This window comes from Clostridium brassicae (genome assembly GCF_026738875.1).
Lineage (GTDB): Bacteria > Bacillota > Clostridia > Clostridiales > Clostridiaceae > Clostridium_H > Clostridium_H brassicae.
The window spans coordinates 115,344-279,737 of record NZ_JAPQFJ010000003.1 but is presented as its reverse complement, the minus strand read 5'-3'; the positions used below and the strand labels follow the sequence as shown (position 1 = coordinate 279,737).

230 protein-coding genes, 2 tRNA genes and 5 pseudogenes (1 of these 237 cut by a window edge) are annotated in these 164,394 nt (G+C 28.8%); 26 read left to right on the top strand and 211 right to left on the bottom strand.

Annotated features, from left to right (window positions below):
* The first annotated feature begins 397 nt into the window (after positions 1–397).
* The gene (locus OW729_RS05150; RefSeq protein WP_268060390.1) at positions 398–928 is read left to right on the top strand and encodes a serine/threonine protein kinase; all 531 of its coding nucleotides are present in this window, start codon (positions 398–400) and stop codon (positions 926–928) included.
* Positions 929–1,048: 120 nt separating this feature from the next.
* Here the strand turns inward: OW729_RS05150 and OW729_RS05145 are convergent, their stop codons facing one another.
* The 6 genes from OW729_RS05145 to OW729_RS05120 all read right to left on the bottom strand — a co-directional run bounded on the left by OW729_RS05145 (position 1,049) and on the right by OW729_RS05120 (position 7,976).
* Positions 1,049–1,834 (bottom strand): YwqG family protein, encoded by a 786-nt coding sequence (locus tag OW729_RS05145; protein WP_268060389.1) that lies wholly within the window; start codon positions 1,832–1,834, stop codon positions 1,049–1,051.
* A 163-nt stretch (positions 1,835–1,997) separates the two neighbouring features.
* Entirely contained in the window at positions 1,998–3,899 is a 1,902-nt protein-coding gene (locus OW729_RS05140) for an FtsX-like permease family protein (RefSeq protein ID WP_268060388.1), read from the bottom strand.
* Positions 3,886–4,650: an ABC transporter ATP-binding protein gene (locus tag OW729_RS05135; RefSeq protein ID WP_268060387.1), complete on the bottom strand. Its 765-nt coding sequence runs from the start codon at positions 4,648–4,650 to the stop codon at positions 3,886–3,888. Before OW729_RS05135 ends, OW729_RS05140 begins: the two co-directional genes overlap by 14 nt.
* Positions 4,651–4,674: 24 nt before the next feature.
* The gene (locus OW729_RS05130; RefSeq protein WP_268060386.1) at positions 4,675–5,928 is read right to left on the bottom strand and encodes a S41 family peptidase; all 1,254 of its coding nucleotides are present in this window, start codon (positions 5,926–5,928) and stop codon (positions 4,675–4,677) included.
* Between the two features lie 348 nt (positions 5,929–6,276).
* Positions 6,277–7,305 carry a sensor histidine kinase gene (locus OW729_RS05125; RefSeq protein WP_268060385.1) on the bottom strand — a complete coding sequence of 343 codons (1,029 nt, stop codon included), beginning with the start codon at positions 7,303–7,305 and terminating at the stop codon, positions 6,277–6,279.
* On the bottom strand, positions 7,302–7,976 hold the full coding sequence (locus tag OW729_RS05120; RefSeq protein WP_268060384.1) for a response regulator transcription factor: 675 nt from the start codon (positions 7,974–7,976) through the stop codon (positions 7,302–7,304). Before OW729_RS05120 ends, OW729_RS05125 begins: the two co-directional genes overlap by 4 nt.
* A 269-nt stretch (positions 7,977–8,245) precedes the next feature.
* On the opposite strand from OW729_RS05120, the gene OW729_RS05115 reads away from it, so the two are divergent.
* Together OW729_RS05115 and OW729_RS05110 are read left to right on the top strand one after the other, a co-directional pair.
* Positions 8,246–9,316: a TPM domain-containing protein gene (locus tag OW729_RS05115; RefSeq protein ID WP_268060383.1), complete on the top strand. Its 1,071-nt coding sequence runs from the start codon at positions 8,246–8,248 to the stop codon at positions 9,314–9,316.
* A 171-nt stretch (positions 9,317–9,487) separates the two neighbouring features.
* Positions 9,488–9,721: pseudogene (locus OW729_RS05110) on the top strand (ABC transporter substrate-binding protein); the annotation flags it as partial.
* A gap of 34 nt (positions 9,722–9,755) precedes the next feature.
* Here OW729_RS05110 and OW729_RS05105 read toward each other — a convergent pair.
* Positions 9,756–9,884, bottom strand: coding sequence for a hypothetical protein (locus tag OW729_RS05105; RefSeq protein WP_268060381.1), 129 nt, complete (start codon positions 9,882–9,884; stop codon positions 9,756–9,758).
* Between the two features lie 201 nt (positions 9,885–10,085).
* Here OW729_RS05105 and OW729_RS05100 point away from each other — a divergent pair, with 201 nt between their 5' ends.
* Both OW729_RS05100 and OW729_RS05095 read left to right on the top strand, forming a co-directional pair.
* Positions 10,086–10,337: a helix-turn-helix domain-containing protein gene (locus tag OW729_RS05100; RefSeq protein ID WP_268060405.1), complete on the top strand. Its 252-nt coding sequence runs from the start codon at positions 10,086–10,088 to the stop codon at positions 10,335–10,337.
* Between the two features lie 239 nt (positions 10,338–10,576).
* Positions 10,577–10,825, top strand: coding sequence for a helix-turn-helix domain-containing protein (locus OW729_RS05095; protein WP_268060380.1), 249 nt, complete (start codon positions 10,577–10,579; stop codon positions 10,823–10,825).
* An 87-nt stretch (positions 10,826–10,912) separates the two neighbouring features.
* On the opposite strand, the gene OW729_RS05090 is transcribed toward OW729_RS05095, so the two are convergent.
* The 64 genes and pseudogenes from OW729_RS05090 to OW729_RS04780 form a co-directional block, all read right to left on the bottom strand.
* A complete protein-coding gene (locus OW729_RS05090) occupies positions 10,913–11,122 on the bottom strand; it encodes a hypothetical protein (RefSeq protein WP_268060379.1) in 210 nt (69 codons plus the stop codon).
* 11 nt (positions 11,123–11,133) lie between these two features.
* Positions 11,134–11,322, bottom strand: a complete 189-nt coding sequence (locus tag OW729_RS05085) for a hypothetical protein (RefSeq protein ID WP_268060378.1) — start codon at positions 11,320–11,322, stop codon at positions 11,134–11,136.
* Positions 11,323–11,476: 154 nt separating this feature from the next.
* Positions 11,477–11,761: a hypothetical protein gene (locus OW729_RS05080; RefSeq protein WP_268060377.1), complete on the bottom strand. Its 285-nt coding sequence runs from the start codon at positions 11,759–11,761 to the stop codon at positions 11,477–11,479.
* A 442-nt stretch (positions 11,762–12,203) separates the two neighbouring features.
* A complete protein-coding gene (locus OW729_RS05075; RefSeq protein WP_268060376.1) occupies positions 12,204–12,791 on the bottom strand; it encodes a hypothetical protein in 588 nt (195 codons plus the stop codon).
* On the bottom strand, positions 12,788–14,083 hold the full coding sequence (locus OW729_RS05070) for an FtsK/SpoIIIE domain-containing protein (RefSeq protein WP_268060375.1): 1,296 nt from the start codon (positions 14,081–14,083) through the stop codon (positions 12,788–12,790). Before OW729_RS05070 ends, OW729_RS05075 begins: the two co-directional genes overlap by 4 nt.
* Positions 14,084–14,092: 9 nt before the next feature.
* Complete coding sequence (locus tag OW729_RS05065) at positions 14,093–14,260, bottom strand: hypothetical protein (RefSeq protein ID WP_268060374.1); 168 nt, start codon at positions 14,258–14,260, stop codon at positions 14,093–14,095.
* 125 nt (positions 14,261–14,385) lie between these two features.
* Positions 14,386–14,598 carry a helix-turn-helix transcriptional regulator gene (locus tag OW729_RS05060; protein ID WP_268060373.1) on the bottom strand — a complete coding sequence of 71 codons (213 nt, stop codon included), beginning with the start codon at positions 14,596–14,598 and terminating at the stop codon, positions 14,386–14,388.
* A 297-nt stretch (positions 14,599–14,895) separates the two neighbouring features.
* Positions 14,896–15,429, bottom strand: coding sequence for a hypothetical protein (locus OW729_RS05055; protein ID WP_268060372.1), 534 nt, complete (start codon positions 15,427–15,429; stop codon positions 14,896–14,898).
* Positions 15,430–15,555: 126 nt separating this feature from the next.
* The gene (locus tag OW729_RS05050; protein WP_268060371.1) at positions 15,556–16,203 is read right to left on the bottom strand and encodes a peptidoglycan recognition protein family protein; all 648 of its coding nucleotides are present in this window, start codon (positions 16,201–16,203) and stop codon (positions 15,556–15,558) included.
* A 57-nt stretch (positions 16,204–16,260) separates the two neighbouring features.
* Positions 16,261–16,668, bottom strand: coding sequence for a phage holin family protein (locus OW729_RS05045; RefSeq protein WP_268060370.1), 408 nt, complete (start codon positions 16,666–16,668; stop codon positions 16,261–16,263).
* A gap of 122 nt (positions 16,669–16,790) precedes the next feature.
* Positions 16,791–16,931: a hypothetical protein gene (locus OW729_RS05040; RefSeq protein WP_268060369.1), complete on the bottom strand. Its 141-nt coding sequence runs from the start codon at positions 16,929–16,931 to the stop codon at positions 16,791–16,793.
* Positions 16,932–16,944: 13 nt separating this feature from the next.
* Positions 16,945–17,259 carry a hypothetical protein gene (locus OW729_RS05035; protein WP_268060368.1) on the bottom strand — a complete coding sequence of 105 codons (315 nt, stop codon included), beginning with the start codon at positions 17,257–17,259 and terminating at the stop codon, positions 16,945–16,947.
* 21 nt (positions 17,260–17,280) lie between these two features.
* Positions 17,281–18,492 (bottom strand): hypothetical protein, encoded by a 1,212-nt coding sequence (locus OW729_RS05030; RefSeq protein ID WP_268060367.1) that lies wholly within the window; start codon positions 18,490–18,492, stop codon positions 17,281–17,283.
* A gap of 10 nt (positions 18,493–18,502) precedes the next feature.
* Positions 18,503–19,033 carry a DUF2313 domain-containing protein gene (locus OW729_RS05025; RefSeq protein WP_268060366.1) on the bottom strand — a complete coding sequence of 177 codons (531 nt, stop codon included), beginning with the start codon at positions 19,031–19,033 and terminating at the stop codon, positions 18,503–18,505.
* Positions 19,034–19,045: 12 nt separating this feature from the next.
* The gene (locus tag OW729_RS05020; protein ID WP_268060365.1) at positions 19,046–20,155 is read right to left on the bottom strand and encodes a baseplate J/gp47 family protein; all 1,110 of its coding nucleotides are present in this window, start codon (positions 20,153–20,155) and stop codon (positions 19,046–19,048) included.
* 11 nt (positions 20,156–20,166) lie between these two features.
* Entirely contained in the window at positions 20,167–20,595 is a 429-nt protein-coding gene (locus OW729_RS05015; RefSeq protein WP_268060364.1) for a DUF2634 domain-containing protein, read from the bottom strand.
* Positions 20,596–20,605: 10 nt separating this feature from the next.
* Complete coding sequence (locus OW729_RS05010; protein ID WP_268060363.1) at positions 20,606–20,872, bottom strand: hypothetical protein; 267 nt, start codon at positions 20,870–20,872, stop codon at positions 20,606–20,608.
* A gap of 9 nt (positions 20,873–20,881) precedes the next feature.
* Positions 20,882–21,817: an XkdQ/YqbQ family protein gene (locus OW729_RS05005; protein WP_268060362.1), complete on the bottom strand. Its 936-nt coding sequence runs from the start codon at positions 21,815–21,817 to the stop codon at positions 20,882–20,884.
* Positions 21,804–22,235 carry a hypothetical protein gene (locus OW729_RS05000; protein ID WP_268060361.1) on the bottom strand — a complete coding sequence of 144 codons (432 nt, stop codon included), beginning with the start codon at positions 22,233–22,235 and terminating at the stop codon, positions 21,804–21,806. The genes OW729_RS05005 and OW729_RS05000 overlap by 14 nt, the downstream gene beginning before the upstream one ends.
* Positions 22,236–22,273: 38 nt before the next feature.
* Positions 22,274–24,739: a phage tail tape measure protein gene (locus OW729_RS04995; RefSeq protein WP_268060360.1), complete on the bottom strand. Its 2,466-nt coding sequence runs from the start codon at positions 24,737–24,739 to the stop codon at positions 22,274–22,276.
* A gap of 254 nt (positions 24,740–24,993) precedes the next feature.
* Positions 24,994–25,419 (bottom strand): hypothetical protein, encoded by a 426-nt coding sequence (locus tag OW729_RS04990; protein ID WP_268060359.1) that lies wholly within the window; start codon positions 25,417–25,419, stop codon positions 24,994–24,996.
* A 20-nt stretch (positions 25,420–25,439) separates the two neighbouring features.
* Positions 25,440–25,865 (bottom strand): phage tail tube protein, encoded by a 426-nt coding sequence (locus OW729_RS04985; RefSeq protein WP_268060358.1) that lies wholly within the window; start codon positions 25,863–25,865, stop codon positions 25,440–25,442.
* A gap of 51 nt (positions 25,866–25,916) precedes the next feature.
* Positions 25,917–27,002 carry a phage tail sheath C-terminal domain-containing protein gene (locus tag OW729_RS04980; RefSeq protein WP_268060357.1) on the bottom strand — a complete coding sequence of 362 codons (1,086 nt, stop codon included), beginning with the start codon at positions 27,000–27,002 and terminating at the stop codon, positions 25,917–25,919.
* Between the two features lie 5 nt (positions 27,003–27,007).
* The gene (locus tag OW729_RS04975; protein ID WP_326498358.1) at positions 27,008–27,451 is read right to left on the bottom strand and encodes a phage tail terminator family protein; all 444 of its coding nucleotides are present in this window, start codon (positions 27,449–27,451) and stop codon (positions 27,008–27,010) included.
* A 39-nt stretch (positions 27,452–27,490) separates the two neighbouring features.
* On the bottom strand, positions 27,491–27,904 hold the full coding sequence (locus OW729_RS04970; RefSeq protein WP_268060355.1) for an HK97 gp10 family phage protein: 414 nt from the start codon (positions 27,902–27,904) through the stop codon (positions 27,491–27,493).
* Positions 27,905–27,915: 11 nt separating this feature from the next.
* On the bottom strand, positions 27,916–28,251 hold the full coding sequence (locus OW729_RS04965; RefSeq protein WP_268060354.1) for a hypothetical protein: 336 nt from the start codon (positions 28,249–28,251) through the stop codon (positions 27,916–27,918).
* A gap of 8 nt (positions 28,252–28,259) precedes the next feature.
* Complete coding sequence (locus OW729_RS04960) at positions 28,260–28,535, bottom strand: head-tail connector protein (RefSeq protein ID WP_268060353.1); 276 nt, start codon at positions 28,533–28,535, stop codon at positions 28,260–28,262.
* A 27-nt stretch (positions 28,536–28,562) separates the two neighbouring features.
* Complete coding sequence (locus OW729_RS04955; protein WP_268060352.1) at positions 28,563–29,774, bottom strand: phage major capsid protein; 1,212 nt, start codon at positions 29,772–29,774, stop codon at positions 28,563–28,565.
* Positions 29,767–30,519 (bottom strand): head maturation protease, ClpP-related, encoded by a 753-nt coding sequence (locus tag OW729_RS04950; RefSeq protein ID WP_268060351.1) that lies wholly within the window; start codon positions 30,517–30,519, stop codon positions 29,767–29,769. The genes OW729_RS04955 and OW729_RS04950 overlap by 8 nt, the downstream gene beginning before the upstream one ends.
* Positions 30,520–30,534: 15 nt before the next feature.
* Entirely contained in the window at positions 30,535–31,755 is a 1,221-nt protein-coding gene (locus OW729_RS04945; RefSeq protein ID WP_268060350.1) for a phage portal protein, read from the bottom strand.
* Positions 31,756–31,943: 188 nt separating this feature from the next.
* Positions 31,944–33,668 carry a terminase large subunit gene (locus tag OW729_RS04940; protein ID WP_268060349.1) on the bottom strand — a complete coding sequence of 575 codons (1,725 nt, stop codon included), beginning with the start codon at positions 33,666–33,668 and terminating at the stop codon, positions 31,944–31,946.
* 11 nt (positions 33,669–33,679) lie between these two features.
* Positions 33,680–34,132, bottom strand: coding sequence for a phage terminase small subunit P27 family (locus tag OW729_RS04935; protein ID WP_268060348.1), 453 nt, complete (start codon positions 34,130–34,132; stop codon positions 33,680–33,682).
* Between the two features lie 79 nt (positions 34,133–34,211).
* Positions 34,212–34,655 carry an HNH endonuclease gene (locus OW729_RS04930; RefSeq protein WP_268060347.1) on the bottom strand — a complete coding sequence of 148 codons (444 nt, stop codon included), beginning with the start codon at positions 34,653–34,655 and terminating at the stop codon, positions 34,212–34,214.
* Between the two features lie 5 nt (positions 34,656–34,660).
* Positions 34,661–34,831 (bottom strand): hypothetical protein, encoded by a 171-nt coding sequence (locus tag OW729_RS04925; protein WP_268060346.1) that lies wholly within the window; start codon positions 34,829–34,831, stop codon positions 34,661–34,663.
* A 274-nt stretch (positions 34,832–35,105) separates the two neighbouring features.
* The gene (locus OW729_RS04920; protein WP_268060345.1) at positions 35,106–35,429 is read right to left on the bottom strand and encodes a hypothetical protein; all 324 of its coding nucleotides are present in this window, start codon (positions 35,427–35,429) and stop codon (positions 35,106–35,108) included.
* 68 nt (positions 35,430–35,497) lie between these two features.
* Positions 35,498–35,707, bottom strand: coding sequence for a hypothetical protein (locus OW729_RS04915; protein ID WP_268060344.1), 210 nt, complete (start codon positions 35,705–35,707; stop codon positions 35,498–35,500).
* Between the two features lie 158 nt (positions 35,708–35,865).
* A complete protein-coding gene (locus OW729_RS04910) occupies positions 35,866–36,312 on the bottom strand; it encodes a siderophore-interacting protein (protein WP_268060343.1) in 447 nt (148 codons plus the stop codon).
* Between the two features lie 25 nt (positions 36,313–36,337).
* Entirely contained in the window at positions 36,338–36,484 is a 147-nt protein-coding gene (locus OW729_RS04905) for a hypothetical protein (RefSeq protein ID WP_268060342.1), read from the bottom strand.
* Positions 36,485–36,497: 13 nt separating this feature from the next.
* Positions 36,498–37,220: a hypothetical protein gene (locus tag OW729_RS04900; protein ID WP_268060341.1), complete on the bottom strand. Its 723-nt coding sequence runs from the start codon at positions 37,218–37,220 to the stop codon at positions 36,498–36,500.
* Between the two features lie 33 nt (positions 37,221–37,253).
* Positions 37,254–37,883 carry a putative metallopeptidase gene (locus tag OW729_RS04895; RefSeq protein ID WP_268060340.1) on the bottom strand — a complete coding sequence of 210 codons (630 nt, stop codon included), beginning with the start codon at positions 37,881–37,883 and terminating at the stop codon, positions 37,254–37,256.
* Positions 37,871–38,293 carry a DUF1064 domain-containing protein gene (locus OW729_RS04890; protein WP_268060339.1) on the bottom strand — a complete coding sequence of 141 codons (423 nt, stop codon included), beginning with the start codon at positions 38,291–38,293 and terminating at the stop codon, positions 37,871–37,873. The genes OW729_RS04895 and OW729_RS04890 overlap by 13 nt, the downstream gene beginning before the upstream one ends.
* A gap of 83 nt (positions 38,294–38,376) precedes the next feature.
* On the bottom strand, positions 38,377–38,556 hold the full coding sequence (locus OW729_RS04885) for a hypothetical protein (RefSeq protein WP_268060338.1): 180 nt from the start codon (positions 38,554–38,556) through the stop codon (positions 38,377–38,379).
* Between the two features lie 18 nt (positions 38,557–38,574).
* Complete coding sequence (locus OW729_RS04880) at positions 38,575–38,976, bottom strand: single-stranded DNA-binding protein (RefSeq protein ID WP_268060337.1); 402 nt, start codon at positions 38,974–38,976, stop codon at positions 38,575–38,577.
* 14 nt (positions 38,977–38,990) lie between these two features.
* Complete coding sequence (xerA, locus tag OW729_RS04875) at positions 38,991–39,983, bottom strand: site-specific tyrosine recombinase/integron integrase (protein ID WP_268060336.1); 993 nt, start codon at positions 39,981–39,983, stop codon at positions 38,991–38,993.
* 84 nt (positions 39,984–40,067) lie between these two features.
* Positions 40,068–40,253: a hypothetical protein gene (locus tag OW729_RS04870; protein WP_268060335.1), complete on the bottom strand. Its 186-nt coding sequence runs from the start codon at positions 40,251–40,253 to the stop codon at positions 40,068–40,070.
* 31 nt (positions 40,254–40,284) lie between these two features.
* Positions 40,285–40,509: a hypothetical protein gene (locus OW729_RS04865; RefSeq protein ID WP_268060334.1), complete on the bottom strand. Its 225-nt coding sequence runs from the start codon at positions 40,507–40,509 to the stop codon at positions 40,285–40,287.
* A gap of 40 nt (positions 40,510–40,549) precedes the next feature.
* The gene (locus OW729_RS04860; protein WP_326498356.1) at positions 40,550–40,795 is read right to left on the bottom strand and encodes a DUF3850 domain-containing protein; all 246 of its coding nucleotides are present in this window, start codon (positions 40,793–40,795) and stop codon (positions 40,550–40,552) included.
* A 33-nt stretch (positions 40,796–40,828) separates the two neighbouring features.
* Complete coding sequence (locus OW729_RS04855) at positions 40,829–41,080, bottom strand: hypothetical protein (protein ID WP_268060333.1); 252 nt, start codon at positions 41,078–41,080, stop codon at positions 40,829–40,831.
* Between the two features lie 205 nt (positions 41,081–41,285).
* Complete coding sequence (locus OW729_RS04850; RefSeq protein ID WP_268060403.1) at positions 41,286–41,522, bottom strand: transposase; 237 nt, start codon at positions 41,520–41,522, stop codon at positions 41,286–41,288.
* On the bottom strand, positions 41,507–41,725 hold the full coding sequence (locus OW729_RS04845) for a hypothetical protein (protein ID WP_268060332.1): 219 nt from the start codon (positions 41,723–41,725) through the stop codon (positions 41,507–41,509). Before OW729_RS04845 ends, OW729_RS04850 begins: the two co-directional genes overlap by 16 nt.
* Positions 41,726–41,774: 49 nt before the next feature.
* On the bottom strand, positions 41,775–41,942 hold the full coding sequence (locus tag OW729_RS04840) for a hypothetical protein (protein WP_268060331.1): 168 nt from the start codon (positions 41,940–41,942) through the stop codon (positions 41,775–41,777).
* 11 nt (positions 41,943–41,953) lie between these two features.
* Positions 41,954–42,757, bottom strand: a complete 804-nt coding sequence (locus OW729_RS04835; RefSeq protein ID WP_268060330.1) for an ATP-binding protein — start codon at positions 42,755–42,757, stop codon at positions 41,954–41,956.
* Positions 42,657–43,496, bottom strand: a complete 840-nt coding sequence (locus OW729_RS04830) for a DnaD domain protein (protein WP_268060329.1) — start codon at positions 43,494–43,496, stop codon at positions 42,657–42,659. Before OW729_RS04830 ends, OW729_RS04835 begins: the two co-directional genes overlap by 101 nt.
* A gap of 26 nt (positions 43,497–43,522) precedes the next feature.
* Positions 43,523–43,888 carry a hypothetical protein gene (locus OW729_RS04825; protein ID WP_268060328.1) on the bottom strand — a complete coding sequence of 122 codons (366 nt, stop codon included), beginning with the start codon at positions 43,886–43,888 and terminating at the stop codon, positions 43,523–43,525.
* The gene (locus tag OW729_RS04820; RefSeq protein ID WP_268060327.1) at positions 43,881–44,768 is read right to left on the bottom strand and encodes a recombinase RecT; all 888 of its coding nucleotides are present in this window, start codon (positions 44,766–44,768) and stop codon (positions 43,881–43,883) included. The genes OW729_RS04825 and OW729_RS04820 overlap by 8 nt, the downstream gene beginning before the upstream one ends.
* A gap of 15 nt (positions 44,769–44,783) precedes the next feature.
* Entirely contained in the window at positions 44,784–44,966 is a 183-nt protein-coding gene (locus OW729_RS04815) for a hypothetical protein (RefSeq protein ID WP_268060326.1), read from the bottom strand.
* A 14-nt stretch (positions 44,967–44,980) separates the two neighbouring features.
* On the bottom strand, positions 44,981–46,030 hold the full coding sequence (locus OW729_RS04810) for a YqaJ viral recombinase family nuclease (protein ID WP_268060325.1): 1,050 nt from the start codon (positions 46,028–46,030) through the stop codon (positions 44,981–44,983).
* Entirely contained in the window at positions 46,030–46,254 is a 225-nt protein-coding gene (locus OW729_RS04805) for a hypothetical protein (RefSeq protein ID WP_268060324.1), read from the bottom strand. The genes OW729_RS04810 and OW729_RS04805 overlap by 1 nt, the downstream gene beginning before the upstream one ends.
* A gap of 242 nt (positions 46,255–46,496) precedes the next feature.
* The gene (locus OW729_RS04800) at positions 46,497–46,679 is read right to left on the bottom strand and encodes a hypothetical protein (protein ID WP_268060323.1); all 183 of its coding nucleotides are present in this window, start codon (positions 46,677–46,679) and stop codon (positions 46,497–46,499) included.
* A 5-nt stretch (positions 46,680–46,684) separates the two neighbouring features.
* Positions 46,685–46,837: a DUF6906 family protein gene (locus tag OW729_RS19460; protein WP_407647634.1), complete on the bottom strand. Its 153-nt coding sequence runs from the start codon at positions 46,835–46,837 to the stop codon at positions 46,685–46,687.
* Positions 46,776–47,135 (bottom strand): annotated as a pseudogene (locus OW729_RS04795) (phage antirepressor KilAC domain-containing protein); the annotation flags it as partial. The pseudogene OW729_RS04795 and the gene OW729_RS19460, both read right to left, overlap by 62 nt.
* Before the next feature lie 163 nt (positions 47,136–47,298).
* The gene (locus OW729_RS04790; RefSeq protein WP_268060322.1) at positions 47,299–47,442 is read right to left on the bottom strand and encodes a hypothetical protein; all 144 of its coding nucleotides are present in this window, start codon (positions 47,440–47,442) and stop codon (positions 47,299–47,301) included.
* On the bottom strand, positions 47,432–47,596 hold the full coding sequence (locus OW729_RS04785) for a hypothetical protein (RefSeq protein WP_268060321.1): 165 nt from the start codon (positions 47,594–47,596) through the stop codon (positions 47,432–47,434). The genes OW729_RS04790 and OW729_RS04785 overlap by 11 nt, the downstream gene beginning before the upstream one ends.
* The gene (locus OW729_RS04780) at positions 47,577–47,810 is read right to left on the bottom strand and encodes a helix-turn-helix domain-containing protein (protein ID WP_268060320.1); all 234 of its coding nucleotides are present in this window, start codon (positions 47,808–47,810) and stop codon (positions 47,577–47,579) included. The genes OW729_RS04785 and OW729_RS04780 overlap by 20 nt, the downstream gene beginning before the upstream one ends.
* 209 nt (positions 47,811–48,019) lie before the next feature.
* On the opposite strand from OW729_RS04780, the gene OW729_RS04775 reads away from it, so the two are divergent.
* From OW729_RS04775 to OW729_RS04765, 3 genes are read left to right on the top strand one after another with little or no spacing between them, the layout of a single operon-like run.
* Entirely contained in the window at positions 48,020–48,385 is a 366-nt protein-coding gene (locus tag OW729_RS04775; RefSeq protein ID WP_268060319.1) for a helix-turn-helix domain-containing protein, read from the top strand.
* A gap of 29 nt (positions 48,386–48,414) precedes the next feature.
* Positions 48,415–50,043 carry a recombinase family protein gene (locus OW729_RS04770; RefSeq protein WP_268060318.1) on the top strand — a complete coding sequence of 543 codons (1,629 nt, stop codon included), beginning with the start codon at positions 48,415–48,417 and terminating at the stop codon, positions 50,041–50,043.
* A gap of 44 nt (positions 50,044–50,087) precedes the next feature.
* Positions 50,088–50,879: an ABC transporter substrate-binding protein gene (locus tag OW729_RS04765; protein WP_326498355.1), complete on the top strand. Its 792-nt coding sequence runs from the start codon at positions 50,088–50,090 to the stop codon at positions 50,877–50,879.
* A 185-nt stretch (positions 50,880–51,064) separates the two neighbouring features.
* On the opposite strand, the gene OW729_RS04760 is transcribed toward OW729_RS04765, so the two are convergent.
* A complete protein-coding gene (locus OW729_RS04760; RefSeq protein ID WP_268060317.1) occupies positions 51,065–55,354 on the bottom strand; it encodes a 2-hydroxyacyl-CoA dehydratase in 4,290 nt (1,429 codons plus the stop codon).
* A gap of 502 nt (positions 55,355–55,856) precedes the next feature.
* On the opposite strand from OW729_RS04760, the gene OW729_RS04755 reads away from it, so the two are divergent.
* Positions 55,857–56,534 carry an ABC transporter ATP-binding protein gene (locus OW729_RS04755; protein ID WP_268060316.1) on the top strand — a complete coding sequence of 226 codons (678 nt, stop codon included), beginning with the start codon at positions 55,857–55,859 and terminating at the stop codon, positions 56,532–56,534.
* Here the strand turns inward: OW729_RS04755 and OW729_RS04750 are convergent.
* From OW729_RS04750 to OW729_RS04280, 95 genes and pseudogenes are all read right to left on the bottom strand, one after another.
* Positions 56,469–56,729, bottom strand: a complete 261-nt coding sequence (locus tag OW729_RS04750) for a phage holin family protein (RefSeq protein WP_268060315.1) — start codon at positions 56,727–56,729, stop codon at positions 56,469–56,471. The two genes, OW729_RS04755 and OW729_RS04750, sit on opposite strands and share 66 nt — an antisense overlap.
* Entirely contained in the window at positions 56,729–57,592 is an 864-nt protein-coding gene (locus OW729_RS04745) for an N-acetylmuramoyl-L-alanine amidase (protein ID WP_268060314.1), read from the bottom strand. Before OW729_RS04745 ends, OW729_RS04750 begins: the two co-directional genes overlap by 1 nt.
* Before the next feature lie 11 nt (positions 57,593–57,603).
* Complete coding sequence (locus OW729_RS04740) at positions 57,604–57,915, bottom strand: hypothetical protein (RefSeq protein WP_268060313.1); 312 nt, start codon at positions 57,913–57,915, stop codon at positions 57,604–57,606.
* Positions 57,915–58,241 (bottom strand): ComEA family DNA-binding protein, encoded by a 327-nt coding sequence (locus tag OW729_RS04735; protein ID WP_268060312.1) that lies wholly within the window; start codon positions 58,239–58,241, stop codon positions 57,915–57,917. The genes OW729_RS04740 and OW729_RS04735 overlap by 1 nt, the downstream gene beginning before the upstream one ends.
* Before the next feature lie 104 nt (positions 58,242–58,345).
* Positions 58,346–58,492 carry an XkdX family protein gene (locus OW729_RS04730; protein WP_268060311.1) on the bottom strand — a complete coding sequence of 49 codons (147 nt, stop codon included), beginning with the start codon at positions 58,490–58,492 and terminating at the stop codon, positions 58,346–58,348.
* Between the two features lie 371 nt (positions 58,493–58,863).
* Positions 58,864–61,071, bottom strand: a complete 2,208-nt coding sequence (locus OW729_RS04725) for a hypothetical protein (RefSeq protein WP_268060310.1) — start codon at positions 61,069–61,071, stop codon at positions 58,864–58,866.
* A gap of 12 nt (positions 61,072–61,083) precedes the next feature.
* The gene (locus OW729_RS04720) at positions 61,084–61,251 is read right to left on the bottom strand and encodes a hypothetical protein (protein ID WP_268060309.1); all 168 of its coding nucleotides are present in this window, start codon (positions 61,249–61,251) and stop codon (positions 61,084–61,086) included.
* A complete protein-coding gene (locus OW729_RS04715) occupies positions 61,251–61,550 on the bottom strand; it encodes a hypothetical protein (protein WP_268060308.1) in 300 nt (99 codons plus the stop codon). The genes OW729_RS04720 and OW729_RS04715 overlap by 1 nt, the downstream gene beginning before the upstream one ends.
* 17 nt (positions 61,551–61,567) lie before the next feature.
* Positions 61,568–62,083, bottom strand: coding sequence for a hypothetical protein (locus OW729_RS04710; RefSeq protein WP_268060307.1), 516 nt, complete (start codon positions 62,081–62,083; stop codon positions 61,568–61,570).
* Positions 62,083–63,243: a baseplate J/gp47 family protein gene (locus tag OW729_RS04705; RefSeq protein WP_268060306.1), complete on the bottom strand. Its 1,161-nt coding sequence runs from the start codon at positions 63,241–63,243 to the stop codon at positions 62,083–62,085. The genes OW729_RS04710 and OW729_RS04705 overlap by 1 nt, the downstream gene beginning before the upstream one ends.
* On the bottom strand, positions 63,236–63,634 hold the full coding sequence (locus OW729_RS04700) for a hypothetical protein (RefSeq protein ID WP_268060305.1): 399 nt from the start codon (positions 63,632–63,634) through the stop codon (positions 63,236–63,238). Before OW729_RS04700 ends, OW729_RS04705 begins: the two co-directional genes overlap by 8 nt.
* 9 nt (positions 63,635–63,643) lie before the next feature.
* Positions 63,644–64,201: a Gp138 family membrane-puncturing spike protein gene (locus OW729_RS04695; protein ID WP_268060304.1), complete on the bottom strand. Its 558-nt coding sequence runs from the start codon at positions 64,199–64,201 to the stop codon at positions 63,644–63,646.
* Complete coding sequence (locus tag OW729_RS04690) at positions 64,198–64,983, bottom strand: phage protein (protein WP_268060303.1); 786 nt, start codon at positions 64,981–64,983, stop codon at positions 64,198–64,200. Before OW729_RS04690 ends, OW729_RS04695 begins: the two co-directional genes overlap by 4 nt.
* Complete coding sequence (locus tag OW729_RS04685) at positions 64,976–65,335, bottom strand: phage baseplate plug family protein (protein ID WP_268060302.1); 360 nt, start codon at positions 65,333–65,335, stop codon at positions 64,976–64,978. Before OW729_RS04685 ends, OW729_RS04690 begins: the two co-directional genes overlap by 8 nt.
* An 11-nt stretch (positions 65,336–65,346) precedes the next feature.
* Positions 65,347–65,838, bottom strand: a complete 492-nt coding sequence (locus OW729_RS04680; RefSeq protein WP_268060301.1) for a phage baseplate protein — start codon at positions 65,836–65,838, stop codon at positions 65,347–65,349.
* A 54-nt stretch (positions 65,839–65,892) separates the two neighbouring features.
* A complete protein-coding gene (locus OW729_RS04675; protein WP_268060300.1) occupies positions 65,893–68,205 on the bottom strand; it encodes a phage tail tape measure protein in 2,313 nt (770 codons plus the stop codon).
* A gap of 119 nt (positions 68,206–68,324) precedes the next feature.
* The gene (locus tag OW729_RS04670) at positions 68,325–68,510 is read right to left on the bottom strand and encodes a hypothetical protein (protein WP_268060299.1); all 186 of its coding nucleotides are present in this window, start codon (positions 68,508–68,510) and stop codon (positions 68,325–68,327) included.
* A 67-nt stretch (positions 68,511–68,577) separates the two neighbouring features.
* Entirely contained in the window at positions 68,578–69,315 is a 738-nt protein-coding gene (locus OW729_RS04665; RefSeq protein ID WP_268060298.1) for a Rha family transcriptional regulator, read from the bottom strand.
* 15 nt (positions 69,316–69,330) lie between these two features.
* Complete coding sequence (locus OW729_RS04660; protein WP_268060297.1) at positions 69,331–69,504, bottom strand: hypothetical protein; 174 nt, start codon at positions 69,502–69,504, stop codon at positions 69,331–69,333.
* Between the two features lie 3 nt (positions 69,505–69,507).
* Positions 69,508–70,020 (bottom strand): hypothetical protein, encoded by a 513-nt coding sequence (locus OW729_RS04655; RefSeq protein ID WP_268060296.1) that lies wholly within the window; start codon positions 70,018–70,020, stop codon positions 69,508–69,510.
* Between the two features lies 1 nt (position 70,021).
* The gene (locus tag OW729_RS04650) at positions 70,022–70,228 is read right to left on the bottom strand and encodes a hypothetical protein (protein ID WP_268060295.1); all 207 of its coding nucleotides are present in this window, start codon (positions 70,226–70,228) and stop codon (positions 70,022–70,024) included.
* A 268-nt stretch (positions 70,229–70,496) separates the two neighbouring features.
* Entirely contained in the window at positions 70,497–71,339 is an 843-nt protein-coding gene (locus OW729_RS04645; RefSeq protein WP_268060294.1) for a BRO-N domain-containing protein, read from the bottom strand.
* 129 nt (positions 71,340–71,468) lie between these two features.
* Positions 71,469–71,648 carry a helix-turn-helix transcriptional regulator gene (locus tag OW729_RS04640; protein WP_268060293.1) on the bottom strand — a complete coding sequence of 60 codons (180 nt, stop codon included), beginning with the start codon at positions 71,646–71,648 and terminating at the stop codon, positions 71,469–71,471.
* Positions 71,649–71,877: 229 nt separating this feature from the next.
* On the bottom strand, positions 71,878–72,423 hold the full coding sequence (locus tag OW729_RS04635; protein WP_268060292.1) for a hypothetical protein: 546 nt from the start codon (positions 72,421–72,423) through the stop codon (positions 71,878–71,880).
* Positions 72,424–72,641: 218 nt separating this feature from the next.
* Positions 72,642–73,001, bottom strand: a complete 360-nt coding sequence (locus OW729_RS04630) for a hypothetical protein (RefSeq protein ID WP_268060291.1) — start codon at positions 72,999–73,001, stop codon at positions 72,642–72,644.
* Between the two features lie 27 nt (positions 73,002–73,028).
* Positions 73,029–73,445, bottom strand: a complete 417-nt coding sequence (locus OW729_RS04625) for a phage structural protein (RefSeq protein ID WP_268060290.1) — start codon at positions 73,443–73,445, stop codon at positions 73,029–73,031.
* 16 nt (positions 73,446–73,461) lie between these two features.
* Positions 73,462–74,493: a DUF3383 family protein gene (locus OW729_RS04620; protein ID WP_268060289.1), complete on the bottom strand. Its 1,032-nt coding sequence runs from the start codon at positions 74,491–74,493 to the stop codon at positions 73,462–73,464.
* Positions 74,494–74,511: 18 nt separating this feature from the next.
* Complete coding sequence (locus OW729_RS04615) at positions 74,512–75,048, bottom strand: phage neck terminator protein (protein ID WP_268060288.1); 537 nt, start codon at positions 75,046–75,048, stop codon at positions 74,512–74,514.
* Positions 75,041–75,385, bottom strand: a complete 345-nt coding sequence (locus tag OW729_RS04610) for a hypothetical protein (protein ID WP_268060287.1) — start codon at positions 75,383–75,385, stop codon at positions 75,041–75,043. The genes OW729_RS04615 and OW729_RS04610 overlap by 8 nt, the downstream gene beginning before the upstream one ends.
* Positions 75,386–75,468: 83 nt before the next feature.
* Positions 75,469–75,984, bottom strand: a complete 516-nt coding sequence (locus tag OW729_RS04605) for a hypothetical protein (protein WP_268060286.1) — start codon at positions 75,982–75,984, stop codon at positions 75,469–75,471.
* Positions 75,984–76,586 carry a head-tail connector protein gene (locus OW729_RS04600; RefSeq protein ID WP_268060285.1) on the bottom strand — a complete coding sequence of 201 codons (603 nt, stop codon included), beginning with the start codon at positions 76,584–76,586 and terminating at the stop codon, positions 75,984–75,986. Before OW729_RS04600 ends, OW729_RS04605 begins: the two co-directional genes overlap by 1 nt.
* Before the next feature lie 84 nt (positions 76,587–76,670).
* Positions 76,671–77,171 (bottom strand): 3'-5' exonuclease family protein, encoded by a 501-nt coding sequence (locus OW729_RS04595; RefSeq protein ID WP_268060284.1) that lies wholly within the window; start codon positions 77,169–77,171, stop codon positions 76,671–76,673.
* Between the two features lie 53 nt (positions 77,172–77,224).
* Entirely contained in the window at positions 77,225–77,626 is a 402-nt protein-coding gene (locus OW729_RS04590) for a hypothetical protein (RefSeq protein WP_268060283.1), read from the bottom strand.
* A 102-nt stretch (positions 77,627–77,728) separates the two neighbouring features.
* Positions 77,729–78,052, bottom strand: a complete 324-nt coding sequence (locus OW729_RS04585) for a hypothetical protein (RefSeq protein ID WP_268060282.1) — start codon at positions 78,050–78,052, stop codon at positions 77,729–77,731.
* Positions 78,053–78,145: 93 nt separating this feature from the next.
* The gene (locus tag OW729_RS04580) at positions 78,146–78,499 is read right to left on the bottom strand and encodes a hypothetical protein (RefSeq protein ID WP_268060281.1); all 354 of its coding nucleotides are present in this window, start codon (positions 78,497–78,499) and stop codon (positions 78,146–78,148) included.
* 320 nt (positions 78,500–78,819) lie between these two features.
* Entirely contained in the window at positions 78,820–78,957 is a 138-nt protein-coding gene (locus OW729_RS04575) for a hypothetical protein (RefSeq protein ID WP_268060280.1), read from the bottom strand.
* Entirely contained in the window at positions 78,950–79,324 is a 375-nt protein-coding gene (locus OW729_RS04570) for a hypothetical protein (protein WP_268060279.1), read from the bottom strand. Before OW729_RS04570 ends, OW729_RS04575 begins: the two co-directional genes overlap by 8 nt.
* A gap of 12 nt (positions 79,325–79,336) precedes the next feature.
* A complete protein-coding gene (locus OW729_RS04565; RefSeq protein ID WP_268060278.1) occupies positions 79,337–80,509 on the bottom strand; it encodes a phage major capsid protein in 1,173 nt (390 codons plus the stop codon).
* On the bottom strand, positions 80,509–81,369 hold the full coding sequence (locus OW729_RS04560; protein WP_268060277.1) for an HK97 family phage prohead protease: 861 nt from the start codon (positions 81,367–81,369) through the stop codon (positions 80,509–80,511). The genes OW729_RS04565 and OW729_RS04560 overlap by 1 nt, the downstream gene beginning before the upstream one ends.
* Before the next feature lie 64 nt (positions 81,370–81,433).
* Positions 81,434–81,658 (bottom strand): hypothetical protein, encoded by a 225-nt coding sequence (locus tag OW729_RS04555; RefSeq protein WP_268060276.1) that lies wholly within the window; start codon positions 81,656–81,658, stop codon positions 81,434–81,436.
* 67 nt (positions 81,659–81,725) lie between these two features.
* A complete protein-coding gene (locus OW729_RS04550) occupies positions 81,726–81,893 on the bottom strand; it encodes a hypothetical protein (RefSeq protein ID WP_268060275.1) in 168 nt (55 codons plus the stop codon).
* A gap of 11 nt (positions 81,894–81,904) precedes the next feature.
* Positions 81,905–82,153: a hypothetical protein gene (locus tag OW729_RS04545; protein WP_268060274.1), complete on the bottom strand. Its 249-nt coding sequence runs from the start codon at positions 82,151–82,153 to the stop codon at positions 81,905–81,907.
* A gap of 200 nt (positions 82,154–82,353) precedes the next feature.
* Positions 82,354–82,743 carry a single-stranded DNA-binding protein gene (locus tag OW729_RS04540; RefSeq protein ID WP_268060273.1) on the bottom strand — a complete coding sequence of 130 codons (390 nt, stop codon included), beginning with the start codon at positions 82,741–82,743 and terminating at the stop codon, positions 82,354–82,356.
* A 2-nt stretch (positions 82,744–82,745) separates the two neighbouring features.
* A complete protein-coding gene (locus OW729_RS04535; protein WP_268060272.1) occupies positions 82,746–82,982 on the bottom strand; it encodes a hypothetical protein in 237 nt (78 codons plus the stop codon).
* Between the two features lie 571 nt (positions 82,983–83,553).
* A pseudogene (locus tag OW729_RS04530) lies at positions 83,554–83,811 on the bottom strand (nucleotide modification associated domain-containing protein); the annotation flags it as partial.
* A gap of 181 nt (positions 83,812–83,992) precedes the next feature.
* Entirely contained in the window at positions 83,993–84,280 is a 288-nt protein-coding gene (locus OW729_RS04525) for a DNA gyrase subunit A (protein WP_268060271.1), read from the bottom strand.
* A 22-nt stretch (positions 84,281–84,302) separates the two neighbouring features.
* Positions 84,303–84,449, bottom strand: coding sequence for a hypothetical protein (locus OW729_RS04520; protein WP_268060270.1), 147 nt, complete (start codon positions 84,447–84,449; stop codon positions 84,303–84,305).
* A gap of 13 nt (positions 84,450–84,462) precedes the next feature.
* Complete coding sequence (locus OW729_RS04515; protein ID WP_268060269.1) at positions 84,463–84,654, bottom strand: hypothetical protein; 192 nt, start codon at positions 84,652–84,654, stop codon at positions 84,463–84,465.
* A 36-nt stretch (positions 84,655–84,690) separates the two neighbouring features.
* On the bottom strand, positions 84,691–84,861 hold the full coding sequence (locus tag OW729_RS04510) for a hypothetical protein (RefSeq protein WP_268060268.1): 171 nt from the start codon (positions 84,859–84,861) through the stop codon (positions 84,691–84,693).
* 48 nt (positions 84,862–84,909) lie between these two features.
* Entirely contained in the window at positions 84,910–85,080 is a 171-nt protein-coding gene (locus OW729_RS04505; RefSeq protein WP_268060267.1) for a hypothetical protein, read from the bottom strand.
* Between the two features lie 36 nt (positions 85,081–85,116).
* Complete coding sequence (locus tag OW729_RS04500) at positions 85,117–85,281, bottom strand: hypothetical protein (RefSeq protein ID WP_268060266.1); 165 nt, start codon at positions 85,279–85,281, stop codon at positions 85,117–85,119.
* A 29-nt stretch (positions 85,282–85,310) separates the two neighbouring features.
* The gene (locus tag OW729_RS04495; protein ID WP_268060265.1) at positions 85,311–85,460 is read right to left on the bottom strand and encodes a hypothetical protein; all 150 of its coding nucleotides are present in this window, start codon (positions 85,458–85,460) and stop codon (positions 85,311–85,313) included.
* Between the two features lie 209 nt (positions 85,461–85,669).
* Complete coding sequence (locus OW729_RS04490) at positions 85,670–86,431, bottom strand: phage minor head protein (protein WP_268060264.1); 762 nt, start codon at positions 86,429–86,431, stop codon at positions 85,670–85,672.
* A gap of 41 nt (positions 86,432–86,472) precedes the next feature.
* The gene (locus OW729_RS04485) at positions 86,473–87,756 is read right to left on the bottom strand and encodes a phage portal protein (protein ID WP_268060263.1); all 1,284 of its coding nucleotides are present in this window, start codon (positions 87,754–87,756) and stop codon (positions 86,473–86,475) included.
* A 12-nt stretch (positions 87,757–87,768) separates the two neighbouring features.
* Positions 87,769–88,023, bottom strand: coding sequence for a hypothetical protein (locus OW729_RS04480; protein ID WP_268060262.1), 255 nt, complete (start codon positions 88,021–88,023; stop codon positions 87,769–87,771).
* Positions 88,024–88,026: 3 nt separating this feature from the next.
* The gene (locus tag OW729_RS04475; RefSeq protein ID WP_268060261.1) at positions 88,027–88,197 is read right to left on the bottom strand and encodes a hypothetical protein; all 171 of its coding nucleotides are present in this window, start codon (positions 88,195–88,197) and stop codon (positions 88,027–88,029) included.
* A 178-nt stretch (positions 88,198–88,375) separates the two neighbouring features.
* Positions 88,376–88,918: an ERCC4 domain-containing protein gene (locus tag OW729_RS04470; RefSeq protein ID WP_268060260.1), complete on the bottom strand. Its 543-nt coding sequence runs from the start codon at positions 88,916–88,918 to the stop codon at positions 88,376–88,378.
* Positions 88,911–89,198 (bottom strand): hypothetical protein, encoded by a 288-nt coding sequence (locus OW729_RS04465; protein WP_268060259.1) that lies wholly within the window; start codon positions 89,196–89,198, stop codon positions 88,911–88,913. The genes OW729_RS04470 and OW729_RS04465 overlap by 8 nt, the downstream gene beginning before the upstream one ends.
* Positions 89,179–89,406 (bottom strand): hypothetical protein, encoded by a 228-nt coding sequence (locus OW729_RS04460; protein ID WP_268060258.1) that lies wholly within the window; start codon positions 89,404–89,406, stop codon positions 89,179–89,181. Before OW729_RS04460 ends, OW729_RS04465 begins: the two co-directional genes overlap by 20 nt.
* Before the next feature lie 8 nt (positions 89,407–89,414).
* On the bottom strand, positions 89,415–89,630 hold the full coding sequence (locus tag OW729_RS04455; RefSeq protein ID WP_268060257.1) for a hypothetical protein: 216 nt from the start codon (positions 89,628–89,630) through the stop codon (positions 89,415–89,417).
* Positions 89,631–89,694: 64 nt separating this feature from the next.
* The gene (locus OW729_RS04450) at positions 89,695–90,420 is read right to left on the bottom strand and encodes a helix-turn-helix domain-containing protein (RefSeq protein ID WP_268060256.1); all 726 of its coding nucleotides are present in this window, start codon (positions 90,418–90,420) and stop codon (positions 89,695–89,697) included.
* A gap of 1 nt (position 90,421) precedes the next feature.
* The gene (locus OW729_RS04445; RefSeq protein WP_268060255.1) at positions 90,422–90,580 is read right to left on the bottom strand and encodes a hypothetical protein; all 159 of its coding nucleotides are present in this window, start codon (positions 90,578–90,580) and stop codon (positions 90,422–90,424) included.
* Between the two features lie 90 nt (positions 90,581–90,670).
* Positions 90,671–91,054, bottom strand: coding sequence for a hypothetical protein (locus OW729_RS04440; protein ID WP_268060254.1), 384 nt, complete (start codon positions 91,052–91,054; stop codon positions 90,671–90,673).
* A 10-nt stretch (positions 91,055–91,064) separates the two neighbouring features.
* Positions 91,065–91,271: a hypothetical protein gene (locus OW729_RS04435; protein ID WP_268060253.1), complete on the bottom strand. Its 207-nt coding sequence runs from the start codon at positions 91,269–91,271 to the stop codon at positions 91,065–91,067.
* A gap of 15 nt (positions 91,272–91,286) precedes the next feature.
* Positions 91,287–91,490, bottom strand: a complete 204-nt coding sequence (locus OW729_RS04430; RefSeq protein WP_268060252.1) for a hypothetical protein — start codon at positions 91,488–91,490, stop codon at positions 91,287–91,289.
* Between the two features lies 1 nt (position 91,491).
* Positions 91,492–91,644 (bottom strand): hypothetical protein, encoded by a 153-nt coding sequence (locus OW729_RS04425; RefSeq protein WP_268060251.1) that lies wholly within the window; start codon positions 91,642–91,644, stop codon positions 91,492–91,494.
* 15 nt (positions 91,645–91,659) lie between these two features.
* Complete coding sequence (locus tag OW729_RS04420; RefSeq protein ID WP_268060250.1) at positions 91,660–92,070, bottom strand: YopX family protein; 411 nt, start codon at positions 92,068–92,070, stop codon at positions 91,660–91,662.
* Positions 92,071–92,505, bottom strand: a complete 435-nt coding sequence (locus OW729_RS04415; RefSeq protein ID WP_268060249.1) for a YopX family protein — start codon at positions 92,503–92,505, stop codon at positions 92,071–92,073. It abuts the gene before it with no gap.
* A 411-nt stretch (positions 92,506–92,916) separates the two neighbouring features.
* Positions 92,917–94,443: a phage terminase large subunit gene (gene terL / locus OW729_RS04410; RefSeq protein WP_268060248.1), complete on the bottom strand. Its 1,527-nt coding sequence runs from the start codon at positions 94,441–94,443 to the stop codon at positions 92,917–92,919.
* Positions 94,430–94,825: a terminase small subunit gene (locus OW729_RS04405; protein ID WP_268060247.1), complete on the bottom strand. Its 396-nt coding sequence runs from the start codon at positions 94,823–94,825 to the stop codon at positions 94,430–94,432. Before OW729_RS04405 ends, terL begins: the two co-directional genes overlap by 14 nt.
* 207 nt (positions 94,826–95,032) lie before the next feature.
* On the bottom strand, positions 95,033–95,206 hold the full coding sequence (locus OW729_RS04400) for an AbrB/MazE/SpoVT family DNA-binding domain-containing protein (RefSeq protein ID WP_268060246.1): 174 nt from the start codon (positions 95,204–95,206) through the stop codon (positions 95,033–95,035).
* 8 nt (positions 95,207–95,214) lie between these two features.
* Positions 95,215–95,667: a hypothetical protein gene (locus OW729_RS04395; protein ID WP_268060245.1), complete on the bottom strand. Its 453-nt coding sequence runs from the start codon at positions 95,665–95,667 to the stop codon at positions 95,215–95,217.
* 122 nt (positions 95,668–95,789) lie between these two features.
* On the bottom strand, positions 95,790–97,121 hold the full coding sequence (locus OW729_RS04390) for a hypothetical protein (protein ID WP_268060244.1): 1,332 nt from the start codon (positions 97,119–97,121) through the stop codon (positions 95,790–95,792).
* 8 nt (positions 97,122–97,129) lie between these two features.
* The gene (locus OW729_RS04385; protein ID WP_268060243.1) at positions 97,130–97,429 is read right to left on the bottom strand and encodes a hypothetical protein; all 300 of its coding nucleotides are present in this window, start codon (positions 97,427–97,429) and stop codon (positions 97,130–97,132) included.
* A 167-nt stretch (positions 97,430–97,596) separates the two neighbouring features.
* Positions 97,597–97,773: a hypothetical protein gene (locus OW729_RS04380; protein WP_268060242.1), complete on the bottom strand. Its 177-nt coding sequence runs from the start codon at positions 97,771–97,773 to the stop codon at positions 97,597–97,599.
* Positions 97,770–98,894, bottom strand: a complete 1,125-nt coding sequence (locus tag OW729_RS04375) for an FAD-dependent thymidylate synthase (protein ID WP_407647637.1) — start codon at positions 98,892–98,894, stop codon at positions 97,770–97,772. The genes OW729_RS04380 and OW729_RS04375 overlap by 4 nt, the downstream gene beginning before the upstream one ends.
* Before the next feature lie 153 nt (positions 98,895–99,047).
* A pseudogene (locus tag OW729_RS04370) lies at positions 99,048–99,320 on the bottom strand (FAD-dependent thymidylate synthase); the annotation flags it as partial.
* Entirely contained in the window at positions 99,321–99,653 is a 333-nt protein-coding gene (locus OW729_RS04365; RefSeq protein WP_326498354.1) for a hypothetical protein, read from the bottom strand.
* Positions 99,650–99,829 carry a hypothetical protein gene (locus OW729_RS04360; RefSeq protein ID WP_268060241.1) on the bottom strand — a complete coding sequence of 60 codons (180 nt, stop codon included), beginning with the start codon at positions 99,827–99,829 and terminating at the stop codon, positions 99,650–99,652. Before OW729_RS04360 ends, OW729_RS04365 begins: the two co-directional genes overlap by 4 nt.
* A gap of 83 nt (positions 99,830–99,912) precedes the next feature.
* Entirely contained in the window at positions 99,913–100,293 is a 381-nt protein-coding gene (locus OW729_RS04355) for a hypothetical protein (RefSeq protein WP_268060240.1), read from the bottom strand.
* Between the two features lie 13 nt (positions 100,294–100,306).
* Positions 100,307–100,498 carry a hypothetical protein gene (locus OW729_RS04350; protein ID WP_268060239.1) on the bottom strand — a complete coding sequence of 64 codons (192 nt, stop codon included), beginning with the start codon at positions 100,496–100,498 and terminating at the stop codon, positions 100,307–100,309.
* 10 nt (positions 100,499–100,508) lie between these two features.
* Positions 100,509–101,009 carry a dUTP diphosphatase gene (locus OW729_RS04345; RefSeq protein ID WP_268060237.1) on the bottom strand — a complete coding sequence of 167 codons (501 nt, stop codon included), beginning with the start codon at positions 101,007–101,009 and terminating at the stop codon, positions 100,509–100,511.
* 2 nt (positions 101,010–101,011) lie between these two features.
* The gene (locus OW729_RS04340) at positions 101,012–101,200 is read right to left on the bottom strand and encodes a hypothetical protein (RefSeq protein WP_268060236.1); all 189 of its coding nucleotides are present in this window, start codon (positions 101,198–101,200) and stop codon (positions 101,012–101,014) included.
* Between the two features lie 30 nt (positions 101,201–101,230).
* Positions 101,231–101,698, bottom strand: a complete 468-nt coding sequence (locus OW729_RS04335) for a hypothetical protein (RefSeq protein ID WP_268060235.1) — start codon at positions 101,696–101,698, stop codon at positions 101,231–101,233.
* 40 nt (positions 101,699–101,738) lie between these two features.
* A complete protein-coding gene (gene dnaB / locus OW729_RS04330; protein ID WP_268060233.1) occupies positions 101,739–103,031 on the bottom strand; it encodes a replicative DNA helicase in 1,293 nt (430 codons plus the stop codon).
* A gap of 11 nt (positions 103,032–103,042) precedes the next feature.
* Positions 103,043–103,852 carry a hypothetical protein gene (locus OW729_RS04325; protein WP_268060231.1) on the bottom strand — a complete coding sequence of 270 codons (810 nt, stop codon included), beginning with the start codon at positions 103,850–103,852 and terminating at the stop codon, positions 103,043–103,045.
* A gap of 38 nt (positions 103,853–103,890) precedes the next feature.
* Positions 103,891–104,088 (bottom strand): helix-turn-helix domain-containing protein, encoded by a 198-nt coding sequence (locus OW729_RS04320; protein WP_268060230.1) that lies wholly within the window; start codon positions 104,086–104,088, stop codon positions 103,891–103,893.
* An 88-nt stretch (positions 104,089–104,176) separates the two neighbouring features.
* A complete protein-coding gene (locus tag OW729_RS04315) occupies positions 104,177–104,440 on the bottom strand; it encodes a sporulation transcriptional regulator SpoIIID (RefSeq protein WP_268060229.1) in 264 nt (87 codons plus the stop codon).
* The gene (locus OW729_RS04310; protein WP_268060228.1) at positions 104,421–104,969 is read right to left on the bottom strand and encodes a sigma-70 family RNA polymerase sigma factor; all 549 of its coding nucleotides are present in this window, start codon (positions 104,967–104,969) and stop codon (positions 104,421–104,423) included. The genes OW729_RS04315 and OW729_RS04310 overlap by 20 nt, the downstream gene beginning before the upstream one ends.
* Positions 104,969–105,283, bottom strand: coding sequence for a hypothetical protein (locus OW729_RS04305; protein ID WP_268060227.1), 315 nt, complete (start codon positions 105,281–105,283; stop codon positions 104,969–104,971). Before OW729_RS04305 ends, OW729_RS04310 begins: the two co-directional genes overlap by 1 nt.
* A gap of 36 nt (positions 105,284–105,319) precedes the next feature.
* Positions 105,320–105,535, bottom strand: coding sequence for a hypothetical protein (locus tag OW729_RS04300; RefSeq protein ID WP_268060226.1), 216 nt, complete (start codon positions 105,533–105,535; stop codon positions 105,320–105,322).
* 1 nt (position 105,536) lies between these two features.
* Positions 105,537–106,172: a hypothetical protein gene (locus tag OW729_RS04295; RefSeq protein ID WP_268060225.1), complete on the bottom strand. Its 636-nt coding sequence runs from the start codon at positions 106,170–106,172 to the stop codon at positions 105,537–105,539.
* Complete coding sequence (locus tag OW729_RS04290) at positions 106,165–106,365, bottom strand: hypothetical protein (protein ID WP_268060224.1); 201 nt, start codon at positions 106,363–106,365, stop codon at positions 106,165–106,167. The genes OW729_RS04295 and OW729_RS04290 overlap by 8 nt, the downstream gene beginning before the upstream one ends.
* Positions 106,355–106,570, bottom strand: a complete 216-nt coding sequence (locus OW729_RS04285; protein ID WP_268060222.1) for a hypothetical protein — start codon at positions 106,568–106,570, stop codon at positions 106,355–106,357. The genes OW729_RS04290 and OW729_RS04285 overlap by 11 nt, the downstream gene beginning before the upstream one ends.
* Entirely contained in the window at positions 106,530–106,679 is a 150-nt protein-coding gene (locus tag OW729_RS04280) for a hypothetical protein (RefSeq protein ID WP_268060221.1), read from the bottom strand. The genes OW729_RS04285 and OW729_RS04280 overlap by 41 nt, the downstream gene beginning before the upstream one ends.
* A 409-nt stretch (positions 106,680–107,088) precedes the next feature.
* Between OW729_RS04280 and OW729_RS04275 the strand changes: the two genes are divergently transcribed.
* The 6 genes and pseudogenes from OW729_RS04275 (at position 107,089) to OW729_RS04250 (ending at position 110,681) form a co-directional block, all read left to right on the top strand.
* Positions 107,089–107,466 carry a helix-turn-helix domain-containing protein gene (locus tag OW729_RS04275; protein WP_268060220.1) on the top strand — a complete coding sequence of 126 codons (378 nt, stop codon included), beginning with the start codon at positions 107,089–107,091 and terminating at the stop codon, positions 107,464–107,466.
* 15 nt (positions 107,467–107,481) lie between these two features.
* Complete coding sequence (locus OW729_RS04270; protein WP_268060218.1) at positions 107,482–107,631, top strand: hypothetical protein; 150 nt, start codon at positions 107,482–107,484, stop codon at positions 107,629–107,631.
* Positions 107,573–109,168, top strand: a complete 1,596-nt coding sequence (locus OW729_RS04265) for a recombinase family protein (protein WP_268060216.1) — start codon at positions 107,573–107,575, stop codon at positions 109,166–109,168. The genes OW729_RS04270 and OW729_RS04265 overlap by 59 nt, the downstream gene beginning before the upstream one ends.
* A gap of 42 nt (positions 109,169–109,210) precedes the next feature.
* Positions 109,211–109,396 (top strand): annotated as a pseudogene (locus tag OW729_RS04260) (spermidine/putrescine ABC transporter ATP-binding protein); the annotation flags it as partial.
* Positions 109,389–110,195, top strand: a complete 807-nt coding sequence (locus OW729_RS04255; protein WP_268060215.1) for an ABC transporter permease — start codon at positions 109,389–109,391, stop codon at positions 110,193–110,195. The pseudogene OW729_RS04260 and the gene OW729_RS04255, both read left to right, overlap by 8 nt.
* Before the next feature lie 138 nt (positions 110,196–110,333).
* Entirely contained in the window at positions 110,334–110,681 is a 348-nt protein-coding gene (locus OW729_RS04250) for a tetratricopeptide repeat protein (RefSeq protein ID WP_268060214.1), read from the top strand.
* Between the two features lie 17 nt (positions 110,682–110,698).
* Here OW729_RS04250 and OW729_RS04245 read toward each other — a convergent pair whose 3' ends face one another.
* The 6 genes from OW729_RS04245 to OW729_RS04220 form a co-directional block, all read right to left on the bottom strand.
* Complete coding sequence (locus OW729_RS04245) at positions 110,699–112,063, bottom strand: sensor histidine kinase (RefSeq protein ID WP_268060212.1); 1,365 nt, start codon at positions 112,061–112,063, stop codon at positions 110,699–110,701.
* 39 nt (positions 112,064–112,102) lie between these two features.
* Positions 112,103–113,257, bottom strand: a complete 1,155-nt coding sequence (locus OW729_RS04240) for a transglutaminase-like domain-containing protein (RefSeq protein ID WP_268060211.1) — start codon at positions 113,255–113,257, stop codon at positions 112,103–112,105.
* Between the two features lie 26 nt (positions 113,258–113,283).
* Entirely contained in the window at positions 113,284–114,129 is an 846-nt protein-coding gene (gene recX, locus OW729_RS04235) for a recombination regulator RecX (protein WP_268060210.1), read from the bottom strand.
* The gene (locus OW729_RS04230) at positions 114,129–115,382 is read right to left on the bottom strand and encodes a M16 family metallopeptidase (RefSeq protein WP_268060209.1); all 1,254 of its coding nucleotides are present in this window, start codon (positions 115,380–115,382) and stop codon (positions 114,129–114,131) included. Before OW729_RS04230 ends, recX begins: the two co-directional genes overlap by 1 nt.
* Positions 115,383–115,555: 173 nt before the next feature.
* Positions 115,556–117,133 carry a glycoside hydrolase family 57 protein gene (locus tag OW729_RS04225; protein WP_268060208.1) on the bottom strand — a complete coding sequence of 526 codons (1,578 nt, stop codon included), beginning with the start codon at positions 117,131–117,133 and terminating at the stop codon, positions 115,556–115,558.
* A 37-nt stretch (positions 117,134–117,170) separates the two neighbouring features.
* Entirely contained in the window at positions 117,171–117,590 is a 420-nt protein-coding gene (locus OW729_RS04220) for a DUF4912 domain-containing protein (protein ID WP_268060207.1), read from the bottom strand.
* Positions 117,591–117,764: 174 nt separating this feature from the next.
* Here OW729_RS04220 and OW729_RS04215 point away from each other — a divergent pair, with 174 nt between their 5' ends.
* Complete coding sequence (locus OW729_RS04215; protein ID WP_268060206.1) at positions 117,765–118,493, top strand: L,D-transpeptidase family protein; 729 nt, start codon at positions 117,765–117,767, stop codon at positions 118,491–118,493.
* Positions 118,494–118,496: 3 nt separating this feature from the next.
* Here OW729_RS04215 and cobO read toward each other — a convergent pair whose 3' ends face one another.
* The 3 genes from cobO to OW729_RS04200 form a co-directional block, all read right to left on the bottom strand.
* Positions 118,497–119,015, bottom strand: a complete 519-nt coding sequence (gene cobO / locus OW729_RS04210) for a cob(I)yrinic acid a,c-diamide adenosyltransferase (protein ID WP_268060204.1) — start codon at positions 119,013–119,015, stop codon at positions 118,497–118,499.
* 133 nt (positions 119,016–119,148) lie between these two features.
* Entirely contained in the window at positions 119,149–120,246 is a 1,098-nt protein-coding gene (locus tag OW729_RS04205) for an AI-2E family transporter (protein WP_268060203.1), read from the bottom strand.
* A gap of 124 nt (positions 120,247–120,370) precedes the next feature.
* Positions 120,371–120,940: a tRNA (mnm(5)s(2)U34)-methyltransferase gene (locus OW729_RS04200; protein WP_268060202.1), complete on the bottom strand. Its 570-nt coding sequence runs from the start codon at positions 120,938–120,940 to the stop codon at positions 120,371–120,373.
* 193 nt (positions 120,941–121,133) lie between these two features.
* Here OW729_RS04200 and OW729_RS04195 point away from each other — a divergent pair, with 193 nt between their 5' ends.
* The 6 genes from OW729_RS04195 (at position 121,134) to OW729_RS04165 (ending at position 128,227) form a co-directional block, all read left to right on the top strand.
* Positions 121,134–121,820: a response regulator transcription factor gene (locus tag OW729_RS04195; protein WP_268060200.1), complete on the top strand. Its 687-nt coding sequence runs from the start codon at positions 121,134–121,136 to the stop codon at positions 121,818–121,820.
* Positions 121,817–123,247, top strand: coding sequence for a HAMP domain-containing sensor histidine kinase (locus tag OW729_RS04190; protein WP_268060198.1), 1,431 nt, complete (start codon positions 121,817–121,819; stop codon positions 123,245–123,247). Before OW729_RS04195 ends, OW729_RS04190 begins: the two co-directional genes overlap by 4 nt.
* Positions 123,248–123,367: 120 nt before the next feature.
* On the top strand, positions 123,368–123,898 hold the full coding sequence (gene pssA, locus OW729_RS04185) for a CDP-diacylglycerol--serine O-phosphatidyltransferase (RefSeq protein ID WP_268060197.1): 531 nt from the start codon (positions 123,368–123,370) through the stop codon (positions 123,896–123,898).
* A gap of 188 nt (positions 123,899–124,086) precedes the next feature.
* A complete protein-coding gene (nuoE, locus tag OW729_RS04180) occupies positions 124,087–124,575 on the top strand; it encodes an NADH-quinone oxidoreductase subunit NuoE (RefSeq protein ID WP_268060196.1) in 489 nt (162 codons plus the stop codon).
* Between the two features lie 3 nt (positions 124,576–124,578).
* Positions 124,579–126,474: an NADH-quinone oxidoreductase subunit NuoF gene (locus OW729_RS04170; RefSeq protein WP_326498353.1), complete on the top strand. Its 1,896-nt coding sequence runs from the start codon at positions 124,579–124,581 to the stop codon at positions 126,472–126,474.
* Positions 126,475–126,493: 19 nt separating this feature from the next.
* Entirely contained in the window at positions 126,494–128,227 is a 1,734-nt protein-coding gene (locus OW729_RS04165; RefSeq protein ID WP_268060195.1) for an NADH-dependent [FeFe] hydrogenase, group A6, read from the top strand.
* Between the two features lie 172 nt (positions 128,228–128,399).
* On the opposite strand, the gene OW729_RS04160 is transcribed toward OW729_RS04165, so the two are convergent.
* The 20 genes from OW729_RS04160 to polA all read right to left on the bottom strand — a co-directional run bounded on the left by OW729_RS04160 (position 128,400) and on the right by polA (position 146,427).
* Positions 128,400–128,771 (bottom strand): methylglyoxal synthase, encoded by a 372-nt coding sequence (locus tag OW729_RS04160; RefSeq protein WP_268060194.1) that lies wholly within the window; start codon positions 128,769–128,771, stop codon positions 128,400–128,402.
* Positions 128,772–128,782: 11 nt separating this feature from the next.
* A complete protein-coding gene (rodA, locus tag OW729_RS04155; RefSeq protein ID WP_268060193.1) occupies positions 128,783–129,901 on the bottom strand; it encodes a rod shape-determining protein RodA in 1,119 nt (372 codons plus the stop codon).
* 94 nt (positions 129,902–129,995) lie between these two features.
* Positions 129,996–130,262, bottom strand: coding sequence for a cell division topological specificity factor MinE (gene minE, locus OW729_RS04150; protein ID WP_268060192.1), 267 nt, complete (start codon positions 130,260–130,262; stop codon positions 129,996–129,998).
* Between the two features lie 10 nt (positions 130,263–130,272).
* The gene (gene minD / locus OW729_RS04145) at positions 130,273–131,073 is read right to left on the bottom strand and encodes a septum site-determining protein MinD (protein WP_268060191.1); all 801 of its coding nucleotides are present in this window, start codon (positions 131,071–131,073) and stop codon (positions 130,273–130,275) included.
* A 15-nt stretch (positions 131,074–131,088) separates the two neighbouring features.
* On the bottom strand, positions 131,089–131,721 hold the full coding sequence (gene minC / locus OW729_RS04140) for a septum site-determining protein MinC (protein ID WP_268060190.1): 633 nt from the start codon (positions 131,719–131,721) through the stop codon (positions 131,089–131,091).
* 179 nt (positions 131,722–131,900) lie between these two features.
* Entirely contained in the window at positions 131,901–134,906 is a 3,006-nt protein-coding gene (locus tag OW729_RS04135; protein ID WP_268060398.1) for a penicillin-binding transpeptidase domain-containing protein, read from the bottom strand.
* Positions 134,907–135,007: 101 nt separating this feature from the next.
* Positions 135,008–135,499, bottom strand: a complete 492-nt coding sequence (gene mreD, locus OW729_RS04130) for a rod shape-determining protein MreD (protein WP_268060189.1) — start codon at positions 135,497–135,499, stop codon at positions 135,008–135,010.
* A gap of 9 nt (positions 135,500–135,508) precedes the next feature.
* A complete protein-coding gene (mreC, locus tag OW729_RS04125) occupies positions 135,509–136,360 on the bottom strand; it encodes a rod shape-determining protein MreC (RefSeq protein WP_268060188.1) in 852 nt (283 codons plus the stop codon).
* A gap of 4 nt (positions 136,361–136,364) precedes the next feature.
* Entirely contained in the window at positions 136,365–137,552 is a 1,188-nt protein-coding gene (locus OW729_RS04120) for a rod shape-determining protein (RefSeq protein ID WP_326498351.1), read from the bottom strand.
* A gap of 24 nt (positions 137,553–137,576) precedes the next feature.
* Complete coding sequence (gene radC / locus OW729_RS04115; protein ID WP_268060187.1) at positions 137,577–138,263, bottom strand: RadC family protein; 687 nt, start codon at positions 138,261–138,263, stop codon at positions 137,577–137,579.
* Positions 138,264–138,277: 14 nt separating this feature from the next.
* The gene (locus OW729_RS04110; protein WP_268060186.1) at positions 138,278–138,853 is read right to left on the bottom strand and encodes a Maf-like protein; all 576 of its coding nucleotides are present in this window, start codon (positions 138,851–138,853) and stop codon (positions 138,278–138,280) included.
* A 10-nt stretch (positions 138,854–138,863) separates the two neighbouring features.
* Positions 138,864–139,097: a DUF4321 domain-containing protein gene (locus OW729_RS04105; RefSeq protein ID WP_268060396.1), complete on the bottom strand. Its 234-nt coding sequence runs from the start codon at positions 139,095–139,097 to the stop codon at positions 138,864–138,866.
* Between the two features lie 259 nt (positions 139,098–139,356).
* Positions 139,357–140,085, bottom strand: coding sequence for an SPOR domain-containing protein (locus tag OW729_RS04100; RefSeq protein ID WP_268060185.1), 729 nt, complete (start codon positions 140,083–140,085; stop codon positions 139,357–139,359).
* A gap of 291 nt (positions 140,086–140,376) precedes the next feature.
* The gene (locus tag OW729_RS04095) at positions 140,377–140,946 is read right to left on the bottom strand and encodes a C40 family peptidase (RefSeq protein ID WP_268060184.1); all 570 of its coding nucleotides are present in this window, start codon (positions 140,944–140,946) and stop codon (positions 140,377–140,379) included.
* 121 nt (positions 140,947–141,067) lie between these two features.
* A complete protein-coding gene (locus OW729_RS04090) occupies positions 141,068–141,580 on the bottom strand; it encodes a GNAT family N-acetyltransferase (RefSeq protein WP_268060183.1) in 513 nt (170 codons plus the stop codon).
* A 209-nt stretch (positions 141,581–141,789) separates the two neighbouring features.
* Positions 141,790–142,224: an ACT domain-containing protein gene (locus OW729_RS04085; protein WP_268060182.1), complete on the bottom strand. Its 435-nt coding sequence runs from the start codon at positions 142,222–142,224 to the stop codon at positions 141,790–141,792.
* 128 nt (positions 142,225–142,352) lie between these two features.
* Positions 142,353–142,437, bottom strand: a tRNA-Leu gene (locus tag OW729_RS04080).
* Positions 142,438–142,535: 98 nt separating this feature from the next.
* Positions 142,536–143,111 (bottom strand): lytic transglycosylase domain-containing protein, encoded by a 576-nt coding sequence (locus OW729_RS04075; RefSeq protein WP_268060181.1) that lies wholly within the window; start codon positions 143,109–143,111, stop codon positions 142,536–142,538.
* Positions 143,089–143,715 (bottom strand): dephospho-CoA kinase, encoded by a 627-nt coding sequence (gene coaE / locus OW729_RS04070; RefSeq protein WP_268060180.1) that lies wholly within the window; start codon positions 143,713–143,715, stop codon positions 143,089–143,091. The genes OW729_RS04075 and coaE overlap by 23 nt, the downstream gene beginning before the upstream one ends.
* Positions 143,716–143,772: 57 nt before the next feature.
* A complete protein-coding gene (gene polA, locus OW729_RS04065; protein WP_268060179.1) occupies positions 143,773–146,427 on the bottom strand; it encodes a DNA polymerase I in 2,655 nt (884 codons plus the stop codon).
* Between the two features lie 366 nt (positions 146,428–146,793).
* Between polA and OW729_RS04060 the strand changes: the two genes are divergently transcribed.
* Positions 146,794–147,588: a TIGR00266 family protein gene (locus OW729_RS04060; RefSeq protein WP_268060178.1), complete on the top strand. Its 795-nt coding sequence runs from the start codon at positions 146,794–146,796 to the stop codon at positions 147,586–147,588.
* 305 nt (positions 147,589–147,893) lie between these two features.
* On the opposite strand, the gene OW729_RS04055 is transcribed toward OW729_RS04060, so the two are convergent.
* Positions 147,894–149,063: a YibE/F family protein gene (locus OW729_RS04055; protein ID WP_268060177.1), complete on the bottom strand. Its 1,170-nt coding sequence runs from the start codon at positions 149,061–149,063 to the stop codon at positions 147,894–147,896.
* Positions 149,064–149,216: 153 nt separating this feature from the next.
* Between OW729_RS04055 and OW729_RS04050 the strand changes: the two genes are divergently transcribed.
* A tRNA-Leu gene (locus tag OW729_RS04050) sits at positions 149,217–149,303 on the top strand.
* A 179-nt stretch (positions 149,304–149,482) separates the two neighbouring features.
* Here the strand turns inward: OW729_RS04050 and OW729_RS04045 are convergent.
* The 6 genes from OW729_RS04045 to OW729_RS04020 all read right to left on the bottom strand — a co-directional run bounded on the left by OW729_RS04045 (position 149,483) and on the right by OW729_RS04020 (position 155,638).
* Complete coding sequence (locus OW729_RS04045; protein WP_268060176.1) at positions 149,483–149,740, bottom strand: hypothetical protein; 258 nt, start codon at positions 149,738–149,740, stop codon at positions 149,483–149,485.
* 124 nt (positions 149,741–149,864) lie between these two features.
* On the bottom strand, positions 149,865–150,920 hold the full coding sequence (gene arsB / locus OW729_RS04040; RefSeq protein WP_268060175.1) for an ACR3 family arsenite efflux transporter: 1,056 nt from the start codon (positions 150,918–150,920) through the stop codon (positions 149,865–149,867).
* Positions 150,921–151,020: 100 nt separating this feature from the next.
* Complete coding sequence (gene arsA / locus OW729_RS04035) at positions 151,021–152,766, bottom strand: arsenical pump-driving ATPase (protein WP_268060174.1); 1,746 nt, start codon at positions 152,764–152,766, stop codon at positions 151,021–151,023.
* Positions 152,767–152,786: 20 nt separating this feature from the next.
* Positions 152,787–153,158, bottom strand: a complete 372-nt coding sequence (gene arsD, locus OW729_RS04030; RefSeq protein WP_268060173.1) for an arsenite efflux transporter metallochaperone ArsD — start codon at positions 153,156–153,158, stop codon at positions 152,787–152,789.
* Positions 153,159–153,182: 24 nt separating this feature from the next.
* Positions 153,183–153,512 carry an ArsR/SmtB family transcription factor gene (locus tag OW729_RS04025; protein ID WP_268060172.1) on the bottom strand — a complete coding sequence of 110 codons (330 nt, stop codon included), beginning with the start codon at positions 153,510–153,512 and terminating at the stop codon, positions 153,183–153,185.
* 1,142 nt (positions 153,513–154,654) lie between these two features.
* A complete protein-coding gene (locus OW729_RS04020; RefSeq protein WP_268060171.1) occupies positions 154,655–155,638 on the bottom strand; it encodes a Gfo/Idh/MocA family protein in 984 nt (327 codons plus the stop codon).
* Positions 155,639–155,919: 281 nt separating this feature from the next.
* Between OW729_RS04020 and OW729_RS04015 the strand changes: the two genes are divergently transcribed.
* Positions 155,920–156,144 carry a site-specific integrase gene (locus tag OW729_RS04015; protein WP_268060170.1) on the top strand — a complete coding sequence of 75 codons (225 nt, stop codon included), beginning with the start codon at positions 155,920–155,922 and terminating at the stop codon, positions 156,142–156,144.
* A 280-nt stretch (positions 156,145–156,424) separates the two neighbouring features.
* Here the strand turns inward: OW729_RS04015 and OW729_RS04010 are convergent, their stop codons facing one another.
* The 6 genes from OW729_RS04010 to OW729_RS03985 form a co-directional block, all read right to left on the bottom strand.
* Positions 156,425–156,859 (bottom strand): GNAT family N-acetyltransferase, encoded by a 435-nt coding sequence (locus OW729_RS04010; RefSeq protein WP_268060169.1) that lies wholly within the window; start codon positions 156,857–156,859, stop codon positions 156,425–156,427.
* A gap of 544 nt (positions 156,860–157,403) precedes the next feature.
* Positions 157,404–157,739 carry a DUF6054 family protein gene (locus tag OW729_RS04005; protein WP_268060167.1) on the bottom strand — a complete coding sequence of 112 codons (336 nt, stop codon included), beginning with the start codon at positions 157,737–157,739 and terminating at the stop codon, positions 157,404–157,406.
* Between the two features lie 208 nt (positions 157,740–157,947).
* Positions 157,948–158,436 carry a GNAT family N-acetyltransferase gene (locus OW729_RS04000; RefSeq protein ID WP_268060166.1) on the bottom strand — a complete coding sequence of 163 codons (489 nt, stop codon included), beginning with the start codon at positions 158,434–158,436 and terminating at the stop codon, positions 157,948–157,950.
* Between the two features lie 360 nt (positions 158,437–158,796).
* Positions 158,797–159,729, bottom strand: coding sequence for an alpha/beta fold hydrolase (locus OW729_RS03995; RefSeq protein WP_268060165.1), 933 nt, complete (start codon positions 159,727–159,729; stop codon positions 158,797–158,799).
* Positions 159,730–160,119: 390 nt separating this feature from the next.
* A complete protein-coding gene (locus OW729_RS03990) occupies positions 160,120–160,320 on the bottom strand; it encodes a hypothetical protein (protein ID WP_268060164.1) in 201 nt (66 codons plus the stop codon).
* Between the two features lie 27 nt (positions 160,321–160,347).
* Positions 160,348–160,698 carry a hypothetical protein gene (locus tag OW729_RS03985; protein WP_268060163.1) on the bottom strand — a complete coding sequence of 117 codons (351 nt, stop codon included), beginning with the start codon at positions 160,696–160,698 and terminating at the stop codon, positions 160,348–160,350.
* Between the two features lie 291 nt (positions 160,699–160,989).
* Between OW729_RS03985 and OW729_RS03980 the strand changes: the two genes are divergently transcribed.
* Positions 160,990–161,238: a hypothetical protein gene (locus tag OW729_RS03980; protein ID WP_268060162.1), complete on the top strand. Its 249-nt coding sequence runs from the start codon at positions 160,990–160,992 to the stop codon at positions 161,236–161,238.
* A gap of 1,672 nt (positions 161,239–162,910) precedes the next feature.
* On the opposite strand, the gene OW729_RS03975 is transcribed toward OW729_RS03980, so the two are convergent.
* Both OW729_RS03975 and OW729_RS03970 read right to left on the bottom strand, forming a co-directional pair.
* On the bottom strand, positions 162,911–163,510 hold the full coding sequence (locus OW729_RS03975; RefSeq protein WP_268060160.1) for an SGNH/GDSL hydrolase family protein: 600 nt from the start codon (positions 163,508–163,510) through the stop codon (positions 162,911–162,913).
* 260 nt (positions 163,511–163,770) lie between these two features.
* Positions 163,771–164,394, bottom strand: the 3' end of a protein-coding gene (locus OW729_RS03970) for an L-cysteine desulfidase family protein (RefSeq protein ID WP_268060159.1). Its footprint extends 705 nt past the window's final position; only the last 624 of its 1,329 coding nucleotides appear in the window; its start codon lies beyond the right edge, outside the window — the gene reads right to left on this strand; it ends in the stop codon at positions 163,771–163,773.

The following is a 164,394-nucleotide window of genomic DNA, read 5'->3' as shown; positions in this document are numbered from 1 at the left end:
TGAGAAACATTGTAAAATGCAGGCTCATCGCCTTAAAACCGATGTTGCGTAGCAATAAAAAAGCACCAGATTTTTCTGGTGCTAATAATTAAACTATTTTAGGACATTTTCAAAAACAGTTGACATACTTATTTATATTTTTCGAATTATTCTCACCACTTTATAAAACTAATAATATTGTAATAATAAAGAACATTATTTTATAAATATATATTACACCTATATCTTTTAAAGATTTTTAAAAATCTCTATATGGTATTAACTTATATGCTATAACTAAAAGGCTATATTTTAAACTATTATACCAATTAAATTATTATATTAAATTAATAATTTATAGAAACAGCCTTTCTTAAAACATAGCCTTAAACAATAAACTATAAAATGAGGTATCAGTATGAGTCATCCAAAGATCCCAGGAGTAGATCTGAGCAAATGTAAAACACTTCATCGTAGTAAAAAAGAACGCATTTATTTGACTGAAGACTATAAAGTAATAAAAATATGTAAAAATTTAGACGAATGTAGAAGAGAGTACCTTATATTAAAATACTGCGAAAACAATAAATATTTCCCTAAAGTATATGAGTATCACACGGGATATTTAATAAGAGAATATGTTTCAGGCATGTGTTTGATAGATTATATTAAAAAAAACAGTTTAGATGAAACCTTAGCTTTAACCTTAGTTGATCTCATAGAGAACTTTAAAACACTAAATTTTACAAGATTAGATACAGGTCTTTCTCATATATTTATCAGTAAAAGCGGGGCTATAAAGGTTATTGGCTTAAAAAATAACTACACTAGAAATGAAAAATATCCTAAACACATGATATCTGGATTAAAAAAGCTTAAAGTTTCTAAAAAATTCTTTAAGTTTCTAAAAACTGCTCGTCCTGATATTTATAAAGAATGGAAAGAATGAGTTATATTTTACTCACCTAAAAAATTCATTTAGAATTTTCATTTTAAAATAAAATATAACTTATTCTTATATTACTATAGAAAAACTGAGCATATTATATAAACTTATCTTTAATTAATATTAGTAACAATCCCAATTATATAATACATTACTAAAATCAAGATTTCTTAAATCCTCTTCTTTTATAAAAAAGTTTGCAATACCAGAATCCCCAAACATTAAATCGCATTCACTCTCACAATCTAATTGGAGAAGCAAAGTATCAAATAGAGATAATTCTTTATTTCCTTCTCTTGGATCAGATTGAGTAAATTCTGGATAACCACCTATTCGGCAACAAGAATAATTTAACTCATCAATATAATTCTCCATATCCTCATCTGTAAAATGAATATCTTTATATAGTGCTTCAAACTCATAAGTATATCCTTGTACAGGCATGTACTCCTTTGAAAAATACATTTTGCCTTCTTTTTCAAAAGGTAAATACCACTCTTCTTCTAATTCTTTTAAGAAAGAGAAGTCTGTAACTAATAGTTTTTCATCTTTTTTAACTTCAGGTAAATATATTATTCTAAATGTATCTTGTTTACATGGATTGTCAAAGTCAGCCCCATATAAATCATCTGGAAATATAAAAACTTGTAATATTCCTTTTGTAGGAAATGGTTCTATATGTGGTACTTCTTCAAAATTTATTTGAGCTAGTAATCTTAGTTGTTCCCCTTTTAATGTCTTGGGATACTCCATTCCAATCTCTAAATAGGGATTACCACCTATCTTACTTTCCCACGGAAGTGTGTTTTGACTTTTTAATTCAATTTTTACATAAGGTCTTATGGTTTTTTCTATAACTTGTCTGAATTTCTCCAACTCTTCTGGAATTTGTAATCTTATGTTTTTCACTATATTCTCCTCCTTTTTCGCGCTAGAATCAACTTTATCCGATGTCTACCGCCACTAATAATCCAATATACTCTGGGAAAGCGATTCACACCAAATCAAAGATTTGAGTTCTCTGCTTTTTCAATAATACCATTATTTCCATGTGAAAAACTAGATATAATTTTTAATAAACAATTTTTCTAAATTTAATTACAGTAAAAACATAAAATATCCCATAAATAATGACAAAAGTTATTATACTTATAGCCGTAGGGATTAATAAATTATAATTTATTAATCTACCTAATATTAAAATAGCAGCACAGCTGTGAACTACCCCTACAATTAAAGGTAATATAAAATATATTAATACTTGATTTGATATTACTTTTATAAGCTCTTTTTCTGTTATACCTATCTTCATTAAGATATCATATTTGATTTTATCCATAAAAGCTTCACTTAAAATCTTAAAATGAATCACACTACCCGTAGCCAATACAAATACCAAAGCTAAAATACTTCCCATAAAGAAAATAATTCCATATGGTTTATATCCTGCTCTATATTTTTCAGCAAAAGAATATAGCTTGTTATCTATATGTTTTATGTTTTTTAATCCCATAGCTAAATCCATGCTTTTTTCTTGATTATCCACTATAATTCCATTAAACTCATATTCTTTAAACTGTTTCTTAATATTGTTATAATCCAAATCACTAACTACAATAGTAACAGCATTTATTCCTCCACCAAATAAAGGAGTCTTCAATTCTGATTTTACCTTATAACTTAAATTACCTATGTGGAATTTTTTACCTCCAGGAGCCTTTACTGCTGATATAGCTACTTTAGGTCTTTCTATATAAATACATTCACCATTTAACAAATCAGATTTTTTAACAATCTCTTCATAGTTTTTTACTTTTAAGTCTTTACTTATCTTCTTAAAATCAGAAACTTTAGTTACTACTAACTTTTCACCATAAAAATCATAATTAGTTTTATATTTATTAATGAGAACAAAATTGGCTTTTTCTTTTAATAAAACATTGTGATTGGATTCATTAAGAACTTTATCAACTTTATCCTTCATGATTTTATCTTCCTTACCTTCTATTTCATAGGTAAATGAGTATGGAAGGTCTAAATCTAAACTTCCTATGGTATATTTAATTGAAGTAACAGTTCCAAATGCTGTTATTGCCGATGCAATTAAAATAGCAATAGTAGCAAGTGTTCTATAATTCCCTTTAATTCTAAAATTAATATTAGACATACTTATGACATTTGTACCTTTATACAAAATATTCTTTTTATTTATAATATGTCTCATTATCATTGGTAAAAAACCACCAAATAGCCAATAAGTCCCCAAAATAGTTAATATGGTTATTATAGGAATATAAGCTATAACGGTTAGTCTTTGCAATTTAGCACACATTAAATATACTGTACCTATAATTAAAACTGAAGCTATGGCTTTAAAATAATTTATTTTTAGAATACCTTCATGCTTTTTGGAAGCATTGAATAAATCTATTAATTTACTTCTAACTATATTGACATAACTTAAAACTGAAATAGCTAAGAATATAATTAAAAAAGTAACTGTTGTTTCAAATACTGCTTTTATTGATACAAAAAACCTTAACTTAATATCCAAATAGGCAACCTTCGATAACAGCATAACAAATAATTTTGAAAATAAAATTCCAACAAAAATTCCTGACACAATTGATACAATTCCTAATAAAAAACTCTCTATTGCAAATATCAATCCTATTTTATAATTATCTATACCTGCAAAAGCATAAATTCCTATTTCTTTCTTTTTCTGGTTTAAAAAAAATGAATTAGAAAACCATATGAAAAATATTAAAAACACAAGAAGTAATGTAGATGCAGCAATTGTAGTTTCTCTCATAGTATCCATAGCTTGTTTTAAGCTCATAATTTGTGGATGATACTTTATTGCTATAAAATTGTAGTATATAGAAACAGAAAAAATCATAGCCATTATATGAAGTGCATAAACCTTAACATTGTGTCTAAAGTTATTATAAGCTATACTAAAACAATTCATTAACAGCACCTCCTAAAGCTGCAAGCATTTCAAGTATTCTCCCAAAAAATTCTTTTCTTGATTCATTCTTATCAAGTTTAGCATGAATTTTGCCATCCTTTATAAATAGTATTCTTTTACAATAACTTGCTGCAAAAGCATCATGAGTCACCATAATTATTGTTTTATTAAATTTCTTATTCATATTGCTTAAGCATTGCAAAAGTTCAGCAGAAGACTTTGAATCTAATGCTCCTGTAGGTTCATCTGCAAATATTACAGATGGCTCTGTTATTATTGCTCTTGCTGCTGCAGTTCTCTGCTTTTGTCCTCCTGAAAGTTCATAGGGATAGTTATTTAAATGCTTATCAATTCCAAAGAACTCGCTTAATTCTTTTACTTTGCTTCTTATTTCGCTAGAGTTCATTTTTGATAAAGCTAAAGGAAGAGCTATATTATCTTCAACTGTCATTGTATCAAGTAAATTAAAATCTTGGAAAATAAATCCTATTTTTTCTCTTCTAAACAATGCTAACTCTTTATTTTTTAGCTTAGTTATATCTTTACTCTCAAAATAAATATTACCTTCAGTTGGCATATCAATAGTTGAAATTAAATTTAAAAGAGTTGTCTTCCCTGCTCCTGAAGGTCCCATAATTCCTAAAAACTCTCCTTCTTCAACTTTAATATCTATACCGTCTATTGCAGTAAAGCCTCTTACCTTACCACCATAAACCTTTTTTAAATCCTTTGTTTCTATTACTATACTCATAATTTTCCCCCTATTTAACCTGAATTATTTTTTTGTTATATAGTCCATAATAGGATCATTATTATTTATATAATCATTTATTGACAATTCGATTTTCTTATCTGGAATAAATGATGAAATATCTTTGTCGTAGTTATTAAAATATTTTGTTGAATACCTTATAGTAGTATTTGTGTTTGGAAGTTTAAATTTCTTAACTTCTCCATAATGATTTGGTTTTCCTGATGTATTCTCACCAACGAAAATAGCTTTAGTATCTTGTTTTAAACTTATGGCATTAAGTATTGCAGAAGAAAAAGTCTCTCTTCCTACTATAACGAATATTTTGCCATTTTTATTTAATTCACTTTTTGATATTTTTTTAATAAATCCATTTAAAACACGTGAAGATCCTCCTCGGTTGTTTCTTAAATCTATCACAAGCTTTTTCACCTGTTCCTTTTCAATAGCCGCCATAAGTTCCTTTGAAAATTCTTCAAAAGACTTATCATCATCATACTCAACACATTTACTATAATTAAAATACATTACCTTGCTGTCATTTAAATACTGGAACCAATATGCCTTATCCTGATTTTTCATATATAAAGGAATATTCCTTCCTGATTTTCCTTTATTTAATATTCTATTAAATACTATTTCACTATCCAAAGACTTCATGGTTATTTCTATATCCTTACCGTTTTTATCCTCAAAAGTAAATTTAGCTGTATCCTTGTTATCAATAATATGAAGAGGTTGAAGTACTGTTGGCATTATAATATAATATTTTATCTGGCTTTTTACCCCTGACTCATTATCATGAGTAATTATATTTGACATATCTTTAATTATACTTTTAATATCTGTATTATTAATTTTTTTAAGCTTACCATATTTAATTTGACTATATTCATCTGTAGTATTAATAGCGTAAATCCCATCATTAAACCAATATAAATCTATAGGGAACATTTTTTCTGAACTAATATTTGAACCTGTATGTCCATCTCCTATTGATGTCATTATTTTATTTATTTCAATTCTTACTTCATCATCATTCATTTTATTTATAGATTGTTTTAAATTAGTTATTTTATTATGAAACTCATCTTTTCCTAATTTAAAAAATAAATTTTTATGTCTTTTAGGAAGTTCTTCTGCAAGATAATCAATATCGTTTTGCCAAGCTTCTACCCTATCTCCACTTTTACAAATATATTTGCCACTATTGTCACATCCTAAAAGTGCAAAACACATTACACCTACCATCAATCCCGCCAATATTCTTTTCTTCAATATAAACTCCTCCTTTATATACACCTACATTTCCCAATTACAATTTTAAATTATATAGTTACATATAACTTTTTTTAAATAGATCTTGTTTTAGCTATTTTAATTAATCTTATATATTAATTTTAGAATTTCTACCATGTTTCTTCCATCACATTACATGACATTTAAAAGTTTTAAGTGACATTTTTGTAATGTAAATAATATTCTTAGGAATTTTACTTCTTTGAAACCGTTATCCAAGTTCGTACCAATCTTTATTCTCACTAAAAAAATGGGAGTATTAGAGTGACTATACATCAGATAAAAATAATAAGGACAATTAATGAAAATCATTAATTGTCCTTATTATTAAACTTGAAAATAATCAGATATCTTATAAAATATTACTATAAATTCTGTATACTCACCGGACTCAGAAGCAACTTTTATATCATGATTTAATTTTTTAGCCATCTTTTTAGAAAAATACAAACCCATTCCTGTTGATTTTCCTGTTTTTCTTCCATTATTTCCTGTAAACCCTTTGTCAAATACTCTGCTTATATCTTTATGACTTATCCCAGTTCCATTATCTTTTATAAAAAGTTTTACTGATTTCTCATCTTCTTCACAATAAATCTTCACTTCTCCATTTTCATCTACATATTTACAAGCATTATTTATTATCTGCTCTAATATATAGGAAATCCATTTTTTATCTGTCACAACATTAAAATTAACTTCTCCTAATATCAAATCTATTTTTTTTGATATAAAGAAAAATGCATTTTTTTTAACAGCTTCATTTACTACTTGCTTTAAATTCACTTCATTTATTAAAAGATCCTCTGAATAACTAGATGCTCTACCTGCATATAGCACTTGTTCCACTAAAAATTTTATTCTTGCATACTCACTTCTTAAATTGTTAGGGATATCACTAGCTACTTCAAGATCATCCTCTATTCTATCTGCTATTAACTCACATACTGAAATAGGAATTTTTATTTCATGAACCCATCTTGTTATATAATCATTTAGTTCATCAAGTTGTTCTTTTAGTTTTCTTGTATTTTCATACATCTCTTCATTCTTGATCTTTATTGTATCTTTAATAAGTTTTGCCTCAAAAACATCACTTTTAAGATTAATCAAATCTATATTCTCACATTTATTTAAAGCCTCATAAAATTCTTTATAGTCTGCTTTCCATCTCTTATATCTAAATATTAAAAAAAACAAAGAAACGGATAAAATTAAAACATTTATATATACGATATCATAAATAGAGCTAGAAAGTTCTGTACTGCTTATCAATACTAAATTAATGATTATAATTACAATAACAAAATGTATAATTGTATATATAGAATTCTTTAGATATAATTTAAAGTTCATAGTATAACATATCCTTGCCCTTTTTTTGTCTCTATAAAATTATAAATACCTATATCCTCTAAACTCTTTCTAAGTCTATTTACATTTACAGTTAGAGTATTATCATTAATAAAAGTATCGTCATCCCATAAAATTCTCATAATTCTATCTCTAGATATTATCTTCCCTATATTTTTCATTAAAAGAAGAAGTATTCTTAATTCATTTTTTGTTAATTCAATTTTATTTTCATTATAAATTAAAGTACTGTCATTAATATTTAAAACAACACCATTATGCTCTATTACATCTCCTAAATTTTCACCATATGAATACACTCGTCTAAGCATAGCATGTATTTTGGTTACTAATATATCCATAGAAAATGGTTTTGTAACAAAATCATCTCCCCCCATTTTTATTGCCATCATTATATCCATATTGGTATTTCTTGAAGATAAAAATATAATTGGAACCTTTGAAATCACTCTTATCTTTTGGCACCAATAAAATCCATCAAAACATGGAAGATTTATATCTATAATAACTAAATGAGGTCTATTGTGTACAAATTCATTAAATATATCTTCAAAATTTTTAACTGTAGTAAGATTAAATCCCCATTTTGAAAGGCCTTTTTCTATTTCTGAACAAAGTCTTAAATCATCCTCTATTATCATTATTTTATACATTGTTTCACTCCAAATTTATAATTATTATATTATGAACATAATTTTATTCTAATTTATTGCAATAATTAATTCAATAATCATTTGTTTTTGTTAATATAAAACATTCTCTGTTTTTTTATTTTATGTCAAATTTTCATTTTTTATGTATATTTTAACCATTTTATGTTATACTTTCTATATATAATTTCATATTTACTTTTAAGTAAATATTATGAATCGAGAAAATAATTTTTTTAAAAACTAACCTTTAGGAGAGGACGGTAGTAATTATGAAATTAAAATTCCGTATTTTATTAGCAACTTTATTACTATGTTTACTGTCTTTTACTGTATATGCTGCAGACAGCTACATAAAAGATAATGCTGGTGTATTAAGTTCATCTACATTAAATCAAGTAAATAAAAACTTTAGCAAATTAGAAACTAATACCAAGGCACAAGTTAAAATATTTGTTGTAAAATCCCTTAATGGTAAAAACATAAATGATTTTACTTCTAATTTAATAAAAACATCTACCAAAGGAGATAAGTATGCTATTTTTGTAGTCTCAATAAAAGACCATAAAAATAAATTTGTAGTAGGTTCAGGATTAAATGCTGTATTCAATAAATCTAAAATACAAAAAATAGTTTCTCTTCCAAATCCATATTTTAAAAAGAAAGACTTTAATACCGGTATATTAAAAGTAGGACAGGCTATAGATCAATCTATAACAAGTACTGCTGTTAAAAGTGGTCAAGCTAAAGTTGTAGATAAAGGATTAAGCAAATCAGTAGAACCTGAAACTAGCCATACTGGATTAATAATATTTCTTATAACTGTTTTTGTTATAATTGTTTTTATAGTATATTCATTAAAGAAAAGATCAGATAGAAATGTTGAAAATTTGGCAAGAAGACATGGATTAGATAATTTTCAAAATAATAATGCATCTTTTAGATCATCAAATGTTTCAAACAACAATAGAAATTTTAATAATCCAACTTACGAACCACCTTATAGAAGAACAGATGAGAGATATTATTCCAATTCTAGAAATAACAGAGGTGACTTTGTTAAAGGCATGGTTGTAGGTGGATTAGTTACACATGGTATTGATAAAGCACTTGAACATAATCATCACACTTATAATAGTTCTTACAATGATTCTTATGATGAAGATACTGAATTAACCAGTGGAGATTGGAACCTATCTGATGGAACTTCTGATTGGGGAGATGACTCTTCATCTGACTATGATAGTAACTCTAACTGGGGAGACGACTCTTCATCTGATTATGATAGTTCTGACTGGGATGATTCTTCATCAGATTATGATAGCGATAGTTCTGATTGGTAATTTAAAATTTCACTATTATGTACTAAAAAATCCTTACAAAACCATAATTTTGTAAGGATTTTTTGTTTTTAAATTATATTATTAGTACATGAACTAAGTATAAACCACTCACCCTCATAAGCTAGATTTCATATAATAATATGATAACAAATCTAACGGAGGTAAAGTTTTATGAGGAAAAAATGGTTTAGTTTATTATCTATTTTGACTACACTTTTCATAGTTTCTTCTATATTTTACGGATGCAGCTCCAAGAAAAAAAATGAAATTAAAACAGTTAAATTAAACGAAGTAGTACGTTCTGTATTCTATGCTCCTATGTACGTAGCCATAAATGAAGGTTTCTTTAAAGAGGAAGGCTTGGACATAGATTTATCTACAGGTCAAGGTGCAGATAAAACCATTACAAAAGCACAAGAATATTATTAAAATAAGGGCACTAGATTAACCCAGTGTCCTTATAACTCACTAATCTCTTTATTACATTATCTAGTAACTCTTCTATTTCTCTATAGTCTAGCTTTTTATCTTTTATCAACTCTTCTATTTTTTCTTTTGTCTCATCCATTTCAGATTCCCCCTGTATTTTGTATTATCAAGTATCTTTTTAGATATTCTTACAATTACCTTTACTACTAAATTATACCTCTTATAGCTTTAAAATTCAAGAACACATGTTCGCACATAGTATTGTATTTAACTGTCACGCTCTGTGACATTTTTTTCTTGCATATAATGACCATGATAGGATTTTCTTGAGGTGATTATAATGTGGGAATTCCATACTAGATTAAAAGCTATTCGTGAGGATAGTGATCGAACACAACTAGAAGTAGCCGAAGCCTTGAACATAACTCGTACTGCTCTTACTAATTATGAGAGTGGTTACAGAGAACCTAATATTTCACTACTTGTTAAAATAGCTGATTACTTTGATGTCTCTTTGGACTACCTCCTTTGCAGAACAAATTTAAGGATATCCTTTTCAAAAGCATGTTCTCAAAAATTTAAAAATAAATAATTATTTATTACTAAAAAACCTAAATAGCTCTCAAGTACTATTTATTTATTACAAATGCTCCATTTTTCTCTCTTCCACTTGCATTATAACATAAAAATCGTACACTACCAGTCAACCGTTAGACAAATTTTTCATGTTTACCATATATGATATTTGTTTCATTTTTATGACTTATTTTTCTATAATTTATGTAATGATTTTTGGCTTATTTTAATATATATTAAAATTGGTGATGAAATGTGTTTAAAAATAATATAAAATTTTTTCGAGAACAAAGAAAGATAAGCCAAATGGAATTAGCTCAAAGGGCTGGATTGTCTAAAAGTTATATATCTGCACTAGAACGATATAAAAGAAACCCAACACTCCAAACACTACATAAGATTTCATCAGCGCTAGAAATATGTGTTGGGTTACTAGTAACTGATAACAAATATTGCAGTTGTCTTAAATGCAAAGAGCAGTGTAAAAAAAGCCATAGAATTTAATCTATGGCTTTTTGTTCTATTTAAATAAAAACACTAGAAAATAAATTAATAACAACAATATAAATAGATCCTCTGCTCCGCCAGTTTTTAAAATATCTTTTGAATAACTTTAATAAACCAAGGTGGATTTTCTATAAAATATCTAATAAGATTTATTACTGGTACACCCATTATACAAATTCCAGAAAATTTTATTATATCTGCGTAATCTCTTTTCCCGAAACATTTTAATGATTTTGAAACTATTAGAGTTACTGCTCCAGCTTTAGCTATTTGGATTAAACATGTACCTACCATTTAGTTCACCTCTATGCTAAAAGAGATAATGCTTTTATTAATTTAGTAACTATTCCTATAGCTGTAAGCCCAAGTCCCGATAATCCTGCTATATTACAGAAACTAGCCATGTCTGCTTTGCCAAAAGCATTAAGCACTTTCTCTGCTATTGTTGCTCCCACACCTATTCCTGCCATGCTAATTATTACACTTATATTCATATATTAATCCTCCATTTTCTACTTATTTTTAATGAAGAAACAAATTATTGAGGTTGAATAAAATAATATTAAGAGGTTATAATTAAGGATAAGATAGATAAAAACAATAAATATTTAATTGTAATTATCCATCTTAAAGTGTTAAAAAAATAAATTACTTAGCTTTTTGATATTTACTTAAATTAATAATCTTTCCATCAGCAACCTTCTTACGCCCATAAGAAAGTTGCTTTTTATTTTTATAATTAGTAATTAAGTGTAAACAAGCGTTTTTAGCTTGAATTAGTATAGTTTTAATGCACCTGCCTATTATCCTAAAGCTTTTTAAAATTGATTTTGGAATTAGCATATAAAACAGTAAACCTGCAACTTGTAACATAACAAGACAAAACACTAATTCCTTTAAAGAGTGTTTTAACATAATTAACATTTGTTCCATAGTAATCCTCCTAAAAGTTTATTTATTTTAATAATTTGTTTTAAATGAACAGTAGCTACTTACATTAGCAACTATATATTTAAAGAATAATTGTCTATAATAGCCACTATATAAATCTATAGTAAAAAAAGTTGGACTAAGTATCTAAACTTCACCTTACCTTTTGCCATAGATTTAACAATAACTACTATAAATAATTACAATTAAATATACAGAACTAAGCAAGCTATACTATTATTGAACAAATCTTAAAATACTAAGCATTAGCATATCACTAGAACTTTTGTGTAATAAAATTTTTAACTTTTGTGATATGTACGGAAGGTTGCTGCCGCTTTTCCCTTCCTATCCAATTTGTTCAAAAATAAGCTGTTAGGAGATTTAGAGTATTCTAACTGTTCGGTGTGTACGTTTGTCATATTAGATGTTCTATAGAATAGTTTTAAATTACTGTCTTCGCTATATCGCTAAGAGATGTGTCTAACTGTATTATTTCCATGTCGGTTTTATTTTCTTTAGAGTAATTATGGTTTGTATTTTGAACTATAATAAGTTTGGGAAGTGTATTATTAGTTTGATTTAAGATTGTATTGAGATGTTTATTGTACCTATTTATTTCTACATAATCGTGACGTAATTGTATTTCCAAAATGTGATAATATCTATAATCGCCAAGTTTAAATATTATGAAAGCATCTGCTATAGCTCCATTAAAATCCTTCTCTATTTCTATTTTTTCAAACTCTACACCTAGAGTTTTTAGGTCTGATATATAATCCATTACTAATAAATCATGTTTAGATACCTTTCTTAATTTTGAATCTTCTGGAACATATATCATATTATTAGTTTCTGTATTTTTAAAAACTCTTATATATCCCCCATTTTCTAGAATTTTTTTTAATCTTCTTCTAGCAATATCATATTGAGTCTTAAAATTGCCAAAGAATAATTTTGCTGCTTGATCTATAGTAAGAAAACCATATTGATCTATAAAATTAATAATCTTTCTATCTCTACTTGTAATCATTTTACTTTCTCCCTTCCATGCTTTGGTTGTGTATAAGGTACAAAGTTAGATATTTTAGATATATTTTCTTTTAACTTATCTTCTTTTGTTTTAACTAGATCCTTATCTACTTTTGTAAAATCTACTGGTATACAATTTCTATACTTTTGTTTCTTAAGATCTCTAAATAAATCTCTATGTTTAGTTTCTAATTTAGGCTTTATATAATTGTAGATTTTTTTATTATTAACTAATGGTACTATCCCATAGTTATGTTTATTTGTGTAGTAAATAAACTCTCTTTGCTCCAAACCTAGAGCCATTTGCCCATCATCTAAAACTATCTCGGAACTCTTACTATTGTTTTGTCTAAAGCTTATAATACAAGTGCATTGGCTTCTTATAAAAGGGTCTAGATTATCCGCTGTAGGTCTCTGTAAACTACATATAAGAAATACTCCTAACCCTGCGCCAAATTGTGCTATCCTTCGTATTAAACTTATAATTTCTTCTTTTAACTTTTTAGCTTCTTTATTATCCCCTTTAACTTGAAATAAGGAACTCATTTCGTCGAAAACCACATATACTGTAGATAACTCATTTAATGGATTAACTTTGTTATAATCTAAATAATTATCCGCTTTAGCCTCTTGTCTTAAAGGCTTAATAAGATTGTTCCTATCTAACATTTTCTTATCTATATGTTGTAATAAGATTAATGTTTTTTCTAAGTTATCTGCAAAGGCTCTTGTTTGCTTACAATTTTCATATAACACTAAATCACTTTTAGCAACCTGCACTAAGTAAAGTTCTAATTCAAACCTACTACAATTAACTATTAAATTAGTTAAAATACAATCCATTAACTTAGATTTCCCGGATCTAGTTCCTCCTGTAATTAGGAGATGTGGGTATTTAACAACATCTAATAAAATAGATTCATTACTATAAGTATTAGCTAAATATATTTCGGTAGGCTTTGCTTTTATTATTTTAAATTCTATTTTCTTATCTATATTAAAGATAAATTCTGCGTGTATTATGTTGCATCTTTTAGCCTTATTAAACACAAACATGCAGCCATAAAAGTCCTCTATATAAATTCTTTTTTCTTCTAACTGTTTAGAATTTAATCCAGCTACAATAAGTATATCTGCTTTATATCCATACTTAGCTTTTACTAGATTGTTAAGGCTAAAGGTTTGCTTTAACTCATTATATAATTTTAGATTAGCCATAAGAGTTATCCACTTTCTTTCAAACTCCCCAAGATCTTTACTTCTATTTAAATCCTTAATAAGCTTTTTAAACATAACGGCCACCTATAAAATACTTTTGTTGTCTGCATCATTTAGCTTTTTATATTTCTTTAGATTACTTCTTACAGACATTACTTTAAGCTTTCCCTTACTATTGCAAGATTGATTAAAAGTATAGGCTAACACACTTACACTAAACCAAATTCCAATACAAGCTATCGTAATAACCATCTAACCCCTCCTAAATTATTCTCCTAATTGTTTTATAGTATATACTATGTATTGTTATTAAAAATATTGCCTGTCCTACAAAAAATATTTGTATAAATACAAACTTATTTAAAATAAAAAAGTACCTATTCCTCTGTAGGTACTTTATAAACTATATCTTCCATTTTAATATTTAATTTTAACGATATATCTAACAATGCTTCTGTACTAGGTTGAACTGCATTTTTTTCCCATCTATTATATAACCATGTGCTAACATTTAAATATTCTGCAAAGTCTTTTTGAAACTTATAACCTTTATCTAGTCTTATTTCTAATAATCTATTTTTTATTGCCATATGACCACTCCCAACTATATGTAATTATTCTATAAATTCTATAAAATACCTTTTAAATGAAGAAAGTGTAGGCTATAATACCTACACTAAGACTTACTTAAGATTAAATTCTATATTTTTATCATGCTTCATAATTAATTTTAAATTCTCTAATTTAGTTCCTAAAGAAACTAAATTAGAGAAAATTGATATATTTAAGAGAATAATTTTTGCCGAATTTTTGACGTCAAAATAAAAAACTAAGATTAATTCTTAGTCTTTTATTCCTATATATATAAGTATCTTTTAATTATTTGTTTATTCTGTTATTTTTATATCTAATACTCTATATTTACTTAAATCTTTTGTACATTCCATTTTAACTATAAAATTATTTCTTATTTTTGCTCCAAAACTATTTTCTGCATCTACATATCCTGTTATATAAAAAATTGTCATATCTTTATTTTCGCTATTAGTTTCTTTAATTTTATATTTGTCAAACCCCCATGGGAATTTAGCTGTGCTAGGAGCTTTTAAATTTTCCTTTACAATTTCTTGTACAGTTGTAATCAATGTGGCTTCTTTATCGCTTTCTTCTATTTTAGCCTTTTCTTTAGCTTCTTCTGCTTGTTTAGCTTTTCTTTCTGCCTCTAGTTTTTTTGTTTCTTCTTCTTTTGCTTTTTTTTCAGCGGCTATTTCTTCGGATGTCTTTTCTTTTTTTTGTTCAGTAGCTGGCTTTGTGGATGTATCTGTAGCAGATTTTTTATCATCATTATTACTACCACCAATGCCTATAAGTACAACAATAATCACCCAGAACCACCATTTCTTAAAAATTGTTTTTTTCATACCATTCCCCACCTAACTATGTAAATTATGTACAATGTAGCTTAATTATACATAAATATTAACAATTTGTAAAATATTGATACATTAATACAAAAAATAAAAAAAGAGGTAGCCTCTAGGGACTACCTATAATAATCTTATATATTTACCATAAACACATCCAGTTGGATAGATACTGTACCAATCATTATATTGTTTATAAATTTTGACTTTAGTGCCTTTCTTAAGCTTCTTTATAACCTTAGCTTCTATAGAGTTTGTTTCTCTAACATTTAAAACAGATGCTGTAACTATTCCATATCTACCCTCTACGCTGCCACCACTATTTTGTACATTACTTATAGCTTTTAACATTTGCTGCAATGGGAAGTATCTACCTGGGCAATCAGTGTTTCTATAATATTTATGGCCATTAACTTCACTTATTTTGTATGTTTCTTTTAAATATTTAATTAATTCAACTCCAGCATCAAATTGAGCCTGTGGCATGTTTTTATCTTTATCATAGTTACCTTGAAAACAAACTCCAATAGAACAATGATTTTGACCATAGCAATTCGCTCCAGTTACACTAACTGGTCTACCTTGCCACACTGAACCATCTTTACATACATAGTAGTTATATCCTATCATGCTGAACCCCATATTTCTCATTACACCATTAAGCTGTTCAATAGATCCATAAAACTCCGGATGATGAATAATAATTTTATTTGGATCATTCCATCCGCCTGTATTTTCTTGACCTTTTAAATATACTTTGTTTATATCCATAATAAATTACCTCCATTTATTTTTTAAAATATTAAAGAGCAACAACTACTGCTACTCTTACTTAATTTCTTTTTTATTTCCTTCTTTTAATTGTATTAATACATCTTTTAATGCATCTGGGAAAGGTACTCCCAATCTTACGGCATTTTCTAAAATAGAAAGGCCTTCTATTCCAATATAGAACCATATTACTAGCGTACGGAATATCCAACCTTGTCCCAAAAGTCTGTCTAAAGATACCGCAAGAATTAAAATTATTAAAATAGTAAACTTCTTTTTAAGTCCATTAAAACCTATCTGGGAACTTAGATTTTTTTCTTTAGTTCCACACATAATACCCATAATATAATCTAGCACCATACATACTATTAATACCTGCAAGGCTAAATCCCAGTTACCAAATAAACATGTAAGTAAAGTTCCACCGCAAGTTATCGTTGTGTTAAACACCTCTTTTTTATCCATACTAACCCTTCTTTCTTTTTTAATAAAAATAGGCAAAATAAAAAGACTACATATTATAATAGTCCTTACTTTGCCTTTAATAATTATTTAATTTTACTTCGCATTAATTACCTATTGTGTCACTAAACTTCTGTTAAAATTTCTTTCTTTTCTTCTTCTGTAAGTTTTACATACTCTTTTATTATATCTTCTTTAGTCCTATTTTCTTGGTTTACTCTAGTTCTAATAGCATTAACAAATATTATTTTTTTCCAAACTGGCATTATAATTCTCCTCCTACATTCCTAAAGTATTAGCAAGTCCAATTTCTATAGCGGACAATCTTCCTTCTACAGATTGTTTTTGTTGCTCTTGCTGTTTTCTCTCATCATCCTTATTTTGTTTAGCTTTGTTATATTCTTCTTCTGAAACTTCTGTTATATCTTCATATTTAGATATATTATCTTCCATGGTTTTTACATAGCAATAAGCGTTATCAATATTTTTATCAAAATAAATTTGACTACCAGCTACAAATAAATCTATATTAAGTCCCTTATAATCATACTCTCCATTAAACTTTATTAGTTTTTGTATCTTTAATATATTCATATTTTACCTCCTGTTTAGTATTTATATAGCATTAAATAATAAAAAACAATATATACGTGACTTTAAGTTCCGAGAATTACCAGGATCAAATGCATCATAATCTCCAAACAAATTACTATTGAGATTTACTTTATATGAGGTTGATGGATGCCCACTGCTGCTCATACATATAAACTCAAATATATTATCATCATCTTTATCTTTTCCATATACATATAATGTATCTAACATACCACTTTCAAATATATTTGTTGCATATCCATGTGATTTTTGTGATGATAATATTGTTCCATTATCTGAAATAAAATTTAAATAAAAATAATGTTCACCACTTGTTGGAACTGTTATTTTATTTTTTTGTGAAAATAAAATGTCAGTTTGTCTCCAGCTATCAATTTGTGCTGTTATAGATTTTAAAATGGTATTATTATCATCCGTTAATTTAAATGTAGTATTATTTGCACGTGACCAAAACGTTCCATCATGATTTGGACAAATACTATCATAAGCGTTACTTGTATTTATTTTTTTTACTAATGTACCATTTAACTTATAATAATTAATAGAGCCCTTATTAATAAAATTTTTAAATTTATTAATTTCAGTATCCCAATAATAAATTCCATCTTTTTGTTTACTTATTTTACACAGGTCTAAGTTATACATTTTTATAATGTCTTCAACTAAATTATTTTTAATAACAGTATCTATGTTTTTCATACTGTTATCTATTTGCTCAAATGTTGGATTATTAGGTACTGTAATTCCTCTAGTCGACAATGTAGTACCTAATTGTTTTTTACCATTATCGACATTTATAAAAAGTTCTTCTAATGCTCCTTTTACATTTTTAGATGTAAACTTAGAACTACTTAAAGTAGTCTTTTCAGCAGTTACTTCTATATTATCAACTGTCGTTTTTAAGCTATTCGTTTGTGATTGTAAATTACTAATTTCACTTATAGTTTTTGTCTCAATATCAGACAATTGTGCCTCAATTGAGTTCCCACTTTTACATTTAATATCTTCAGCAGTTAGTTCTACAATCCCAATTTTATTATTTACAGATTTAACAGGAGCTTCTGGAATACTTTCTTCTAATTTTTTAAATCCACTATCAACTTTGTCCCAATTGTTATTTAATGCTTGATTTATATTAAATGTTGTTATATTAAAATCATCTGTATCTTTATCATATTTAAATAACTTTAAATGTTCTGTTTCTTTGCTCAATATATCCCTCCTAAAATGCAAAATTACTTAATGTAGTGTTTTCTAATTTCGTTAAATTCCTTGTTTCTACATCTTTTAATAATAGGTATGCAAATAAATACTCTATTGGCAAATGGGCAGGTTTGGATAAATCTATTTGCTTTTTTAAACTGTCTAAGTCTGTAGGTATCCCATATTCTCCAATAAATTTAAGAACTATTTTACCATCTATAAAAGATACTTTTACATTACCATTTTTCCAACTGTTGCATATTGCTTGAAGCAAATTTAAATCTGCCTTACCTTCACTCTTCCATCTAGCCGATATTATAGAATTTTTTTCATCTTCCTTTAAAACTGGGTCTAATTTAATTCCCATCTCACTTGCTAAAAGGTCGGCTCCCCATGTCATTGTAGAAAAATTGAATTGTTTTTTTATATCAACTAAAACATCTTCTATAGTATCTATTTCAATTCCACTAGACTTACACAATTCTTTTATAAAAGGATCTTGTCTAACACTTTTATGTAAATTTGCTATTAACTGTTGTTTTGCATTCATTTTTTCACCTCGTTATAACAAAGTTACAGTACCCATTACAGCTACTTCTTCTTCTCCTATAATCACATTATTATTTATACTTCCATTTACTTTTACGTTTTGAACATCAAGTACACCATTTGCACTAAGTATTAGAGAGATTACTTTAGCATTACTAACATAGTTTACAATTGTAGAAAAAGCAATTTCTTTTAAATATTCTGTTATTTTATTAGAAATATTTGCTTTAATTTCTTCATCTGAATAACCATTATCTTTAGATATGGAACATGCTATATCTATATTCTTAGCTATGGCAGATACCACTGAACAGTAATTACCTATTGCCGATTGACCAGTCCCAGTGCCCCATAAACTCCATGTGTTTGTATTAGAATCATATTCCCCTTTAGGATCTATGTATTCTTGTACTGTATTAACCAAATCTGCACTAGCTGGTTGCATGTTTGAATCTATAATTATAACTTTTACTGTTAAATCTCCATTCCACAAGGGTATTACTTTTGCATTCCCAACGCCTGTTACACTTTTAGCCCAATATATAAAATGCGCTTGGTTATTAGATGTTATGGGGTTTCTTAAAGCATCATAATACCTTTGTTTTAAAGCTTCATCTGTCTCTTCCTCAAAGCCGTCATAACTTGCATTAGGATTAGTTACTTCTGTAAAACCTGGTAAAGTTATAGGAATTTGTGTTATAGAGTTAGCCCCAACCATTCCTATAACTCCTGATTGAGTACATTCAGCTAATATACTGCCTATTTCTGTTATAGGTTTTGTTTCTAAACTAATAAATTGTATGTTATTAGCTGTACTAAATAAATCGCCCTTTTGAATTTTACCCGTACCTTCTAGTGCTAGAACAACTTTTGCTTTCGTTGCAACTTTCCTTACTGTACCTTTATTGTCATAGACTCTAGCTGTTAGATCATCACCAGATAAATCTTTAACTAATCTTAAATTAGCTATAGACAAGGCATATTGATATACTTTAGCTAATTCTATAGCGTTAGTTTTAGTTATATCATAAGTTAAATAACCTACACTTTTTTCATAAATATTAGATATATTATTAAGCATATCTTGTAATATCTGTTCCTCTGTCTTTACATTTGCACTCAACTTTTCACCTCCTAAGCAGATATATTAATAACTTCATTGCTTTTTAAAACCACAGAAAAATCTACATTCAATGTTGTCTTTTTTTGTGTTGTTACAAAGTTTTCAATGTGATCTACATATCTGTGTCTTGTAACTGCTTCTTCAATTTCTCTTTTTAATTGTGATATTACAAACCCATCTCTTTTTTTACCAAGTAGATCTTCTACATCACAATGAAAATTTGTATTTTTATATATTTTATACTTGTTTTTGTAAGCTCCTAGCACAAAATATATCCATTGCTCCACCGCTTTTTTTTCACTACATTCTACTAATTTACCATCTCTCATAACATATTGATTTTTTTCAAAATCAAATAAAAAAACCTTACCTAATCCAGTAAAGTTGTCTGTATCATTATGCTGTTTTATATTTATATTAAAATTTGGAAATATAGCCACTATATCACCTCTATTCTACTGTATCTATTGCAAAATATTGCTGATTATTTGTACTTGCCATAACCAATATTCTTTTACCTATATCCCTACTATCTAATATTTTATTTTTAGCTGTAGTAGTGAGTGTTAGATCAATACCTTTTGTTAATAGTACTTCACCACTTAGAATACTAATCTTAATAGGATTTATACTAACTATTTTCCCTACAACTATTCCTATATACTCTTTATTATCTCTTTGCTTAAGTAATTTAGAAAATTCTATAGCATAATTCATTTATAGCACCTACCATTTGAATGTAATCGAAGCTTTATAAACTCCATTTTCTAGTGTACAATTACAGTTTGTAATAAGCCTTGCACTATTAATATTATATTTTTCTAGTTTAAAATCTACTAACCTATTAGCTCTTAATAATTCTGCATTTTTTATTGGTATAATGTCTAATGTTAACTCACTTTCAGCAGATACATGTGTTTTAAGATATTTTTCAGCTATGTTATATGCTTGTGATTCGTTTTGATTTTCTTCTAGTTGTATATGCTCTGTTACAAGTCCAAAAGTTTCGCTAGCCTTTTTATCTTCAACAATACTAATTATTCTAGTATCTTTTTCATCTTTACTTACAACTTCTACTTTTGTAATTGTGTTCTCTATACTCTCCTTAAATGTTGCTCCATTCCCAAGTAAAAATTTAGTAGATATTTTCAATAAGTTTATGTCGTTTTTTACTTTGAAAATATCTCCATCCATTTCCATATATAACTTTTTACCAGTTTCTTTTGTATATATCTCTCCTATATCCTTAATAATGTCTAATAAGGTTTGACTTTTATATATCTTAGTAATCTTTGTGATAATATTATGTGGTATGTCATGTTTAATGCTAAATTTACTACACACTTGTCCCATTGCTATCCATGCTGGTATATTATTAAATTGCATAATGGTTTTATTTTTATTTAAATATCTAGCAAAATCCATACATGTATAAGCATATATATTGTTATTTTGTTCTATAGTAATTACAGTTCCTATGAAAATATCTTTATCGTTTATTTTTAAATTAATGTAATTACCAAAATTTAATTTTTTTATGCTGCTAAATGTAAGTTGCATACCAACTGTTTCACTATCTGTACTCCAATTTATTCCACCACAAAATTCTAATATATCTATTAATTTATTATCTTTTAGTGTGTAGAGATTATATTTGTTCATTATAATCCCTCCACTCATTTAGTGTAATATTTAATTGATAGTCTTTATTACTATCTATAATCCAGTTAAAATCTCCTATTAGACATTTTACATCCCATATAGTTTGTTTATCATCTACAACTATATAACGTATAGGATCTTGAAAATACATTTCGCTAAAGAAAAAACTAATCATTGTGCTTGCATATTCATTGCTTTTACAAAAACTATATCGTTTTGGCGTATTTGGTGCTAATAATTCCAAAGTCGTACTAAAAGATTTTTTTTGCCCTGGAAAATTAAAAGTACCATTATTAAAAGTTTTAAAACTTTCATTTTCCATACCATTACTTATTTCTGGAATTGTCGGTGGTAATATTGGTACTTGCATTACATTTTTTCTGTCTAACGTAGAAAAATATATATCTATAATAACCACTTCCTTTTCAATTTAAAAAGAGTGGTTATTACACCACTCTATATAGTACCTAAGTCCATTGTGTTTTTAATTTTTCTTACTATTATATTTCCTAAGTTGTCTGCATATTCTTCATTTCCTATAATATTACCTTGTATTACTATATTTACAGCTATGCCACTTCCAGTAGCATTAGTTTCTTTCAATAAACTTTTTGAAGCTTGATGTGTCATAACTTTACTTCCGTTTGGGAGAGACACTATCTCTCCACCACGTTCGTTTATTTGCGCTAATCCACCAGTAAAATACTGTGTTCCCTTAGCAAATTTAGGTATCTCTGGTATATTTGCACCCTTAAATAGTCCGCCCACACTAGAAACTTTATTTATACCACGAATTACTAAGTTTATAGCGCTTATTATCCCATTTAGAACACCTTTTGCAATTGTTTCTAATCCTTTCCATATTCCACTAAATATACTTTTTATTCCTTCCCATGCTCTACTCCAGTTCGCAGTAAAAACTCCTGCAATAAAATTTACAATTCCTCCAAAAATTTTCGTTAGTGCTTCTATTATTCCACCTATAACAGCAATAGAATTAGATATCAAATCTACTATGAATGGGAAAACAGTACTAAAAGCAACAGAGAACACACCCATTAAAAATTGAGCCACTGGTGCTAACACGCTTGCAATTAGTGCTAAGATAGTTTGTCCTATTACCATTAATACAGGTAGAATGTAAGTTGTAAAGAAATTAAATAATGGTACTAAAACACTTTGCCAGATTTGTGTTAATATAGTCCACAAACTAGATAACACTGTTATAACCACATTACCTACCAAACTAGCAAATTGAATTAAAACTGGGAGTATATAAGTTATAAAAAATTGCCCTAATTCAATCAGAACAGGAAGGATATTAGTTGTAAAATAATTAACCATTTGTTGTAAAACAGGAAGGATATTAGTTGTAAAATATTGTCCTATTTGCTGCAAAATTGGAAGTATATTATTCTGTATAAATGCTCCAACTTGTGCTATTATTTCTCTAAATTTTGCAGAATGTTTATACAATAAAATAAGACTAGCTATAATCACCCCGGCTATTAAAATAAACTTCCCACCAGCACTTAATTTTAAAGTGCCATCTGTTAAAATGATCATGTTTCTTACACCTTTAATTGATAATTTTAACAAATTTAATATTTTTATTGCTGTGTAAAAACTAGCAAATACTATTATAAAGTCTAATATTTTTCCTTTATTTTCTGTAAAGATTTTCCCTAATTTTGCTACTATATTTATTATCTTATTTATAGTCTTTCCAACCTTATCTGCTATCTTTTCTAAGCTTCCATCTGCTTGTAATTGTTCCATTTTGTTAGATATTCTATCTACTACTTTTCCTAAAGTTCCTCCACTTGTTAACATTATACTTGTTGTCGCATTTTTAAATCTTTCTTTTAGTTTACTTATTCTATTTCCTAGACTTTGTTCCATTATTTTAAAAGCTTCATCTGTAGCTCCAGTGCTATGTTTCATAGCATCTAGAGACTTAACAAAATCTATATTCCCTTTACCAGTGAGGACTAATGCTCCAGATAGTGCTCTAACATTTCCAAATAGTTTACCCATAGTCTCAGTATTGCCTTTTGTCTTGTCTTTTACCTCTTGCAAAAATTTAGCAAAACCTTTTGATTTAATAGCACTAACAGAAAAATCTATTCCTAGTTTCTTAGCTGTTTTTCTAGCTTCATCACCAGGTTTAATTACACTGGTAAATACAGCTTTTAGTGCTGTTACAGCTTCATCAGTTTTAAGCCCATTTTTTGTAAGACTTGCCATCCCTGCCATTAATTCATTTATACTAGCACCAGCAGATTTTGCAACAGGGGTAAGAGAGCCCATAGATTCAGCTAATTCTGCCACTGTGGTTACACCTAGATTTTGTGTAACCAATAATTTATCACTTATGCTCTGCATAGCTTTCTGCCCCGTCAAACCATAAACATTCATTGTTGACATTAAAATTTTCAAAGCACTATTAGAATCTGTAAATCCAGCTTTGGCAAGTTTAGCTGAATCTATGCTTGCTTGAATACTTTCAGCTGCTTTTACACCCGAAGATATAGCAGAATATTGTGTTTCTGATAATTCTTGTACTGATATTCCAGTTTTATTCGATGTTTTAAGTAAATCTTTTTGTATATTATTTAATTCTAAAGCATTTTTAGCAATAGATTTTACTTTTCTAGCTCCTCCATCAAGTTCTTTTACTCCGTCTAATCCTACTTTAAAAATGAATGCTCCTGCTAATGCTCCAGCTGTAATTCCTAATTTTACAATTTTGTCTCCAAATTTCTCAAAATTTTTAATAGATTTGTTAGTAAATGCTGCAACTTGTTGATTTGCTCGTTTTACTTCCTTACTTGTGTTTTGAACATTTTTATTTACTTTTACAAGTCCACCACTTAACTTATCTTGAAGAGACAAAACTACACCTATCGTTTTACTTGCCATTCATTTTCTCACCTCATTTCTTGGTGAAAATAAAGAGGACAGCAATTATTTTTTACCATCCCCTAGTACTGCTTTTATTTTCATATTGTCATATTCACATTTTTCCAAATTATGAACATTCATGCTTTGTATAAAAAATTCTTTTTCTAATGCATTTAAATTAAGAAGATAGTCTAGTTTATGCCCTCGACATAAAAAGAAAGAAACCCAATATAGTTCCCCATACCTAGCATTTTCCCCACTACCCTCTTTTATTAGTTTTTTATACTTTGTTTTATCTCTTCTGTATCTATATCAAACGCGTCATTAACTTTTCGTGCTAAAGATATAGTATCATCTATACCAAACAACTTAACGCATATGTCATAAGGCTCTACGCATTCTAAATCCTTTTGCAATTCTGAATCATGTAAAAATTCACAAGTTTTGTATAAAAACTCTTTACTCGCTTTTAGCATCGTTTTATAACTTACATCTCTTATATCTTCATCTTTAGACATAGTTACGCTGTTAGCGAAAGCTTCTTTAAAATCTAAAAATTGACTATCGGAAGGTCTAATAAATGTTAGTATTCCAAACCCTTCAATCTCTAAATCTACTATTTTCTTTCTATTGTTATATTTATTTAGTGCTTTCTTTCTAAAATCATCTAATGTTAATTTTTTTAATTTATTTTCCATATATTATCATCCTTTCTTAATTATATTAATTCTAAGTATTCAAATGAGCTAGCTGAAAATGGTAATTCCTCTTCAATCATAGCTTTTGATTCTAATTTTGCTAATTGTAACTCTGTAAATGTTACATCATATAGTGCTAATCTTTCTACATTCTCACCGTTTACTTTAGCTGTTGTTACTACAATTTTTATATTCGGCATATTCCCAGTCCTAAACCCTTCGGCTAATAGTTTTTGTGCCCTACTATCAATCTTTTTCAATGTGATAGAACCTTCTATATTTGTGCCAGTGTATCTTTTATAAGTATTGTTATCACCAACAAAGTTTACATCCTCATATTCTGCTGTTGCTTTAGCTTCTATATTAGTTATATTCGCCCATTGTTCTGTATTTACCCACACATTCCCTTCATTTCCACTTATAATTTCTTTACCCTTATCTGCCATATTTTTTCTCCTTTCATATAAAATAAAAAAGAGTAACTTTACAGCCACTCTCTAAAATAATTCAATGCCAAATTTTATGTTTTCTATAGATTCATTTAGTTTTATATCGCCTTTTAGAAATACAGACTTATGAAATGGTGTATTTTTAACTTTTTTATCTGTCCATGCATCAACTACATCACCTTTTTCAGCTTTCCATGCTTTCCTTTGTTCTTCTATATTAATCAAAGATTTATTGTCATAAGTTTTATCCAATATTTCTTTATCCTCTAAATCATCAAAATATGCATTTATGGAAGGTATAAGTACATTATTCTGCCTATCTGCTGTATTCTTATATGCTCCAATATAAGCCTTAAAAGCTGTGTTTAAATCATTTTGAATTAAATGCATAGCTTCTACATTTTCAATTGATGTAAAAACACTTGGATTATCCGCATCTATTTTAGTTAAACTATTTACCGCTGTAGATATTCTCACAAGACCTTCGTCATTTATTAAACATAATTTACCGTTTTTGATTTTAGTGTCTACATCATCTATTATAGAAACTTCTTTTAAATTTTTTAATTCTAAGTAAGTAGCACTTCTACTTAGAGAAAGTCCTGCAAATATTCCTAACAAACTTGGTATATATTCTAGTGCATCAGCTTCTCCTCTATCACCTGTAAATGTCACTTTTGCATTTTCTAATTCTATAACACATTTACAGTCACTTGCTGTTGTAATTTGTGTTACTACTGCCTTATAAGTTTTTTTTAGCTTCTCTTGCTCCTTAACAAATTGTGCAATTTTATCTTGATACTCTTTTACATTACTACCTATATAATCTATCTTTTGTGCAGTTATATATTTTAACGCTTTATTGATATTATCATCTTGCGTTTCTGTAGCTGAAGCTACTGGAATTACAGTAACCTCCATAGGTACTCCATAAAAACAATCCTCTATAGATTTTTTATTTGCTTCTGTATATTTAGTACCATCTATATCTGTACTAAGTTTATATTTTAATATTTCTGTAGTAGTATCTTCTTTAATCAGCAAAGCTACCCTACCTCGCTCACTTCTTTGTATAGCTGTGCCTGCTAGTCTCTTAAAGATTATATCAATACTTGGCTGTTCATTATTTGTCATAAAAATCACTTCCCTTCTATTGTATTATTTATGGATATATCTTCTATAACTTCTCCACACTCTTCAATTTCTGCTATGTCTATTAAATCATTTAAATTTAATATTAGTAATCCTTCATCTTTTCTTAGATCATAGTCACATTCAAACATATGAATATAATAATCATCTGTTATTTTAATACCCTTTAAAAAAATGTCGCTCAATAAATCTTGTACTTCTAAAAGTTCAATTTTACTATCTTCTCTGTTTTTCGCAAAATAAAAGAGTTGCAAACTAAAAGTCCTTTGTTTACAACTCTTATTTATTAAACCTGTTTTATTTTCAGTAAAATTTACATATAACGAAGGCCTTTCTATATTTTCTCTAATGTCTGTACTCGCAAATATTGTATCTTTATAATCTGTATCTCTTAAACCTTCTGTCACTTGTTTTACAACTGCTTTATTTATTTCTTTAAGCGTTACAATTGTAATCGTCCCCTATCTTTACTAATCAAATAGTTCGTCTAAAAATTTATCTATACTATTATAATAATCATTTTCAAAGCTTTCTGCTGATTGCTCTATAAAATGAAATCCTGGAATGAATTTTTCGTTCCCATTTTTAGCTTTATGCATCCAACCATCGTTAAGCAAATGTGCGTGTGGGGAACTATTGTAAGCTCTTATAGCTAAATCTTTACCTTTATATTTATACAACTTACCAGCTTTAAAACCTTTTTTTAAATTTCCAGTTTCTTCTCCTATACCTTTAGATGCAAAAATTTGCTTATTTTTCTTATTTAATTCTTTAGCTTCTTTTCTTAAAAATGCTTTAGCTTCTTTAGGATATTCTTTTTTTGCTGTATTTAATAATTCTCTATTGAATTTATCTAATTCCCTCATATCAAATCCATCAAGCATATTATCACCATCTATTCATAAATAATTCTAGTCTTAATTTCCCAAAAATCATTATTTTTATAATCAGGATAAAAATCTAAAAACTCATATTTAAGTCCATTTTTATCTTTAAAAAACATATTAATTTTAGGATTTTTAATACTTAATTTTCTGCATTTTATCTTTTGTATAGTAGTAACTTTTTCTACATCGGTTTCGCCTGTTTTGCTTGTAGAACCATGTTGTGGAACTATGTTACACCATATATCTTTAATTTTTCCTTCTTTTACATCTATTTCATCTAACTCATTTTTAAAAGGTACCATTCCCCATAGTCCAAGTTGGATGTTTAGTTTTGAAGTTTCCATCATATCACCTACTCACAATACTTTAACTGATTAAGAATAGATTTTATAGTATACCTTACTTTATTAGATACCTTACTTTCTTGCATAAAACCTCTGTTGTCATACCAATCAGAAATAAGTACCTTGCAGAATAATTTTGCTAAAGGATTAGTATTATCAAATTTTTTATCCGTGGAATTTTTAAGATATAATTCAGCACCAGTAATTAAATCTTGTATATAATTGTCTTCCGCCTCATAATCCACCTTTAAAAACTCTTTAGTTTCTTCTAGTGTAAGTATCATCTAACTCCCTCCTAAAACAGACTTTAATTAAGCCCCTGTAGGCAATGCTAATTTTATTTTTATTACTGCATCTGTATCTTTCTCACCACCATCAAGTCTTGTTATAACTCTTGCCTTAGTAGTATTAGTTTCAAATGCTCCAGCCCCAATATTTGTTGTTAATAATTCATAATTATCATCATAAAAATACTTATAAGCTTCCTTTAAATCTCCTAATAATATAGGAATATTATCCTCCTCTGTTTTAAGAGTCGTATTTAAAAGTTCTGTAACTGGAAGTCCTAGAAATAAATATTGTGTTGGTTGCTTTGGATCTAGTTGCAAATAAGGTCTACCCATCTTATCCTCTAAGCTATCTAAGTAATTGAATCCATCTTGGTTTGTTATCCACTTTGCAGTTGGCTTAAATATATTTAACAATTCTACATTCTTACATTTTTTAAAATCTTTTAAACCTGCGGTAGCTGGTAATGATACTTCTTTATATTTTGTAGATGTCATTATCCCTTGTGCATCTTTGCTTGTACCAGTACCATATAAGATTTTAATATTCCTAGTTATTCTAACTTTATCAACTAACCAGTTTATTAAGAAGTTTTCTAATTCTTGCCCTGCAAACTTCAATAAATCGTTTGGGATTGTCATTAATCCAGCAAAATCATGTAAATCGAATGACATTCTTTCTAGTTTTGGATTATCAACATTCTCTATAGTCCCATATTCGTCTAAATTCGTAAGAGGTGTTTGATCCGCTCTCTTTTCATATGTTCTTTGTCCTTTTCTAGTAAATACTTTTTCACTATCAACTAAATTAAATAAATCTGTGCTATCTTTTAATCTTTTATTAATTTTAACTTGAATATCTTCTGGAACTGCAAACCCACCATCTTCATTTACATTTTCACTTATTTTATTTTGTTGGTCTTCTGTTAAGTCTAGGCCTTGTAACCCTCTTTGTTTTAATAAGCTATTAGCTACTGCTTTAGTAAATAATGATCCATTATAAACTACTTTATCATTTGTATCTGTAACAAGTGGTGTTCCTTTTCCTTCATCATCTAAACTGTTATCTATATTATCTTTTCTCTTTTGAGCTTCTATTTTGGCTTGTAATAAGTCAATTTCATTTGAAATATTTTCTAATTCCTCTGTAGTTACTCCCTCCTTATTTAATAATTCACCCATAGCTGTATTCTTTTGATCTAATTGATTTAATAATCCTCTTAATTCTTTACTCATTATTCATTCCTCCTTGTTTTTGGCAAAATAAAAAACTAGCTACATTTTTATTTTTAAAAGCTAGTCTATTCTTTAAATTATTTAATTTTTCATTTTCTAACTCATTGGTATTGCTTTTATTATTTATCTTGTTTGGATTATCAATACTGTTTCTAATTTTTTCAATAACATCTTTGGGCAACATCCCTGTATTCTCGCAACTATTAGTTAGTTTATTAGTTGTATCAAACATTATTTCATCTACAAAACCTAATTCTTTTGCTCTTTGTGCATTCATAAATGTTTCTTTATTCATTAAGTCTAACAATTCTTCTTGTTTCATCCCTGTTTTTAGCATATATGCATTAGAGATTGCCTTATTACATTCCTTTAACATTTCTGAACCATGATCCATTGCTCTATAATCACCTTGAATAATTCCAGAGGCATTATGTATCATGATTCTTGCTGTAGGAGAAATTTTTAATATATCTACACCCATAGAAGCAACACTTGCTGCACTTGCTGCCATTCCAACTATTTTACCTGTAGTTTTTCCTTTGTAATCTTTTAACAGAGTATAAATTTCTGAACCAACATCAACATATCCTCCAGGACTATTTATAATTACTTCTAATTCCTCGCCATTAGCATCTTTAATAGCTTTTTCAATATCTGTTGCGCAAACAGCTTCAATTCCAAACCAATCATAAATCCATTTTTCATCACTAGAAATTATAGGACCTTTAACATTTACTTTAGCCATTATTTATCACCACCTTTATTTTTTATAATAAGCTCCAATATCTTTAAGATATTGCATATTACCATTACAAATTAATTCATCGCCTCCCTCTTTTGCTTCATCTTCTTCTAGTTCCCTTACTTCATTAGGAGTTTTAAATCCACTTTGAATAGCTACTCTATAGGCGTTGTATCTTGTTTCAATATTAGCTCTTAAAATTGCATCTACATTGAACTTAAGATAATAACCTCGCCTTATTTCTGTATTTAAGAATAGCTTATAAATTAATTCTTGCTCATACATAGTAAGTATTGATTGCAAAGTATCTATATAAAATCCCCTCTGCTGCTCTGCTATATTTGTATGGGTTGCTCTATCTAAATCATTAAGTTGGTGCATTTTAACACCGAACATAGCTGCTATTTGCCTAATAGTTAATTGACTATTTTCTAAGAATTGAGCATCAACTAACTTCTGGCTTATAGGCTGAAACTGGTATCCAATTGGCAACATTGCAATTCTATGAGCATTTTTTAAGCCACTAGACATTCTTTCAAAGTTTTCTATAAATGTTTTTTCTGCATTTGGATTCAAGTCCCCAACATATTGAACTAATCCTTTAACTTGAAGTCCATTTTTAAAAAATTTGTTTATATATTCTTCGCTAGATTTACCATTTTGAATTAGATGTTTTAATTGGTCTATTACGCTTAACCCAACTATTCCATCTGTAGTTAATCCTTTAAAATGTAGTAATTCATCACTTTTAAATTTAATTTGATGTCCTAAATTATCTGTGTAGATATACCATATTTTATTACTGGAATTTAAAAGTCCTACATCATCTACAAAGATTTGCATTTTAGAACTATCTAATGGATATAAACCAGTTACTTGACCTCTATTATTAAAATCTAAAGCAACATAAGCATTCCCGTAAATATTTCTCTGAACCTCAACACATTTCCAAAAATCACTAGCACTCATGTATGGATTAGGTCTTAATTTTAATAATGGTCCTAAATAATGATCTACTACTTTTTTAATTCCATTTTTATTTTGGTATATTTTTATAGGTAACTTACTAACTGTATCTGAAAGAACTCTTAAACAACCAAATACAGTAGCTTGTTTTAAACTGTTTTTACCTTGTATATTTATATCTTCTAAGTTAATTCCAAGCCATTTTAAAAGTTCTTTATCGTCTAAGCTTATATCTCCTGATAATGAGTTAACTGTATTTCTCCTAAATAACATTTATTCACCTCCTTCTAAGAGGATTTTTAGAAAAGTACACTCCTAAACCTATAAAAATAATTGCTAAAACATACATACCTATATAGGAATTAATTAAAAATGTAGTTATAACTATTAAAATTAATCCTATAAAAATAAAAAAATCCTCTATGTAATCATAAAGAATTTGCCTTAATCTATTCATTTTATCAACCCCAAAGCTTATTTAAAAAATCTTTTTTAGCATATTTATTTATATCTATTGGTTTATCTTTATTACTTATTATAATTTTATGAACATCTATAGCAGCATCTATCGGGTCTATTCTTTCTGTTCTATGTTCTTTATCTATTTTTATTTCTTCAAAACTATTCTTTGTTGTTACTGCATTAGCACCACAAAATCTAAATAAGCTATCTTTCTTATTGTATTTTATTTGCCCACTATCAACACTTAATTTAAAATCTTCTGTTGGGCTATTCAAACTTTTTGCACTTTGTGTTATTTCAATACAATCTACTCCAAACTCTTCTAAATCACTTAAAAATGTATCTGCATTGTGTGGATCATAAGCTATGAATTTTAATTTCAAATCATATTTTTCTATAAGTTTTTTATAATAGTTTATGATGTATTTATAGTCTGTTTTTATCCCTCCAAGTGTTTCGGTAAGTGTTATTAATTTGTTTTCATTTGCCCAAACATCATAAGGAGCATTGTCAGTTTCTATGTGTTCCTTCAACCTCATTTTAGGCATAAAACTGTGTTGATGAAAGAAATAAGATGTTTCCCCATTCTCCAAGAAAGGGAATTCTAATACTCCACTTGTTAAATCTCCCCCACTTGAAAGGTCCAATCCTAAGCCACATTCCATACCTCTAAAATCCTCTAAAGTTAAATCAGAAGCACATTTTTTCCATTTTTCTATGTTTAAATACTGATTATCACTAAACTTGTACCAAATATTTAAAGCTTTAGTTAGAAAGTCTCTCAAATCGCTTCCACCCATATCTTTAGCAGATATACCTACAGCAATAAGATTTTCTAAATCCTCTTTATCTTTGCAAACTAAGGGATTAGCTTTAATCCAGTTCTCCGGGTCCCAAATATCATCCTCTTTATCCATTTGGGCAATATAAATGAACTGCTTATCATTTGTGAATATACCTTCTAAAATGTTTTTGCAGTATTCCCAAAGCTTAAAGCATGGTCCATTAAGATTAAACCCAGCGGTAGTAATAACAGAAATTAAACATTGTTTCATTTTTCTCGTACCACCTTCAAGGAGTTTGTACATCTGGTTATCTTTATGAGCATGATATTCATCTACAATTCCTAAAAGTGGTCTAAATCCGTCAATAGACTTTGTATCTTTTCCTAATGCCTTTATAGTTGAATTAGTAACTAAACAGTCTATTGTACTTTCATATTCTTTTATTTTAAATAATTCTGATAAATCGCCATCAGCTTCTATAAATTTCATTATTTCTTTGAATACTATTTTAGCTTGCTCCATCTTTGTGGCAGTGCAATATATTTGTCCATATTTGTACCCATCAAAATTGCCATAAAATGTTGCAAGTATTCCATTTAGAAATGATTTACCATTCTGTCTGCCTAATTGAACATATGAATTTCTAAACCTTCTATATCCAGTTCCTTTAGTAACCCATCCATTAATACTACCTAAAATAAAATCTTGGAATCCTTCAAGTTTAACTGGAGTTTCCTCTTCGCCCTCTGCAATTGTAAGAGTTTCAGCAAACTCTATTATTTTAAGTGATTTTTCTATATCGAATTCATATTTATATACTGCTAATTTAGATTTTTCTAAATCATCTAAGTGCCTTTGACATGCTAATTTAACATACTTTCCAGCAATTACTCTGCCTTCAACTACATCTTTGGCATACTTGGTAACTCTATCTATCACATAGAATCACCTCACATAAACTTAGAGAACTTATTTTTAGGTTTTTCTTCCTTAGATTTTGGAACAACTAATTTACATCTACTGGAAATAGTTAACCCTAAGTCACTCGCACTTTGCCTACACATCTTAAACAACTTTTCTTGCATTAATAATAAGTTTATATATTTTTCATTTTCAACTCCCGTTTTTAATAGTTTTTTTGTAACTTTCTGATAGTTATATTCTGAAACTATAAATCTTGCTAATGCTTCACAGTCCAAATTACTCATTATGTCTATATTCATTAATTCTTTGGCTATTCTTTTGAACTCTTTTTTTAAATTACTTGGTAAGTAAGAAGGTGGTTCAACTTTATCTGTATTAGCTTGCACTTCACTATTTTTTCTTTCTTCTATTTCTTTTTTACTTAAATGTTTTTTACCTTTTAGCATTACCAAATCTGTTGGCTGTCTTGGTCTTGCCATTCTTCTTACCTCCTTTCAAAGATTTCATTTAGGGAGTTTTTTCTACAGAATAGAGGGGCTGCGGTCTTGATCCAATCGCCTAAAACTTTTCAACCTCCCCCTCCCCTTCTATTATTTTCTTTAACCTCTTTTGCATTGCTATTTTATTACTGTTTCCCTTCTTATACTCTGCATGTATTACCTTATGGCACTTATCACACACACTTATAAGATTATTCTTGTTAAGTCTTTTGCTCCAGTTATCTTTTAATTCTTCAATATGGTGTACAGTATGCATAGGCTTTATTGTCTTGTCACTTAAACATAACCTACATAAACCATTATCTCTATTCTTTATGCTCTCTCTAGTAAAAGACCATTCTTTACCATGGTAGAATGTTATACTCTCTCTATCCCTTACATGTGTATCATAGTGTCTATTACTTTCTTTCTTGTTCTCTTGGTACTTCTTAGCACACTCTTCACATAGCTTAACCTCTTGTGGTATTAACTTACCACACTTACATATCTTTTTAAGTGCCATTATAATTACATCCTAAAGAGAAAGTTAAAAAAGAAGTAAATTAATATTCCATTGCTTAACATGAACCAAAAACTTTTAACTCTACTCTTAACACTTTCTTCAACAAACATGCCTAATAATCCAATTAATGCACTTAGTATTGTAGTTACTAGTCCATACCATGCTATTACTCTCATATTTAATCCCACCTTATTTTATTGCATTAAAAAAGAGCCCCATTTATTTAGGCTCTTAATATACATTCTCTTATATTATTTTTATTTACTATTACCAACCTACTGGATCGTCAGTATAAAATACCATTGCTGGTTCACCTCAATTCATTACCAACCTGCTGGGTTATCTACTACTTTTGCTATTGGATTATCTGTAACTACTTTCTTTTTTATATCCCAAGGAACTGGATCTATTATCTTAGTCATATTATAACCTCCATATAAAATATTCTCTTTAAAATTTGTCTTTATCCTTATCATTTTCACCCATAACTTCAAGAGAACATGGATTGCAATTATTAAGATTTATATTAAACTCATCACCATGCTTTGTGAATTTAGCTTTTCTGTTATTGTCTAATTCAAACTCTCTTTCCATTTGTAACTTCACATTATTTTCTAATTTGCTATTCATATCTTTTAAAATGTTGATTTCATTAGATAAGTCAGTTATATACTTTGCAAGTTCTTCCCCAGATTTTTTATAATAAACATGTGATATTCCCATAGAAATAATTGCTCCAATAACTATCCCAACAATTTCTTTTAAAATTCCCATTTTCTTGTCTCCTCCTTTCCATGTAAATATTTCTACATTTTAGAAGAATATCCTTCATTTTATAACAATTATTTCTGTCTCAATGCTCCTCTAACTCTTTTATAAGAAGTGTGTTGCATACATTCTTTTAAATTGTCTGCTATATTTTCTCTCTTAACTCTCTTACTAGAACAATAAGGACACACCAAGTATCCATTAAAATTACTTATCTCTTCTGCCAAGACAACAAATTCTTTTTTACATGTCTTACAAACAAAGCTACTATAAATACTTAGCATATCCTCACATCCTTTTTAAATAAATTAAGCACCTGGAATTAACCAAGTGCTCTGTACAATATGTTTAAATTTTATTTTTTCTATGATATTAGTATAGCATGACATTCTCGTACATTGGGTATATAAAAAGTATATATTTTATATAACTTCTATATACCTCATTCGAGTAGCAAAGGAATCATTTTCTTAACCGCTCTATCCTCTGCTCTTTGACAAGCTATAGGAGTGAACCCTAGTTGTCTTGCTATATCTCTCCATTGCATTACTGGAGATGTCATATACTTTAATACTATTACATCTTTCTCAAACTCTTTTAATATACCAACTGCTTTCTCTATCTTTTTAAAATTAATCTCGTAAGCTTTTCTTGCTTTTTCTAATTCTGCTATTTTATCATCCTTATTTACGATTCTATCTTCTAATTCCTTATTAATTTTAAATGTTTGTCCTGTTTTTTCTCCCATAGCCATTCCTGTTACATCATAATTATTCTTTACTTCCTCTATCTCTAAAGCTTTAATTTCAGCACTATTTTTATACATTAAATATGAATTTAATATTGTTCTAGCTTCTTCTTTTTTAAATGATAAGTTATTGTCCTTCATGCTCGTCCTCCTTTTAAAAACTAATTTAAACTATAGTAGCATCCTCTTTAGACACTCCACCATCTTTAGTTAAATAACTGGAGTTTAATTGCTTTTTTACTTCATATGTTTTGCCTATTTTGTTTGAATACCATAAGTTTTTATTACTGCAAGACATAATTAAAATTTTCATGAACTCACTTCCTTTAAGCACACTTAATTATTTTCTTTACCGCAAATCTTGGAATTGCAGTATGTTTCTTATCCCAAATTATATTTAATGTACTTCCAAAATTGTAAACACTGTATACTTTTGCAGCTATAACTTCCTTACCACAAGTTGTTTCTATTATGTCTCCAATTTTAATATCCTGTAGAGCCTGTCTTTCTTCTTTTATAACTTCATCATCTCCATAAGCTGCTTGTACATTATTAAACTCTAGTACCCACCCTATGGAATTTATACTAATAACTTTATCTTGCAACTCTAGTATTATGTTCTCGTCACCTTTACGACTAATTTCCTTAGCTGCAAAATACTTAGTTTTTAACTTCTGTAACTTTTCTTCCTGCAAGCTGTTAGGCTGTAAATCTTCCCTATAAAACAATATCCTGTCCATAGGTAACACTGGTAGCTTTTTATCTTTAGTAAACTCTTTCTTCCCTTCTTTATTAACGTATATGGTCTTATATCCTCCTGGAGTAGCTAGCTCTATACCTAACCCACCGCCACAGTATTTTATTAATCTATATAAATTCTCATTTTCCATAATTCTATTTTTATCTAAGAATTTTTGTTGCAGCTCTGTCAATTCTAAAGGTTTCATAGATTTCTCATTTTCTTTTGGTGTAATTTTATTGATAATTGTTTTAGGCTTTTCTACAACTTTTATATCCCATATAGTTAATTGCACTGGAGTAAGTTCCATAACTTTCCCTCCTTTCAAGGGGCATTTAAGCCCCTATTTAGCATTTCTTAAGTCAAATTTAAGCTGTCTATCTGCTTTCTTAAGCATTGCAAAGTCTTCATCTTCAAATCCATCCATAAGGTTAGGCATAGGAGTTAATGTTGTTTCCCATCCATAACCTAAAGTGCCTAATACCTCTTTCCATCCTTTTATATCTGGTTCTCTTAATTTATCTCCATCTACTTGCCTTAAAACTGAGTATATATGCCATAATATCTGTTCTTTGCTTATTCTGGACATCCAAAACTCTCTACTAAAGATAATAAATTTATATCCTGTTAAGTCTGTTAATTGCCTTGGAGCTTTCTTGATCCACATAACATCATCATTTCGTTTCATTTCATCTCCAACATAGTCTATATCTTCTAAGAAAAGCAGTTTATTTATATTTATATAAGTAAACTCTGGAATCTGTTCTTTGTACTTATCCTTTATTTTCTCTGCTAATGGTTTGTAAAATTCATTTTTAATCCAATGCTTTGAATCATACTTACCATTGTTAAGTGCTCTTATCTTTTGAACTTGTCCATTCCCATCAGCGTCAACATACTGCAAGTTGTATCCTATACAATCTATATCATTTATTAACTCCCCTGTATCAGCTATAATCCTTATTTTTGGCATTTCTTATTCTCCCTTCTAATCTTGTTTAATTTGTCATATTCAATCCAACCAGTTTCACTATATTTTAGCGATCTAGCAACCCATGTAAGCTTTAAATCTGGATACTTGTAATCAAACATTTTGCGTCTCATTTCTCCTTGTTGAGTGCTCATGCCTTTAATATCTATTAACTCCTCCGTTCCATCAAGATGATATATAAGAAAGTCTGGTGCATATGTGATAGCTCTATATGTTTTTCCATTCTTTTTAAAGCTTGGCTGCAATTCATATTTAGGTTGTAATTCAAAGTTTAATATCTTGCCTTTAGCTTTTAATTCTTTTAGGTATAAGTAATATTTAGCTTCATCCTTAGAATCAAAAGTAATTCCATCTACTGTGATCTTCTCAGCTCCGTACTTACTTTTAACCATTTTATAAATACCCCTTTCAATTGACTATCAAGTGATAATGAAAAGTTATAACATTACCATCTAATAGCCTTAATCCTATATTTTTAAATTAATACTGCATCCCCACACTCAAAATCTGAGTATTTAAAACATTCCCTGTAGTTCTTTCCTTGTACTACTATAAAATATTTAGTAGCAATAACTACTTTACCCTTAAAAGTTCTAACTCTTTTGTCATTGCCAATCTTACATTTTATTTTTACCTTCATATCTTTTTCAAACATTTTAACCTCCTAAACTCTCTAAAATGGAATATCACCATCATCTATTGGAGTGATTTCATTTTCATAATTGATTGGATTATTATTATTTATTTCTTGTGGACCATCTGCCCGCTCTAAGAACTGTACTTCATCAGCAATTACTTCTGTGACATACCTTCTAGTTCCATCTTTAGCTTCGTACGATCTAGTTTGAATTCTTCCAGAAACGCCTATTAATTTTCCTTTGCTCACATAGTTTGCTGTAGCTTCTGCTTGCTTTCCCCACACAACTATAGGAATAAAGTCTGCTTCTTTCTGACCACTAGTAGAAAATCTTCTATCTACTGCTAAAACAAATTTTACAACAGCTTTACCACTTCCAGGTATAAAGCTTAACTCTGGGTCTTTAGTTAATCTCCCTATTAGAACAACTCTATTCAATGTTCATCTCTCCTTTATGAAATCTTTTTATATTCATGTTTGATATTTTCCTCTGACAGTTCCGCGTATATTTGAGTAGTCGCAGGGTCTTCGTGACCCATAAGATGCTGAATAACTGGTAGTGACATTCCTGCATTAAGTTTATGCGTAGCATACGAATGCCTAAATAAGTGTGGATATACTGACTTTTCTATTCCCGCTCTCTTTGCAATCTTTTTAATTTCTCTTTGTATAGATCTTCCGCCTAATCGACCATGAGGTCTCTTTGAAGTAACAAACAGTGCTGGATTACTATCACTTCTAGTCAGTAAATATTTTTTCAATAGAATTTTAGCTTTCGTATTGAAATAGACTTTACGTTCCTTAGCTCCTTTACCTATTACATGCAAACTCATTTCATGCCAGTTAACGTCTGCCTTATTAACACCCACTACTTCCGATAATCTACAACCAGTACTTATTAAAAACTCCACTAAAGCTTTTTCCCTATCTGATTTACATGCTTGTCTTAATAATTCAATTTCCTCCTCTGTCATAGCATGTCTTAATCTTTTAGGCTCTTTAGTTTGCTTTAATTTAATTGCAGGATTCTTAGGTATATATTCTTCATTTACTAACCAAGAAAAGAAAGACTTTAAAATGGATATTTGTCCATTTATACTGGTTGGTTTTAATCCCTTACACCTCTGCGCTAGAAACATTCTTAAGTCCATCGTAGTTATAGTAACTAGAGGTTTCCTTAAATAATCTGCAAATTTCATTAAATTATATTGATAATTTTTCAATGTTTGCTGGCTAAGTCCGTCCAGCTTCTTAGTTGCCAAATATATACCTAATTTCTCTTCTATATCGCTACTAGCTAAGCTTGTCTCCTGTGGCAATATATCATACTTGTACAATACTTCCTCAACTAACTCTCTAACCTTTAATTGATCTATATCTGGGAACTCTAAAGATAACTTTCCTACTAGTTTTATTACTACTTCATCTTTATTTGTACTATACATTTTGTATTACCTCCTATATTGCCACTAAGACATTTATTCACTGCGTTACATCCCTTTTATTCTCTTCATGCTCTTCTCCATCTGCTATTCTTTAGCCTCAATAAAATGTTTATTTATATTTTTATCATTTAGCAACATTGATGCTCCATTGCTATGCTTAAGACTAATTACTCCACTTGGATTTTCTTTAACTACATATAACTCACCTTTACAAATATACCTTTTATCAATATTTCCTTTTTTTAGTATGTCAAATATACTCAATTTCATTTTCTCACCACCCCACAAACCTTTTAAATTATTAATCTTCTTTTTTAAAAATCCCATCAATCGAAAAGCTTGTGTGAACTTCTACTTCATCATGTTTTTCAATAGTATTTTCACTATAATCTACCTCAAACTTAATGCCTTTCATCTGCATTATTTGGTTTTTCAATAACTCATAATTAAAATCTATTTCAGTTATTAGTATCAAATTCCCATCATCATCTTGAAGTAAAAATTTTTGTTCTTCATTTAATTTCATGCTCTCCCCATCTCCTTCACAATCCTTTTATTTAACGACGTTATTTAATGCCTAGAATTACATATCCATCTTTAACATATTTTTTTTCATTATATTCTCTACCAAGAATATAACTTATATAAACACTAATATATTTTCCTGTATAATCGCCATTTTCAAATTCTCTTAAAACCAAACAGTCACCTACTTGGAAATTCCTATCATCTTTTCTTACTTCAAAGGTTTTAGTCTTGTTTGCAACGTCATTGAAATATTTTGGTATTATTTTTAATTGATGATTTATCACAACAATTCTCCTTTCCAATATTTCATAATATACTCATGTGATGTCATAGGCTTGTTCCATACAGCCTACTATACTTCCACAACCAGTTAAGTGTTTTTCTCTCCATACATAAGTACTACAAGAATACCCCATATTTTCGCAACGTAAAAGGTCATAACAACCTTCAAAATTAATACTTTCAATTATTTTATATATGGCTTTTCTTTTACCCTTTTGAACTTCAAATTTTTCTCCTATTTTCACCATTTTAAGGTCGATTTCACTATAGTTATTTATAATAATCATAACCATTTGCCACCTTTCAATAACTCATTGTATTTATATACCAAAACATATCTTAAACTATTTCTTATATGGTTCTGTTGACACTCCCCATGTCTAAAGTCAGGGGATTCTTGAGTGATTAAAGGCAAGTCTATTTCTGATAGTCCAGTATAACCTCAAGCTAAGGGTATGCCAGTACCCTTCCTAAGACAGTACCTATAGTATCTTAGGCTTGTAGACTATTACCATCTACAACAGTTGCATTAATTATATTAATACAACTGTTTAAATCTCTATGTGCTTTATAGCCGCATGAACATTGATATTTTCTATCTTTAGCAGTATTTAATTTGCCACAAATAGGGCATTGTTTAGATGTATTATATGGATTAACATACTCAACTTTAATACCTTCTAAAAGTGCCTTATATTTCTTTGGATTGCGACTTAAATTTTTCTTAATATATTTAAACCGATTTTTCCATTTTGAACTTTTGTACTCATTCCATATTCATTTTGAAATATTATTTCATTACCTTTTTTCTTAAATATTCCTCCCATGTGCCACATCCATCCAATTCCATCAACGTGTCCACTTACAATTATATTTTTATTTAATGGTATTTCTGTGATATTATCAATAGTTCCAATTTTTTTATAAGCCATTTTTTCAACCCCTTCTTTTATTTCGCAATATACGAATTTTGCGTAGCAACTATTTCTGCTTAATCATTGCATATTTGTTGCCATTTGTATTGTCTAGAACACCAACATATTTCACGCCTTGTTTAGTTTCACAAGGAATCAACGCTATTTGATACTCAGTACAAAACTTATCTATCATTCCTAGTACGAACCCTATTTCATCTTTTCTATCGCTCATTCTATAGACCCCTATCTCATAAATTTTTTCATTCTGTAGTTATATTTTTGTCCTGTAAAAACTATAATGTTATCTCCACATCTTTCTAACATTCTTCCAGCTTGTGCATCATCTAATCTTTGTAATATATCTGGAGTACATTCTGTACTAATTAGCGTTGGTAAATTATTTAAGTATCTATAATTTAATATAGGATAAAGATGCTTGATGTCCGATTCTTTTAATTCTCCAACCAAATTCCCGTTTTTTAATTTATCCTTAAATAAATCATCAATAATCAAAACTCTTGCTTTCATATAGTTAGATGAAAATTTAATGTAGTACTCATTATCCATTACAGTTGCTTTAAGTTCCCGCATAACTTCAACATAAGGCATATATACTACTTCTATTCCCTTTGAAATTAATGCTGCACCTATAGCCAATAGTATGTGGGTTTTTCCTGCTCCTGGTTGTCCAAATAATCCAAAACCATTCTCTTTATTCCCTACTATAGTTTCAAAATCTTTAACATAATCTACTGCCTTACCTTTAGCTTCTTTTTGTATTTCATCTATAGGAACATAATCATTTAGCTTTTTTATGTCTTTAGGATCTACTCCATATTTCTTCCAAAGTCTTTGCATTTTTTCTTTTTTATAACATTTGCATCTTTTATACGCTCTAGTTTCTTTGTTCAACTCCCATCCTGTACCATTACATATGGGGCATATATCAGAAGTCGATTTCTCCATCTGAGTAACTTGGTCCTGTGTATGGTCTGTTGAAGTCATATTCGACTTTATCCTGTTTACTATTTTCTCTACTTCTGTCATGTTGTTTTTGTCCCCCTTTCTTTCTATTTGCTGAATATGCTTTTGCCTGATCTAAAGTTTTAATGTCATTATTATTCCAATCCATAAGTATTCGCTCTATATACTTGTAGTTTCTAACATTATTCTCTGCTGCTATGCCTATAGCATGTACAACTAACTCATTTCCTAAATTGCTACTCCATTTTTGAATACTTTGTATTTCTATCATTCCTGGAGTTGGGAAGATGTTATTCTGATATTCTTTTAATGGATTTAATTCATCCTCTTTATTATTATTTATATAATTATTATCATTCTTCTCATTCTTTTCATTCTTTTCATTATTGTTTGTGTATACCGTATGGTTCTCATATGGTTCTTTTATGGTTTTTTTATGGTTCTTCTGTGGTTCTTTTATGGTTTTTTCATCTTCTGAAAAGTCTTGAAAAGCGTTGTAATTGCTAACTTTTAAGGTGGTACCCTTTTTTGACTTTTTCAATTCTATCATTTCATCACTTTGGAGCAAGTTTAAAAATCTTCTTACAGTAGTCTTTGATACTCCCCATCTTTCTGCTAATTTTAGTTCAGAAGTGTGATGTTCTCCTCTTTCTAACTGCATTAATTCATTTCCTAATAGAAATTTGTTATCTTTATGGTTAGCTAGAAGGAGGATATCTAGCCACCATTTTAACTTTTGTGGGTCTTGCCATATCCAGTGTTCTTGGATATTCCTATAAAGTTTTATCCATCCTTCTGCCATGATAGCCTCCTAAAGCTTGTCTATTTTTAATACTCTATATGGTCATATTGACTTAAATGATCTTTCTTGATTTCTTCATGTTCAAAATCTGTATACTCTGCTTTCTCAACTCTTATAGAATTTTCTTCTAAGTGGTCGTATGTTTCTCCGAAAATCATTTTTTCTAATATCTCACATGCTTCTTGTTGCTCCATAGAATCTAAGTTGTGTATCAGTACCTCTGCTTTTTCTCTATCTGTAAGGTCCACTAGAATAAACTTAGCTGGCCTACTTATTCCCCCTTCTGTTTCTAATGTAGCAGCACTTAAGTTACCGCTTACTTCTAACTCTTCTATACTGTCTATCTCAGTTATATCTGCTGCTATTTCATCATCATATTTATGTTTAATCATTAGTTTCAGCCTCCTCAAATGGTGTGCCTGCAAAGTCATCTTGTTTTGTATTGGTTTCAACTGTATTGTTCTCTAACTCCTCTTCAACATCTACTGCATCTACATCCACATAATTAAAGTTACTCACCTTCTCTTCTTTAGCTTCTGCTTTATAATCCATGTCTAATGCTTTAGCCATTTCCACACTCTTAGGTGCGTATTTAAGTACATCTAGAAGAACTGTTTTCTTTGCCATGCTATCAAAATTTTTAAACCAAACTGAGCTTTTATTAATACTGCCCTTGTAAGTATAATTTTTAGAAAACTCTCTTGCATGATGTTCTACTCTTTCTTTACTCCATACTACAAAATCAAAGCCGCCATTTTTTAATTTATACACTGCATAGTAGTGAGTAACTTCTTCTGAGGGTATATCCGCAGGCTTATGAATTAAATTCTTATGAAGTCCATATTCATATTGAAATTCATCACCTTTTCTAACTTCATGGGCATATATAGCTTCATATTCTCCAGTATTAAAAGCCATTTTCAAGATACCTTTGTACCCAACTTGAAAATTAACTTCTGTAATGCCTTGCTTGTTGTTTTTATAAGCTATTAAATAAGCTTCTCCAAGCACTGTATTAGGTTCTAGTCCGCATTGAGCACTTTGCATTAATGCACTTAAAAATGTTGTTGTATCAGCCTCCCAAAATGCAGGATTACCATTATATAAACTTAGTGCTATTCTGCTAAATCTCTCTGGCGCCATAGTATTTGCAACTGCTTTTTTAATTTCTGGCATCATTTTAGTTAATACATTCTGCATTTTCTTTTGTGGTGTTAATTGTGTATTTTGATGTTGCTTATTAGCAACTAAACCTCCGTTGACATTAGCCATTGTTATTCCTCCTTTTTATCCTTCATATGCCATTTGGTCATATCCAGCACAACCTTTATCTTTGCAATACCAGTTTGTTTTTTTATTTATAAATATTTTTCCTGTAATAGGATTTCTATCTCTAAATGTAATTTCACCTCTAATCATTTCTTCTTTTGGTCTTTCACTTCCACAATATGCACATCCAATCTTTTCCATATTCCCTTTCCTCCTTATTTACATTTAGTAATTCTCATATTCACATACTCTGTTTGCCCTTGGAGTATATTTTTATATGTTTCTGGATATTTCTCTTTAAGAGCTTTCAAATCTAATTTGTCTTTTTTAATTTCAAATCTGCTTATCTTGTAAACTCCATCAGAGCCTTTCTTACTATCTACCATATCTAAGAAAATTAATTGTTTTAACTGTTCTTTTTCTCTCTCTAGAGCCTTTATTTGTTCAGTAATGTCTTTATACCTTACTAACTTATTCTCACCCACAGTGACTTCTAAATCATTATCTAAGGCCTGTTGATATAATATGTCCTTTGTTTCACATTCAAGTCCTAATGGAACTGGTGGCGTTTTAGTTAGGATGTTGTTGTTCCAAAATTCTTTACCTATTTTAAACAATGCTTCTATATCTGCTCCACATCTAGGAATTACCTTCCACTTGACTTCCTTACCTAATAAATAGATTATTAAGAAATAATTCAACCCTGTAATTCCCATGTACCATTGACACTGACAATAATACTCGTCTGGAATTTCTTCACCTTGCCACATCTTTTTTAAAAACTCACTAGCTGTTTTAATTTCAATTCCTATTAATTCTCCTTCAGGTATTTCTTTTATTTCTCCAGTATCTAAATTTTCATAGAATCTATAGTTACTTCCTAATTTAGCTAAACCATCTATGTTAGCACTAAAATACTCATAATCTTTATGGATCATCATATATGGATACTCATATGTCTTTAATGTAATTCCTGTAGATTCTTTAAAATCTTGCTGTACCCACTCTCTTATTAGAGGTTCCATTCTATTACCAAACTTAGTGTGTATGTTGCCTTCAAACTTTTCACTTAGTCCAAGCTTTTCATTAAATACTGTTAATGCACTTCCATACTTTGAAAAGCCTGCTACTTTTGCTATTTCTGAACCGCCTATACTATTACATCTTTGACTTAACCATTGTGTTCTAGCTTCATCATCTGTTCTAGTATCAAATATTACTTTCACATTAGGGAATAGGTTCTTATCTTCTATAAATTCAACCATTATATTTCCCTCTGCTTTACTTTACTATTTAAAACTACTGTGATAGGCTCGTCACTTTCCTCTTGTAAATCCTCTACGAAATCTAGCAGATCATTAAATCCACTTATGATTGCTTTATATCTCATACTTGTTTCATAAGCAATTCCGTTCTTCTGTAATCTTGAAAGTTCTTTTGTGTAAGAATTAATAACTCCTGTAATGTACGCTATAATTATTTTTTTCACTTTACAAAACCTCCAATCTCTTATAAAATCTACTTAATTGAAAATTTATTTAATCTTTTTATTTGAGCTGTTGGCGCAGCTCTTTTTTTCTACTGTTTGTCTGCTTAAATTGCAAGACATGTTCTGGCTTTTACATGCATTTGGGCATCTTTTTCTTTTCTTACAATATAAACAACAGATGGGTGTTTTTAAATCCATGGGGCATTTCCCAACACTGCAAATTATCACTATCTTTCCTCCCTTCATGCACACCTTTTTAAAACATATGCACTTCTTTCTGCAATATCCAAAATGTAAGCTAGGCTTGTACATTTTTTAAATCTAATTCTATTGAACTTAATATCTTCTGTTGTCATTTCACATATTATTTCAAATTCGTCATTACTTAAATGTCCTACTCTCCTTTCTAGCATTGCTCTTAGCATAGTTCTTACCTCCTCATAGTTACTAATTTCCCAGTGGATATATAGTAAAACGTGTAGCTTTCAAAATCTTTTCTCTCACACAAGAACTCTTTTGGATTAAGCCCTTGCTCTTTTAAAAATACTTTCTCTGTCCTTGTTAACTTTCTTAAATGCTTCATCTTGCACCCCCTTAAATTTATTTATAAAGTATATCTGCCCTTTGCCTGTAACCTTAGGTGTTTTACTTACGCTTATATGTCCATCTGAATGAGTTATTGAAGTTTCTTTAACTTCAAATAGTCCCAAGTCCATGCTATATTGAGTTGGCATATTGTAATCTGTGCCTTTTCTCTTTATTAAGTAGCCTTTAACTCTTAACCAGTTAAACAACCTTTTAGCACCTATATCATGTCCATTTTGCTTAATTAGCTTTGCTAAGTCCCCAACTAGGATTGACGTTTTAGAAGCTTGTACACTCTTTTTCTAAAAACTAGTTTGACATGAAGTGTACTATTCTAATTTAGATATGAGTATTGATATATTGAGAAGTATTTTTGTTTTTTAAGTAGAAATTTTTGTACTATACTTTTAAAAAACTAGAGCTGCTCATTTTTTAATCTTTTGTAATGGTTAAATACTCCTATAACCTACTGATTAGTTTTTCTAATTGTTCTGGTGTTAAAATTTGATTTAAAACATTCAATACTGATTCCGCTTGGCTTTTTTCCAGTTCCCTTTTTCCTTCTTCTGTTGTAGGGTAGTTTACAATAACCTTAAACTCCATTTATATTCACTTCTTTTTTAGCACTTGTTATATTATATGAATTAATGCTTGTACTAGTTTTTAAATTATGAAGTTTACTAACAACACAATTTAAAACATCTGCTTTTTCTTCGTGTTTGAATTGTTTTAAAAGGTTATGGATTTGTTTTTCCAAATTTTTGCACCGCCCTTTCTAAATTTCCCTTATAGGCAATCATCACATCTTCGTGAGTACATTTATAAACTTGTACCATTTGTATCATTACAAGTTGACTTGGATGTCTTATCGATACTTCATACTTATTCAATGTACTAGGCTTAATTCCCAACCTTTTAGCACTTTCTTTAACTGTTAAGCCTGCTTTTTCTCTTAGTTGTCTAAATGTCATTTCCTCACCTCCTGTGATTATAATATCACGTATCGTGAGTAAGTTAAAATTCAAAATTTACTTATATTTTTATTGTATTGTTAATTTATAGTAATTTGTCGAAAATATGTTCTGAATTCACAATATTACTATTATTTTCTTTTATTTTCTCACATTTCTATTGATTTACTCACATAATGTGATATAATAATCAAGAAAGGAGCGTTAAAATGAGTACTTTAAGTGAAAGATTAAAAGAATTAAGAAATGAAGCTAAGCTCTCTCAAAAAGATTTAGCTAAAAAATTAAAATTATCATCTTCAACAATAGGGATGATTGAAAGTGGAAAACGTGAAGGTAATAAAGAAACCATACAAAAGATTGCAAATTTTTTTGGAGTTAGTATAGATTATTTATATGGAAATGATATTAAAGAAACTGCTAAGACAGAAAGTTTAATTAATGATTTTTTAGATAGGTTAATTCAAGAAGGCATAATACAGGATGTTAATAATATAGATAGTGCAACAGAAAATATGATTTTAAATGCTATAAAGGCAGAAATAGCTTTAAAATTAAAAAAGAAAAATAATTAATACTATAAACATAAGAAAGGAGAAATCTTATGATTGCAGCAATATACTCAAGAAAATCAAAATTCACAGGAAAAGGTGAATCTGTAGAAAACCAAGTAGAAATGTGTAAAGACTATTTAAAAAGAAATTTTAATAATATAGAAGATATAAAAATATATGAAGATGAAGGATTTAGCGGAAAAGATACAAACAGACCAAAATTTAAAAAAATGATGAAAGCTGCTAAAAACAAAAAATTTAGCATACTTATTTGCTATAGACTAGATCGTATAAGTAGAAATGTAGCTGATTTCTCCAATACAATAGAGGAATTACAAAAATATAATATAGACTTTATAAGTATAAAAGAGCAATTCGATACTAGCACACCTATGGGTCGTGCAATGATGAATATTGCTGCAGTTTTTGCACAATTAGAGCGTGAGACTATTGCAGAAAGAATTAAAGATAATATGGTGGAGTTAGCTAAAACAGGTCGTTGGTTAGGTGGTACTTCTCCATTAGGTTACAAATCTGAACCTATAAAATATTCTAATGAAGATGGTAAGAGTAAAAAAATGCATAAATTAGCTGAAGTTGAAGACGAAGTTAATGTAGTAAAATTAATCTATAAACTATACCTAGAAAAAAGAGGCTTTTCTTCTGTTGCAACATATCTATGTAAAAATAACTACAAAGGTAAAAATGGTGGTGAATTTTCCAGAGAAACTGTTAGGCAAATAATTATAAACCCTGTATATTGTATATCTGATGATAAAATCTTTAAATGGTTTAGGAATCAAGGTGCAACTTTACATGGTACTCCCGATGGTACACATGGATTAATGGTTTATAATAAAAGAGAAGGTGGAAAAAAAGAAAAAGCTATTAGTGAATGGATAATAGCCATAGGAAAACATAATGGAATCATTCCTTCTAACATATGGTTAAAATGTCAAAGCATAATACAAGAAAATAAAAGTAAAATATCTCCCCGTTCAGGTACTGGTGAAAAGTTTTTATTATCTGGCATGTTAATATGCGGAGAATGTAAATCAGGTATGAGTTCTTGGAGTCATTTCAACAAGAAAATTAATTTCATGGAAAGATATTATAGATGTAATTTAAAAAACAGAGCAAGTAATAGGTGTTCTAATAAAATGTTAAATGCTTACAAAGCAGAAGAACATATTCCTAAGTATTTAAAACAATTAGATATAGAAAAATTTAAAACAATTTATTATCAAAATAAAAAAGACACACTGAAATATGACAAAGATGAAGCAATGAATTTAAAAAAGAAAATTAAAGAAAACAAAAAAATAATCCAAGGAATAATAAAAAAATTTGCATTAATTGATGATATGAGCATTTTAAACTTGCTTAAAGATGAATTAGATAGATTAAAAAAAGAAATAGATGAATTTGAATTAAGATTAAAAGAACTTAACTCTCTTGAAATGTTAAAAGATGAAGAAGATGCATTTATTAATGATATTAAAGAAAAGTTATTAAACTTCAAAAAATTTTACGACTTTGTAAACATTGAACAAAAAAGAATTTTAATAAAAGGGCTAGTAGATAATATTGTTTGGTACAGTAATGACAAGACGTTCGAGATAAACCTTGTTGGTAGTAATAAAAAAATATCTCATGGGAAAGTAAAAAGAAGAATTTAATTTTAGTCTGTTCTTGTGTTTTATACAAAGGCGCAGATAAAACCATGCAACAAGTTTTAAGTGGAAGCTGTGATATTGGTTTCTGTGGTCCTGAGCAGATTATTTATATCTATAATCAAAAACGTGAAGACCTCCCAGTAATTTTTGCACAACTTACTCAAACTGACGGTTCTTTCTTAGTTGGAAGAACTAAAGAAGATAACTTTAAATGGGAATCTTTAAAGGGCAAAACATTAATAGGTGGAAGACCTGGTGGAATGCCTGAAATGAGTCTCGAATTTGTATTAAGAAAACATGGTTTGACACCTGGCAAGGATGTAAACCTTATAACTAACTTAGCTTTTACAGCCACTGCTGGTGCATTTAAAACTGGAACTGGTGATTATGTTGCTTTGTTTGAACCTACTGGAAGTATGCTTGAAAAAGATGGTTCTGGATATATAGTAGATTCTATAGGTAAGGAAGCAGGTACTATTCCTTACACATGTTATTTTGCAACTAGATCTTATATAGAAAAAAATCCTGAGATAATAGAAAAATTCACAAAAGCTATTTATAGAGGACAAGTTTGGATAACACACAATGGAGATAATACAGTTGCAGAATCTATTCAATCTTTCTTCCCTGGTAGTGATATAGATGTATTAAAGAATGTTATAAAAAACTACAGAAATGTCAATGCATTTGCACCTGATCCTATGATAAAGGAAGAGGAATTAAATAGACTTATGGATATAATACAATCTTATAAACCTGATTTAATCAAAGAAAGGCCTCCATTTAATACCATAGTGACAAATGAATATGCAACAAAAGTTACTTCTACACAAAAATAATTTTAAATTCCTCTAATAAATATAATTCTAAATACTTCTAACAAATATATAATCATTTAGCAAAATATATTTAATAATAACCATAATTCTTCGTTTTAAGTTAAATTGTTGAATTCATTATAATAAAAATTATATGAATTCAACAATTTATTAAATATAACTCTTAATCAAATACCTTTAGTTAATTATTTTTGATTACTACTAGCTATCTCATCAAAAACTTCTGATTGATCCTCATTATATTTTTCTTCCTTTTCAAGATTTCTACTTGCTACGGAAAGCATTAATTTTATTCTATTTAATTGATTTACTTCACTTGCTCCTGGATCATAATCAATAGGAACAATGTTAACATCATTATATCTTCTTCTTAACTCTTTTATAACTCCTTTACCTGTTACATGGTTAGGAAGACATGCAAAAGGCTGGAGACATACTATATTTTTAACTCCACTTTTGATTAGTTCAACCATTTCCGCAGTTAAAAACCACCCCTCTCCTGTTTGATTTCCTAGAGATAGAATAGGTTCTGCTCCTTCCGCCAATTCCTTAATAGTAGCTGGTGGTGAAAATCTCTTACTGCTACTTAATGCTTTTTTCATATCTTTTCTAAAATGTTCTATATATAATATTGCTGCGTCACTTAAAAACTTAGACTTTAGATTTCCTGATAAATATTTATATTTAAAAGTTTCATCATAAGCACAATATAAAAAGAAATCTGTAAGGTCAGGTACAACAGCTTCTGCTCCTTCTTTTTCTAAAATACCAACAATATCATTGTTAGCTGTGGGATGATATTTTACAAGTATTTCTCCTACAACTCCCACTCTTGGTTTTTTAACATCTATAACTTCTAGATTATCAAAATCTTCTACCATTTGGTATATATACTTTTTAGCTAATTTAAAGTTTCCCCCTCTTATTACTTTTTTACATTTTTCCACCCATTTATCATATAAAAGATTGGCAGATCCTCTTATCTTTTCATAAGGTCTTACTCTATATAATACCCTCATCATTAAATCTCCAAAAAGAAGAGCTATTAAAGACTTCTTTGCCATAGAATAAGAGATAGTAAACCCTGGATTGCTTTCAAGCCCTACATAATTTAGAGATATTACAGGAACTCTTGGAAATCCTGCTTCCTTTAATGCTTTTCTTATAAATCCAATGTAATTACTAGCTCTGCATCCTCCACCTGTCTGACTTATAATAAGAGAAGTATTATTTATATCATATTTTCCTGACTTTAACGCTTCTATCATCTGTCCCACCACTATAATAGATGGATAGCAAGCATCATTATTTACATACTTTAATCCTTCTTCAATTGCATCTTTATCCACTGATGGCAATATTTTAATATTATACCCTGAAGAAGACATGGCCTCCTCTACAAACTGAAAATGTATAGGTGACATTTGAGGAGATAAAATAGTATGTTTCTTCCTCATTTCCTCAGTAAATATAATCTTCTCACTTATCTTTGGTTTATATTCAGATTTAATGCCTTTTTTGTATCTCTCTTCTATAGCTGCTTTTAAAGAACGTATTCTAATTCTTGCAGCTCCTAAATTGCTTACCTCATCAATCTTTATAAGGGTATATATTTTATTGTGCTCACTTAATATTTCCTCTACCTGATCAGAAGTAACAGCATCTAATCCACAACCAAAAGAATTTAGCTGAATAAGTTCCAAATTATCTTGACAGGCAACAAACTCCGCTGCAGCATATAATCTAGAATGATAAACCCATTGGTCTACAACTCTTAGGGGTCTTTTAACCTTTCCTAAATGATCTATACTATCTTCTGTTAATACTGCCATATCATACTCTGTAATTAAACTTGCTATACCATGATTAATTTCGGGATCTACATGGTAAGGTCTACCTGCAAGCACAATTCCTTTTTTACCAGTTTTCTTTAAATATTTTATTACTTCTTCTCCCTTTACTCTTATATCATTTCTTGCATTTTCTCTTTCATGCCAAGCTTTGTTTGCTGCCTCAACTATTTCTTTTTTTCCTATACCAAAATTCTTGAATTCCTCATAAAGCCTTTTAGATAACCTATTTATATCATCCATTGGAAGAAAAGGATTTAAAAATTTAATATTTTTCTCTCTAAGTATATCTATATTATTTTTTATAACTTCTGGATAAGATGTTACTATTGGACAACTATAATTATTATCTGCTTCCTTCTGTTCTTTTTTATCAATAGGTATACATGGATAAAATATAAAGTCTATCTTTTTACTTAAAAGATCCATAATATGTCCGTGAACCAATTTTCCAGGATAACAAACTGATTCCGAAGGAATTGTTTCCATACCCATCTCATAAATTTTCTTAGAAGATCTACCTGATAACTCTACTCTAAACCCTAACTCATTAAAAAAAGTAAACCAATAAGGGTAATTCTCGTACATATTCAATACTCTTGGAATTCCGACCACACCTCTTACTGCTTCATCTCTTTTTAAAGGTACATAGTTAAATATTCTTTTATATCTATACTCATATAAGTTTGGAATAGTATTTTTAATTTTCCCTTTTCCTAAACCCCTTTCACATCTATTTCCACTTATAAATATCTCTTTATTAGAAAATTTATTCATTGTCAAAAGACAATTATTTCCGCAACCTCCACACCTCTTCATAGAAGTATAAGCCTTAAAACTATCTATATCATCTAAAGAAAGTAATTCTGTTTTATATCCTTCTGTATATCTTTCTTTGGAAATTAAAGCTGCTCCAAAAGCTCCCATAAGTCCTGCAATATCTGGTCTTACTACAGTTTTACCTATTATTTTTTCAAAACTCCTTAAAACTGACTCATTATAGAAAGTTCCTCCTTGTACGATAACTTTTCCTCCTATATCATTAGGATTCCTTAACTTAATAACCTTATAAAGAGCATTTTTTATTACAGAATATGAAAGTCCAGCAGATATATCTCCTACAGTAGCTCCTTCCTTCTGAGCTTGTTTTACCCTAGAATTCATGAATACTGTGCATCTAGATCCTAAATCTACAGGTTCTTTTGCTAAAGCAGCTTCCCTTGCAAAATCCTCAACCTCCATACCTAAAGATTTTGCAAAAGTTTCAATAAATGAACCACACCCTGATGAGCAAGCTTCATTGAGCATTATACTTTCTATAACACCATCTTTTATTTTCATACATTTCATGTCCTGTCCGCCTATATCTAGTATAAACTCTACTCCAGGAACAAAAAACTCTGCTGCCTTATAGTGTGCTATTGTTTCAATTTCTCCAATATCAACTTTAAGAGCTGCTTTAATCAATCCCTCTCCATATCCTGTCACCGTGCTATTTACAATGGAAGCTTTCTTTGGAAGTATACTATAAATTTCTCTTAATATTTCTATAGTACGCTCTAAAGGTTTGCCTCTATTACTACCATAATGAGAATATAGTAAAGCTCCATCTTCAGATATTAAAACAGCCTTTGTAGTAGTAGAACCTGCGTCTATACCAAGAAAACATTTGCCTTCATAAGATCTAATATCACATCTTTTTACTTTGCAGTCCTCATGTTTAAGTTTAAATTTTTCTAGCTCGTTTTCATTTTTAAATAAAGGATATAATCTCTTAACTTCATAATCGGATACTTGCTTTAATTTTGGCAAGCTTTCATACAATGTTTTAAAAGGCATAGGGTTTTCTTTTCTAGAATATAAAGCCGCTCCTATTGCTACAAATAACTGCGAATTTTCCGGAAAAATTATTTGATCTTTTGATAAATTCAAAGTTTCTATAAACCTAGTCCTAAGTTCAGATAAAAAATGTAATGGACCTCCTAAAAATGCAACTTTTCCTCTTATAGGTCGTCCACACGCAAGGCCACTTATTGTTTGATTAACCACAGCTTGAAATATAGAAGCTGATAAATCTTCTTTTGATGCACCTTCATTTAAAAGAGGTTGTATATCTGTTTTTGCAAAAACACCACACCTTGAAGCAATTGGATAAATAACCTTATATTTTTTTGCAAGTTCATTTAAACCATATGCATCTGTTTGAAGTAAAACAGCCATTTGATCGATAAAAGCTCCAGTACCTCCTGCACAAGTTCCATTCATTCTTTGCTCAATACTCTTATCAAAATAAGTTATCTTTGCATCTTCCCCACCAAGTTCAATGGCTACATCTGTATTAGGAATAACATATTCCACAGTTTTAGATGATGCTATAACTTCTTGCACAAATGGTATCTCTAACCATTTAGATATAGATAATCCACCTGATCCTGTTATATTTATTGTTATGCTATCCTCATTAAACTTCAAGTAAGCTTCTTCTATAAGTTTAGCAATAGTTTCTCTAATATTTGAAAAATGCCGTTTATATGTTCCATAAACCATATTATTATCTTTATCTATCATAACTAGTTTTACTGTTGTTGAACCTACATCCAATCCTAAATTAAATACTTTTTTCATACACACCTACACTCACTTTTCTATAATTTTATCCGATGTCTAGTCATTCTAATATTCCTATCTTCTTTAAGTATGAATAAAGAATAACACGACCCTGGATAACGACTTCTAAGGAGTAAAATTCCTAAGAATTCTGTTTATCCGATGTCTAGTCATTCTAATATTCCTATCTTCTTTAAGTATGAATAAAGAATAACACGACCCTAGATAACGACTTCTAAGGAGTAAAACTCCTAAAAATTCTGTTTATTAGTATCCTGTCTAGTTAAACCCTTTAGCGAGGAATAAGAGTATATCACCACTAAATTAGTATATCTAAACCTAATAGAAATTTAAGAGCCTAATGAAGGTAAGAATCTCTTCATCAACTAATTATATGATTAATAGTAAAAAATTTCAATCACCATTTGTAAATATTAACAATTTTATTTAAATCCTATTTTACCTTAACACTCTGCCTGTTCATACATATAATAAACTATAACTCTTTGGAGATGATGTTATGAATGAATTAACAGTGTCCCATATTTATATGAACTATCACACATTAAAAAGTGAAACTGAAGCCTTAAAAGACATTTCTTTTACAGTAAAACAAGGAGAATATATAAGTATAGTAGGTCCATCTGGATGCGGTAAATCTACAGTCTTGAATATAATAGCAGGGCTTTTAAGCCCATCTGAAGGTAATGTACTTGTAGATGGCAAAAATATAGACAACTCTTCTTTAATAATAGGATATATGTTTCAAAAAGATCAATTATTTGAATGGCTTACTGTATGGAATAATGTGCTTTTAGGATTAAAAGTTCAGCATAAGGTAAATGATGACAGTATCAATAAAGTAACTAAATTGTTACATGACTACAATCTTTGGGATTTTAAAAATTATTACCCAAAACAACTTTCAGGAGGTATGAGACAAAGAGTTGCATTAATAAGAACTTTAGCATTAAATCCTGATATCTTACTTCTTGATGAACCTTTTTCAGCTCTAGATTATCAGAGCAGATTAAATGCAAGTGATGAAATATATAAAATAATAAAACGTGAAAACAAAACTGCAATAATGGTTACACACGACATAGCGGAACCAATATACTATAAATGGTTACTAAATATATTTTTTAATATTCTGCTTTATACCTTGATGAAAGCCAATTGCAGCAGTAGCACATAATAGTCCTTGCAATAGTCCAATTGAACTTTTACCGATAAATGCATATCCTAATCCAAGTCCTATAATGTACAATCCTATCGGTATACACCAATCTGGGAAGTTAGGTATTTGTTTTAAAACATATCCTATTACCATCAATACAGGTATTAGCCATAGACATTCTTGTACTATAAAATCCATTATATTTATATCCATTAGTATTCCCCCTTAATTAATTTTTCTATTGTATTTAAGGCTTGTTTTGTATTGTTGCCTGCAATATTATCTTCTGCAATTGGCGAACCTGTTTGAGTAACTGTATTGTAGAACTTTTGAAATTCTTTACAGTAAGGAGTTGGATATTGGTTATATAAAACTAAAGATTTTATTGTGTTAAATGCTGATTCTGTTCTTAATCCAAATATACCATCTTTTATTAAAGGTGCTCTAGTTTGGGTAACTGTATTGTAGAACTTTTGAAATTCTTTACAGTAGTTAACTGAATAAGTACTTTTTTTACTATTATATGTAGGGTTTTTACCATAGTATTTTAACACGCCATTTGTAATTGCATTAGCTATGCCTTGTGCGCCTACTCTTCTATATATTTCTACATCTTGTAAGTTGTCTAAAAAGAAAGGTTCTACTATTACCGCAGTACATTTAGTATGCCTTAATTCATATAGTCCTCTAGTATCTGCTTTAGCCCCTCTATTATCTCCTCTGCTAGGAAATCCTAACTTTGATATTTCTGTAGCTATACATTCAGCCAGTTTTTTTCCACTAGATGAACTTTTGTGATATAAAACTTCGCATCCTCTAGCACTTCCATTGTAACTATTAAGATGACAACTAATAAAAAAGTCTGATCCAAAATCATTGCATTTACTAACCCCATAACTTAAATCTTGACCAGTAGTAGAAGTTCTATTTGGTGTAACATCTTTTATATTAAATCCTTCTCGTACTAGATTAGAAATGACGAATGGATAATATTTTCTGTCTTCCTTGACTTCGTCTATGATTCCGATTGCTCCTGGTACTCCGTAGTTATGTCCACCTCTTATACTTCCTTTCATATATATTCCTCCTATTCTCCGATTTTTTCTTTTAGAAAATTAATATCCTCTTGCATATGAGGTATAACTTTTATATTTTCCGATATTTCTTTGAGACTAGAATTATACTTGTCTAGTTGTTCTATTAATACATCTTCCCTTCGCTTACATTGCTGCATAGTTTCATCTACTAATTTCTCGTACTTGGTTTCTGTGCTTCTATTGTTACTGTTTATAGTTTCTATAAGATTCTTATTACTATCTGTATAATTTTTAATTAAGAAACCTAGTATTACAAACCCTGCCGCAACTGCTCCGCCATTAGCAAGTAATTCGTATGGCATTAACTCACCTCCACTTTATCTTTTATAACAATAAATGTTTTTTCTCCTACAACATCTACCAATTCATTAATACTTTTGTATGGTCTTTTTTCTATTATTTTTTTAGCTTTTACTTCTCCAACACTAGGTAAAATTTCCAATTGTTTTTGTGTTGCTGTGTTAATATTGATTTTATCTTCTGTTTTTGCAGTAGCATTTATATTCACTGATTGATTGATATTATTACTACTTTTATTTATAACGATACCTATTACAAATCCTAAAAAAATGCTTACAATAATTATAAGTATAAAATTAAGATTATTTTTTTTATCTTTATTTTCCAACTCACCACCTCCGATACTCCGATATCGAAAATATACTTTATGTTATGTATGTATTTTCTTATATTAATTATAACATTATTTAATCTATAACGGACAAAAGGCGGTTATACCGCCTTAATATCTTCTTTAATATACTCTTCTCCTGTTATTTCTTTATACTCTATATCTGTAATTACTTTATATTTGCAAGCTTCTTTTAATTCATCTATAGATAAATAAATAGGATAAAATAATTTATAAAAATCAAACATTTTTTTCAACCTCCATTTGATTTAATTTTATATTCAAATTGCTTATTTGCTTAGCTAAATTGCTTATAAGTAAATCTTTTTTCTTGTTTTCCACAGTAAGAGAAGCTAAGTTTTTAATTAAAGATTCTTTTTTTATTTCTTCTTCTGTCTTTTCTTCTTCTATAGATTCATATGTTACATTTCCAAATTCGCTATAAGTTTTTTTAATTACTTCTAACCAGTAAGGAAACTCTTGATCATTGCATATATATTCTGCTTGTTGTATTTCAAATATAGCTTCTTTTATAACTTCATCTTTTTCTATATCTTTTTTTCTTTATATCCTGTTAATTCATTTTTATAATATTTTATTGATTTCATATAATATCCTCCTATGGTATAATTGTTGATTTCACATTTCCATTGGTATCTAAATACCAGTATCTATATTTTCCACTTTCATCCCTTTCGATTGTATAGTTTTGATTAGTTGGAAGCGATATATTACTTATATTAATAAAACTGGCTCTTTTCATAGAAATAAAATGTTTATTATCTCCAATTGAATTTGAACCACAATCCGTATATAGCATAATACTACCATTATAATTTCCAAAAGTATTTTTTTTGCAATAATTTCCTAAAACAATATTGGAATTAACTTTCCCAATAGTATTTTCAGCGCAAGAATTTCCAAAACTATTGTCATTACAACTATCTCCAAAAACATTCACATCACAATTATTTCCAAAATTATTGTGATTACAACTTATTCCAAATTTATTATGATAACATTTAACATCAAACTTATTAGAACTACAATTGCTCCCTAAACTATTAGAATCACAATTATTATCAAAACTATTATAATAACAATCATTACCAAAAATATTAGAACCACAATCATTCCCTAAACTATTATAACTGCAATTAATTCCAAAAATATTGTTAGCACAAGCACTATTCAAATTATTAGCATAAAAACCATTTCTAAAAATATTATAATTACAAGAATTTTTAAAATAATTAGAACTACAAGTATTCCCAAAAGTATTTTCATAACAATTTTTTCCAAGTTTATTTCCATTACAATTATCTCCAAAAACATTGTTATGCAAACTTGCTCCTACTTCTATTGTGTTATTTTTACAATTATTCCCAAATGTTAATCTTTCTCCTAAATCTCCTTTTCGTAATTCTAATTTTGAAGTTCCATAACTTAAAACGGGGTGTTTTTCAATATTCTTTAAAAAGGGTTCATTAATATCATCACAAATTTTTTCAAAAACATTCGCATCAGTAGGACTAGTGGGAGTAACGTTATCTTTAGCTACATACAATGAATTCCCACTTTTATAAATATAATTTGTATAAGCATCCCCGCTAGTCCATATAGCATAACTAACATAGTTATCATCTTTATAATATGCAGTAGGATGAGGTTTCCATCTCGCCCACAACATAGTCCTCCAATCTTGTGGTGCATCATTACCACTAATTGGATCATATCTTCTTAAAATAAATCCATTTCTAGATGTAATATTATCCTCACACACCGCATTATTAAAATCATAATAAATCACGTCTTGCGGATATGTGTTACTACTAACTATAGGTTCAAATGTACTTGTACTACTTGCGGTTAGAATTAATTCTTCAATATCCATAGATTTAATTACATTTGTATATGGTTGTCGGTATTTAGTTCTGTAATCTGTTAATACATATTGCGTACCTGAGACTAATTGATTATTATCCTTAAGAGTTTTCAATTCCGAATATGTCTTTCTTTGTTGCATTTGTGACATTGTTGGCTGTAATTGCCAATTTACGCCATCAAATATTACTGTAAATATATTATTAATTTTGATTTCATTCCCAATAAGATTATTTTGATTTAGTTTAATTGTTTTACTTTCTAAACTGTTAATTTGTAGTGTAGAACTTCCAGTGTTGCTAAAACTAGCAACAACATTTATTTGTAATCCTGCATATAAAGAAGTTATTCCACTTACGTTTACAGTATAAGCATTATTCGTACCACTACTAACTGCAAAATGTACAACTTTGTTTTTTATTGTGTTTACATCTGTTTCTATTGTGTTTACTTTAATAGTAAGATTGTTTAAATCTGATATTACTGTTGCTAAATCTGCTGCTGGATTAGATAAAACAAAGTCTATTCCGTCATATACTAGCAATTCATATTTATTCTTAATTATGTCGTTTGCTTGTAGGTCGATTTTATTGCCAGAAGTATTTATTTTTTTTATGTTTTTATTTCCTAGCGAAGATATGTTAATAGTGCATGATCCAGTATTTGTTGTATTTGATTTTAGCACTAAACTTAATCCGTTGTAATAATCTGCTAAATTATTTATAGCTGTTATGAATTCATTAGCATTTTCACCTGTATCTATAGTGTGAAAAATAACTTCTTCTGCGGTAGCGTTTAAATTATTAGCACTTAGCAAAGTACCTTCTTGTGTAATAGTGCCAGGTTCTGATTCTATTTCGTATAATCCACCGCCTATATCTGTAAGTCGGTAACGATTAGGATATTGATATATAGGGTCTTGAAATATTACTCTTGTAGCCATATAAGCACCTCCTTAGTTTGGCAAAGCTTCTATTCTAGCCTTGATATTATTGTATTCTTCCTCTGTTATCACTAAAGTTATTTCGTTTCTTTTTTTTATCTCTTCTAACATATCTAAAAGTGTTGCTTTGTCTGTTTTACCTTCTTTTATTAGTTGTTCAAACATATCTTTCATACTCATTACACAACGCCACCCTTCAATTTTTCTATTTCAGCTTGCATGTTAGTATTTTCTTTTAAAACTGCATATAGCAATCGCATTAAGTCAGTTCCTGTTGTAACTACGTTCTCATTAAAGCACATAGTGTCAAACTGTCCTAAGCTTCCATCTTCGTTATAAACTCTATATTCATTCAAGTCGGTGCATAACGGTTGCAATCTGTTTATTTCTTCGTTATTTATATAAAATATAATACTTTTTTCTGTTTTTACAATCTTTTCTGCCAAAAATTCTTTATCTTTAAATATAAGCTTTTTCAATTTTTTATACCTCCTGTCTAAATAGTGGTAGGACGTTTGTTAAGTGTTAATAATCCTAACCTTTGTCCTGTTACTGGTACATATGTTTGTATTTGTGTGTCTATATTAACTCCTGCTGGTGTAGCTTTTTTTAGATAGCTTACTGGATTTTCTACTGCTGGAAATGTATATCTAAGAGTTAAATTTGTGTTGCCACCTTCTAATATTCCAACAAAGAAATTTCCCATAAGAGAACGCATATAGTTGTTTAAGGTTTCTATATCGCCTGCGCTTCTATTAGCTATTATTTTTGTTCTTAATGCACTTCTATAATCTAAATCTGTTCTTCCTTGTCTTTCTTCTCCTACTATAGTTCCGATAATGTCTAAACCGTATAGCTTAGATTTATCAATGTCTCTACTATCTATTATATCAAGAAATACATTTACGAGTTCGTCATAGTATTTAGCTAATACGGAGAAGTATTTATTTATATTTTCTCCATTTTGCAAATAGTAAGGTAGTAGTTGTATAAGTCTGTCTTTAGTAGTCATTATTGTACCACCACCTTGTCTATATCTGTTATTGCGTTTTCTTCTGCACTTACTGTTATATTATTAGAAGTAAATGTTGTTCCATCTGTACTAGTTTGGATTGCTATATCTTCTATGCCGCTGATACCTAAACTAGCTATAGTATTAATTAGCTTATACACAATAATATCTTCTCCTATATCAAGTGCATTTATATAGGAGACTACTGCGTTTTGAATAAGTGTGTCTCCGTCAACTGGATAATCTGAACCTTTTGTAATAGTTACATTTATCCAAATATTTTTATTGGTTGGTCTGCTAAAGTTAATAGTGTGAACGATACCTTGTGTATCTGTTACATTTATAGACACGCTTCCATAAGTTCCTATTCCGCCTGGCTTTTTCTCAAAAATGGAGTTTGCTACATCTGTGTCTGCTCCGCCTTTAACTAGTGAAAATATTGAATGTGCGGGTATATTATCTACTGTGTCATTAGTATCATTTTCTTTTACTGTAGCACTAGAAACCCCTGTTACTTGAAGTAAATTATTTCTTATTGCAATAGCAGTTGAACCATCGCCACCTTGTGTGGTTTCATCATAACGTGTTCTGAACTGTGGATCACTTTCTTGATCTTGACCTTTTGTAGTTTCTAAATTATTAGTAACAGAAGATAGACCAATCATTGGATTTATTATTGTAGTAATAGTGTTAGCTGGTGTATTACCGATAGCCCCTGCAATTTGTGCAACAATTGGAATATCTACACTTCCACCAGCGGGTATTACTTTCTTTTCTTTGGTTTCAAATGTAACTCCGCTATCTGTTCCAACTAAAAATCCAGTTTCTATTGTAGTTCCTGCTGCACCAGTAAAAGTTACTATACCTTCTGCCTTTGTAGCCTGTTTTCTAGCTATTCCAATAAATTTTCCTGTGTTAGATAATGGAACACCTTCCGCAAATTTTGGACTTGTACTGTAAAACACATTTTCAGCCAACTCCCATAATTCGCTTATCATATAAATATAAGGTACTGAAAATTGATATAGTGGGTCTTGCTGTGAAAAATCTATATTTTCTCCAAAAGCATCTTGACTTTTTAAGTCTGCTTCAAATTGTTCTAATAAATTATTATAAGTTTTTCGATTAAATCCATTTGTAGTAATTCCATAATCAGACAACCTCTACACCTCCTACATCTACAATATCTGATGTTTCTTTATACTTTAATTTTATATTAATTTGTTGTTTTCTGTTTTTATTATCTGTTGTTATGTCAGCAAATTCGATTTTTTCAACATTTTCGTCTTGATAAGTCGCTTCTGATATAGCCAACAACTTTCTTTCTTTGCTTATATTTTTTTCTTTTATGCTTAGCACTTCCGTTCTATCTAATCCTATATTTGCATTATAGAAAAGTTCTCCTTGTGCTACTAAAAGTAAGCCTTTTGTTTTTTGTATTTTCTGTTCTGTGTCTTCTACAATGTCTAATCTTTTTGATGTAATAGAAATATCTCCGTTTTGAAATTTTATGCTCTTAATTTTAATCCCCTCCTTACCGTTGGATTTCAAATCCTTAGGTTATTCTGCATAAACTTTATTAGATGTAGTGTAAGTGTTGCTATCCTCTATTAGTATTTTTTTAGTTGCATTTTCTCCAAGTTTAATATTATTTGCATTAATAACTATATCTCCGTTTGATTGAATTTTAACGTAACTACTTGTTCCCTCTTTTTGTATTATTAAATCTTCTGTAGAATTAAAAGCGTTATTAAGAAAATTAATACTCAAAGGCAGCACGATTGCATCCTCTAGTGCATGTGTTCTATCTGTTGCGGGTTTCTTAGTATTGCCATCTATAAGCAAATTATCTATATCATAATCGCAAAATAAAACTAATACCATATCACCTAATCGTGGACGAACTTTTATAGTATATCCACCCAAACTAAAATATCCGATAGGTACAGTAATAAGTGGACTAAATGGTATATTTTGTTGTGGAACATAATGCATAGGCTCGATAGTGGCAGTATTGTAAGTAGAATCATATTCTACTATTTTACCTATTACCATTACATTCAAATCATTGCCCATACCACCAACAACGCTTTGAAATAATTTAGCAACTTCTTTCATAGTGTTCTCACCTCCACACTAGTTGTAAAGTCTGACTTATGTTCTCCTTCTATAACTAAAACTGTTCCATTTAAATCTTTTGATTTAATTTGTAATAAGCTATAAGGTGCTATAGCGTGATTTAATAACATTTCTATCTTATGAGTTGCCACGCTGTCTGACTTATCTATTTTGTCTACACTAATTAATCCAGTAGAAGCGCTTAAGAGAAATCCCATTTGGAAGCCCTGCTGATTAGGTATAAAATTAATTGCTGATCCACGAACTAAAAATCTTGAATTGCAATCTCTCGCTATTCTAGTAAGATTATTTAATATTTTCCCACTCGCTACAAATCCCCGTTGATAAGTAACATTATTAGATAGTTGTAATGTATTAGCTTTTAAATTGCCTGCTAGCGCTAATAAACTTGCGATAATATAATCCGCCTTTACACCAGCATGGTATGTCTTGTATATTGTTTTATTAAGATATTGTTGTGTTATGTTAAGCGCTTTAATCTTTGTTTCCTTGTCAACTCCATTTTGGCTTGTAAATACATCTGAAATCACACCAGACAATATTGTTCCTGTGTCTGTTCCATATCCAGCATTAACAATAATACCAGTTCCTTTAGAAATTTGAGCAACACTCGTAGGTGAAAGATTATAAAGAGTAACCTCCGCTTCGTCTGGTATTGTATCGCTGTCAAATTTAATAGAAAAATCTATGTCAATGTAGGGATAAGCCCAACGACGATTACCAATAATAACTTCTATTTTTCTATCAAAAAACTTACTCATGCATACCACCACTTTCTATTTCTTCTCTTGTGTAGTAGAATAATTTAACTTCATCTTGTAAATTTACAAATGTTATTTCGTTTATGTTTTTATTACTAGATTTAAAAATTAAAGCTTCTGTAAAAAAATCTTCATTTAAATTACCTTCTGAATCTTCATATAAATCTTTAAATAATTGTTCGTTCAACACAATTTTTTCTGATTGAACCAAAATCTTATCATCTATCAATAAATCTATTGTAAAAAAATCTGAAATGAAATTATATTTAATAACAAAGGTATATATTTTATTACTTAATTCTAAGTCGAATCTGTATGGTATAAGGTCTTTATCTATTTCAATTGTTCCCATAAATCCACCTCCTAATTTTTAGCTTTTCTACCAGCGTTACTTGTGCTTTTAAGTTTTGTACTTGCACCGTCACTATTTTGTTTTTTTAATGCTTCTATATCTGGTATAGTAAATCTACTTGTATTAATACTTATAGTTTGCTTCTCAATAATTCTGACTTGTTGTAAAGTCATGTTGAAGGTTATTCCTTCTGCTACATCTTTGTTGTGTGTATTCTCAAAACTTGTAATTACCATACTAGAGTAGTAACCAAAATTTGCATAATATCTTAATACATTTTTATCTAAACAATATCGTCTTAATTTTGTTATTTGTTCCCAAGGGTAACCAGTGTTATTGAAAATAATTCCATCTATACTTATAGTAACTGGTTTATTAGCGACATTATCGCTTATTGTAGTGCCATCTTCTACATTCCTAGTGGTTACATCATTTGAATAATTTATCTTTTCTTCTTCTACAACAGTAAAAAATACATCTCCTAATTTGCATATGTTAGGCATAGTTTCACCTCCTAATCTAATTATACTAGAAAATAAAAAAGCCCTCTTAAAGGGCTATATTTCTGTATATCCTAGTTGTACACTGGCAGTTCTAAACACACTTTCTAATTCCTCTTTTACAGCAGTTCTAATATCATTTACTGTGTCACTATCTGCATTACCGTGAATGTTTATAATAATTGGTGAATTAACATTCATTCCACCGCCACTACCTCTATTTAAAATACTTCTAGTTTGGTAATTAGGTGTAACAGAATCGCCACGATTTATGTTAACTATTTCTGGACCATTTTCTCCAACTAATGCTGGACCCGAAAATGGTTTTGAATTAACACCACTTGCATACATAGGTATATATGGAGAAGCAAAAGGACTAGTATTCTTTTTCGGTGTTTGTTTAACTGATCCATTTGTAGGTGTTTTAGCATGTTTTTCACCTGTAAAGTTAACATAGCCAACATCTCCAATTTTGCCTATGTTTACACCAGGTATTTTATTAAGAAATCCTATAGCAGAATTAGCTTTTTCAATTAGCCAATTAATTTTTCCTACGACAAAATTAACTGCTGTTTCTGCTCCACTCTTTAATGATTCCCACAATGAATTAACTCCATTTCGGAAAGTTTCCGAATTGTTATATGCAGTTATAAATACCGTTGCTAACAATATTATAAACCCTATAACTCTTACAACTGGACTTGCATTCATAGCTGCATTAAGTAACCATTGTGCAGCAGTTAACAATTTAGTTGCACCTTCCGCTACAAATTCCGCTGTATATAATCCAATTATGGCAGCTGTCTCTAAATGGTCAGCGGCAACATTCAACAATGTAACAACTTGGTGATAAGCTTTTTGAATATTTAAAGCAATAAGTATGCCAGTTTGTATAGTCCATGCTGTAGTTAGTCCAATTACTGCAGCTAATACAAGACCTTTGTTGTTTGCTATCCATTTTAACGCTGCTATTACAAGATTTAACCCTGTATCAACTAATGTACCAGCTACTTTTTTTAAGTTTGAAAAGCCATTACTAGTTTCTGGAAGATATGTGTTATATATATTTGCAAGTTGATTGCCAATCTCTTTAAATTTAGGTATTAAACTTGTTTCTACATAGTTTTTAAAATCAATTACAACTGGGAATACAACGTCATTTAAGATTGAACCAAATTTTGCAAATCCATCTTTAACTTTTGGAATAATATTAGTTATACCTCGTATAATATCCTGTAGTTTTTTACCAGAACCAGTTGTATCAAATAAACTAATTTGCAAATCTTGTAAAGCTGATTGCAGTTCCTTAAATGCACCGCTTACTGTATTCTTTTGATCGTCAGCCATAGCCTTAGCAGCACCATTACTATCAAGAATTTTTTTCTTTAAATCATCATATCCTTTTCCAGCACCATCCATAAGAATGGTTAAAGCTGCAACGTTTTCTTTACCCCCAATCATAGCCTTTATAGCTTGTTGCTGTCCTTCTGTAAAACCTTTAGTTTTATTTTTTAAATCTAAAAGTATATTATTTAAAGGTCTTATTTTTCCATTTGCATCTGTTGTCTTTACCCCTAATTTATTAAGTTGATCTGAAACTTTCTTAGTAGGTGCGGTTAGGTTTAATAATATATTTCTTAATGCTGTTCCTCCTTCTGCACCTTTTTTACCCGCATTAGCTAATATACCTAATTCTGTATTCATGCTTGCTGTGTCTAATCCTGCATCTTTTGCAACTGAACCAACAGTAAGAATAGCTTCCCCCAGCTGATTAACATTTGTATTACTTCTTTGAGAAGTTCTTGCCATCTGATCTATAAACATATCTAAATCTTTAGTTTGCAATCCTAATGCACTCATCCCATCTGTTACCAAATCGCTTGCTCTGGCCAAATCCATTCCACCAGCCGCAGCTAAATTTAAAACCTTCGGTAATGATTCTATACTTTGTTTAGTATCAAATCCAGCTAATGCCATATAATTTAACGCGTCGGCTGATTCTTTTGCAGTATACATTGTAGTTCTTCCTGCTTCTTTTGCTGCATTTTTTAACGCTTCAAAATCTTGGTTCGAAACGCCACCCATTGTAGCCTTTACATTTGCCATACTTTGTTCAAAATCCATAAAGGTTTGTGCAGAAGCTTTTCCGAAGTCAAAAACTTTTTTAGTTACAAATGCACCTGCAACTACTTTCCCTAAAGTTTTTAGAGTAGAACTTGTAGAATTTGTATTTCTATCTAATCCACGCATACTATTACTAGCGTTATTTATATTCCTATCTAAGCTATTAGTTGAACTTTGCATCAGTCTCAAATCGCTAGCATTGGTTTGAAAACTAATACTATAAACTAAATCCTCTAAAGCTGCCATGTTACCCCTCCTTCCGATATATATTAATAATACGATATACCTTTACATATTAATTTTAGCACAATAAAAAAAAGAGAAGGTTTCACCCTTCTCTTGAATACTTCTTTTAAATTGTGACACTAACAATCTAAATCCCAAAATTCATATTGTGTTATATCTTCACCAGTATCTTCGTCATAACTTCTTCCACACTCTTCGCATTCCCACCAATATTCTGTTGTAAAACCATTTTCACCATTTTCATAAATCATTTGCTTATTACAATGTGGACAAATGCCACTTTCAATCATTTTTTTATTTTTCATTTTTTATCCCTCCTATTGCGTAATATACAAATTTTACGAATTAATATTTAAACTAGTGTTTAACTCATTATAATGTTATAATATTGTTATTAGAAAACTTTAGTTGATTATTATAGCCAATAATCGACATATTTAAGTAATCTTGTGTTTCGTACTTATCTATAAATTTTATTAGTTTATCCAAGTCTTTAACTAATACATGTTTGTAGGTAGGTACGACAAATTCTTTTTTGAGTTGTTTTTGAAAATCAGCGTACACTTTCGCTCTTAAACTTCTATTTTTATAAGCCATACTATCTTTGCCACCTAATATTTTTACTATTTTAGACTTATATTTTCTATTAATAAATTCACATTGTGCAGCACTTAAAGTAGCATAGTCTTTCATTTCTTTTATTTCACATTTTACAGTGTTTATTTCTTCTTTTAACTCTTCTTGTTTTTGATCTAAAGTAAATATAGCTTGTAGTTCTTTAGATAATTTAGGTAATTTGTTTAATCTTTTTTCCATTTCATTAAAAGCATTTATATATTTAAGTTTCCATTCAAGAGCCTTTTGGCCTGTAAAACCCATAACTAACAAACTAAATCCATCACGATTTATGAAATATTCTTGTTGATTTCTATTCATAGAATCTTTATATTCATTTATAATAAACATTTTAGATACGCTCAAATTTGAGCTTATTAAATTTTGTATATCTCTTTTTATATTTTTATGTTCTTTTTCAAAATCCATAGCTATTACTCTACTACTTACTCTTATTTCTCCACCTTGATTAATTAACTCTAAACTTTTACACATATATTATTCCTCCTATTATTTTATTATTTCTGTTTCTAAAGCTTCCATGCAATCTCTTAATTCAATACATTTTAAATCTAGATATGGATCACAATAATAATCTTTTATTATTTGTTTCATATCTTCAAATGTCCAGCCGCCTTTTAAATAATCAATCATATAATTAAATAATATTTCTAATTCATTCATTTTTTACACTCCTTTTTTATTTATGGTATATGGGAAATCCATTATTCTTAATGGAAATATTAAAAATTGAATTTCACTTGAAATAAATATAACTGGGTTTAATGGTAAATCTGAATATATTTTATATTGTTCGATATTATACAAAAAATTTAAATTTTTTTCATTGATAAACACTAAAGAATTATTGCTATTTTTCAATAACCTAGCTTTGATTTTAGGATCATAGTCATATATTATTTTTGTAATTTCAGTATTAAACTTGCCATTGCTTTTAAAATATTCACTTAATTTTAAATCATTGAATTCTGACAATCTTCTATTATATATATAAAAGTTATTTTTTAAATTTTGAAAAGTTTCTTTCTTCAATATATCAGAGTATGTTTTATTTGATTTATTTATTTTGAAAGCTGTATATCCATTAGTCACTATAAAAAAACCTTCATAATCCTTATAAATTAAATGGAAATCTAAAGAATTTTTAACCCATTTTCTAAATAATGTATACTGATTCATATTATTCTCCTTTCTTATATTTATATAATATTTCTTTTTCTAAATAATTTTGAGTATTTTCATACCCTTCTGCATCTAAACAATCTTTTAAATATTCAAATGCTATTTCTAACACATGATTTGGTTTAACCCCTAACTCTGCCGCTAAGACATTAACCCCCTTTCGTAAATCTTCTCTAAATGTGGTAGTCCATTGCTTGCGTTTCAAAATATCACCTCCTTACAATTAATTATAATACTTATAATAATTTTGTCAAGTAATACCGTACAAATTTATAGAATTATTTCGGTATAAGTTTATAATATTAAGAAAACATAAATAACACATGCTTTAAAATCGTTTTTAAGGCATTTAAATAAACTTTATGATATATTGCACCTTTTAAAATAAAGTTGCTTAAAATGCGTTTAAATTAATTTTATTCATATACTGCTTTAAATAAACAAAAAAAAGAGAAGGATTGACCTTCTCTAAACTAAGCAAACTTCTTGTAAATATTCATTTGTTCGTATTTAACCGTATATGTTCTTTTATCTGTTTTAATTTTAGTAGGAAAGCCATGTTTGCCAACCCATTCAGCAATCTTATCTATTAATGATTTTTTATATTTTACTGTACTGCCTTGCCAGTTCCCTTTTTGTTCCCACACAATTTTTTTCTCACTATCTGCAATAGGTATTTCTTTAAGTATACATGATAGCGCTTGTGTGGCTGGCTTATCGTTCTTAGTATACATACCACAGTATTCTGCTAAATCCGTAACAGTTAAATAATGTTCTTCTGCATTGATATCTATAGGTAAGTTAATACCAGCTTTTTTATAGAATTCTTTTGTAGTTAATGCTAGACTTTCTGGACTTACTTTTGCTTTTTGTAAAATAGGTAACACTATATTTAATGCTTCATTTATTGTCTGTGTACTTTCAATTTCATTTGCTTTCTTTCTTAGCATATTTGGATTAGCTTTTTCAGTTATATATGCTCCTTCTTTTCTTAAAGTAGGTAACACTTCATCAGTAACCCAATCTTGGAATTTTTCTGCATTTGGTTTATTTGATTTAAATATTAATTTATAAACTCCGCTTTCAGTTAAAAATTTTTCACCAGTATTATGCAATTTTCTAATGTCTGCATTACCGACAATAGAATTTGTTAATTTTATACATTGTTTTTCATTCATTGAAGCTAAATAATCTCTAACTCTTGATTCACTTAATTCTAAACATTTACCAACATTGTAAGGATTGAATAAAATTTTTCCATTCAATTCAAATACCTCTACGTTATTGTTTTCAAATACCATTAAATTATTGCTCATACTCTATACACTCCTTTTGTATTGTTTTTAGTGTTAGAATATGCTAAAATAATATTGTCGAGTATTACTTTAACATACTCTAAAAGAGTATAATATGGATAGTGCATTTCACAATGAAGTGTGCTATCTTTATTTTTTGTCAGACACTTTACATTTATCAATCCATTGTAATACCTCTTCTTTATCAAATTTTATTGATCCTCCTATTTTAAAATAAGGTAACCCCTCCTTTTTTAAATTATATACAGTAGATTGAGCCACGCCTAACATTTCAGCAACTTCTTTAGCTGTTAAAAATCTCTTCTCCATATTAAATTCTCCTTTCATGTATTATTATACCATTATATATTTTACATTGCAATCATTATTTTATTAATTTTATTAATTTTATTATAATGGTTTGTTTGTTAGTTATCAACTTACAAATATTGTACTGTATTAATTATAATTATACTTATACCGTACATAGGTTGTCTTATCTGCTGTTTTCTTACTTTTTCATTGAAAATAAAAAAAAGAAGGCTTTCACCTTCTAATTCTATATATCTTGTTTAATTGTTTTATGCATCCAAACCTCTTGACCCAATTCTAAAGTCTTTTCCCATAAAAAATTATCCCAGTTGACTTTATCTAGTTCAGCTTTTGGGAAGTCCACTGAAAAAGATTTTTCTTCTGTAGTGTTACCATACTTGTCATTAAAATCAGCCATTATCATTATGCCAATTTTATTAACATTATTATATTCCTTATGTTCTTTAAAAGATTTTAATATATGATAACATTTATTTGCAATATGCTTAAGTGAATCATCAGTATATTTAACTGTAACTAAATAATATCCGCCATTATCCTTACTGCCAGTTACTTTAATACTAGAATCTACTTTCTTTAAATGTTCTTCTAATGTTAATTCTTTTTGTTCTTCTTGTTTTGATTCTTTAGTAACAGTTTCTTGTTTGTTATTAGTAACCTCTGTAGTAGTTTCTTTATTGCCAAAAATACACCCTTTCATAAATGATATTACTAATATAATAGATATTATTCCCCCTATAATAGATGGGGTTCTCTCTGTTTTTTTATCCATAATTTCCCTCCAAATTTCCTTTTTCTATATTATAACATAATTACTATGTTACTTCCAAACATAAAAAAAACAAGGTGGAATTACCACCTTACTTTGTTCTTGCATTCTTTTCAGCTTCTTTTCTTGTTCTTTCTTCTTCCTCTTCAATCAAGTCAACCGCTGCCATCATAGTTTTATATTCATTAGCAGACATGTTTTTTATCTCTGTATATGTAAGGTTAGGAATTACTAGACTCCACGCCCTTAGATTGTTCTTTGCTTTTCTCCTGTATTTTTTGTAATTTGTATTTTCTGGGACTTGCTGAAAATGAGTTAACCTCACCAAACAATTGACCTATTACCGCAATCGGTTCATCAGCTTTTTCTATTTCTTCCATTAGGTTTTTAGGTGATACTATTAATCCGTTTTCTATTGCTAACTTTATGTATTCGCCAGGAAGGATATTATTACCTTTAGTATTTAAACATTCGCTTGTCATATCACTTATAAGAAAAGGGCTTATTTCTTGCATTACAACAGTTATCTCTTTTTCTTCCCCTTCTACTTTAAAACTTAACTTAAATTGTTCATTAATCATACTCCGATACCTCCGATTTTATTATATTTATTCGTCTGCCATATCTAAATTTGGAACTGCTATTGTCCATTCTCTTTCGCCTATTTCTGCACCCCTTGGCATATCTGCGGGCTTCATAATAACACACTCTCCACCGCCAGCCTTAGCCTTACCAATATCATTACCATCCACTAATTGTGTGGTAAATGTATCGTCGCTTTTAGCTAGTAGAGATAATAATTTATTAGAGGGACTATCATGTTTTAAGGTAAATACTATAGTTCCACTGTTATCATTTGTTTTTGCATAAGATGTATCGCCTTTAGCACCTACGTGTGGAGTATATTTATCGCTATTTCTAGCTACCGTTATTTCTGATCCATTAGAAAATCCAGTTATATATTCCTGTCCACCACTATAATTTACAATCAAATTAACTAAATTAAAATCATAAGGTCTTGCCATCTATACCACTCCTTTCTTACAGTTCTAATACTACAGCACCATTTACTGTTACTTCTTCTATTGCTCCTGCTTCTACATAACTAAACTTAATACCAGTAAGCTTTCTGTTTTGTCTGTCTGTAGAAGATATTTCCCTAACTGTTTTATAAGTAATAGAAAATGCAGGCGTATTATCTTCATTTGTGCCTATGATTCCATTATTAAAGGCGGATTGTAAAGCTGTTGTGATAGCGCTAACAACTTGTTGTATACCAGCATCAGTATATGATACTTTTTCAGTAGCCATTAATAATTTAGCTATTTCACTTTCAATTTGGAATTTAACCCAATCCATACTCTCAATATGATCTATATAATCGCCAGAAGCTGTTACTCCACTGTCTAGTTGTGCAGTACCTAGTCCTATTACTTCAAATTTATTAAGATATGCATTCATGTTTTTGCTTCTAATTGTAGCTAAATCGGCTGGTAGTATTGCATCTGCTGTAATATTTTTAAGATTTTTAAATTTAAATGTAAAACTACCTGGAATTCTTGTAGCTGCATAACCAACCATTGCCGCATCTAATCTATCAGCATTTTCTTTATAGCCTAATACGGTTCTTTTTTTAGATGTAAAATCTGTAGTAAAAGTTGTGTTATCAAATTGAGTGTAAAATTGTTTGTTATTTGTTTCAGACCATGTTGCAACCGCAGTTATTAGAGTTTCTGTTTTATCGTCTAAAATAATCCTATACCAGTTTGGGTATTGTGTTATTAACGTATTTAGCGCAGTTGTTAAATCTGCTGCTTTGTCTTGACTAGCACTTATATCTGTTCCAAAAATAGCAACTTTTTGTGGTCGTGGTTCTTGACTTGCAAAAGTATTAACTATTTTATATACTTCTGTGTCTGTAGCAAAATCAGCTTGAACACTTGCTAAATCTTCACTTATGTCATATTCTTCATAGCTATGTGCAGTAGTAGTGCAAACTACAAGTAATTTCCCAAATCCTTCTTGGCTAGTAACTTGCGTTTGGTCACTAATTATTACATTTATATCAGCCATTTTTTAAATACCTCCCTTTTAAAAATCTATAATTACATTTTCTATAGTGCTTTCTATTTCAACACTTTCAACACTATCGTTCGATACTGTTACTTCATCCATAACTCTTATTTGCACATCAAATCCATACTTATAAATATATTCCGTTTCAAGTATAGAAGTTTTGTCAACAAATACCGAACACCTTAAGATTATTATATCATTATCACTTAATTCTTGCTTTACTGTTGTTTGTAGTGCGTTAACAGTATTCTGCATAAACTCATACATTTCTGTCATATCATTAGAGTAAAATGTAAAACTTAGTGTCATTTTAGGTTCTTCTAATCTAGTAGTTGTAACAGTTCCATCTATATTCGCTTTATCTTTTGTAGTTGCTCTAAAGTCGTCTTTATCTTGTGCATATGCTACAAGTATATTGGTGGTAGCATAGGGGTAAGGTGGCAAATTATGTGTAAGATTAGCTTTTATAAATTTGTAATTAGGGTTAATTTTCTTTAGATTTACATTAAGAGAAGTATTTATTTTATTCCACACATCTATTACATTAACCATTTACTTTCACCACCTTTTTCATGAAATATCTTTTGAATGTTTGGTTTATTATGTTATAGCCCTTAAAAGCATATATCGTATATTCTTCTTCTGTTACTATATCTTTTATTTTAGTGTTGTCTCTTAACGCCACGCTCGTATAAAGTTTTTGATCTGAAATACCATAAAAACCGTCTGGTAAATACTGCATATCCTTCTCATTTATAGGTAACATAGCACCTTTAAAAGAAAAAGTTATTTCTATTCCAGGTATATAATCTCCGTTGTTGTTGTAACTGCCTTCTGTTATTTCTTTATATTCAAAATCTTTTTTAAACCGATTAAGTATTAAGTCCAATTTAGCACCCTCTTTCTGTTGTAAAAAATATTTTTATAACTTTTAAAATCTCATAATTATACTTTTTATTTTTATTTAATTTTTTATTCTACCTTATAAGTTATTGATTGCCTAAGTCGCCCAGTATTTATTAAAGGGTTTGATTTAGGTGCTTTTTTTTGTAATGTAAATGGATGGTTTGCTGGACTATTAACCTCTGTAAGTGTTTCTTGTGTAAGTCCTACTAAGTAAGTTCCAACCCTATCAAAAAATGTTTGTGTACTTATTCTAAACGTTATAACTTCGTTTAAATTTTGTCTTATGAAAGTATCTATTTTATTTTTCTTCTCATTAAAAGTTTTACGAATAAAGCTTCTCTCTGGTATGTGTATTTCACTTGTAGTTGATTTTAAATGTAATCCCTGCGAATGTAAATACGCTCGCATTTTCGGAGTAACTCTTATATCAGTTCCAAATTCGTTTACACTAGCTATCATTAGTATTTCTGAATCTTCACTACCAAATATACCTATCTTTATTTTTCTTCTCTTTATTTCATCAATAGTACGCCTTAACCGTGGCATATTATCAACTCTTACAGTTCGTGTAATTGAAGCCATTATATATTCACCGCCCTATATTTATTAACGATAGCTATCTGTTCTTGCGATAGCTTTACATCTTCTTTCCATTCCATTTTTACGTCTGATATAGAGTAAGATTTTAGTCCTTGACTTGCACCTTCTGAACTGTCTATTCCTAATTGACTTTTTATAAGTTGCAAAGCAAGTAATTTTAAATCCGCAGGTACTTCTGCATATCCAGCATTGTATTCAATTCTTATATGTCGCCTTGGATAGTTAATTCTCTGTGACATAAGAGAACTGCCACCTATCTTACCCCAAACTAAATCTTTGTATAAAATACCGCTCTTACTGTTAATATCATATTCTGTAGAATCTAATTCACGATAAACTGCATTATCTATAATGTACTTAATAGACGTAACTGAATTAATAGGATAGTTCTTTAAAATCAAAGCGTTACTATTAGTTCCTGCATATTTCTCTATATGATCTTCTGCTAATATATTTCTTCCAATCATTCCTATAATCATTTCACTAACCCCGTTAATGTAAATATTAAGAATAATATCTTTACTTGTATCGGATTGATCTATATTTAACCATTGTTTTAACTCTTCTAATGTTACTAAAGTCATGTATTCCACCTCCTAATTAAATTTTAGCATAAAAAAAACAAGAGGTACTTTTACCTCTTGCGTTACATTGCTTTTATATTGTGACTATTTTAATTTATCCCATGTAGCTTTTAAAATTTTAGTGTCTGTTAAAGCATTATGTTGTTTAAATCCTTCTATACTAATACCTAGATTTTTGGCTAATTCGATTCTATCCACATCTATGTCTATTCCTTTTGTAAATAATATAGATGAGAAATCTATAGGTATATAGAAGAAAGGGATATCCCAAACTCCAAATAATTCACAAATACCATTCCAGTCAAACTGGTTTACATCTGCTACTAATACTGGCTTATCTTCTCCATAGTTTTCTTTTACAAATTCAATTATTTCTTCTTTAGCTTCTTCTTTTGTTACAGCATTTCCATTTAGTAATGGTATAACATTTTCTTGCACCCAAGGATCTATATCGTTTTTATCTTGTTCTATTTCCAAATATAATTCTTTTCCTTCTTCTGTTATTAAAGCTAAACTTAAAAAATTAACCCCTTTTGTAGTTAATTTTGTAAATTCTCCATCCATAAATATTAATTTTCTTTCCATTTTTAACTCCTCCTAATATTTTTTTATATTTTATATTTTTAATAATATTATTTTTAAATTTTATGATAACTCTTAAGTGCACTAATAGCGTCCTCTACAGTTATCTCATCCTTAGTTAGAGGTGTAGAACCCATTCCACCGTATACATTGTAAGGATAATGAACATAAAAGATTCTATTATTATGAATTTCTATAAAATCTCCATTAATGATGTGATACTTATTACTAGCTTCTAATCCCAATGCTTCTAAGATACTAATCAAATTACCACAGCTTCCTTGTGCGGAGGTCTTAGCTCTTAATTTCTCTAATTCATCCTTAACTATACATTGTTGAGATGTAAATTTATTATTTTGAAATTGATTCATTAAATCAACTTCTAATAATAATTTCTCTTCTTCTTGAAGTAGACTATGTAGTCTTTCTAACTTTTTAAGTTTCTGTTCTAACATCATTTTATTTTCCTCCAAATTTATTTTTTTAGTGTCGCAATATACAAATTAGAGGACTAAGCATTGATATTGCTTAATCCTCAACACTTTTGTATTATGAAGCAACTAATACCATAATCTTTTTCCACAAATCGGACATAATTCATCTCCATTGGCTATTTCATTTATATATTTTCTAAAATTAGAAACAAATGTTTTATTACAAGTTTCACATAGTCCCATCACTTTATAAGTCAAATCATCTAAAAAATTTTTTATTTTTTGGTTATCTTTACAAGCTACTAAATTCATATGTTTAGCTGAATCCCATTTATCTTCGGTAATACTCTCACCTTTTTTATTTATCCATACATAAGTAGACTTTGTAAAATTGTCACACATAAATAATTCACCAGTATTTTTATCTTCATAAAATAATCCGATTTTCAATATATAACCCTCTTTTTATTTCACATTTTACAAATTAGATTCAGGAACTACAGGTTGCAGTTCCGTAAAACTTCTAAATTGTGTACTAAAAACTTAAATTGTTCCTATTAACATATCTTTTATTCTTTTTAATTCTTTATATATAATATCTAAGTTCCCTTTAATTAAATAATTAAGTATATGCGATTTAAATGGGTCTTTCTTAAATTCTTTTCTTGCTAAATCTATTAATAAATCCACCTCTTCTTTTACATTTTTTTCTGTTACCATTCCACATAATTCATATTTTGCTCTAACGTTATCTACAGAGCAATCTAAAAAATATTTATCCGTTATACTTAGTCCAAAAGTAATTCGAGCCACTTTTATTACTGGTAAATTTGATTCAAATTCCATTTGTTCTTTGTATTTTTTTTCATCGTATGCTTTTGCTCTAGCATCAATCATTTTTTTATTCCTCCTTAAGTTTTAACTTCACCATATACTAATTTTACGAATCAAAGTATTTATTTCTTTCTTTTAGCTTATTCTTTATAGCATTTATTGAATAATCTTTATATTCTTTATACAGCCCCCTTTCTTTTAAATATATCCTAATTCATAACTACTCATGTTGTCTATTCTTTTGTTAAATTTATTTGTATCTTTCATATTTAAATCCTCTTGTATTGTTGTTATTTATATTATATTACTAACTTACTTAATTGTCAAGTTATACCGTATAATTATTTTAAATAAATAACGTACAAAAGTAGCCACAAATGTGACTACTCTGTTTTTTTCTTAGTTCGTTTTTTAGTTTTAGTTTCCTCTGGTTCTATTACTTTAGTTTCTTTTATAACTTCTTTTTTGCATTTGCATTTTTCTAAATCTTCTCCACATATGCTACAAAAGACTTTAAGCATTAAAATCATCTCCGTATTGTGCATCTGCTAGCAATAGCTGTGCTGAATATGTTGGCGCTGTTCCTTCTGTAACTGCTGCAATCCTTATGTATTGCTTTGCTCCAGTTAAGTCTATTAATAAATTAGTAGAAGTATCCGCCGCAATTAATTTAGCAGTTTCAACTCCAAAGTCAACCATGTCTGATCCATCTATTTTACTGCCATGCTGTATTTTTACTTTTACAGTGTTAGAACTTGTAGCGTTTCCACTGGATAATAGTAAAATACCACTTAAATAATTTTTTCTATCAACTACTATTGCTGAATTATCACTAGGTTTTGTTACTGGTACTAATTTCATATCACCATTCATAATTGTTTTCTTCATATTCTATACCTCCTAAGCTATTGTTTGGAAATTACCCACTGTAAATGCTTTTCCATATGCAACACCAAAATCATGAATCATTAACCCTTTTATAACTGTTTCATCATTATCAAAAGCACTTTGTAAATTTCCATCTTCGTCGTAATAAGATGCATCTTCACTTGTTTTAACTTCTAATGCCATCTGCTCGCCAATCATAAATTGATCAAAGTCTCCGAAGAATATATCTACCTTTCCTTTTGCATCTGTTCCAGTGGTTATCTGATTAGTTTCAACAAATGGGAAACCGTGGAATCTTCCATTTTTCAATTCATCTCTATATTTGTAATTTCCATTAGGGAAAGTTTCGTTATAAAGTATTGTAAATACGTCTGGATTAAATACCCATCCTAAGTTTGTCATAGGTATGTTAGCTTTCTTTAGCGGAGTAACCATATAAGAATATAACTTATCCCCGTCAATTACTTCGGCTTTAGTTACTTTTGTAACTCCTTCCGAGTTAGATATTCCAGTTGGTGTAAATTCAGTACCTAAACCATATAAAGCGTTATAATCCATTGCAATTCTCATTTGCATTACCATATCATCTCTTACTATTCTATCAGCTTCTGGTGAAGCATCTCTAATTAAATCATTTGAAAGAATAGTTTTTATAGATAACTTCTTGCTTGATAATTTAAGGCTTGCAAATCTTGCAAAACTTGGTTTTGGTGCTTTAGTTTCTCCGATATAAGCTGCTGTTGATCCACTTATCATTTTCCTAATTGTTAAATTACCTTTTGGCATTGGTAATCTTCTAACGCCCATTTTATCAAAAATAGTGTTATTGTATAGTAATGGTAATATTTCCGCATAGTATTGTGTTTCTATTAACTGTCCAGCATTTCCACCGGACATTAATGTTTTAACTTCATTTACGAAAGTTTCATCATTGCTATATATTTCGTTTGCTGCGTCTATAACACTTTTCTTTTCTTTTTGTGCATATATTTGGCATTTCCATAATCTAGCTGCCTTTTGTCCATCAAAGTATTTGCTTTTATTTTCTATAGCAGGAGCTATAATAGGTCTTTGCATTTTAACCTGTATTTCATCTATTGCCTTTTTAATATTTTCTAGCTGTTCACTGTCTGCCTTCTTCTCTACTGTTTCTTTTATATTAAGTATCATATCTTTTATTTCCATTATTTATCTTCCTCCTTTTTATTTACAATATTAAATAAGTCCTTTAAAGCTTCTAGTTCATCAGACTTTAGTTCTATATTATCATTATTTTCTTTTTCTTGCTTTTTAGGTGTTTTACAAACCTTTTCGTCTTCCTTTTGCATATCCTCGTCGTCACCTAACATAGCTTTTAAAGTTTCCAAAGCTTCTTTTATTTTTGTCCTGTTAGCTTTACTTAATATCTTTCCTGCTTTTATTTCTATATCTATGTAGTTTTTAAATTCTTCTATCTTATCAGAAAATGTTTTTTCTTCTTGCAAAGGCTTTAACATTTCTGTTATAGAGGTTATTTGTTGCTCTAAACTTTCTACTTTTTCTTTTAATTCCATATTCTCGTTACCTCCTTCCTCCTTTACATCAGTAATAGTAGCCCTGGGATTCATAGGGAATGTTACCCCAGAAACTTCCATTATTTCAATATCTTTTAGATTTCTGATAGTTTTCTTGCCCTCTGTTACATATTCATAATCTAAAGTTTTATATCCAATACTATTTTTTAGTTGCTTATTTTTCATAAGTACATACGCTTTATGTGCATTAGGTATTAGAGGTATTCCTTGCTCGTTTGTATCTAAGTATAATTTCCCTTCAAACTCCAAACCTTGTGATGTAGAAAATAACTTCACTTGTCCTACTGGCTCCGTAGTTTTGTGTTGCCACAAATAAGGAATTGTTTTATTATTATTTCTATTAGCAACACTCGGAAGAACTCTATCATTTCCTAAATCAATATTTCCAAAAGGACTAGCAATACCTTTAAATATACCTTTTTCGTTTATTTCTTTAATCTCTAAATTAAGATTTTTAAATTCTAACTCCACAACTTCACCACCCTTGTTACGGTATCACTTACTATTTACATTATATCATACTTTTTATTTTAAGTTATAACGTACAAAAGACTAGAATTTCTCTAGTCTTGTTAGTATATTGTTCATCTAATTTATATAATGCATATTCTAATTCTTTGTTTTGAGAATATAACTCTTCTATTCTTTCTCTTATAATCCTACATTGATTTACATGTGTTTGTAATTCATCTCGCATATCATGTATTTCCTGCTTGTTATAGTCTATATTTCCTTTTATTTTTTTAATTACATATTCCATAAAACTACTCCTTTATATGGTATAATGTTTTTAACTGTTTGGCTATGTGTACTTTGCATAGTCTTTTTTAATAACTGTCATTACAATACGCTAACTCACCTAGCAAGTTTGCTAATCTTTCTTCATTACTTTTTGCGTTATTACTCTCTGCTATTTCATCTACAACCTTACCACTATAACCTATTTCAATTAGTTGCTTTCTTGCTTCTCCTATTTTATTTAAAATACTATCCATGAAATAACCTCCTATACAATTTTCAATCCACATTCCTTTGCAATATCAACAAGATCATTACAAGTTACATTCTCGCAAAAATCTCTCTTTTTCATTTGTATGTTAGAGAACCATTTTATTAATTGTTTTTTAGTAATAGTAGTTGTTATCTCATTCATCATTAATCCGATTCTTATCTCATTTATCACTTGCATTTCTTCGTATTCATTGTATGTTGTTTCTTCCAAATCATAGTCATATTCAAGTTCAAATTCTTTCATACGATTGATCTCTTGTCTTAAAATGTTCTACATAGAAGCACGTACCTAGGTCTGATACATGCTTTATTAGATTCTTTTTCTTTTGATTATTCAACTGGTTTTTAAGATGCAAATGATCTCTAAAACTTTTACAAGGTATTACCTCAATTCTTAATATATTATCCATACCGTACCTCCTTCTTAATCTATACCGTACAAGGTTAGAAAGGTATATCCCCACCAACTTGTTGCATATCTTCGTCATACTCGATTTGGCTACTTGTATTATCAGTTTTTTTACTATCTAAAAATTCAACTTCATCCGCTACTATTTCAGTTATATATACTTTATTGCCTTCTTTATTATCGTAACTCCTAGTTTGAATTCTGCCTGCTACAGACAATTGGCTTCCTTTTCCCATATAGTTAGCTGTTGCTTCTGCTTGCTTTCCCCATACTACTACTGGAATAAAATCTGCGTTTTGTTGTCCTTCCTGTTTAAATCTTCTATTTACAGCTAGTGTAAAATTTGCTACTGCTTTCCCACTACCTGGAACAAACTTTAATTCTGGGTCTTTAGTAATACGTCCTGTAATAACACATTTATTCATATTTAATCCTCCTTGTTTGATTGCATTCTTGATATAGCACCATAATCAACACCATGTTCTATAACTAATGTAAACGCCTGTTCTTCTGTAAATCCCGCTTTGATTAAGCTATCAAAATACATTTTAAGAATACTAGCCATAGTTGCCGCATACTCTGGATATAAATCTAAATTTTCTTTTATGTTTTGAATGGCTTCTTTTAATTCAAAGTTTTGTAAGTGTTTTTCAAATTCATTCACTTTTAATTTCCTCCAAATCATTTTTTAAAATTATTTTAATTAATAAATCTATTAAGTTTTTTTCATGATTTAAAAACCTTGTTTTTTCAAATATAGTTTCTGCTTCATATCCATTCTCGGATATTTTTATATTTAAACTTCTAAAATCTTTTATAGTTTTAATATATTTTATTAAATGATTTACTTGAAACATTGGTACGCTTTTATATTCTTTACCTACTATATCTTTATCTAGTTTTATATCTTCTACTAATTCCTCAATATTGTCAGTTTTTTTTGTAGTGTTAAAATTTCCTACAACATGTATAAAGTTAATTCTTTCTTCAATTGGTAAGTTTTCTCTCCACTTTAATAAATTATCTTGTATATATAGTGGTAATGACCAAAACTTTTTTAAGGATAAGAAATTTTCTATTTCGCTTAGCTTAGCTATATTCCTATTTCCTCGTGCTATTGCTTCTGCATTTTTTAAAAAGCTATCACTATCAAAAGGTTTTTTATATACTGGCATATCATTATGACCAACCGTTTCATATTTACCAAGTGTAATTTCTTCTGTTTCACTCATATTTTCGATTTCTATTCTAGTCATTACTGCATAGTTGGCTAGATCGTTTAGTGTGTCTAATATAGATTCGTCGTTTACTTTTTGTTCACCAGTACATAGACTTTGTAATCTATTAACCTTGTCTGTTATTCTCGTCACTGCACTAATTATTCCTAATTTTTTAAATGTTTCTCCAAAACTATCACCATAGTCACTATTTTTGTTTTTATATATTTCATTTAATTCTTGACATATATCCATATGTCTTTTAACTTTATCCATACAAACCTCCATTATTTATTTATTTCCCTAACACACTTAGAACTGTTAATATATTTTATATGCTTATTGTATTTTTCTTTTTTAATGTGTTTGCTTACTCTCATTATCTTATAAGTTATTATTGCTACAAAAATTAAACAAGCAATCGCATACACTAAAAATGTTTTTAATAACAGTAACATTACCTTCTCACGCCCTTCTGACTATTAAAATATCTTTGTTTTCTTCTCTTTTGTATTTCTAGTAGATTGTGTTTATATTCTTCATCTAGTGTTAGTCTAATAGCACTTTGTAATAAATAATTACTTTTAGGCACTCTTTTATCATTAATTATAGAAATAAGTGTTTTACATATCTTATACTCTTTTTCTCCTGTTCTGCTGTGTACATTTATATGGGTGTGATTCTTGTATTCTCCTTTTGTATTTGCTACGAGGTAATAACGTTTAAATTTTATAACTTTATACATATTACCTACTGTTAAGTAAAACTTAACTTTCCCCTTCTACAGTTTTTATTCTTTCTTCTACAGCTTTCTTAATAAATTCATCTTTAGATTCTTTTACCTTATCTGCTGCCTTTCCTATTCTTTCTAAATCTTGTTCCACATATTTAAGTGGGAATGTTTTTATTTTCATTGCAAGTCCTCCTTTAGTTTAATTTATCAGCGCTCCACATTTTTTTAAAACGCTCTATTTTACATTTTATTTCCCATATTTTGAATGTAGCTACTTCCCATAATTCGCTGTTTTCTTCTGCTACTTCAAACATGGATTCATAATTCTTTAGTTCTGTATCTAAATCATTTAATCTTTGGTGGTAATACTTTGTAAACATATCCATTTTTACGCCACCTTTGAAATGTTTTTATATTTTGAATCACATATTTTCTTTTATTATTTCTAATGCTAATTCTAAACCTTCTCTTTTCCCTATTAATCTGCTTATTTTTACTCTATTATTGTGATCATTTCTAACAGTATCGTCTATTAACATTTGAGTATGTTCTTTTTGTTTAAAGATTTCAGTTATTGCTTTAGATATTTTCAAATTTAATTCATCACCCTTCTAAACTGGTCGAATTCGACGGGTTTAAAACTACTTTGATACTTCGATTTCTTCTGGATATTCTAAAAACTCACCACAGTAAGGGCAAGGATTCATATTGTAAGTTGGGTATTTACCACAAGCAGGACATTTAGGTAATAAGTATGTGCGTTCTTTATCATCCAAACCCAATGTTCTATCTTCTACATATTCAATTTCCATTTATTCACCACCTTTACATTGCTTTTAAAATGTGACTTATTTATTAAGCACATTTAACTCTAATATATCCTCTAAAACTGGTATTTGTTGTCTAATCGCTTTATAAACAAAAATGTCTTTTATATCTCCTTTTTCTAATCTATCAGCTTGTTCTCTTAATAATTCTACAAGCTGTTTTTCTACTTGCTCTTGACTTTTCAAATTATCAACTCCTTTAAAGTTGTGAAGAATTAATCTTTAATACAAAACTTACAATTCTCACACTTTTCTGTTTCATCAAATATACAGCAACTTTCCATACAATCTTCATATCCACATTCTTCACAACAATTTTCTTGATTACAACAATCTTTTACATATGCGTCTGCATTACACTTCATACTTAATTCCTCCTTTTGCTTTACTTTGTAAAGACATAATATACGAATAATACGCCTTTGAATTGACTATATTAAGAATTGATTAACTTGATATGTTTGTTACTAACTATATTATATACTTATTTACATTTAATTTCAAGTAATATCGTACAAATTATTTAAATATTTTACGGTATTACTTAATAAAAAAAGAGAAGGTATTATCCTTCTCAATCATCCTCTTGCATCATGAACCTAATTACACATCTACATCTTATTGTTTCTTTAGCACTTGCTCGTGGATCACCCGGATAACTTAGTCCAGGTTTAAAATCTTCACTAACTTTAACAACCATTCCATCTAAACTTTGATGTGATGGCCTTACACTCGCATCTTGTGCGCTTATCCATTTTTTAAATTTAAACCCACTTACTTCTCCTGTTAAAAAATTCGACCTCATGAACGAGTTATGCATTTCTGTTTCAGCAATATTAACCGCTCTAGCTTTTGTATATTCCTTTATTCTACTGCTTAATTCTTCTGATATGCTATCTATACTATCCCCATTCATTAATCCATTTTTAATTATTCTCTTTGTTAATTCTTTAGTAGTAGTATTTATATTAACGACTTGTTCTGCTCCATATTCTTCTAACCATTGCAAATAATCTTCTCTAATTATTGCAAATAGAGTGCCTTCTTCTTCATTTGCGAAGTGTATGTTATTAAAGAAATTATTTCCTAGTTCACCAGCATTCATATAGAGTGGTAATAATGCTGCCATTATTGTCTGTACACCTTTATCTGCTTTGTATATATTGTTGCTTATTTCCTCTGCTTCTTCTTCATCTATACCATCAGCTTTACGTTCATTCATATATTTTTTAAACGTTTTGCTGATTTCTTCTGCTTGTTTATTTAATATAGTTGTTATTTTAATTTTAAATCTTTTTTCTAAAGGCAATATTATTCTGTCATATTGTTGCAGCAATCTTTTATTAATCCTTTCTTCCTTATCAACCTCCTTTCTTTCTAGTATAGAAAAGACTTGTTTTCTTCTTGTGCAGTTTGCTGTACACTGTCTAATTCAATCAAGTTCATAGGTAGATATATTTTTCCATCTACTATTGCAAATGAACCTTCTGGCGCTATTATATCTCCACCGTCTAACGGGTCCATTCCTTTAGCTTTTCTTTTCTCGTTAATAGTCATGTCTTTAGCCTTACTTAATCTATCATACAATTCTTTCATGTCTTCTTGCAAAACTGGTATATGACTATAATCTATGTCAATATATTCTCCTTTTTCTGTGTCTAAACTTAAAAACAATGACATTTGGTCGGATAATTCCCTCATAAGTGGTATTACTGTTTTAGTATATAACCCTTTTTCAGCTTCGTTTTTATTGTTATAGCTGCTATTTTCATTAAATCCGATAAGTATAGGGTCAACTCCCATACCTATACAAATATCTTGCATTGTGTTTTTCTTTCCTTCATTCCAATCCATGTCTTTAGGGTTAGTCCCAGTATTAATATAACTCGCTACACCTTGTAATAGCATATATTTACCTACATTTTCAACGCCTTGGTGTTTGTTCTTTAAACTTTCTTCCATTCTGTCAAATTGGTTATCTGTAACATTTTCATTTAAAGCTATTACTCCGCTTAAATTTCCACCATTCTGTAAAAGAGAAATATTCCAGTTAACTAATTCGTTTAGCAAATCTCCATTCTTTAATATAGGTTCTAACATACTCATGCCATGTCCCAATCCGTCCCAATCGTCAAGAGGGTTAAAGTTTTTCCACAACATAAAGTTTTCTGGTTCTATATCTACATATGATCCGCTTAAATATCTTATTTGTTCGTAAGGTCTTTTTATATCTCCTGTACTGTTAAAGCTTATTCTGTCTGGTCTGTAAACATATAATTCTTTTACCCCATTACTTGTTACTATTCTGTGGAAAGGTGCTTCTCCTTGTATGTAATAAAATGCTATTGCCCTTTTAATTAACTCGGACTCTCCGTAAAGAGGATTAGGGTTTTCTAATACTTTTAATGCAGGATGATTTAATATTTCTTCATCTTCTCCATCAGCATTTTTTCTTTTTACTTTCCAATTTAACTGTATTGCACCCTTAATTATTTCTTGCATACATCTAAATATAATCCAGTTACGCATATACCCTTCTTTAGCTATAGTAGTGTAATTCACATCACTATAGCGAGGACTATTGCCTTGTGTTTTCATAATCTTGGTGTAGATATTTTTATTATCTCTAGCTTTCAATTCAAATATATTAGATAATTTCATATAATCACCTCCTTAGATTTTTTCGTAAGTCTTTTCAAAAATATCTGGTTTGCATGGATAAAGTTCTCCATTCACTCCTTTTATAATGTAGTCTCCTTCTTTTGCTTTCATAACGCCTTCAAGTGTAATAATTTGTATTTCACCAGAACAATTTTTATTATCTATTATATTTCCTTTTTTCACTTCTTCTGCGTACCAATCTGGTGCTAAACTTCCCACTACAAACTTACAAGCTTCAATAACAACTGGTTTCTTTCTATATTTCATTTTTCAAACCTCCATTCTTCTTTTAATAATTTCACTTATCAGTATCGGCAACCAGAACAATCCAAAGTAAACTCCACCTAGTATTTTTCCAATCGTGTTTTTAAACAACTTTATACTAATAAAAATCCCTGTCATACCATATATGTACAGCAAAAAAATAATTATGTATTTCATTTAACTACCTCCGTAACACTCAAATTTAAAATTTAAGCTATATCGTACAACATACTAGACTAATTCTACATTTTATGTTTATATGCTCTTATTTTGCGTTTAAATGAGTTTTAAGACAACTTCGCTAAATCTGCATTTCACGAAGTTCATTCTATTTACATTATATCATGTTAATTTTTTATATTTCTGTAGCTAGAAAGTATCTTTTAGCATACATTTCAAACTTTTTCTTTATATAGTGACCAAACGCTATTTTATCGTTAATCATTTCTATATGCACATTATAATCTATTTGAAAAGCATTTAGTGTGCTTATAAATCTTTCGTTATCGTACTTAGTTTTATATCTGTGCCAACTTAAATCTCCCCATGTGCCTTGTTCTAATGCTATTATGAATAACATATTTTTAAACTTTGCTCTCATAAGTTCATCTGTAAACCTAGTGCGATCATTACCTATGTTGTTAGATAATTCTTCTAAGTTAGCTTTTCTCTCTATTGCTATACTGTTGTCAAAATATATGTCCCTTACTATTCCTAACTTTGGTATAGCCTTAATCATAAAACTATAATCCCCTGTTTTTAAAGTATAAGGTTTGTGTTGTACTTTCTTCTTATCAAAGTAATCTAATATATGCTTATTTTTTTGTTCGTTTTTGGCATGTAAAATTACTATATTGTCATATATTTCTTTTAATTCTTTATCGGTGTATTTATACATTCAATCCCTCCTTGTTTTTTTCTGATTTAATTTTCGTTATAACCAAGCAATATGGAAATAAACTTTGTATCGCATAATATAATGCGAAAACTACAAGAAAAGGCGTTATAACTAATTGTAAAATCATATAAAAGAAATTTCTCCAACGTTTTTTAATATTAGAATAATATCCATTTTTACATGGATATGTTTTGCAATATTGTATAAACCGATTAGGATTGTAACCATACTCTATTTCAATTAATTGATCTCTTGTTTTTTTATTTTTCACTAAAAACATTTAACTCCTCCTCAATTAAGCTTTTACCACAAAATGGGCAATAATTAATATTAAAAGGTTTTGTTATTGCTCCACTATCCCATCCATTGTTGGCAAACGGTACTCTAACTTTCAACCATTCTTTATTTTCTTCATCAAGCCTTATTATTACTTGTCTTTCTCCTATCATAGTATCAATTTCAAAATTTTCTTCACAAAATTTACACATAATTCCTCCTATATAAATACCTCTATGTTATTCAAATTCATAATTGTTTTATTGTCATTCCTATCACTGATGGTTATATCATTTTTTCTTATGTTTATAAGCTTACCTTTGTATACTGTTCCGTCACCTGTTATAAAGGAAATTTCTTCTCCTATATTCAATGTTGTGATTCTAATATTAGAATCAGTATATAAAACCAAACTGGGTTCATATTTTATAATCATTATCAAACCTCCTTAATTTCGCGCGCCCCATGGTAAAAACTCTTTCTGTTACTAAATATAAATATTAACAACATAAAATATCTGATTCATATAATCTATTGTCTTTTACTTTGTCTTTAAAGTTATGCAAATAATATATTTCTTTATACTTGTACTTTGTACTAAAATGTTTATCTATTGCATTTTTTAGAACTTCTATATTTGTATCATCACAAATACTGTTTTTAAAAATATCTTCTAGTATATTAACCCATTGTTCAACAGTATAATTAATATGTTTAATTTTAAATACATCTTCATATACTGATATATAGTATTCAATTATCTTTATAGCATCATCTATTTTCTCTATAGATGATAAATTATAGTTATCAATCAATTCATAGAACGATAACTTTCTTTCGTTCCCTTTACTTAGTTTATTATTACTTAGTTTAAATGGATATTTAGTAGCCTGCCTTTTTGGGTTCTCCTGTTTCCCGTTCGCCCATTTCGGCGTTTCGGCGATTACATACTCATATCCAGCAAACTTATTTTCTTCATCTTTAAGTATCGACCTTTCTACATATCCGTTTTCTATAAGTTCTTTTATACCAGAACTAGTTGACTTCACCCCATCTTTAGAATGTTTAGATAGTTCTTCTATATAAATCTTCCAATCATCTGGAAGACTTAATAAATAAGCTAGTAATCCTTTTGCTTTCCAGCTAAGTCTTTCATCATTTAAACCAGTTTTATTCATTAGTAAATATGGATTATTTTTATCTTTATTAACTCTAATTACTGACATATTACTTACCCTCCATTTCCTTCTTAATGCAATATCTAACATATTTACCATACTTTTTGAATCCTAATTCAGCCATTCTATTCTCAATTACACGTTTTTCATTAGGAGTGACTTTTATCTTAGGAATAGAATCAGTTCTTAATTCATTTTCAGTTAACATTTTTACACCTCCAGCGTACCTATGCTTATATTATACTACATTTTATATTATTTTTAAAGTAATACCGTACACAATAACAAATAAAAAAGCCTAGCTTTTGCTAGACTTACTTCTCCTTTTATTTCTATTCAACTTAATTATATTCATGTCTTGCAGTTCTTTATTAGTACAATATCCTGCCATTGCTAAGTGTTGTAAAGTGTTGTTACTTGTAACAGCTTTCATCTTCCAAGGTTGGATTGAGGTTACCTTATATGAACTGTACATATTCTCCTGTTTAATATTCTTCTCAACATATACATCATTTATTTTATTTGCAGTAACTGCTAAAGCATCTGATATAGACATAGGGGTTGTTTCTGATAAATCTCTAGCTTGTTTGTAAACTTCTTCTAATGATTTATTTGTTAGTGTTGAAATATTATTTAAGTATATTTCAAAATCTTTTTGTAATTTATATAAATTACTATTCATATTGCACCTCCTATTTTTTTAACTTATTACCTAGGCTTAACAATATATATTCTTCATCTTCCGTAACTGACAAAACTTCGAACCCTTCAAATACTTTAATATTGTCAAAATCTTTAATAGTTAGATTTATTTCATTTAAATCAATATCAATTAGTTCTTTAGGAACTCGTCTGGTAAAATTACTTTCTATATATGGAATGTTTATTGTAATATCCATCTGATCACCCCCTATTTAATCTTCTTTAAATATATCAATTTCATTCATTAATCCATGGAATACATTTCCTTCTACTATACATTTATGCATTTCCCACTCTTCTAAATCTTCTAATGTAGCTTCTTCAAAAGCTTTGCTTATAGCTTCATCCTCGTTATTAGCTTCTACAGAAACACATACCCATCCGCTTATTGGAACACTCACTGTGTAATTTTTCATTTTAATTTTCCCCCTTAAACTTTCCTAAATACTGATCCAAAGCAGCCCTTATATGATAGCTTTCTTCTCCATGCTCTTTACTTATCCTCTTTAACATGTCGTCTTGGTCTTGAAATATATACAATGTCTTTTGTTTAAGTTCTCTTTTATCCACTTTAATCCTCCTTTATTATTGGACTTTTCTGTCCAACTGTAGTAATTCTGGATTTTCATATATATTTCCTACGACTTCAAATTGTTTTATAAAACTATAAGCATCTAATGTTGTATCATCCGGAAACCACTTTTTAAATGGGTTTCTCCATTCTTTAAACCAATGACCCTTAAACATACCTTTTTCATAACATATATACTCCATTTGTTTTACATATCCCAAATCTCTTAATAATATATCTCCTTCGTAAACTTCATTTCCATTTTTATCATGGAGTCCTGTAAATTGTAATAGTGGAAACTCTTTTATATTGAATTCTTGAATTCCTAGAACATCATTAAATGTTGCCCATCCTGTCTCAAAATCAACAGTTTTAACTTCAATCATTCCGCTAGGTGTATATGACCTAAATTTAATATTATTCATTTATTTACCTCCCTTTAAAAGTTCTGGATTATCATATATGTTCCCTATTATTTCAACGGTATTTCCATTTCTTACATATCTAAATAAATCATTATTAGCTAATTTACTATTTTTATCAGCATATACAGAAAACGAACTTCTCCAATCAGACCAAAACACTTCACTTATTCTTTCTTTTAATCCATTTTTTGTTGCATATACTGATCCAGGCACATCAAAAGTGTATTTAACAATACTACCTTCATATATTCTCTTATCGTTTTTATCTTTAAGTCCTGTATATTGGCCTACTGTTTTTCCATCAACATACTTATAACTATAAACAGGTATTATAACATGCTTTATTCCTTCTTCTCCTAAATCTTCTTTGCAATAATATCCATAGACCCATTCACCATTATCAACTCTTTTACCTCTAAATTTAATTTCTCTCATTGCTTTCCCTCCTTATAATTATAATTATATTCAAATTTAAAAGTAAACACTCTAAATTAATAGAGTGTATTATGCAATAGAATCGTTATGCTTATATGTTTTCTGAAAGCCTAATCCACATTCGTACGCAATATGAATTAGGTCTTACTTCATAAAATAAATATTAGGCACTTTTATCATTTATTTTATATATTTATTATAATACTACGTAACTTATTTGTCAACTTATATCGTAAAAATAATTTATATCGTACAAGAGTACATGTTTGTTTTGAATTTATTACATTTTAAAGCTTATTTAAAGCGGTTAAAATAATTTTAGGTATAATTATATGCATTTATATTTGCACGCCTTAAAATCGATATATGAGCCTTATATATATGTATTCGCTAAATACACGTTTAGCGAAGTTAACAAATTGCTATTCTTATCTTTGTTTCTGCTGCCCAATAGTTAAGTATCTGTGTCATTTGGTCTATATCGTCATCATGTGAAACTTTAGGGAACTTAGCACAATTGTTTATAAATTCATCTACCCATGGAGCAATCATTGGATGTGGTAAATACACATTACCACTTTCTATTACAGGAGTAACAGCGAACGCCCTAGCTTCTTTACTATCTGCACCAGGATTAATTGGTATTAGTCCACTTATTTCATTTTTAAGCATAGATATAACTGCAGGACCATTTGCCTTATCTTCCACAAGCTTTCTTCTTGCATTTGGATATTGAATTGTGAGTTTTCTAATAGCTTCTAAGCTTTCAGTAAATTCCATCCTTTCTTTTACTAAATCTATCATATATCTATTTGCACCTTTTTTATTCCAAACACCACCAGCTACATAGTCATTATCTTTATTATTTTTAAAAGACATATCCCAACTTTGAGCCTGTTCGTCAAATTTTTCTGGCAAATCTACTGCATTTATTAAAATGTACTCGCCTTTCTCGTTTTTAACTCTTACTGGTGGTAACTCCATTCCTTTAGGCTTCCAATATTTCCACCACCATTTTTTAAACATTCCTCCCCCTGCTGGAACTGGGTCTTGCTGATATTGACCACTGTAAGCATAGCTACCCATATCTTTTTTTAGTTGTTCTAACTCTTCTTTATCTTCTCTTTTGGGGTTTAATATGTCGCCTTTTTCTCTTACTATTTCTTTTTTACTTATAGGTAATTGTATAATCATTTTTTCTTCTGCTTCTGCTGGCAAACACAAATGTGTATATCCTAAGTCTTTATTAAGTATATAACCGCTTATATCTTCCTCATGTAGTCTCTGCATTATAACTATAATTGCTCCGTTTTTCTTATCATTTAGACGAGAGGGTAATGTCTGCGTGAAAAAAGATAAAGCCTGTTGCCTTTCAGCGTCGGATTCAGCTTGTTTGGGGTTATGTGGATCATCTAATATTATTATATCTCCACCATCACCAGTTAACTTACCATTTATAGAGGTTGAAAACATAAACCCTTCTTTATTATTTGCAAATCTTCTTTGTGTATTTAAATCATCTTTAAGCGTAAAATTATTCGACCAGTTATTTTGATACCAGTTACTTTCTATTATTGTTCTTCTGTCCATGTTATGTCTTTTACTTAATTCATCAGCGTACGAAATAGAAATAAATCTTTTATATGGGTTATTAATCCACGTCCAACATGGATACATTACCGTAGCTGTAACAGACTTTAAATTTCTTGGCGGCATATTTATAAGTAATCTTTTTATTTGTCCATCTGTAACCGCTTGAAGATATTCACAAATAGCCCCTATGTGCCAATTGTCTGTAAAATCTACAGCTGGCTCTATGCAATGCCATGCTTTCTTTAAAAAAAAGTGAAGGTTCTTTTCACATTTCTGTTTTTCAAGTTCCTCCACCATTTTTTCATATTCTATTAGTTCTTTATCGGTTAAACTAATCTTTGTCATATATATCGTTCAACCTTTCTTTTAATTCTTTTAGTTTCTTTTCTTTTTGATCTTGAGTAAGTGTTACAACTTCCGCATTAACTGTCTGATCTATTTCTTGTTTATCTTTCCATCCAAAACATTTTTGCTTTAATCTAAAAATGACAAAAGTCGGATTAAGCTTACCTCGTTCAGTATTTTTTATTAAAAATATTTCTTGTTTATCAATTGCTTTTTGAATAGTGTCCGACAATTGCTTATTTTCTGCTGCATAATCATAAAATCTTGATCTACTTATGCCATATTGCAAGCAAAATTCTTGTATTAATGGTTCTTCATTTTCATCTATAAAAATGTTTAATTTTTCTATTATATCATTAACATTAAATTTTGGTTTTGGCATTACATCACCTCCAATACTTACTTATATTATAACAAAAAACAAGACTAAGCGCAGAAACCTAGTCTTGTACTTTACAATTATACAATTTTATGTTATATTGTATTTATTATCAAACAACACATGATGTATTTAAATATATGTTTTTTATTATTTTGATAAAATTCAATTGAACCGTAACATGAGATGTGTTGTTAAAAAGAACTGATTTTATATTGGTTCTTTTTTTATTATCTTTTCTACAATTAATTTATTATCTCTAATATATAATTCTACTTCCCTCTCTTCTTCTGTAATTCCTATAGATTTTAATAACGCCATAGGTATATTTAATCTGCCAGTTATGCTACCGCTCCCACTTTTGTTAAAGGTTATTTTAGCCATACTTCCTCCTATAAAAATTTTTTTATTAATTCTACAGTTGTCTCTTCTCTATGTTCTATAAAAAATTTAGAAGATGTTTCTTTCGTAAGATTGTCCCATGCAGTATCTATTATGTTGTTTAACGATTCTGTTGCTTCTGTTGTATTAATTTTTTCCTTTCCCATAAAACTCATTATTTCTTCTTTGAAATCAAAGAAATAATTTTTTTTAAGAGCTCCAGCACTATTGAAATTAGATTTGTAAAAATCTATGTGCTTTATCATTGTTTCTCTTATTTTTTCTGCCCATTTTATTTGTTTTTCAGTTCCTTTCAATTCTACCATTTTCATATCCTCCTCATTTTTTAGAAGATAAGATAAACATAATCCAAATTGAGTTTTATAGTCTACGTCTGCATATTGATTTTTAATTTCCTTTGTCATTTCATGTGCTTTCTTTATAATCTCTTTATTGAATTTCATTTATCTTACCTCCTTGTCTATCTTTAATTACATTATAACGTACTTTTAAAAGTAAGTCAATAGTGTTTTTTAATTTATTTTACTTTATCAAATAAAAACGCTAGAGGAAAACCCCTAGCCTATTATTTAACTTGAAATATATCATTTATATTAACACCGTTTATATATATTGACGATACATCTAATCTGCTTGCCATGTTAGTAAAAGAATTTAGGCCACCTAGGTATACATTACTAAGAGTTAGCGGCAAATTAGTGCATTGTGTAATTATAACTTGTTGCGGAGTTGAATTATTAATTATATTTGTTCCTGCAAAATTACAGTTAATACAGTATAAAATCCCTGCAAAATCTGCATTTATTGTAACAGTTCCAGCGAACTCACACTCTTGCAATATTATAAAATTACTTTCATTGCCAATTGTTAGTCCCCCTAGAAAATTCATGTTATTAAAATAATGTCGGCCAGTTCCTCCGCTAATAGTAGTTAGTTTCTCTACTCTTAAGTTGCCCATTTTTATCCTTAAAGAATTAGTTATATTTAATGCCCTGTTGTTTATTTGTGTAGAAGGTGCGCCAGCTACTAAAGGACATACTATTGCTAATTCATTTTTATTGTTTATATTTACGTCTAATCCATCATATAAACCTTGCGCAACATATATTATATCTCTGTATGATGATGAATTTATAGCATCTTGTATATCGTTTTTACCTTGATTGACATAGTGAGTATTAGAAAGTAATTGCTGTTCCTCTGTTACAACTTCTAATTTACTTATTTTTTGTCTATCTACTGCAAGGTAAGGTATTGTGCCATTCCCGTTTAGGGTTATATCGTTATCGGCCTTAATGTGGATTTTTATATTATAAGCTGTTAAAAATGAAAAGTGAGGGTCCAGGTCTATACTTGCTACACCATTATTGCGATTATATCCTGCTACAGTATTGTCATTCCATGCATTTTTACTTGGATAATATGCTACATCTTTTCCATTAACCTCTAGTTTAATTTTAAAGTTTGTAACTGGTCCAACTAAGTCAAAATACACTCTGCTTATTTCTTCATCTTGTGTTGGTGTAATATCTATTTCACTTACATTATTCATTATTGTACCGTTATCGCTCTGTATAACTACATTGGTTTCGAGTTCCTCTCTTGGATAATAAATAGGCTTAGATGTGCCTGCATTACTATTCTCATAATCTAACAACAAATATCGTTTATTTAGTGTATTAGTAGTATTTTCTATAAATCCACCATTCTCATGAAGTTCGATATTGTCACCTAAATGCAAAGTATTAGGTGGAATTTCTAAGTCTTTAGTGGACACAATCATATTATCTTGTACGAATACTCCTGTACCTTTTAAATCTCCATTTGTATCTTTATACATTAATTCATTTTCTTTCACATTTGTTAAATTAGGAGTATTAGAAAAATATAATGCCATACTATCACCTACCTTATGTTTAATAATTGAATTTGTGAATTTACTGAACTAATAAAAGATATTTCATTAAAAAATGTACTTGAATATAAATCAAATCCTTTAAAACTTGCATCTAACTTAATGCAGTTAACATTTTCAGTAGTAGCTAGTTCTCCATCATTTCTACAGAATATAGCATTATTACTTAAATTAACTATGCTAACTGATTGAATATTTTTGCTAAATTTAACTGTTAATTCTGCATTAGCAACAAGATTTATAACTCTAGGATTATTTACATCAACTTTGTTTATACTTGCATTTGCCATAATTTTACACCTCCATATAAATAAAAAAGAGCCACAAAATTGTGACTCCGATATTCTTCTCCGATTATTAAACGAGGAACAGGCTCGGAGTAAACCTGTTTTATCCTGTTAGCTAGACAGAACTATCCTCTTAATTAATTATATCAAATAAACAAAAAGAGCGCTTTTCAGCACTCTATTAAATCATCTATATCATAAATATGTTTTTGGATTTTTGTAAGTTTCTTCTTTCCTTTGTATCGCGTTATTTCCACATTTACATATACTGTATCTTTACTTAAAAATCCCTCTACAGTGCCTAATAGATTATAAGGACATATTACTTTATTACCGTTTTTAATCATTTACTAGTACACTCAGAGCAAATTATTCCGCACTTCTTAGCTTTGTAATCTGCAAAAGGTACTATTTCTTTAACTAAATCCATCATTCTGTTTGCTAGTTCCCTTATTTCTGCCTGTGCGTGAAAACAACTTCTTTCTTCGTAGAAGTGTCTAAACGCTCTTAAATTCATAGTAACAACTATATTAGATAAAAAAGCATTTGGTATTATACTTCTAGCATCTTCATTTGCTCTTTGCCCCCAATGTCCCGATTTTGCTAATAAAAATTGTAACTTTGAATATGTTTCTTTTATATTTGATAAACTTCTTACATATACACCTAGCGCTAATTTATTATCAACTATTGATTGTGGGGTATTGCAATTAAATTCCTTTTCAATATATTTAATAAATTGTTTATCAAATTTTTCTTTCAGCTCCGGAACTAATTCTAAAACTTTTTTTAGTTTTTTAACATGACAATATTCAGCTTTTGCTTCGCTATATATCCATTTGAGTATAGCTATAACTTGTTCTTTTGTTGTAAAACTAAGTATATATGTTTTTTCACCTTTAGTTGATTTTGAAATTTTATTTCTTTTTACTGATAATTCGTCACAAATGATATCTTGAATAGTTTTGCAAGTTTCATAAGTACCTGTTATATTTAGGTTTGTTCCATTTTTACTGGTGCTTAAATGACCATCTCCCTCAAAAACTCCTAATATGAAAGATTTTAAAAATTGATTATCTATATTTTTTAAAACCTTATCCATATTTATGATTTTTGCTTTTCGTGGTACAATTCCATATTTAATTAAATCATTACAAATTTTATTGTTTTGTATTGAAATTCTTATTGTATTCTCATGACCACTTTTGATCACTTTTCCATCTTCTTTAATTGTATTTACAATATTATATAACATCATATATTCATCTTCTAACTGTTCAATTGATAATATTAAATCACCATTTTTCTTAACACTAATGTTTCCATCACTATATACAAATCCAAGTGTTTTTGCTTTTAAATGGCTATCAATTTTTTCAAAAAAATTTTCTTTGATGAATTTACTTTCTTTTTGTGTTCTTGTTTTTGAATAAATTTTAACTATATCAAGCACAGTTCCTCTGTTCATTTTATATAAATCAGCTATTTTACTTGAACTTAACCCCTTTTCATATTGTTTAGCTATAAACTTTTCTTGGCTTATTGTAAATTTGCAATGTCCATTTCTTTTTTTACCCTCTGGTAGTGGCATAGGCATTAATGATTTACCAAAACACGATTGATATCTTTGACTTTGCTGATTATATGAAGCGATTCTATGTCTTACAAGTTGATGTGTTAATGCTCTGCTAACTCCTTCTACACTAAATGTAAAACTAACATGTTCCCAAGGCGATAAATGCCCTTTTTCTCCCCATTTTTCAATAAATTCTGCCATTTCTTCATATGAAGGTATTTTAATTTCCGTAGCAGTTCCAGGCGCATAACATTGTTTATATGCCCTATATATAGTTTCTACTGGTTCTTGTGTATATGTTAATATTTTAACTTCCATTTATTTATCCCCCTCATAACTTTTATATAGTTTAATCCAATCTTCTAAAGTCATAGTTACCAGCCATTCACAATTATTTTTCCTGTGGAATACCGTTGGCAACTCTCCTTCCTTGTGATCCGCTTTAGCTTGTGATATAGCATTATATATATTAAGCTTTTCTACTCGCTTAATTTCACAATGAATTTTATCTAATCCAATTACATCTGCTTGACCTTCTGTAGTTGAACCATTATATTGAACAGACCTACGAACGTTATATCCGTATTCTTTCATCTTACTGCAAAACTCTAATTCTCCACGCTTTCCTTTTTGCTTGCTATTTATACTCACCTAATCAACCTCCACCTATCAGTAATGTCAATAATCGCTGGTATATATCCATGCGTGCTTACAAGCACACCATCCAATAATTTATACTTATTTCCATCCTGTTTTTCTATATATTTAACTTTAGAATTTATTAGATTATATAAAGCTTCTGTTATGCTTAAATTATATTCTTTCATAAAGACCTCCTTACACGCCCAGTATTGATTTTTAGTACCAGGCGCATTGGTTATTTTAATCTATATCGTACAAGCATACATAGTTATTCTTCTATAACATACCATTTACCATTTATAGCTAAGTCTATAAAATTTTCTTCTAATGTACTATATATTTTATTTATTTTGTTATCGAAAAAGAAACTTATTCTATCTTTTGTACATTTAATCCTATAACCTTCATTATAATATTTAAACATATTTTCTAAATTGACTTCTTTATATTTTTCTTCTTTCGTAAATGCATTATCAGTACATACAAATAATTTTTCATCATAGCATGAATTATGACCAAATATTAAGTTTCCATTTTTCATAGTTATATATTTAAGAGCATATATGCCCTTGGTATTTATATATTTTTCTCCCTCTTTGATATTCTGTAATACCTCTATTAATGTGTATTCCTTGTTATTTTTAATCATAAAATCACCTCCATTATTTTATATCCACAAATGTTATTAATTCTTTTCTGATACACTTCGTTATATCTAAATTTGGTATATCTATTTTGAATGTTTCTCTAATATCACTGTCAAGCCATTTAACTAAACTTTCAACACATTTTTCATTGCATTCACCAAATTTTAAATTTGATCCATCCAGAAAATATATAGTTATTTCATGCAAAATATCACCTCTAATAATTCTCTCTTTGTCTTTGATAATTAACTTCCTGCTTTTTATAATAAGCTATTTCTAAATCCTTGAATTCAAACCCCATTAATATTACAAGCCCTAGAAAATTTTCCATTACATTAACATACAAATCCAAGTCTTTTATAGCTTGTAACCACGCACAAATTCTATTTAAATTAATTAATTGATTTACAGTATCTGAATAACTGCATACAGGATTAAAATTATATTCTTCAATTATATCTTTTGCAATCATATTTCCAATACTTAATATAAAATGCATTACATCAGCAAGTTCATCCAATACCCTTTCTTTTGGTTCTGATTCTTTCTTACTCCAATACTTAAAACACCTACTTGCATTTGAAACCTCTGCAAGTTCAACCATAGCAGCTAATATTCTATTAGAATACAACTCTTCTAAAGTAATTTCTTCTTCAACATTACTCATTATATATTTGTCTAATTTTTCTTGATTTTCAAACATTTCACTTAATATCATCTTTATACCTCCCATAATTCTTCATCGAACATAGATTCATATAATTTTAATTGGAATTCTAATTCTTGATTCGTTAATTCATTTAAGTCTCTTTCATGTATTGGTACTATTTTATAGTTAGACAATTCTTTTAATAATTCTTCTCTGGTGTAAATTTTGGTAATATATTCTAACCTTTCTTCAATATCCATAACTACCCCCTAATTATTTTTCTATTCTTCTTAACTTATATTAGATTGCTTTTTAATATCTTCTCCATTCTCTCTCTTTAATTTATTTAAGTAGTATATACTTATATTGTATTGTGCTGATATGTTTTCATCTGGAATGTTTTTATTTTTTAATTCCTTGTATTCTTTCCATGTTATACCTATATTCCTTTCAACATCTATTCCATTTTCTTTTTTTAAAATACAAAAGTTGCTTGGATGCATATTAAATATTTTTGAAATTTCTCTATCTGTTTTACCTTTCATTCTTAATTTTTTATATAAATGCCAATCCACTGTAGGTTTTATCTTTTTATTACTTGTATTAATACCATTTTTCTTTTTTATACTACATAGAGTAGAAGGACTAATATTATTAAACCTAGCTATTTGTTTGTCTAAATAGCCTAAAGATTTTAATCTGAAATACTCTTCCCAATTTATGAAGCAACTCTTTAATTTTGAAGTTTTACCGTTCACGCTACAACCTCCTTTTTAATCTATACCGTACAAGGTTACATTAAGAATGTATATTATCAATATTAGCTATCAATTGGCATTCTTTTAGGTAAGCTACTTTAACAGTACCTACCATTCCATTCCTATTTTTGGCAATTATCAATTCCATAATATTTTGATCTTCTGTTTCAGCATTGTAATATTCATCCCTGTATATAAATGTTATTAGGTCTGAATCCTGTTCTATATTGCCGCTATCTCTTAAATCTGATAATATTGGTCTTTTATCTGCTCGTTGTTCGCAACCTCTATTAAGCTGACATAAGAATACTATAGCTATATCTAACTCTTTTGCTAATGCTTTTGCACTTGTTGTTATTTCTCCAATTTCTATATTCCTATTTTTGTTTGGCACTTTTATAAGTCCTATATGATCTATGAAAACAACATCCAATCCATTTTGAAATTTTTCTTTTCTTATTCTTGCTTCTATTTGATTCCAGCTTAATCCACCCGTTGTATCTAAAATAAAATTACTTTTAGATAGTTCCGCACTTATTCTTGAAATCTTATTCCAATCTTTGTCTTGCAACTTACCTTGTTGTAAATCTAAAGCATTAATAAATCCAGCCGCCGCCAACATTCTAGTACCTATGTCATTTACTCCCATTTCTAGCTGAAACATCATCACTTTCTTTTCCTGTGATAAATGATGTATAGCATTAAGAGAAAAGGCAGTTTTACCCATAGATGGTCTTGCAGCTATTATACTTATTTCTTGTTTCTTTATTCCGTTAGAATATTTATCATATATATCAAATCCAGTAGACATTCCAACTATTTTACCACCGTTTTTATATGCGTTCTCAATATAATTCAACGAACTTTCGATTATTTGCTCCATGTTATACACTTGATTCTCGCTTGTATTATCATCAACAAAACTTTTAGATAAATCTTTTATAACTTCCTGTGTGTCTTTCTCATGTATGTTCTGTAAAGCTTCTTGCATTGCTAAAATTAACTTTCTTTTGTTGCTACTATCTTTTACAATAGATATATAGTTTTTAATATGCTTTGCATTAGGTGTGCTTTGCTTTAACTTTAAAATATAAGTTATACCACCTATACTTTTTAAATTTTCTTTTCCAATATTTTGGGATAGCGTTATTTCATCTATTGCTATCTTTTTTTTATATAGTTTTAACATGCTCTCATAAATGTATTTGTTAGAACTAGAATAAAAGTCATCACTATTAATTTTATCTAGTGTACTATTTATACTCTTATTGTCTATAAGAATTGATCCCAATATTGAAGCTTCTGCATCTAAATTGAAAGGTAATACATCCATTATTTAACCTCCTATTCAAGTATTTTATAAGCGCCGCCAGACGACGTTCTTTTTTCTTTAATTTCATCTTGTTTATTGTTTAATATTTTAACTTTGTAATCATTCCACAGTTGCCCTTCATCTAGCCAGTTACTAATTCCATTTGATTGCTTTAAAAACTTAAATATATTCCATTTAAAATTGTAATAGTAATTAGGATTAGTTACTGCTTTATCTAATCTATCTATTGCTTTTAATATAATATCTTTACCATACTTTTTAATAGCTGTAGATATTTTATCTTTTTCTTTAGTAAATGTACTATCTTGACTTTTAACAACTCCGTTTTTACTATTCCAATAATCAAATATATATTTATTTATATCTTTATCTTTTTCCTTATCATTGATAGGTGTACTGTTTACGTTTCGTTTAAGTTTCATTTGTGTTTCACTTACGTTTCGTTTGCGTTTTTCAATAGCGTTCAAACTATTGATTTTATGCGGTTTATTCGTTTCACTTTCGTTTCGTTTAAGTTTCATTTGCGTTTCACTTACGTTCTGTTTAAGTTTCATTAAATTATCTATTTTAGTAATTTCATAAATAGTTGGCTTACCCCTATTGCCTTTATAAATTTCAATTATTAATTGTTCTGAAATAAATTTTTTGATGATCCTATTTACTTTTGCTTTACTTAGATTAAGCATTGAGTTGCTGTCACTAACCAATTGATTTAAAGTATATTTAACTTGATATGTTTCAAAATCCATTGACTTGTATAGTAATTTATAGATTTCAAATTCTTCTGTTGTTAAGTCTAAAGGTGCAATTATATATCTCACCTCCGATCTCTCCTTTGATAAAATATTTAAAATTAATATTACTCTTTATTTTCTCTTCCTATTAGATAATCTACTGTAACATTTAATGTATCTGCTAGTTTGCAAAGAGTTACTAGTCCAGGTTTTACTTTACCAGTTTCATACCTACTAATATCAACTTTTGTTAAACCTATTTTTTCTCCTAATTCCGCTTGTGTTAATTTAGAACTTATTCTAGCTATTTTTAGATTAAGCAAATTATCACCTCCTCTTATTATTATAACATATTTGTAAACCAATATCGAATATTTATTTGTTTAGTTTTAATATATACCGTACAAGATATTATGATTTTAGATACTTTAGCCTTGTAGTTTCGCCACCTCTAATACTTCTTTGTGACTTGTTATACATAAGCACTTCATTAGTTTTTTTAAAGATGCTGTAATTAACGTCTGGCAATATATGTGTAATATATTTGTGTACAGTAGACTTCGATATACCAAATACCTTAGCTGCGTTTCTTGTAGTAGCTTTCGTTTCTATAATATAATTAGCTACTTCTAAAACTCTATTTTCTATAAATTTGTTAAGCTGTTCTTGTTTCATTTACAGTTACCCCCATTTCTTCTCTTATCAAGTTAATTGCCTTTTTTTCTTTCCTACTAATATTGACTTGATTAGTATTAAGCATTTCAGCTATTTCATTTTGAGTATATCCTCCATAATATTTTAGAGATATTACTTCTTTCAAATTGTCTGGTAAATGCGAGATTGATTGTTTTAACTCGATTTTTTCTATATCTATGCCATTATCTCCTAACACATCTAATATATAAGTGTTTTCTCCAATTGGACATTCTAAGCTTACAAGAGGTTCAACGGAACCAGTTCTTCTTTGCTCTCTAGTTCCTAACATATATTTGTTATCCCTAAAAAGCCTTAACAACTTTCCTTGAACTCTAGTATATATATAAGTAGACAAGCTACAACCTCTATCTTCAAAGTTATTTATTGCCCTTATAGCTTCTAGGTAAGCTTCTTGCATTAAATCATCCAAAGTATAACCATGAAACTTTCCTAGTTTTTTATATCTATAAGCTAAACTTTTTAGTATACCTGTGTATTGATCTAGCATTACTTAAACTCCTTTCTAAGATAGCGTTCTTTTGCCAATCTTAATCTATGTTCTGCTTGTAGCCATAAGTCTTGTGCTAAGTCTACTTCTCTAATTACAGCCAATTCAGTGTCTAATTTGCTGTATAAATGCATTATGTGTAACATATGCTTTGCTATAACTCTGTCTTTGTACTTAGCAATTACAACCTCATTATTATTTTGATTACTGCAAAGGTTATATTCTGACACAGTATTATTTGTGTAACAAGGTTTGATATAAACCTCATCTAAATCAACCTCTAATCTGTTGCCTTGTAAAGTTTTAATTAACATTATTATTCCTCCTTTTAAGTTATACCGTACAGACGGTTAATAAAAAATAGCTTGCCCGTTTTTGATTTTGCCAGCTAATACTAATCTTTTAGAAGCCTTTATATTCTCTTGTTGTTTAGCAATCTTTTCTGTTAATATGTCATTAAGAGTTATAACTTGGTCCATAAGATCCATTCTCTTGTAAAAGTCTTGCTCTAATGCAATTTTATTAGTCATTAATAATATCTTTGTTTTAATATCCCATATACTCATGTTATACCTCCTTAACCTTACTTTCGATTTCTGCGCATATATCGTTATATACTTTCCCCTTTAATATGTGAGATGTGCTAGTATATCCTTTTGATGATAAAACATCTTTAACCAATTTTGTGTTGTTTTTAGCTATTGCAAATATTCTTTTTTGTTGTGCTTCACTAATTGTTTGTGATTGGGGACTTGATTGCTCTGTATTAGGATTAGTATATTTACTTTTACCAGCTTGCCAGTATATATCTGCTCCAACTCCTAACGATTTACATGCAACGCTTATTGCATCTGTAAGCGACATTTTAAAACATTCATCTGATGTGTATAGTCCACTTCTTTCCTTACTAATAAAACTACTTCCGCCAGTGCCAGGTATAGCTTTTGACCAATTTTCTCCTACTTTTACATATAAATTAATATTAGTAAATGCTATTCTTTCACAATTTGCACCTTCCTCAATCCACTGATTAGTTATTTCATAAGACCAACCAATACCACACATTCCAAATTGTTCTGTTAACGTTTGTATACGCCACATTGGGTTAATATCTGTCATACCTTTAAGTCTTCCAGCTGGTATTGACTTTTGAGCATTTTGCGGTACTTCTCTTACTTTGTTATATAAATCCATATTACTCATTTCCAACCTCCATAATATTCAATATTTCTGTATAATACTCTATATTTTTATTTATACTTACTATCTTATGTGCGAAATATTCTCTTTCATCAGCGTTGAAACTTTTACCTCTTTTTTCAAGTATATTATTAAAATCTTCTAGTTGATTAATGTAAAATTTTAGTTTGTATTTAGTGATGTTTTTAACATTCATATTTATCGACCACCCAATTGTCGGAATAAAACCATTCTAAAAACATTTCTTTAAAATCCTTACACGCTGGTATATCTTCTTGAAAACATGAATTTAATTGTATAGCACACTCTGACATTGCATAATCAAAAGCTTCATCGTCACCATAAAACACCTTACCTTTATTACTTAAAATTCCTTTGTAAACATTCATTGTCTTTTCCATTATGAAATCTCCTTTCTTTTACATTTTGTAAAGCTATATCGAACAATATTTTTGTAAATTCGATATTGAGATTCTTATTATCTGTAGAAGTTATTACTTTTACTTTCATGCTAACCCCTCCTTATATCCTAATACTACTATGATATGCAGTAGGTTGTCTTTTGTATAATGTAAAAATTGAAATGATTTATTTTTAAGAATTGTTGGAAGTTATTAACTTAGTTTGTAATTATATTGTACGGTATAGGTTAAATTTTATCAATTACCGTATAAGCGTATAATTAACTAATAATGCACAAAAAAGACCATTTGAACAAAATACAACCATAATCCATTTAATTAAGATATTTTGCTTGTTTTTACGGGTATGGTTTATAAAATAGTTATGCTATAATCGAATTTGTAAGTTAGTAATGAATATTTTTTTCAAGTGATGTCTAAAATACTAACTACATAAATTAATGATTAATTTAAATAATTAATTGGATATAAAAAAATGTTAGGAGTTGTAGAAAATAATGAGTATACAAGGTATAGGAGAAAGAATTAAATCAAGAAGAAAAAACTTAAGGCTAACATTAAGAGAATTAGGTGCAGAATGTGGCGTGTCAGCTACTTTTCTTAGTGATATTGAGACAGGAAAAAGCTTACCAAGCATGGAAAGAACTGCTCAAATAGCAAAAGCTTTAAAAGTGCCTATTAGTTGGCTATTGGGGGAACAACAGCTTGAAAATGCTGACGATGTAATAGTAAATTCTTTTAGAGAAAACGGGATGTTGTATGAGATATTTCTTGACAAGCATGTTTTTCCAAATGGATTGACATACGAACAAATGTGCGATAAAATTAAGACACTAGAAAAAATGGAAAAATTACTAAACAAAAACGATGATTAACATGGAGGGATTTTAATGGAAAATGGTGTTCTGCTAGTAAAAATTAACGGAAAGATTGTTTACTTTAACATTGAAGAAATAGAAAAAATGGAGGAAGGAATTAAAAGTGGACAAGATAAGAATAGCGATTTACAGCAGAAAGTCACGACTACGCGAGGGGAGTGAATCTATAGAAAATCAAATACAAATATGTAAAGATCATATTCAAAAGATTTATAATAATAAAAATTATGATATATGTGTATTTGAAGATGAAGGGTTCACAGGTGGCAACATAAAAAGACCTCAATTTCAAAAATTAATTAAAAATATTAAGAAAAATAAATTTGATGTGCTAATATGCTATAGATTAGACAGAATCAGTAGAAATATTGCAGACTTTTCAGACATAATCGAACTTTTACAAGCATATAATGTAGATTTTATTAGTATAAGAGAACAATTCGACACAAGTACGCCTATGGGACGTGCAATGATGTATATAGCTTCTGTGTTTGCCCAGCTTGAGCGTGAGACTATAGCAGAAAGAGTTAAAGATAATATGCTAGAACTTGCTAAGATGGGTCGGTGGCTAGGCGGACAAACTCCATATGGTTACAACACAAAAGGTTCAAAGGAAAATATAAGATTAATCGAAAATGAAAAAGAGTTAAAAATAGTAAAACAACTATTTGAACAATATATTAAATTAGGCAGTTTGTCAAAGTTACAAGGCTGGACTATTAAAGAAAAAATCAAAAGCAGAAAAAATAAAATATTTGATATGTCTAGTCTAAAAAAAATATTAACTAATCCCGTTTATGTTATAGCGGATGAAGTTTTTTATAAGTTTGCTAGTAATAATAAAATGAATATTTGTAACACTTTAGAGGAATTTAGAATAAACAAAAGTAAAGGTTTACTATGCTTTAACAGGACTGACCAGAAGTTTAGTAAAAACAAATTAAAAGAACTAAAAGAATGGATAGTGTGTATAGGAACTCATAAAGGTATAATAAATACACAAATATGGCTTTTAACACAAGATATGATTAAAGATAATGCCAAACTATCTCCACGCACTAATACGTCTAGAATAGCATTATTAAGCACCGTATTAAGGTGTAAAGATTGTGGATCAACTTTTAGAATAGTCGGGAAATATGTAGATGGAAAACTTACTCATCACTATTACAAATGTAAAACAAAAGAAAAAAGTCGTACAACACTCTGCAATGTTAAAAATGTAAATGGCTTAGAAGCTGAGAAAATGGTGTTAGAATACATCAAAAGTTTTAATATAGACGAATATACTGCTAAAAATGAATATGCAAAACATAAAGATGAATTAGAAGAAAATACAATAGATAAAATAATTAATATAGAAAATGATATACATAAGAAAAAAGATGATATAGAAAAATTAACAGAAAAGTTAATAGATACAGAAAACAGTACAGCTAGTAAATACATAATAGATAAGATTGAAAAAATAGACTTAGAAATACAAAACTTAGAAAAAGAACTTGAACAACTACAAGAAAACAAAGAAGAAGAAAACGAAAATAAAATTAACTATGAACTATTAAGAAAAGAAATGCAGTACGCTAAAGAGAATATAGAACATCTTGAATTTGAACAACAAAAACGATTAATAAAGAATTTAATAGAATACGTTTTATGGGATGGAGAAACGCTATCTATAAAACCTAGACTAATATAAAAAGAGTGGAATATACGCCACTCTTTTAGTTGTTTTTTGTAAGACATAGCAGAGGCCATATCTATGTCTAATAGAGTACTGGTTTTATCAAAACGTCCAGCGGTAATAAAAAAGGAAGTACCACTAACCTTTAATGGAGAATATAACTCCCCATTAAAATGTAGAGAAGCTCCTGAATTTAGACTATATTTTAATACAATTTGGGAGGAGTTAGATATGAATGATTAAAAACAGTTTAGAACATGAAAATTTTATAAAAAAAATAAAAAAAGAAAAGGAAAAAGTTATAATTACTAGATTACTTATTCTTGTAGCGTTCTTTGTTTTTTGGGAGGTAGCTGGCGATACAGGTCTAATAGACCCATTTCTTACTAGTACTCCCTCACGAATGTGGAAAAGCTTTTTAAAAATATATAGTGAAGGAACCCTATTTAGGCATATCATCATAACCTGTGTTGAAACCATATTAGGATTTTTACTAGGTACAATATTAGGAACTATAATAGCCATACTTTTGTGGTGGTCTGATTTTGCCTCAAAGGTACTTGATCCCTATCTTGTTGTTCTAAACGCATTGCCAAAAGTAGCTTTAGCACCTATTATAATCTTTTGGGTTGGTAATGGTATAGGAGCTATAATTATAATTGCACTTTTAATATCTATAGTTGTAACAATAATAAATATTCTTAATGGTTTTAAAGAAGTTGATGAAGATAAAATTAAACTTTTAACAACCTTTGGATCTAGTAAAAGGCAAATTTTAAGTTATCTTATAATCCCAGCTTCTATACCTACAATAATATCAGCTTTAAAAATAAATGTAGGTCTTTCATGGGTAGGGGTTATAATGGGAGAATTTCTAGTCGCAAAAGAGGGTCTTGGCTTCTTAATTATATTTGGTGGTCAAGTATCTGAACTAGATATGGTTATGATGAGTATTATAATACTATCTATTTTAGCTTTTCTAATGTATGCCTTAGTTGCTTATCTGGAAAAACACTTAATTAAGCATACTTCTCATAATTGACAACTCAGCCCCATAATTCACTTTAATTATGAATTATGGGGTAAATTATTTTTTTTAGTTATTACTTGATTATAAATTGAATATTTTTAATATAATCAGACAATAATCTAAATAATTTAGTAATTTGGAGGTTTATACATGGGTTACTTTGAAAGAGCAAATAATTTATATAATGATAAAGAATATAAAAAAGCTATAGATATCTATAAAAAAGCTATTGCTATTAAAGAAAATGAAACTGCATCTTTATATAATACTGCTGTATGCTTTATTAAATTACAGGATTATACTAATGCTATTCCTCTTTTAAAAGAAGCTTTAAAAAATAAAATTGACAGTAGATACTTTTTTAATTTAGGCTACTGTTATGCTATGTTAAAAAACACTAAAAAAGCCTTAATATACTTTAACACAGCTTGGGCTTTAGATAATAATGATTACGAATGTGAAAAAGCTATAAACTTAATAATTAAAAACCTTAAATAAAATTGAATAAATCAATTTTATTTAAGGTTTTCATTAAGTGTTTTTCTATAGTATTCCTCTTTTAACTGAAATTCAATTAAAAATTCAGTTTCTTTTGAAGAACTTATTAAAGATATGTTACCTCCATTTTTTCTAACAAGATTCCTAACAATATATAAACCAAAACCATGATCTTTTTTCTGGTTCTTTTTAGTAGAGAAACCTTTTTCAAATATTTTTTTTGCTGATTCATTAGGAATCATTGGCCCATTGTTGGCTATGCATAAATAATACTTATTATCTTCAACATATCCATATGTAGATACTATCTTTTTTCCCTCATGGTTTCCTTGATTAAATGCTTGAAATGCATTATCCAAAATATTGCTTATAATACCTACCAAGTCATTATCTTCAACTCTTACCACTTCTAAAGATTCATCAAATTCAACATCTAAGTAGATATCATTTTCTAAAGCATAGTTACTTTTCATAGCAATTAACCCATCTATATAATTGTTTCCAGTATCAAAAAACTTATATGATGATTCCAAATTATTTGTAGTTCTTTGCAAATACTCTTTTATATGTTCAAGCGTATTTGGCTTGTTTAGTACACACATAGCATAAATTGTATTTATATGGTTCGCAAAATCATGCTTTTCTCTTCTTATAATATCTATTATACTTTCAAGGTTATTAGCATACTCTTTTTTTAGTTCAAACTTATTCCTTATTTTATTTAAATCTATTCTCTTTTTATAATCTACAATTCCTATAATAACAAAAAACATAAACATAAAAATTAAAATAACCTGATATAACACAATATTTACTTTGTTACTAATAATAATGTTCATACTTGAAATATAAACTAACATAATAGCAATACCAAGGATCCAATAAGAAGTTATAGTATCCTCTTCATCTCTTGAATTTAATTTTATAAAACTTATATTGACTTTATAAATAATTGCTAAAACTACTAATCTTACAAAATTCAATACTATAGAAAAAATAATATCTGCTTTAATATTATTTAATAATAATATACTATTTTCTCCAACACACATAGAAAAAATAGAGATACAGACTAATTCAATACTCAATATGTATATTATTGATATTAATACAGCTATAACAGAATGTTTTAACAATGTAGAAGTCAATATAGATAATACTATTATTAAAGACCCAATTATTGCAATAGTATGCTCACCTTTAGGAAAACTAATAAATGCCCATGAAGCAAAAACGGCATGCATTATTACAAATAATAACATTCTTCCTTTATGTTTCTTTAAATAATATTCTTTTTGAACAATCTTTAAGTACATTAATAGAATCGGTATAGCTTCTAAAAATGAAACAAAAATTTTACTTGCAAATCTCTCTATCACCATATTGTTCTCCTAAACTTAATCTTTATTTTAATATTAAATTTATCCAGCTATTTTTCTGTCTTTATGGTCAAGCTTAAAAATAGAACTATCAAAATAATTTCCACCCTTATAGAAAGTTGTATCCACGTTTATCCATTTATTTTCTTCACTTATATACACTTCATTCCAAGCATGACTTACCCAATTGGATCCATTAAATCCTTCCCCTGTTACAATCCTTACTTTTATGTTATTCGCCTTGCACATAGCTGAATAAAGACACGAATAGTCGAAACAAATCCCTTTTTTTGTATTAAAAGTATTTATAGCTCCTGATTTTATAGTAAAATCATTATCTAATATCTTGTCCACCTTATCATAATCATACTCTATATTTTGACCTATCCAATTATATATAATTTTTGCCTTTTCCTTTGATGTTTTCTTATTTTTAACAAGTTCTCTACTAAAACTATCTATTTCTTCATTTGATTTTATACCTTCAGACAAAGTTATACCATTATAATAAACTATAGTTTTTCCAGACTCATTTCCAGGTTGATCTTCTGAATTCTTTATAACTATTTTAAAAGAGTCATTTATTACATTAGGAATTTTTTTGGCAAGCTTAGAATTTGTTATGGGATTTATAATATTTTTGCATATATTACCATACAATTTTGACTCATTAAGCTTCTTGTTATATGTGTCATTAACACCTATTATAACAAGTACATTCAAAACTAAGGCTAAAAGAATTACATAACACACTCCCTTGGGAAGTTGAAATAATAAACCTATAATTCTTTTAACAAATCCACTTTTTCCTTTTAATAGGTCTTCTATACTATCCAATAATGGATATAAAGTTATACTGTTTATAAGATCGATTATTATTTGAACAACCTTATAAATTAAAAATATTATAATAGGCATAACTAAAACATAAATCAAAAGCGGTTTGCTTTCTAGTGCAGAAATAATCTGCTCTGGAATATTGTTATATATTTTAGCGTATACTCCATCTTGATGAATCATAAATATTTTTTTAGTAAGATAAGTCCCCAAAATCACCCCTATTATAAAAGAAATATATCCTCCAATCTCTTCTATATCACTCTTCATATTTTTAGAAGAAAATTTAAATAGGAATCCTTTTAATAATGGATATAAAAATACTAGTATTAAAGCTGCATCTACTGGATTTTTATTCATACAATCACCTCCTTTATCATAAACCTTTAGTCTTCCATAAGTTCATTAAGTACTCTTTTTATTTCTTCCCATTTATATCCTCTTCTAAGTAGATACTGCCCTAATTTTCTATAGATTTTAACACTATCTTTCTCAGATTTTATTATTATATTATATCTTTTCATTGCAATATTCTTTAATTCCTCTATATCATCTATATTATCTTTTGGCATCATTTCTTTTTTCTGTAATTTAGTTACTTCGTGAAGCTGAATAATCTTTCTTAAAACACTATTTATTATACTATAATCATACCCTCTAGATAAAAGGTAATTTGATATTTTATTATAAATTTTTTTATCATCCTCTTCACTTTTTATAATAACATAATACTTCTTTTCTCCTAATTTTTCAGCAATTTCTAATTGAGAATCATATGTTACTTTATCTAAAACTTCCTTTATTATTTCCTCGGGAATGCCTTTTTTTATGAGCATATATTCTATTTTGTTTTTTCCACAAGACTTAATTTTTTCTCTTATAAACATCTCTGTGTATCTTATATCATCTACAAAACCATATTCCTTTAAAAATTCCATAACTCTAGAAGAAGTTTTACTATTATACTCCAACTTAGTAAGTTTTGCAAAAACTTCACTTTCTGTTTTATAACTTTTTTCTATTAGTCTTAAAGCAGAATTTTTAGCTTTTATATAATTATCTTCTTCTATTATATCCTTTAATACATCTATATCTATTTCTCTACCTTTCTCAAGGCTGTGATAATAAATCAACTCTGTACTACATGCAAAAGCGAATTCTTCATTTAAAAATACATTTACTCTGTTTTTATCTTTTTTTTGCATTTCTATTTTAGTTATAACTTTTTTCATTATTCATCACTCTTTTCAGATAGTAAAACGTGTATAGTCGGATTGTTAAACACTTTTCTTGCAACTTCATATATATGCTTACTCTCCAATTTCTCCATATCCTTCATGTCATCAATGAATTCATATATATCTTTTTTATCTATAATTTGATGCAGTATATAGTCACTTATCTGAGTAGAATCCTCTAATGTACTTGCCACTGCTGTTTTTAATACCTTTTTCATGAGCATTACACTTTTTTCATCTATGACTATTTTTTCATCTTTTATATCTTCTATGGATTTATTTATGGTATCTATTGCTTCACTAACATCTTCATCATTAACTCCTGTATATATAGTAAGGATCTTAACATGCTTATCTAAATCCATTTCAGAATAAATATCATATGCTAAACCCTTTTCTTCTCTTAATCTTCTAAAAAGTACTGAATTAGCACTTTCTCCAAACTTATAATTAAGAATTCTAAGAGCTAATTCCTCCTCTTTATTTAAATTATGAAAAGTGTATAAATATAGTATAGTACTTTGTTCTATATCCTGCTTATATGAAACCTTTTTAATAGGTATATTATTTTCTACTATCACTTTTTCTCTTTTAAACTCTTTATTCTTCCAATCTTTAAAATACTTTTCTATTAATTTATATGCTTCCTCATGAGAATAAGCCGAAACTAAAGTTATACAAGCATTATTAGGTACATAATAAGTATTATAAAAATTCATTAAATCTTCCCTTTTGAATCTCTTCACAGTATTCTTAGTCCCTATAGTTTCAATTCTAATTGAACTCTTTTTAAATGCACACTCCATAACCTTTTTATAACTATAGTCTTCTACATCATCTTTGCTTGTCCTTATTTCTGCTAAAATCACGCCTCTTTCTTTTTCGATTTCTTCTTTTGGGAAAATTGCATTTTGAATCATATCACTTACTAACTCTATTGAAGATTCTAATTCCTCTTTTAAAACAGTCATACTATAAACAGTACAATCATAATCTGTATAAGCATTATATTCTCCTGCTCTTTGCTCTAACTCTTCATTTAACTTTTCATTTGTTCTATTTTTTGTTCCTTTAAACAGCATATGTTCTACAAAATGAGAAATACCTTTTTCACTAACTTTTTCATACATAGAACCTATTTCTATACCCACATTTAAAGCAGCCAATTCAGTATCTTTCTTTATTGTCACAACAGTTAAGCCATTAGCCAACCTATGCTTCTTTAAATCAAAAATATTTTTATTCATAAACTCTCCTTTTCAATTTGAACTCTAGTATATCCTAACAATTCCCCATAATATAAACATACTCCTCTATAAAGTATTATAAATTATAACATAAAAAATAAAAAGTCATTAACATATTAAAAAGTCTCTGCAAATTTAAAGTTTCCAGAGACTTTTTATGAATTTTTAAATAATCATTTATAGATTTTATAGTCTATAGAAGGAAATATATTGTCTAATTTCTCTATTCTTGAAAGCCACTCATTATCTATCTTATTTTTAGTTATGTCTGAGTAAAGCTTTCTAAATCTTTCTACATGAGTATTAACTCTTCTTATTGCATACTCTACAGTAGTATTATTTTTAATTATAAAAGGCCAATCAGAAGATTCCGCTAACATGAGCTCCCTTGCGGCTTGATTTAAAGCTCTTCTTTTAATAATACGTGGTTTTTTATATTGATTTGCAAGCTTTATCATTAGCCGTTCACATTCATGTAATCTTCTATATATCCAATGATTTGATTGATTTAACCATACAGAATAATCACTATTTTCTCCCCAACTAGACGCGGCTGGAGTACAGCACTGAATAATTGAATTCTTATTTATATACTCTGATGGAGTGATTAATTTAAAATCATTAGCTTGTTTACTTGCTTGTCTCATAAATTCTTCTATAAAATCTGGTCCTTCAAACCACCAATGACCAAATAATTCAGTATCATAAGGACATACTATTATAGGAGGAACCTCCATGTCTTTACTAATTAAATTTATTGAATCATTTCTTCCTTTAGAAAAATGTTCTCCATGCTCCTTTGCCTTATTTAAAGCCTCTTCTCTATTATAATATTCTTTATGCTCTGTATTACCTGTTATTCTATAATATTTAACACCTGTGTCAACTCTTATGCCTGATCTATTTATATAAGGAGCTATATATTCCATAGGAGCGTCATATCCTAAATCCCTATAAAATTCCCTGTAGTTTACATCTCCAGGGTACCCCATATAGCTACTCCAAACCTGCTTTGAAGAGTCCATATCCCTTCCCAAAGCACATATTCCATTAGAAGTGCATATCGGTGCATAAGTTCCATATAAAGGCTTAGGAGAAGCATTCAAAATTCCTTTGTCTTCTAAAATAAAATATTTTAATCCATTCTCTTTTAGTATATCATCAAGTTCACTACAATAAGCACACTCTGGAAGCCATATTCCTTCGGGTTTATGACCCATACATTCTGTATAAGATTCAACTCCTTCAGATATTTGAGCTCGTACAGCTTCCGGGTTTACTGTTAACAAAGGAAGCAGTGCATGCGTTGCAGAACAAGTTATAATTTCAAGATGACCACTCTTATCAAATTTCTTAAATGCATTCATTAATCTACAGCTGTATTTTTTATATGTACTTAAAGTCTTTTTAAATCTTTTATTATAAAAAACAGCAACTTTATTTAACTCTTTTTCTCTTTTTGTTCTCATTAATTCTTTTTCTGAAAGTTCTATGCATGATTTTATGTAAGTAAGATATCTTTTATTTAAGTAATCATCTTCAAGCATAGCCATAAGCGGTGGCGTTATCGACATTGTAATTTTAAAATCTATTTTATCTCTGAGCAGATTATCATAAACATTTATAAGAGGTATATAACATTCATTTATTGCTTCAAAAAACCACCTTTCCTCAAGTGCATCTTCCACCTCAGGATGCCTTACATACGGTAGATGACTATGAAGAATTAATGAAACATATCCCTTTTCCATTTTTCTTCCCCCTTTTTATTGCAATATATAATTGTTCTTAAAGAAAATAATTATAAATCTTAGTTGAAGTTTTCCATAAACTTGTATCAAGATAAAGAACTTGAGTATTTTCTGACTCCTTTCCTCTTGGAGTTTTTACAACATTAGAAACTGCTAAAGTAATCTCATCCTTACTCTCTAAAATCCTTCCAATCTCAACTTTTACACTTATGTCATCTTTGTTTAAATTTATATACCAATTATCAGCAAAAGGATCTAAATAAATAGTGCTAATTTCTTTTTCTGTATTATCACAAATTTCATATACCTTTAAAATAGGTTTTGAAGTTTCCCATGAATTTTTGCCATATATATCTTCAATACTTCTTATATCTACATCAGAAATATTATAATAGCAAAAAACTGTATAAGGATTTTGCACCATTAAAACTATTGATGATTTATCATAAAAACTCATAAAGACTCTCTCCCCATAAAAATAATTTAGTTCTATTATACCTTATTATGGAATTTATGTCATTATTTAATTTTAACCTTTTACTTAAGAATTAATAGATTTATAAACATTTATCCTATTATCAATCTAAAGTGCATAATATAATATATATATCAATATTCCGGGAGTATTTGTGTGGGTAAAAAATTTATTAAATCTAATTTCTTAAAACTTCTATTTATATTAGTATTCATACTTATAATGGAATTTATATTAATATTTACAGCCTATAAAAAAAATAGTATTAATACAGGTTTTTTTAAAATTAAAAATTACAATTCTAAAAAAACTATAGTAATACTAATAGACATTTGTGAAAATACTTTAAATGTATTTCAAAATGGAAATATAATTAAATCTTATACTATTGCTAGTGGGAAACCATCTACTCCCTCCCCTATAGGAACTTGGGTTATAACTAATAGAGGAACTTGGGGAGATGGCTTTGGAGGAAGATGGATGGGTCTTAATGTTCCTTGGGGAAAATACGGTATACATGGTACAACCCACCCTAACTCTATAGGGTGGGCTTCTTCTCATGGATGTATTAGGATGCGAAATAAAGATGTAGAAGATTTATATAAAATAACCCCTATTGGTACAAAAGTAATTATCTGGGGTGGTAATTATGGAAATTTTGGTTCCTATCTTAGACCTATAAAACCTGGAATGATAGGCTCTGATGTATATCAAATCCAAAAAATCCTTAGAGATAAAGGTTATTATAAAGCGGCTCCTGATGGCATTTATGGAGAATATCTAAAAAATGTAGTTCATAAATTTGAAAAAGATAATAATCTTCCAATTAGTGATACAATAGGATATAATTTCTACAAAAAACTAGGTGTAGAGCTTATGGATTAAGCTCTACTTTTCTATACCTATTCTTGCTTCAACACCTTTTTTATAATAATGTTTTATCTCTCTCATTTCTGTCACCAGATCTGCCTTATTTATTAGTTTTTGAGGTGCATATCTTCCTGTAATAACAACTTCTATATTATCTTTTCTTTTCTCTAAAATATCTATAATTTCTTCTACACTAAACAGGTTATAATACAATGCAATATTGAGTTCATCCAATACAACTATATCATACTCCCCTTTAGCTAAGACTTCCTTAATCTCTAAAATACCTTTTCTCGCTATTTCTACATCCTTCTGTGACGGACTGCTACATATAAATTTTTCTGCACCATATTGTTTCATTATAAAATTAGGTAAATATTTTGTAGCATCAAGCTCACTATATTTCATTCCTTTTAAAAATTGTCCAAAAAAAACTTTTTTTCCAGAGCATACAGCTCTTAAAGCTAATCCAAGTGCAGCTGTTGTTTTACCTTTTCCATTCCCTGTATAAATATGGATATACCCTCTATTTTCCACACTCTCACCTTCTTACACTACTAAATTATTAACAGTTAATACCTGTCTCTAATCGATAATTTTATAAAAACACATCTCTTTAACACTTAATACTTTGTAATTACTCTTTACTTCTAACATACTATACAATAGTCTAGTCTAACTGATCTATTCTATCACCATATTTCATCATAAATTTATCAACATATATTTTTATAACCGCCATACTAGGTGCTGCCAAAAACATACCTAAAACACCAAATAAACTTCCACCTAATGTTATAGCTAAAATCATTAAAAATGGACTTAATCCAACCTTATTTCCTATTAATTTAGGATCTAAATACCATGCATCAAATTGTTGAAGCAAAAATAAAAATATTAAAATTTTTACAGCCACAATAGGATTAAAAAATAAATTTATTATAAATGCTGTTATCATACCTACAAATGGTCCAAAATAAGGTATCATATTTGTAACCCCAACAACTATGGTTATTATTATGGTATAAGGAGACTTTAAAATTGTTATTCCAATAAAGCAAATAATTGCTATGATAAATGAATCTATTGCTTTTGTTCCTATACAAGTTCCAATCATCTCATGTACATGTCCAAAAAAATCTATAATCATGTCACCTTTTCTTTTCTTTAGAACTACATATATAAATTTTCTTATATTTTTTATAAACAATTCTTTATCATAAAGTACATAAATAGATATTATTAACCCAAATAATATATTAACCAAAGAAACAGTAATAGATATTGTTTTCATAAAAATTGTATTTAAAGTAATACTAACAATATTGGTCATTTTAGGAATGAGTGAGGCAAACTCATTTAAAAATTTTACTTTTACTTTATTTAAAATATCTACATTTGCCGTTAAATCATTTACCCAATTTTGTGTTTTATAAGTAAGCTGTGGCAAGCTTTCTATTAAATCAGCCAAATTCGATACTGCTTTTGGTACTAGTCCCATTACTAAAAAGAATATAATGCTAATTATTAAAGAATAAGTAATTAGCATACTCACTGCTCTTTTCAGCTTAAATTTTCTCTCTAAAAAAGACATAAGTGGATTTAAAATATAAGCTATTAAAAAAGCATATATAAATGGAGTTAATATGGATATAATTCCCCCTATTCCACCTAAAATGGATTCATAATTATCTACTATCTTTATAAAGATAAATGCTGTAACTATCGCAATCACTAAGTTTATGTAATCTTTCCTTTTATTAAACAATATGTATCCTCCTTGTGATTTTTTGATTTAAAGGTATCTTTAAGCTTTCAAACTATCATTGAATATTTTTCTTAATATAACTTAACTATAAAATATTTTCATTTTACATTTTAATAGTATACAGTTATCTTTTCTCAATAGCAATTAAAATAGGCGGATTGTTTATCTGATTAACAAAAGATAATTCAATTACATTAAAATCTTTTTGACCTAAATTTTTAATATAATCCTCTATTAAGATTTTTTCTTTTTTTCCTTCTTCATGCCCATGATATATTATTAAAATAACAACTCCATTTTTTCTTAAAATATTAAGTGATTTTTCTATTGCTACCAAAGTTGTATTTGCTTTAGTTGTAACTTTTTTATCTTTACCAGGAAGATATCCTAGATTAAACATAACAAGTTGAACTTCTTCTTTTACATATCTGTCTATATTTTCGTGTCCATCTTTAATAAGTTGAACTTGCTTATCCAAATTTTGTTTTATAATCTTTTCTTTAGTATTTTCTAAAGCGTCTTTTTGAATATCAAAAGCATAAACTTTGCCATTCTCTCCTACAAGTTTGGCTAAAAAAACTGTATCATTTCCATTACCCATAGTGGCGTCTACTACAATATCTCCTTTCATAACTTTTTTAATACATAGTTCCTTACCTAAGTTTAATGCATTTGTTAAATAGTTCTTCTCCATATCCATAAGCCTTCCTTTCAAATTCACCTTATCCAATATCTAACCATGTTGTTAAATAATTAATTCGATATATAATATTAATCTAGCTATAATACATTAGCTTAATTGAATTCAACTTTACTTAATAATATTTTTACTATATCATAAAAGTAACCATTAAACTTATACAAATTTATTTAGGCAGGTGATTTTAATGAATATTTTAATTGCAGAAGATGAACAAGATATAAGGGAACTTTTAGAACTTCATTTAAGCAAAGAAGGTTATACTATATACCAAGCTGAGAATGGTATCGAAGCTTTGAAAATTTTTGAAAATGAACATATAGATTTAGCTTTGCTTGATGTTATGATGCCTTACATAGATGGCTTTAAAGTATTGAAGAAGATAAGATCTTCAAGCGAAATTCCAGTTATTTTTCTTACAGCTAGAGTAGAAGATACTGATAAAATTTTGGGACTAGGCTTAGGTGCGGATGATTATATAGTAAAGCCTTTTAGTCCCATTGAAGTAATAGCAAGGGTTGCTGCTCAACTCAGACGATATTATAAATATACTAATGGTCATATAAATTCTACCCTTACTCTAGGCGATTTAAAACTTGACAAAGAAAGTTTCACCTTATATAAAAATGATAAAGTAGTGGATTTAAATCCAAAAGAATATAAAATTTTGGAATTACTGATGGAGAATCCAGGAAAGGTATATACAAAAAAACAATTGTATGAAGCTGTTTGGCAAGACCCCTACTATGGCGACGATAATACTATAATGGTTCATATAAGTCATTTAAGAGACAAAATAGAAGATGTTCCAAAATCTCCAAGACACCTTAAAACAGTACGCGGCATAGGATATAAACTGGAGAATACGAAATGATAAGAAAAAAAAATAAGAGAAGAAAAAGAAAAATTGCAAACCTGTTATTAAGAAATTATGTTTTCCTTTATTTTTTAATGACTTTTATACTTGTAGTATGTCTAATAATTATTATGTATGTTACTAGTATTTCAATAAAAAATATAGATCAAGCAAGAATAGTAGCTACTCATCTTATGAAAGATGACTATAAAACTATAGATGTTTCAAAAATATTAGATGTTAATGGGTTTATTGAAATAATCGATAAAAACTTAAATGTTATATATAAACAGGGAAATACTCCTGACAATAAAAAAAAGTATACTAGAAAAGATTACCATGAAATGATTCTATCTCACCAAGATGCTTTTGAATATGAAGATGACTATATATATAGCTTTGCTTATAATAAAAATAAGGAATTCTTATTGGTAGTAGGTATTCCTAGCAAAAACCTACAATCTCTATATACTAAAGATTCTAAATTGAAGCCAAACATTATATTAAAATCAATATTGTTTTTTTATATGATAACTCTTGTCCTTGGAATACTACTTTACTCTAGATTAACTTCGAAAAACTTCGTAACTCCTCTTAAAATAATATTAAATGGTGTAAAAAGAATTACAGATGGAGATTACTCAACTAGAATTTCTCTAAAATCTGAAAATGAATTTGGAGAATTAAGTGAAGCTTTTAACTTAATGGCGGCTAAAATCGAAGAGGAAACTAATTTGAAAGAGAAATCAGAAAAAAACAGAAGAAAACTAATCATGGATATATCTCACGATTTAAAAAATCCACTTGCCAGTGTCATTGGGTACTCTGATTTATTAATTAAAAATCCTAGTATTGATGAAAAAGAAAAAATTAAATATTTATCAGTCATTGAAAATAATAGTATAAGGGCTAATGATTTAATCAAAGATTTATTCGAATATTCTAAGCTAGAAAGTACTGACTTTAGCATATCACCCAAAGAAGGTGATATATGTGAGTTTTTAAGAGAATTAATAGCTGCTTATATACCTCAAATGGAAGGGAAAAATATACATTATGATTTTGATATACCTGAAGAAGGAATTATAATATCATTTGATCATAAAAACTTAGATAGAGCTATAAGTAACCTTATACTAAATAGTATAAAATATAATCCTTCAGGAACAACATTAAAAATAAAGATAGAAAACATGCAATATAAACTTAATATAATCTTTGAAGATAATGGGATAGGTATACCAAAAGAACTTGTTAAAGACATATTTGAACCTTTTGTAAGAGTAGATTCATCAAGAAATTCTAAGAGTGGAGGCACTGGTTTAGGACTTGCTATAACAAAAACAATAATAGAAAAGCATGGGGGAATTATTCATCTTGATACAGATAAAGATAAGGGCTGTAAATTCACTATTGTTTTAAATAAGAATATTTTTAGTTTATAAATATTCTTATTTATTCAATATTTAACTAAAATTTAAGAAGTATTTAAGATTTCCATAAGGACTATATAAGATATATTTGATACCATATAATAAAGTCATTAAATTTTGGAGTGATACACTATGTTAAAAGTAAAAAATGCTATACCAAATATATTTACTTTAGGTAATTTATCTTTTGGAATTTTATCATTGATTATGAGTTTTCAAGAGAATTATAGACTAGCATGCTATTTTATAATAATTTCAGCTATTATGGATAGATATGATGGAAGATTAGCACGACACTTTAACGTCTCTAGTGATCTTGGTAAAGAACTAGATTCTTTAGCTGATCTTATATCCTTTGGAGTTGCACCTTCTATATTAGTATTTAATGTTAATAACTTTAGTAACCTTGGACTTTCAGGATATTTATTAGCTTTAATTTTCCCTATTGCAGGAGCTTATAGATTAGCTAGATTTAATATTACTGATTTTGATGGTTCATTTTCAGGAATTCCTATAACTCTTGGTGGTATGCTTTTATCTTTATATACTTTATTAACTTTAAATAATGCAGCAAATAGTCCAAGCCATAATCAAATACCTGTTTTACTTTTATTAATTACTTCTTATCTTATGGTATGTAAGAAAAAATTTAAAAAACTATAAATTTAAAAGCAAAGACTATAGTCGTAATATGACTATAGTCTTTTTTATTTATATTATTTTTTACTTATAATTCTTTCATTTCTTTTTCTAAAAATAAAAAAAGAAAACTATAAATTTAAAATCATAATAATATCTTGCTTTATTGCTAAAAATAGTTTTAATAAATCTATTAAAAGGAGGTATATATTGTGTGCTCAAACAAAATAAAGGAAGATAAGTTTAAAAAATTAGAGCAATTCATAGATAAAATCCCTAATGATCAAAGTTCTCTAATAGAAGCTCTTCATGAAGCTCAACATATTTTTGGATACCTTCCAGATGATGTACAAAGTTATATAGCTTATAGATTAAATGTACCTGTCACTAAAGTATACGGAGTAGTAACTTTCTACTCTTATTTTACAACAAAACCTAGAGGAAAATATGTAATAAATATATGTATGGGAACAGCATGTTTCGTGAAAGGTGCAAATTTAATTTTAGAAGAATTTGAAAAAGAGTTAGATATAAAGGCTGGTGAAACTACTGAAGATGGTAACTTTACTATTGAAGTTTTAAGATGTGTTGGTGCTTGCGGCCTTGCTCCTGTAGTTACAGTAAATGATAAAGTTTATGGACATTTTAAAAAAGAAGATGTAAAAAAAGTAATTGAATCTTATTCAGAAAAGGAGGTTTAAAACTTGAGTAAAATTAAATCCTTTGAAGAACTACAAGAAAAATATGAAGAATTTAAACAATTATTAAATCTAAGACATTTATCTCACGAAGATGAAGTTTTAGTTGAAAATAAAAAATGCAAAAGAGAGATTCTAGTTTGTGGAGGAACAGGATGTAAAGCTTCTAATAGCTACGAAATTATTGATTCTTTAGAAAATGAAATTAAAAATCATGGGTTATCCGATATGACAACTGTTCATATAACTGGATGCTTTGGTTTCTGTGAAAAAGGTCCTATAGTAAAAATACTACCTGATAATGTTTTTTATGTTCAAGTTAAACCAGAAGATGTAAAAGAAATTGTTGAATCTCATTTAGTAGAAGGAAAAATTGTTGAAAAACTATTATATGAAGAGCCTACTTTAAAAGATAAAGTAAAGCGCCAAGATGAAATGTCTTTTTATAAGAAACAGTATAGAATTGCCCTTAGAAACTGTGGATTGATAAATCCTGAAGATATCAAAGAGGCTATAGCTGCTCAAGGCTATTTAGCACTAGGTAAAGTATTGTCTTCTATGAATCAAGATGAAGTAATTAAATTAATAAGTGATTCAGGATTAAGAGGAAGAGGCGGTGGTGGATTCCCCACAGGCAAGAAATGGCACTTTGCAAAGCAGAATAAAGATGATCAAAAATTTATAGTATGTAATGCAGATGAAGGGGATCCAGGTGCTTTCATGGATCGTTCTATCTTAGAAGGAGATCCTCATAGTGTACTTGAAGCTATGGCAATTTCCGGCTATGCCATAGGCGCTTCTAAAGGCTTTATATATATAAGGGCAGAATATCCTTTAGCAATAAATAGGCTTAAAATAGCTATAAAACAAGCTCATGAATATGGTCTACTTGGTGATAATATATTAGGATCAAAATTTAATTTTGATATAGAACTAAAATATGGTGCAGGTGCCTTCGTTTGCGGAGAAGAAACTGCTTTAATTCACTCTATAGAAGGATACCGTGGCGAGCCCTCTAATAAACCTCCATTCCCAGCAGAACATGGTTTATGGGATAAACCGACAAGTGTAAATAATGTAGAAACTTTTGCAAATATCCCACCAATAATAAATAACGGTGTAGAGTGGTTTACTTCTATTGGTACAGAAACTTCTAAAGGAACAAAAGTTTTTGCTTTAGCAGGCAAAATTAATAATGTAGGTCTTGTAGAAGTACCTATGGGAACTACTCTAAGAGAAATTATCTTTGATATAGGAGGAGGAATAAGAGGTAATCGTAAATTTAAAGCTGTTCAGACTGGTGGTCCTTCTGGTGGTTGTATTCCTTACTCCTTATTAGATACTCCTATCGATTATGAATCATTGAATTCTGTAGGATCTATGATGGGATCAGGTGGAATGATAGTAATGGATGAGGATAATTGTATGGTAGACATTGCAAAATTCTATTTAGAATTCACTTTAGACGAATCTTGTGGTAAATGCACTCCATGTAGAATAGGAAATACTCGTTTATATGAAATATTAGATAGGATAACTGAAGGCAAAGGAACTGAACAAGACTTAACAAATTTAAAAGAACTTGGAGAAATAATAAAGGATACTTCCTTATGCGGTCTTGGTCAAACATCTCCCAATCCTATATTAAGCACTATGAACTACTTTATGGATGAATATGAAGCTCACGTAAAGGATAAAACTTGTCCTGCTGGAACTTGTAAAAATCTATTAAGATTTGAAATAACAGATAAATGTGTTGGCTGCACAAGATGTGCAAAAGAATGTCCTGTAACTTGTATCATAGGAGAAGTTAGAAAAAAACATGTTATTGATCAAGAAAGATGTATCAAATGTGGCACTTGTTACGAAGTTTGTCCTGTTGATGCAATAATAAAAAAATAGTACAAAAGAGGTGAAAGTTTTGAGTTTAGTAACTTTAACTATAAATGGTAGAAAAGTTCAAGTAGATGAAGGAACTTCTATCCTTAAAGCTGCCGAAAAGCTTAATATACACATTCCTACTTTATGTCATTTTAAACTTCATGATGATAGAACAATCAATGATCCTGGCTCTTGCAGAGTTTGTGTAGTTGAAGTAGAAGGTAAAAAAAATCTTGCTCCAGCTTGCTCTACTCCAGTAGTAGAAGGAATGGTAGTTAAAACTAATTCCATTAGAGCTATAAAAGCGCGAAGAACCGTAGTTGAGCTTTTTCTTTCAGCTCATCCAGAAGAATGTTTGTTATGTGAAAAAAACATGCATTGTGAACTTCAATCTCTAGCTGCCGAATTAGGAATTCGTGAAATAAGATATGAAGGTAAAAAACCTGATTATGAAACTGATAATTCTAGCTATTCTATTATAAGAAATATGAATAAATGCATATTGTGCAGGCGTTGTGAAACTATGTGTAATGATGTGCAAAAATGTAATGTATTATCTGCTATAAATAGAGGATTTAATACAGTTATTGCACCTTCATTTAATGATCCTATGGCTGAAACAAATTGCACTTTCTGTGGCCAATGTGTAGCTGTTTGTCCTACTGCAGCTCTAACAGAAGTTAATTTCATACCTAATGCTTGGGATGCAATAAATGATCCAGACAAAATTGTAGTAGTAGAAACTGCTCCTGCTATAAGAGCAGCATTAGGAGAAGAGTTTGATCTAGAACCTGGTACTTTAGTCACTGGTAAAATGGTATCTGCTCTTAGAGAATTAGGCTTTGATTATATATTTGACACTAACTTTGGTGCTGATTTAACTATAATGGAGGAAGCTGCTGAATTTGTACATAGGCTAGAACATAATGGAAGACTACCTATGTTAACAAGTTGTTGTCCTGCATGGATAAACTTACTTGAACATCGTTTTTCAGATTTATTAGATATTCCTTCCACTTGTAAATCACCACAGCAAATGTTTGGAACTATAGCTAAAACTTATTTTGCAGAAAAAATTAATGTTCCTCCTGAAAAAATAGTTGTAGTTTCTATTATGCCATGTCTAGCTAAAAAGTATGAAGCTGCAAGAGATGAAATGCAAAGAGATGGTATAAGAGATGTAGATATTGTACTAAGTACTAGAGAAATCGCTAAAATGATTAAAGAAGCGGGAATTGATTTTAATTCTTTAGAAGATGATAGTTTCGATAATCCACTTGGAGAATCTACAGGAGCTGCTGATATTTTCGGTGCTTCTGGTGGAGTAATGGAGGCTGCTGTGCGTACTGCTTATGAATGGATTACTAAAAAATCCGGGCCTCCTTTAGAATTTAAATCTGTAAGAGGCTATGAAGGGGTTAAAGAAGCTTCTTTAACAATAAATGGTACCGAGGTAAAAGTAGCTGTAACAAATGGCCTTGGCAATGCTTCTAATCTTCTTGAATTAATAAGGGAAGGTAAAGCAAACTATCATCTTATTGAAATAATGGCCTGTCCTGGAGGATGTATAGGTGGCGGAGGTCAGCCATATATTCATGGAGATACTTCTATACTAAAGAAGAGAATTGAGGCATTATATAAGGAAGATGAAAACAAACAATATAGAAAATCTCATGAAAATCCATCAATTCAAAAATTATACAAAGAATTTTTAGATAAACCTTACAGTAAAAAAGCTCATGAACTTCTTCACACTTATTATGTAAAAAAATAAACATTTTTTAACCTAAAATAGATATATCTTTGATAAATATAAAGTAAATTAAAATAAGCCTAATGATATAGTTTATATCATTAGGCACTTATTTTAATATCTAATCTTTAGTCACTAATCTCTAAATACCTTGTTTAAAAGCTCTTTTAGTAATTGACAACTACTGATTATACTATCTCTTTGTAGTAAGAGCTTTTACAAAAACTTCAGCACTTCCGATATTTGTAGCAAGTGGAACTCCATGAACATCACAAATTCTTAAAAGTGCAGAAACATCTGGTTCGTGAGGTTGCGCTGTTAGAGGATCTCTTAAAAATATAACCATGTCCATTTCCCCTGTAGCAACTCTTGCTCCTATCTGCTGATCTCCTCCTAAAGGCCCAGATAAAAATCTGTGAACATTAAGCTCTACTTTTTCACCTATAAGTTTTCCAGTAGTCCCTGTTGCAAAAAGCTCATGATTTTTAAATACTTCTCTATACCTTTTTACTAAATCAATTAATTCTTCTTTTCTGTTGTCATGTGCAACTAATGCTATTCTCATATTTTCTCCCCCTAGAAATTAATTTTTTTCTTTCGCATACCTATATTTAAAACTAGTCCTATAGACATGAAACTAGAAAGCATAGAACTTCCACCGTAACTCATAAGAGGAAGAGTTATTCCTGTAATTGGCATAATCCCTATAGTCATACCAACATTTTGTAATATAGAAAATAAAAATGTTGAAATAACTCCTACAGTCACTATAGATCCAAATGCATCTTTTGAGTTCTTAGCTATACCAATGAATTTATATAGCATAATACCGTAAAGAAATAATAATAATAATGAACCTATGAGCCCCCATTCATTACCTACTACCGAAAATATAAAGTCTGTATGAGCCTCTGGAACATTGCTACTAGCTATCTGGAGTCCATTTGTAAAACCTTCACCAGTTATCTTTCCTGATCCAATAGCCATTAAAGATTGATTTCTTTGAAAACTCATTCCTTTATCATAAGCTGATGGATTTATGAATGATTTTAATCTAAGCTTCCAATAAGCTTTCATAAGAGGGGAATTCCATATAATCGCTATAAGACCTACAATTCCTCCTAATCCACCAAATATAACTTTTAACTTAAGCCCTGCAATAAAGAAAATTCCAAGAGCTATAAAAAATGTAACCATAGTCATTCCCATATCTGGTTGAGTAACTATTAAAATCATAGGTAAAACAGCATAAGCTGCTATCTTAAAAAAATTTTTTGGCTCGTTTATACTGCCCTCCATCTCATTGATAAGCTTTGCAAGCATCAATATCATTCCAAGCTTAGCAAATTCAGAAGGCTGAATCGCTCTAGATCCTATACCTATCCATGAATTAGCACCTTTACGTGTACCTCCAAGAAGAAACTTATTTAATAAAAGCAGTGCAATTCCACCCCAATATAGTATGGGAGCATAGTTAATTATTATGTTATAATCTACCAATAAAATAATATATATCACTACCAAACCTAATAGTAGCCACATGAATTGAAGCTTAAAAAAATAAATTCCTGATTTTCTAAAAGTAGCGCTATATATATTTATGCAACTAAAAAGAACTATAAGTATCGCAGTTATTATTATCCCAAAGTCCAATTCTCTTAATAATTTTTTGCTAATTTTTAATTTTTCAAGCACTGTTATCCCTCCATCATACATAAAGATTATATCACATAAATGCAAAAAAGCTATGTATAAATTTTAAATTATACATAGCTTTTAAATTTTTCAATTATCTTTCTTTCATTTTTCTTATTGGAATACTTGCTATCAAAGCTGGAGAGCCCCCCTCAATTTCTTCCTCTTTAGTTAAACGTACATCTATAGTTCCATTGTCTATTTCTACATATTTAGATATAACTGCTAAAATATCACTCTTCATCATATCCAAAAGTTCTGGTGAGATACTCGCTCTATCATGAATCAATATCAATTTTAATCTATCTTTCGCCACTTCTTTCGAAGAAGGTTTACCTGAAAAAAATCTTAAAAAGTCCATGTAATACCCCCTATTTAAACTTGAATATTTTCTTTATAGATGCTAGAAATCCTGTTTGTGAACTACTACTTTGTTGTGTAAAGGGGATATCTTCTCCTAATACTCTTTTAGCAATATTATTAAAAGCTTGCCCTGCCATTGCTCTATTATTTAATACAACAGGTTCCCCTTTGTTAGTAGCAACAGTTATTTCTTCGTCAGAAGGCACAACTCCTATCAATTTTATTGCTAAGCTATCAAGAATATCACTTACATCTAACATATCTCCTCTTTTTACCATCTCATAATCTAACCTATTTACAATTAAATGATGATTGTCCAAACCTTTTGCATCAAGCTTTCCTATGACTCTGTCTGCATCTCTTACTGAAGTAACCTCTGGATTCACTATTACAATAGCTCTATCTGCTCCTATTATAGCATTTTCAAAGCCTTGTTCTATTCCAGCAGGACAATCAATAAGTATGTAATCAAATTCCTCTTTTAATTCTTTTATTAGCTTCAACATATGTCCAGTAGTCACTTCATTTTTATCCCTAGTTTGTGCTGTAGGTAATAAAAATAAATTAGGAAATCTTTTGTCTTTAATAAGTGCTTGCTTTAATCTGCATCTCTCTTCAACTACATCTAAAAGAGTGAATACAATTCTGTTTTCAAGTCCCATAAGAACATCTAAATTTCTAAGTCCTGTGTCTCCATCTACAACTACTACTTTTTTACCAAGTGCAGCTAATGCTGTTCCAAGATTAGCAGTGGTTGTTGTTTTACCTACTCCACCTTTACCTGATGTTATTACAATGGCTTCACTCATATACATTTTCCTCCACTACAAAAATTTATTAGGTAAATAAGGCTCTACTATTATTGTATCGTCTTTTATTCTGGCAACTTCAGCATAATATGTTTTTTCATCGTCTTCAGGAGATCTTGTCACTATATTTGCTATTTGAAGTATTTCTGGTTGTAATCTAAACGCTGCTATAATTGCCCTAGTATTTCCTGTATTTCCAGCATGTACATTTCCTCTTAGATTTCCAAGTACTATTATATTGCCTCCCGCATAAACCTCTGATCCAGGATTAACATCTCCTATTATTACAATATTACCTGAATATCTTATTATTTGACCACTTCTTAGCGTTTTACGATAAAATTTTGTCCTTCCTTCATACACTCCTGAAAATGATTTTACTTTTGTTTCTTTTTCATCTTCAAAAATACACTCCTTTATCATAAACTCGTCAAATAATATACTCTTTAATTTTATTACGTCTCTTTCACTTAACTCTGTTAGTTGAGTTGTAATTTTTAAGGTTGCTCCTCTATAAAACTTTTTTCCTACACTTAATTTATCAATAAATTCTTCAACCATTTCTTCAAAGTCTCTAAATTTATTCATATCAATTACAGCATTTAAACCATCTTTATTACCTTTAATAATTATACCATCTTTCACCATATAAAACCTCCCAAAGCCTCCAATATCAATATTTCAACATTTTTACCTTAATTCCTTCTAGTAAATAAAAATATTTTTTAAAATGGCTATCTTAAAATAGAAAACAACACAATATATTGATTGATTTTTAAATTAAAACTTCAATATATTGTGTTTAAAATTCACTTTGAGACAGACCATTAATTATTAAGGTTCATATCAGGCATGTCAACTGATGATTCTGTTTTTTCTTGATCGCCCTGAGAATTATTTGGAAGCTTAAAATTATACATTGGTGAATATCCTGGTTTTTCCTTCTTTATTCTCTCTTCAAAATATTTCTCGTAAATTGCTCTTGCAACATAAGCCGCACTTCCACCGTGTCCACCATCAAATATTATAACACAAACTGATATTTCAGGATTATCATAAGGTGCAAATCCTGTAAACACACCATAGGAAGTTCTTCCAAACTCATCTTGAATTTTTGAGAAAGTGGCAGAACCTGTTTTACCTCCATTGGGTATCGGGAAGTCATTAAAAGCCGCTTTGGCTGTACCATCTCCTGCTGTAACATCCTTCATTCCTTCTTTAATTGCCTTAATATAATCAGGATTAAAATTGTTTTTCTCTAAAACTTCTGGTTTAAACTCTTTTACAACCTTACCATCTTGATCCAATATTTTATCAACTAAATGAGCTTTATATCTAGTTCCTCCATTAACAAGTGTAGCTATATAACTTGCTAATTGAAGTGGAGTAAATTGGTTTGTTCCTTGACCTATTGATGCATCATATACGTTGTTCTGATTGTATATGTTTGAATAAGCATCTGCTATAGTATAAATTGATGCCATCCATGCTTTATTAACTTGTTCTAAAACATATTTTTCATAAGCCATTTTCTTGCTAGCATCTCCAGAATAAGTTTTTACATATTCATTGTAGCCTGCTTCGTATTTTTTCTTCAAATTAGCATCTTTATTTGATAACTGTAAAAACATATTCTTTATTTCATTATTTCCTTCTTTGGTCTTCTTTTTCATTTCTTCAACAATTTTATTCCTCAACTTTTCTTTTAACTTCTTTACATCCTCACTATCATTTGTTCCTTCTGTAATGTCCACTCCTATATAATGAGGTTTATAATTAGGCGTTCTAGCATCCGTTCCTGCCTTTAAAAGCCCCAATAAATTATTCATATATAAAGCTGAGAAGATTGTCTTACCTGATTCAAGATTATATACTTGACCAAATCTTTCAGGTATTTCTATCCCTGTAGCAGCCTTAGCCCCTTGAGGAGCACCAAGTCCAAATTTCCATGCATAATTGGCTATAGCATCAAATCCTCCATTATATTTACCTGCTTTAAATAATTTATGTCCCAATTTAAAGAAAAAGTTATTTATAGACTTCTCTATAGCTCTAACTAAATCAACGTCTCCAAAGCTATATGTATTCCAGTCTTTACCTTTGTATCCATTTTCAGTAAACATATAATCATCATGCATTGTGTCTCCTAATCTATATACCCCTTCTTCTAAGGCAGCTAAACCAACAAGTGGTTTAAATGTGGATCCTGGAGGCACAAGGCTCTTTGTCGCATAATTATACAATGGCTTTGGATATATATCATATACATCCTGTCTAATGGTAGAGTTATTCTTTATACTTTTATCTAAAGGAAACAACCTATCTATAACTTGATCCACAGACTTATTGGCATAGGCTTCTTTTGCTGCCCAACTTCTATTCATTAGGTTTTGAACATAGTCTTTTCCAAAAGCCTTTAAATCAGGGTTAAAATATTGAGCTTGTAGTTCTGGAGTTAACCTTCCTGGTACTGCAAATAAATTGGGGTTATACGTTGGATTACTTGCTAAAGCTAAAATTTTACCAGTTTTTGTGTCTATAACTACTGCTGCTCCTCTTGTAGCATTTGTAGTATCAACATCTTGCTCTCTTCCTTGTTTCTGCAGCTCCTTCATAACTGTATTAAGAGATTGTTCAGCAGTATTTTGAAGCTCATTATCAATAGTAAGTTGTACTGTTTTTCCTGGATAAGGCTCTTTTCTTCCAAGTTCTTTTATGATTCTTCCATATTTATTTATTTGTACTATTTTTGTTCCTTTAGATCCTTTTAGTGAACTTTCAAAAGCACCTTCTATCCCTGCAGCACCTATATAATCCGTATTTACATCATAGCCTTTTTCCTCATACTTTTCCTTTTGCTCTGAGTTTATCTTTGATAGATATCCAATAAAAGCTGATCCTAAATTATCATTAGGATAAACCCTTATAGGATTAACAGTAACCTCTATTCCAGGGAGTTCTTGATATTTCTGCATAAATTTAAAAGCAGTTGTTCTTTTTAAATTTGTTGCAATTTCTACAGGTTTAAATCCCTGAAAGCTTTGCATTTTTATTGCATCCTTAACTAGCATAAATCTTCTTTGTAATTCTAAAGGATATTTTTTTACAGTAACATTATATTTTTTAACTAAACTATCAAAAATATCTTTAGGCATTTTCTTATATAAATCTTTAAATAATGCTTCCTCATCTTTACCTTTTACTTTATACATTTTTAAATAATAATCTAGTGACTCTTCTTCCTTTGAATTATTATTCTTTAACTTCTTAAAAAGTTCTGTATATGTCAACTTATCTTCTTCTGCACTTATTTCATAAGTTTCTAATAAATATTTATATGTTTCTTCTGGTGTTTCTTTCATCAATTCTTCGTCTATTTTCTTTTTATCTGCATCCGTTAATTCTTCATCCTTTTTATTACCAAAAAGCTTTTTTTTGGCCTTAGTATCCATTCCCCTATCTTTTTTAAATCTTAATTCCATCCATCTTCTTGTTTTAGGGTTTTCACTATCAAACTCAAATCTAAATGGATTAATCTTAAGTTCAAAGTTGTCTCCTTGGCCCTTTTCTTCTTCTTTATCTAAGATATCGAATACTTTAATCATAGTATTAAAAAATTCTTTTTTACTTTCAGTTGTTTCAGTAAAAACAAGAGTATATCCCTGTTTACTTTCCGCTAATACCCTTCCTTTAGAGTCAATAATATTACCTCTTGGTGGCTCAATTGGAATACTCCTTATAGCTTTTTTACTTGTTTCCTCTCTATACTCATCTGCTTTAACTATTTGAAGATAAGCTAATCTAGAAGCTATTAATGAAAAAACAAAAAACATACAAACTATTAACGCAGTATACCTATTAAATTTTTTATGTCCATCATAATTTTTATTTTTTCTTTCTAAAATACTAAATTTACTCAATAGAAATCACCACTTTAAAATCTCCAATTTTTTATCATAAAATCTTTTTGACAAAGTTTATAAACCTTTTTATACATAAAAAGTGCAACTATACCATTATACACACTTGTGTATAATACAAATTCTATAGGTATGTGCTGCTTTAAAATATAAAGTATCACAAATATCAAAAATCCCTTTAATATGCTTATAAAAAAATTACTTAATACTGGAACTATAAACTTATCTTTAAATATATTTTTCCCTACTCTATTGGCTAAAAGACACATCAGCATATTTACTAACATGTTAATTCCTAAACTATTACAAAAATATATATCTTGTAGAAATCCACAAAATATACCTAAAATCAAACCACTCCAAGTGTCACTTATAATAGAATAACAAATTATAAAAACAAATAGAAGACTTGGATAATATCCTTTAATTTGCAAAAAAGGCATAAGCGAATTATCCAGTATGCAGAATAAAATACTTAACAACACTAATGTAACTGTTTTTTTCATATGATCACCTTAAAACTCATATTTAACTTCTCTTTCATTTGTTGGAACCACTACAAGTACTTCCTCCAATTTATTAAAATCTACACTTGGCTGAATAATAGCATTCTTAACTAATTTACCCTTATCTTCTTCTATTTCTATAACCGTTCCTATTTTTATACCCTTAGGATATAATTCACCTAATCCTGATGTTAAAATAGTATCTCCTTTTTTTATTTTAGAAGTTAAAGGAAGATAATATAATTTTGCAAGCAACTTATCATTATTATCTCTATATCCTTTTACTACTCCATCATTTTCTCTAGTACTATTAACTAAACCTGCAACAGCAATATTTTCATTTACCAACGATTGAACTATAGACACATTTTTACCTACAGAAGTAACCTGTCCAACCAAACCTTCTCCAGTTACAACTACCATTCTTGTTTTTATGCCATCATCAGTTCCTCTATTTATAACAAAACCATCCAACCAGTTATTACCACTTTTTCCTACAATATCACAGCCTACATAATTATATTGAGATTTTGTAGATTTAAATTTTAGCATACTCTTCAATCTTTCATTTTCTTTTTCAAGAGCATCATATTTTATCTCTTTATCTTTAAGTTTATTGTTTTCACTGGTAAGTATTTCATTTTCATTCTTAACTTTTGAAAAATTTAAAAGAAAGCTTACATTATTTTTAATTTTAGTATTAATATTATATATAACACCTTGAACAGAATTCAAAGCAACACCTATACCATTTTCTGCAGTAGATTTTTTATTTCTTGTGGATGTATATCCGATTAAAAGTAAAAAGCTAACTGACAGTACAACAACAGTTACTGTCAGCTTATTTTTAAAAAATTTCATAGTTCTATTTTCCGTTAAGCTTATCTATATTATCTAAGGCTTTACCTGCGCCTACTGCTACGCAGTCTAATGGTGATTCCGCTATATGAACTGGCATATGTGTTTCCTTATTTATAAGCTTATCTAACCCTTTTAAATTAGCTCCGCCTCCAGTAAGCATTATTCCTTTATCCATTATATCTGCTGCAAGCTCCGGTGGTGTCTTTTCTAAATTTGTCTTAATTGCATCCACAATAGCTGCAACTGGCTCTTTTAATGCTGATCTAATCTCTTCTTCTGTTATTATCATTACTTTTGGAAGCCCTGTCACAAGATCTCTTCCTCTTATTTCCATAGTTCTGTGCTCAGGTATCTCTACCTTTTCTTTACTTAAATCAACACTAGCTTCATTTAAATCTTCTTTGCTTTCTTCTGCATCTAATTCTGTTTTTTCTGTATCATTTTCTTTCATATCTGTTTTTTCTTCAGATACTTCTTCTTTTGAGGAAGATTTATTTGCATTTTCTTGATTAAGCTCCTCTAAAGTTATCTCTGTAGGATATGCTGATCCTATTTTGATTTTTACACTTTCAGCTGTTCTTTCTCCTATCATTAAGTTATATTCTTTCTTTATATAAGCTATAATAGCTTGATCAAGCTCATCTCCAGCTACTCTTAATGACTTACTTGTAACAATACCACCTAAAGATATAACCGCTACTTCAGTAGTACCTCCACCAATATCTACAACCATGCTTCCTGTTGGCTCATTTACAGGTAGTCCTGCTCCTATTGCAGCAGCCATAGGTTCTTCCATTAAATAAACATCTCTTGCCCCTGCACCTTTAGTTGCTTCTTCTATAGCTCTTCTTTCCACAGCAGTTACACCTGATGGGAAACAAACAACAACTCTTGGAGCTGTAAAAGCTGATTTTGAGCAAACTTTAGAAATAAAGTTTTTTAACATTTCTTCTGTAACATCAAAATCTGCAATAACCCCATCTTTCATAGGTCTTATTGCTACAATATTTCCTGGAGTTCTTCCTATCATTTGTTTAGCTTCTTCTCCAACAGCTAAAACCTTATTAGTCATTTTATTTATAGCAACAACTGAGGGTTCTCTTAAAATTATACCTTTCCCCTTTAAATACACTAATGTATTAGCTGTTCCTAAGTCTATACCCATATCTTTTGTCATTCCAAATAATCCCACGAATAATTCTCCTTTCAATACACGCTATATTACATATTTTTCTTTTAAACTTATATAAACTCCATTTCCTATTATTAAATGATCTAAAAGACCAATTCCTAATAGTTTACTACATTCATTTAGTCTCTGAGTCACCTTAATATCCTCACTGCTAGGAGTTGGATCTCCTGAGGGATGATTATGACATATAATGATGGAAGCGCTACTTCTTTTTATTGCCTCACTAAAAACTTCTCTAGGATGTACAATGGAAGAATTTATACTTCCCACAGATATGTCCTTTACTGCTATAACAATATTTTTGGTATTTAACATAATAACTCTTAAATGTTCTTTTTTTAAAGAACACATGTCATACATAACCATATTAGCAGCATCAGAAGGCTGTTTTATTTTATAGTTTTCGCCGGACTTAAACGTATTGAATCTCTTCACAAGTTCTACAATAGCTAGAATTTGTGCCGCTTTCGCTTCACCAACTCCCTTTATTTTCATAAACTCTTTACCACTCATGTTTAAGATTCCATTTAAACCCTTGCTTTCTCTTAAAATACGACTACTTAAATTTATAGCATTCTCCTTTAAAGTACCATTTATCAATATAGTAGCCAGAAGTTCACTATTAGATAGTACTTCAGCACCATATCTTAAAAGCCTTTCTCTAGGTCTTTCATTTTTAGGTAAATCGTTAATTTTAATAGGTATATTCATATATCCCTACTCCTTTACAAATTTACCCCCATGTCCCTTAGCATAAACTTTAATTTATTTAAAGGTAATCCTACTACATTATAATAGCAACCTTCAATTCTTTCAACAAAAACTCCAGCATATCCTTGAATGCCATATGCACCTGCTTTGTCCATTGGTTCTCCTGTAGCTATATACTTTTTTATATCTTCCTCAGTTAAGTCAGAAAACTTAACTTTTGTACATACATAATCAGTATTTAATTCTCCAGAAGTAGAGTCATATATCGCAATTCCCGAATATACTTTATGTACCTTTCCATTTAAAAGATTTAGCATACAAAATGCTTCTAATTCATTTTTAGGTTTACCTAGCATACGATCCTCATATGCCACTACTGTATCACTTCCAATTATAATTGCATCAGTATTTATTATATTAGAAACTGCTAAAGCTTTATTTTTTGCAAGTTCCATAACATACTCTGAACAATCCCCTTTAAATTCCACTTCACTTTCATCAAAATCACTAACAACAATGTCAAAATTATGTAATAATTTCCTTAAAAGTTCTTGTCTTCTTATAGAGGCCGAAGCCAAAACTATACGCACTTTATCACTCCTAGTATTTTCTATATAAGACCATAGCTAAAATAATCCCAACAATACTCATTAAATTCATGTTGAAATCAATACCTAAAGTTAACTTAATTACTTTCAAGTTCAATACAAGTGGGCTAGAAGTTCCTATAGGATATGCTATTTTTAAAAAACTTAATGTTTTAACGCTATTACCTAGAATATCTCCGATAAAGTTACCAGCAATGGCACCTAGTAGTATTACAAATAATACCATCCCTTTACTTCTCACCTTACATACCTCACTTAACCTTTTTATCCTATATAGTTTAACATTTAATATCTACTTAAACAAGTACATACCAGTATAAAAATTTATTAAATTTATATTAATATATTATTGTATGAAAGCTACAATATAGTATTAAACAATCTTTAGATTGCACTTTTCAAAACACCTAAAAAAGCTGTTGAAAATTTATTCAATTTATCAACAGCCTAATAACAAATTATTTCTAAATTATTTTATATTTTTATTATTTAATTCCATTTAATACTTTATACAAAAATGCATTCTGCTGTTCTATATGTTCTTTAGACATTTCTTTAGGTAAATTATTAATATTATTTTTCAATTCAATCAAAGCTTTATAATTTTCTCCTTCTTTATTTGTCTCTTCTAGCTTAGATGACCATTCCTTTATTTGGTTAGTATGGACTGCCTTTACTTTGCTATCATCAAGTTTGTGTATTATCTGTAAGTTGGCATCTATTAATTTACAGATCTGAATATCACATTCATCTTTAGGCTGAATATTAAACTTAATTTTAGAATATTCTTTTTTCTTACTATCTAAAAGTTTTAAAACTTTCTCTTCCTCTTTTTGAGAATATATTCCAAATATAACTTTAACCTTGTCCCCTTCATTAACCAAAAAAGTTTTTCCAAATTGATTCAATTCTTGTTTTAAAGTTTCTGCATTGTCCTTATTAGAAAACACGCCACACTGAATAGCTGAATACTCTGTAATATTCTCAACATTTTCTTGATTCTTTTCATTTTTATTAGTTTCTTTTTTTATAATTTCAGTATTTTTCTTAGGTGAATTTTCAGATGGTTTAATACTATTATTTTTATCTTTTATAAAAAAATTTGAGATAATAGTACCTGCAATAAACGCAAAAATCAAAATACCAGCTATTATAACTATAAAAAATACAAGATTATTATTTTTTCTTTTCATATCATACCTTGTATACTTCACTAACTATCCCCCCTACCCAAATCACTATAAATTTCTGTACACTTCAATTCTATTTCACAACATAAAAATATATACTAAAAACCCCAGCTAAATTAGCCAAAATTTTTAGTATATTTGTTAATATGTACATTTTTATCCAGAATCTTATCATTCTAATAATTTCATCTTCTTTAAGTGGGAGTAAGAATGACACAATCCTGTATAACGGCTTCTAAGGAGTAGCCCTCCTAAGAATTCTTTTAATAAACTTTCAGATGTAGCAAAAACTCCTCATGAAACCAATAATCTTATTTATTCTATAATTCTTCGTGCTGTAGAGTATCTCTGTCTATAATATGGCTTATCTAATTCACTTATAGTAATACTCCCTTTACCTGAAGATGCGTGAATAAATTTCCCACTTCCTATATAAATGCCTACATGGCTATTTAATCCAGTAGTATTAAAGAATATCAAATCTCCTATTTTTAAGTTTTGTTTTGATACGCTCTCTCCCAGCTCAACTTGATATCCTGTGTAATGGGGCAATGAGTATCCAAACCTATTATAAACATATAATGTAAATCCTGAACAATCGAATGAAGTTGGTCCTGCTGCAGCCCAAACATAAGGTTTACCTATAAACTTATAAGAATATTCTACTAATCTATCTCTAACACCATTACTTCCTCTAGATAATCTCTCTCTATCAGCTTGTTTTTCTGGAACTTTTAAAATCCTATTAATCTCCATTTTAGTAGAACATACATTAATATCCGAAGTATTTTCATGCCCTATATCTGCTAAAACAACCTGAGTATTTACATTAATTACAAAACAAAATGCTATTAATAAAACAAGTTTACGGAAATAATTATTCATTTTTTTCCTCCCAATCACTTGGTAAATAATTTTTCATACGTGAATTAAAAAAAGCGTGTATTTTAACAATTCAAAGTATAAATTAAAGTTTCAAAATATTCATTTACTATTATATAGGAATTTATACTGTTTTAGAAAAAATCATAAATGAATTATTATCCATACTCATATTTTTTTCTATAGTAAATCTTATAATACGAAATCTGTTTTTCTTTAAAAACTCAACACATTTCTCTTCCTTCTCCCTTACTTTAACATAGAACTTACATATGCCATATTCTGAAACAAAATAACTTATAACTCTATTTAGTATTTCTGTTCCTAAACCATCCCCCCTAAGAGAGTGGTCAATTATAATGTAAGTTATCCACACTTTGTTTGGATTCTTAAATTCAATTCTTCCTTTTAGAATACCTATTAGATTTCCTCTTCTATTTACCTTTAAAAAAAACTCACATTCACTAAAATAGTATTCTAAAAACCTCTCATAAAAATCCTTTTTGCAAATATTATCATTACCATATTGGCTTTTGGATAATTCTTCATTCACGTACCATTCATATATATTACCCAAATCTTGCTTTTCTATACTTAATATCTCAATATCTTGAAATTTGAATTCAATATGGAACATATTAAACACCTCTCGAAGTATTAATTTCTACACAACATAAAGATTTCCTCTAAAAAAACTTGGTCTCTAAAGCATAAAACTTTAGAGACCAAGTTCCTTATTAATTATTAAAATGCACTGCACATTATATTATTATATTAAACTTACTTTTCACTTTTATTACCACATAATTCAAGGGGGTATAGGTTACCCGATGTATATCCATACTATTATTCCATAGCAATAAGATCAATTTTTGCTACATTCTTCATTTCACCTATTTCCTCAATCAAAGTGTCTAAATCTATACTCATATTTGAAATATCAAATGTTATTGATACATTAGCTGCATTATTTATAGGGATATCTTGACTTATAGTTAATATGTTTCCGTTTACTTTAGCTATTTTGTCCAGTATTTTAGACAAAGCTCCAGCTTTATGAAATAACAAAAATCCTATAGTAGCTTTTTGAACATGAGTCCCCTCTGAAACAGAAAAAACATAATCTTTATATTTATAATATGAACTCCTACTTATCCCTACTGCTTTAACAGCATCAGTAATATCCTTAGCCTGACCAATTTTTAATAACTCTTTAGCTTGAACAACTTTGTAAAATACTTCTGGTAAAATTTTTGCATTTATTATTAAATACTTACTCATTGCTCCTCCTAAAGTTCATTTTAATTTTAACTTGAATATAAAAAACTAACCACCGATATATTAGCATGAATAAACGTGTGGCTACTTCCTAAACATATACAATTATCTTTAAACAAACCTTTAATAAATGGTGCAGGAAACGGGACTTGAACCCGTACACCTTGCGGTACACGCCCCTTAAACGTGCGCGTCTGCCGATTCCGCCACTCCTGCATAAAAGTATAATATTATTGTTTCTTACAAAATAATATTACACCACCATCTCACTAACTGTCAATACCACATATTAAATTTTATTTCAAAAGCATATATCAATTAAGTAAATTATGTTTTTTATCACTATATAAATATTTATAAATATTGTAATTCACTTTAACCTTTTTTACATATTTATCAGTTTCTTTAAAAGGTATATAATGAAGGTTTTGTCCGTCTTTAGAAGTTTCCTCACTTCTTAACCATTTTTTAACATTACCTCTTCCTCCATTATAAGCAGCTAATACTAAATCCATATTATTACCAAATTCTTTTTTCAAATCATCTATATACCAGCATCCCATTCTTATATTTAATTCAGGGTCTAATATCATATCTGGAGTGAAATTTTCAATATTCATCTTTTTAGCAATTTCTTTTGCTGTAGAAGGTGTAAGCTGCATAAGCCCAATAGCATTTTTCTTTGAAAGAGCACTTTTATCATAATTACTTTCTACCTTTATTATAGCTGCTACCATATAAGACTCTATATTGTACATAGTAGAATATTTTTCAATGTAATCATCATATTTTATAGGATAAACAACCCTTCCAATAGGTTTTATATTAGCCATTATAATAATTAGTACAGCTAAAATAATTATAACTTTAATCTTTTTTCCTGCCTTCATTTTTGCCTCCATTTAAAGTAATCTCTCTTAGTATGTCTTCTAATTGTCCCTTTGTATAATTTAAATCTCGACTATTATCTATTATATAATTAACCTCTTTTCTCTTATCTTCAAGCCTCATCTGGGAATTAATTCTATTATTTATCTGTGCTTCATCTAATTTATCTCTTTCTATTACCCTCTTTATTTGGATATCTCTATCTACCCAAACTAAAATATTATAATCCATTTCTCTATGTATAGAATGCTCTATTAATGTTGGTGCATCTACTATGCATAACTTTTCTTTCACACTATTATATTTTTCTATTCTATTAAATATTTCTTTTTTTATATAAGGAATTAAAATATTTTCAAGTTTTTTTCTAAGTTCATCACTTTTGAATATGTAATTTCCAAGCTCCCTTCTTTTTAAGTTTCCTTCATTATCTATGAACTCTTCCCCAAAAATAGCTTTTATTTCATGGAGAGTTTCTGGATACAAACTCAAAACTTCTCTTGAAATCAAATCAGCATCTACAACAGGTATATTTTTTTCTATAATCATATTTGATACAGTACTTTTTCCACTACCTATTCCTCCGGTTAGACCAACCTTAATCATATCCTTCCCCCTTTCTTTTTAAGGTGCTAGGTTCTAGCACCTTAAAACTAACACCTGTTATTTAGCTTCATACCATGTATTTCCTATATTCATATCTACTTCTAATGGAACTAACAGTTTAACAACCTTCTCCATTTTTTCTTTAATAATTTTTTTAATTTCTTCCATTTCATCTTTATATACATTTAGAATTAATTCGTCATGTACTTGAAGTATAAGAGTTGATTTTAATTTTCTATTTTTTAATTCCTTATAAACATTAACCATAGCAAGTTTTATAATATCAGCTGCACTTCCTTGTATAGGAGTATTCATTGCAAGTCTTTCTCCAAAAGCTCTTATAATCTTATTTTTTGATTGAACTTCAGGTATTGATCTTCTTCTATTCATTATGGTGGATACAAAGCCCTCTTTTTCCGCTTTGCTTATTATATTGCTAATATACTCTTTAACTTTTGGATATCTCTCAAAATAAGCATCTATATATGCTTTTGCTTCTTTTCTTGAAACTTTTATATCCTCCGCCAAACTAAAAGCTCCTATACCATAAACTATACCAAAATTTACAGCCTTGGCATTGCTTCTCATTAAAGATGTAACTTCTTCAATTGGAACTTTGAATACTTCTGAAGCAGTCTTTGTGTGTATATCACTATGGTGTACAAAAGCATCTATTAAATTTTCATCTCCTGCAGTATGAGCGAGAACTCTAAGTTCTATTTGAGAATAATCTGCTGAAAGTATTAGGCATTCTTCATTATTAGGCACAAATACCTTTCTTATTTCTCTTCCCATTTCATATTTTATAGGTATATTTTGAAGATTTGGTTCAGTACTAGATAATCTTCCAGTAGTAGTTACTGTTTGATTAAAACTAGAATGTATTTTTCCATCCACATCAATTACATTTTTTAAACCCTCTACATAAGTAGAATTAAGCTTAGTAATCTGTCTGTATTCAATTATTTTAGAAATTATAGGGTGCTTATCTTCTAACTTATCAAGTACTTCTGCATTAGTAGAATATCCTGTTTTCGTCTTTTTAATAACGGGTAGATCGAGCTTTTCAAATAAAATTTTACCTAATTGTTTTGGAGATTTTATATTAAATTCTTCATCCGCAAGATTGTATATCTCTTTTTCAAGAGAATCTATCTCTATCTTAAATCTTTCTCCAATCTCAACAAGCTTATCTCTATCTATTTTAAACCCTTCATACTCCATAGCAGCCAATACTTCGACAAGCGGCAATTCTACATCGTAATAAAGTTTCTCCATATTTAAATTTTTTATTTTACCTTCTAATTGTTTATATATATCTTTTATATAGAAAGTTTCTTTTATTTTTATGTCTTCTTCATCACCCTCAAAAGATTTCTTTATAAAGATTTCTACCATATCTTTTAAAATGTAATCCTTACTTGACGGTTCTATTAAATATGCTGCTATCTTTGTATCGAACTTAATAGATTTAAATTTAATATTATACTTATTTAAAATTACATAAGCTAACTTTGCATCATGACATATCTTATCTATATGTTCATTTTCAAATAGTTTTCTTAAAAGTTCTATAGTGGACTTTTCATCTTCGTCATAAAATCCTTTTAAATTTACAACATAAATTTTATCAATCAATCTAATGTATATTCTATTAAATTCAGCTTTAGACAATACATTTTCATTTAAAAACTCAAACTTTATATATATTTCTTCTTTTATATTTTCTATAAAACGATTAAATTCTTCTAGATTAGATATTTGTTCATACTCTATATCAATTTCTTCTAATTCTTTAGATTGTTCATTACTAAGTTCACCGTTATTTTCTTTGTCATCTTCTGTATCATTCATATTTTGTAATAACGATTTAAATTCAAGTTTCTGAAAAATTTCTTTTACAGCATGAATATCATAAGATTCTTTAGATTTTATTTCATCAAGATCAATCTCTATAGGTACCTCTGTCATTATTGTGGCAAGTTTTTTACTAAAAACAGCCTGTTCACTATACTGTGTTAAATTCTCTTTTAATTTTTTTCCACTTACCTTATCTATATTTTGAAGTAAATTTTCTATACTTCCGTATTCTTTAATAAGTTTATAAGCTGTTTTATTACCTATTCCAGGAACTCCAGGAATATTATCAGATTTATCTCCCATAAGACCTTTTACGTCTATAAATTGTTTAGGAGTTACTCCAAACTCTTCTATCATTCTATTTTTATCATAAATTTCTTTTTCACTCATTCCTTTTTTGTTAATAACAACTTTTACATTATCACTAGCAAGTTGAAGCGCATCTTTATCCCCAGTTACTATATAAACTTCTATATCCTCATTTTCCGCAAAAACAGATAAAGTTCCTATCAGATCATCAGCTTCAAACCCATCTATTTCAAAGATATTTATTGCTAATTTTTCTAATAATTCTTTGACTACAGGAAATTGTTCTCTAAGTTCTGAAGGCATTTTATCTCTTCCGGCTTTATAATCTTCATATTCTTTATGTCTAAAAGTAGGTGCTTTCTTATCAAAAGTTGTAACTATGTAATCTGGCTTAAGCTCTTCCTTCATTTTCAAAAGCATTTTTACAAATCCATATATTGCATTTGTATGAAATCCTTCTGAATTTGTAAATTGAGGAAGTGCAAAAAAAGCTCTATACATAAGACTGTGCCCATCCAATATCAATAATCTTTTTTTATTCATAAATACCTCCGTAATTAAGTTACAATTTAAAATAGTTTTTAGTAACCTTTACTATTTAGTTTACTCATTTTATTGCTTTATATCAACCAAAACAATTAAATAATTAGACTTTCTGATTTAAATTTTAGATTTTCAGAACCTTTAATATACTCTATATAAATATAATTTTTTTATAATAAACCTTATGGGAAAATAATTATAATAAACAATTTAAACATATAATAATAACTGATGTATTATATTTTATCTCATTTTTTACTATCTAAAACCAAGAATCTTATATGATAAATAACCTAATTATCCTATAAGGTTGTGTTAATTAATTATGGAATTTAACTTTATAAATAAAGGTTAGGAGGTAATGTAATGAATAATCATGAAATAGACTATAAATTATATGGCGATGATATGCAATTTGTAGAAATTGAATTAGATCCTAAAGAAAGTGTTATAGCTGAAGCTGGTGCTATGATGATGATGTCTTCTGATATTAATATGAATACAATTTTTGGAGATGGATCTAAAAATCAAGGTACTGGTCTTATGAATAAGCTTTTTGGAGCAGGGAAAAGAGTCCTTACTGGTGAAAGTTTGTTTATGACTGTTTTCACCAACGAAGGATATGGTAAACAACATGTTAGTTTTGCTTCCCCTTATCCAGGAAAAATAATTCCTATGGATTTAAGTCAACTTAACGGAAAATTAATATGCCAAAAAGATGCATTTCTATGCGCTGCAAAAGGAGTTTCTATTGGAATAGACTTCAGAAAAAAACTTGGTGTTGGCTTCTTTGGTGGAGAAGGTTTTATCCTTCAAAAATTAGAAGGAGATGGAATGGCTTTTATTCATGCTGGAGGAACTATTGTAAAAAAAGATTTGTCTCCTGGAGAAACATTAAAAATAGATACTGGCTGCCTTGTTGCTATGACTAAAGATGTCCGTTATGACATTGAATTTGTTGGAGGAATAAAATCTGCTTTTTTTGGTGGAGAAGGCTTATTCTTTGCTACAGTGACTGGACCAGGATCAGTATGGATTCAATCACTTCCATTTAGTAGACTTGCCGATAGAATTTTTTCATCAGCTCCACAAACAGCAGGTAAAAGAGTTGGTGAAGGTAGCGCTTTAGGATTTTTAGGAGATCTATTTGACGGAGACTAAATATTTTTTAATCCACACAATATAAATTTAATATAAATTAATATTTGTTTTAAGGTACTTGTTTTAAAACAATATAACCAAGCTTCTTTTAGTATTCCTAAATGATACGTTTTAAATTGTTGAGTTCATTATAATTTATACGAAATCAACAATTTATTAAAATATATCATATTTCAAGCATAGTTTAAACAAAAATAGGCTATGCTTGAAATATCTAAAATATAATTTTAATTTCAAACAAGCCTATTAATAAAATATAATATATTAATGAGAGTAGAACCATTTTAAGATAGTACATTTGTAAATTAATCTATATTTTGAATGTTTCTAATAAGTCTTCCATAGCTTTTTGATGGAACTCTTTTTCTAAGCAACCCAAAACATATAACTGTAATTGGAATAGAACTTATTAGTCCTATGCTACCTGACAAAGCTCTTAAAATTTCTGTTGCTATAGTTGGTTGATTAATTATATCTATGAAAGAAATCTTATATGCAAACAATAATATTAAGGATTGGAGAGAAGCTCCTACATAAGCTAAAATTAATGTATTAGACATGGTTCCCATTATGTCCTTTCCAACACTCATTCCCGCTCTCATAAGCGCTCCAGCACTCATATCAGGATTAGCTTCGTTTATTTCATTCATAGCCGATGTAATTGACATACTAACATCCATTATTGCCCCCAATGCTCCCATTAAAATAGCAGCAAACAATAATCCCTTATAATCAAATTTAATATTTTGAGGAATATACATAAGCATTTGGCCTTCTTCAGTAACATATCCTGTAATCTTAGCTAAATCTCCAACTGCAATTGCAATAATTCCTGACACTGCTACTCCACAACTTGTACCAATAATAGCAGTTATTGTTTTTCTACTACTTCCATTAACAATAACCAGAGTCACTACAGTTATAACTATAGATATGCATATAGCTGTCTTTATCGGATTATATCCTTTAAGGAGTAACATTGGGAATATCTTCAAAATAATAAATACTGTAAAACACAATGTAAAAGTAGACTTTATTCCCTTACTACCTCCAATTAAAATCATTAAAACTACAAATATAACTACCAAATACAATAAATATTTATGCCTATCATACTCATACATATACCCTTTTACAATTTTACCTTCATTTTCTTCTATTGAAAGTAATATTTCATCTCCCTTATTTAATAAATAGTCCTGAGCCACATTAGCAGTATCAATACTATTTACTATTACAAGACTTTCTCCTTTATGACTACCTGAATTTATTATAACCTTAGCTTGTTGTTCTTTTATAGAATCATTTTCTCCCCTTATTTCTTTTTCATTAATACCTAAAATTTCTAACACAGTAGCTTTTATACCATCTATTGATTTACTTTCTTTAATCTCCTCTGCAAAAGTAGTTATTGTACTAACCATTAATATTGTTATCAAAATAAACATTATTTTTTTCAATATACACTTATACAAATTTCTCCCCCCTTGCATTTCTTTAGTACATTGTAAACCATTTATTGCCATTTGTAAATAATTACCATAAAATGTTTTTAATTTTTCTGTAATTCAATAATTTTTAGTTATTGACTAATACCTTATTCTGTGATATTATAATAATCGTTCCATGCCGAAGTGGTGGAATTGGCAGACGCAACGGACTCAAAATCCGTCGCTGGCAACAGCGTGCGGGTTCAAGTCCCGCCTTCGGCACCACATGTATCAATGGGTAAAGGACTTTGGATAGAATATCCAAAGTCCTTTTTTCGTCTTATAAGCAATGCATAAGATAGAAAAACATGTTCTGATACACATTTGTAGTCAGAGCATATTTTTTTATTTCTAAACATGTTGTATATAAAATATTCTTATCTATCTTAACCTACTATCCTATATCAATTAAAACTATATTTATTTTTACACCATTTTTTGATATTTAAGCACACTTTATCTATTGCTCCAATTCCTGACTCACCCCAAACATGCGCTTTAGATAAATAAATTTCTATACAATCCAACTTATCATCAAAATCAAACTTTTCTAAGAAGTTTGTTGCTAAAGCAAAGATTAATTGTCCCTTCACTTTATATACTTTTTTGTTACCCTTTTTATCTATAATAATAGTTACTTTAATTTTTGAAATTTTCACCACAAAAGAAATATCACTTAATATGTCCTCCTACTAGAATATCCTCTATCATCTAAATTTATAAACCCAAACTAATTTATAAATTTAAATAAATTAGTTTGGGAATGTGTATACACTATTTAAAATATTACTCTTTAAACCATCCTCTTGTATTATTTGCAATTCTAACAAGAGTAAGCATTATAGGTACTTCTGTTAAAACACCTACTACTGTAGCAAGGGCTGCTCCTGACTTTAATCCAAATAAGGATATTGCAACTGCAACCGCTAATTCAAAGAAATTACTTGCTCCTATCATTCCTGCTGGTGCAGCAATACTATGAGGTAATTTCCATAGCTTTCCCCATCCATAAGCAATACTAAATATTAAAAATGTTTGAATTGTAAGAGGTATTGCAATCAATAGAATATGAAGTGGATTATTTAATATAATCTCTCCTTGAAATGAAAATATAATAACCAAAGTTAAAAGTAATCCCACAATAGTTACATTATCAAATTTCTTTAAAAACACATCATTAAAATACTCTGTCCCTTTATTTTTTATAACAGATTTTCTTGTTAAATACCCTGCTGTAAGCGGTATAACTACAAATAATATAGTTGATAAGATTAATGTGCCATAAGGAACTGTAACCTCACTTACCCCTAATAAAAATGCTACAATAGGTGTAAAAGCTATTAGTATAATTAAGTCATTTACAGCTACTTGAACTAATGTATATGCTGGATCTCCTTTAGTAAGGTAGCTCCATACAAACACCATGGCCGTACATGGTGCTGCTCCTAATAATACTGCTCCTGCTAAATACTCTGTTGCAAGATTTGCTGGAATAAATGATTTAAATACAACTTTTAAGAAAAATGCTGCTATAAGATACATTGTAAATGGTTTAATAAGCCAGTTAGTAGTACATGTAACTATTAATCCTTTAGGTTTTTTAGTTACACCTACTATACTGTTAAAGTCGATTTTTAACATCATTGGATAAATCATAAGCCAAATTAAAATAGCAACTGGTATAGATACATTGTAGTATTCAAATTTATTTAAAGTTTCAGGTATAATAGGTATAAATTGACCTATCATTATCCCTACTACAATACAAAGTGCTACCCATATAGTAAGGTATCTTTCAAATACTCCAAGACCTTTCTTTTCTTTTTTATTTTCTAAAGACATAGTTAATCCCCCCATACTTATTACACCAATCATAATAGATGTTAATTTACTAAAAATTCCACTACAAAATTTCTATTATCACTTTGTAGTGGAATTATACCTAGCTTATCAGGTCGTTAAGTTTTTCTCCCTTAACTTCTTCGCTCATCCACTCTATAACTACAAAATCACCTTTGGATATTTCATTCACCTTATTAATCCACTGAACTTCATTACTTGCTTTTACTTTTAAAATATCGTTTGTTGTATTTGCTGCATAGAAACTTGAATTAATAACCCACCACTTGCTGTAGATGCCAGCTCTATTTAAATCTTTTTGTAATCTGAGAGCTTCATAAACTGGAGTAGTTTCAGCTAATGTTACAATAATAACTTCTGTTTCTTCTTCATTTCTAAGCTTAGGCAAAAGCTTTTTAACTGATTCTGGGATATCTCCTTGTGAACGCTGAATTTCTTTATGATAACTTTGGGTAGAATCTAGCAATAACAATGTATGCCCTGTTGGTGCTGTATCAATAACTACAACTTCATTTTCTGACCTTTCAACTATCTCTGAAAAAGCTCTGAATACGGCAATCTCCTGAGTACAAGGTGATCTTAAATCTTCTTCAACATAAGCAATATCATCTTCGCTCATAGTTTCCCTTGCTTTACTTAGTACTTCTTCTTTATATTTTTCTAGTTCCTTTTTTTCATCAATATGACTTAATGTAATCCCATAGCCTTCATCTAATACAAACTTTAAATGGGCTGCTGGATCAGTAGTTGTTAAGTGTACCTTTTTACCTTTTTTAGCTAATCCTATAGCAATTGCAGCAGCTATTGTAGTTTTGCCTACTCCTCCTTTTCCCATTGTAAATATTACTTTTTTATCATTATTGTATAAATCTTCTACTACACTCTTTAGTCTAGGCATATCATTAGTATTTAATGTTGCTCTACTATATTTAACATTGTTACCTTTTAAGAACTCTCTTACATTTTCTAACCCTGTTACATTATAAGATCTTAGTGGAATTTCAAAAATTTTAATAAGTTTAAGTAATTCTGGTATGTCTTTTAATGCTTCTTGCTGTTTGTTATAAATAGCATTTGAAAGATAGTCATCATGTTCTTGAAGCACACCATTAATAACTAAAACTTGATTGTTTACTCCTATATCCTGAAGCTCCTTAGCTGCCCTTTCAGCTTCTTTTAGAGGTGATGGTTCAGGCCGAGACACAAGTATAAGTGTAGTTTTCTCTTTATCTGCCAAAGTACTAACTGCTTTTTTATAAATTTCTTTTTTACTTTCAAGGCCTGAAAGCTGTCCTAAACATGATGCCCCATGTGTATTTTCACTAATAAAATTACTCCATGCTGAAGGTAGCTGTAACATTCGTAGTGTATGCCCTGTTGGTGCTGTATCAAATATAATATGATCATATTCCTCTGCTGCCTTTTCATCAGTTATAAAGTTTGAAAATTCATTAAATGCAGCAATTTCCACAGTACATGAACCTGAAAGCTGTTCCTCCATATTTCTCAAAACTGCCTCTGGCAATTTTCCACGGTAAGGAACTATTACACTTTCCCTATATTCAGCAGCTGCTTCCTCTGGATCAAAATTCGCCACTACTAGATTAGGGGCTTCCTCTATAGTAACTCCTTTATTATTTAATTCTGTATTGAAAACATCTTGAAGGTTTGAAGCCGGATCTGTACTAATAAGCATAATCTTTTTACCCTTATCTGCTAAAGTTACTGCTACAGCACAAGCTGTAGAAGTTTTACCAACTCCACCTTTTCCTGTAAAAAACAAATATTTTGTTAAATTTATATCTTTAAGATTAAATTTTTTTAACATCAATATCCCTCTTTTCTACTTTAACAACATCCACCTTTACATCCACACCCTGTAGATGGTTTTTTTATAGTTGCTTTTAGATAATCTTCTGGTATACCCAATAGTTTGCAAAATTCTTTGTTAGTTGGATAGTCCTTTGTTTTTACAACAACACCATCAACTATTGTAATCGGAAGTATATCTACTCCCTCTTTATTTAACAGTTTATTTATTTTCTTGTTATGAACAAATTTTTCTGGATTATTGTTTAGATTATATCTTTCAACTAATATCCCCTTATTCTTCAAGTTGTTTATTATGGTAGCAACTCTTAATAATTCAGGATTTATGGATGGTCCACAAACACCTGTTGAACAACACATAGCTGGATCAAAAATAATCATTTTTTTCATATTTATTCACTCCTTATTTTATATTTATTTACATTCACATTTAGAGTTAGGATTATTTTTGCATATGCATTCATCTGTATCTGTTACAAGATTCATAAGAAATAAAACAAGTTTGTTACAATTAGAGCTGTTAAGTGAATAATAACTCCATAGTCCTTCTTTTCTACATTCTACAATCCCACAGTCTATTAACACCTTCATGTGGTGCGAAAGTGTTGGCTGTGTAAAATCAAAATACTCTAATATATCACATGCACATTTTTCTCCACAAGACAATATATCAATTATTTTTAACCTACTTCCATCTGATAGTGCTTTAATTATTTTAGCATTTTCCTCATAATTCAATTTCATTTAATCACCCCTTATATAGATACTCATCTATATATAATATAATCTTTTCTCTGTATAAAATCAATATACACTCAATTTATAGATACACGATATTCTTTTATATTTATAACTTTCTATGTTAATTTATATTTTATAGTATTCCCATTTTTATTTTAATGTTACTATTTATATAAAATATTTCAATTTCTTTCACATGACAAATATAAAATGTTAACATATTTTCATGTATATGTCCTCAAATGTCCTCCAAAAATAAACCTAATTAAAACAAATAAAAATATACTAAACTATAATTTATAAAACAGTTTCTAAAATAAAAATATTAATCTCTAACATTCCAAAATTCTTATCCTACTTTATTATTTAATTTTTTATATTCATATATTTTCACATTCTAAAATTTCTAAACACCTAAATTCTTAAGATGTTTTATTCCTTATTTCTTTTATTTACAATTTCTAAAATTCCTAAAGTCAATATTTATACTTTGGATATTTTTCTCATCCTTTGACCCATTACTCACTAATATTTAACAAAGTAAACTATTTACATGAAGAAGTATGTGTAGTGCCTTTTTTCGTTAAATCCCTTCTATCTCCCATAGCTTTCAAGGGCTATTAACTATACATACAGAGGCTCCATATCACTGGCAAATATTTAAACATTAGATTTCATAATTTAAGACATCGAAATGCAACTCTTATACTTTTAGCTGGAACACCTGTAAAAATTCCTTCTTCAAGGCTTGGTCACAGTACTATTAATATTGCAACTGGCCTATATTCTCATGTTTTAATAGATATGAATATAGCTGATGCTGAAAAATTAAATGATGTTATATATAAATAATAGATCTACTTTAGATAAAAGTTCCATCTGTACTTCCAAATTTTAAAAAGCACCATAAATTATTAAAATCTAATAATTTATAGTGCTTTTTTATATCTAATTTAAGTTATAAATATGTGATTTTACTGCTATATTTTATATTATAAATCTTGTCTTTGTTTAGTACATAATATTTTGCTATTATATATTAAATATTTCTTTTAATATTAGCTTTTTATATCGTAATTTAAAAATATTCCCAACCTATTTATCAATTTTATTTTAGAGTTTTTTACCATCTCTTATACATTAAATTACTCATTATCTGCTGCAAATACAATTCCAGCATCTTTTCTTCCCATTACTGCTGTCTCTACAATGCTTAAAGAATGGTCTAATAATTCATGACACTTTTTCAAATCATTATTATGATACATAGTTATAAAATCTATTACCTCATAAATCATTCTATTTGAATATTTCTGTTCGTTATAAGTTTCAACCTTATCACCAACTCCAATTTCAACTGAAAGACATTGATTAGTAGGCCCATTTAATTTTATGTATCCCTTTGTTCCTTGAATAATAGCAAAGCTTGGACTATATGAATCTTTAGCCCCTACACACTCGCATATAAAATCATCATATCTTAAAATAGCAATCCCTGATGTATCAATTCCATTTTCAGCAATATTAGCAAGGTATTTTACTTCCTTCGCTTTTCCAAACAATCCAGTTACAAAGTGCAAATTATAAATATTAATATCTACCAATGCTCCCCCAGAAAATGCAGGGTTGAATACATTCGCCACTACTCCTGCTAAAAATCTATCATATCTGCTTGAATACTGAGAAAAATTACATTGAACTAATTTTATTTCACCTAAAGCTTCAATATGTTCTTTAATCTTAGTGTAGTTTGGCAAATGCAATGTTGTAATTGCCTCAAATAAAAACAAATTCTTTTCTTTGGCTAAGTCTATTAATACTTTTGCTTCTTCAACAGTTGAGGTAAATGGTTTCTCACAAATAACATTTTTTCTATTTTGCAATGCTTTTAAAGCATATTCATAATGCATACTGTTTGGCAATGCTATATAAACAAAATTTACATTTTCATCTTTAATTAAGGCATCATAATCCGTATATATTTGTTTTACATTATACTTATCTGCTAATACTCTGGATGTTTCTTCCTTTCTTGAATAAACAGCTGTACACTCAACATTTACTACTTCCTTTACTGCATTTAGAAATTCCTCTACAATCACACCTGTTCCTACTGTTCCTATTTTCATAATACTTTCCCTTCTTTATATATGATTAGTTCATATCTTATTTTTCACTTTATAGCTCAATTCTATAATATTATTTTAGAAGTGTAAATATAAATTCTGTTCTTTAAAATGTAATTTCATATTTCGTACGCACTTTATTTAAACTGTGTAGTAAATTACATTTTATTTGGATATTTTTCTTATCCTTTGACCCATTACTCACTAATATTTAACAAAGTAAATGTAGTACCCTTTTTAATCAAAGCCCTTGTATTTTTCATGGCTCTCAAGGGCTATCAACTATGCATACAGATGCTCCTGTCACTGGCAAATATTTAAACATTAGATTTCATAATTTAAGACATCTAAATGCAACTATTATATTTTTAGCTAGAACACCTATAAAAATTACTTCTTCAAGACTTGTTCACAGTACTATTAATATTACAACTGGCCTATATTCTCATGTTTTAATAGATATGAATATAGCTGATGCTGAAAAATTAAATGATGTTATATATAAATAATAGATCTACTTTAGATAAAAGTTCCATCTGTACTTCCAAATTTTAAAAAGCACCATAAATTATTAAAATCTAATAATTTATGGTGCTTTTTTATATCTAATTTAAGTTATAAATATGTGATTTTACTGCTATATTTTATGTTATAAATCTTGTCTTTGTTTAGTACACAACAATTTGCTAATACGCCTTAACTACTTTCTTAATTCTTAACCTTTTACCCTGTAATTTAAGAAGGATGTGATTATATAAGAATAAAATTTATGCTAATAAAAAGAACATTTCAAAACATTTTTTTGAACTTTCTCTGTTCTTTGTTTCCAATATATCCACAATTCATATAAAATACATGTGCTCCAGTTCTTGTTGCTCCTGAAGCCAGTCGAATGCCATAAGCACCTGTATCACGTGCCCATTTCTCAACTTCATTCAAAAGCATTTTTCCAATTCCATTTCTTTTATAATCAGATGAAACTGCAATCCCCATAATATTTTTCAAATGTGGTGCATATAGCAAATCATAATTGTTTGCATGAACATATCCTACTACTTTATCAGCAACTACAGCTACGTATATTTTATGGTTACTATCATTTAGTAATTGTTCTAATTGTTTTCTTGTATCTTCAGCAGGATATTCATAACCCATTTGATTTTTATTCAGCAAAACTATGTCTTTATAGTCCTGCGTTGCGCATTCTCTAATAATAATCTTCAAATTAACACCCCCAAGGTAACTTAATAATCTTTAATTCGTCATATCTTACGATCTTTAATAACTCCCTTCATTCTCTTTGCTACGCACTTTATTTAAACTGTGTATTAAATTACATTTTATTTGTATATTTGATTTCTATATTATACCATAAATCCCAATATCAAATTTCATTTATTTTAAGTTAGGTCTTCTTATTTGTTAGGTGACTTTTTATGTTTTCCTAATGTACTCCCCAAAAATAAACCCAATTAAAATAAATAAAAATATACTAAACTATAATTTATAAAACAGTTTCTAAAATAAAAATATCAATCTCTAATTTTCCAAAATTTTTAACTAAAAATAAGCACTGTGAAAGTTATTAAAATCTAATAATTTCAGTAGTGCTTTTATTATATCTAATTCAAATTATAAATGTGATTTTACTCATACATTTTAATTATAAAGCTTATCTTTGTTTAGTACATAATGATTTTCTATTGTGGCAAAACTTATTTAGAAATTGCAACTTACGTCTTCTGTACAAGTAAGAATTACATAAATTTTACTTTATTCGTTTTATGCTTTCTTTTACTATGTCTACCATATCATATTCAGCACCAAGACTGAAGTTAAAAATAACTCCTTGCCCCCCACCAGCGCCAATTGCTGAAATAAAAATATCCATCCCATGACCAACTATGGTCAAACTTAAACTAGCTCTATTTCCGTTTCGCATAAAATATTTGTCATATACTCGAACTACAATTTTAGTATCTCCGTAACTATAATTACTTTCGTCCTCTAAATTCATGCTCACTCCACTATTACTAATGTCATTTTCTAAATGCCTAAGCACATCTTCGAATTCCCCTGTTATTGATTGCTCAAATTTTGCCATAATAAACCTCCCCAACAAACCTAATTAAAATCTTCCCGGTTTAAAATTAATGTTTCACAATATTATTTTATTGTATCTTATCTACTTCCTTGAACATTAGATTTTATGCCGTTATGTAAGAATAAAGCTAAGATTCATTGCGAAATCTTATTGTTTAGTAAAATCATGTATATATGATCTTCCAATTTATTTTTAAATAAATATACAATTAAAACACTAAAATCATATCATACCATGTAGAACCACCGTGTACTGATTTAGATATCCCTTTATTTACATACCCAAACTTTGCATAATAATGGATAAGTTTCTCTTTACACGTTAGAATAACACCTTTGCGCCCCTCTAATTTTGATACTTCTATCATATGATTCATTAATTTTGCAGCAATTCCTTGATTACGATACTCTGGTATCACATCAATTCCAAAAATAGTCTGGTAAGCTCCATCTGGAATATGTAGTGTAGTATCATTATATAGTTCGTCATAGATAGCAGTTTCATTAATTATACATCCATTGATAAACCCAATTATTTTTCCATCAATTTCTGCTACGAAAAAACTTTCTGGAAATGTCTTAATTCGTTGTTCAAATGATTCCTTTGTAGCAGCCTCTGCCTCTGGAAAACATATTGCTTCCACTCCTGTTACTGCATCTAAGTCTTTTATAGATACTCTTCTAATTCTAATATCCATATACACTATCTCCTTTTGCTTAAAAATATAAATAATCTCTATTTCGCATATTATACAACTTTGTAATACGACACATCTTTTTCCAACTTTATATTAAATTATATTTTATTTGTATATTATGTTTCTATATTATACCATAATTTTTAATATTGAAATTTACATTTTTATTATTATATAACCAATGTATTTCAAATTAAACACTTAACATATTTCCTATAAAATTTTACAATAAACTATATTAAAACTAATAAAAAATTACAACCATTATCACATATGTTTTCTCCATAAAAAAGCGATATAGAAACTAGATTACAGCTTCCATATCGCTATAGCTATTTTTTACAGAACTTATTAATTTTATTATTTATAAAGAACGTCATTTATAAACTCTATCATTCCATCCTCAACTTCATCTCTAATATCTCGATAGTTATGTATTTCATGACGTTTTCCTGGATAAACTTTTGTTTTAACCTTATGTCCTGTTTCTATAAGCCAATTAGATACAGCATAAACACCTTCCCCATACTGACCAACTGGATCCTGATCTCCTGCGATGTTGTAAACAGGAATTGATGCTGGCACTTTTTCTGCCCACTTTGTTCCAACAATAGTATCCATCATCATAACAAAATAATATAGTGAACGTATATTAGGCGGTGCTGCAAAGTTATTGAATGGATCATTTGCATGGTCTGCTACCACATCAGGGTCACCACAAATCCAATCATTTCCCGTGATAGGATTTTCACAGCGATCTGTCATACAACTAAAAAGTTTTTCTATATAAGTAGGATCTATTTTCTCTCCCTTACCTTCATCTATCAATTTTTTCAAAATAGATATAAGTGAACTTGCATTTGGAAATACACCAGATGTTCCGCATAAAATCAATCCGTCAATTCCTTCTCCACAAGTAGCTGCATAGCATCTGGCAATCATAGATCCCATACTATGTCCATACATAAAATAAGGTAAATCAGGATATTCTTCCTGCACAATCTTACGAAGAGTATGTTCATCCTCTGCCATTGTCATATAACCTTTATCCCCCCAATCACTCCAATTGCCTGAATCATATGCTGTCTTTCCATGTCCTACATGATCATCTGCTGCAACTACAAAACCTGCTTCATTTAACTTCAATATCATATGGAAATATCGACGTGAATGTTCTCCAAAACCATGTACAAGCTGAACAATCCCACGCGGTTTACGAATCGGTGTATAAATCCAAGCTTGTACTATATCCTTTTGATTAAATGATTGGAAACTCTTTTCTTGAAGTGCCATAATAACCCTCCTTAAAGTATATTCTTTATATAGGAAAAGATCGCTATTCTAAACAATACTCATATTTTGTAAACCTTTCCACTCTTTTCTGAGTATATTATAATATTTTCTTACTCCAAAGTCAATTTATTACAAATATAAAAAAATTACATACACATATTTTTCTGAATACAATTCTATTGAAAATTTCCATTCATTTTTGATTATGATCTTATTAATCTATTAACATTTCTTATTTTTTATCTTTACTTTATAAATTAATTCTTAATAATAAAACGGCTGATATAATATATTTAATAATATGTTTTTATTTAAAAAATAAAACCACAGTTTCTTTAGGAAAAGCGTTTTAGGAAAATTTACTTCTATACTGTTAAATTACTTATTAAATTACTTATTAAATTTTCTAATTTCATCTACAATTATGCATGTACAGATTACAATTATTGAACATAATATTGAAATTGCCGAAGTCACAATACCAGCCTCACACGGACCAGCACCAATCCATAATCCAAAATTTATAGATATAAAATCTACTGATAAAAATATTATAATTCCCAACATTAAATAAATTACTTTGTTATTCATAATTACCCTCCTTAATTCCCCCATATTTCACTTAGCAAATTTTTTCTTTAAAAAATGTATTCGTATAAGGGTTAAGATAATTGAAATAGCTATTATGATTGAAGTTATGGTAAAATCTACTTTTCCAATAACCATTATTATACCTAAAATATATACTGGCCAAACTGTTTCTAACATTAGATATTTTTCATAGTTTTTCTTTAAAAAATATATTTCCATAAATGTTAAGATAATTAAAATAGCTGTTATAACTGAAGCTAACCAAAAATCTAGCTTCCAATAAGCAAGTATTACACCTAAAACATATAATGGCCAAATTGTTTTTAACCTTACATGCTTTTCATATCTAGATAATTTATGGTAAAGTGAAGGTTTCATGGATTAATCCCCCTTTAAACTTAGAATTGTTTTACAATTATACGAAATCAACAATCTATTAAAACGTAGTCTAAATTTAATAAAAGTTTTTTATCTACTAATTAATACTATAGAATAAAAAGTCTATGTTTAGTTAATTGAGGAAATTCTTTAAGCAGTGGAACTTTGTATAGAGTTATACAATTTTTTAAATTATAAAATTTATATTAATTTATATATATTACATTTAAATTGATGTTACAATTAGTGTGGAATAAATAGAATTATATTTACATGAAAGGAGAAATAAAGTTGAACAACATTATCAGCATAGTATTACTTGTATTATTAGGAGTGTTTTTTATTATTGATTATTTTAAAGATAAAAAATTTTATATGCTATTAATAATAATACCTATACTAATCCAAATCTTTTTTCAGACACCATTATCAAATAGTATTAGTAAAACATTATCAAACATATTAATAGGAATAGTAATTTTAGTTGGTATTTTTATTATTTATTTAGTTGTAAAGGATGAAAAGAGTGCTAATTTGTAAATGAATGCACTCTTTTTACATTCAAAATACCTTGTGAAATTTATAAATAGTTATCTATTTTTATATAAATATATCTGCAAACTTGCAGTTGCTTTCTAGCTTTTGATTGTATTATCTATATTATTTAAGAAAAATGAATAATATAGATAATATAAATAAAATCATACTAAAAATTAACGATATTAATAAATTATATTTTTTACTTGATTTTTTAAAATTATAAACTCTTACCAACTGTTGTAATCCCATAAAAGCTATCATTATAGATATAAATACATTATATGAGATATCAATTGAAATCATAACAATTCCACATAGTATCATTAAAAATAAAATCAATAAATGAACCATTATGATTCTTTTATTATAATACATATGCTCACTCCATCCATTTAGTGGCAGAATATAAATATCCACTATTCTTATATTTCAACAAATTATAGATTATAATAATTCTAAAAATACATTAAATAAATTGAGCTGGTTGTAAAATTATTTGATTCATTAATAAATCAAACAATTCAAAGCATAATTTTAGAAATACTAAAAGAAGTCTACATTATTTTAAAACAAAATCTTATGTAAAAAGTGAATAGAAAGCAATATAAATGATATTGCTTAAATAATTGTTTACTAGTTGTAAAAGAGAAACTTCTTTGTAGCACAGGTTTACATGATTTACAGAAGAAAATCGTTTTTATTTAGTGTAAGACAAATTAAGTATATTCATAATAACTTTTTTTTGTTCTTCTGATACTAATGTTTTAATATTAATTTTATTATTACATTCCATTCTTAAAATTAATTTATCTTTTTTGTGCTTTTTTATTTTAATTCCTAAAACATCAACATAATATATAAGTTTGCCATTCCACACAAATCCATTATCAATAAATATTAATTTATTATTTAAACTTAATATATTAAAATATATTATCAAATATAAAACAAAATATATATGTTCAATTGAATAAATATTTTGTTCTATAAATATTTGAACCCACAAATATAGTATTAATATAATAATAAATAGTATAAAAGGTTTCTTACTATATAAAGCCACTTTTAAACGTGCTTTTTTATTTAAAAGTAGTTTTTGAGTTTTATATCTTAATATTAAGTGACTAATAACTGCATCAATAAAAACTATAACAATTAAATATATTCTATATTTTGACATAAATTTATTTAATAATAATTTCTATTAAGTTGTATAGAAACATACTATTAAAGCCCCCCCTATTGTTTATATTTTAATTTTATATTGACTTCATATATGTTTATTTTCCCTAATTATATCATATTTTACTAATTTTTAATAAAGATAAGACTTTTTATACTTTTAAAAACTTATCAATTGTTTTATTAATAATGTATTTAGCTGTAAACTAAAAAACTAACCCAGTGGTAAATCCTTATAGAATAAGACTTTTCCCCTGGTTAAATATAATTTTATATAAATTATATTATATTAATACAAATATTGTTGAAATTGCATGCAGCCATACAGTTTGTAATTTATTCAAATTGCTCGGATACAAATAAAACCTATCTTTTTAATCTTTATAGAAACTCGATGTTACAGTATATCCCAATATTATACTCGAAATGACAACTATATAGTCATTTTCTATACTAGCTGATTATTAATATAAAATGTTCAATATAATTATCAAAGTAAAAATTCAGAGATAAATTTAGCTTGCAGCTTATAAACTTCATCAATAAAATGAACATGATCGCAGTATTTATATAAATTGCATTTATCAATATAATCATATAAGTCTATTAAAATTTCTTTTTTAAATACATCTTTAGCTACTTCATTGTATTGAATTACATCAGAATTATATCTTAAATATCCAACCTCTCTATTATTATGTATAGAATCTATTACTGGAGTTGTTGTGATCCATATTACTTTATTTGAAATCATTTTTGATAATTTTAATATTTCAATTAGATTTTCTTTATAAGAGTCTATTGGAACTTGTATTTGTATTAGATACATTTCACGGGTTCTTCTTATATCATGCAAACCACAATTAATAAGTAAAGCATCATAATAATTACCATTATCAATTTCATTTTTTAAGATATTAATAACTTTGACACTATCTCCGCAGTTTGAATATTCAGCAGCTTCTAGGTTTAAAAGAGATTTTGCTACATCCCCACCCCTACACAAATTGTATTTTGGTTCAAGCTCTTTTTTTAGATAAGGAGTATATCCTAAAGAAATGCTGTCACCAATTAATAAAAGACTTCTCATAGTATTTCCTCCTATATTTGAAATATAGATTTTTCACTAAATTTTTTATATCATATATTGCCACCTACTAAAACAATTTACCATCATTTTTTATTTTACTTTAGGCTTTGATTTCTCTATTTCAGTATTTTCAAGATTATAATATTATTAACAGCTTATTTCTGTTTAAAAGTTATCAGAAATAAGCTGTTGATTTAAGTGCTGTATAAATAATTGAATTATATAATCTATAAACTTACATTTCAGTTTTTAGTTTTTAATTATGCAGTTTCCTCAATATTTTGTTCTCCCTTTTGTTTAGCAACCATTATATCTAACATCATTTTATCTGTTTGTTTCATTCCATAAGAACCTATATTTCCTACATTTCTGATTGTATTTTCTACATTTTTATCAATTATACCTTCTTTTTCTGATATACCAATATTTTCAATAGCTAACATAGCAGAAATAACTGCTGCATTTACAGCTGTTGAAACTTTTAATGCACAGCTAGTCTTTGCTCCATCACATACAAGCCCAGTAATATTTCCTAACATATTATTTATAGCTCTTTTTATAGCGTCAATATTTCCATCTAAAAGATATGTTATCCCACATGAAGCTGCTGTACCTGCTACAACTACTCCACACAATGCTGCTAATCTACTTAAGTAATTATGAATATGAATTGCCATTAAATTACTTAATGCTAAAGCTCTTGTGATTTTTTCTTCACTAGCACCTAATTTTTCTCCAACCGCTATTACAGGCATAGATGCTGTTATACCTTGGTTTCCACTTCCTGAATTACTCATAACAGACATCATACATCCTGCCATTCTTGCATCAGCACCACCACTTGTTCTTTTTATTGCTGAAATTATGATATCGTCTGCTAATAA

What these genes read in the sequence shown, in the direction of transcription:
- OW729_RS05150 (WP_268060390.1), top strand. Translation starts at nt 398, where the DNA reads ATGAGTCATCCAAAGATCCCAGGAGTAGATCTGAGCAAATGTAAAACA.
- OW729_RS05140 (WP_268060388.1), bottom strand. Translation starts at nt 3,899, where the DNA reads ATGAATTGTTTTAGTATAGCTTATAATAACTTTAGACACAATGTTAAG.
- OW729_RS05135 (WP_268060387.1), bottom strand. Translation starts at nt 4,650, where the DNA reads ATGAGTATAGTAATAGAAACAAAGGATTTAAAAAAGGTTTATGGTGGT.
- OW729_RS05125 (WP_268060385.1), bottom strand. Translation starts at nt 7,305, where the DNA reads ATGAACTTTAAATTATATCTAAAGAATTCTATATATACAATTATACAT.
- OW729_RS05120 (WP_268060384.1), bottom strand. Translation starts at nt 7,976, where the DNA reads ATGTATAAAATAATGATAATAGAGGATGATTTAAGACTTTGTTCAGAA.
- OW729_RS05115 (WP_268060383.1), top strand. Translation starts at nt 8,246, where the DNA reads ATGAAATTAAAATTCCGTATTTTATTAGCAACTTTATTACTATGTTTA.
- OW729_RS05105 (WP_268060381.1), bottom strand. Translation starts at nt 9,884, where the DNA reads ATGGATGAGACAAAAGAAAAAATAGAAGAGTTGATAAAAGATAAAAAG.
- OW729_RS05100 (WP_268060405.1), top strand. Translation starts at nt 10,086, where the DNA reads ATGTGGGAATTCCATACTAGATTAAAAGCTATTCGTGAGGATAGTGAT.
- OW729_RS05090 (WP_268060379.1), bottom strand. Translation starts at nt 11,122, where the DNA reads ATGGTAGGTACATGTTTAATCCAAATAGCTAAAGCTGGAGCAGTAACT.
- OW729_RS05085 (WP_268060378.1), bottom strand. Translation starts at nt 11,322, where the DNA reads ATGAATATAAGTGTAATAATTAGCATGGCAGGAATAGGTGTGGGAGCA.
- OW729_RS05080 (WP_268060377.1), bottom strand. Translation starts at nt 11,761, where the DNA reads ATGGAACAAATGTTAATTATGTTAAAACACTCTTTAAAGGAATTAGTG.
- OW729_RS05075 (WP_268060376.1), bottom strand. Translation starts at nt 12,791, where the DNA reads ATGATTACAAGTAGAGATAGAAAGATTATTAATTTTATAGATCAATAT.
- OW729_RS05070 (WP_268060375.1), bottom strand. Translation starts at nt 14,083, where the DNA reads ATGTTTAAAAAGCTTATTAAGGATTTAAATAGAAGTAAAGATCTTGGG.
- OW729_RS05065 (WP_268060374.1), bottom strand. Translation starts at nt 14,260, where the DNA reads ATGGTTATTACGATAGCTTGTATTGGAATTTGGTTTAGTGTAAGTGTG.
- OW729_RS05060 (WP_268060373.1), bottom strand. Translation starts at nt 14,598, where the DNA reads ATGGCAATAAAAAATAGATTATTAGAAATAAGACTAGATAAAGGTTAT.
- OW729_RS05055 (WP_268060372.1), bottom strand. Translation starts at nt 15,429, where the DNA reads ATGAAAAAAACAATTTTTAAGAAATGGTGGTTCTGGGTGATTATTGTT.
- OW729_RS05050 (WP_268060371.1), bottom strand. Translation starts at nt 16,203, where the DNA reads ATGGATATAAACAAAGTATATTTAAAAGGTCAAGAAAATACAGGCGGA.
- OW729_RS05045 (WP_268060370.1), bottom strand. Translation starts at nt 16,668, where the DNA reads ATGGATAAAAAAGAGGTGTTTAACACAACGATAACTTGCGGTGGAACT.
- OW729_RS05040 (WP_268060369.1), bottom strand. Translation starts at nt 16,931, where the DNA reads ATGCCAGTTTGGAAAAAAATAATATTTGTTAATGCTATTAGAACTAGA.
- OW729_RS05035 (WP_268060368.1), bottom strand. Translation starts at nt 17,259, where the DNA reads ATGAATATATTAAAGATACAAAAACTAATAAAGTTTAATGGAGAGTAT.
- OW729_RS05025 (WP_268060366.1), bottom strand. Translation starts at nt 19,033, where the DNA reads ATGAATGCAAAACAACAGTTAATAGCAAATTTACATAAAAGTGTTAGA.
- OW729_RS05010 (WP_268060363.1), bottom strand. Translation starts at nt 20,872, where the DNA reads ATGAATTATGCTATAGAATTTTCTAAATTACTTAAGCAAAGAGATAAT.
- OW729_RS05005 (WP_268060362.1), bottom strand. Translation starts at nt 21,817, where the DNA reads ATGAACAAATATAATCTCTACACACTAAAAGATAATAAATTAATAGAT.
- OW729_RS04995 (WP_268060360.1), bottom strand. Translation starts at nt 24,739, where the DNA reads ATGGCAAGTAAAACGATAGGTGTAGTTTTGTCTCTTCAAGATAAGTTA.
- OW729_RS04990 (WP_268060359.1), bottom strand. Translation starts at nt 25,419, where the DNA reads ATGGAAAATAAATTAAAAAAATTAACATTAGATGATTTTAGAAAGAAA.
- OW729_RS04985 (WP_268060358.1), bottom strand. Translation starts at nt 25,865, where the DNA reads ATGGCAGATAAGGGTAAAGAAATTATAAGTGGAAATGAAGGGAATGTG.
- OW729_RS04980 (WP_268060357.1), bottom strand. Translation starts at nt 27,002, where the DNA reads ATGACAAATAATGAACAGCCAAGTATTGATATAATCTTTAAGAGACTA.
- OW729_RS04970 (WP_268060355.1), bottom strand. Translation starts at nt 27,904, where the DNA reads ATGCTTGATGGATTTGATATGAGGGAATTAGATAAATTCAATAGAGAA.
- OW729_RS04965 (WP_268060354.1), bottom strand. Translation starts at nt 28,251, where the DNA reads ATGGAAACTTCAAAACTAAACATCCAACTTGGACTATGGGGAATGGTA.
- OW729_RS04960 (WP_268060353.1), bottom strand. Translation starts at nt 28,535, where the DNA reads ATGATACTTACACTAGAAGAAACTAAAGAGTTTTTAAAGGTGGATTAT.
- OW729_RS04955 (WP_268060352.1), bottom strand. Translation starts at nt 29,774, where the DNA reads ATGAGTAAAGAATTAAGAGGATTATTAAATCAATTAGATCAAAAGAAT.
- OW729_RS04950 (WP_268060351.1), bottom strand. Translation starts at nt 30,519, where the DNA reads ATGGCTAAAGTAAATGTTAAAGGTCCTATAATTTCTAGTGATGAAAAA.
- OW729_RS04945 (WP_268060350.1), bottom strand. Translation starts at nt 31,755, where the DNA reads ATGTTATTTAGGAGAAATACAGTTAACTCATTATCAGGAGATATAAGC.
- OW729_RS04935 (WP_268060348.1), bottom strand. Translation starts at nt 34,132, where the DNA reads ATGGCAAGACCAAGACAGCCAACAGATTTGGTAATGCTAAAAGGTAAA.
- OW729_RS04930 (WP_268060347.1), bottom strand. Translation starts at nt 34,655, where the DNA reads ATGGCACTTAAAAAGATATGTAAGTGTGGTAAGTTAATACCACAAGAG.
- OW729_RS04925 (WP_268060346.1), bottom strand. Translation starts at nt 34,831, where the DNA reads ATGAGAGTAATAGCATGGTATGGACTAGTAACTACAATACTAAGTGCA.
- OW729_RS04920 (WP_268060345.1), bottom strand. Translation starts at nt 35,429, where the DNA reads ATGGGAATTTTAAAAGAAATTGTTGGGATAGTTATTGGAGCAATTATT.
- OW729_RS04915 (WP_268060344.1), bottom strand. Translation starts at nt 35,707, where the DNA reads ATGCTAAGTATTTATAGTAGCTTTGTTTGTAAGACATGTAAAAAAGAA.
- OW729_RS04910 (WP_268060343.1), bottom strand. Translation starts at nt 36,312, where the DNA reads ATGAAGGACAATAACTTATCATTTAAAAAAGAAGAAGCTAGAACAATA.
- OW729_RS04905 (WP_268060342.1), bottom strand. Translation starts at nt 36,484, where the DNA reads ATGAAAATTTTAATTATGTCTTGCAGTAATAAAAACTTATGGTATTCA.
- OW729_RS04900 (WP_268060341.1), bottom strand. Translation starts at nt 37,220, where the DNA reads ATGGAACTTACTCCAGTGCAATTAACTATATGGGATATAAAAGTTGTA.
- OW729_RS04895 (WP_268060340.1), bottom strand. Translation starts at nt 37,883, where the DNA reads ATGCCAAAAATAAGGATTATAGCTGATACAGGGGAGTTAATAAATGAT.
- OW729_RS04890 (WP_268060339.1), bottom strand. Translation starts at nt 38,293, where the DNA reads ATGGTTAAAAGTAAGTACGGAGCTGAGAAGATCACAGTAGATGGAATT.
- OW729_RS04885 (WP_268060338.1), bottom strand. Translation starts at nt 38,556, where the DNA reads ATGTTTGAAAAAGATATGAAGGTAAAAATAAAATGTAAGATTGGCAAT.
- xerA (WP_268060336.1), bottom strand. Translation starts at nt 39,983, where the DNA reads ATGTATAGTACAAATAAAGATGAAGTAGTAATAAAACTAGTAGGAAAG.
- OW729_RS04870 (WP_268060335.1), bottom strand. Translation starts at nt 40,253, where the DNA reads ATGAAATTGAGTATATTTGACATACTAAAAAAAGGAAATATTGATAAA.
- OW729_RS04865 (WP_268060334.1), bottom strand. Translation starts at nt 40,509, where the DNA reads ATGAAATTAAATGAAGAACAAAAATTTTTACTTCAAGATGATGATGGG.
- OW729_RS04855 (WP_268060333.1), bottom strand. Translation starts at nt 41,080, where the DNA reads ATGATTATTATAAATAACTATAGTGAAATCGACCTTAAAATGGTGAAA.
- OW729_RS04845 (WP_268060332.1), bottom strand. Translation starts at nt 41,725, where the DNA reads ATGGCTTATAAAAAAATTGGAACTATTGATAATATCACAGAAATACCA.
- OW729_RS04840 (WP_268060331.1), bottom strand. Translation starts at nt 41,942, where the DNA reads ATGAGCGATAGAAAAGATGAAATAGGGTTCGTACTAGGAATGATAGAT.
- OW729_RS04835 (WP_268060330.1), bottom strand. Translation starts at nt 42,757, where the DNA reads ATGACAGAAGTAGAGAAAATAGTAAACAGGATAAAGTCGAATATGACT.
- OW729_RS04830 (WP_268060329.1), bottom strand. Translation starts at nt 43,496, where the DNA reads ATGGCAGAAGGATGGATAAAACTTTATAGGAATATCCAAGAACACTGG.
- OW729_RS04825 (WP_268060328.1), bottom strand. Translation starts at nt 43,888, where the DNA reads ATGATTAAACATAAATATGATGATGAAATAGCAGCAGATATAACTGAG.
- OW729_RS04820 (WP_268060327.1), bottom strand. Translation starts at nt 44,768, where the DNA reads ATGGCTAATGTCAACGGAGGTTTAGTTGCTAATAAGCAACATCAAAAT.
- OW729_RS04815 (WP_268060326.1), bottom strand. Translation starts at nt 44,966, where the DNA reads ATGGAAAAGATTGGATGTGCATATTGTGGAAGTGAAAGACCAAAAGAA.
- OW729_RS04810 (WP_268060325.1), bottom strand. Translation starts at nt 46,030, where the DNA reads ATGGTTGAATTTATAGAAGATAAGAACCTATTCCCTAATGTGAAAGTA.
- OW729_RS04800 (WP_268060323.1), bottom strand. Translation starts at nt 46,679, where the DNA reads ATGCTAAGAGCAATGCTAGAAAGGAGAGTAGGACATTTAAGTAATGAC.
- OW729_RS19460 (WP_407647634.1), bottom strand. Translation starts at nt 46,837, where the DNA reads ATGAAGCATTTAAGAAAGTTAACAAGGACAGAGAAAGTATTTTTAAAA.
- OW729_RS04790 (WP_268060322.1), bottom strand. Translation starts at nt 47,442, where the DNA reads ATGGAGTTTAAGGTTATTGTAAACTACCCTACAACAGAAGAAGGAAAA.
- OW729_RS04780 (WP_268060320.1), bottom strand. Translation starts at nt 47,810, where the DNA reads ATGACATTTAGACAACTAAGAGAAAAAGCAGGCTTAACAGTTAAAGAA.
- OW729_RS04775 (WP_268060319.1), top strand. Translation starts at nt 48,020, where the DNA reads ATGAGTACTTTAAGTGAAAGATTAAAAGAATTAAGAAATGAAGCTAAG.
- OW729_RS04770 (WP_268060318.1), top strand. Translation starts at nt 48,415, where the DNA reads ATGATTGCAGCAATATACTCAAGAAAATCAAAATTCACAGGAAAAGGT.
- OW729_RS04765 (WP_326498355.1), top strand. Translation starts at nt 50,088, where the DNA reads ATGCAACAAGTTTTAAGTGGAAGCTGTGATATTGGTTTCTGTGGTCCT.
- OW729_RS04760 (WP_268060317.1), bottom strand. Translation starts at nt 55,354, where the DNA reads ATGAAAAAAGTATTTAATTTAGGATTGGATGTAGGTTCAACAACAGTA.
- OW729_RS04755 (WP_268060316.1), top strand. Translation starts at nt 55,857, where the DNA reads ATGAATGAATTAACAGTGTCCCATATTTATATGAACTATCACACATTA.
- OW729_RS04750 (WP_268060315.1), bottom strand. Translation starts at nt 56,729, where the DNA reads ATGGATATAAATATAATGGATTTTATAGTACAAGAATGTCTATGGCTA.
- OW729_RS04745 (WP_268060314.1), bottom strand. Translation starts at nt 57,592, where the DNA reads ATGAAAGGAAGTATAAGAGGTGGACATAACTACGGAGTACCAGGAGCA.
- OW729_RS04740 (WP_268060313.1), bottom strand. Translation starts at nt 57,915, where the DNA reads ATGCCATACGAATTACTTGCTAATGGCGGAGCAGTTGCGGCAGGGTTT.
- OW729_RS04730 (WP_268060311.1), bottom strand. Translation starts at nt 58,492, where the DNA reads ATGTTTGATTTTTATAAATTATTTTATCCTATTTATTTATCTATAGAT.
- OW729_RS04725 (WP_268060310.1), bottom strand. Translation starts at nt 61,071, where the DNA reads ATGGCTACAAGAGTAATATTTCAAGACCCTATATATCAATATCCTAAT.
- OW729_RS04720 (WP_268060309.1), bottom strand. Translation starts at nt 61,251, where the DNA reads ATGAGTATGAAAGATATGTTTGAACAACTAATAAAAGAAGGTAAAACA.
- OW729_RS04710 (WP_268060307.1), bottom strand. Translation starts at nt 62,083, where the DNA reads ATGACTACTAAAGACAGACTTATACAACTACTACCTTACTATTTGCAA.
- OW729_RS04695 (WP_268060304.1), bottom strand. Translation starts at nt 64,201, where the DNA reads ATGAAAGAAGTTGCTAAATTATTTCAAAGCGTTGTTGGTGGTATGGGC.
- OW729_RS04690 (WP_268060303.1), bottom strand. Translation starts at nt 64,983, where the DNA reads ATGAGTAAGTTTTTTGATAGAAAAATAGAAGTTATTATTGGTAATCGT.
- OW729_RS04685 (WP_268060302.1), bottom strand. Translation starts at nt 65,335, where the DNA reads ATGGGAACAATTGAAATAGATAAAGACCTTATACCATACAGATTCGAC.
- OW729_RS04680 (WP_268060301.1), bottom strand. Translation starts at nt 65,838, where the DNA reads ATGCCTAACATATGCAAATTAGGAGATGTATTTTTTACTGTTGTAGAA.
- OW729_RS04675 (WP_268060300.1), bottom strand. Translation starts at nt 68,205, where the DNA reads ATGGCAGCTTTAGAGGATTTAGTTTATAGTATTAGTTTTCAAACCAAT.
- OW729_RS04670 (WP_268060299.1), bottom strand. Translation starts at nt 68,510, where the DNA reads ATGAAAAATAAAAAAATGATTGAAAGTGGCATTTGTCCACATTGTAAT.
- OW729_RS04665 (WP_268060298.1), bottom strand. Translation starts at nt 69,315, where the DNA reads ATGTGTAAAAGTTTAGAGTTAATTAATCAAGGTGGAGAAATAAGAGTA.
- OW729_RS04660 (WP_268060297.1), bottom strand. Translation starts at nt 69,504, where the DNA reads ATGAATGAATTAGAAATATTATTTAATTATATGATTGATTATTTAAAA.
- OW729_RS04655 (WP_268060296.1), bottom strand. Translation starts at nt 70,020, where the DNA reads ATGAATCAGTATACATTATTTAGAAAATGGGTTAAAAATTCTTTAGAT.
- OW729_RS04645 (WP_268060294.1), bottom strand. Translation starts at nt 71,339, where the DNA reads ATGAGCAATAATTTAATGGTATTTGAAAACAATAACGTAGAGGTATTT.
- OW729_RS04640 (WP_268060293.1), bottom strand. Translation starts at nt 71,648, where the DNA reads ATGGAGAAGAGATTTTTAACAGCTAAAGAAGTTGCTGAAATGTTAGGC.
- OW729_RS04635 (WP_268060292.1), bottom strand. Translation starts at nt 72,423, where the DNA reads ATGGATAAAAAAACAGAGAGAACCCCATCTATTATAGGGGGAATAATA.
- OW729_RS04630 (WP_268060291.1), bottom strand. Translation starts at nt 73,001, where the DNA reads ATGATTAATGAACAATTTAAGTTAAGTTTTAAAGTAGAAGGGGAAGAA.
- OW729_RS04625 (WP_268060290.1), bottom strand. Translation starts at nt 73,445, where the DNA reads ATGGCAAGACCTTATGATTTTAATTTAGTTAATTTGATTGTAAATTAT.
- OW729_RS04620 (WP_268060289.1), bottom strand. Translation starts at nt 74,493, where the DNA reads ATGGCTGATATAAATGTAATAATTAGTGACCAAACGCAAGTTACTAGC.
- OW729_RS04615 (WP_268060288.1), bottom strand. Translation starts at nt 75,048, where the DNA reads ATGGTTAATGTAATAGATGTGTGGAATAAAATAAATACTTCTCTTAAT.
- OW729_RS04605 (WP_268060286.1), bottom strand. Translation starts at nt 75,984, where the DNA reads ATGGCTTCAATTACACGAACTGTAAGAGTTGATAATATGCCACGGTTA.
- OW729_RS04600 (WP_268060285.1), bottom strand. Translation starts at nt 76,586, where the DNA reads ATGACTTTAGTAACATTAGAAGAGTTAAAACAATGGTTAAATATAGAT.
- OW729_RS04595 (WP_268060284.1), bottom strand. Translation starts at nt 77,171, where the DNA reads ATGGAAAGAAAATTAATATTTATGGATGGAGAATTTACAAAATTAACT.
- OW729_RS04590 (WP_268060283.1), bottom strand. Translation starts at nt 77,626, where the DNA reads ATGATGTTAGAACAGAAACTTAAAAAGTTAGAAAGACTACATAGTCTA.
- OW729_RS04580 (WP_268060281.1), bottom strand. Translation starts at nt 78,499, where the DNA reads ATGATTGATGCTAGAGCAAAAGCATACGATGAAAAAAAATACAAAGAA.
- OW729_RS04575 (WP_268060280.1), bottom strand. Translation starts at nt 78,957, where the DNA reads ATGCTTAAAGTCTTTTGTAGCATATGTGGAGAAGATTTAGAAAAATGC.
- OW729_RS04570 (WP_268060279.1), bottom strand. Translation starts at nt 79,324, where the DNA reads ATGAAGAAAACAATTATGAATGGTGATATGAAATTAGTACCAGTAACA.
- OW729_RS04565 (WP_268060278.1), bottom strand. Translation starts at nt 80,509, where the DNA reads ATGGAAATAAAAGATATGATACTTAATATAAAAGAAACAGTAGAGAAG.
- OW729_RS04555 (WP_268060276.1), bottom strand. Translation starts at nt 81,658, where the DNA reads ATGGAATATGTAATTAAAAAAATAAAAGGAAATATAGACTATAACAAG.
- OW729_RS04550 (WP_268060275.1), bottom strand. Translation starts at nt 81,893, where the DNA reads ATGGATAGTATTTTAAATAAAATAGGAGAAGCAAGAAAGCAACTAATT.
- OW729_RS04545 (WP_268060274.1), bottom strand. Translation starts at nt 82,153, where the DNA reads ATGAAAGAATTTGAACTTGAATATGACTATGATTTGGAAGAAACAACA.
- OW729_RS04540 (WP_268060273.1), bottom strand. Translation starts at nt 82,743, where the DNA reads ATGAATAAATGTGTTATTACAGGACGTATTACTAAAGACCCAGAATTA.
- OW729_RS04525 (WP_268060271.1), bottom strand. Translation starts at nt 84,280, where the DNA reads ATGTATAAAGTTATAAAATTTAAACGTTATTACCTCGTAGCAAATACA.
- OW729_RS04520 (WP_268060270.1), bottom strand. Translation starts at nt 84,449, where the DNA reads ATGAAAATAAAAACATTCCCACTTAAATATGTGGAACAAGATTTAGAA.
- OW729_RS04515 (WP_268060269.1), bottom strand. Translation starts at nt 84,654, where the DNA reads ATGGATATGTTTACAAAGTATTACCACCAAAGATTAAATGATTTAGAT.
- OW729_RS04505 (WP_268060267.1), bottom strand. Translation starts at nt 85,080, where the DNA reads ATGGAAATTGAATATGTAGAAGATAGAACATTGGGTTTGGATGATAAA.
- OW729_RS04495 (WP_268060265.1), bottom strand. Translation starts at nt 85,460, where the DNA reads ATGAAGTGTAATGCAGACGCATATGTAAAAGATTGTTGTAATCAAGAA.
- OW729_RS04485 (WP_268060263.1), bottom strand. Translation starts at nt 87,756, where the DNA reads ATGAAATTATCTAATATATTTGAATTGAAAGCTAGAGATAATAAAAAT.
- OW729_RS04480 (WP_268060262.1), bottom strand. Translation starts at nt 88,023, where the DNA reads ATGAAATATAGAAAGAAACCAGTTGTTATTGAAGCTTGTAAGTTTGTA.
- OW729_RS04475 (WP_268060261.1), bottom strand. Translation starts at nt 88,197, where the DNA reads ATGAAATACATAATTATTTTTTTGCTGTACATATATGGTATGACAGGG.
- OW729_RS04470 (WP_268060260.1), bottom strand. Translation starts at nt 88,918, where the DNA reads ATGTATAAATACACCGATAAAGAATTAAAAGAAATATATGACAATATA.
- OW729_RS04465 (WP_268060259.1), bottom strand. Translation starts at nt 89,198, where the DNA reads ATGTTTTTAGTGAAAAATAAAAAAACAAGAGATCAATTAATTGAAATA.
- OW729_RS04460 (WP_268060258.1), bottom strand. Translation starts at nt 89,406, where the DNA reads ATGTGTAAATTTTGTGAAGAAAATTTTGAAATTGATACTATGATAGGA.
- OW729_RS04455 (WP_268060257.1), bottom strand. Translation starts at nt 89,630, where the DNA reads ATGATTATAAAATATGAACCCAGTTTGGTTTTATATACTGATTCTAAT.
- OW729_RS04450 (WP_268060256.1), bottom strand. Translation starts at nt 90,420, where the DNA reads ATGTCAGTAATTAGAGTTAATAAAGATAAAAATAATCCATATTTACTA.
- OW729_RS04445 (WP_268060255.1), bottom strand. Translation starts at nt 90,580, where the DNA reads ATGTTAACTGAAAATGAATTAAGAACTGATTCTATTCCTAAGATAAAA.
- OW729_RS04440 (WP_268060254.1), bottom strand. Translation starts at nt 91,054, where the DNA reads ATGAATAGTAATTTATATAAATTACAAAAAGATTTTGAAATATACTTA.
- OW729_RS04435 (WP_268060253.1), bottom strand. Translation starts at nt 91,271, where the DNA reads ATGGATATTACAATAAACATTCCATATATAGAAAGTAATTTTACCAGA.
- OW729_RS04430 (WP_268060252.1), bottom strand. Translation starts at nt 91,490, where the DNA reads ATGAAAAATTACACAGTGAGTGTTCCAATAAGCGGATGGGTATGTGTT.
- OW729_RS04420 (WP_268060250.1), bottom strand. Translation starts at nt 92,070, where the DNA reads ATGAATAATATTAAATTTAGGTCATATACACCTAGCGGAATGATTGAA.
- OW729_RS04415 (WP_268060249.1), bottom strand. Translation starts at nt 92,505, where the DNA reads ATGAGAGAAATTAAATTTAGAGGTAAAAGAGTTGATAATGGTGAATGG.
- terL (WP_268060248.1), bottom strand. Translation starts at nt 94,443, where the DNA reads ATGACAAAGATTAGTTTAACCGATAAAGAACTAATAGAATATGAAAAA.
- OW729_RS04405 (WP_268060247.1), bottom strand. Translation starts at nt 94,825, where the DNA reads ATGCCAAAACCAAAATTTAATGTTAATGATATAATAGAAAAATTAAAC.
- OW729_RS04400 (WP_268060246.1), bottom strand. Translation starts at nt 95,206, where the DNA reads ATGGCTAAAATAACCTTTAACAAAAGTGGGAGCGGTAGCATAACTGGC.
- OW729_RS04395 (WP_268060245.1), bottom strand. Translation starts at nt 95,667, where the DNA reads ATGAAATTCAATAAAGAGATTATAAAGAAAGCACATGAAATGACAAAG.
- OW729_RS04390 (WP_268060244.1), bottom strand. Translation starts at nt 97,121, where the DNA reads ATGGCATTATATTTTTCTAATACTCCTAATTTAACAAATGTGAAAGAA.
- OW729_RS04385 (WP_268060243.1), bottom strand. Translation starts at nt 97,429, where the DNA reads ATGGCAAATGCAAGTATAAACAAAGTTGATGTAAATAATCCTAGAGTT.
- OW729_RS04380 (WP_268060242.1), bottom strand. Translation starts at nt 97,773, where the DNA reads ATGATTAAAAACGGTAATAAAGTAATATGTCCTTATAATCTATTAGGC.
- OW729_RS04375 (WP_407647637.1), bottom strand. Translation starts at nt 98,894, where the DNA reads ATGAACAGAGGAACTGTGCTTGATATAGTTAAAATTTATTCAAAAACA.
- OW729_RS04360 (WP_268060241.1), bottom strand. Translation starts at nt 99,829, where the DNA reads ATGAAAGAATATAATTTAAGCATAACAGAAGCTTTATATAATCTAATA.
- OW729_RS04355 (WP_268060240.1), bottom strand. Translation starts at nt 100,293, where the DNA reads ATGATTAAAAATAACAAGGAATACACATTAATAGAGGTATTACAGAAT.
- OW729_RS04345 (WP_268060237.1), bottom strand. Translation starts at nt 101,009, where the DNA reads ATGATATTAAGTGAAATGTTTGAAAATCAAGAAAAATTAGACAAATAT.
- OW729_RS04340 (WP_268060236.1), bottom strand. Translation starts at nt 101,200, where the DNA reads ATGGATATTGAAGAAAGGTTAGAATATATTACCAAAATTTACACCAGA.
- dnaB (WP_268060233.1), bottom strand. Translation starts at nt 103,031, where the DNA reads ATGGATGTATTACCTTTCAATTTAGATGCAGAAGCTTCAATATTGGGA.
- OW729_RS04315 (WP_268060229.1), bottom strand. Translation starts at nt 104,440, where the DNA reads ATGAAACAAGAACAGCTTAACAAATTTATAGAAAATAGAGTTTTAGAA.
- OW729_RS04310 (WP_268060228.1), bottom strand. Translation starts at nt 104,969, where the DNA reads ATGCTAGATCAATACACAGGTATACTAAAAAGTTTAGCTTATAGATAT.
- OW729_RS04305 (WP_268060227.1), bottom strand. Translation starts at nt 105,283, where the DNA reads ATGTTAATTAAAACTTTACAAGGCAACAGATTAGAGGTTGATTTAGAT.
- OW729_RS04300 (WP_268060226.1), bottom strand. Translation starts at nt 105,535, where the DNA reads ATGAGTATATGGGATATTAAAACAAAGATATTATTAATGACTAATAAA.
- OW729_RS04295 (WP_268060225.1), bottom strand. Translation starts at nt 106,172, where the DNA reads ATGAGTAATATGGATTTATATAACAAAGTAAGAGAAGTACCGCAAAAT.
- OW729_RS04290 (WP_268060224.1), bottom strand. Translation starts at nt 106,365, where the DNA reads ATGAATGTTAAAAACATCACTAAATACAAACTAAAATTTTACATTAAT.
- OW729_RS04285 (WP_268060222.1), bottom strand. Translation starts at nt 106,570, where the DNA reads ATGGAAAAGACAATGAATGTTTACAAAGGAATTTTAAGTAATAAAGGT.
- OW729_RS04280 (WP_268060221.1), bottom strand. Translation starts at nt 106,679, where the DNA reads ATGAAAGTAAAAGTAATAACTTCTACAGATAATAAGAATCTCAATATC.
- OW729_RS04275 (WP_268060220.1), top strand. Translation starts at nt 107,089, where the DNA reads ATGAGTATACAAGGTATAGGAGAAAGAATTAAATCAAGAAGAAAAAAC.
- OW729_RS04270 (WP_268060218.1), top strand. Translation starts at nt 107,482, where the DNA reads ATGGAAAATGGTGTTCTGCTAGTAAAAATTAACGGAAAGATTGTTTAC.
- OW729_RS04255 (WP_268060215.1), top strand. Translation starts at nt 109,389, where the DNA reads ATGATTAAAAACAGTTTAGAACATGAAAATTTTATAAAAAAAATAAAA.
- OW729_RS04250 (WP_268060214.1), top strand. Translation starts at nt 110,334, where the DNA reads ATGGGTTACTTTGAAAGAGCAAATAATTTATATAATGATAAAGAATAT.
- OW729_RS04245 (WP_268060212.1), bottom strand. Translation starts at nt 112,063, where the DNA reads ATGGTGATAGAGAGATTTGCAAGTAAAATTTTTGTTTCATTTTTAGAA.
- OW729_RS04240 (WP_268060211.1), bottom strand. Translation starts at nt 113,257, where the DNA reads ATGAATAAAAATCCAGTAGATGCAGCTTTAATACTAGTATTTTTATAT.
- recX (WP_268060210.1), bottom strand. Translation starts at nt 114,129, where the DNA reads ATGAAAAAAGTTATAACTAAAATAGAAATGCAAAAAAAAGATAAAAAC.
- OW729_RS04230 (WP_268060209.1), bottom strand. Translation starts at nt 115,382, where the DNA reads ATGAATAAAAATATTTTTGATTTAAAGAAGCATAGGTTGGCTAATGGC.
- OW729_RS04225 (WP_268060208.1), bottom strand. Translation starts at nt 117,133, where the DNA reads ATGGAAAAGGGATATGTTTCATTAATTCTTCATAGTCATCTACCGTAT.
- OW729_RS04220 (WP_268060207.1), bottom strand. Translation starts at nt 117,590, where the DNA reads ATGAGTTTTTATGATAAATCATCAATAGTTTTAATGGTGCAAAATCCT.
- OW729_RS04200 (WP_268060202.1), bottom strand. Translation starts at nt 120,940, where the DNA reads ATGGAGAAGAACTATTTAACAAATGCATTAAACTTAGGTAAGGAACTA.
- OW729_RS04195 (WP_268060200.1), top strand. Translation starts at nt 121,134, where the DNA reads ATGAATATTTTAATTGCAGAAGATGAACAAGATATAAGGGAACTTTTA.
- OW729_RS04190 (WP_268060198.1), top strand. Translation starts at nt 121,817, where the DNA reads ATGATAAGAAAAAAAAATAAGAGAAGAAAAAGAAAAATTGCAAACCTG.
- pssA (WP_268060197.1), top strand. Translation starts at nt 123,368, where the DNA reads ATGTTAAAAGTAAAAAATGCTATACCAAATATATTTACTTTAGGTAAT.
- OW729_RS04160 (WP_268060194.1), bottom strand. Translation starts at nt 128,771, where the DNA reads ATGAGAATAGCATTAGTTGCACATGACAACAGAAAAGAAGAATTAATT.
- minE (WP_268060192.1), bottom strand. Translation starts at nt 130,262, where the DNA reads ATGGACTTTTTAAGATTTTTTTCAGGTAAACCTTCTTCGAAAGAAGTG.
- minD (WP_268060191.1), bottom strand. Translation starts at nt 131,073, where the DNA reads ATGAGTGAAGCCATTGTAATAACATCAGGTAAAGGTGGAGTAGGTAAA.
- minC (WP_268060190.1), bottom strand. Translation starts at nt 131,721, where the DNA reads ATGGTGAAAGATGGTATAATTATTAAAGGTAATAAAGATGGTTTAAAT.
- OW729_RS04135 (WP_268060398.1), bottom strand. Translation starts at nt 134,906, where the DNA reads ATGTTTTTTGTTTTTTCATTAATAGCTTCTAGATTAGCTTATCTTCAA.
- mreD (WP_268060189.1), bottom strand. Translation starts at nt 135,499, where the DNA reads ATGAAAAAAACAGTTACATTAGTGTTGTTAAGTATTTTATTCTGCATA.
- mreC (WP_268060188.1), bottom strand. Translation starts at nt 136,360, where the DNA reads ATGAAATTTTTTAAAAATAAGCTGACAGTAACTGTTGTTGTACTGTCA.
- radC (WP_268060187.1), bottom strand. Translation starts at nt 138,263, where the DNA reads ATGAATATACCTATTAAAATTAACGATTTACCTAAAAATGAAAGACCT.
- OW729_RS04105 (WP_268060396.1), bottom strand. Translation starts at nt 139,097, where the DNA reads ATGGTATTATTTGTAATACTACTAGGTGCCATTGCTGGTAACTTTATC.
- OW729_RS04095 (WP_268060184.1), bottom strand. Translation starts at nt 140,946, where the DNA reads ATGAATAATTATTTCCGTAAACTTGTTTTATTAATAGCATTTTGTTTT.
- OW729_RS04090 (WP_268060183.1), bottom strand. Translation starts at nt 141,580, where the DNA reads ATGTTCCATATTGAATTCAAATTTCAAGATATTGAGATATTAAGTATA.
- OW729_RS04085 (WP_268060182.1), bottom strand. Translation starts at nt 142,224, where the DNA reads ATGAGTAAGTATTTAATAATAAATGCAAAAATTTTACCAGAAGTATTT.
- OW729_RS04075 (WP_268060181.1), bottom strand. Translation starts at nt 143,111, where the DNA reads ATGAAGGCAGGAAAAAAGATTAAAGTTATAATTATTTTAGCTGTACTA.
- coaE (WP_268060180.1), bottom strand. Translation starts at nt 143,715, where the DNA reads ATGATTAAGGTTGGTCTAACCGGAGGAATAGGTAGTGGAAAAAGTACT.
- polA (WP_268060179.1), bottom strand. Translation starts at nt 146,427, where the DNA reads ATGAATAAAAAAAGATTATTGATATTGGATGGGCACAGTCTTATGTAT.
- OW729_RS04060 (WP_268060178.1), top strand. Translation starts at nt 146,794, where the DNA reads ATGAATAATCATGAAATAGACTATAAATTATATGGCGATGATATGCAA.
- arsB (WP_268060175.1), bottom strand. Translation starts at nt 150,920, where the DNA reads ATGTCTTTAGAAAATAAAAAAGAAAAGAAAGGTCTTGGAGTATTTGAA.
- arsA (WP_268060174.1), bottom strand. Translation starts at nt 152,766, where the DNA reads ATGTTAAAAAAATTTAATCTTAAAGATATAAATTTAACAAAATATTTG.
- arsD (WP_268060173.1), bottom strand. Translation starts at nt 153,158, where the DNA reads ATGAAAAAAATGATTATTTTTGATCCAGCTATGTGTTGTTCAACAGGT.
- OW729_RS04025 (WP_268060172.1), bottom strand. Translation starts at nt 153,512, where the DNA reads ATGAAATTGAATTATGAGGAAAATGCTAAAATAATTAAAGCACTATCA.
- OW729_RS04020 (WP_268060171.1), bottom strand. Translation starts at nt 155,638, where the DNA reads ATGAAAATAGGAACAGTAGGAACAGGTGTGATTGTAGAGGAATTTCTA.
- OW729_RS04015 (WP_268060170.1), top strand. Translation starts at nt 155,920, where the DNA reads ATGCATACAGATGCTCCTGTCACTGGCAAATATTTAAACATTAGATTT.
- OW729_RS04005 (WP_268060167.1), bottom strand. Translation starts at nt 157,739, where the DNA reads ATGGCAAAATTTGAGCAATCAATAACAGGGGAATTCGAAGATGTGCTT.
- OW729_RS04000 (WP_268060166.1), bottom strand. Translation starts at nt 158,436, where the DNA reads ATGGATATTAGAATTAGAAGAGTATCTATAAAAGACTTAGATGCAGTA.
- OW729_RS03995 (WP_268060165.1), bottom strand. Translation starts at nt 159,729, where the DNA reads ATGGCACTTCAAGAAAAGAGTTTCCAATCATTTAATCAAAAGGATATA.
- OW729_RS03990 (WP_268060164.1), bottom strand. Translation starts at nt 160,320, where the DNA reads ATGAATAACAAAGTAATTTATTTAATGTTGGGAATTATAATATTTTTA.
- OW729_RS03985 (WP_268060163.1), bottom strand. Translation starts at nt 160,698, where the DNA reads ATGAAACCTTCACTTTACCATAAATTATCTAGATATGAAAAGCATGTA.
- OW729_RS03975 (WP_268060160.1), bottom strand. Translation starts at nt 163,510, where the DNA reads ATGAGAAGTCTTTTATTAATTGGTGACAGCATTTCTTTAGGATATACT.